224 protein-coding genes and 2 pseudogenes (2 of these 226 only partly in view) are annotated in these 225,754 nt (G+C 67.5%); 96 read left to right on the top strand and 130 right to left on the bottom strand.

Annotated elements, in window-relative coordinates; translation table 11 throughout:
- Window positions 1–1,973 carry the 3' portion of an ATP-binding cassette domain-containing protein gene (locus AB0J62_RS22705; RefSeq protein WP_363874342.1) on the top strand. The gene continues 562 nt to the left of window position 1, outside the view, so only the last 1,973 of its 2,535 coding nucleotides appear in the window; the start codon falls outside the window, past its left edge; its stop codon occupies window positions 1,971–1,973.
- Window positions 1,974–2,008: 35 nt separating this feature from the next.
- Here AB0J62_RS22705 and AB0J62_RS22700 read toward each other — a convergent pair whose 3' ends face one another.
- Both AB0J62_RS22700 and AB0J62_RS22695 read right to left on the bottom strand, forming a co-directional pair.
- Window positions 2,009–2,779 carry a glucose 1-dehydrogenase gene (locus AB0J62_RS22700; protein ID WP_363874339.1) on the bottom strand — a complete coding sequence of 257 codons (771 nt, stop codon included), beginning with the start codon at window positions 2,777–2,779 and terminating at the stop codon, window positions 2,009–2,011.
- Entirely contained in the window at window positions 2,766–3,629 is an 864-nt protein-coding gene (locus tag AB0J62_RS22695; protein ID WP_363874336.1) for a LysR substrate-binding domain-containing protein, read from the bottom strand. The genes AB0J62_RS22700 and AB0J62_RS22695 overlap by 14 nt, the downstream gene beginning before the upstream one ends.
- An 82-nt stretch (window positions 3,630–3,711) precedes the next feature.
- Between AB0J62_RS22695 and AB0J62_RS22690 the strand changes: the two genes are divergently transcribed.
- Window positions 3,712–4,596 (top strand): MBL fold metallo-hydrolase, encoded by an 885-nt coding sequence (locus AB0J62_RS22690; RefSeq protein WP_363874333.1) that lies wholly within the window; start codon window positions 3,712–3,714, stop codon window positions 4,594–4,596.
- Between the two features lie 3 nt (window positions 4,597–4,599).
- Here AB0J62_RS22690 and AB0J62_RS22685 read toward each other — a convergent pair whose 3' ends face one another.
- The 6 genes from AB0J62_RS22685 to AB0J62_RS22660 are packed head-to-tail and all read right to left on the bottom strand — an operon-like array spanning window position 4,600 to window position 9,389.
- Window positions 4,600–5,613: a DNA topoisomerase IB gene (locus AB0J62_RS22685; RefSeq protein ID WP_363874331.1), complete on the bottom strand. Its 1,014-nt coding sequence runs from the start codon at window positions 5,611–5,613 to the stop codon at window positions 4,600–4,602.
- Between the two features lie 3 nt (window positions 5,614–5,616).
- Window positions 5,617–5,958: a hypothetical protein gene (locus tag AB0J62_RS22680; protein ID WP_363874328.1), complete on the bottom strand. Its 342-nt coding sequence runs from the start codon at window positions 5,956–5,958 to the stop codon at window positions 5,617–5,619.
- Window positions 5,945–6,238: a hypothetical protein gene (locus AB0J62_RS22675; RefSeq protein WP_363874325.1), complete on the bottom strand. Its 294-nt coding sequence runs from the start codon at window positions 6,236–6,238 to the stop codon at window positions 5,945–5,947. The genes AB0J62_RS22680 and AB0J62_RS22675 overlap by 14 nt, the downstream gene beginning before the upstream one ends.
- Window positions 6,239–6,240: 2 nt before the next feature.
- Window positions 6,241–7,470, bottom strand: a complete 1,230-nt coding sequence (locus tag AB0J62_RS22670; protein WP_363874322.1) for a divalent metal cation transporter — start codon at window positions 7,468–7,470, stop codon at window positions 6,241–6,243.
- A complete protein-coding gene (locus tag AB0J62_RS22665; protein ID WP_363874319.1) occupies window positions 7,467–7,898 on the bottom strand; it encodes a hypothetical protein in 432 nt (143 codons plus the stop codon). Before AB0J62_RS22665 ends, AB0J62_RS22670 begins: the two co-directional genes overlap by 4 nt.
- A 60-nt stretch (window positions 7,899–7,958) precedes the next feature.
- Window positions 7,959–9,389 (bottom strand): SpoIIE family protein phosphatase, encoded by a 1,431-nt coding sequence (locus tag AB0J62_RS22660; protein ID WP_363874316.1) that lies wholly within the window; start codon window positions 9,387–9,389, stop codon window positions 7,959–7,961.
- A 209-nt stretch (window positions 9,390–9,598) separates the two neighbouring features.
- Here AB0J62_RS22660 and AB0J62_RS22655 point away from each other — a divergent pair, with 209 nt between their 5' ends.
- The 3 genes from AB0J62_RS22655 (at window position 9,599) to AB0J62_RS22645 (ending at window position 11,987) form a co-directional block, all read left to right on the top strand.
- Entirely contained in the window at window positions 9,599–10,234 is a 636-nt protein-coding gene (locus AB0J62_RS22655) for a GAF and ANTAR domain-containing protein (protein WP_363874697.1), read from the top strand.
- Window positions 10,235–10,259: 25 nt separating this feature from the next.
- Window positions 10,260–10,622, top strand: coding sequence for a MerR family transcriptional regulator (locus AB0J62_RS22650; RefSeq protein WP_363874313.1), 363 nt, complete (start codon window positions 10,260–10,262; stop codon window positions 10,620–10,622).
- 423 nt (window positions 10,623–11,045) lie between these two features.
- Window positions 11,046–11,987, top strand: a complete 942-nt coding sequence (locus AB0J62_RS22645) for an aldo/keto reductase (protein ID WP_363874310.1) — start codon at window positions 11,046–11,048, stop codon at window positions 11,985–11,987.
- On the opposite strand, the gene AB0J62_RS22640 is transcribed toward AB0J62_RS22645, so the two are convergent.
- Window positions 11,984–12,418 carry a MarR family transcriptional regulator gene (locus AB0J62_RS22640; protein ID WP_363874307.1) on the bottom strand — a complete coding sequence of 145 codons (435 nt, stop codon included), beginning with the start codon at window positions 12,416–12,418 and terminating at the stop codon, window positions 11,984–11,986. The two genes, AB0J62_RS22645 and AB0J62_RS22640, sit on opposite strands and share 4 nt — an antisense overlap.
- Window positions 12,419–12,464: 46 nt before the next feature.
- Here AB0J62_RS22640 and AB0J62_RS22635 point away from each other — a divergent pair, with 46 nt between their 5' ends.
- Window positions 12,465–13,877, top strand: a complete 1,413-nt coding sequence (locus AB0J62_RS22635) for an MFS transporter (protein WP_363874304.1) — start codon at window positions 12,465–12,467, stop codon at window positions 13,875–13,877.
- Between the two features lie 32 nt (window positions 13,878–13,909).
- Here AB0J62_RS22635 and AB0J62_RS22630 read toward each other — a convergent pair whose 3' ends face one another.
- Complete coding sequence (locus AB0J62_RS22630) at window positions 13,910–14,845, bottom strand: patatin family protein (protein ID WP_363874301.1); 936 nt, start codon at window positions 14,843–14,845, stop codon at window positions 13,910–13,912.
- Between the two features lie 100 nt (window positions 14,846–14,945).
- Between AB0J62_RS22630 and AB0J62_RS22625 the strand changes: the two genes are divergently transcribed.
- Complete coding sequence (locus AB0J62_RS22625) at window positions 14,946–16,634, top strand: cytochrome c biogenesis protein CcdA (RefSeq protein WP_363874298.1); 1,689 nt, start codon at window positions 14,946–14,948, stop codon at window positions 16,632–16,634.
- 20 nt (window positions 16,635–16,654) lie between these two features.
- A complete protein-coding gene (locus AB0J62_RS22620; protein WP_363874295.1) occupies window positions 16,655–17,026 on the top strand; it encodes a DUF1398 family protein in 372 nt (123 codons plus the stop codon).
- Here the strand turns inward: AB0J62_RS22620 and araA are convergent.
- The 4 genes from araA to AB0J62_RS22600 form a co-directional block, all read right to left on the bottom strand.
- Window positions 17,019–18,524 carry an L-arabinose isomerase gene (araA, locus tag AB0J62_RS22615; protein WP_363874292.1) on the bottom strand — a complete coding sequence of 502 codons (1,506 nt, stop codon included), beginning with the start codon at window positions 18,522–18,524 and terminating at the stop codon, window positions 17,019–17,021. The two genes, AB0J62_RS22620 and araA, sit on opposite strands and share 8 nt — an antisense overlap.
- A gap of 16 nt (window positions 18,525–18,540) precedes the next feature.
- The gene (locus AB0J62_RS22610; RefSeq protein WP_363874289.1) at window positions 18,541–19,218 is read right to left on the bottom strand and encodes an L-ribulose-5-phosphate 4-epimerase; all 678 of its coding nucleotides are present in this window, start codon (window positions 19,216–19,218) and stop codon (window positions 18,541–18,543) included.
- Window positions 19,215–20,879 carry a ribulokinase gene (gene araB / locus AB0J62_RS22605; protein WP_363874286.1) on the bottom strand — a complete coding sequence of 555 codons (1,665 nt, stop codon included), beginning with the start codon at window positions 20,877–20,879 and terminating at the stop codon, window positions 19,215–19,217. Before araB ends, AB0J62_RS22610 begins: the two co-directional genes overlap by 4 nt.
- 74 nt (window positions 20,880–20,953) lie before the next feature.
- On the bottom strand, window positions 20,954–21,979 hold the full coding sequence (locus AB0J62_RS22600) for a LacI family DNA-binding transcriptional regulator (RefSeq protein WP_363874283.1): 1,026 nt from the start codon (window positions 21,977–21,979) through the stop codon (window positions 20,954–20,956).
- Window positions 21,980–22,205: 226 nt separating this feature from the next.
- Between AB0J62_RS22600 and AB0J62_RS22595 the strand changes: the two genes are divergently transcribed.
- On the top strand, window positions 22,206–23,195 hold the full coding sequence (locus AB0J62_RS22595; RefSeq protein WP_363874280.1) for an acetylxylan esterase: 990 nt from the start codon (window positions 22,206–22,208) through the stop codon (window positions 23,193–23,195).
- A gap of 2 nt (window positions 23,196–23,197) precedes the next feature.
- Here the strand turns inward: AB0J62_RS22595 and AB0J62_RS22590 are convergent, their stop codons facing one another.
- A complete protein-coding gene (locus tag AB0J62_RS22590) occupies window positions 23,198–24,136 on the bottom strand; it encodes an NADP-dependent oxidoreductase (protein WP_363874277.1) in 939 nt (312 codons plus the stop codon).
- 111 nt (window positions 24,137–24,247) lie between these two features.
- Between AB0J62_RS22590 and AB0J62_RS22585 the strand changes: the two genes are divergently transcribed.
- The gene (locus tag AB0J62_RS22585) at window positions 24,248–24,757 is read left to right on the top strand and encodes a MarR family transcriptional regulator (protein WP_363874274.1); all 510 of its coding nucleotides are present in this window, start codon (window positions 24,248–24,250) and stop codon (window positions 24,755–24,757) included.
- On the opposite strand, the gene AB0J62_RS22580 is transcribed toward AB0J62_RS22585, so the two are convergent.
- The 4 genes from AB0J62_RS22580 to AB0J62_RS22565 form a co-directional block, all read right to left on the bottom strand.
- On the bottom strand, window positions 24,754–25,050 hold the full coding sequence (locus AB0J62_RS22580; protein WP_363874271.1) for an AzlD domain-containing protein: 297 nt from the start codon (window positions 25,048–25,050) through the stop codon (window positions 24,754–24,756). The genes AB0J62_RS22585 and AB0J62_RS22580 overlap by 4 nt on opposite strands.
- A complete protein-coding gene (locus AB0J62_RS22575; protein WP_363874268.1) occupies window positions 25,010–25,720 on the bottom strand; it encodes an AzlC family ABC transporter permease in 711 nt (236 codons plus the stop codon). Before AB0J62_RS22575 ends, AB0J62_RS22580 begins: the two co-directional genes overlap by 41 nt.
- Window positions 25,717–26,268: a CGNR zinc finger domain-containing protein gene (locus AB0J62_RS22570; protein WP_363874265.1), complete on the bottom strand. Its 552-nt coding sequence runs from the start codon at window positions 26,266–26,268 to the stop codon at window positions 25,717–25,719. Before AB0J62_RS22570 ends, AB0J62_RS22575 begins: the two co-directional genes overlap by 4 nt.
- A gap of 80 nt (window positions 26,269–26,348) precedes the next feature.
- Window positions 26,349–28,022 carry an alpha-amylase family protein gene (locus AB0J62_RS22565; protein WP_363874262.1) on the bottom strand — a complete coding sequence of 558 codons (1,674 nt, stop codon included), beginning with the start codon at window positions 28,020–28,022 and terminating at the stop codon, window positions 26,349–26,351.
- Window positions 28,023–28,076: 54 nt separating this feature from the next.
- Between AB0J62_RS22565 and AB0J62_RS22560 the strand changes: the two genes are divergently transcribed.
- Together AB0J62_RS22560 and AB0J62_RS22555 are read left to right on the top strand one after the other, a co-directional pair.
- The gene (locus AB0J62_RS22560; protein WP_363874259.1) at window positions 28,077–28,925 is read left to right on the top strand and encodes a GNAT family N-acetyltransferase; all 849 of its coding nucleotides are present in this window, start codon (window positions 28,077–28,079) and stop codon (window positions 28,923–28,925) included.
- Window positions 28,926–28,954: 29 nt separating this feature from the next.
- Window positions 28,955–30,253, top strand: coding sequence for an NAD(P)/FAD-dependent oxidoreductase (locus tag AB0J62_RS22555; RefSeq protein WP_363874256.1), 1,299 nt, complete (start codon window positions 28,955–28,957; stop codon window positions 30,251–30,253).
- A gap of 190 nt (window positions 30,254–30,443) precedes the next feature.
- Here the strand turns inward: AB0J62_RS22555 and AB0J62_RS22550 are convergent, their stop codons facing one another.
- Window positions 30,444–30,800 carry an ester cyclase gene (locus AB0J62_RS22550; protein WP_363874253.1) on the bottom strand — a complete coding sequence of 119 codons (357 nt, stop codon included), beginning with the start codon at window positions 30,798–30,800 and terminating at the stop codon, window positions 30,444–30,446.
- 7 nt (window positions 30,801–30,807) lie between these two features.
- Window positions 30,808–31,329 carry a type 1 glutamine amidotransferase domain-containing protein gene (locus AB0J62_RS22545; RefSeq protein WP_363874250.1) on the bottom strand — a complete coding sequence of 174 codons (522 nt, stop codon included), beginning with the start codon at window positions 31,327–31,329 and terminating at the stop codon, window positions 30,808–30,810.
- Window positions 31,330–31,539: 210 nt separating this feature from the next.
- On the opposite strand from AB0J62_RS22545, the gene AB0J62_RS22540 reads away from it, so the two are divergent.
- Window positions 31,540–32,457: an alpha/beta hydrolase gene (locus AB0J62_RS22540; protein WP_363874247.1), complete on the top strand. Its 918-nt coding sequence runs from the start codon at window positions 31,540–31,542 to the stop codon at window positions 32,455–32,457.
- Between the two features lie 11 nt (window positions 32,458–32,468).
- On the opposite strand, the gene AB0J62_RS22535 is transcribed toward AB0J62_RS22540, so the two are convergent.
- The gene (locus tag AB0J62_RS22535) at window positions 32,469–33,194 is read right to left on the bottom strand and encodes a hypothetical protein (protein WP_363874244.1); all 726 of its coding nucleotides are present in this window, start codon (window positions 33,192–33,194) and stop codon (window positions 32,469–32,471) included.
- 126 nt (window positions 33,195–33,320) lie between these two features.
- On the opposite strand from AB0J62_RS22535, the gene AB0J62_RS22530 reads away from it, so the two are divergent.
- From AB0J62_RS22530 to AB0J62_RS22520, 3 genes are all read left to right on the top strand, one after another.
- Entirely contained in the window at window positions 33,321–33,767 is a 447-nt protein-coding gene (locus AB0J62_RS22530) for an Hsp20/alpha crystallin family protein (protein ID WP_363874241.1), read from the top strand.
- Window positions 33,768–33,844: 77 nt separating this feature from the next.
- Window positions 33,845–34,726 carry an ANTAR domain-containing protein gene (locus AB0J62_RS22525; RefSeq protein WP_363874238.1) on the top strand — a complete coding sequence of 294 codons (882 nt, stop codon included), beginning with the start codon at window positions 33,845–33,847 and terminating at the stop codon, window positions 34,724–34,726.
- Window positions 34,727–34,787: 61 nt separating this feature from the next.
- A complete protein-coding gene (locus AB0J62_RS22520; protein ID WP_363874235.1) occupies window positions 34,788–35,225 on the top strand; it encodes an SRPBCC domain-containing protein in 438 nt (145 codons plus the stop codon).
- Between the two features lie 26 nt (window positions 35,226–35,251).
- On the opposite strand, the gene AB0J62_RS22515 is transcribed toward AB0J62_RS22520, so the two are convergent.
- From AB0J62_RS22515 to AB0J62_RS22505, 3 genes are all read right to left on the bottom strand, one after another.
- On the bottom strand, window positions 35,252–35,395 hold the full coding sequence (locus tag AB0J62_RS22515; RefSeq protein ID WP_166679398.1) for a GPGG-motif small membrane protein: 144 nt from the start codon (window positions 35,393–35,395) through the stop codon (window positions 35,252–35,254).
- Window positions 35,396–35,506: 111 nt separating this feature from the next.
- Window positions 35,507–35,761, bottom strand: coding sequence for a hypothetical protein (locus AB0J62_RS22510; RefSeq protein ID WP_363874230.1), 255 nt, complete (start codon window positions 35,759–35,761; stop codon window positions 35,507–35,509).
- A 59-nt stretch (window positions 35,762–35,820) separates the two neighbouring features.
- Window positions 35,821–36,540 (bottom strand): GAF and ANTAR domain-containing protein, encoded by a 720-nt coding sequence (locus AB0J62_RS22505; protein ID WP_363874227.1) that lies wholly within the window; start codon window positions 36,538–36,540, stop codon window positions 35,821–35,823.
- A gap of 183 nt (window positions 36,541–36,723) precedes the next feature.
- On the opposite strand from AB0J62_RS22505, the gene AB0J62_RS22500 reads away from it, so the two are divergent.
- Window positions 36,724–37,011 (top strand): hypothetical protein, encoded by a 288-nt coding sequence (locus AB0J62_RS22500; RefSeq protein ID WP_134103076.1) that lies wholly within the window; start codon window positions 36,724–36,726, stop codon window positions 37,009–37,011.
- A 19-nt stretch (window positions 37,012–37,030) separates the two neighbouring features.
- Here AB0J62_RS22500 and AB0J62_RS22495 read toward each other — a convergent pair whose 3' ends face one another.
- Both AB0J62_RS22495 and AB0J62_RS22490 read right to left on the bottom strand, forming a co-directional pair.
- A complete protein-coding gene (locus tag AB0J62_RS22495; RefSeq protein WP_363874223.1) occupies window positions 37,031–37,921 on the bottom strand; it encodes an aminoglycoside phosphotransferase family protein in 891 nt (296 codons plus the stop codon).
- A 104-nt stretch (window positions 37,922–38,025) separates the two neighbouring features.
- Complete coding sequence (locus AB0J62_RS22490) at window positions 38,026–39,411, bottom strand: MFS transporter (RefSeq protein WP_363874220.1); 1,386 nt, start codon at window positions 39,409–39,411, stop codon at window positions 38,026–38,028.
- Window positions 39,412–39,473: 62 nt separating this feature from the next.
- On the opposite strand from AB0J62_RS22490, the gene AB0J62_RS22485 reads away from it, so the two are divergent.
- Window positions 39,474–39,887 carry a helix-turn-helix domain-containing protein gene (locus AB0J62_RS22485; protein ID WP_363874217.1) on the top strand — a complete coding sequence of 138 codons (414 nt, stop codon included), beginning with the start codon at window positions 39,474–39,476 and terminating at the stop codon, window positions 39,885–39,887.
- Window positions 39,888–39,908: 21 nt separating this feature from the next.
- Window positions 39,909–40,412 (top strand): GNAT family N-acetyltransferase, encoded by a 504-nt coding sequence (locus AB0J62_RS22480; protein ID WP_363874214.1) that lies wholly within the window; start codon window positions 39,909–39,911, stop codon window positions 40,410–40,412.
- Window positions 40,413–40,429: 17 nt separating this feature from the next.
- Here AB0J62_RS22480 and AB0J62_RS22475 read toward each other — a convergent pair whose 3' ends face one another.
- From AB0J62_RS22475 to AB0J62_RS22455, 5 genes are all read right to left on the bottom strand, one after another.
- Window positions 40,430–41,083, bottom strand: a complete 654-nt coding sequence (locus AB0J62_RS22475) for a Rid family hydrolase (protein ID WP_363874211.1) — start codon at window positions 41,081–41,083, stop codon at window positions 40,430–40,432.
- Window positions 41,080–42,663: an FAD-dependent oxidoreductase gene (locus AB0J62_RS22470; protein ID WP_363874208.1), complete on the bottom strand. Its 1,584-nt coding sequence runs from the start codon at window positions 42,661–42,663 to the stop codon at window positions 41,080–41,082. The genes AB0J62_RS22475 and AB0J62_RS22470 overlap by 4 nt, the downstream gene beginning before the upstream one ends.
- A 182-nt stretch (window positions 42,664–42,845) precedes the next feature.
- Window positions 42,846–43,664 (bottom strand): LLM class flavin-dependent oxidoreductase, encoded by an 819-nt coding sequence (locus AB0J62_RS22465; RefSeq protein ID WP_363874204.1) that lies wholly within the window; start codon window positions 43,662–43,664, stop codon window positions 42,846–42,848.
- 81 nt (window positions 43,665–43,745) lie between these two features.
- A complete protein-coding gene (locus tag AB0J62_RS22460; protein ID WP_363874201.1) occupies window positions 43,746–44,126 on the bottom strand; it encodes a nuclear transport factor 2 family protein in 381 nt (126 codons plus the stop codon).
- 83 nt (window positions 44,127–44,209) lie between these two features.
- The gene (locus AB0J62_RS22455) at window positions 44,210–45,370 is read right to left on the bottom strand and encodes a pyridoxal phosphate-dependent aminotransferase (RefSeq protein ID WP_363874198.1); all 1,161 of its coding nucleotides are present in this window, start codon (window positions 45,368–45,370) and stop codon (window positions 44,210–44,212) included.
- Between the two features lie 57 nt (window positions 45,371–45,427).
- On the opposite strand from AB0J62_RS22455, the pseudogene AB0J62_RS22450 reads away from it, so the two are divergent.
- Together AB0J62_RS22450 and AB0J62_RS22445 are read left to right on the top strand one after the other, a co-directional pair.
- Window positions 45,428–45,571 (top strand): annotated as a pseudogene (locus AB0J62_RS22450) (helix-turn-helix transcriptional regulator); the annotation flags it as partial.
- Window positions 45,572–45,721: 150 nt separating this feature from the next.
- Window positions 45,722–45,976 (top strand): hypothetical protein, encoded by a 255-nt coding sequence (locus AB0J62_RS22445; RefSeq protein WP_363874712.1) that lies wholly within the window; start codon window positions 45,722–45,724, stop codon window positions 45,974–45,976.
- A gap of 18 nt (window positions 45,977–45,994) precedes the next feature.
- Here the strand turns inward: AB0J62_RS22445 and AB0J62_RS22440 are convergent, their stop codons facing one another.
- Window positions 45,995–46,699, bottom strand: coding sequence for a TetR/AcrR family transcriptional regulator (locus AB0J62_RS22440; RefSeq protein WP_363874195.1), 705 nt, complete (start codon window positions 46,697–46,699; stop codon window positions 45,995–45,997).
- Window positions 46,696–47,610 carry an oxidoreductase gene (locus tag AB0J62_RS22435; protein WP_363874192.1) on the bottom strand — a complete coding sequence of 305 codons (915 nt, stop codon included), beginning with the start codon at window positions 47,608–47,610 and terminating at the stop codon, window positions 46,696–46,698. Before AB0J62_RS22435 ends, AB0J62_RS22440 begins: the two co-directional genes overlap by 4 nt.
- A gap of 110 nt (window positions 47,611–47,720) precedes the next feature.
- Between AB0J62_RS22435 and AB0J62_RS22430 the strand changes: the two genes are divergently transcribed.
- A complete protein-coding gene (locus tag AB0J62_RS22430) occupies window positions 47,721–48,116 on the top strand; it encodes a nuclear transport factor 2 family protein (protein ID WP_363874189.1) in 396 nt (131 codons plus the stop codon).
- A gap of 39 nt (window positions 48,117–48,155) precedes the next feature.
- A complete protein-coding gene (locus AB0J62_RS22425; RefSeq protein ID WP_363874186.1) occupies window positions 48,156–48,791 on the top strand; it encodes a WHG domain-containing protein in 636 nt (211 codons plus the stop codon).
- Here AB0J62_RS22425 and AB0J62_RS22420 read toward each other — a convergent pair.
- From AB0J62_RS22420 to AB0J62_RS22410, 3 genes are all read right to left on the bottom strand, one after another.
- The gene (locus AB0J62_RS22420) at window positions 48,784–49,527 is read right to left on the bottom strand and encodes a hypothetical protein (protein WP_363874183.1); all 744 of its coding nucleotides are present in this window, start codon (window positions 49,525–49,527) and stop codon (window positions 48,784–48,786) included. The two genes, AB0J62_RS22425 and AB0J62_RS22420, sit on opposite strands and share 8 nt — an antisense overlap.
- A 116-nt stretch (window positions 49,528–49,643) precedes the next feature.
- Window positions 49,644–50,822 (bottom strand): cytochrome P450, encoded by a 1,179-nt coding sequence (locus AB0J62_RS22415; RefSeq protein WP_363874180.1) that lies wholly within the window; start codon window positions 50,820–50,822, stop codon window positions 49,644–49,646.
- Between the two features lie 4 nt (window positions 50,823–50,826).
- Window positions 50,827–51,504: a VC0807 family protein gene (locus AB0J62_RS22410; RefSeq protein ID WP_363874177.1), complete on the bottom strand. Its 678-nt coding sequence runs from the start codon at window positions 51,502–51,504 to the stop codon at window positions 50,827–50,829.
- An 87-nt stretch (window positions 51,505–51,591) separates the two neighbouring features.
- On the opposite strand from AB0J62_RS22410, the gene AB0J62_RS22405 reads away from it, so the two are divergent.
- Window positions 51,592–52,176, top strand: a complete 585-nt coding sequence (locus AB0J62_RS22405; protein ID WP_363874174.1) for a TetR/AcrR family transcriptional regulator — start codon at window positions 51,592–51,594, stop codon at window positions 52,174–52,176.
- A gap of 52 nt (window positions 52,177–52,228) precedes the next feature.
- Here AB0J62_RS22405 and AB0J62_RS22400 read toward each other — a convergent pair whose 3' ends face one another.
- The 7 genes from AB0J62_RS22400 to chvE form a co-directional block, all read right to left on the bottom strand.
- Window positions 52,229–52,405, bottom strand: coding sequence for a hypothetical protein (locus tag AB0J62_RS22400; RefSeq protein ID WP_363874171.1), 177 nt, complete (start codon window positions 52,403–52,405; stop codon window positions 52,229–52,231).
- Window positions 52,406–52,440: 35 nt separating this feature from the next.
- The gene (locus AB0J62_RS22395; protein WP_363874168.1) at window positions 52,441–53,217 is read right to left on the bottom strand and encodes an ABC transporter permease; all 777 of its coding nucleotides are present in this window, start codon (window positions 53,215–53,217) and stop codon (window positions 52,441–52,443) included.
- Window positions 53,214–54,194: an ABC transporter ATP-binding protein gene (locus AB0J62_RS22390; protein WP_363874165.1), complete on the bottom strand. Its 981-nt coding sequence runs from the start codon at window positions 54,192–54,194 to the stop codon at window positions 53,214–53,216. The genes AB0J62_RS22395 and AB0J62_RS22390 overlap by 4 nt, the downstream gene beginning before the upstream one ends.
- Window positions 54,191–54,589 (bottom strand): phage holin family protein, encoded by a 399-nt coding sequence (locus AB0J62_RS22385; RefSeq protein WP_363874162.1) that lies wholly within the window; start codon window positions 54,587–54,589, stop codon window positions 54,191–54,193. The genes AB0J62_RS22390 and AB0J62_RS22385 overlap by 4 nt, the downstream gene beginning before the upstream one ends.
- 231 nt (window positions 54,590–54,820) lie before the next feature.
- Window positions 54,821–56,065, bottom strand: a complete 1,245-nt coding sequence (mmsB, locus tag AB0J62_RS22380; protein ID WP_363874159.1) for a multiple monosaccharide ABC transporter permease — start codon at window positions 56,063–56,065, stop codon at window positions 54,821–54,823.
- Window positions 56,062–57,600 (bottom strand): multiple monosaccharide ABC transporter ATP-binding protein, encoded by a 1,539-nt coding sequence (gene mmsA / locus AB0J62_RS22375; RefSeq protein WP_363874156.1) that lies wholly within the window; start codon window positions 57,598–57,600, stop codon window positions 56,062–56,064. The genes mmsB and mmsA overlap by 4 nt, the downstream gene beginning before the upstream one ends.
- 16 nt (window positions 57,601–57,616) lie before the next feature.
- Window positions 57,617–58,756 carry a multiple monosaccharide ABC transporter substrate-binding protein gene (gene chvE, locus AB0J62_RS22370; RefSeq protein WP_363874153.1) on the bottom strand — a complete coding sequence of 380 codons (1,140 nt, stop codon included), beginning with the start codon at window positions 58,754–58,756 and terminating at the stop codon, window positions 57,617–57,619.
- 189 nt (window positions 58,757–58,945) lie between these two features.
- Here chvE and AB0J62_RS22365 point away from each other — a divergent pair, with 189 nt between their 5' ends.
- Entirely contained in the window at window positions 58,946–59,836 is an 891-nt protein-coding gene (locus tag AB0J62_RS22365) for an alpha/beta hydrolase (RefSeq protein WP_363874150.1), read from the top strand.
- A 30-nt stretch (window positions 59,837–59,866) separates the two neighbouring features.
- On the opposite strand, the gene AB0J62_RS22360 is transcribed toward AB0J62_RS22365, so the two are convergent.
- The 7 genes from AB0J62_RS22360 to AB0J62_RS22330 form a co-directional block, all read right to left on the bottom strand.
- A complete protein-coding gene (locus AB0J62_RS22360; protein ID WP_363874147.1) occupies window positions 59,867–60,973 on the bottom strand; it encodes an epoxide hydrolase family protein in 1,107 nt (368 codons plus the stop codon).
- A gap of 126 nt (window positions 60,974–61,099) precedes the next feature.
- Window positions 61,100–61,672 (bottom strand): dihydrofolate reductase family protein, encoded by a 573-nt coding sequence (locus AB0J62_RS22355; protein WP_363874144.1) that lies wholly within the window; start codon window positions 61,670–61,672, stop codon window positions 61,100–61,102.
- 66 nt (window positions 61,673–61,738) lie between these two features.
- Entirely contained in the window at window positions 61,739–62,692 is a 954-nt protein-coding gene (locus AB0J62_RS22350) for an alcohol dehydrogenase catalytic domain-containing protein (RefSeq protein ID WP_363874141.1), read from the bottom strand.
- A complete protein-coding gene (locus AB0J62_RS22345; protein ID WP_363874138.1) occupies window positions 62,689–63,513 on the bottom strand; it encodes a carbohydrate ABC transporter permease in 825 nt (274 codons plus the stop codon). The genes AB0J62_RS22350 and AB0J62_RS22345 overlap by 4 nt, the downstream gene beginning before the upstream one ends.
- A complete protein-coding gene (locus AB0J62_RS22340; RefSeq protein WP_363874135.1) occupies window positions 63,510–64,445 on the bottom strand; it encodes a sugar ABC transporter permease in 936 nt (311 codons plus the stop codon). The genes AB0J62_RS22345 and AB0J62_RS22340 overlap by 4 nt, the downstream gene beginning before the upstream one ends.
- A complete protein-coding gene (locus AB0J62_RS22335; RefSeq protein ID WP_363874132.1) occupies window positions 64,442–65,785 on the bottom strand; it encodes an extracellular solute-binding protein in 1,344 nt (447 codons plus the stop codon). The genes AB0J62_RS22340 and AB0J62_RS22335 overlap by 4 nt, the downstream gene beginning before the upstream one ends.
- Window positions 65,773–66,762, bottom strand: a complete 990-nt coding sequence (locus tag AB0J62_RS22330; RefSeq protein ID WP_363874129.1) for an alpha/beta hydrolase — start codon at window positions 66,760–66,762, stop codon at window positions 65,773–65,775. The genes AB0J62_RS22335 and AB0J62_RS22330 overlap by 13 nt, the downstream gene beginning before the upstream one ends.
- A gap of 128 nt (window positions 66,763–66,890) precedes the next feature.
- Here AB0J62_RS22330 and AB0J62_RS22325 point away from each other — a divergent pair, with 128 nt between their 5' ends.
- From AB0J62_RS22325 to AB0J62_RS22315, 3 genes are all read left to right on the top strand, one after another.
- Complete coding sequence (locus AB0J62_RS22325) at window positions 66,891–67,511, top strand: TetR/AcrR family transcriptional regulator (RefSeq protein ID WP_363874126.1); 621 nt, start codon at window positions 66,891–66,893, stop codon at window positions 67,509–67,511.
- Window positions 67,512–67,634: 123 nt separating this feature from the next.
- Window positions 67,635–68,732, top strand: coding sequence for an epoxide hydrolase family protein (locus AB0J62_RS22320; RefSeq protein ID WP_363874123.1), 1,098 nt, complete (start codon window positions 67,635–67,637; stop codon window positions 68,730–68,732).
- Between the two features lie 206 nt (window positions 68,733–68,938).
- On the top strand, window positions 68,939–70,192 hold the full coding sequence (locus AB0J62_RS22315; RefSeq protein WP_363874120.1) for a DUF1254 domain-containing protein: 1,254 nt from the start codon (window positions 68,939–68,941) through the stop codon (window positions 70,190–70,192).
- 276 nt (window positions 70,193–70,468) lie between these two features.
- On the opposite strand, the gene AB0J62_RS22310 is transcribed toward AB0J62_RS22315, so the two are convergent.
- From AB0J62_RS22310 to AB0J62_RS22295, 4 genes are read right to left on the bottom strand one after another with little or no spacing between them, the layout of a single operon-like run.
- Complete coding sequence (locus AB0J62_RS22310) at window positions 70,469–71,884, bottom strand: hypothetical protein (RefSeq protein ID WP_363874117.1); 1,416 nt, start codon at window positions 71,882–71,884, stop codon at window positions 70,469–70,471.
- A gap of 56 nt (window positions 71,885–71,940) precedes the next feature.
- Window positions 71,941–72,834 carry a carbohydrate ABC transporter permease gene (locus AB0J62_RS22305; RefSeq protein ID WP_363874114.1) on the bottom strand — a complete coding sequence of 298 codons (894 nt, stop codon included), beginning with the start codon at window positions 72,832–72,834 and terminating at the stop codon, window positions 71,941–71,943.
- Window positions 72,827–73,753 (bottom strand): sugar ABC transporter permease, encoded by a 927-nt coding sequence (locus AB0J62_RS22300; protein ID WP_363874111.1) that lies wholly within the window; start codon window positions 73,751–73,753, stop codon window positions 72,827–72,829. The genes AB0J62_RS22305 and AB0J62_RS22300 overlap by 8 nt, the downstream gene beginning before the upstream one ends.
- 10 nt (window positions 73,754–73,763) lie before the next feature.
- Window positions 73,764–75,083, bottom strand: coding sequence for a sugar ABC transporter substrate-binding protein (locus AB0J62_RS22295; RefSeq protein WP_363874108.1), 1,320 nt, complete (start codon window positions 75,081–75,083; stop codon window positions 73,764–73,766).
- Between the two features lie 593 nt (window positions 75,084–75,676).
- Between AB0J62_RS22295 and AB0J62_RS22290 the strand changes: the two genes are divergently transcribed.
- Window positions 75,677–76,501, top strand: a complete 825-nt coding sequence (locus AB0J62_RS22290; protein ID WP_363874105.1) for a DeoR/GlpR family DNA-binding transcription regulator — start codon at window positions 75,677–75,679, stop codon at window positions 76,499–76,501.
- Window positions 76,502–76,511: 10 nt separating this feature from the next.
- On the opposite strand, the gene AB0J62_RS22285 is transcribed toward AB0J62_RS22290, so the two are convergent.
- From AB0J62_RS22285 to AB0J62_RS22260, 6 genes are all read right to left on the bottom strand, one after another.
- Window positions 76,512–77,348: a carbohydrate ABC transporter permease gene (locus AB0J62_RS22285; protein ID WP_363874102.1), complete on the bottom strand. Its 837-nt coding sequence runs from the start codon at window positions 77,346–77,348 to the stop codon at window positions 76,512–76,514.
- On the bottom strand, window positions 77,341–78,288 hold the full coding sequence (locus AB0J62_RS22280; RefSeq protein WP_363874099.1) for a sugar ABC transporter permease: 948 nt from the start codon (window positions 78,286–78,288) through the stop codon (window positions 77,341–77,343). Before AB0J62_RS22280 ends, AB0J62_RS22285 begins: the two co-directional genes overlap by 8 nt.
- On the bottom strand, window positions 78,285–79,565 hold the full coding sequence (locus tag AB0J62_RS22275) for a sugar ABC transporter substrate-binding protein (protein ID WP_363874096.1): 1,281 nt from the start codon (window positions 79,563–79,565) through the stop codon (window positions 78,285–78,287). Before AB0J62_RS22275 ends, AB0J62_RS22280 begins: the two co-directional genes overlap by 4 nt.
- Window positions 79,562–80,731: an FAD-dependent oxidoreductase gene (locus tag AB0J62_RS22270; RefSeq protein WP_363874093.1), complete on the bottom strand. Its 1,170-nt coding sequence runs from the start codon at window positions 80,729–80,731 to the stop codon at window positions 79,562–79,564. Before AB0J62_RS22270 ends, AB0J62_RS22275 begins: the two co-directional genes overlap by 4 nt.
- Window positions 80,718–81,794 carry an amidohydrolase family protein gene (locus tag AB0J62_RS22265; RefSeq protein ID WP_363874090.1) on the bottom strand — a complete coding sequence of 359 codons (1,077 nt, stop codon included), beginning with the start codon at window positions 81,792–81,794 and terminating at the stop codon, window positions 80,718–80,720. Before AB0J62_RS22265 ends, AB0J62_RS22270 begins: the two co-directional genes overlap by 14 nt.
- A 218-nt stretch (window positions 81,795–82,012) precedes the next feature.
- Window positions 82,013–82,768, bottom strand: coding sequence for a DeoR/GlpR family DNA-binding transcription regulator (locus tag AB0J62_RS22260; RefSeq protein ID WP_363874087.1), 756 nt, complete (start codon window positions 82,766–82,768; stop codon window positions 82,013–82,015).
- 158 nt (window positions 82,769–82,926) lie between these two features.
- Between AB0J62_RS22260 and AB0J62_RS22255 the strand changes: the two genes are divergently transcribed.
- Genes AB0J62_RS22255 through AB0J62_RS22230 form a run of 6 tightly spaced genes read left to right on the top strand, consistent with a single transcriptional unit; the run spans window position 82,927 to window position 89,446 of the window.
- The gene (locus AB0J62_RS22255; RefSeq protein WP_363874084.1) at window positions 82,927–84,252 is read left to right on the top strand and encodes an extracellular solute-binding protein; all 1,326 of its coding nucleotides are present in this window, start codon (window positions 82,927–82,929) and stop codon (window positions 84,250–84,252) included.
- Complete coding sequence (locus AB0J62_RS22250; protein ID WP_363874081.1) at window positions 84,249–85,193, top strand: sugar ABC transporter permease; 945 nt, start codon at window positions 84,249–84,251, stop codon at window positions 85,191–85,193. Before AB0J62_RS22255 ends, AB0J62_RS22250 begins: the two co-directional genes overlap by 4 nt.
- Window positions 85,190–86,026 carry a carbohydrate ABC transporter permease gene (locus tag AB0J62_RS22245; protein WP_363874077.1) on the top strand — a complete coding sequence of 279 codons (837 nt, stop codon included), beginning with the start codon at window positions 85,190–85,192 and terminating at the stop codon, window positions 86,024–86,026. Before AB0J62_RS22250 ends, AB0J62_RS22245 begins: the two co-directional genes overlap by 4 nt.
- A gap of 26 nt (window positions 86,027–86,052) precedes the next feature.
- Window positions 86,053–87,417: a hypothetical protein gene (locus AB0J62_RS22240; RefSeq protein ID WP_363874074.1), complete on the top strand. Its 1,365-nt coding sequence runs from the start codon at window positions 86,053–86,055 to the stop codon at window positions 87,415–87,417.
- Window positions 87,414–88,508 carry an SIS domain-containing protein gene (locus tag AB0J62_RS22235; RefSeq protein WP_363874071.1) on the top strand — a complete coding sequence of 365 codons (1,095 nt, stop codon included), beginning with the start codon at window positions 87,414–87,416 and terminating at the stop codon, window positions 88,506–88,508. Before AB0J62_RS22240 ends, AB0J62_RS22235 begins: the two co-directional genes overlap by 4 nt.
- The gene (locus AB0J62_RS22230; protein WP_363874068.1) at window positions 88,505–89,446 is read left to right on the top strand and encodes a BadF/BadG/BcrA/BcrD ATPase family protein; all 942 of its coding nucleotides are present in this window, start codon (window positions 88,505–88,507) and stop codon (window positions 89,444–89,446) included. The genes AB0J62_RS22235 and AB0J62_RS22230 overlap by 4 nt, the downstream gene beginning before the upstream one ends.
- Before the next feature lie 176 nt (window positions 89,447–89,622).
- On the opposite strand, the gene AB0J62_RS22225 is transcribed toward AB0J62_RS22230, so the two are convergent.
- Window positions 89,623–91,311 carry a dihydroxyacetone kinase family protein gene (locus AB0J62_RS22225; protein ID WP_363874065.1) on the bottom strand — a complete coding sequence of 563 codons (1,689 nt, stop codon included), beginning with the start codon at window positions 91,309–91,311 and terminating at the stop codon, window positions 89,623–89,625.
- Window positions 91,312–91,413: 102 nt separating this feature from the next.
- Entirely contained in the window at window positions 91,414–92,172 is a 759-nt protein-coding gene (locus tag AB0J62_RS22220; protein WP_363874062.1) for an IclR family transcriptional regulator, read from the bottom strand.
- A gap of 135 nt (window positions 92,173–92,307) precedes the next feature.
- Here AB0J62_RS22220 and AB0J62_RS22215 point away from each other — a divergent pair, with 135 nt between their 5' ends.
- Both AB0J62_RS22215 and dhaL read left to right on the top strand, forming a co-directional pair.
- Window positions 92,308–93,081 (top strand): MIP/aquaporin family protein, encoded by a 774-nt coding sequence (locus AB0J62_RS22215; RefSeq protein WP_363874059.1) that lies wholly within the window; start codon window positions 92,308–92,310, stop codon window positions 93,079–93,081.
- Window positions 93,082–93,083: 2 nt separating this feature from the next.
- A complete protein-coding gene (gene dhaL, locus AB0J62_RS22210; protein ID WP_363874056.1) occupies window positions 93,084–93,719 on the top strand; it encodes a dihydroxyacetone kinase subunit DhaL in 636 nt (211 codons plus the stop codon).
- 58 nt (window positions 93,720–93,777) lie between these two features.
- Here dhaL and AB0J62_RS22205 read toward each other — a convergent pair whose 3' ends face one another.
- The 5 genes from AB0J62_RS22205 to AB0J62_RS22185 form a co-directional block, all read right to left on the bottom strand.
- Entirely contained in the window at window positions 93,778–94,557 is a 780-nt protein-coding gene (locus AB0J62_RS22205) for a DUF1684 domain-containing protein (protein WP_363874053.1), read from the bottom strand.
- Window positions 94,554–95,639 carry an LLM class flavin-dependent oxidoreductase gene (locus tag AB0J62_RS22200; protein WP_363874050.1) on the bottom strand — a complete coding sequence of 362 codons (1,086 nt, stop codon included), beginning with the start codon at window positions 95,637–95,639 and terminating at the stop codon, window positions 94,554–94,556. Before AB0J62_RS22200 ends, AB0J62_RS22205 begins: the two co-directional genes overlap by 4 nt.
- A complete protein-coding gene (locus tag AB0J62_RS22195; RefSeq protein WP_363874047.1) occupies window positions 95,629–97,506 on the bottom strand; it encodes an FAD/NAD(P)-binding protein in 1,878 nt (625 codons plus the stop codon). Before AB0J62_RS22195 ends, AB0J62_RS22200 begins: the two co-directional genes overlap by 11 nt.
- A complete protein-coding gene (locus tag AB0J62_RS22190; protein ID WP_363874044.1) occupies window positions 97,503–97,634 on the bottom strand; it encodes a hypothetical protein in 132 nt (43 codons plus the stop codon). Before AB0J62_RS22190 ends, AB0J62_RS22195 begins: the two co-directional genes overlap by 4 nt.
- Window positions 97,635–97,745: 111 nt before the next feature.
- The gene (locus AB0J62_RS22185) at window positions 97,746–97,820 is read right to left on the bottom strand and encodes a putative leader peptide (RefSeq protein ID WP_355483003.1); all 75 of its coding nucleotides are present in this window, start codon (window positions 97,818–97,820) and stop codon (window positions 97,746–97,748) included.
- Window positions 97,821–98,213: 393 nt separating this feature from the next.
- Here AB0J62_RS22185 and AB0J62_RS22180 point away from each other — a divergent pair, with 393 nt between their 5' ends.
- The gene (locus tag AB0J62_RS22180; protein ID WP_363874041.1) at window positions 98,214–98,747 is read left to right on the top strand and encodes a hypothetical protein; all 534 of its coding nucleotides are present in this window, start codon (window positions 98,214–98,216) and stop codon (window positions 98,745–98,747) included.
- A gap of 330 nt (window positions 98,748–99,077) precedes the next feature.
- Here the strand turns inward: AB0J62_RS22180 and AB0J62_RS22175 are convergent, their stop codons facing one another.
- Window positions 99,078–100,289 (bottom strand): acyl-CoA dehydrogenase family protein, encoded by a 1,212-nt coding sequence (locus tag AB0J62_RS22175; RefSeq protein WP_363874037.1) that lies wholly within the window; start codon window positions 100,287–100,289, stop codon window positions 99,078–99,080.
- Window positions 100,289–101,611: an acyl-CoA dehydrogenase family protein gene (locus tag AB0J62_RS22170; protein ID WP_363874034.1), complete on the bottom strand. Its 1,323-nt coding sequence runs from the start codon at window positions 101,609–101,611 to the stop codon at window positions 100,289–100,291. The genes AB0J62_RS22175 and AB0J62_RS22170 overlap by 1 nt, the downstream gene beginning before the upstream one ends.
- Window positions 101,612–101,688: 77 nt before the next feature.
- Between AB0J62_RS22170 and AB0J62_RS22165 the strand changes: the two genes are divergently transcribed.
- The 4 genes from AB0J62_RS22165 (at window position 101,689) to AB0J62_RS22150 (ending at window position 105,784) form a co-directional block, all read left to right on the top strand.
- Window positions 101,689–102,672 carry a LacI family DNA-binding transcriptional regulator gene (locus AB0J62_RS22165; RefSeq protein WP_363874031.1) on the top strand — a complete coding sequence of 328 codons (984 nt, stop codon included), beginning with the start codon at window positions 101,689–101,691 and terminating at the stop codon, window positions 102,670–102,672.
- A 61-nt stretch (window positions 102,673–102,733) separates the two neighbouring features.
- Window positions 102,734–103,741, top strand: coding sequence for an alcohol dehydrogenase catalytic domain-containing protein (locus AB0J62_RS22160; protein WP_363874028.1), 1,008 nt, complete (start codon window positions 102,734–102,736; stop codon window positions 103,739–103,741).
- The gene (locus AB0J62_RS22155) at window positions 103,738–104,703 is read left to right on the top strand and encodes a Gfo/Idh/MocA family oxidoreductase (RefSeq protein ID WP_363874025.1); all 966 of its coding nucleotides are present in this window, start codon (window positions 103,738–103,740) and stop codon (window positions 104,701–104,703) included. Before AB0J62_RS22160 ends, AB0J62_RS22155 begins: the two co-directional genes overlap by 4 nt.
- 19 nt (window positions 104,704–104,722) lie before the next feature.
- A complete protein-coding gene (locus AB0J62_RS22150; protein ID WP_363874022.1) occupies window positions 104,723–105,784 on the top strand; it encodes a methyltransferase domain-containing protein in 1,062 nt (353 codons plus the stop codon).
- Here AB0J62_RS22150 and AB0J62_RS22145 read toward each other — a convergent pair.
- The 17 genes from AB0J62_RS22145 to AB0J62_RS22065 all read right to left on the bottom strand — a co-directional run bounded on the left by AB0J62_RS22145 (window position 105,774) and on the right by AB0J62_RS22065 (window position 125,059).
- Window positions 105,774–107,039, bottom strand: coding sequence for a DUF6596 domain-containing protein (locus tag AB0J62_RS22145; protein ID WP_363874019.1), 1,266 nt, complete (start codon window positions 107,037–107,039; stop codon window positions 105,774–105,776). The genes AB0J62_RS22150 and AB0J62_RS22145 overlap by 11 nt on opposite strands.
- A complete protein-coding gene (locus AB0J62_RS22140) occupies window positions 107,006–107,422 on the bottom strand; it encodes a TIGR03668 family PPOX class F420-dependent oxidoreductase (protein WP_363874016.1) in 417 nt (138 codons plus the stop codon). The genes AB0J62_RS22145 and AB0J62_RS22140 overlap by 34 nt, the downstream gene beginning before the upstream one ends.
- The gene (locus AB0J62_RS22135; RefSeq protein ID WP_363874013.1) at window positions 107,419–109,011 is read right to left on the bottom strand and encodes an NAD(P)/FAD-dependent oxidoreductase; all 1,593 of its coding nucleotides are present in this window, start codon (window positions 109,009–109,011) and stop codon (window positions 107,419–107,421) included. The genes AB0J62_RS22140 and AB0J62_RS22135 overlap by 4 nt, the downstream gene beginning before the upstream one ends.
- 9 nt (window positions 109,012–109,020) lie before the next feature.
- Entirely contained in the window at window positions 109,021–109,848 is an 828-nt protein-coding gene (locus AB0J62_RS22130) for a CoA ester lyase (protein ID WP_363874010.1), read from the bottom strand.
- Window positions 109,849–109,882: 34 nt separating this feature from the next.
- Window positions 109,883–111,070, bottom strand: coding sequence for a CoA transferase (locus AB0J62_RS22125; RefSeq protein ID WP_363874007.1), 1,188 nt, complete (start codon window positions 111,068–111,070; stop codon window positions 109,883–109,885).
- A complete protein-coding gene (locus AB0J62_RS22120) occupies window positions 111,067–113,055 on the bottom strand; it encodes an SUMF1/EgtB/PvdO family nonheme iron enzyme (protein WP_363874004.1) in 1,989 nt (662 codons plus the stop codon). Before AB0J62_RS22120 ends, AB0J62_RS22125 begins: the two co-directional genes overlap by 4 nt.
- Window positions 113,052–113,972: a ribokinase gene (locus AB0J62_RS22115; protein WP_363874001.1), complete on the bottom strand. Its 921-nt coding sequence runs from the start codon at window positions 113,970–113,972 to the stop codon at window positions 113,052–113,054. Before AB0J62_RS22115 ends, AB0J62_RS22120 begins: the two co-directional genes overlap by 4 nt.
- A complete protein-coding gene (locus tag AB0J62_RS22110; protein WP_363873998.1) occupies window positions 113,962–115,260 on the bottom strand; it encodes an ADP-ribosylglycohydrolase family protein in 1,299 nt (432 codons plus the stop codon). Before AB0J62_RS22110 ends, AB0J62_RS22115 begins: the two co-directional genes overlap by 11 nt.
- The gene (locus AB0J62_RS22105) at window positions 115,257–116,417 is read right to left on the bottom strand and encodes an ADP-ribosylglycohydrolase family protein (protein WP_363873995.1); all 1,161 of its coding nucleotides are present in this window, start codon (window positions 116,415–116,417) and stop codon (window positions 115,257–115,259) included. The genes AB0J62_RS22110 and AB0J62_RS22105 overlap by 4 nt, the downstream gene beginning before the upstream one ends.
- Window positions 116,414–117,697 carry a sugar ABC transporter substrate-binding protein gene (locus tag AB0J62_RS22100; protein WP_363873992.1) on the bottom strand — a complete coding sequence of 428 codons (1,284 nt, stop codon included), beginning with the start codon at window positions 117,695–117,697 and terminating at the stop codon, window positions 116,414–116,416. Before AB0J62_RS22100 ends, AB0J62_RS22105 begins: the two co-directional genes overlap by 4 nt.
- 46 nt (window positions 117,698–117,743) lie before the next feature.
- Complete coding sequence (locus AB0J62_RS22095; protein WP_363873989.1) at window positions 117,744–118,577, bottom strand: carbohydrate ABC transporter permease; 834 nt, start codon at window positions 118,575–118,577, stop codon at window positions 117,744–117,746.
- The gene (locus tag AB0J62_RS22090; protein ID WP_363873986.1) at window positions 118,574–119,491 is read right to left on the bottom strand and encodes a sugar ABC transporter permease; all 918 of its coding nucleotides are present in this window, start codon (window positions 119,489–119,491) and stop codon (window positions 118,574–118,576) included. Before AB0J62_RS22090 ends, AB0J62_RS22095 begins: the two co-directional genes overlap by 4 nt.
- Complete coding sequence (locus AB0J62_RS22085; protein WP_363873983.1) at window positions 119,488–120,477, bottom strand: LacI family DNA-binding transcriptional regulator; 990 nt, start codon at window positions 120,475–120,477, stop codon at window positions 119,488–119,490. The genes AB0J62_RS22090 and AB0J62_RS22085 overlap by 4 nt, the downstream gene beginning before the upstream one ends.
- 137 nt (window positions 120,478–120,614) lie before the next feature.
- Window positions 120,615–122,396: a hypothetical protein gene (locus tag AB0J62_RS22080; RefSeq protein WP_363873974.1), complete on the bottom strand. Its 1,782-nt coding sequence runs from the start codon at window positions 122,394–122,396 to the stop codon at window positions 120,615–120,617.
- A 150-nt stretch (window positions 122,397–122,546) separates the two neighbouring features.
- Window positions 122,547–123,497, bottom strand: a complete 951-nt coding sequence (locus AB0J62_RS22075; protein WP_363873971.1) for a potassium channel family protein — start codon at window positions 123,495–123,497, stop codon at window positions 122,547–122,549.
- Window positions 123,469–124,581: a GNAT family N-acetyltransferase gene (locus tag AB0J62_RS22070; protein WP_363873968.1), complete on the bottom strand. Its 1,113-nt coding sequence runs from the start codon at window positions 124,579–124,581 to the stop codon at window positions 123,469–123,471. The genes AB0J62_RS22075 and AB0J62_RS22070 overlap by 29 nt, the downstream gene beginning before the upstream one ends.
- A gap of 82 nt (window positions 124,582–124,663) precedes the next feature.
- Complete coding sequence (locus AB0J62_RS22065; protein ID WP_363873965.1) at window positions 124,664–125,059, bottom strand: hypothetical protein; 396 nt, start codon at window positions 125,057–125,059, stop codon at window positions 124,664–124,666.
- A gap of 375 nt (window positions 125,060–125,434) precedes the next feature.
- Between AB0J62_RS22065 and AB0J62_RS22060 the strand changes: the two genes are divergently transcribed.
- The 4 genes from AB0J62_RS22060 to AB0J62_RS22045 all read left to right on the top strand — a co-directional run bounded on the left by AB0J62_RS22060 (window position 125,435) and on the right by AB0J62_RS22045 (window position 131,682).
- Window positions 125,435–126,040, top strand: a complete 606-nt coding sequence (locus AB0J62_RS22060; RefSeq protein WP_363873962.1) for a hypothetical protein — start codon at window positions 125,435–125,437, stop codon at window positions 126,038–126,040.
- Window positions 126,041–126,389: 349 nt separating this feature from the next.
- Window positions 126,390–127,130 (top strand): ABC transporter ATP-binding protein, encoded by a 741-nt coding sequence (locus tag AB0J62_RS22055; protein ID WP_134103424.1) that lies wholly within the window; start codon window positions 126,390–126,392, stop codon window positions 127,128–127,130.
- Window positions 127,127–129,784, top strand: coding sequence for an FtsX-like permease family protein (locus AB0J62_RS22050; RefSeq protein WP_363873958.1), 2,658 nt, complete (start codon window positions 127,127–127,129; stop codon window positions 129,782–129,784). The genes AB0J62_RS22055 and AB0J62_RS22050 overlap by 4 nt, the downstream gene beginning before the upstream one ends.
- A 119-nt stretch (window positions 129,785–129,903) precedes the next feature.
- Window positions 129,904–131,682, top strand: a complete 1,779-nt coding sequence (locus tag AB0J62_RS22045; RefSeq protein WP_363873955.1) for a glycerophosphodiester phosphodiesterase family protein — start codon at window positions 129,904–129,906, stop codon at window positions 131,680–131,682.
- Here AB0J62_RS22045 and AB0J62_RS22040 read toward each other — a convergent pair.
- A complete protein-coding gene (locus AB0J62_RS22040; RefSeq protein WP_363873952.1) occupies window positions 131,679–132,737 on the bottom strand; it encodes a glutamate--cysteine ligase in 1,059 nt (352 codons plus the stop codon). The two genes, AB0J62_RS22045 and AB0J62_RS22040, sit on opposite strands and share 4 nt — an antisense overlap.
- Before the next feature lie 42 nt (window positions 132,738–132,779).
- Between AB0J62_RS22040 and AB0J62_RS22035 the strand changes: the two genes are divergently transcribed.
- Together AB0J62_RS22035 and AB0J62_RS22030 are read left to right on the top strand one after the other, a co-directional pair.
- Window positions 132,780–133,517 (top strand): HipA family kinase, encoded by a 738-nt coding sequence (locus tag AB0J62_RS22035; protein ID WP_363873949.1) that lies wholly within the window; start codon window positions 132,780–132,782, stop codon window positions 133,515–133,517.
- Window positions 133,514–133,888, top strand: a complete 375-nt coding sequence (locus AB0J62_RS22030; RefSeq protein WP_363873946.1) for a DUF3037 domain-containing protein — start codon at window positions 133,514–133,516, stop codon at window positions 133,886–133,888. Before AB0J62_RS22035 ends, AB0J62_RS22030 begins: the two co-directional genes overlap by 4 nt.
- On the opposite strand, the gene pgm is transcribed toward AB0J62_RS22030, so the two are convergent.
- Both pgm and AB0J62_RS22020 read right to left on the bottom strand, forming a co-directional pair.
- Complete coding sequence (gene pgm, locus AB0J62_RS22025; RefSeq protein WP_363873943.1) at window positions 133,885–135,507, bottom strand: phosphoglucomutase (alpha-D-glucose-1,6-bisphosphate-dependent); 1,623 nt, start codon at window positions 135,505–135,507, stop codon at window positions 133,885–133,887. The two genes, AB0J62_RS22030 and pgm, sit on opposite strands and share 4 nt — an antisense overlap.
- Window positions 135,508–135,530: 23 nt before the next feature.
- Window positions 135,531–136,909, bottom strand: a pseudogene (locus AB0J62_RS22020) (fused MFS/spermidine synthase).
- 271 nt (window positions 136,910–137,180) lie between these two features.
- Between AB0J62_RS22020 and AB0J62_RS22015 the strand changes: the two are divergent.
- Window positions 137,181–137,846: a maleylpyruvate isomerase N-terminal domain-containing protein gene (locus tag AB0J62_RS22015; protein WP_363873940.1), complete on the top strand. Its 666-nt coding sequence runs from the start codon at window positions 137,181–137,183 to the stop codon at window positions 137,844–137,846.
- Here the strand turns inward: AB0J62_RS22015 and AB0J62_RS22010 are convergent.
- Genes AB0J62_RS22010 through AB0J62_RS21995 form a run of 4 tightly spaced genes read right to left on the bottom strand, consistent with a single transcriptional unit; the run spans window position 137,843 to window position 140,563 of the window.
- On the bottom strand, window positions 137,843–138,199 hold the full coding sequence (locus tag AB0J62_RS22010; RefSeq protein WP_363873937.1) for an MmcQ/YjbR family DNA-binding protein: 357 nt from the start codon (window positions 138,197–138,199) through the stop codon (window positions 137,843–137,845). The two genes, AB0J62_RS22015 and AB0J62_RS22010, sit on opposite strands and share 4 nt — an antisense overlap.
- Before the next feature lie 4 nt (window positions 138,200–138,203).
- A complete protein-coding gene (locus AB0J62_RS22005) occupies window positions 138,204–138,854 on the bottom strand; it encodes a response regulator transcription factor (RefSeq protein ID WP_363874694.1) in 651 nt (216 codons plus the stop codon).
- Window positions 138,844–140,040: a sensor histidine kinase gene (locus AB0J62_RS22000; protein ID WP_363873934.1), complete on the bottom strand. Its 1,197-nt coding sequence runs from the start codon at window positions 140,038–140,040 to the stop codon at window positions 138,844–138,846. Before AB0J62_RS22000 ends, AB0J62_RS22005 begins: the two co-directional genes overlap by 11 nt.
- Window positions 140,041–140,068: 28 nt before the next feature.
- Window positions 140,069–140,563 (bottom strand): hypothetical protein, encoded by a 495-nt coding sequence (locus AB0J62_RS21995; protein WP_363873931.1) that lies wholly within the window; start codon window positions 140,561–140,563, stop codon window positions 140,069–140,071.
- A 50-nt stretch (window positions 140,564–140,613) separates the two neighbouring features.
- On the opposite strand from AB0J62_RS21995, the gene AB0J62_RS21990 reads away from it, so the two are divergent.
- The 3 genes from AB0J62_RS21990 to AB0J62_RS21980 all read left to right on the top strand — a co-directional run bounded on the left by AB0J62_RS21990 (window position 140,614) and on the right by AB0J62_RS21980 (window position 142,119).
- Entirely contained in the window at window positions 140,614–140,736 is a 123-nt protein-coding gene (locus tag AB0J62_RS21990) for a hypothetical protein (protein WP_363873928.1), read from the top strand.
- 252 nt (window positions 140,737–140,988) lie between these two features.
- On the top strand, window positions 140,989–141,531 hold the full coding sequence (locus AB0J62_RS21985) for a hypothetical protein (RefSeq protein ID WP_363873925.1): 543 nt from the start codon (window positions 140,989–140,991) through the stop codon (window positions 141,529–141,531).
- Between the two features lie 102 nt (window positions 141,532–141,633).
- Window positions 141,634–142,119 carry a hypothetical protein gene (locus AB0J62_RS21980; protein WP_363873922.1) on the top strand — a complete coding sequence of 162 codons (486 nt, stop codon included), beginning with the start codon at window positions 141,634–141,636 and terminating at the stop codon, window positions 142,117–142,119.
- A gap of 86 nt (window positions 142,120–142,205) precedes the next feature.
- On the opposite strand, the gene AB0J62_RS21975 is transcribed toward AB0J62_RS21980, so the two are convergent.
- Window positions 142,206–142,757 carry a YceI family protein gene (locus AB0J62_RS21975; RefSeq protein WP_363873919.1) on the bottom strand — a complete coding sequence of 184 codons (552 nt, stop codon included), beginning with the start codon at window positions 142,755–142,757 and terminating at the stop codon, window positions 142,206–142,208.
- Between the two features lie 148 nt (window positions 142,758–142,905).
- Between AB0J62_RS21975 and AB0J62_RS21970 the strand changes: the two genes are divergently transcribed.
- The 5 genes from AB0J62_RS21970 (at window position 142,906) to AB0J62_RS21950 (ending at window position 145,428) form a co-directional block, all read left to right on the top strand.
- Complete coding sequence (locus tag AB0J62_RS21970) at window positions 142,906–143,295, top strand: hypothetical protein (RefSeq protein ID WP_363873916.1); 390 nt, start codon at window positions 142,906–142,908, stop codon at window positions 143,293–143,295.
- Window positions 143,296–143,382: 87 nt separating this feature from the next.
- On the top strand, window positions 143,383–143,871 hold the full coding sequence (locus tag AB0J62_RS21965) for an FBP domain-containing protein (RefSeq protein ID WP_363873913.1): 489 nt from the start codon (window positions 143,383–143,385) through the stop codon (window positions 143,869–143,871).
- Between the two features lie 63 nt (window positions 143,872–143,934).
- Window positions 143,935–144,189, top strand: a complete 255-nt coding sequence (locus tag AB0J62_RS21960; RefSeq protein ID WP_363873910.1) for a hypothetical protein — start codon at window positions 143,935–143,937, stop codon at window positions 144,187–144,189.
- 267 nt (window positions 144,190–144,456) lie between these two features.
- Window positions 144,457–144,849, top strand: a complete 393-nt coding sequence (locus AB0J62_RS21955; protein WP_363873907.1) for a hypothetical protein — start codon at window positions 144,457–144,459, stop codon at window positions 144,847–144,849.
- A gap of 60 nt (window positions 144,850–144,909) precedes the next feature.
- Window positions 144,910–145,428, top strand: coding sequence for a phosphoribosyltransferase family protein (locus tag AB0J62_RS21950; RefSeq protein ID WP_363873904.1), 519 nt, complete (start codon window positions 144,910–144,912; stop codon window positions 145,426–145,428).
- Window positions 145,429–146,051: 623 nt separating this feature from the next.
- On the opposite strand, the gene AB0J62_RS21945 is transcribed toward AB0J62_RS21950, so the two are convergent.
- Both AB0J62_RS21945 and AB0J62_RS21940 read right to left on the bottom strand, forming a co-directional pair.
- A complete protein-coding gene (locus tag AB0J62_RS21945; protein ID WP_363873901.1) occupies window positions 146,052–147,293 on the bottom strand; it encodes an exonuclease domain-containing protein in 1,242 nt (413 codons plus the stop codon).
- A 99-nt stretch (window positions 147,294–147,392) separates the two neighbouring features.
- Window positions 147,393–148,028, bottom strand: coding sequence for a hypothetical protein (locus AB0J62_RS21940; RefSeq protein WP_363873898.1), 636 nt, complete (start codon window positions 148,026–148,028; stop codon window positions 147,393–147,395).
- An 18-nt stretch (window positions 148,029–148,046) separates the two neighbouring features.
- Between AB0J62_RS21940 and AB0J62_RS21935 the strand changes: the two genes are divergently transcribed.
- Window positions 148,047–148,202, top strand: coding sequence for a hypothetical protein (locus AB0J62_RS21935; RefSeq protein ID WP_165546543.1), 156 nt, complete (start codon window positions 148,047–148,049; stop codon window positions 148,200–148,202).
- Window positions 148,203–148,292: 90 nt separating this feature from the next.
- Here the strand turns inward: AB0J62_RS21935 and AB0J62_RS21930 are convergent, their stop codons facing one another.
- Both AB0J62_RS21930 and AB0J62_RS21925 read right to left on the bottom strand, forming a co-directional pair.
- The gene (locus tag AB0J62_RS21930; protein WP_363873894.1) at window positions 148,293–148,784 is read right to left on the bottom strand and encodes a metallophosphoesterase; all 492 of its coding nucleotides are present in this window, start codon (window positions 148,782–148,784) and stop codon (window positions 148,293–148,295) included.
- A gap of 11 nt (window positions 148,785–148,795) precedes the next feature.
- A complete protein-coding gene (locus AB0J62_RS21925) occupies window positions 148,796–149,785 on the bottom strand; it encodes an oxidoreductase (RefSeq protein WP_363873891.1) in 990 nt (329 codons plus the stop codon).
- 182 nt (window positions 149,786–149,967) lie between these two features.
- Between AB0J62_RS21925 and AB0J62_RS21920 the strand changes: the two genes are divergently transcribed.
- The gene (locus AB0J62_RS21920; protein WP_363873888.1) at window positions 149,968–150,279 is read left to right on the top strand and encodes a hypothetical protein; all 312 of its coding nucleotides are present in this window, start codon (window positions 149,968–149,970) and stop codon (window positions 150,277–150,279) included.
- Window positions 150,280–150,469: 190 nt separating this feature from the next.
- On the opposite strand, the gene AB0J62_RS21915 is transcribed toward AB0J62_RS21920, so the two are convergent.
- From AB0J62_RS21915 to AB0J62_RS21875, 9 genes are all read right to left on the bottom strand, one after another.
- On the bottom strand, window positions 150,470–150,973 hold the full coding sequence (locus AB0J62_RS21915) for a hypothetical protein (protein ID WP_363873885.1): 504 nt from the start codon (window positions 150,971–150,973) through the stop codon (window positions 150,470–150,472).
- Window positions 150,970–151,215 (bottom strand): hypothetical protein, encoded by a 246-nt coding sequence (locus AB0J62_RS21910; protein WP_363873882.1) that lies wholly within the window; start codon window positions 151,213–151,215, stop codon window positions 150,970–150,972. The genes AB0J62_RS21915 and AB0J62_RS21910 overlap by 4 nt, the downstream gene beginning before the upstream one ends.
- A gap of 209 nt (window positions 151,216–151,424) precedes the next feature.
- Window positions 151,425–151,901 carry a hypothetical protein gene (locus AB0J62_RS21905; protein WP_363873879.1) on the bottom strand — a complete coding sequence of 159 codons (477 nt, stop codon included), beginning with the start codon at window positions 151,899–151,901 and terminating at the stop codon, window positions 151,425–151,427.
- On the bottom strand, window positions 151,901–153,148 hold the full coding sequence (locus AB0J62_RS21900; protein ID WP_363873876.1) for a hypothetical protein: 1,248 nt from the start codon (window positions 153,146–153,148) through the stop codon (window positions 151,901–151,903). The genes AB0J62_RS21905 and AB0J62_RS21900 overlap by 1 nt, the downstream gene beginning before the upstream one ends.
- A 17-nt stretch (window positions 153,149–153,165) precedes the next feature.
- The gene (locus tag AB0J62_RS21895; protein ID WP_363873873.1) at window positions 153,166–153,426 is read right to left on the bottom strand and encodes a hypothetical protein; all 261 of its coding nucleotides are present in this window, start codon (window positions 153,424–153,426) and stop codon (window positions 153,166–153,168) included.
- Window positions 153,427–153,444: 18 nt separating this feature from the next.
- Window positions 153,445–154,122 (bottom strand): hypothetical protein, encoded by a 678-nt coding sequence (locus tag AB0J62_RS21890; RefSeq protein ID WP_363873870.1) that lies wholly within the window; start codon window positions 154,120–154,122, stop codon window positions 153,445–153,447.
- 13 nt (window positions 154,123–154,135) lie between these two features.
- Window positions 154,136–156,856 carry an FtsK/SpoIIIE domain-containing protein gene (locus AB0J62_RS21885; RefSeq protein ID WP_363873867.1) on the bottom strand — a complete coding sequence of 907 codons (2,721 nt, stop codon included), beginning with the start codon at window positions 156,854–156,856 and terminating at the stop codon, window positions 154,136–154,138.
- 223 nt (window positions 156,857–157,079) lie between these two features.
- The gene (locus AB0J62_RS21880) at window positions 157,080–157,475 is read right to left on the bottom strand and encodes a VOC family protein (protein WP_363873864.1); all 396 of its coding nucleotides are present in this window, start codon (window positions 157,473–157,475) and stop codon (window positions 157,080–157,082) included.
- 7 nt (window positions 157,476–157,482) lie between these two features.
- Complete coding sequence (locus tag AB0J62_RS21875; protein ID WP_363873861.1) at window positions 157,483–157,695, bottom strand: hypothetical protein; 213 nt, start codon at window positions 157,693–157,695, stop codon at window positions 157,483–157,485.
- Between the two features lie 126 nt (window positions 157,696–157,821).
- Between AB0J62_RS21875 and AB0J62_RS21870 the strand changes: the two genes are divergently transcribed.
- Window positions 157,822–160,893, top strand: a complete 3,072-nt coding sequence (locus AB0J62_RS21870) for a PD-(D/E)XK nuclease family protein (RefSeq protein ID WP_363873858.1) — start codon at window positions 157,822–157,824, stop codon at window positions 160,891–160,893.
- On the top strand, window positions 160,886–164,584 hold the full coding sequence (locus tag AB0J62_RS21865; RefSeq protein WP_363873855.1) for a UvrD-helicase domain-containing protein: 3,699 nt from the start codon (window positions 160,886–160,888) through the stop codon (window positions 164,582–164,584). Before AB0J62_RS21870 ends, AB0J62_RS21865 begins: the two co-directional genes overlap by 8 nt.
- Here the strand turns inward: AB0J62_RS21865 and AB0J62_RS21860 are convergent.
- Both AB0J62_RS21860 and AB0J62_RS21855 read right to left on the bottom strand, forming a co-directional pair.
- A complete protein-coding gene (locus tag AB0J62_RS21860) occupies window positions 164,581–165,198 on the bottom strand; it encodes a LysE family transporter (protein WP_363873852.1) in 618 nt (205 codons plus the stop codon). The genes AB0J62_RS21865 and AB0J62_RS21860 overlap by 4 nt on opposite strands.
- Window positions 165,199–165,339: 141 nt before the next feature.
- Entirely contained in the window at window positions 165,340–165,957 is a 618-nt protein-coding gene (locus AB0J62_RS21855) for a DUF4291 domain-containing protein (protein WP_363873849.1), read from the bottom strand.
- A gap of 228 nt (window positions 165,958–166,185) precedes the next feature.
- On the opposite strand from AB0J62_RS21855, the gene AB0J62_RS21850 reads away from it, so the two are divergent.
- Window positions 166,186–166,812, top strand: coding sequence for a DUF6308 family protein (locus tag AB0J62_RS21850; protein ID WP_363873846.1), 627 nt, complete (start codon window positions 166,186–166,188; stop codon window positions 166,810–166,812).
- 21 nt (window positions 166,813–166,833) lie between these two features.
- Here AB0J62_RS21850 and AB0J62_RS21845 read toward each other — a convergent pair whose 3' ends face one another.
- On the bottom strand, window positions 166,834–168,381 hold the full coding sequence (locus AB0J62_RS21845) for an LLM class flavin-dependent oxidoreductase (protein WP_363873843.1): 1,548 nt from the start codon (window positions 168,379–168,381) through the stop codon (window positions 166,834–166,836).
- 76 nt (window positions 168,382–168,457) lie between these two features.
- Entirely contained in the window at window positions 168,458–171,481 is a 3,024-nt protein-coding gene (locus AB0J62_RS21840) for a BTAD domain-containing putative transcriptional regulator (RefSeq protein WP_363873840.1), read from the bottom strand.
- 133 nt (window positions 171,482–171,614) lie between these two features.
- Between AB0J62_RS21840 and AB0J62_RS21835 the strand changes: the two genes are divergently transcribed.
- From AB0J62_RS21835 to AB0J62_RS21820, 4 genes are all read left to right on the top strand, one after another.
- The gene (locus tag AB0J62_RS21835) at window positions 171,615–172,178 is read left to right on the top strand and encodes an NADPH-dependent FMN reductase (protein WP_363873837.1); all 564 of its coding nucleotides are present in this window, start codon (window positions 171,615–171,617) and stop codon (window positions 172,176–172,178) included.
- A 13-nt stretch (window positions 172,179–172,191) separates the two neighbouring features.
- The gene (locus AB0J62_RS21830; protein WP_363873834.1) at window positions 172,192–172,731 is read left to right on the top strand and encodes a dihydrofolate reductase family protein; all 540 of its coding nucleotides are present in this window, start codon (window positions 172,192–172,194) and stop codon (window positions 172,729–172,731) included.
- Window positions 172,732–172,922: 191 nt separating this feature from the next.
- Entirely contained in the window at window positions 172,923–173,495 is a 573-nt protein-coding gene (locus AB0J62_RS21825; protein ID WP_363873831.1) for a hypothetical protein, read from the top strand.
- Entirely contained in the window at window positions 173,492–174,073 is a 582-nt protein-coding gene (locus AB0J62_RS21820; protein ID WP_363873828.1) for a hypothetical protein, read from the top strand. Before AB0J62_RS21825 ends, AB0J62_RS21820 begins: the two co-directional genes overlap by 4 nt.
- 65 nt (window positions 174,074–174,138) lie before the next feature.
- Here the strand turns inward: AB0J62_RS21820 and AB0J62_RS21815 are convergent, their stop codons facing one another.
- Window positions 174,139–175,503, bottom strand: coding sequence for an FAD-binding oxidoreductase (locus tag AB0J62_RS21815; RefSeq protein ID WP_363873825.1), 1,365 nt, complete (start codon window positions 175,501–175,503; stop codon window positions 174,139–174,141).
- Window positions 175,504–175,792: 289 nt separating this feature from the next.
- Here AB0J62_RS21815 and AB0J62_RS21810 point away from each other — a divergent pair, with 289 nt between their 5' ends.
- Window positions 175,793–176,344 carry a dihydrofolate reductase family protein gene (locus AB0J62_RS21810; protein ID WP_363873822.1) on the top strand — a complete coding sequence of 184 codons (552 nt, stop codon included), beginning with the start codon at window positions 175,793–175,795 and terminating at the stop codon, window positions 176,342–176,344.
- Here the strand turns inward: AB0J62_RS21810 and AB0J62_RS21805 are convergent.
- Genes AB0J62_RS21805 through AB0J62_RS21790 form a run of 4 tightly spaced genes read right to left on the bottom strand, consistent with a single transcriptional unit; the run spans window position 176,329 to window position 180,830 of the window.
- Window positions 176,329–177,000, bottom strand: a complete 672-nt coding sequence (locus tag AB0J62_RS21805; protein ID WP_363873819.1) for a GntR family transcriptional regulator — start codon at window positions 176,998–177,000, stop codon at window positions 176,329–176,331. The genes AB0J62_RS21810 and AB0J62_RS21805 overlap by 16 nt on opposite strands.
- 8 nt (window positions 177,001–177,008) lie before the next feature.
- The gene (locus tag AB0J62_RS21800) at window positions 177,009–177,923 is read right to left on the bottom strand and encodes a D-2-hydroxyacid dehydrogenase (protein WP_363873816.1); all 915 of its coding nucleotides are present in this window, start codon (window positions 177,921–177,923) and stop codon (window positions 177,009–177,011) included.
- Window positions 177,924–177,942: 19 nt separating this feature from the next.
- Window positions 177,943–178,791, bottom strand: coding sequence for a 2-hydroxy-3-oxopropionate reductase (locus tag AB0J62_RS21795; RefSeq protein WP_363873813.1), 849 nt, complete (start codon window positions 178,789–178,791; stop codon window positions 177,943–177,945).
- Window positions 178,788–180,830, bottom strand: a complete 2,043-nt coding sequence (locus AB0J62_RS21790; protein ID WP_363873810.1) for an alpha-amylase family protein — start codon at window positions 180,828–180,830, stop codon at window positions 178,788–178,790. The genes AB0J62_RS21795 and AB0J62_RS21790 overlap by 4 nt, the downstream gene beginning before the upstream one ends.
- A 60-nt stretch (window positions 180,831–180,890) precedes the next feature.
- Here AB0J62_RS21790 and AB0J62_RS21785 point away from each other — a divergent pair, with 60 nt between their 5' ends.
- Entirely contained in the window at window positions 180,891–181,685 is a 795-nt protein-coding gene (locus AB0J62_RS21785) for a TIM barrel protein (RefSeq protein WP_363873806.1), read from the top strand.
- On the opposite strand, the gene AB0J62_RS21780 is transcribed toward AB0J62_RS21785, so the two are convergent.
- Window positions 181,660–182,574: a LysR family transcriptional regulator gene (locus AB0J62_RS21780; RefSeq protein WP_363873803.1), complete on the bottom strand. Its 915-nt coding sequence runs from the start codon at window positions 182,572–182,574 to the stop codon at window positions 181,660–181,662. The genes AB0J62_RS21785 and AB0J62_RS21780 overlap by 26 nt on opposite strands.
- A gap of 78 nt (window positions 182,575–182,652) precedes the next feature.
- On the opposite strand from AB0J62_RS21780, the gene AB0J62_RS21775 reads away from it, so the two are divergent.
- On the top strand, window positions 182,653–183,552 hold the full coding sequence (locus AB0J62_RS21775; RefSeq protein WP_363873800.1) for a DMT family transporter: 900 nt from the start codon (window positions 182,653–182,655) through the stop codon (window positions 183,550–183,552).
- A 3-nt stretch (window positions 183,553–183,555) separates the two neighbouring features.
- On the opposite strand, the gene AB0J62_RS21770 is transcribed toward AB0J62_RS21775, so the two are convergent.
- Genes AB0J62_RS21770 through AB0J62_RS21760 form a run of 3 tightly spaced genes read right to left on the bottom strand, consistent with a single transcriptional unit; the run spans window position 183,556 to window position 185,485 of the window.
- Entirely contained in the window at window positions 183,556–184,392 is an 837-nt protein-coding gene (locus AB0J62_RS21770; protein ID WP_363873797.1) for a methyltransferase domain-containing protein, read from the bottom strand.
- A gap of 50 nt (window positions 184,393–184,442) precedes the next feature.
- Window positions 184,443–185,144 (bottom strand): hypothetical protein, encoded by a 702-nt coding sequence (locus AB0J62_RS21765; protein WP_363873794.1) that lies wholly within the window; start codon window positions 185,142–185,144, stop codon window positions 184,443–184,445.
- Window positions 185,141–185,485: a hypothetical protein gene (locus tag AB0J62_RS21760; RefSeq protein ID WP_363873791.1), complete on the bottom strand. Its 345-nt coding sequence runs from the start codon at window positions 185,483–185,485 to the stop codon at window positions 185,141–185,143. Before AB0J62_RS21760 ends, AB0J62_RS21765 begins: the two co-directional genes overlap by 4 nt.
- A gap of 159 nt (window positions 185,486–185,644) precedes the next feature.
- Here AB0J62_RS21760 and AB0J62_RS21755 point away from each other — a divergent pair, with 159 nt between their 5' ends.
- Together AB0J62_RS21755 and AB0J62_RS21750 are read left to right on the top strand one after the other, a co-directional pair.
- The gene (locus AB0J62_RS21755) at window positions 185,645–187,774 is read left to right on the top strand and encodes a histidine kinase (RefSeq protein WP_363873788.1); all 2,130 of its coding nucleotides are present in this window, start codon (window positions 185,645–185,647) and stop codon (window positions 187,772–187,774) included.
- Window positions 187,771–188,421: a response regulator transcription factor gene (locus tag AB0J62_RS21750; RefSeq protein WP_363873785.1), complete on the top strand. Its 651-nt coding sequence runs from the start codon at window positions 187,771–187,773 to the stop codon at window positions 188,419–188,421. Before AB0J62_RS21755 ends, AB0J62_RS21750 begins: the two co-directional genes overlap by 4 nt.
- Here AB0J62_RS21750 and AB0J62_RS21745 read toward each other — a convergent pair.
- Entirely contained in the window at window positions 188,375–189,400 is a 1,026-nt protein-coding gene (locus tag AB0J62_RS21745) for a WYL domain-containing protein (protein WP_363873782.1), read from the bottom strand. The two genes, AB0J62_RS21750 and AB0J62_RS21745, sit on opposite strands and share 47 nt — an antisense overlap.
- 55 nt (window positions 189,401–189,455) lie before the next feature.
- Here AB0J62_RS21745 and AB0J62_RS21740 point away from each other — a divergent pair, with 55 nt between their 5' ends.
- The gene (locus tag AB0J62_RS21740; protein WP_363873779.1) at window positions 189,456–190,586 is read left to right on the top strand and encodes an epoxide hydrolase family protein; all 1,131 of its coding nucleotides are present in this window, start codon (window positions 189,456–189,458) and stop codon (window positions 190,584–190,586) included.
- A gap of 39 nt (window positions 190,587–190,625) precedes the next feature.
- Here AB0J62_RS21740 and AB0J62_RS21735 read toward each other — a convergent pair whose 3' ends face one another.
- The 3 genes from AB0J62_RS21735 to AB0J62_RS21725 form a co-directional block, all read right to left on the bottom strand.
- On the bottom strand, window positions 190,626–193,352 hold the full coding sequence (locus tag AB0J62_RS21735; RefSeq protein WP_363873776.1) for a caspase family protein: 2,727 nt from the start codon (window positions 193,350–193,352) through the stop codon (window positions 190,626–190,628).
- Between the two features lie 3 nt (window positions 193,353–193,355).
- Window positions 193,356–193,712 carry a hypothetical protein gene (locus AB0J62_RS21730; RefSeq protein ID WP_363873773.1) on the bottom strand — a complete coding sequence of 119 codons (357 nt, stop codon included), beginning with the start codon at window positions 193,710–193,712 and terminating at the stop codon, window positions 193,356–193,358.
- Window positions 193,713–194,068: 356 nt separating this feature from the next.
- Complete coding sequence (locus AB0J62_RS21725; RefSeq protein ID WP_363873770.1) at window positions 194,069–194,374, bottom strand: hypothetical protein; 306 nt, start codon at window positions 194,372–194,374, stop codon at window positions 194,069–194,071.
- A gap of 148 nt (window positions 194,375–194,522) precedes the next feature.
- Here AB0J62_RS21725 and AB0J62_RS21720 point away from each other — a divergent pair, with 148 nt between their 5' ends.
- Both AB0J62_RS21720 and AB0J62_RS21715 read left to right on the top strand, forming a co-directional pair.
- A complete protein-coding gene (locus tag AB0J62_RS21720; RefSeq protein ID WP_363873767.1) occupies window positions 194,523–194,747 on the top strand; it encodes a hypothetical protein in 225 nt (74 codons plus the stop codon).
- Between the two features lie 17 nt (window positions 194,748–194,764).
- Window positions 194,765–195,115 (top strand): hypothetical protein, encoded by a 351-nt coding sequence (locus AB0J62_RS21715; protein ID WP_363873764.1) that lies wholly within the window; start codon window positions 194,765–194,767, stop codon window positions 195,113–195,115.
- A gap of 130 nt (window positions 195,116–195,245) precedes the next feature.
- Here AB0J62_RS21715 and AB0J62_RS21710 read toward each other — a convergent pair whose 3' ends face one another.
- From AB0J62_RS21710 to AB0J62_RS21700, 3 genes are all read right to left on the bottom strand, one after another.
- On the bottom strand, window positions 195,246–195,389 hold the full coding sequence (locus tag AB0J62_RS21710; RefSeq protein WP_363873761.1) for a hypothetical protein: 144 nt from the start codon (window positions 195,387–195,389) through the stop codon (window positions 195,246–195,248).
- Window positions 195,390–195,783: 394 nt separating this feature from the next.
- Window positions 195,784–196,320: a CYTH domain-containing protein gene (locus AB0J62_RS21705; RefSeq protein WP_363873758.1), complete on the bottom strand. Its 537-nt coding sequence runs from the start codon at window positions 196,318–196,320 to the stop codon at window positions 195,784–195,786.
- A 246-nt stretch (window positions 196,321–196,566) separates the two neighbouring features.
- On the bottom strand, window positions 196,567–196,800 hold the full coding sequence (locus tag AB0J62_RS21700) for a hypothetical protein (protein ID WP_363873755.1): 234 nt from the start codon (window positions 196,798–196,800) through the stop codon (window positions 196,567–196,569).
- 321 nt (window positions 196,801–197,121) lie between these two features.
- On the opposite strand from AB0J62_RS21700, the gene AB0J62_RS21695 reads away from it, so the two are divergent.
- Complete coding sequence (locus tag AB0J62_RS21695) at window positions 197,122–200,226, top strand: DUF3427 domain-containing protein (protein WP_363873752.1); 3,105 nt, start codon at window positions 197,122–197,124, stop codon at window positions 200,224–200,226.
- Here AB0J62_RS21695 and AB0J62_RS21690 read toward each other — a convergent pair.
- Window positions 200,223–200,930: a GntR family transcriptional regulator gene (locus AB0J62_RS21690; RefSeq protein WP_363873749.1), complete on the bottom strand. Its 708-nt coding sequence runs from the start codon at window positions 200,928–200,930 to the stop codon at window positions 200,223–200,225. The genes AB0J62_RS21695 and AB0J62_RS21690 overlap by 4 nt on opposite strands.
- Window positions 200,931–201,047: 117 nt before the next feature.
- Between AB0J62_RS21690 and AB0J62_RS21685 the strand changes: the two genes are divergently transcribed.
- The 7 genes from AB0J62_RS21685 to AB0J62_RS21655 are packed head-to-tail and all read left to right on the top strand — an operon-like array spanning window position 201,048 to window position 208,168.
- On the top strand, window positions 201,048–202,388 hold the full coding sequence (locus AB0J62_RS21685) for an extracellular solute-binding protein (RefSeq protein WP_363873746.1): 1,341 nt from the start codon (window positions 201,048–201,050) through the stop codon (window positions 202,386–202,388).
- Window positions 202,385–203,308 (top strand): sugar ABC transporter permease, encoded by a 924-nt coding sequence (locus tag AB0J62_RS21680; RefSeq protein WP_363873743.1) that lies wholly within the window; start codon window positions 202,385–202,387, stop codon window positions 203,306–203,308. The genes AB0J62_RS21685 and AB0J62_RS21680 overlap by 4 nt, the downstream gene beginning before the upstream one ends.
- Window positions 203,305–204,117 (top strand): carbohydrate ABC transporter permease, encoded by an 813-nt coding sequence (locus AB0J62_RS21675; protein WP_363873740.1) that lies wholly within the window; start codon window positions 203,305–203,307, stop codon window positions 204,115–204,117. Before AB0J62_RS21680 ends, AB0J62_RS21675 begins: the two co-directional genes overlap by 4 nt.
- A gap of 1 nt (window position 204,118) precedes the next feature.
- On the top strand, window positions 204,119–204,880 hold the full coding sequence (locus AB0J62_RS21670; protein WP_363873737.1) for a hypothetical protein: 762 nt from the start codon (window positions 204,119–204,121) through the stop codon (window positions 204,878–204,880).
- Between the two features lie 2 nt (window positions 204,881–204,882).
- Window positions 204,883–206,184, top strand: a complete 1,302-nt coding sequence (locus AB0J62_RS21665; protein WP_363873734.1) for a glycoside hydrolase — start codon at window positions 204,883–204,885, stop codon at window positions 206,182–206,184.
- Window positions 206,181–207,134: a hypothetical protein gene (locus tag AB0J62_RS21660; RefSeq protein WP_363873731.1), complete on the top strand. Its 954-nt coding sequence runs from the start codon at window positions 206,181–206,183 to the stop codon at window positions 207,132–207,134. The genes AB0J62_RS21665 and AB0J62_RS21660 overlap by 4 nt, the downstream gene beginning before the upstream one ends.
- A 59-nt stretch (window positions 207,135–207,193) precedes the next feature.
- Window positions 207,194–208,168 (top strand): aldo/keto reductase, encoded by a 975-nt coding sequence (locus AB0J62_RS21655; RefSeq protein WP_363873728.1) that lies wholly within the window; start codon window positions 207,194–207,196, stop codon window positions 208,166–208,168.
- Window positions 208,169–208,221: 53 nt separating this feature from the next.
- Here AB0J62_RS21655 and AB0J62_RS21650 read toward each other — a convergent pair whose 3' ends face one another.
- On the bottom strand, window positions 208,222–209,109 hold the full coding sequence (locus AB0J62_RS21650) for a LysR family transcriptional regulator (RefSeq protein ID WP_363873725.1): 888 nt from the start codon (window positions 209,107–209,109) through the stop codon (window positions 208,222–208,224).
- Between the two features lie 372 nt (window positions 209,110–209,481).
- Between AB0J62_RS21650 and AB0J62_RS21645 the strand changes: the two genes are divergently transcribed.
- The 14 genes from AB0J62_RS21645 to AB0J62_RS21580 all read left to right on the top strand — a co-directional run.
- Window positions 209,482–210,357: an SEC-C domain-containing protein gene (locus tag AB0J62_RS21645; protein WP_363873722.1), complete on the top strand. Its 876-nt coding sequence runs from the start codon at window positions 209,482–209,484 to the stop codon at window positions 210,355–210,357.
- A gap of 10 nt (window positions 210,358–210,367) precedes the next feature.
- Complete coding sequence (locus AB0J62_RS21640; protein ID WP_363873719.1) at window positions 210,368–210,784, top strand: hypothetical protein; 417 nt, start codon at window positions 210,368–210,370, stop codon at window positions 210,782–210,784.
- A 63-nt stretch (window positions 210,785–210,847) separates the two neighbouring features.
- Window positions 210,848–211,435, top strand: a complete 588-nt coding sequence (locus AB0J62_RS21635) for a GNAT family protein (RefSeq protein WP_363873716.1) — start codon at window positions 210,848–210,850, stop codon at window positions 211,433–211,435.
- Between the two features lie 72 nt (window positions 211,436–211,507).
- Window positions 211,508–212,293 (top strand): L,D-transpeptidase, encoded by a 786-nt coding sequence (locus tag AB0J62_RS21630; protein ID WP_363873713.1) that lies wholly within the window; start codon window positions 211,508–211,510, stop codon window positions 212,291–212,293.
- A gap of 312 nt (window positions 212,294–212,605) precedes the next feature.
- A complete protein-coding gene (locus AB0J62_RS21625; RefSeq protein ID WP_363873710.1) occupies window positions 212,606–213,271 on the top strand; it encodes a response regulator transcription factor in 666 nt (221 codons plus the stop codon).
- The gene (locus tag AB0J62_RS21620) at window positions 213,243–214,325 is read left to right on the top strand and encodes a HAMP domain-containing sensor histidine kinase (RefSeq protein WP_363873707.1); all 1,083 of its coding nucleotides are present in this window, start codon (window positions 213,243–213,245) and stop codon (window positions 214,323–214,325) included. The genes AB0J62_RS21625 and AB0J62_RS21620 overlap by 29 nt, the downstream gene beginning before the upstream one ends.
- Before the next feature lie 276 nt (window positions 214,326–214,601).
- Window positions 214,602–215,927 (top strand): right-handed parallel beta-helix repeat-containing protein, encoded by a 1,326-nt coding sequence (locus AB0J62_RS21615; protein ID WP_363873704.1) that lies wholly within the window; start codon window positions 214,602–214,604, stop codon window positions 215,925–215,927.
- A gap of 261 nt (window positions 215,928–216,188) precedes the next feature.
- Window positions 216,189–216,830 carry a HAMP domain-containing sensor histidine kinase gene (locus tag AB0J62_RS21610; protein ID WP_363873701.1) on the top strand — a complete coding sequence of 214 codons (642 nt, stop codon included), beginning with the start codon at window positions 216,189–216,191 and terminating at the stop codon, window positions 216,828–216,830.
- Complete coding sequence (locus AB0J62_RS21605) at window positions 216,827–217,444, top strand: response regulator transcription factor (protein ID WP_363873698.1); 618 nt, start codon at window positions 216,827–216,829, stop codon at window positions 217,442–217,444. The genes AB0J62_RS21610 and AB0J62_RS21605 overlap by 4 nt, the downstream gene beginning before the upstream one ends.
- Window positions 217,441–218,148, top strand: coding sequence for a response regulator transcription factor (locus tag AB0J62_RS21600; RefSeq protein WP_363873695.1), 708 nt, complete (start codon window positions 217,441–217,443; stop codon window positions 218,146–218,148). Before AB0J62_RS21605 ends, AB0J62_RS21600 begins: the two co-directional genes overlap by 4 nt.
- A gap of 90 nt (window positions 218,149–218,238) precedes the next feature.
- Entirely contained in the window at window positions 218,239–219,462 is a 1,224-nt protein-coding gene (locus AB0J62_RS21595) for a DegT/DnrJ/EryC1/StrS aminotransferase family protein (RefSeq protein ID WP_363873692.1), read from the top strand.
- Window positions 219,459–220,934 (top strand): nucleoside-diphosphate sugar epimerase/dehydratase, encoded by a 1,476-nt coding sequence (locus AB0J62_RS21590; RefSeq protein WP_363873689.1) that lies wholly within the window; start codon window positions 219,459–219,461, stop codon window positions 220,932–220,934. The genes AB0J62_RS21595 and AB0J62_RS21590 overlap by 4 nt, the downstream gene beginning before the upstream one ends.
- A 32-nt stretch (window positions 220,935–220,966) precedes the next feature.
- Complete coding sequence (locus tag AB0J62_RS21585) at window positions 220,967–222,427, top strand: RtcB family protein (protein WP_363873686.1); 1,461 nt, start codon at window positions 220,967–220,969, stop codon at window positions 222,425–222,427.
- Window positions 222,428–222,492: 65 nt separating this feature from the next.
- On the top strand, window positions 222,493–225,754 hold the 5' portion of the coding sequence (locus AB0J62_RS21580) for a right-handed parallel beta-helix repeat-containing protein (RefSeq protein WP_363873683.1). 956 nt of this gene lie beyond the right edge of the window; only the first 3,262 of its 4,218 coding nucleotides appear in the window; it begins with the start codon at window positions 222,493–222,495; its stop codon lies off the right edge, out of view.

Raw genomic sequence — 225,754 nt, 5'->3', positions numbered from 1 at the left:
TTGCCACGGCTGACGAGATCCACGCGTTCGCGGCCGCGGGTGGGCGGCTTTCCACGCACCTCGGAAACGCCCTGCCCGCACAGCTCGACCGGCACCACAATCCGATCTGGCCCCAGCTGGTCGAGGACGCCCTGACCGCCGGGCTGATTGCCGACGGCCACCACCTCCCCGCGGACACTTTCGCCGCCTTCGTCCGGGCCAAGGACCCCACCCGCTGCGTCCTCACCAGCGATGCCGCCGCGCTAGCCGGCTGCGCTCCCGGCGACTACACAACGGCAGTCGGCGGCGCAGTCACCGTCGGCCCCGACGGCAGCCTGCGCCTGCAAGGTACGCCGTACCTCGCCGGCAGCGGCGCGTCCCTCCTCGACTGCCTCCGCTGGTCCACCGGCCGCGGCGGCCTCCCCCTCGACACCGCCGTCACGATGGCCACCACCAACCCGGCCAACCTCCTCGGCCTGACGGACCGCGGCCGCCTGGAAGTCGGCGCCCGAGCCGACCTCATCCGACTCACCCGCACCCCCGAGGGTGGGATCGGCGACCTCGTCACGGTCGTCGTCAACGGCACCCCGCAGACCGACTTTGAGCAGCTTTCACAGACGCTTGCCTATAGCAACAGTCAGGTGCTCAATCTTGCCGTTTGCAACTACCTGCAGAGCGGGCTTCAGTGCTTGCCGGTGAACCGGTCTTCCCGTATAAGAAACGGGATGACAGCGATCCGGCTCGACGGGGTGTCCAAGGTGTTCGAGGGCGAACACCTGGCTGTGGACGAGCTGTCCCTCGACGTGGCCGACGGCGAGTTCATGGTGCTGCTCGGGCCGTCGGGGTGTGGGAAGACCACGCTGCTGCGGATGATCGCCGGGCTCGAGCGGGTGACGGCCGGCGAGATCTGGTTCGGCCGGACCAACGGAACCCGCTTGCCGCCGAAGGATCGCCAGGTGGCGATGGTCTTCCAGACCGGCGCGCTGTACCCGAACCGGACCGTCCGCGAGAACATCATGTTCCCGCTCCAGGTCGCCGGGCACGGCGACGACGACGCGAGCTCGACCGCCGCCGGCCTGGCCCAGATCCTCAGCATCGGGTCGGTCCTCGACCGGATGCCGCGGACGCTGTCCGGCGGGCAGCGTCAGCGCGTCGCGATCGGGCGGGCGCTCGTACGCCGTCCGAACGTGTTCCTGCTGGACGAACCGCTGTCGAACCTCGACGCCACGATGCGGACCGAGCTGCGCCAGGAGATCGGCGCGATGACGCGGGACCTGAACGTCACCACGCTGTACGTGACCCACGACCAGGTCGAGGCGCTCACGCTGGCCGACCGGATCGCGGTCATGCGCGACGGCCGGATCGAGGACGTCGGCACCCCGGCGCAGGTCTACAACGACCCCGCGACCGCATTCGTCGCCGGGTTCCTCGGCGCTCCGAGGATCAACCTGCTGTCCGCGACCGTCCGCGTCACCGCACACCATCGGGTGGCGCTCGACTTCGGCGCCCAGTCCATCGCCCTGCCCCCGCCCGATCGCCGCTCGCTGATCCTGCGCCACCACGACGGCGCCCAGGTCATCGTCGGCGCCCGCTCGAACGCCTTCCGCGTCATCACCGACGAGGACGTCGCGAACCAACTGTCCGGGACGTTGCGCGCGTTCGAGTTCCACGGGCAGCAGTCCATCGCGTTCGTCGAATGCGGGATCGAGGCTGTCAACCCCGATCACGTCGGCCGGCCCGGACCGCTGCACGCCGTACCGCCTCAGGACGCGCCCTCGTCGGTGTTGACCAGGGTCCTGTCGCGAGTCCGGTCCGCCCGCACAACTGCTGCGCCGGAGCTCCTGCCTCCCACGCACCGCCGAGCCGACCTGGTCATCGAACTGCCCGCTGAAGCCGACCTGAAACGCGGCTCCCGCATCCACCTTGCCCTGGACACCACCCGCATCCACGTCTTCGACCAGACCGGCCACCGAGTGGACCGCATCACCCGCTAACTGGTGCCGACTGCCGGCGCGACCACGAGCAGCAGCTAGTGAAGGGTGTAGCCGCCGTCGATCACCACCACCGAGCCGGTCATGAAGCTGGACGCGTCCGACGCGAGGAAGACGACGGTCGGCGCGATCTCCTCCGGTACGGCGTACCGCTGCATCGGCGCGTCATCGATCCAGCGCGCCTTGAACTGCGGCTCGTCGACCGGTGCCATCTCGGTCTTCACGTAACCGGGCGCGACCGCGTTCACCCGGATGTTCAACGGCGCCCACTCGGCGGCGAGCGACTTGGTGAGCTGATGCACCGCGGCCTTCGACGCGTTGTACGCCGGTTGCCACTGCGGACGGTTCACGATCTGTGCCGAGATCGAGCCGATGTTGACGATGGTGCCGCCGCCGACGGTGATGAAGTGGCGCGCTGCCGTCTGGCTGAGCTTCCACAGACCGTCGACGTTCGTCGAGAACACCTCGTCCCACTCCTCGTCCGGGATGTCGAGCGACGGCCGATGCACGCAGGCTCCGGCGTTGTTCACCAGGATGTCCAAGCGACCGGTCGCCTCCAGCGCGGCCTCGACCGCGGCCTGACCGGACGCACGGTCGTTCACATCGAGACCGACGCCGATCACGGTCCGGCCGGTACGCTCGGCCAGCCGGGCAGCCGCCTCCTTGGACGCCGCAACATCGCGCGCCCCGATCACTACATCCGCGCCGGCCTCGGCCAATCCGGTGGCGAAGGCGAGCCCGAGGCCTCGATAGCCACCAGTCACCAACGCGGTCCGCCCGGCCAACGAGAACTTGTCAAGAACGCTCATCGGGCCATTGTCCCTGGTACGCGGTGGAGGCGAGTTCGACAAAAGACTGCACGAGCGGGTTGGTCTCCCCCGTCTTCCAGCTCGTCACGACCCGGCTCGGCGGCAGATCGAGAATCGGTACGACGGTGAGCTCGCCCGGCGGGTTGTGCCCGAGCGGACTCAATCCGACAGTGCCGTTCCACAGCACGGCCTGCAGACATTCCTGGACCGACCGCACGACCGGACCTTCCCGATGCCGGCCGCCGTTCCAGTACGACTGCCAGATCGGATCGGTGTCCGCAGGAAACTGGAACCACCGTCGATCCGCCAGGTCCGCCAGCTTCAACTCATCGCGCTGAGCCAACGGATCGTCGGCCCGCAGTACGGCGCCGACTGGATCCGCCCGCAACTCGTGCACGGTCAATCCGGTCTCGTCGAACGGTGCCCGGGTCAGCGCCACGTCGACAAGACCGGCCCGCAGACCACATGTCGGATCGGTCAGATCGGCCTCGCGAATGCGGACCTCCAGACCGGGATGCTGCTGCCGGTACGCGGCCGCCAACCGGGTCGCACCCGGATCCGTGCTGTCCCCCAGCATGCCGATCGTGAAGCTGACCGCGCCGCGTACCCGAGCCGGCACCTGATCGGCCTGCTCCAGCAGGGTCCGCGCCTCCTCCAGCAGTACGACGCCTGCCGGCGTGAGCGCGACCCCCGCCGCGGACCGGTCGAACAGCGTGGCGCCGAGCTCTCGCTCCAGTTGCTTGATCGCCCGGCTCAGTGGCGGCTGACTCATCTGCAGCCGCATCGCTGCCCGGCCGAAGTGGAGTTCCTCGGCAACGGTGACGAAGTACCGCAGGGTGCGCAGCTCCATGACCAGCGACGATACCCGCACGGTATCGCTGCGACCGGATCGGTCTTGGACGCCGCGGCGGCGGAGAAGGTGGGATCGGAGCATGACCGACGTACTGCTGCCCGACCCCGCCGTCCGCGTCGCCGACGCCCAGGAGCTCGCACCCGACCTGCTCGTGATCCCGAACAAACAGGTCGATCTCGTGCCCAATATCGGCCTCATCGGCGGCACCGACGCCGTCCTGGTCGTCGACACGGGCATCGGCACCGCCAACGCGTCGGAGGTACTGGCCTTGGCGACCGAGGTAGCGCGCGGCCGGCGGTTGTACCTCACCACGACCCACTTCCATCCCGAGCACGCGTTCGGCGCACAGGTCTTCGCGGGGCACGCGACGTACCTGGTCAACCGTACGCAGGCGGACGACCTGCAGGCCAAGGGTTCCGGCTATCTGGAAATGTTCCGCGGTTTCGGCGGCCCGATCGCGGAGCGGCTCGAGGACGTCGAGATCCCTACGCCCGACCAGGTGTACGACGACGCGCATGACCTCGATCTCGGCGGACGGATCGTCGAACTGCGCGCCACGGGTCGCGGTCACACGAAGGGCGATCAGGTCATCCAGGTGCCGGACGCCGGCGTGCTGTTCACCGGCGACCTCGCCGAGACGGGCCAGTTCGCGATCTTCCCGTGGTTCCCGCCGTACGACGTCGACGTGTCCGGCGTCGGCTGGTTGTCCGTGATGGATCGACTGACCACGACGGCGCCGAAGATCGTCGTACCTGGTCATGGCGAGCTCGGCGGCCCGGAGATCCTCAGCACTGTCGGCGACTACCTCCGCGAACTCCGCGACGAGACCTGGCGCCGACGGGACTCCGCCATGAGCGAGTCCGACATCCGCGCCGAGGTCAAAGCCCTGCTGATCGAGCGGCACCCCGAATGGTCCGGCCAGGACTGGATCGAGCCCAGCATCAACTGTCTGTGTGCCGAGTAGGCACTACCGCTTGTCCTCGTCCAGGATCCGGTTGACGGACCGTTCGACGGTCGCGCGGGTCTTGGCGTTGTCGAGATCGTCGCCGACCCGGTCGATCACCTGGGCGATCGTCCGGCCGTGCGCGAACTGATCGATGATGCGCGGGTCGACGTACGAACTGCGGGCCACCGCCGGGGTGTTGCCGAGGTGATCGGAGACCTCCTCGAGCATCTCCTTCACCGCCGTGTTCAGCGCTGCCTTCGTGGTTGGCGGGTCGGCGTCGGCCAGATCCACGGCGGCATGCACGGTCGCCGTCCAGGTGCGCAGGTCCTTCACGGTGTAGTCGTCGCCGACCAGCTCGTGGAACCGGTCGTTGACCATCCCAGCGTCGATCTCGTGATAGCCGTCGTCGTCCTTGTAGACGAGCAGTCGCGGGCTCTGGTGCCGGCCGCGCTTCAGCGACCGGACGGCCTGCACGAGCCGATCATCGTCGAGCTCGATCGTCCGCTCCTGCCCACCTTTCGCAACGAAGTCGAACCTCACCTTTCCCTTGCTCACGCGAACGTCGTCACGCAGCAGGGTCGCCGCACCCCGGCTGCCGTTCTCATCGGCGTACTTCGTGTTCCCGGTCCGGAAGACGCCGTAGTCGAGCATCCGCAGCGCCACCGCGAGCACCCGCCGCCGGTCGAGGCCCCGCGCGGACAGATCCTCGTCCACGGCCTCCCGGAACGCCGGCAGCTTGCGTGCCAGCTGACGCACCCGGTCGTGCTTGACCGCGTCCTGCGCCGACCGCCAGTCGTCGTGGTACAGGTACTGCCGCCGCCCGGCCTCATCGGTACCCGTCGCCTGGATGTGGCCGTTCGGATAGGGGCAGATCCACACGTCCTCCCACGCCGGCGGGATCGCCAGCGTCCGGATCCGCTCCACCACGTCGACGTCCTTGATCGTCTTGCCGTCGACATCGAGATAGCTGAATCCACGCCCGCGTCGCCGGCGCTGGAACCCCGGCTCGTCGACCTGACTTCGTTTCAGCCGCATCGCTCAGTACCGAGCCATTTCTTCCAACGGACGGAGGTCTCCGCGACGGCTCGTCGTGGTGACGGTGCCGGCAGTGATTTCGTCGACCTCGCTCCACGGCAGGTACCAGACGCCGCCCAATCGGGCGTGCACGAGCCGGCGAAGGAGCTCAGGGCCGACATGGCGCTCGTAGCCGAACAACCGGGTGGCACGGTTCTCGACGACGATCAGGCCGTCGACCCGCAACGCGCGCTGCATCGAAACCAGCAGCGGTCCGTCCTGGACCAGCCGTACATCCGCGACGCCGCCGAACTCGTCGCCGTCGGCATCGATGACCCGGTGGCCGAGGAGTTCATTCAGTCGCATCGCCGGCTCCGGGGATCTTGTCGATGACGTGGCGCTCGATCCAGTCGTCGTAGTAGTCCAGGTCGAGGCCCTCGGCCGAGATCGTCACCGCCGTGTCGATCTCGGCGATCCGGGCCGCGGGGATCTCGGCACGGCCGGAGATCAGCGCCGCCACTACCGGCGGGTCGGCGGCGAGGTCGAGCTCGACGTCGTCGATCTTGCCGGCCAGGTGCCCGTCGGCCTGGTCGATCAGCTGCCGGTCGAGCAGATGCAGCTGTGCGTGAAGGACTCGTCCGGACATGGTCACGCTCCTGCTCTGGTGATGATCATCAGCGGTATCGCAGCGGCCGACGCGATCGTCAGCAGCGCCAGATAGAACAGCCCGAAGGCGTTGCGAACAGGCCCGTTCGTCTCCCGCCCGACGTAGTCCGGATCGTTCGCGACGATCAGGATCGGCAGATACGTCAACGGCAACGCCATCGCGGCGAACACCACGGAGTACTCCGTCACCTTCACCGGATCGACCGCCGTCAACAGGGTCAGCACCGCCAGCACCAGGCACACGATGATGATCACGTGGAAACGCGAGGCCTCCCGCGGCCGGACGAACTTGCCCCACTGCCAGCCTCGGTACTGCGCGATCGTGTACCCGCACGACAATGCGGTCTCGAGCGCCGCGCCGAACGTCGCCGCGAACATGCCGATCAACACGACCGCCAGCCCGATCTTGCCCAAGGCAACGGCGACCGGGAGCGCCACCTGCCCAAGCGTGCCGACCTGGATGCCGGCCGGCAGGAACAGCACCGCGGCACACCCCATGATCGCCAGCGACAGCAGCCCACCGAGCGGGAATCCGATGAACACGTTGGCACGCTCGGTTCCCAGGTCGCGCCGCGTCCACTTCTCCTCGACCCCTCCGGAGGAGAAGAAGAACACCTCGTACGGCGTCATCGCGGCGCCGAACAGCGCGATCCCGTAGTACGCGTACGTCGCCCAGCCCTCGTGCCCGGTCGGATGCAGCTGGGTTGCCTGGTGCAACAACTGGCCCCAGTCCGGTCCGAGCTTGAACAGTGCGACCGCGAACACGATCAGCAGCAGTCCGAGCAGCCCGAAGACCTGCTCCAGCCGGGAGAACTTGACCCGCCAGATCACCAGCCACACCGCGAGCGCCGCCAGCGGCATCCACAACAGGTAGCTGACGCCACTCGCAAGCTCGAACGCGAGCGCCACACCGCCGATCTCGGCGATCAACGTCAGCAGCGTCACCAGGAACGACGCCACCAGCGCGAGCAGCCCGGTCCGGGGTCCGAGCCGCTCGCGGATCAGATCGAACACCGGCCGGCCGGACATTGCGACGACCCGGCCGGACATCTCGGCGTACAAGCAGATCCCGATCACGCCGACGATGACGATCCAGGCCAGGTGCATGCCGAAGCGCGCGCCCACCAGGGCGTTGGTGACCAGGTCGCCGATGTCGACGAAGCCGCCGATCGCGGTCAGGATGCCGAGCGTGACACCGAGGAGCTTCTTCATTTCGCCAGCTCCCCGATCTGGTCGAGGTCCTTGCCGGACAGTCGAAGCGCCGGGAGTTGCCGTTCGGCGGCGGCCAGGTCGTCGTTCTCGAGCGCGATGCGGACCACCGTCACCGCGGACACCGCGTCGTCGAGCGCCGAGTTGACCTGCTCGTACAACCTGGCCGACTGCTCGGTCGACGGTTGCTGCGTCGAGAACGAGTCGGCCGTCTTGCCGAGACTCTTCTCGGAGTCGTCGACCATCCGGCGGGCCGGCTGTGCCCAGAGCCGCCGCGCCTGCAGTTGCTCGACGACCAAGCGGGTCGTGTTCACCTCCGAGGAGGCGGTCCGTGCCGTCTGAGCGGCGTTCTCGCGGAGCTTCTGGTCGGGATCACCACACCCGGTCAGAAGTACCGCCGCCAGCACCCCGCCTGCTATCCACCGCAGCACGCGTCACCATCCAAGGTCCGATAGTCGTACGACGCACCTGTACCCGGGGCCACACCTGGTTCACGCTGTGCGATGCGGGAGCTGGGTCAGAGCCAGCACGTGGTCGGCCGGGGTTCCCCGCCGCGCGACCAGTTCGAGTTTGCGGTCGCTGCGGCGTAGCGCGGCGGCGAGCACCCGGATGCCCGCGCTGGCGAGGTGTGTCACCCGCGACAGGTCCACGGTGAGCGGCCGGGTCGCGTGGCGCGCCACGTCACGCAGGATGCGGTCGAATCCCCGCGCGGTGACGATGTCGATCGGGCCCCCGACCAGCAGCCTCCCGTCGGCGACCGCCGCGGAGAACTCGGCCCGCTCGGGTGCGGGCTGCACCTCGCCCACGAGCCTGCTCGGCGCCTTGGTCAGCGCCGTGCGCACGGTCGCCGTCGTACCGTCCAGGGTCCGTTCGACGGTCAGGTCGTCGACCATCGCACCCGCCAGCGCGAGCCCGTGCCCACGGTCGGCGGCCGGCTCCGACTCCTTCCACCGACCGCGATCCTGCACCGCTATCGAGAGCTCCCCACTCGGCGCCAGGTCGGCCGCCAGCGTGAGTTGGCCGGGTGCGCAGTCGTAGTACGCGTGCTCGACCACGTTCGCCATCAACTCGATGACCGCGCTCTCCACTCCGATCACCACGACCGGTTCCGGTTCCAGAGCGCGCAACCACGCGGAGAACTCGTCGCGCAACCACGCCGCGGTCGCCGGAACAGCCTCGCCGCTCTGCGTCAACGCCACCACCGGGGTACGCCGGTGGGCGGCGAGCACCGTGACGTCGTCCGAATGACCAGCCTGCAAGTCGAGTACCTGCTCGGTGATGCGCTCGGCAGAGTGCTGCGATGCCGCAACTGCGGTCGCAGCGGCGCTCAGCAGATCGGCGGTCGCCTGATCCGGGGTGCTGTACGGGCGTTCGATGAGGCCGTCCGTGTAGAGCAGCAGCACGTCGTCCGGGTCGAGGCGGTCACGGCGGAGTTGATATCCACCGGGCGCGCCGAGTGGCGTGCCGCCGGACGGTTCGACGTACCGCGAGGTGCCTTCGCTCGACGCGATCAACGGCGGCGGGTGCCCGGCAGTGCAGTAGGTCAGGTCCCCGGTGGCCGGATCCAGTACGGCGACACACACCGTGGCGGCCTCCGCGCCCGGCACCCGGCTCGCGAACTTCTCCAGGCGGCTGATCGCGACGGCCGGATCCGCGCCGTCCTGCAGCGCCATCGACAGCGCGGCGCAGAGCCGGCCCGTCACCCAGGATGCCCGGGCTCCGTGCCCGACGACGTCGCCGACGAGCAACGCGACCCGGCCATCGTCGAGAACCACGGTGTCGAACCAGTCGCCCCCCGCGGTCGCGCCGGGCTCTGCCAATAGGTAGCGAGCGGCCAGGTCGACGCCGGGCAGCACCGGCAACCGGGTCGGCGGCAGCGCCTCCCTCAACCTGCTCGCCGTCCGCCGGGCCTGCTCGTACATCCCGACCTCCTCCGCGAACGACCTCGGGCTGAGACCTCCCTGTGCCCACTTCCGTCCGGTCAACGCACCTGGGGCGGAATTGGCGTACGCGTCGCCTCGTGACAGGTGGGGCTGGGGTGCATGATGGAGAGGTGGATGAGTTCGAACCTCAGTCCGCGCTACGCGACCCGGATCAAGTCGCGGCGACCTTCGCCCGGCTTGCACTCGAGATGCACGACGCGGACGGTGTGGAGGAGACGGTTCAGGCGGTTGTGGAGTTCGCTCTGCAAGCCGTCGACTGTCAGTACGCCGGAGTCGCGCTCTACGCCAGGGGCGGAAATCCGGAAGTTCCGGCGGCGACTGACCCCACCGTCGCCGAGATCTACCGGTTCCAGATGGACGGCGAAGCCGGTCCGCTGGTCGAGTGCATGCGTAACCAGACGACTGTCGTGGTGCCCGACACCACGTCCGAGCCGCGCTGGCCGGAGTGGGCCAAGAAGGTCCTCGAGCTGGGAGTCCGGAGCGTTCTCGACGTACCGCTGCGGACTGCCGCGGGCACCGTCGGCGTGCTGGGCCTCTACAGCGTCGAGCCGGATGCGTTCGGGCCGGACGCCGAGGCGATCGCCCACATCCTGGCCCGGCACGCGTCCGTCGCTGTCGCGACCGCCCGCCGCGAGCAGAACCTGAACCTCGCGGTCGACGCCCGCAAGCTCGTCGGCCAGGCGATGGGCATCCTGATGGAGCGCTACGGCCTGGACGCCGACCGGGCCTTCCTGGTCCTCAAGCGCTACTCCCAGCAGACCAACACCAAACTCCACGACGTCGCCCGCGAACTCGTCGCCACCCGAAGTCTCCCTCGATCCTGACCACCGGCCCGTTTAGGCTCGGGACATGACGACATACGGTCCGGCAGAGGCGGCTGAGCGGTCCGGGTTCAGCATCGATACGTTGCGCTACTACGAGCGCGAGGGCATCCTGCCGCCGGTGGCGCGCAACTCGGGCGGCCGACGGCAGTACTCCGACGACGACCTCGCCATGCTCGACTTCCTGCGCTGCCTGCGCGACACCGGCATGCCGATCGAGCGCCTCCGTCGCTACGGCGAACTCGCCCGCTCGCCCGAAACGATGCCCGAACGCCTGGCCCTGATCGAGGAACACGCCAAGGTCGTAGAAACCCGAATAGCCGAACTGGAATCCCAACGCACCCGCCTCGAGGAAAAAGCAGCCTGGTACCGCGAGCAGCTCGGCAACTGATCCCCAGCCAAGAGACCAAAGAAAAGAAGAAAAGAAGGAAAAAAGAGATTTAGAGTGGTAGCTGACTCAGCTGATCGTGCGCAAGTCACACCGGGCCACCTGGCGTGTCAGAACACCCGCATGAACCCGGACTGGCCAGTGCGTTCGCCACCGCCACGTGCTGGTCGAAGACAACCCCATTTGATACTCCGACGCCGCACATGGCACCATCACACCATTCACAAGTTCCCCTCCACGGAACGATCCAGGGTGGCATCGTCAAACCTGCTGCCGATCACCTGAGCCAACCACTCCAGTAGATCCTTCTTTTTCTTTGTTTTCTTTCTTTGTTTTCTTTGGTCTCTCTTGGAACGGCTCGTCTTCCTGGACGACTCTCGCCGTCGGCTTGACCTGGTGTGCGCTCCAGGTTGGATCGTCTTCGGCATGACAGCTCTTACTTCGCCGTTGGTGCTCGGCGCGATGATGTTCGGTACGGCGATCGACGAGGACACGTCGTTCGCGTTGCTCGACCGGTTCGTCGAGCGCGGCGGTGTCTGGATCGACACGGCCGACTGCTATGCGTTCTGGGCCAGTGACGATGGGCGCGGCGGCGCCAGCGAGCGGGTACTCGGTCGCTGGCTGGCCGCGCGCCCCGGCGTACGCGACCGGATCCGGATCGCCACCAAGGTCGGCGCGGAACCGCTCTGGGCCGGTTCGTGGCCGGAGCAGCGCTCGGGGCTGAGCCGCCGGGCGATCCACGACGCGTTCGCCGGCAGCCTCGAACGACTCGGTATCGAGCAGGTCGACCTGCTGTGGCTCCACCAGGAGGACCGCCGTACGCCGATCGAGGAAACCGTCGACGCCGTCGCCGAACTCAACCAAGCCGGCCAGGTACGACGTGTCGGCGCGTCCAACCACCCGGCCTGGCGCATCGAACGCGCCCGCAATCACGCCCTGGCCAAGGGGTTCGCGCCGATCGACGCGCTCCAACTGAGCGCCACCTACCTGCGAGTCCGCCCCGGCACGCTGCCGGAGGCGACCGCACACCCGTTCGGGCAGCTCAGCGAGGAACAGCTCGACCACGCGCGCGAACACCGGATGGAGGTCTGGGCCTACACGCCGCTCCTGTCCGGCGCGTACGACAACCCGGACAAGCAGATCCCGGAGGTGTACGACCACGTGGGCAACACCCGCCGCCTCGCCGCCCTGGATGACGTCGCCGAGCAGACCGGCGCCACCCGCGGCCAGGTCGTCCTCGCGTGGCTGGTTGCCCAAGGCATCCGCCCGATGCTCGGCGGCAGCAAGCTCCACCAGCTCGAATCCGCCCTCGACGGCGTCGCCCTGAGCCTTACCGAGGATCAGCTCAAGCGGCTCGACGTCCGCTAGCGATTCGCACGCAGGCTCTGGGCCAGGTCGTCGAGGGCCGGGAGCGCGTCGATGATCGTCCGGGCGGACGCCTCCGGCAACTGGTCGAGGCAGGCGCCCAGTGCCTGCGTGCGGAGCAGCTTCACGCGTTCGTGCAACTGGCGGCCGGCATCGGTGGCTTCGACGCGGACCGCGCGCAGGTCGTCCGGGTTCGGGTCGCGCTGGATCAGCCCGAGCTCGGTCAGTCGGCCCACCACCCGGGACAACATGGTCGGATTGAGCCCCTCGAGCTGAGCCAGTTCGGTCAGCCCGAGCGGGCCACGGAACGTGATCAGGCCCAGCACGGACGCCTGGGTCGGCGTCAGGCCCTCATCGGTCGCCGTGGCGTTGAGCTCCCGCGCCAGCTTGGAGATCACGCCACGAAGCTTGCTCAACGTCTCGGTGTCAGTCATGTCACCCCTTTATTGCCTGCCAGCAAGCAATGTAGTCTGTTCATCGATGGAACCGTCGAGTTCACCACCGGCGATCACCGAGCCGGCCGCAGCTGGGTCAGGCGAGCCACTGGCCCACCGGCGGCTCGTCTTCGGCATCGTCGCGATCGCCCTGCTGATGGCATCGATCGATCAGACCATAGTGGCGACGGCGCTGAATGCAATCCGCAGCGATCTGAAGGCCGAGTTGACCTGGAGCGGCTGGACGATCACCGTCTACGCCCTCGGCCAGATCATCGTGATGCCGCTGGCCGGCCGGCTCGGCGACCAGTTCGGGCGGAAGAAGGTCTTCCTCGGCGCGGCGGCGCTGTTCACGGTCGCTTCGCTGTGCTGCAGTCTCGCGGACAACATCTACCTGCTGGTGATCTTCCGCGCGTTCCAGGCGATCGGCGGCGGCGCTTTCATGCCGACCGCGACCGGTATCGTCGCCGAGCAGTTCGGCCGCGACCGGGACCGGGCGATCGGGATGTTCACCTCGATCTTCCCGATCGGCGGCATCATCGGCCCGATCATCGGCGGCATCATCGTCACCTACTGGTCCTGGCGCGAGATCTTCGTCGTCAACATCCCGATCGGTCTGCTGCTGATCGTCCTGGGCCTGCGGTTCATCCCGAGCAGCGTCCCGAAGGCGACCTCTCGCATCGACGGGACCGGCGCCTTCCTGCTCGCGGTGACGATGCTCTTCGACATGTACGGGATCAGTTCGCTGGGCAGCGCCGGCGCGGAGCCCACCGATCCGCTGTTCATCGCGGCGATGCTGATCGCGCTCGTGCTCGGCTTCCTGTTCGTCCGGCACGCGAACCGGCATGCGGCGCCGTTCATCCCGATCAGCCTCTTGCGCGGACGCGGTTTCGGCGCGATGAACACGATCAACTTCCTCTTCGGTGCGGCCATGCTCGGCTTCGGCGCACTCGTGCCCCTGTACGCCGAATCGCGGTACGGCATCGCGCCGCTCCAGGCCGGAACGTTGCTCACGGCAAGGGCAGTCGGAATGATCTGCGTCGCGGGGCTCGCAGTGTTCGCGCTCCGCCGGACCGGCTACCGGGCTCCGATGATCGGCGGCTTCGTGCTGGTCGCGGGCGGGATGACGCTGATGTCGATCGCCCCGCACGGCCTCACGCCGTACGCCTGGCTGGCGATGGCGGCGGGCATCACCGGTATCGGCATGGGCCTGTCCATCCCCGCCTCCAACAACGCCAGCCTGCAACTCGCCCCAGACCAGATCTCCGCGATCGCCGGCCTCCGCGGCATGTTCCGTCAGTCCGGCGGAATCGTCGCCGTCTCCGTCACCACCGCGATTCTCAACCACGCCACCGACGCCGGCGCCACCCAAGCCCACAGCTTCGTGGTCTTCGCTGCCATCCTCCTCCTGATGATCCCCATCACCTTCCTGGTCCCCGACCACCGCGGCACCTGGTAAGCCCGGGCAAACTCCTCAGACCGGCGGGGTTGTCACACCGGTACCTCGGCACTTCCCGACAACGCGTCGAGGGCCGCACGACGACCGGTCTCGACTGCCAGTTTGAGCGGATCGGGTCGCCGCTCCGTCCGGCCGATACTCACGCTTCCGGCCGGCGGACGGACCTGGATGGTTGCCGGATGCGACGTCAGCAGCCGCTCCTCCTCCGCCCGGATCTCCACGCGATGCAACCACGGCTCGAGGGCGCCCGGGGCATGGCGAGTGAACCAGCGCGTCATCAGCGCCCGTTCACCGCGCGACGGCGGCGATTGCCTCTCGTCCAGGCGACGCGTGCGGAAGGCAACGAGGTGCGTGGCGCCTTGCGCGAGCGCCGTACGCACCGGTGTGCCCTCGCTGACCCCGGCATCGACGTACGGCGTACCGTCGATCTCCACCGGCGGACCGGCCAGCAGCGGCATCGCGGCCGAAGCACGAAGGGCCGCCTGCAAGCTTGCCTGATCGTGGATATGCGGATGCAGGTCGACCGGCTGACCGGTCATCGCGTCGGTCGCGATCGGATGGATGCCGACCGGGTTGTCGAGGACCTCCTGGAACCCCATCGGCATGATCTCGGTGTAGACCTTCTGCACGAGGTAGCTGGTGTCGACCACCGGCTGGCGGCGCAGGATCCGTCGCGGGTTGATGGTCGTGCCCATGATCGTCCGGTCCCACCAGGCATGCTTCGTGCTGTCGGCGCGACCACACAGCAGCCAGGCCGCGTTCAGTGCACCGGCGGAGCTGCCGTACACGCCGTCGAACAGCGGCAGTAGTCCGAGCTGCTCGACCGCGACCGTCATACCGCTGGAGTACGCCCCGCGCGAGCTTCCGCCCTCGATCAGCAGCACGAGGCGCGCATCATCGCGGCGATGCCCCGGCGTACTCCCCTGCTTCCGGCGATCGCGCAGCAACTGGATCACAGACTCGGTCACCAGTCCTTTATACGGTCCTGCCCTCGGCGGCACCCATCCGGCAGCTGAGCTGGGACGAAGTACCGGTGTCTTGTCGAGCTTCCGCCTTGGGGTGTTGCAGATGATCACGCTGGCCTTCATCGGATTGCTGGGCGGTCTGATCACCGGGGTCTCCCCGTGTGTGCTGCCGATGCTCCCGATCATCTTCTTCGCCGGAGCCGGAGCCGGTGGTGCGTCGACGCGGCGCGACCTGCGGCCGGTGAAGATCATCGTCGGCATCGTGGTGAGCTTCAGCGTGTTCACGCTGGTCGGATCCGTGATCCTCTCGGCGCTCGGACTGCCCGACGACTTCCTGCGGTGGACCGGTCTGACCATCCTCACGCTGGTCGGCCTCGGCCTCATCGTGCCGGCGCTCGGACACCTCATCGAGAAGCCGTTCTACCGACTGCCCAAGATCAACCGGAACGACAGCGGCGCGTTCGTCCTCGGTCTGGGGCTCGGCACGTTGTACGTGCCGTGCGCCGGTCCGGTGCTCGCCGCGATCACTGTCGCGGGCGCCACCGGAAACATCGGCTGGCGGACCGTCGTACTCACGGTGTCGTTCGCGCTCGGCGCCGCGCTGCCCCTGCTGATCTTCGCTGCGGCGGGTTCACGCATCTCCCAGCGGGTCAAGGCGTACCGCAGCCATGCACGCGGCTTCCGGCTCGGCGGCGGGGTCGTGATGATCCTGCTCGCCGGCGCGCTGGCGTTCAACATCACCGATGTGATCCAGCGCGAGCTGCCGTCGTACACCAGTGGGCTGGAGAAGAAGGTCGCGGAGAACAAGACAGTGCAGGGTGCGCTCGCGCCGGCGATCGGCGATGCGTCGGCCGAACTGAGCAAGTGCACGCCGGGCGCGGCGGAGCTGGCCTCGTGTGGCGCGGCGCCGGAATTCCGCGGTACGCAGAAATGGTTCAACGGCTCGCCGACCACCCTGGCCGATCTCAAAGGCAAGGTCGTCCTGGTCGACTTCTGGGCCTATTCGTGCATCAACTGCCAGCGCGCGACACCGCATCTGCTCGCGTGGGACAAGGCGTACAGGTCGTTGGGTCTGGAGATCATCGGTGTCCACTCCCCCGAGTTCGCATTCGAGAAGGACGCACGGAACGTCGGGTCGGCGATCCGCAAGGAAGGCATCGAGTATCCAGTTGTCCAGGACAACAACCTCGCCACCTGGACGGCGTACCGGAACCAGTACTGGCCGGCGAAGTACCTGATCGATGCCGACGGCACCGTTCGCGCGATCACCTTCGGCGAAGGCAACTATGCGCAGACCGAACGGCAGCTCCGCGAACTCCTCACCACCGCGAACCCGAACACGAAGCTGCCCGAGCCGGTGGACGGCACCGTGAAGACCGATGTCGGCGTCGACGGCCGTACTCCGGAGACGTACCTGGCCTACTCCCGGTCGACAAACCTCGCCGGTACGTCGGGCAAGCTCACGCCCGGCAAGACCGTTGCCTTCGGCCTCAATCCGGCGCAACCGAACGACACCTACAGCCTCGGCGGCGACTGGGCCGTCGGCACGCAGAGCGTCACGTCCACCAGCGGCTCCCGGGCACGCCTGAACTTCAACGCCTCGAAGGTGTACCACGTCCTGTCCGGCCACGGCACCGTCACCGTCTCGATCCCCGGCGAACCTGACCGAGTCATCCAGGTCGACGGCACCCCGAACGCCTACCAACTGGTCGGCAACCCCACCACCGAACGCAAAACCATGACGCTGACCTACACCCCAGGAATCTCCGCCTTCACCTTCAGCTTCGGCTGATCGCCCTTAGAGTGAACGTCATGTTCACGATCGACCAGATCAACGAGATCCATGACAGACATGGCAAGGCGGCAACGCTCCCGGCGTACCTCAATGCGCTGAGGGAGATCGGCGTACAGGAATCCGTGTCGTTCGTGACTGACGGCCACACCGAGCATCGCGGCGCGGACGGTTACGTCGTGTCGACGCCGCCGGCTCACCAGACGTTCGCCATTGCCGAGGTGAGCGATCGGGCGATGCTCGCCGAGGCTCTCAAGGTGAAGGACTACGTGAAGATGTCGAAGGCTCTCGCCGACAGCGGCATCCAGAAGTGGATCTTCGACACCCACGCCCTGACGATCTCCTACCTCGACAAGGCCGGTAACACCCTCCTCGAGGAGGATGTCACCTAGCTCGGGTGAGGCGGTGGTAGACGTCGGTCCAGTGGAGTTCGCGCTGGAACTCGCGCACGGTGGTGGACGCGTCGATGACGGCCAGCTCGACGGAGAGCAGGTCGGCGAAGTCCTCGTACACCTCGCGGTCGAGGGCCGTCGTCAGCACGGTGTGGTGCGGTCCGCCGGCCGTCAGCCAGGACTCGGCCGACGTGGCCAGCGACGGCTCCGGCTTCCACACCGCACACGCGACCGGCAACCGCGGGAGCTCCTCATCCGGCTCGACGACGTGTACGACGTTCGCCGTCAACCGGAAGCGATCGCCCAGATCGGCGATCCCGACCACGATGCCGGCGCCGGGATCGGCGGTGAAGCGCAACCGGACCGGATCCTCGCGGCCTCCGATGGAGAGCGGATGAATCTCCAGCGACGGGCGGCCCGTCGTCAGCGACGGACACACCTCGAGCATGTGCGCGCCGAGGATCTTCTCCTCCCCCGGCACCAGGTGGTACGTGTAGTCCTCCATGAAGGACGTGCCGCCCGGCAGCCCTTCGGCCATCGCCTTGCTCGCGCGCAGCAGCACCGACGTCTTCCAGTCGCCCTCGCCGCCGAACCCGTACCCGTCGGCCATCAGCCGCTGCACAGCCAGACCGGGCAACTGACGCAGCCCGCCCAGATCCTCGAAGTTCGAGGTGAACGCGCCGAATCCGCCCTCGGTCAGGAATGACCGCAGGCCGAGCTCGATCCGGGCGCCGTACCGCAGGGACTCGTGCCGGTCGCCGCCGGGCAGCAACTCGGGCGCGACGGTGTAGGTGTCGGCGTACTCCTGCACCAATGGGTCGACGTCGCCGTCGGCCACACCGTCGACCGCCGCGACCAGCTCGTTGACGCCGTAGGTGTTGACCGACACACCGAACCTCAACTGCGCCTCGACCTTGTCCCCCTCGGTGACGGCGACGTCGCGCATGTTGTCACCGAACCGGGCGAGCTTGAGGGACCGGAGCTCCGCGACGCCGAGCGCGGCACGGGCCCAGTGCCCGACCCGCGCCTGGACGGTCGGCGACTCGACATGTCCGGCCACGGTCTTGCGCGGCACGTGCAGCCGGGACTGGATGTAGCCGAACTCCCGGTCGCCGTGGGCGGCCTGGTTGAGGTTCATGAAGTCCATGTCGATCGTTGCCCACGGCAACGCAACGTTGGCCTGGGTGTGCAGGTGCAGCAACGGCTTGCGGAGCGCGTCGAGTCCGGCGATCCACATCTTCGCGGGCGAGAACGTGTGCATCCAGGCGATCACGCCGACGCACTGCGGCGCACTGTTCGCCTCGAGCATCTGCCGGTGGATCGCGCCGGCGTCGAGCAGCACGGGCTTCCAGACGATCTCCACCGGCAGGTTGGCGCCGGCGAGGCGCTTGGCGACGGCCTGGGACTGTTCGGCGACCTGCTCGAGGGTGCCTGGACCGTACAGGCCCTGGCTGCCGGTGAGGAACCAGACCTCTCGCAGTGTGCTGTTCACAGACATGTGGTCCTTCCGGCGATCATCGTTGTCCGTAGACGTTCTGGTAGCGATCGAAGAGGCGGTCGATGTAGGCCTGCTCGATGGGGATCGGCTCGCCGAGCTGGCGGGCCAGGTGCACGGTGCGGGCGACGTCCTCGCACATGACCGCCGCCTTGACCGCGGCCTTGGCGGTCGGCCCGATCGTGAACACGCCGTGGTTCTGCATCAGCACGGCGGGCGAGCGCGAGTCGCGCAGCGTCTCGACGATGCCGCGGCCGATCGAGTCGTCGCCGATGATCGCGAACGGGCCGACCGGGATCGGGCCGCCGAACTCGTCCGCGCACATCGTCGTGACGCACGGGATCGACTCGCCGCGCGCGGCCCAGGCGACGGCGTACGGCGAATGCGTGTGGACCACACCGCCGACGTGCGGCATCTCCCGGTAGACGTACGCCTGCGCCTCGGTGTCCGACGAGGGCGCGTGCTCACCGTCGACAACGCGGCCGTCGAGATCGCAGACGACCATGTTCGCGGGCGTCAGCTCGTCGTACGCGACCCCGCTCGGTTTGATCACCATCAGCTCGTGACCGGGCACCCGGGCGGAGACGTTGCCCGCCGTCCAGACCACCAGCCCGTACGCCGGAAGATGGGCGTGCAGCTGAGCCACCTCGGATCGCAGCCGGGTCAGCGTGTCGGCGACCTCCGTGATCGCGCTCATCGGCTCTCCACAGCAGTGCGCCGGATCGACTTGAGCTTGCGCATCAGCCGGCTGTTGCGCCCGAAGTAGTCGTGCAGCTCGAGGTACAGCTCGAACAGCTGGTCGTAGGCCTTGGCCCGCTCTTCGTCCGGGAGGTGGACGCCGCGCCTGACCTTGCCCATGTTCTTGGCGGCGGTCGGAACGTCGGGATAGGCACCGGCCGCGACGGCGGCGTGGATCGCCGACCCGAGCGCCGGCCCTTGTTCGGAGTCGATGATCGAGAGCGGAAGCCGGGTCACGTCGGCGTAGATCTGCATCAGCAGCGCGTTCTTCGCCAGCCCGCCGGCGATGATCAGCTCCTTCACCGGTACGCCGCTGTCGCCGAACGTCTCGGTGATCACCCGCGTTCCGAATGCCGTTGCCTCGAGCAACGCTCGGTAGCCGTCCTCGGGACGCGTGGCCAGTGTCTGGCCGACGATCAGGCCCGAGAGCTCGTGATCGACGAGCACCGACCGGTTGCCGCTGTGCCAGTCCAGCGCGACGAGCCCGTGCTCGCCCACGGCCTGCCCGGCGGCGAGCCTGGTGAGGTGTTCGTGCAGCGACTCCCCGGCCGCGGCCGCGGCTTCGTGATAGGACGGCGGAACGGCGTTGTCGACGAACCAACCGAAAATGTCGCCGACACCGCTCTGGCCGGCCTCGTAGCCCCAGCGTCCCGCGATGATGCCGCCGTCGACGACACCGCACATGCCGGGAACCTCGCGCAGCGCATCAGCGCTCATGACGTGACAGGTCGACGTACCCATGATGGCGACCATCTGCCCGGCGTCGACGGCTTGCGCTGCCGGTGCCGTCACGTGCGCGTCGACGTTCCCGACGGCGACCGCGATACCCGCCGGCAGACCCGTCCACTCCGCCGCCTCGGCAGTCAGCTGGCCGGCCGCGGATCCGAGCTGACCGATCGGGTGCTCGAGCTTGTCGGCGACGAATGTCCCGAAGCCGGGCGCGAGACCTTCGAGGAAGTCAGCCGACGGGTAGTGGCCGTCCTGCAGGATGCCCTTGTAACCGGCGGTGCACGCGTTACGGACGTAGCGGCCGCACAACTGCCACACGATCCAGTCGGCCGCCTCGACCCAGCCTTCCATCCGGTCGTAGAGCGGGCGGTCCTCCTCGAACAGCTGCAACCCCTTCGCGAACTCCCACTCCGACGAGATCAGCCCGCCGTACCGTGGCAGCCAGCTCTCGCCCCGCTCGCGTGCGAGTTGGTTGATGCGGTCGGCCTGCGGCTGCGCGGCGTGGTGCTTCCAGAGCTTGACGTAGGCGTGCGGACGGTCCGCCAGCCCGTCCACCTCGTTCAGCGGCGTGCCGTCGGCCAAGCAGGGCACCATCGTGCAGGCGGTGAAGTCGGTGGCGATCCCGATCACCTGCGCCGGGTCGATGCCGGCTGCGGCAACTGCAGCGGGTACGGCGGTCCGCAGTACCTCGCGGTAGTCGTCGGGCACCTGCAGCGCCCAGTCCGGCGGCAGCCGTCGGCCGGTCGCGGGCAGCTGGTCGTCGATCACTGCGTGTGCGTACTCGTGCACGCCGGCACCGAGCTCGGCCCCGTCGGAAACCCGGACGACGACGGCGCGACCGGACAGTGTCCCGAAGTCCACTCCGACAACAAACTGTTCGGCATTGCTCATAAAACGAAATTGTGAGCGTTAACATTCTGTGCTGTCAAGGCTGGCAACTGTGACATCGACGATGGCTGTTAGCGCTAACTGGGGCGCGGTACGGCCGTCGAGTCGCGGACGACCAGCGCCGGACGGATCAGCTGGGTCGACGGATCGAGATCCCCGGCCAGCGCCTGCAGGGTCAGCTCGACCGCACGCCGGCCGAGCAGCGAGAACTCCTGGTCGACGGTCGTGAGAGCCGGCCAGAGGTAGGGCGCCTCGGGCACGTTGTCGAATCCGACGACGCTGATCGCGCCGGGCACGTCGCGGCCCTTCGCGTGCAAGGCGTACATGAGCCCGATCGCCATACCGTCGTTGGCCGCGAAGACGGCCGTCACGTCCGGATCCTCGGCGATCCGCAGACCCGCTTCGTACCCGCTCTGCGGCGACCAGTCGCCGGCGAGCTCCGGCCCGGGCAGGACATGACGTTCCTCGTGTGCACGCTGCCAGCCCGCGCGACGCTGACCGGCCTCGACCCACTCGAGCGGTCCGGTGACATGGGCAACGTGCCGGTGACCGAGGTCGAGCAGATGCTCCACCGCCAGCCGGGCACCAGCCTCTTGGTCGATCCCTACCGCCATCGGCTGTCCTGCGCTCACGCCTTGCACGACGACGATGGGGACCGCCGCGTCAAGCGACCTGACCTGCTCGAGCGCCTCCCGATGCGCAACGGCCACGACGATCGCTTCAACAGCTTCGTCGAGCAGACGGCCGACCGCCTCCCGGAGCGACTGCGTCGAGAAGTCCTCGACCGCGACGAGCGAGACGTCGTACCCCGCCTTGTGGCCGGCGTCCTGAACCGATACCGCGATCATGCTGGGGCCGTGCAGGACGAGGTGCGCCGAGATCATCCCGATGCGGCGCGACCTGTTCGTCACCAGCAGCCGGGCCGCGTTGTTACGCCGGTAGCCCAGCTCGGCGATCGCCGCTTCCACGCGGGCGCGCGTGTCGGCGCGGACCAGCTCCGATCCGTTCAGCACGCGAGACACGGTCTGATGCGAGACGCCGGCCGCGGCCGCCACATCGGTCATGCTCGGAGCTCGTCCGACGCCCTCGCTCGCTCTCGCCATGAAGAAATAGTAGGGACCCGGCGCAGTTTCGAGGTACAGCGGAGCTGCGGATGGCGACGGCGCGAACCGAACGAGCCCCTTCCACCACGAGTGTCTGGTTGCCCACGCGGTGAGCAGAAACCCTTGTAGGTAAGGGATATTCTCCTTTGAGCAGACGGATTTCGACGTGCCCGCCGGCAAGGTCGCAGTAGCCTATGAAGTGGCCCACGGTTCAGATTGGTTGCCCATGGCGATGTTCGATCTTCCCCTCGACGAGCTCCGCGAGTACCGGCCCGAGGTCGCCAGACCCGACGACTTCGTCGACTTCTGGCGCCGCTCGATCGATGAGGCGCGCACGCACGACCTGTCCGCGACGTTCACGGCGATCGACAACAAGCTCGCTGTGATCGACACGTACGACGTCACGTTCTCCGGCTTCGGCGGTGCGCCGGTCAAGGGCTGGCTGCACGTACCGGCCGGCGCCACCGGCCCGTTGCCGACCGTGGTCCAGTACTTCGGCTACTCCGGCGGCCGCGGTTTCCCGCACAGCAACACCCTGTGGGCCCAAGCCGGCTACGCCCTCTTCCAGATGGACAACCGCGGTCAGAGCTACGACAGCGGCGGCCCCGACGTGACCCCGGACAACAGTGCGTACGCCGGTCTCAACCACAGCCCGGGGTTCATGACCGCGGGCATCACCGACCCGGAGACCTACTACTACCGCCGGGTCTTCGTCGATGCCGTGCGGGCGCTGGACGCGGTCCGGACGTCCCCGCTCGTGGATCCGGACAAGCTCATCGTCACGGGCGGGAGCCAGGGTGGCGGTATCGCCATCGCCGCGGCCGGCCTGGCCGGGTTGGCCGGGATCCGGTTGCTCGGCTGTGCACCCGACGTACCGTTCCTGTGTCACTTCGAGCGGGGTGTGCAGCTCACCGACGAGCCGCCGTACGCCGAGATCACCGAGTACCTGCGAGGTTTCCGGGACCACGTCGAAGCCGCCTACCGGACCCTGAGCTACTTCGACGGCGTCAACCTGGGCAGCCTTGCCACAGCACCAGCGCTGTTCTCGGTCGCCCTGATGGATCCGAACTGCCCACCCTCGACCGTCTTCGCCGCCTACAACGCCTACGCCGGGACCGCGAAAGACATCAAGATCTACAGTCACAACGAGCACGAGGGCGGCGGCGCCTACCAGCTGGACGTCCAACTCGACTGGTTCGCGGACGTGTTTGCGTAGCGTCAGACGCCGGGCGGGACAGCCACGACCTTGCCGTGGATCTCTCCCGCGTCGGCCTGCTGATGGATCGCGGGCAGCTCGCTCAACGGCACGCGCCGGGCGATCTCGACGTGGAGGTCTCCGCTGTCGACAAGGGCGACGAGATCCGAGAGCACGTCTGCGTCCGGGTGGAGGAAGATCGTGGCCGCGCGGACGTTTCGCTGCTCGTCCCCGGGCGTCGGCACGGTCGGAGTCGTAGAGACGACCACGCCGCCGTCACGGACCCGGGCGGCCAGAGCAGTGAATCCGTCGGGGGTGATCGGGGCCAGGTTGAGCAGCACATCGACTGGCTCGGTGACCGCATCGAGCACAGTGGTGGCCGTGTGGTCGATGATCTCGTCCGCACCGGCCGCCCTGACGATCTCGCTGCTGCGCGGGCTCGCGGTGGCGATGACGTACGCACCTGCACGCTTGGCCAGCTGTACGGCGTACCCGCCGACCGGGCCTCCGGCGCCGTTGATCAGAAGCCGCTGGCCGGCCTTCAGCTCACCGGCCTCGAAGAGCGCCTGCGAGGCGGTGAGTCCGACCGACGGAAGCCCGGCGGCATCGGCCAGCGGGATGCTCGTCGGCGCCTTCACCAGCGCGTCCGCCGGGGCGACGACGTACTGCGCCGCCGAGCCGTCAGCGTCCATCGGGATGAACCCGACGACACTCTCCCCCACGGTGAGACCGTCCACCCCGTCGCCGAGCGCGTCGATCGTGCCGGAGACGTCGTAGCCCGGAATGTGTGGCAGCGTCACCGGAATCGGCAGGAATCCGCCGCGCAGACCGCCGTCGGCCGGGTTGTACGCCGACCCGGCGACCTGGATGCGCACCTGGCCTGCGCCGGGGGTCGGTAGCTCGGCGTCCTCGTAGCGCAGAACCTCCGGGCCACCCGGTGCGTGGAACCGTACTGCCTTCATCGTCTCTTCCCTTCGCCATATGCTTCGGATTCGAAGCAACTGAAATGACCGTAGCACTGCTTCGAATTGGTAGCAAGTGCTTCGAGTTAGAAGCACTGATAGAGTCCGCTCATGACCTCGTCGCCGTCGTCTCTGGATGCCGCGCAACTCGGCGCGTACTTCGCCCTCATCGAGGCGAGCAGCCTGCTGAAGCACGCCGTCGAGCAGCAGTTACGCGAGGCCGGGGACCTCAGCTACGTGCAGTTCCAACTCCTGGCCACCCTCGGCGACTCCCCGACCGGCAGCCGGCGGATGACCGATCTGGCCGACGGCGTCGTCTACAGCCGCAGCGGGCTGACCTACCAGGCCCAGACGCTCGAAAAGCGCGGCCTCGTGACCCGGACACCGTCCTCTGATGACGAACGCAGCATCACGGTCACCATCACCGAGGAGGGACGTGCGGTGCTGGCTGGGGTCTTCCCCGGCCACGTCGCAATCCTCGGCGACCTGCTGTTCGCCCCGCTGTCGCGCTCCGATATCGAGACGCTCGCCGACATCCTCGGCCGCGCGCGAGATCACATGCGGCAGACCCCGCCGCGGTCGGCGGAGCCGCGGCGGCGTAGGAAAGCAGCTGGAAGCTAGGCCGACGCGAGGCGGGTCAGGGCGGTGGCGGCGACGCCGGCGGCGACGGACAGCAGGATCGGCAGCCTCAACAGATTCAGGACGCCGGCAACGGCCACCCCGATCAGCTCGGTCCAGTCGAGGTCGCGGCCGAGATCGGTGACAAGCAGTCCGGCGAGCAGCGCCGGGGCGGTCAGTCGGGTGATATCGACCAGGGCCGGCGGGAGGTCCCGCTTCCCTAAGATCAGCGGGCCTGCAGCCTTCATCAACCAGTTAGCGGCGCTGACGGCCAGTATCGACAGCCACAGCTTCATCGGGCCTCCTTCGTCGCAATCCGATCAGGGTGGCCGCAGCGGCGCCGAGCAAGGCGTAGCTGGGCCCGGTGACGTACAACAGCCCGGCGGAGATGACGGCGCCGAGCCCACAGGCCAGCATCGCGCGGCGAGAGCGCCGTACTTCGTCGATCAGCAAGATGATGAAGAACGCCGGGAACGCCACGTCGAGACCGAGCTTGTGCATCAGCTCCGGCGAGGGAGCAGCCAGTACGCCGGCGGCCGTGCCCGCGGTCCAGCAGACCCATTGCGGGACGCTGACTCCGATCAGCCGCCAGACGTCGTACCGGTCGTCCTGCTCGTGTGCGGCGACGAACGACGCGTCGACGATCGCCTGTGCCTGCAGCACCCGGGCGAACCGGCCACCACGCAGGCTCGGCGCGATCGCGACGCTCATCACCATGTACCGCACGTTGATCGCCATCGCCGCGACGATCGCAGCCAGGACGGTTGCCCCGGACAACGAACTCAGCAACGTGAACTGCGCCGATCCGCTGAACGCGAACGCGGAGAACGCCACCGTCTCCACGCTCCCCCATCCGCGGGCCCGTGCTTCGGCCCCGAAATTGAGCGCAAGTACTCCGGTCGCGAGCGCCGGTCCGACGCCGAGTCGGAGTCCGCGGACGAACGACTGCCGATCGGACGACGTCATGCCGTCCTCCCGCCCCGGGCCCGCTCGTAGTGGCGTCGAGCACGAGCCCGGTTGCCGCAGTCGGCCGAGCTGCACCACCGGCGCGAGCCGTTCTTGCTGCGGTCCAGGAACAGCCAGCCGCAGCCCTCGTCTCCGCACTGACGCAGGCGGCCGAGGTCCTCGTCCTCGAACAGCCGCCAGACCGCCAGCCGGACGGCGCCGGCCGGATCATCGGCTCGCCATCCGAACGGATCCACCTCGACCGAGGCCGACCGGACGACGTCGGCGATGAGCCCGTGCAACGCGTCGATCGCGGCGCGGGTCGGCTGTCGTCCGACCGCGAGGGGCGCCAGTACGTCGTACGCAACGTCCCGTGCGGCGACCAGGTCGTCGCGCAGCTGCGTCGTCACGGCTTCGTCCGAGCTCACGCCGGCGGCAACCAACCAGCGCTGCACATTCGGCAACTCCGCGAAGCGATCGACGGTCCGCGCGGGATCGAGACGCCAGGCAACGGTATTCACGAGGTCGAGCCCGAGATGCCCACCGATCAACTCCGGCCGATACTCCATCGCGAACCACCTCCACCTCGACTCTAACAGGCAATATGACTTTTGCCCATTAGAGTCGTGGCGGGTCAGGCAACCGGAGGTCAGATCAGGTAGCGGTCTTGTGGACCGACGATGCGGAGCCAGCGGGCGCCGTAGGACTCGAGCTGCAGCGACAGCGTGCCGTCCGCGGCCAGGTCAGTGGACTCGTCACGCAACAGATCGACGGCGCGCAGTCCGACGCCCGAACCGGCGACGGCGAGCTTCACCTCGGTCGCCTCGGCCGCGAAGTTGTGAGCAGCGACGACGGCGCCGCCCTCGTACTCCGATCGGTGCGCGAAGACGGCCGGGGCGTTGTGCTCGAGAATCGTGCACTCTCCCCACGACAGCTCCGGGCACTCCCGATAACGCCGGATGAGCAGTTTCATCCAGTTGAGCAGGGAGTCCGGGTCGCGGCGCTGGGCGGCCACATTGACGTGCTCGGGACCGAACTCACCTTCGGTGACCGGCGCCCTGAGCTGAGACGGGTCAGCCGTCGAGAAGCCGCCGTTCGGGCCGGAGGTCCACTGCATCGGCGTACGGACGGCGCCCCGGCCCTCGATGGCGAGGTTCTCGCCCATTCCGATCTCCTCGCCGTAGAACAGCACCGGCGTACCGGGCAGGGAGAACAGCAGGCTGTAGACCATCTTCAGCCGCGCCTGGTCGTTGCCCAGCATCGGCGGCAGGCGCCGGCGCAGGCCGCGACCGTAGAGCTGCATGTCCTTTTCCGGTCCGAACGCGTCGAACACCTCCTGGCGCTCGTCGTCGGACAGCTTGTCCAGCGTCAGCTCGTCGTGGTTGCGGACGAACGTCGCCCACTGACCCTCCTCGGCGGCCGGCGGGCGTTGCCGCAGCGCCCTCACCAACTCGGCCGGATCATTGCGCGCCAGGGACAGGTAGAGCCGCTGCATGCCGATGAAGTCGAAGCACATCGTCAGCTCGTCGCCGTCCTCGTCACCGAAGAAGCGGCGCGTCTCGGAGTACGGCAGATTGACCTCGCCGAGCAGCATCGACCGCCCGTAGCGACGGTCCAGGAACGCGCGCAGATCGCGCAGGTAGTCGTGCGGATCCGGCAGGTTGCCGGCGTCCTCGGCGCCGGACGTGTCGAGCAGGAACGGTACGGCGTCCACGCGGAAACCGGACAGCCCGAGCTGCGACCAGAAGCCGATCACCCGCTCGATCTCCTCGCGCACCTCGGCGTTCGCGATGTCGAGATCCGGCTGGTACTTGTAGAAACGGTGCAGGTAGTACTGGCCCGCTTCCTCGTCGTACTGCCACAGGCTTGTCTCCTTGTCCGGGAAGACGATGCCCTCGTGCTGGTTCGCCGGCGGCTCGTCCTGCCAGACGTACCAATCGCGGTACGGCGATTGCCGCGAGGCGCGGGCGCTCTGGAACCAGGGGTGCGCGTTCGAGGTGTGGTTGACGACCAGGTCCGCGATCACCCGGATCCCGCGATCCTGAGCCAGGGTGATGAGCTCGACGAGATCACCGTGCGTACCCAGTTGCGGATCGACACCGTAGAAGTCGGTGATGTCGTAGCCGTCGTCGCGGTCCGGACTCGGATAGAACGGCATCAGCCACACACACGTCACCCCCAGATCGGCCAGATGATCGATCCGCTGGGCGACCCCAGGTAGATCCCCCGATCCGTCACCGTTGGTGTCGAAGAAGGTCTCGACATCGAGGCAGTAGACCACTGCGTTCTTCCACCACACATCCGCCGTCTCAGTCAGTCGCATACCTTCCCCGTGCCCATCGCGTAACGTCTGGCGGCCTCGGCGACACAGAGAGGCATGACGACCGAACGGACACCGTTGTTCTGCGACGCCGACCTGGCACAGCGGATCGAGCGAGCCGAAACCGAACTCATCGGAGCCACCGCGCTCGCCGCCCACCGTCGCCTCGACGACGGCCGGGGGTTCGTGATCCCGCTGGCAGGCGGACTCGCGAGCTTCGCCGACGACGACTCGCCGTTCAACAAGGTTGTCGGGATCGGCTTCGACGGCGTACCGGCCGACGACGCACTGGACGAGATCGAGCACGCGTACGCCGCCGTGGGCGCACCCGTGCAGGTCGAGCTACCGCATCTCGCCGACCCCGAGATCGGGATCGTCCTCAGCCGGCGTGGATACCGGCTGGAGTCGTTCGAGAACGTGCTCGGGATCGCCATCGCCGACAAGTACGACGTCACGCTGCCCGACGGAATCGAGATCCGCCCGAGCGGTGACGACGAGCTCGACCTCTGGCTGAACCTGATGGCCGACGCGGTCGCCGTACCGGACACCCAGGGCGTTGCGTGGCGCGAGGAGTTCCCCCGCGACACCTACATCGAGGCCGAACGCGACGCCGCGGCAGCCGACATCACGCGCTACATCGCCGTACTGAACGGTGAAATCGCCGGCGGGGCCGGACTCCGGACAACCGAGGGTGTCGCCCAGTTCGCCGGCGCCGCCACACTCCCCGCCCATCGACGCCGAGGCATCCAGTCCGCTCTCCTCTTCACCCGCCTGTCCGACGCCGCCGCCGCAGGCTGCGACGTCGGTGTCATCACCACCCAACCGGCATCGAAGTCCCAGCAGAACGCCCAACGCAGCGGCTTCGACCTCCTCTACACCCGGGCCGTCCTGGTGAAGCCTGTTTGATGAGGTAGCGGCGCTGGTACTGGTGGCCCATGAACAGGCCCAGGATCGTCATCGTGGGTGCCGGGTTCGCCGGCTTCCACGCCGCACGCCGACTGCGGAAAATCGCCAGGAACCGCGCCGAGATCGTCCTGGTGAACCCCACCGACTACTTCCTCTACGTCCCGCTCCTGCCGGAGGTGGCGACCGGGATCATCGAACCTCGCCGAGTGACCGTGGCGCTCGCCGACGCTCTGCCCGGCGTACGGCTGATCCTCGGTGAGGTCGACGGTCTCGACCTCGACACCCGGACAGTGCGGTACGCCGAACCGTCCGGCGGGCGCGGCGAGTTGTCGTACGACCGGCTGCTCATCGCGGCCGGCAGCGTCAACAAGCTCCTGCCGATTCCGGGAATCGCCGAGTGTGCACACGGTTTCCGCGGGATCCCCGAAGCGATCTTCCTCCGCGACCACCTCACCGAACAGCTCGAGCTTGCCGACGCGACCGACGACCAGACGGTCCGCGACACCCTGTGCACTTTCGTGGTCGTCGGAGCCGGATACACCGGCACAGAAGTCGCCGCCCACGGCGTCCTCTATACGGAACTGCTGCGGAAGCGCCATCCCAGGCTCCGTGATCAGCACATCCGGTGGCTGCTCCTCGACGTCGCCGACCGGGTCCTGCCGGAACTCGACGAACGCCTTTCGCGCACGGCCGACAAAGTACTGCGGGAGCGCGGCGTCGAGGTCCGGATGGGCCTCTCGGTCGAGGAGGCCACGCGCGACGGCGTACGACTCACCGACAAGACCTTCGTCCCGACACAGTCACTGATCTGGTGTGTCGGAGTGCGGCCCGATCCGCTGGTGGAAGGGCTGGGCCTGAAGACCGACAAGGGCCGCCTGGTCGTCGACGAATACCTCCGGGTGCCCGGTCGTCCGGAGGTCTTCGCCTGCGGCGACGCGGCCGCCGTACCGGATCTCACCCGGCCCGGCGAAGTGACGCCGATGACGGCACAGCATGCCGAGCGTCAAGGCAAACGGGCTGCCGCCAACATCGCGGCGAGCTTCGGAACCGGCACCCAGCAGCCCTACCGGCATGAGGACCTGGGCTTCCTCGTCGATCTCGGCGGCACCCAAGCAGCCGCCGATCCACTCCACGTGCCATTGGCCGGCCTGCCCGCGAAGGTCGTCACCCGCGGTTACCACCTGCTGTCGATGCCCGGGAACCGCGTCCGCACGGCCACCGACTGGTTGTTCGACGCCGTCCTGGGGCGCCAGACGACGCAACTCGGCGTTATCCCGGCCGACGACGTACCCCTTGAAACAGCAGCACCGGAACGGCTGCACCGCTAACTCGGCAAACCGGCGAGGGGTGCGGGCCTTGGCCCACACCCCTCGACTCCCGGCTGCAACCGGTCGACCTCGGTGCTGCTGGTCTGAACACAGAGGCCGCGGCGCCGGGTGACTCGGGGGCATCAACCCGGCACCATGCCTTTTCGGTACCCACCGAGGACAGTCGCAATCAAACAGCTGAGCCGGTCGCCTACCGTGCCAGGCGGTTGTGCTCCAAGTCACCCCACACCTGGACGATCCTGCCGTCCGCCACGCAGTACATCGCCAGTTCCTGCAGGCTGGCGGTCCGGCCGGCGGAGGTGGTGTAGGTGTCGATCAGGTGTGCGCTGAGCCAGTCACCGTCAATCAGAAGATGCTGCAGCTCCCAGTGGAAGTCCGGATACTCCTGTACGACGCTTTGCAGGCCTCCGGCGTATCGCTGCAGATCATGCGGGACACCATTCACCTCGACCGATCCGTCGACGAACTCGCCCAACTCGTCGAACCGATGCTCGTTACACCGCCGCAGATAACTGCGGTAGAACTCGTCCAGTTCTCCACGCTTCATGACACGGTCAGCCGAGCGCCTTCAGGAGGGCTTGCGAGAAGGCCGGCAGGTCGTCCGGGTTCCGGCTGGTGATCAGGTTGTCATCGGTTGCGACTTCCTGGTCCACCCAGTCGGCGCCGGCATTGCGCAGGTCGGTCTGCAGGCTGGGCCAGGACGTCAGCGTCCGTCCACGAACGACGCCGGCCTCGATCAACGTCCACGGTGCATGGCAGATCGCGGCCACCGGCTTGCCGGAGGCAACGAAATCCTTGACGAAGGCAACCGCCTTGGCGTCGGTCCGCAACGCGTCCGGATTCGCGACCCCGCCCGGCAGGACCAATGCGGCGAACTCGTCCACCGAGGCGTCTGCGACGACCTCGTCGACGGGCAGCTTCTCGGCCGCGGTCAGGTGGTTGAACGTCTGTACCTCGCCACTGTCCGGACTCACCAGCACAGGTTCATGGCCGGCCTCCTCGACCGCCTTCCACGGCTCGGTCAATTCGACCCGCTCGATGCCTTCAGCGGCCACCAGAAATGCAATCCTGCCCATCGATTCCTCCTCAGGTTCACGCGATTCGAGTGATGACTTCTGGTCGGTACCCGGGACGACTCGGGCGCATGCGGACTGAGCCCTGGGGTGCATCGGCATGGGAGATTCGGCGCGATGGTTGGGATCGCGCGACGAGGTACCGTGGAGATACGTGCCGGGAGCCACGTTCCACCGAGCCAGTCGCGGCCTCTTCCACCGCGTGGAGGCGACGTGGTGTTCGACGACTTCGACGAGTTCACGATCGAGACAGCCGGCGGCCGTGTTTTCGGGGTGCGTGCTGGAACCGGCCCGGCGGTGCTGTTACTACACGGGATGCCGCAAACACATCTGATGTGGCGATCCGTCGCGCCGCGCCTGGCCGGCGAGTTCACCGTGGTAGCCACGGACCTCCGCGGCTACGGCGCATCCGGTTTTCCCGGCGCTGAGGGCGCTGAGGCGGGGCTCCACGACCACTCGATGCGGAGCCTTGCCGTCGACCAGGTTTCGGCCATGCGCGAACAGGGGTTCGCGGAGTTCAGCGTGGTCGGGCACGACCGCGGGGCACGCTGCGCCTTCCGTATGGCGCTGGACCACCCGGACACGATCAACGCGCTGGCCGTTATGGACGTCATCCCCACCGCGGACGCCTATGCCCGAGCCGATCGCAACTTCGCCCTCGGGTATTGGGTCTGGTCGTTCCTGGCAGCGCCGAGACCTGTCCCTGAACGACTTATCGCAGGCGACCCCGATGCCTTCGTGGACCACCTCCTGGACACGTGGTCCGACATCCCCAACGCCTTCGATCCCAAGGTCCGGCAGAGCTACCGCGAACAGTTCCACGAGCCCAGCCGCGTGCACGCAATCTGCGAGCAGTACCGCGCCGCGGCCACCGACGACATCGAGCACGACGAACATGACCGAGGTCGTCGGCTCAGCATGCCGGTCCTCGTCCTGTGGAGCTCGACCGGCGCCGTCGACTCCTGGTACGACCCGTTGGAGATCTGGCGATCCTGGGCCACCGACGTCAGCGGAGCCGCCGTCCAGGCCGGCCACTTCATTCCCGAAGAAGCTCCCGACGTCACTGTGGAATCGCTGACACGATTCTTGCGAACCGCGACAGCCAGCCCCCGGACGCAACGGCGTCCCTGAGCCACCCGCGGTCAGGTCGTGGTTTCTCCTGGAGAGTTGCGGCGGGTGAGGTCGTCGTCGCGGATCTGGGCGGTGGTCCGCTCGAGGGCGACCACCTGGTCGGCGAGCTCCGGACGATTCGCTCGCAGCCGGGCGTGGACTGAGTCATCGAGACTCGTCAGCGGGTCGACGAGGTCGGCGACGTCGTCACCGGCAAGTGCGGCACGGAGACGATCCAGCCCGGACTCGTTCGCGGTCCGCGACGACGAGACGGCCGAGGAACGGGCCTTGGAGCGATTACCGCGTGCGGACCGTCCGGTGGCTGTCGAGTCGAGAGCGGTCAGCTGGCCGGCGAGTTGCCGGAGCTCGGCCGCGTGTCCCCGGGCCCAGTCCGCGACCGCTCGGTCGGCCGAGCGCTGATTGCGCGTGGCCTCGACGCGCAACTCCCGGGTGGAGCCGGGAGCGTCGACGGCGTGCGGATTCAGCCGCAGGTAACGGCGTTCGGCCGCCTGCCTGCTCGCCAGCCCGAGCGCCGGTGCGATCTGTGCCCAGGTCACCCCACGCTCTCTCGCGGCGGTGATCAACGCCGGCTCCCATCGGTCGAGGTAGGCGCGGATCTCGTGCAGTTTCGCGAGGGCAGCCAGCAGGCGGTCCTGCCCGGACTCGTCCAGCTCGGACGTGTAGAGGTCGTAGAGATCCCCGAATCCTCGCAGCGCGCCGGTCCGTCCGAGCGGCACCTCGTCGTTGCTCTGATGCATCGCGATCCAACATCCCCTTCATGTCGCCAATCCGTTGACGATGCTGCTTGTCATCGAATGGATGACATGCTATATCAGAGGTGCGTGTTGACACCACAGTTGATGTCCAACAGGAGGTGTGAAGCGATGTTGATGCGCACTGACCCGTTCCGGGAGCTGGACCGGCTCACCCAGCAATTACTGGGTTCACCCGGTACGCCGGGGACCTGGTCGCGGCCGACCCCGATGCCGCTGGACGCGTACCGCGTCGGCGATGAGTACGTCGTAGCTTTCGATCTGCCCGGCGTGGCCACGGAGGCGATCGAGCTCGATGTCGAGCGCAACGTGCTCACCGTGAAGGCCGAACGGCGGCCGCCGGACGTGGGCGGCGACAACGTCGAGATGCAGGTCGCCGAGCGGCCGCTCGGGGTGTTCTCGCGGCAACTGTTCCTCGGCGACACTCTCGACGCCGACGGGATCAAGGCCGACTACGAGGCCGGCGTCCTGACCCTGCGGATCCCGATCGCCGAGAAGGCGAAGCCGCGCAAGATCGCGATCGGCACGGCGGATCAGCACAAACAGATCAACGCCTGACCCGCAGCTGCGCCCGGCGATACGGCAGGCTGCCGCATCGCCGGGCGCTGCACCGGCTCCGAGACTCGAGATCAGCCATGGACGACAACCGAGCAACTCCGATCACCGACGACTTGTATGCCGTCCTTGGCGTGGAGTGTGACGCCGACGACGCCCGGATCGAGCACGCCTTCCGCGTCCTTGCCCGCCGGTTGCATCCCGACACCCGACCGCCGGATGCGGATACCGAGCCGGTCGATCCTGACGTCTTCCGCCGCATCCTCGCGGCCTACGCCGTACTCCGTGATCCGCTCGCCCGCCGCAGGTACGACAACCGGCACCAACTGACTCACCTCGCAGATCCCCAGACTGCCGCGGATCTGGCCGGTACGGCGGAAGGCTTCGCGCAGCTGGCGCTGGAGCTGCACGAAGCCGAGGGTGTCGAAGGGACCATCCGCGCCGTGGTCGACTTCGCGCTCAAGGTCCTGGCCTGCGACTATGCCGGCGTCGCGCTGCACACCGTCGATGGTTCCGACGAGCTGTCTCCCGTCGCCGATCCGGCTGCGCGCCCACAGCCCTGGCCGGATTGGACCGAGGAGGTCGGCGGGCTCGGTGTCCGCAGCGTGCTCGAAGTACCCCTGCGGACCAGGGCTGGAGCGGTCGGCATGCTCTGTCTCTACAGCACCGAACCGGAAGCGTTCGGACCGCCCGAGGAGGCCATCGCGCACATCCTGGCCCGGCACGCGTCGATAGCGCTCGCCAGCGCGCAGCGCGAACATGACCTGTGGGAGCAGGCCGACGGGCGACGTCTGGTCGGCCAAGCGGTCGGCATCCTGATGGAACGCAACAGTCTCGACGCCGACCAGGCTCTGTCTGTGCTCAACCGCTATGCGCAGGAGACGAACGCGGAGCCGGGCGACGTCGCACGGCGACTGATCGACAGCAGCCGGCCGCCGGCTCGCCCGTGCCCCCACCCGTAACACGACTACCACCGGCGATGGTGGGCACTGGTCGGGTATGGGGCGTACTACATATGCAGAAGTGACAAGGCGGGCGCCGCAACTCAGGTATGTCAGAACGTTGAATTGTGGCGCGGATCGCCTGTGGGACCTCATCACCAAACCGGAACTGCTGAGCGGGTGGCTCGGAGCGACGCTCCTGAGCAGCACGCAGTACGGCGGTTTCCTGGTGACGACCGGTCCGCAGACACAGCAGACCGGCATCGTGACGACCTGCGAGCCGCCGCACTATTTCCAGGCGGCCTTCGACGACCCGCCACATCGCCCGGCCACGGTCCTGGTGGACGTCGTGCCGGCCCGGCGCGGTTCCCACCTGATCCTGACCCAGGGCGGCATCCACCACAGCCGGCTCGACTACTACGACACGTTCTGGAGAACCGCCCTCGACCGCCTCGAGCAGGCGGTCGACGGACGGACTCCAGTCACGCCGGTCCCCCGCCGGCCCGAGTCCGCAGGATGACTACGGGCGCGCGGCGGAGGGCCGGATCAGGTGAAGATGCTGACGCCACCAGGGCCGACGAGCAGTCCGATCACGATCAGGGCGATGCCCCAGATCAGCTGGCCGCGGAACAGCGAGAAGATCCCGGCGATCACGAGGATCGCCGCGATGATCCACAGAATGAGACTCATGGTCACTCCCAAATCTCTGGCCGGTGTCCCGGCAGACCGAATCCCCGTTCTGACCTGGCCCGGTGCCCGCCGGGAAACCCGCTCAAACTGTCTTGCGGCAGCTGACTCAGCTCAGGTGTGATGGTGCTGATCGCGCGACTGCTCGTCGTTCGAGTCCGGGGAGAGATCGATGCGGCGGGTGCGCTGCAGGTAGAACGTGCCCGCGCCGACGATCACGGCGACGACCACGACCGCGATCACCACCAGCCATGCGCCTTGGTAGTCGTGGGGGCTGGCATCTCTCGCACCAGAGGGTTGCGGAGACGGCGACGCGGCCGAGCCGAGCGTCACCGCCGCTACCGTCAGCAGGCGAATCGCTGTGCTCATCATGATTTTTCTGGTTCCCGGGCCGATTGACGCCAAACAACCGCGGCACCGCACCGGTATTACCTCGGTAGCCGGCGGGTGTCGATGAGTTGCTGGGCGACGTCGCGGAGTTTCGTGTTGGTGTCCTGGGAGTAGCGTTTCAGGATCGCGAAGGCGCGGTCGCCGTCGACGCCGTACCGCTCCATCAGGATGCCCATCGCCTGCCCGACCAGCTTGCGGGCGTCGACCGCGCGGGCCAGCGTCGCCTCCTTGCGTGCGGTCGCCACCGCCACGGAAGCGTGCCGCGCCAAGATGTGCGCTATGGCCTCGTCATCGGCATCGAATGCATCCGGCGCCGCGCTGTACAGCCCCAGGACGCCGACCGTGCCGCTCGCGGTGGTCAGAGGTACGTCGAGAACGCTCCGCACCCCCAACGACAGCACCTTCGCCGACCAGTCCGGCCACCGGTCGTCCGATTCGGTGTCACGCACGAGGATCGTGGTGTGATCCCGCATGCTCGCAGTCAACGGACCTGCCTGGTCGGCCATCTGCCACCGATAGATCTCCCCCACCACGGGGTCCGTCACCGCGGGAACCTCCGGCCCGGCGCGAGTGGCCAGCGCGACACCGGCGTACGAACAGTTCAACGCCTGCAGCGCGAATTCGACCACGGCCTGGACCGTCTCCTCGACACCAGCGGAGGCATGCAGCTCCACCGCGAGCCGCGCAAACCTGTCGGCGGTCCCGTCCCGATCCGGGCCGGGCGCCGGGAGTGCCTCTGCTGGGTCACCGAGTTCCATGCGCCTTAATCTGCCCTGAAACAATCTGCCCTGAAACCCTGCTGCCGCCAAAAACGCGCAGTTCGTACACCGCCACGGTCCCTGGTATCCAAGCGCCAACCCTGCTGTCCGCGTTCTCAGGTAGATTGAGATTGGCTCGTCTGGGCACTCTGGACGTTGTTTGCCATCGTTCGGAGACGAGGCGTGACCGGGTTCTTCACGGAGATCAACGGCCATTGGGTGGCTGACGCGCAGCGGGTGATGACCACAGGGCTCGTCCCCGCGGGCTGGATCTGTGTCCGGTGCGGTGCTCATTTCGCGGACCGGCACGACCCGTACCGAACCCGATGCCCGGCCACCAACCGGCCGCACGGTCACGAGTTGTTCACCGATCCGCGCGACGGACTGCTCTACTGCCGGAGATGTCCCCTGATCGCCTACGACCTGGCCGACGTGGCCACCGAACCCCTGTGCCCGATGCCTCTGCACTGATTCAGGGATCCGGGCGACATCACTCCATCGACCCGAGAATGCGATCGAGCGTCCGGCGCCCCATCCTGCTCATCGACGGATTGGTCTCGGCGTAGTACCAGACAACGCCCATCGCCTGTTCGAACGCCCACGCCTTGCCGCGCTCCCACTCGAGCTCGTCACAGGCCAGCGCCCACCGGAGTACTTCGCGCGGACCTGACTGCAACAGGTGCCAGGCACTGACGAGGTCCAGCGCGGGGTCGGCCGGCCCGAAGCCTCCGGTGTCGAGTACGCCGCTGAGCCGGTCCCCCACGACCAGTACGTTGCCGGGAATCAGGTCACCATGGCTCATCACGTCGGCACCCGTGCGCGCCAGCTCCCGAAACTGGCTCCACAAGTGGCGTAGCCGAGGTACGTCGAGCAGCCCCGCACTCTGCTCGAAGCACTTCGCCATCCATTCGTCGTGCTGAGCGAGCACACCGCCACGGTTGTCACCGCTGAACAGCCGCCCCCGCGTGTCGGCGTTCCGCAGGTCCGCGATGAACGCCGCGAGGTCCTCGGCAAAGGCGTCCGACCCGCTCGGGTCGGCGTCAGAGGCGACCGTTCCCGGCAACCAGGTCTGGACGGACCACGGCATGGGATACCCCGCTCCAGGTTTTCCCAACGCGACGGGTTCCGGGACCGGAAACCGAGACACCTGCGCCAGCTCCGCGCTCGCCTCAGCTTCCCGCTCCAGAACCGCCAGCGCCTCGTCGGCATCGACCAGCCGCAGTGGAAAACGCGCGGAGAGCCCGTCCCCGATCCGGAAGATCGCGTTGACCGTCCCAGTCGACGCCACCCGTCGGATCGCCTCACCCCTCCACTCCGGAAACTGCTCCCGAACCAAGGCCGCAACGATCCCAGTGGTCACCTCGACCTGATCATCGTGCATGTCCACTCCGGCGACCCTTTCGCTCCAACAACCTCAACCGAGACGACAGCCAGTATTCACAGGACAGCACTCAGATCAACCGAGATTCACCCCGCCTGCGGGCGTTACTGCAGTTCGGCAGACGTCTGGTGCCTTCGATGCCGCGCGGTTCCAGCTACCAGAATTCCGAGTACGGCGGCCGTTAGTGGCACCGCGAGGCCGGTGCGGAATGCGTTCGTGGTGAGTTCGCCGGACGCGGCCAGAACTGCGGCCACTACCGCCAGGCCGAGGGCGGAGCCGAATTGGAACGATGTCGTCAGTACGCCGCTCGCCAGCCCTTGCTCGTCCTCGGCTACCCGCTCGGTGGCCGCGATCGTCAACGGCCCGTAGGTGAGGGCGAACGCCAGCCCGAGCAGCAGGAACGCCGGCAGCATCGCCGCGAAACTCTGCCCCAGCGGCAAGAACGCGGTGTAGGCGAGAGCCGCGAGCACGAATCCGCCGAGCACCACCCGCCCGTTGCCGAACCGATTCACCAGCCATGGCGTGAGTGTCGGGGCGAGCACTGCGTCGATACCGATCACCATCAACGCAAGGCCGGTCTCCACCTCGGACCAGCCGCGCAGTTCCTGCAAGTACAGCACCGCGATGAACTGGAATCCGACGAATGACCCGACCAGCAGAATCGCACCGAGATTCGCCCGCACGAGCGCGGTGTTCCGCAACAGCCCGAGCCTGATCAACGGCGTGGATACCCGCTGCTCGATCACCGCGAAAGCTGCCAGCAGTACGAGGCCGATCGCCGCGGTCGCCGTCGTCTGCGTCGGCGGTACGTCGGGCGCGCGGACGACTGTTGCCACCAGCAACAACATCGATCCGGTCAGCGTGAGCGCACCGGCCAGGTCGAAGCCACCGCGCTCCTTTACTGCGTTGTCCCGCGGGATCAGCGCGATCGCCCCGACCAGGATCACTGCCGAGACGATCACCGGCGCGAAGAAGACCCAGCGCCAGTCGATCGCGCTGAGCAGCCCGCCGGTGACCATCCCCAACGAGAACCCACCGGCCGCGGTTCCGGCGTACACCAGGAGGGCCTTGTTGCGCTGCGGACCTTCGGCGTACGTCGTGGTGATGATCGACAAGCCGGCCGGGGTCATGAAGGCGGCCGCGATACCGGTGACGAAGCGGGCCAGGATCAGCACCCAACCTTCGGTGGCGAACCCGCCGAGGCCGCTGAACAGCAGGAATACGACCAGCCACGTGACGAACATCCTGCGCCGGCCGAGTAGGTCCGCAGCCCGCCCGCCGAGGAGCACGAAGCCGCCGTAGCTGAGCGCGTATGCGCTGACGATCCACTGCAGTTCGCCGGTGGCCAGCCCGAGCTCGGCCCGGATCGACGGCAGGGCGACGCCCATCATCGAGACATCGATGCCTTCGAGGAAGATCGCGCCGCAGAGGACGAACAGCACGGCCCAGGCGCGGCCGGTCAGCCGCTGCGGGGTGACGGTTGATGACACAGGAACTCCCTTTCATGGTTACCTCTTGTAACTGACCCCATCATCTGGAACCATCGGGAGTTGTGGAAGAAGGCACTTCAAAGGAACCGAGTCACTCCTGCTGCACCGAGGACGCGTTCCAGTGGGACACGCGGGAGGACTGCGACGTCCGGCAGATCCTCGATCGGATCGGCGACAAATGGTCGCTGTTGGTGATCGCGCTGCTGGACAACCGGTGCATGCGGTTCACCGAGCTGAAGAAGACCATCGACGGCATCAGCCAGCGCATGCTCACCGTCACGCTTCGCCAACTGGAACGCGACGGACTGGTCAGCCGCACCGTGCATCCCGTCGTGCCACCACGTGTCGACTACGAACTCACTCCCCTCGGCGTCACCCTGCACGCGACGATCCAGTCCCTCGTCACCTGGACGGAAACCCATCAAGCAGAAATCGCCACAGCCCGAGCCCGCTACGACACACTCGACGCGTCCTGAGATATGTGTGGCGACGACTAGATGGGTGTCGACAGGTACTGCGGTATCCGGTACGCCCGCCCCTCAGATGCCGACGGCATGGCCGAGGTGACGTGTGCCGCGTTCGCCGAGTTCGAGGACTTCGACGTCACCCGTGAGCAATCCGCCGCCAACTGGCGCCGGGATCTTCTCGGCGAGGCGACTGAACGGCCTCGGCCACACCACACCTTCGTCTCCGAACTACCGGACGCAACGATCATCGGTCTGATCATGGGCGGCCCTGCGGCCCAGGAGCTCGGCCACGACGCCGAGATCTACATCCTCGCAGTCCATCCGGACCACCAGGGCCGCGGCGACGGTCGCGCCCTGCTGCGTACGGCGGCAACCGGTCTGTCCGCCGACGGATTCGGCTCGCTGGCGATCCGGGTCCTGGCCCTCAACGACAAGGCCCGCCGCTTCTACACCTCCCTCGGCGGAGTCCTCGCGGGTGAGGTGACACCCGACGAGGTCTTCTACTCCTGGCCAAACATCGCAACGCTCCTTTAAATCCAGCTCCTCACCGCTCAGCGTTGCGGGTAGGCCGCGTCGACCTCCACCTCGACGAGCCAGCCGGAGACCGGGAGGTTCTCGATCTCCAGTGCGAAGCGGGACGGTCGCGACTTGTTGATCACGAACGGCTTGGCGGGTGGCGCCGTGCCGAGCGGGACCGGGACGTAGGCGCCGGTGGTGAGATCCGTGTTCGCGAAGTACTGCCGGTACGCGCGGTTCCAGCCGGCGAAGTCGGCCGTCGCGGCACCGGCGGGGTTCTGCAGGAAGACCCGCATCGTGTAGACGTCGGCGTAGGACAGTCCAACAGCCGCGAGATTCTCCCCGATACGCCGGAGCACGTTGATGCCCTGCGCCTCGGTGATCGTCACCCCCGCCGGCAACGCCCCGCCGGGAAAGATCGCGGCGTCGATGTACGACGCCTCGGATCCGGCCGGAGCGCCGGCGTTGAGAGCCGACGGCCCGATCCCGCTCGTCTTGTAGACCGGCGTGTTCGCCCCGATGCCTACGCCGGTCGCGATCATCGGGTTCGCCTGACCGGCAGGCAACGCCGGTACGACGGTCCCGGGCTTCGGCGGCCTGGGCTTGTCCCACCATCCAGCTGCAGCGCCGGCACCCGCCGTGAACGACACCACCAGGGCCACAGCCCCAACGAGCAGGCGCGTTCTCATCGGCTCGCCACCACCCGGTCGTGCAGCGCGGTCACCGTCGCCCGCGCCGACGTGATCGCGCCGTGCTGCCAGGCGATGACGTGGGACAAATGGTCCCCCGCGAAGTAAATGTTGCCGGTGGCATCGAGCAGCCGGGCGTAGATCCCGTCGGTCTGGGACGGCCAGCTGACCCAGGACGCCTCGGAGTACTTGGTGCCCAGCCAGTTCACCGAGAACGCCGCCTTCACGTCCTTGGTGTACACGTCACCGTGCATCTTGGCGCCTTGCATCAGCGCGCGCTCCAGTCGCGCCGCCGGCGTCAGAGCGCCGTACGCGTTCGCGTTCGCGCCGGTGTTGTAGTAGCCGATCACGGTCCCGCGCTCGCCGTGGAAGTTGTACGACGGGTACCAGGTGTTGACCGTGTCGAGACTGCTGTTGGTGATGCCGCCGTAGATCTTGTGGTCTTCCTCCCACCAGCGCCGGCCGTACTCGATGCCGATCTTGCCGGCGTTCGTCGGCCGTGCGTACTTGAGGGCCTCGATGATCGGCGCGGGCAGGTTGGACGGGACCTTCGCGGCCAGGTGCGGCGGCAGGGTGCAGATCGCGTAGTCCGCGGTGATCATCCGGGTCCGCGTCCCGTCCTTGTACGTGACCTCGACGCCGGAACCGGTGTTCTTCAACCCGGTCACCTCAGCGCCGTACCGGATCTTGTCCTTGCCGATCGCGCGCTCGAACGCGTACGGGATCCGGTCCATGCCGCCGACCGGCTGGAACATCATCATCGCCTGGTCCCAGCCGAACTCGAACGAGAAGTAGTTCCCGACGCCGCTGGCGAACACGTCGCTCAGCGCGTACGGCGGGGCCGTCGTACCGCCCTCCAACCCGGCGCCCGGCTCGACCGTGTAACCGCGGCGACCGTCGGTCCCGGTGTAGGCGAAACCGGCCGCCTTGTTCCCGATCGAGCCGAAGCTGCCGAGGAATCCGATCAGCGCCTCTTTGTCGGCCGCCGTCAGCCGCCCGTCGAGCGCCCCCTGGTCGGTGGCAGTGGCGAGCAACTCGGCGACGTAGCCGTAGACGTCCGCCTTGGCGGTGCGATGCCGGATCGCCTTGTTCGACAGGGCTGTTGAGCCCTCGCGGTACAGGTACGCGTCGGCGTTCTGGTTGACGAACGGCTCGATCGCGACGCCGAGCTCGCGGCAGTACTCGAGCGTCACGTGGTGCTGCGGCAGCCGCGCCGGCCCCGCGTTCATGTACTGACCGGGCGAGAACGTCGCGCGCTGGGTGTTGCCGGCCAGATCGGTCTCCACGGTTCCGCCCCGGACGGTCCAGTTGCGGCCGCCGGGACGATTGCGCGCCTCGATCAGGGTGACCTTGTAACCCGCCTTCAGGAGCTCGTACGCCGAAGTCAGCCCCGCGATCCCCGCGCCGAGGACGACGACGTGCTTGGCGCCGCGGCCGGTCAGGTCGGCCCGCGTCGGAGCGGCGTACGCGGGAGTCTCGGCGACACTCGTGAGGCCGAGCGCCGACATCGTAGAGTACAGAACCCCCGCCCCACCGGTGATCCCGACCTGCTGCAGGAACTGACGTCTGGTCTGCGCCATACCTTCTCCTCACTGGGCAACTCACTGGGCATTTGAGTTTGCTGACCAGAAAGCTAAGGAGACGGTGTTGTCACAGCATGTCAGGAGCGTAACGAGTTAACGCTCGTACCAACAGGTATGTTTCCACTTAACGAACATGTCAGACCCGGCTCCCCGCCGCGCGGCGCCGACCCCTGCGTCGGCTAGTGGCCGGCTAGTTTGGCTACGGCTGGGGCGAGGGTGTCGGCGAAGTTGGCGCCGATGACGAAGTACGAGAAGCCGATCTCTTCGCGGCGGCGTTGGATTTCTTCGGCGGCTGCTGCGGGGTCGCTCGGGAGGATGATGAGCGAGTCGGCCGCGCGAAGGGCCGCGGTGTCGAGGTTGGGAGCCGCCATGAACGGAGCGGCACCGTCGCCGACGGCGGCGACGTGCTGGGCCAGCTCGATGTCGCGGCGGCCGGCGAACTCGCGTACCCGCTTCGTGGTTTCGGCCCGATCGTCGTCCGCGGGGAGTACGAATGTGACAGCGTCGGCGACTTCCAGCGCCAGGGCTTCCGACTTCGGTCCGCTCACCGCCATGACGACCGGCGTGTGCAGCTCGGGGCCGTCGAACTCACGCAGGGCGGCCACGGTCTCGCGCATCCTGGCGCGACGCTCAGCCAGGGAGACGGCAGGGAGTCCCAGTTCTACCTCTATCCCGGGTCGGCCGGCGCCGATGCCCATCTCGAAGCGGCCCTCGGTGAGCACTGAGAGCGAGTGGGCCTCCCACGCCGTACCCCGTGATTCGCGCAGTGCGGCGGCATAGACCCACGAGCCGACTCGCAGGTCGGCGAGCGCGGCCGCGGTTGCCAGCGTGGGGGCAAGTGCTGGTTGCCATGTAGGCACGTCGGGCATCAGCAACGTCGAGTACCCGCTGTCGGCGATACGGCGTACGCGGTCTCGCCACGTCGGCAGGTCAGAAAGGATCGGCGCGACGACCCCGAATCGGAATGGTCTGGTTGCTCGCCCGGCCTGGTCGTTCATCGTGGTTCTCCTTCGAGTCTGTTAGGTCCGCTTGCTGTCTCCACGAACCCGCCACCCCCAATCCGACAACCCGGTTGGAGTTCAGTCGCCAGCCAGCCGAGGACCCGCATGGCCGGCAAGGCACAGCCATCGATCAGACTCACGCACCCAGGTCTGCGTCATAGGCATCCTGAAGGTCTCGGGCTGACCAGTGCCGACGTCCACCCGATCGGTGACGACGCACCTCAGGACAGCCGTGTCACCTACTACGCGTACGTCGGGATCGTGCAGCACCTGCCCGTACCACTTGTTCGAGCCGCCCCGGTTCGAGTCGAGATAGGACTCGAGATCGAACCAGTCACCCTTGTGCGACACCCAGCAGAAGCTGGGATGCAGAAGCTCTCGGAGGCTGTGCTCATCATGACTTGCCATCGCCTCGGCACGGCCGACCGCCGCAGCAAGAACATCATCCGCGTCCGTCACAGACCGCATCTAAACGCGCCGCAAGCACCCGGTCAACGACGCCCCGCCGCTAGAACTATTCCTGCGCTCCGGGCGCGGCCGAGTCAGCGCAGGGCCTGCTGGAATCGGTTGCCGAGTTGCTCGAGGCGGTCGACCGGTTCGTTTGCGAAGACGAGCCTGAGGAAGTGCTGTCCGCTCGGGCCCCAGCCGTCCATGGGTGTGGCCGCGACCTGCGCCCGATGGAAGAGCGCGTGGCTCAGCTCGGACGGACTGAGGCCGAGTGGTCTGGTGTCCAGAAGCATCGACCATCCGCCTTGCGGACGAATGACTGGGTATGAGGCCAGTTGGGTCAGCACTGTGTCGCTACGGCGTCGCCATTCGGCGGTTGCGGCCGCAACGTCGGCATCCGCGTCGACAGCGTTGAGGGCAGCTGCGACGGCATTCTGGGCCAGCCCGACCTGGCAGACGACATTCGTCATCCCGACCAGCCGGATGTCCCCGATGATGTCGGCGGGCCCGACGACCCAGCCAACGCGCCAGCCGATCAGACGCAACTCCTTCGAAGCTGAGCCGACCGTGATGGTCCGCGGTGCCAGAGCCTCATGCGTGGCGGGATGGCTGGGCCCGAGACCGTCGAAACGCAGCCGCTCCATGGCGGCGTCGTAGATCAACCAGGCGTCGTACCGCTCGCAAGCAGCCGCAAGAGCGGACCAGTGACTGTCGTCCAACACCAGGCCAGTAGGCATGGCCGGGCCCATCATCAAAACGGCCGCCGTCTGCGGTCCGACCGCGTCGGCAAGTCGCTCGGGATCCACCGTCCAGCCGTTCTCCGTCACCTCTGCCGGGACAAAGCGGGGTACGCCGCCAACCAGGCGTACGCGGTTCACCAAACCGGCGTAAATCGGATCACACAACACGACCTCCTGGCCGGGCTCTACGGTGGCGAGCAAGGTGTTGAGGATCCCGTTCAGCCCGCCGGCGACGCTGACGCACTCGGTCGAAGGGTCGTAGGTACGTCGTGCGATCCGTCCGACGTGCGCCGCAGCGGCTGTGCGGAGCGAGCGATGGCCCTGGAATGGCAGATAACTGTTGGCCGCATCGTCGTCGATCGCGGCCCGGGTGGCGGCCAGCGCAACCTCTGGGGGCCGGATGTCGGTGTCGAGATTCTCCAGGCGCAGGAACGATGGATCGCCGGTGGCGTCGGCTGAGTCACCCACTACGTCGACCCCGATCCCAGGGATCTCCCGAAGCCTGCTCACCGTCATGGCACTCCCCCATCGCGTTCTGTCTACTGGTACATCGATAGCAGTATCCTGATACACATGAACTCGACGCAAGTGGTAGGTGAGGCCGTGCACCGATTGCGTACCGAAGCGGGGATTTCCTTGGCCACGTTGGCGCAAGCCTGCGGTGTCAGCAAGACGACGCTGCACGGCATCGAGCAGGGTCGAGGCAATCCGACGTTGAGTACGTTGTGGTCCCTCGCCACTGCGCTGCAGGTTCCGCTCGGTGAACTCCTGGAAGCGCCGGCCCACGGTCCAGAAGTCGTCCGCGCCGACGACCACCAGCGACCGCGCGTCGAGGGCGACGCAGTCAGCGCTCGCCTGCTCCACCGAGTGAAACTGCGCGGAACTGTCGAGGTGTACGACATCGAAGTGTCACCGACACGGCAGGAGTCGGCTCCGCACCTTCCTGGGGTGCAGGAGTGCCTGGTGCTCACCAGCGGGCGGATCAGCGTGGGACCAGCCGATGCGCCTCCGGAGCTGTCCGAGGGCGATTCCATCCTCTTCGACGCCTCACACACGCACGTCTACCAAGGGCACGACCAGGACAATCACGCCGTACTGCTGATGTTCCACGCCGAGGGATGATTGACCGGACCAGCGGGTTCAGGACTTTCGGGTACGTCGCGGTGACAGGAATCTGTCGCTGCCGTCGAGCAGTGCGAGTGTGGCGCGGGCGGCGGACGTTGCGGCGCGGCCGGCGGCTCGGGATCCGGTGCCGAAGCGACCGTCGAGGAGCAGCATCGCGTGCCCATGAGCGATCGCCTCGACGGCAGCGGCAACGGCCTCAGCCATGACGCGGTCACCAGTCGGGGTGAGAGCCTTCACCGAGTCCAGGAACGCTTCTTCGATCGGCCGTTCGGCCGCAGCGATCTCAGGATGACGGGCCTTGTCCAGCGCCCCGAACTCTGCCGAGAACAGAAGCTGGAACAGCTCTTTGTGAGATGCCGCGAACTGGACGTACCCGCGCGCGGTCGTCGCAAGCCGATCCGCCGGGGCGGCCGAGCGCGCGAGTCTCGGTTCCAGTTCGTCGCGGAAGATCTCGAGGGCGTGGACGCACACTGCAGCGAGTAGCTCGGCGCGATCGGCGAAGTGCGCGTACGGCGCGCTGACGGCGACTCCGAGCCGACGACTCGCCTCGGCCAGCGAGTAGCCTCCAGCGCCGCGCTCGGAGATCACCTCGATTGCGTCGGCGATCAGTGCTGCTCTGAGGTTCCCATGGTGGTACGAGTCCCTCTGCAGGCGACTGTCCCCGCCATCAGCCGGAGGTGATCCGGTCGACACACGTCCGCGGGACCGCGGGGCTTTCATCTGTTCACCGGGAACGAGTACTCGACATCTGTCAGCTGCTCCGAGAGTCTCCACAGTCGGGACGCTGCATCGCGGTCGTAGGAGTCCGGACTTGTCTGCACCCGGACGGGCGAACCGACGTACTGAAACCATCCATCAGGCCCGTAACACTCGCCACCTCGCGCGTCGATGTCGGTGGCAGCGCGGAGCTGAGGCAAGGCACCTCTGCGAGCGCCTTGGACGAGCCAGAAGGTGAACGGTCGCAGAGCTGGCCCGATAAGCACTCGTTCCAGTCTCGAGCTCGTCGCCCACAGCGCGGTGCGAGCGTTGCCAGGATGCGCGGCCAGCGAGGCCGTCCCGGCTCCGGAGGCCTGCAGACGGTGGTGCAACTCGTAGGCAAACAGGAGGTTTGCCAGCTTCGATCGGTCGTACGCCGAACCGGGCTCATACGCTTCGTTCGGATCGAGGTCGAGGCGTCCACGCCGGTGGGCGTTGCTGGTGACCGTGACAACCCGCGATCCCGGCGTACGCAACAGGTGCGGCAGCAACAGTCCGGTGAGGGCGAAATGTCCGAGATGGTTGACGCCGAACGTGAGCTCGAAGCCGTCTTCGGTGAGCTGGAACGGCACCTGCATGACACCGGCGTTGTTGATGAGCAGATCCAGGCGCGGACAAGTCAAACGGATCGTCTCGGCAGCCTTGCGGACCGACGCCAGGGACGCCAGGTCGACTTCGACGACGCGCGTTTTGGCACCGCTCATCGTTCTGGCCGCGGCCTCCCCCTTGGCGCTGTCACGGCACGCGAGCACCACCGTGGCGCCATGCGCAGCCAGCACCCTGGCCGTCTCGAGCCCAAGGCCGGCACTCGAGCCGGTCACCACAGCAGTCCGTCCAGAGAGGTCTGGTACGTCGACCGCCGCCCACTTCGCCATGATCTGAGCGTAACTCAGAATCTGAGTCCCTTTAAGTTCCAGGCTCGATTGAGCGTCTGCCAGGAGCAGAAGCAGTAGAAGGCGCCAGACGCATCCACCAAGCTGTATCCGTGGACATCAATGGGCTCAGCGACAGCAGTTTGCACGAGGCCGAGACTCGCTTCCAGCAAGCGTTACTGGCCAACGACATCGCTGCGCTTGACCGAATGCTCCACGCCGACGTTCGCTTCACCGGCCCGGACGGTTCGACCATCGACAAGGCCGCCGACATGGCCTCCCACCGGTCCCAGGCCTTCACCCTCACCGCGGTTGACGAGCTGCACCGCGAGGTACAGATCATCGACGGAGTCGGCATAACCCGCGCGACGCTGCATCTTGTCGGCGCGGCTGGTGAGCACGAACTCGACATGGTTCTCGCCTACACACGGACCTGGCTCCCATCGGAGGACGGCTGGCGGATTATCGCTGCCCACGGCGGCATCGGCGCTGCGATCGACACGGCGTGACAGCTCAGTGGACGATGTCCACGCCGTTATGCTGTCGGCATGGACGAGGCGGCGACAGAGCAAACACCACGGCGACAGCGTCGGCGCGGCGACGTTCGCGCGGGACTCGTCGCGGCTGGGGTTGAGCTCGCGCGGGCTGGTGGCCCCGACGCCGTCGTACTGCGGGAAGCCACCCGGATCGTCGGCGTCGTACCCAACGCCGCCTACCGACACTTCGTCGATCGCGACGAACTACTCGCCGCGGTCTGCGCCTCGGCGATGCAAGAACTCGCTGATCGCATGGCCGCCGGCATCGCGCGTGTCCGCGGCAAACGCGGCAACCCCGCCGCGGCCCAGCGACGACTGGGCGCGATCGGAACCGCCTACCTGCGGTTCGCCCAAGAGGAACCCGGCCTGTTCGCCACCGCGTTCGCGTTACCACAGCAGCACACGTACGCCGCCCGTGACGAACCGGACCGCAGCCCACTCGGACTGCTCCGCGACGCCCTCGACGAACTTGTCGAAGCCGGCGCCCTGGACCCACAACGACGCGTCGGCATCGAATACCCCATCTGGGCACTCGTCCACGGCACCGCCGTCCTCACCGGACAAGGCCCACTCCGCGACATCCCCGCCACCCAACTCCGCCGCATCGAGTCCCTCAATCTCAACTTCGTGGGCGACAGCCTCACCTGACCCACCCCAGACCAACGGGTGATGGCGCTGGTCGTGGGGCTCGGACCAGTGTGACCAGGCAGGTGATGTTCAAGGCGATCATCAGCGGCACATTGGCTGTCGTCACGATTGCCAGCGGGAGTTCGTTGATCGGGGCAATGGAGGGCGTGATGCCGGGCAGCCCGAATCCGATCACGGCCCCAATGGTCAAGCCGGTGGCCAGGTCGATCAGGCCGTACACGTTGAACCAGATCGCTGCACGACGGCCGGTACCCTGCGCCAGCTTGCGGGCGACGAGCACCGCGGTAATACCCGCGCCGATGTCGCCCAGCCCAGCGGGCAAGGCGAAGAGCGCCGGCAGGTGGCCGAGTGCCATGTAGATCAGAAAGAACACGCCGACAACGCGCAACGTGTGCGGCAGCACGAGTCGGGTCGCCGTACCCGGCGCACTCAGGATCCGCTTCACAACTGGAAGGCGGCTGAGGGCCAGCAGCGTGCCGAGGTACGCAGCGACAGCGATCGGCAGCCACGGGACCTGATCGGATCGCGTGTCGTACCACCCGTGACCCGCGATGATCGCTGTGACGACGAACCAGCCGCCGAACAGGACCGCGGCGGCGCCCGTGACCAGCGCCGCCCGTGTCCTCCCGAGCCCCGCTCTCCCTGCCCCGCGGTAAAGCCCGACGCACGTCCATGCCGCGATCGCGACCGGTCCGGCGATGGTGATCGTCCATAGATACGCGGGTGGGTCATACACGACATCCTCCGTTGGCAGATTGGGGGTACCGGCGGTGCAATTGGCCAAGTGGACAGCGTCCACTAATTAGTGTATTGGTCCAGGTGGACACTGTCCACTAACTAGCTGACGCCGTATCACCAGGTGACAGGCAGTTCGACAAGTCCTCCGGTGATGCTGTTGCTTCGCACGCGCAGTTCGTGACGGGGAATGGCCAGCCGCAGCTCGGGAAGGCGGCTGGGGATGCGGCTGAAGGCCTCCTGGAGTTCGATGCGGGCAAGGCCGGCACCGACGCAGTAATGGGAGCCGTGGCCGAATGTGAGGTGTGGATTCGGGGTTCGAGTGATGTCGAAGGTGTCCGGCTCGGAGAAGACTCGCTGGTCGCGGTTGGCGACCTGCGGGGCGAGGATGACGGCGTCACCTGTTGGGATCGTGGTCTCGCCAATCGCAATGGGCGCGCGGGCGTAGCGCGGCAGGCCGCCGGTCGCGCTGGGAGTCGCCGCCAGACGCAGGATTTCCTCAACGGCGCTCGGTACCAGTGCGGGATCGGCCCGCAACGCGTCGAATTGCTCGGGATGACCGAGGAGCAGCAACAGACCGACGTCGAGGCGGGTGACGGTGGTCTCATGGCCGGCGAACAGCAACATGGCGGCCATCCGCGCGATGTCGGTGTCGGTGATTTCGTTCTCGTCCTGGGCGCGAATCAGGTCGCAGATCACGTCCTCGCCGAGGTTGTTCCGCTTGTGCGGAATCAGTTGGTCTATGTAGGCGACAAGGTCGCCTCGAGCGGCGGCGGCCAGGTCCGGATCGGTGAGCGACGTCAGGTCAATTGCCCAGCGACGGAAGCGCGGGTGGTCGTCGTACGGGACGCCGAGGAGTTCGCAGATCACCATGACCGGCAGCGGGACAGAGAACGCCTGGTGCCAGTCGGTCGGTTGTCTTGGTAACTCGTCCAGTAGTTCGTCGACGAGCTGGCCGACGAGTGGTCGCAGGCTGTTCATCCGGCGGGCGGAAAAGGCAGGGGCGAGCAGCCGCCGCAGCTGGCGGTGCCGTGCCTGCTCGGTGCTGTGGTCGCCGACCGGACCGCCTATCAGCACGGAGCTGGACACCCGGGCCGCCCGCTTGGGCTCTGGGTGGGAGCGCCCCAGCCGGTCGTCGCCGAACAGGGCGGTGACGGTTTCGTGCCGCGTGACCAGCCAGGCAGCATCGCCCGCGGTTGTGAGCACCTGCGTTACGGCCTCGGCGTCCTGCAGTTCGCGGTAGCGCGGTGCGACGGACAGGAGGTCCTCGGCCGGTGGGAACGGCAGCTGTTCCACCGGGCTACTCCTGACTCGATCGACTGGGGACGGGAGTGTCAGACGCAGCTGGTTCGCCGAGCCGGTACTGCCGCGGCCGCAGGTTCCAGATGGCCAGCGGACCGAGGATGAGGGGCGCCAAGAGCGGCGAGATGGTCACCATGGCCCCCACCGGCAGCAGGTAGGAGAGGCCGACGCGTACGGCGGCCTCCGCCAAGAGTGCGACTCCCCAGATCGCGGTCGTCCGACGGGCCTCGGCCCGCACAGCCGGCGACTGCCAGGTGCCGTCGTACTCCGCCTGAGCGTCGTCATCGTCGAGTACGAACAGGCGCCGCCTGAGCACGAAGATCGCCGGCTTGCTCGCGAGTAGCGAGCCGAGGAACACCAGACCCAATGCGCCACTGGTGAATGACTCCTTGACCAGCAGGATCCGGCCGTCATGGAAAAGGAGCGCGGCAATCAGCCCGATGGCGATCGCGACGAGTGACAACACCGCAAGCGGATCGACCTTGCGACTTCGCAGTACGGCGAGCAGCCCGCCAGCCGCCGGGAAGACGGCCGAGAGCGCCAAGGCGTCAACCGTGCTGATGCCGCGTCTCGAGAGCACCCAATAGGCCACCACCGGTGCAACGACGTTCAGCCGCAGAGACCGGTTCGACAGCAGGCCGACCCTTCGCCGCGGTTGCCCACTCCAACTCGTCATTCTGGACCCCTAAGTGTAGGCATGGCTGTGTACACTTTGGAGTGTACACACGGTCGTCCGATCGCGGCAGGTGGAAGGATGAGGGACATGACCCACGTCGAGGAAACTCCGCACAGCGGGCGGCGGCTGTTGCCGAGAGACCGGCGGAGGGCTCAATTGCTCCGCGCCGCGGCCACCGCGTTCGCGCGCCAGGGCTTTGCCACCACCGGCCTGGAGGACGTTGCGCGCGAGGCCGGCGTGACCCGGGCGATCATCTATCGGCACTTCGCCTCGAAGACCGAGCTGTACCAAGCCGTCCTCGACGACACCCAAGAGCGCTTGCGCGATCAACTCGGATCACCCGACCAGTACGACGAGCAGACCGTGTGGGCGTTGGTGAACGCCGCATGCGACGACCCTGACGGCTTCCGTTTGCTGTTCCTGCACGCCCAGCACGAGCCCGAGTTCGCCACCTACACCGAGGAACGCATCCGAGCCGCGGCCCGAATCACCGAGAGCTATCTGCACGATGTTTTGCCGGATCCGGCTCACCGGCGGTGGGTGGCCAGCCTCATCCCCAAGCTGGCGATCGAACTGATCTTGTCCTGGCTCGACGCCGGACAACCGACCAGCCGGGACGACCTCATCCAGACAATTCGCGCCACCTCACGTACCCTCGCCGGACGCCGCTGATCGGTGTCGCGACACTGTTGTCGAACGACCAGACCTCCGGCTGCGGGGTTGATCAGGCCGGCTCGACGGCTGCTCCGCATTCCGGGCAGATGAACGGGCGGCGCTGGGCGATGGCACGCCAGATGGCGTACACGAAGAACGGGAATGCCATCTTCGGGATTTCACGCGTTGCGCTGACCGTTCCGTGCTTGGAGCAACGTCCGACTGCGGACTGGACTTCCTTCGGCATGACCTTCCTCCTGTGGATGGATGTATGGCTGTACGTCAGCGTCCGAGCGGCTGCCAGCTGAACTTGCGCAGGGCAACGAGCAGGCCGGCGGTCCCCCAGGCCGCCACGATCAGCAGATCCAGACCGGCGAACCCCAGACCCGTTGTGTGCGGGTTGTCGGCGGTAAGCAGTGCGTTGGCCAGGTGCCGGACCGGGAAGATCTCTCCCACGTCCGCCAGCCAATGCGGCAGTGCGGGGACTGCGACGAACACCCCGGAGATGAAGTAGAGGGGCAGCATAAAGGCCATCGCGGCGGGTAACGCAGCATCCTCATTGCGGATGAACGAAGCGAGCGCGTAGCCAAGGCAGCAAAAGGACGCGGCACCGATGACGACGGTGACCGCGAGGGCCAACGCCGTACGGCCAGGGATGTCGACACCATAGGCGGCCCACCCGATGCCGAGCAGGACGACAGCCATGCCGACGGCAACGACAATTGCGGTGAGCACGCGCCCGGCGATGACTGCAGTGGCTGGTACGGGAGTTGCGCGCCGGCGCTTCAATACCCCCCGTTCGCGCTGTGCCGTCACCGAGGATGCCAGGTTGCCGAAGCACGCCGCGATGATGCCGAGTGCGATGATGCCGGGCACGTAGTACTGCGAGGTGCTGATCGGCCCGCCTGCGACCTCGGTCGTGTTTCCGCTGCCGCCGAACACCGACGCGAAGATCACCAGGAACAGCACCGGCAACGCGAGGGTGAAGAACTGCGACTGGCGATTGCGGAGAAATGCGCGGAGGTCGTAGCCGCTGAGGTACAGCGCCGTTCTGATCATCGCTGATCCTTCGTGCTCGCGGACTCGGCGAGGGAGAGATAGACCTCTTCCAGGCTCGGGCGATGTACGTCGAGGTCGGGAAGGTCGAAGCCGCGACCGAGCGCCCAATTTCCGAGCAGCTGCAGGTGTTCCAGCGGACTGTCGCTGTGCACGACAGTCGATCCTCCTGCTCCTGGCTCGGTCAGCCGGTACAGCGCGGAAGGAAGATCACGTACGTCGACGTAGCCGGGAAGCGTGAACCTGATGGCGGTGGTCAGCTTGTCGCGCCCACCGAGCGTCTGCGGGATGCCCTCAGCCACGATGCGCCCGGCGGACGACACCATGATCCGGTCGGCCAGGTATTCCGCCTCGTCCATGTAATGGGTGGTGAGGAACACGGTTTTTCCGAGCTCGCGTAGCCCGGCGACGACATCCCAGGCCGCGCGGCGGGCGGATGGATCGAAACCAGTGGTGGGTTCGTCCAGGAAGATCAGCTCCGGGTCGCCGATGAGGGCGAGGGCGAAATCGAGCCGGCGCCGTTGACCGCCCGACAGCCTGGTTGCCAGCGCGCCGGTCCTGTCGGTGAGTCCGACGAGGTCGATGGTCTCGTCGATGTCCCGCGGTGCGCGGTACAGGCCGGCGTACATCGCCAGGCTTTCCCGGACAGTCAAGCCGGGCTCAGGCTCGGACTCTTGCAAGACGATGCCCACCCGTTCCCGCCAGGTGCCGCCCGCCGTGGCCGGGTCGTGCCCGAGGACCGAAACCTCTCCCGCTGTGCGCTCGAGGAAGCCTTCGAGGATCTCAACGGTCGTGGTCTTACCCGCGCCGTTCGGCCCGAGACAAGCGAAGATCTCTCCGCGGAGCACCTCGAAATCGATGCCCGCAACCGCCTCATGACTGCCGTAGCGCTTGACCAAGCCGCGCACGCTGACCACCGGATCGCTCTGGGTCTCCCCCGCGACTGCCTGAACAAGCCCTCCGATCCGCGATCTGCTCATGCCAATTCCTTGACAGCTGAACGAGGTGTTTCCGGCAACGCTGCATGCAGTACAAGTGAGACCGTCGTCGCGATCAACCCACCGATGAGTGCAGGCCAGAAGTTCTGAAGCTGAAGGCGTGCAGACAGGTGCTCCGAACCCTTGGAAATCAGCAAAAGCAGCAGCACATTGGCGGAAAAGGTGCACAGGGCAACTATTGGCCGGCGCGCGGTCGGGCGCACAGATCTGATGATCGGCAGTGCGAACGTGTTCACCAGACCGAACACCAGCGCCACCCAAACAACCGTCCACACCAGCTCCGACCCCGAGCCGACGAACTCGATCGACGGCTTGGCCAGCAGTGCGGAAACGTAGACACCGACGCCGTTGACAACGACCTTGAGCGCGAGTCGCATCTCAGCCGCTCTTCTCGTCAGCAGTCACCCCGTGCCGCCGCGGGTCGCGAGCATCGGTGACCCACAGGTTCGTTGGTACCCACCCCACGTCACAGCTCCCTCCGAGTTAGTGGACGCCGTCCACATTAACTCAGTTGGTGGACGCTGTCCACACCGCTGCGCCGTCAACGGCACGGAGGGAGAAATAGCCAAGCTGGGGCCCTGTCAGCTCTGTCAGCGCAGTCAGCGCTGTCAGCGGGTGGTGCCGGCGCGGCGTTTGTTGTAGATGTCGAAGGCGACGGCCAGCAGCAGGACCAGGCCCTTGACGACGGACTGGGTCGACTGGTCGACGCCCATCAGCTGCATGCCGTTGCTCATCACCGCCATGATCAAGCCGCCGACCATCGCGCCGACCACCGTGCCGACACCACCCGCGACGGCGGCGCCGCCGATGAATGCCGCTGCGATCGCGTCCAGCTCGAACATGTTGCCGGCGGCGGGCTGCGCGCCGTTGGAACGGGACGAGTAGATGACGCCGGCGATGCCGGCCAGGAATCCCATGTTGACGAAGATCCAGAAGTTGACCTTCCGTACCTTCACTCCGGACAGCATCGCGGCCGGCAGGTTGCCGCCGATCGCGTAGACCTGGCGGCCGAACACGGTGTTCTTCGTCATCAACCCGTACGCCGCCACCAGCACCCCGAGCACGATCAGCACGATCGGCAGGCCGCGGGCGTGGGCGAGCTGCCAGGCGAAGTACATGACGACCGCGGCAACGACCAGCACGCGGGTGACGAAGAGCGGGAACGACTCGACCGGCTGCTCGTAACGGATCCGCGCCAGCCGGGTGCGGAACACGCCGACCGCGTATCCGGCGACCGCGATCGCCGCGATCAGCAGCGTGAACGCGTCATAGCCGTACCCGCCCATCAGCCCGTTCAGGAAGCCGCTGGCAACCTTCTGGTACTGCGCCGGGAACGGCGACAGCGAGACGTTGTCCAAGACCTCGAGCGTCAGGCCCCTGAACAGCAACATGCCGGCCAGCGTGACGATGAAGGCCGGCATGCCGACGTACGCCACCCAGAAACCGTGCCAGGCGCCGACCGCCGTACCGACCGCCACGGCCGCCACGATGCCGATCCACCACGGCTGCTCGTGCTGGATGACCAGTACCGCGGAGACCGCACCGGTCAACGCGACGATCGACCCGACCGACAGGTCGATGTGACCGGCGATGATCAGGATCACCATGCCGATCGCCAGCACCAGGATGTAGGAGTACTGGAGCACGATGTTGGTGATGTTGCCCGGGCTGAGCAGGACACCGTGCGTGAGCGAGGCGAAGAGCGCCACGATCACGATGAACGCGATGTAGATGCCGCTCTGCCGGAGGTTGCGCATGACCAGGGTCAGCGGATCGCTGGTGCCGACGTGCAGTGCGGCCGCGGAGGTGCTCTCGGTCTGTTCTGCCGGAGCGGAAGGTTTGGTGCTGGTCATCCGGCGAGCTCCTTCTCCATCGTCATCAGCGCCATCAGGCTCTCCTGGGTGGCCTGGCCCACCGGCAGCTCGCCGGTGATCCGGCCGGCCGACAAGGTGTAGATCCGGTCGCACATCCCCAACAGTTCGGGGAGTTCGGAGGAGATCACGACGACCGCCTTTCCCTGCGCCACCAGCCGGTTGATGATCGTGTAGATCTCGAACTTGGCGCCCACGTCGATACCGCGAGTGGGCTCGTCCAGGATCAGCACGTCCGGATCGGTGAACAGCCACTTGGACAGCACGACCTTCTGCTGGTTGCCGCCGGACAGCGTGCCGACGACGTCCAGGACCGTGCGCGTCTTGATGTTCAGGTCACGCCGGCCCTGCTCGGCGACCTTGATTTCCTCGTTGCCGTTGACCCACCCGGCCCGGGCCAGCTTGCCGAGCCCCGCGGCCGAGATGTTGGCCCGTACGTCGGCGATCAGGTTCAGTCCGTACCGCTTGCGATCCTCGGTGGCGTAGGCGATGCCGTGCCCGATCGCTTCGGCCACCGTCCGGGCCCGGACCTCGCTGCCGTGGAGATACAGCCTGCCGCTGATGTTGCGTCCGTACGAACGCCCGAAGACGCTCATTGCGAGCTCGGTCCGTCCGGCGCCCATCAGGCCGGCGATGCCGACCACCTCACCGGCCCGCGCCGTCAGGGACGCGCCGTCGACGACCTTGCGCGGCTGGACCGGGTGCCACACCGTCCAGTCCTCGATCCGCAGTACCTCCGCACCCGGCGCGGAATCCCGGTCCGGGTAGAAACTCTCGAGGTCCCGGCCGACCATGCCGCGGATGATCCGCTCCTGCGTGACGTCCCCGGACGCCATGTCGAGCGTCTCGACGGTACGGCCGTCGCGGATCACCGTCGTCGAGTCGGCGATCGCGGTGATCTCGCTCAGCTTGTGCGAGATCATGATGCAGGTGATCCCGCGGTCGCGCAGCCGTCGGAGCAGGTCGAGCAGGTGCGCCGAGTCGACGTCGTTCAGGGCGGCCGTCGGTTCGTCGAGAATCAGCAGCCGGACGTCCTTCGACAACGCCTTCGCGATCTCCACCAACTGCTGCTTGCCGACCCCGAGCTGGATCACCGGTGCGACCGGGTTCTCGTCCAGCCCGACCGAGGCCAGCAGGTCGCGGGCGTCGGCGTTGGTCCGGTTCCAGTCGATCAGGCCACCGCGGCCCCGGCGCTCGTTCCCGAGGAAGATGTTCTCCGCGACCGACAGGTACGGCACCAGCGCCAGCTCCTGGTGGATGATCACGATGCCGACGGCCTCGCTGTCGCGGATGCCGGCGAATTGGACCGGCCGCCCGTCGAACCTGATCTCGCCGTCGTAGGCGCCGGCCGGATAGACGCCGGACAGCACCTTCATCAGCGTTGACTTGCCGGCGCCGTTCTCACCGCAGATCGCATGGATCTCCCCGCGCCCGACCACCAGCGACACATCCTCGAGCGCCGTGACGCCAGGGAACCTCTTGGTGATCCCCCGCATCTCGAGCAGTACGTCGTCCACCGGCCGGGACCTCCCGTCACTTCGCCTGGCCGGCAGCGACCTCGGCGGCCGTGTAGTAGCCAGAAGCAACCAGTTCCTTCTGGATGTCCGGCTTGAAGACGGTCTGGATCGGCAGCAGGTACGCCGGGACCACCTTCACGCCGTTGTCGTAGGACTTGGTGTCGTTCGCCTCCGGCTGCTTCTTCTGCAGGAACGCCACCGACGCGTTGACGGCCTGCTCGGCCAGCAGCCGGGTGTCCTTGAAGATCGTGGAGCTCTGTACGCCGGTGTTGATGAGCTTGACCGACGCGATCTCCGCGTCCTGGCCGGTGATCGCCGGGATCGGGTTCGCCGCCGTGCCGTAGCCGACGTTCTGCAGGGCGGTGATGATGCCGCGCGAGATTCCGTCGTACGGCGAGAGCACGCCGTTGACCTTGGCGCCGTCGTTGTAGCTCGAGGTCAGCAGGTCCTCCATGCGCTTCTGCGCCGCTTCCTGCTGCCACCGCAGGATCGCGACCTGCTCCATCTTGGTCTGCTTCGACTTGACGACCAGCGAGCCGTTGTCGAAGTACGGCTTCAGCGTGTCCATGGCGCCGTTGAAGAAGAAATGGGTGTTGTTGTCATCCAGCGAGCCGGCGAAGACCTCGATGTTGAACGGCCCGGTCTTGGTTCCCTTCGAGCCGTCCGCATTCTCCAGCCCGAGGCCGCGCAGGAGTGCCTTGGCCTGGGCCACCCCGACCTTGTAATTGTCGAAGCTGACGTAGAAGTCGACGTTCTGGCTGCCGCGGATCAACCGGTCGTAGGCGATCACCGGGATCTTCTTGTCGGCCGCGGCCTGCAGCTGGCTGCTGAGCGCGGTGCCGTCGATGGCCGCGATGATGAGTACGTCGGCGCCCTGGGTGATCATCTGGTCGACCTGCTGGGACTGGGTCGGGATGTCGTCGTTCGCGTACTGCAGATCGACCTTGTATCCCTTGGCTTCGAGCTTCTCCTTCACCGCCTTGCCGTCCGCGATCCAGCGCTCGGACGTCTGCGTCGGCATCGAGACGCCGATGGTCAGGTCTCCCGGCTGCTGACTCGCGGTGTCTGTGGTCCCGCCGGCCCCCCGTCCGCCGCAGGCCGCGAGGCCGAGCACCAATAGGGCGCCACTCAGGGTGGCAATAAACCTCTTCTTCACAGGACTCGCCCCTTCCGGCCCGGATGTCCGTCCCATTTGCTGACCCCGCCGCGGACTGTTAGCGCTCACATGTTGGCGTCGCCAAACCCGCCGGTCAAGACTTCAGCGGCTAATGGTCGCGTTAACAATTCGGCGACGCCACGGCATTTGACCCAATCGGCCTGGACCTGACGGTGGGACCATCACTCCATGGGATTCACTTCCACGGCGGTTGCCGGCACGCCCATCCTGGACATCACCTTCGAGCAGGCCGGACCGGCTGACGGCGTACCGGTCATCCTGTTGCACGGGTTCCCGTACGACGTCCGTTCGTACGACGAGGTCGTGGCCCCACTGGTAGCGCAAGGCGCGCGCGTACTGGCGCCGTACCTCCGCGGCTTCGGGCCGACCACCTTCCGCGACCCGGCCACGCCGCGCTCGGGGCAGCAGGCCGCCCTCGGGCAGGATCTCGTCGATTTCATGGACGTGCTGGGCATCGAGTCCGCCGTGCTGGCGGGTTACGACTGGGGCGGCAGAGCCGCGTGCATCACTGCGGCGCTGCTCCCCGAGCGGGTCCGGGGGCTGGTGACCGTGGAGGGATACAACATCCAGAACATCGCGGCTGCGAACGAGCCCACGCTGCCCGAGTGGGAGAGCATGCTCTGGTACCAGTACTACTTCCACTCCGAGCGCGGACGGCGTGGACTCGAGCAACATCGCGAGGAGCTTTGCTCGCTGCTGTGGCGCACCTGGTCACCGACCTGGACGGACGCAGGCGAAGCCTTCGCCGCAAGCGCATCGAGCGTGCACAACCCGGACTTCGTCGACGTGGTCATCCACTCGTACCGTCATCGGTTCGGACTGGCCGACGGCGACCCTCGCTACCAGCGGATCGAGGAGCTGCTCGCGGAGCAACCACCGATCACCGTCCCGACCGTGATGGTGGAGAGCGGTTCCGACGGGCTGCTCGGACCGGGTCCGGCAGGCGATCGGGATCACTTCACCGGCCCCTACGAACATCTCATCCTCGAGGACGTGGGACACAATCCCCCGCAAGAGGCACCCGATCGCTTCGCCGCTGCGGTTCTGAGTCTCCTGTGAGACTCACACGTTGCCGTTCCGCAGCGACGTTCAGGTGAGTGCGGCGAAGGCCCGGATGTCGGCGGCGAGGAGATCCGGTTCCTCGGTCGCGGCGAAGTGGCCGCCGCGAGGCATCCGCGTGTAGTGCACGACGTTGTAGTTGCGCTCGGCCCATTTCCGCGGCGGCTGCACGAGATCGGCGGGAAACACGGCCAGGCCGGTCGGCACCGATACCTGTACGGGGCCGGGCGGATAGTGCTTGTGTTCCCAGTACGGTCGGAAGCTCGCCGCGATGGCCCCGGTGAACCAGTACAGGCTCGCCTGGGTGAGGATCAGGTCCTCCCCGAGACCGGAGAGTTGGTCGCCGTGGTCGGTCCAGGCGCGGTACTTCTCGAGCAGCCACGCGAGCAACCCCACCGGGGAATCGTTGAGCGCGTACGCCGGTGTGAGCGGGCGGGTGCGCTGGAGGTGCTCGTAGCCGCCTTCCTCGGCGTACCACTGCTCGCCCTGAGCGACGTACGCCGCCTCGTCCTCGCTCGGTCGGGACTGATCACCGGGGTCCGCCACGGCCAGCACATGAATGCCGGCGACAGCCTCCGGGTGAGCCTGTGCGAGCCGTGCGCTGATACCAGCCCCGAGATCGCCGCCGTGTGCGAGATACCGGGTGAAGCCGAGCTCGGTCATGAGCCCGTGCCACAGTTCATGGGTCGGGACGCCAGGTAACATCGCCTGCTCCGGCGTGAACGGGAACCCCGGCAGAGACGGCACGACGACGGTGAACGCGCGGGCATCAACGTCGCCGTACTCGCTCGGACGCGACAGCCGCTTGGCCAGCTCGACCTCTTCGAGGAACGTACTCGGCCAGCCGTGAGTGAGAACAATCGGCACCGCATCGGCCGTCTCCCCGTCGAAACGCAGATAGTGCACGGGCACGCCGGTGACCGTCGCCCGGTGCGAAGGCAGCGCGTTGATCGCTGCCTCCTGGGCACGCCAGTCGAACCCGTCCGCCCAGAACTCCGCGAGCCGCCGAAGCTCGCCGGGCTCCGTGCCCGCTCCCCAGCCCGTCATCGGCCAGGGCCGCGGCCATCTGGTGGCCCGGATCCGTCGCCGCAGCTCGTCCAACTCTGAATCCGGCACGACCATCAGCGGGTCCGGCATACCAACTCTCCTTCATCACAACCGCAGAGATCTTGCGGGTTTCGGTGGTCGCGGAGCTCGTCGACCTCATTGTGACCGGTGTTGCGAGAGTCGGTGAGGCGGCTCGAGGAGATGATCTCCGTCGGTTTACTCGGCGATCTCGTAGTTGAGGAAGGTGAGTCCCACTCCGATGTTGCGCACGTCGACGAGGCGAAGGGCCAGCTTGTCGTCGATGCCGTCGAACAGGCGCTGGCCGTTTCCGAGCACGACGGGGAAGACGAACAGGCGTAGCTCGTCGACAAGGCCGTGCTCGATGAGAGTGCGCACCAACTGATAGCTGGCGTAGACGACGATCTCCCCCTCGACCTCCCGCTTGACCTTGGCAACCTCCGCCACGACGTCACCGCTCAGTACGGCGCCCGCGCCCCAGCGAGGCTGTTCGAGAGTGCTCGACACGACGTACTTGGGCATGTTGTTCAGCTTGTCGGCCCATTCGCCGGAACGGTCCAGCCATCGCGAGGCGAACCACTCGTCACTGCGCCGGCCGAGCATCAGCGCCTCGGCTCGAAGGGCCTCATCGGTCAGGATCTCCGCCCATGCCTCGCGGTCCTCACCGGTGAACTGGTCGAACCAGCCACCCAGCTTGAACCCTTCCTGACCATCCGGATCCTGAACGACACCATCGAGCGAGACGTTCGTCGAAACCACGATCTTTCCCATTGCAGCTATCTCCTTGGTTCGGTTTGCGTTGGTGGAGCAGACACCGAACCGACCAGAAAATGAGCGCTAGCTCGGGTAGCCGGCGTCGGGATTCATGAGGATGAGGGCCTTGATGAAGCCGTCGGGTTTTGAGCGGAGGTCTTCGTAGGCGCGGTCGAGGTCGATCAGGGCGTAGCGGTGGGTGAAGAGGGACGCATAGTCGATGCGTCCGCCGGCCGCAGTGGCGAGGCCGCGGCGGATGCTGGCGGTCAGCTGGTGTTCGTCGCGGATGTGGCCGTTCACGACGTTGAGGGCCTTCCAGTTCCAGGCTTGCATGTCGACCGTGCGGGTGGCCTGGTGGTAGCCGACGATGTCGAGCGTGCCGCCTGACCGGGTGAGACTGGTCGCCAGATCCAGTCCGGGTTGGGTGCCGCTGACCTCGAACACGACGTCGAAGGTCGCGCCCAGTTCGCCTGCCTCATCAGGGTTACAGGCAAGAGAAGCGCCGTACCGCAAGGCCGCTTGCTTGGCGTCGTCTCGCAGGTCCACCACGACGAGCTCGCCGATCGGGCTGGTAGCCAGGAGCTGGATCAGGCACAGGCCCATGAAGCCGGCGCCGATGACGGCGACGCGATCCCCGGTGTCGACCCCGGACCGGCGCAGCGCCTCGACAACGCAGCCGAGCGGCTCCCCGATGCCGGCCACGTAGGGCAGGGCCGGCGGTACGACGACGGAGTACTCGGCGCGTACGACGACCAGGTCGGCGAACGACTCGGTCCACCGGCCGGTCACGAGATCGCCGGTCGCGACCTTCTCGACATCGTTGCCGACCTCAACGACCCGACCGACCGGCTCGTGTCCGAGCGTCGTAGGGACACCGTTGGCCGGACCGCGAGACCACTGCGGCAGTTCGCTCGCACAAAGGCCGTTCGCGATCACCTCTACGAGTAGTTCGCCCGCGGCCGGTCCACGGACCTCGACCTCCTCCACACACGACGTCATCGGTGCGACGAGCACGCTCCGTCGGCCGGTGCTGGTCATTTCACGGCTCCCTGCATCAGCGCCCTCACAAAGTTGCGTTGAAAGATCAAGAAGATCACCAGCGACGGCAGCATGATCAGCAGCGATCCGGCACAGAGCAGTACGACGTCGGTGCCGTGCTGTCCCTGGAAGGCGCCGAGTCCGCCGGCCACTGTCCGCTTCGCCGGGTCGTCGACGAGGACGAGCGGCAACAAGTACTGATTCCAGCTGGCCAGGAAGAAGAGCACCGCCAGTGCGGACCACGCGGACGTTGCCAGGGGCAAATGAATCCGCCGGAACGTCTGCCACCCGGTCGCCCCGTCAACCTTCGCGGCCTCGGTGAGCGCCGGCTCGATGCCGAGGAAGTGCGCGCGCATCCAGAAGACACCGAAAGGCATCAGCAAGCCAATCAGCGGCAGCACGATTGCGAGCCGGGACCCGAGCAGACCCATGCTCTGCAAGTCGTAGTACAGCGGGGTGATCAGCGCCTCGAACGGCAACGTCAGTCCGACGACGAGCAGACCGTAGATCGCCCTGCCGAACGGCACATTCAGTTGCGCTAGTGCGTAACCGGCAGCGGTAGCCATCACGACCGTGGCCGGCACGACGCCCACCACGATGAGAATGCTCGAGCGGAACAGGGCGAGGAAGTTCGCCGAAGTCCACGCATCCACGAAGTTGTGCCAGTGCGGGTCGCCCGGCCAGGTCAGCCCTCGAGGAGTGCTGCCGGGCTCGGCAAGCGCTGTGGTGAACATACTCAACAGTGGCACGATCGCGAACAGCATCAGCGCCAGCAGAATGCCGGTGCGGGTGACGCGGTGAGCGACTGTGGATTCCGTCATCTCTCCCTCCCGAGCCGCTGAATCGGCCAGATGATGACCAGGACGAGCGCCGCCAGGAAGACGGCGAGCGCCGACGCCTGACCGACATGCTGCTGAAGGAACGTCAAGCGGTAGATCTCCACTCCGGGCACCATCGTCTGGTAGCCCGGGCCGCCCTGCGTGGAGATCTGGATGACATCGAAGCTCGCCAACGCGGCGATAACGGTGAACGTCGTACACACGACGAGCTCCCGCCTCAGTCCGGGCAAGGTCACGGCGAGGAACTCGTGGACGCGCCCGGCTCCGTCCAGCCGAGCCGCCTCATACAGCTCGGGCTCGATCTTGCCGATGCCCGCGAGCAACAGCACAGTGCAGAAGCCGAGCATGACCCAGACTCCGATGACGCCGACCGCCGGCAGCGCGAACGTGAAGTCACCGAGCCATGCGCGGGTGTGCCGTTCGAGTCCAACAGCCCGAAGGACCTGGTTCACGAGGCCGTCCGACGAGTACATCCAGGTCCACGCGATACCCGCCGCGACCAACGGAAGCACCTGCGGGATGAACAACATCACCCGAGCGGTCGTGCTGAACGCCCCGGGCCGGAGCTCACGGATCAGCGCGGCCGCAATCAGTCCGAGCCCTACCGGCAGGACCGAGTAGAAGACGATCAGAATGAACGCGTGCTCGACCGAATGCAGCAGCTCCGGCTGGGTGAAGATCGCCTTCCAGTTGTCCAGCCCTGCAGGCTTCGCCCGCCCGATGCCGTCCCAGTCGTAGAACGAGTACTGAATCGACTGGAGCATCGGATACAGCACGAACAACGCGTACATCCCGAACGCCGGCGCGACCCAGATCAACGCTGCCCAGTTCCGCGTGCGCCGGGCGGACCGACGTACGACGTCTCGTGGTGCGACTGGGTCCTCCGATCGTTGCCGGAGCAGCACGTCGGTCATCGCCTGAGATCGCGTTCGTAGTCGGACTGCACCTTGGCGGCGTACGCCGCAGGTGTCGTCTTGCCGGCCAGGAGGAGCTGGGTCTGCGGGATCAGGCTGTTCACGTGGATGGATGCCGTCGCGTCGGCCATGAAGCCGACCAGTCCGTTCGACTTCAGCAACTCCTGGAAGGCAGCGACGGTCGCAGCAACAGCTGACCCGGCAGCGGCAGTCGGCGGTGGAGCGTCCGCTGGACCGGCCGGCACGAGGCCGCCGAGAGTCACCGTGTCCTGGCGCGCCTGAGTATTGGTCTGGATGAAGTCCAGGAAGGCAGCCGCGACGTCGGAGTGCGACGACTTGGCCGCGATCCCCAGATTGGCGGCAGCAGTCATCGCGTACGACGGACCCCCGGCCTGGCCCGGAGGGAACAGGAAGAAGCCGAACTTGCCTGCACCGGACTTGTCCAGCCCTGGGGCCTGCCAGTTGCCGCTAGGGAAGAAGACACCGTTCCCGTCGAGGAACTCGCGAGGCGCCCGGGTTTGATCGATGTCGTTCACGTCGGCCGGTAGGTAGCCCGCCCGGCCCCAGCGCTGTAGGACGGTCGCTCCGTTGACCGTCGCCGGCGTGTCGATGGTCGCGCCCGGCTTGGCGTAGTTCCAGTCCTGGACCGCCTGGGCGGCGGCGGCCGACGACATCACCAGGTTCTGCAACGGATACACGCTGCCGCCGTCCTTGCCGTTGATCATGATCGGCTGCAATCCGGCGTTCTTCGCTTTGCCGAGGAGTTCGTCGAACTCGGCAGCGGTTGCAGGTGGCCGCGACATGCCGATGCGCTGTGCGAGTGCCTTGTTGTAATAGATGCCGGTCAGGCCGAACCCGGGGCCGACCGCATAGAGCGAGCCGGTCCCCCGCTGCTTGCCATCCGGTCCGACACGCGTCGAAGCAAACTGTGACTGCGGCCATTTGTCCCAGCCGTAGGCCTTTGCGTACGGATCGAGATTGGTCAGCAGGTGGTCCTCGATCAGGTTGCCGAGCTGCGAGACCCGCACGATGTCGGGCGCCGTACTTCCCGCCAGGATGTGCGCGACGTTCGTGGTCAGAGTGGCGTAGTCCTGGTTGTCCACCTTGACGGTCACATTGGCGTACTTCGCGTGGAAGAGCTCACCGAGGGCGGTGTAGAACGGCACATCGACGCCGGTGTTGACCAGCAGCCTCAAGGTGACGGGCTCGCCACCGACTCCGGTGGACACCGGCTTGGACGGCGCCGGTCCGGCCTCGGAGTTCCCGCCTGGTGCGCAGGCCGCGAGTAGCAGCGCGGTCATCGCGGCGACAGCGGTTCGATACAGGTTCAGCGATCGCACGAGAACTCCTTCGATGGTTCGCAGGGTTGAGTGGAGTGCAAGGCACGACGAAGGGCGTCACCGGCCGCGTTGACGGCATGTTGTGCATCGGGAGTGATGGTGAACATCTCGAAGAAGCCATGGATCTGACCGGCGTACTCGATGAGCTCGACCGGGACACCGGCCCCCTTCAAGCGCTCGGCATAGTCCTCCGCCTCGCCGCGGAGAAAGTCATGTTCGGCAGTGATGATCGTTGCCGGCGCAACGCCTTCCACGGACTCCGCGTGCAGCGGCGAGGCGTACGGCGTACTGCGAGCGGCTGAGTCGGAAACGTAGGCCGCCCAGATGTGCTGGAGCCGTTGATAGCTGTTGGTGCCGAAGCCGGTCCGCCCCGCGAAGCTCTCGTACCGCCTCCGAAACGCGACCTTGTAGTCGGTGTCCTCGGTGCTGTCGATCGCCGGGTAGATGAGCAACTGAGCTGCGAGCTCGACATCCTGATCGCGCGCTTTGAGGGCTACCGCGGCGGCGAGATTGCCGCCGGAACTGTCGCCGCCGACCGCGACGCGCTCGAACTCGCGCCTCGCCCACCCGGCCGCGGCCCACATGTCGTCGAAGCCGGCCGGGAACGGATGTTCGGGAGCGAGCCGATAGTCGACGGACAGCACGGCGCACGCCGCCCGGTTCGCCAACGCTCGGGCAACTCCGTCGGCAGTGTCGAGGTCACCGTGGATCCAGCCACCGCCATGCGCCCAGACCAGCACGCCCCGCTCCGCGCCGATGGGCCGGTACAGCCGGGCCGGTACGCCGTCTGCGTCGACCGGTGCAACGGATGCCACCGACGCGGGCTCGCCGGTCACCGCCAGTACCTTCGCTCGCGCGTCCGCGCGCACGACCGCTATGTCCGCGCTCCAGGGGTCGGGCGAGGCGCCGGCGTTCTGCAGAAACCTCAGAATCTCCTCGCGCGGCTGTGGCGGACCGGTCACGAACGCTCCACCCATCGGTCAGTCCTCTCGTTGCCAGAATTCCAGACTGAGTACTCAGTCTGTTTCGAAAAGCTACCGAGTACTCAGTCGGTTGTCTATGCTTGGCCGCGAACTGGTCACCACTATCCGCGAGGAGATCGACTGTGCCCGCTGCCCAGAAGCCCAAGACCTCCGCCAAGGGCCTCGAGACGCGCGAGCGCATTGTCGATGTCGCCGTGCGCTTCATCGCGCGCAACGGCGCCCGCGGGACCAGCCTCGCCGACATTGCCGCGGAGGCGGGCGTGTCACAGACCGGGCTGCTGTACCACTTCCGCACCAAGGAGGCGCTGCTCAACGCGGTCATGGATCGCCACCTCGTCTTCACCGAGGAGTGGCTGTGGGGTGACGGGCCGGACCCCGGCGTGAAGATCGTGGACATCATCGCCCGGCACATGGCCAGCTGGCCGAGTCAGCACGACGACAAGGTCTACAGCCTGCTCGGCATGAATACCGTCGTACTCGGCGAGAACGTCAGCCCGGAGACCGAGTTGCACCCGAGGCTGGTGGAGGGCTACCAGACCACGATCGAGCGCGTCTCCGCGACCTTGCGGTCGGCGCAAGAGCGCGGGGAGATGCGCGACGACATCAATCCGCAGCTCAAGGCGATGGAGATCATCGCCTTCTGCTACGGAGTCGAGGCCGCTTGGTTGGTCGACCCCACGATCCCGGTCGCGGACGCGGCCAAGCAGTGGGCAGCACAGCAGACCATCCAGATGACGACCTGATCACTCGCCCCCTCTGTCGGCTCCTTCATCCGGGGGACGATGTCGAAACCCAGGACGCCGCCCCGACCTATTGACGTAAGTCGTCCACCGGGGACGGCTCACTCGGATGGGGATGGAGAAACGATGCCGAGCGTCGAAGAGATCCGGCCGTTCCGGATCGAGATACCGCAGGCTGACCTTGACGCCTTACAGGACCGGCTGTCGCGGACCCGATTCACCGACGACCTGCCCGACGCGGGCTGGGATTACGGCGTACCGGTGACAGAAGTGCGGAGGCTCGCGACCTACTGGGGAACCCGCTATGACTGGCGGCGAATCGAGGCGAGGCTCAACGCGTACCCGCAGTTCATCACGACGATCGACCGGCAGAATGTGCACTTCCTCCAGGTGAAGTCGATCCGATCGGACGCCCTTCCGTTGATCCTCACCCACGGCTGGCCGGGTTCGATTGTCGAGTTCCTGCCGATGATCGAAAAGCTCCGCGAGCGTTACCACGTTGTCATTCCGTCCCTCCCCGGATTCGGTCTGTCCGGTCCGACCAGGGAACGAGGCTGGGGTCCACAGCGGATCGCCGCGGCCTGGGCGGAGCTGATGCGACGCCTCGGATACGGAAAGTACGGCGCCGTCGGCAACGACTGGGGCACCTTCGTATCCCTGGATCTCGGCCGGATCGCGCCGCAGGCGGTGGTCGGCGTACACGTCACTCAAATCTTCTCCGGGCCGTCGAGCGATCCCGCAGACTGGGAGGGACTGACGGAGGACGAGCGAGATGCCCTCGCCGGCGCGGCCTGGTTCGAGGCAAATGTCGGCGGCTACAGCGTCCTGCAAGGACAACAGCCCCAGACGCTCGCGCACGCGCTCAACGACTCGCCGGTTGGATTCCTGGGCTGGGTCTGCCAGCTCTACCGAGGGCAAGTAGACGCCGACTTCATCCTCGACAATCTCATGCTGTACTGGCTGACCGACACCGTCGCGTCCGGAATCCGCATCTACTACGAGTACGAGCATGGAAGGTCTGCAGCAGGTCCATCCACCGTTCCCCTCGGACTCGCGCAGTTCGCCAACGACACCAGTCCGATCCGGCGGTTCGTCGAGCGGGATCACCACAACCTTGTGTCGTGGAATGTCTACGACACCGGCGGCCACTGGGCCGGCCATCAAGAGCCGGAGTTACTCGCAGCCGACATACACCGATTCTTCGAAAGCCTCACCAGCAGATAAGGCTATTGCGCTGAGGCAACCAGTGGCTGGTCAGCTGCGCCTGCTCGGCAGGTTTCTGGCCTCATCCGCAAGGGGTGAGGTGGCGGGGTCCGCTCGCCGGGCATCGTGCTCGTATGCCTGTCGCATCGTCAAGGGCGCTCACCAGTCCTGCCGAGCTACGGCGGATCGCCCGGGAGCTCTATCTCTACGCGTATCCGCTGGTCGTGATGGAGGTGACCCGGCGCGTCTCGACCAACACCGAAAAGCCCGAGGGCACACAGGCGCCGATGAACTCGTTCGCCCATCTGCCCGCATTCCCGGACGCGTCGTTCACCAACGTCGTGCGGCCGAACGCGGACACGTTGTACTCGTCGCTGTGGCTGGATGTTCGGTCCGAGCCGCTGGTTCTCCACGTCCCGGACTCGCACGGGCGCTACTACCTCCTGCAGATGCTGGACATGTGGACCGACGTGTTCGCCGCGCCGGGTGCACGGACCACCGGTACCGGTGAGCAGACGTACGCCGTCGTCGGCCCCGGCTGGCACGGGCAGCTCTCCGATGGGCTGGAGGAGATCCGCTGCCCGACAGGCATGGCATGGATGATCGGGCGCACACAGACCAACGGCCCGACCGACTACGACAACGTCCACACGTTCCAGGCCGGCTTGACCGCCACGCCGTTGAGCCGGTGGGGAGCCGAGGCGGAGCCACCTGCCGGCCGGTTCGATCCGAACCAGGACATGAGCGCTCCCACGGACCAGGTCAGCGCTATGAGGCCCGCGGAGTTTTTCGGCACCGCAGCGACAGTGATGGGCGATAACCCGCCCCATCCGACTGACACATCGATGCTGCAGCGCGCCCGGTGGCTTGGGTTCCAGCCGGGCGCGCCGTTCGACCTCACCGAAGCCCCTGAGCCGGTGCGCGAGGCGGTCGACGCCGCTCCCGCCGAAGCGTTCGCGCAGATGCAGGCGTCGATTCCACGATCAGGTGCTCTCGTCAACAACTGGCAGATGGTCTCCTCACCGATCGGCACCTACGGCACCGACTATCTGAAGCGCGCGCTCATCGCCTTCATCGGCCTCGCCGCGAACCCCGTGGAAGATGCCATCTATCCCACCGCTATGACCGACGCCGACGGGCAGCCGTTCGACAGCTCCAAACGCTACGTCCTCCACTTCCCGCCCGGTCAGCTCCCTCCCACCAATGCATTCTGGTCACTGAGCATGTATGACCAGCGGCAACTGTTCACCGCCAACCCGATCAACCGCTTCGCGATCGGCGACCGAGACGCCCTGGCCACCAACGCCGACGGCTCCCTCGACATCCACATCAGTCGCGAAACACCCGGCGCCGACTTGGAATCCAACTGGCTCCCTGCTCCTTCAGCCGGCCCATTCACCATGAACCTCAGGCTCTACTGGCCCAGGCCCGAAGCACTCGACGGCCGCTGGACACCACCGCCAATCCACCCGCAAAGCTAACGCCCAGCTCCATTTACCCACAGGTCCCCCAACTATCACCCGGCGCCAGGACGCCTTGGCAATAAGGCTATTTTGAGCTCGCCCGATGTCTTTCCCACCAACCTGCGTGCCACGGAGCGCCGCGTCGTACGACGGATCGCCGGCCGCCGAGGAAGGGGTTGATGGCCAGCCGGCCTGTCCCGACACGAGGACACTTCGGCGATGGAAGTCGCCGTAGAGCAGGCTCAGCGCGGCGGCGATCAGACCGCCGCGCCGGCGCGCTCTCGCGGTCGTTGATCAGAGCTTCCGGACCGCGTCACCCGCTCCGGACAGGTTGTCCAGGAACATTTCCGAGTACTTGCGGCTGAGCACGACGCCATCGGCGCCGCCGCTGAAGGCGGCGGTGACCGCGTCGCGGACACCGTCGCGAGAGCACCGGGTCAGGTTGTCGCCGGAGGTGAGGTCATAGTCCTCTTTCATCCCGACCGGGATGTCGATGTCGATGCCTGCGTAGATCTTCGTGGTAGTCCCGTCGACTCCGGCCTTCGCGCGGGCCGTTTCCCGCTTCACGTAATCGACGCTGAAGCCGATCTGGGACAGGTCGTCGAACCGGCCTTCGTCCAGGTTCAGCAGCTTCAGCATCAGCGGATAGACCTCGGCCGGGGTGGCGTCGGCGAACAACGTGCGGCAGATCGAGGTGACCCAGGTGAAGAACCTCGGTCCGGCGCAGTTGTTGTAGATCACGATCTTGAGGAAGTCGGAGACCTTGGCGAGTTCTCCGTAGTCCTGATCGGCTCGGTAGAAAGGGCTGAAGGAGATGTTGTGGTAGACGTGCCATCCCAGCTGGAGATCCTGCTTGGACGCCTTGGCGACGCCGTAGATGTCGGCGTACATCTGGCGCTGGCTGTGCGTCCAGAGGTTCTGCCAGGCCAGGACCTCGGGATAGCGCAGGAGAATTCGCCAGAACGATGTGAACGCACCGTCAGGATCCTTCTCCCCCGATGACGTCTTGTTGTTCCAGGCAAGGACCGCTCTCATTCCTTCCCGGGCCCGCTCGACGTTGATCCCCAGATTCCGGCCGAGCTGCTGGCAGTGCGCGCAGAAGCAACCGAGTTCGCCCGCCTCGACCGGCTTCTGGATCGCGAGGTTCAGCGGACCCGGCCGCTCCGAGCACCACGCAATGCCGTCCAGGTCGTAGGACTTCGCGTAGTCCTCGCCGATGCTCAGGTGCCAGTTCTTGTAGTCGGGGTTGTTGAAACAGGTGTGCAGGGTCGGCCGACCCCACAGATCGACCTCGAGAAGCTTCGGGAAGTTCGGGTAGTCGCGCAGGGCCTGGGAGTAGTTCGACTCCTCGATCCAGGCGTACGAGCCCATCCCGCGCGCCTTCGCCTTCGGGATCACGTCCTCGAGCATGTCGTAACCGGGATGCTCCGGCGCCCGGCCGATCGATCCGAGGACGGTGTTCCCGTAGAACTCGGGGTGAACCGTGGCGTAGTTTCCACCGACCCAGTCGAGGTCGTACTCCTGGACGCCGTGATCAGGAAGCGGGTGCCCGGGCAACTGGCGTCCGCCGGTGCCTCTTGTCCAGGTCGGTGTGGCCAGAAAGAGTTGGTTCACCCCGCCCCGGTCGGCGAGGATGTCCAGCACCTTGTCGGTTCCTTCGTCAATGAATGACGCGGCACCGATCTGGATGGCCACGAACTTGTCTGACATCTGGATGCATGCTCCTTGTCGGGTGGCAATTGGATGATCGAAATGGTCCTGAACAGTCAGCCCTTGAAGCCGCTGCCAGTAACTCCTTGGATGAAATAGCGTTGGGCAAGAAGGAAGACGACGAAGACAGGTATGACGGTCACTGTCGCACCCGCCATCAGCGGCCCGACCTGGGTGTAGAACTCGTTCTGAAACTGAGCCAGTCCGATGGGCAATGTCTGCTTCTCGGGCGACGTGAGGAAAATCAGCGGTCCGAACAGGTCGTTCCATGAGTCGAGGAACGTGAACATCGCGACCGCGGCCAACGCCGGCTTGGTCTGGGGCACCATGATCGTCAAGAAGGTCCGGAACGTCGAAGCACCATCCACCTGCGCAGCCTCCTCCAAACCGGCCGGCAGACTCTTGAACGCCTGGCGCATCAGAAAGGTCCCGAAGACCGGAGTCAGCACTCTGGGCACCCAAAGCGGCAACAGTGTGTCGATCCAACCGATTTTCTGGAACAGGATGTACTGCGGCAACAGGTAGATGATGTTCGGCACGATCGCTGTCACCAGCACGATCCCGAACAGGGCGTCGCGGCCTTTCCAGGTCAGCCGGGCAAAGGCATAGCCGGCCAAGGACGAAACGATCAAGCCACCGACAACATTGAGGACCGCCAACTTCACGCTGTTGAGGAAGTAGACCGGCATGTTGCGGAGCACGGTCGCGTAGTTGCCCCATTGCGGACGAGACAGCGCGAATCCCGGCGGGAAGTCCATCACGTGCTCTTCCGGGCGCAGCGACGCGTTGAGCATCCACAACGCCGGGGTCAGGAAGGACAACGCGAGCAAGATCAGGAAGATCATCAAGATGATCCGCCGCCCTTGGAACTTGCGCTTGCCATGCGGGGGAAGCTTGCGGTCTCCGCCACCCGCCAGGACCGGTCTGTCGTCGATCGCCAGGTCAGTCATAGAACACCCACTTCTTCTGCAGCTTCCACTGGACCCACGTCAGTACCGCGATGAGCGCGACGATCAGCCATGCCATTGCCGCCGCATAGCCGAACTTGCCCTGCTGGAAGGCGACCTGCCACAGATAGAAGATGTAGACGCTGCTCGAATAGCCAGGCCCACCTTTGGTCAAGACGTAGATCAGTCCGAACACCTGGAACGACGCGATGAACTGGGAGATGGTGACGAAGAAGATCTGGGGCGTCAGCAATGGCAAGGTGATCCGCCACAGCCGCGACCACGCGGAGGCTCCATCGATGCGCGCAGCCTCGTACATCTCCTCCGGGATACCCTGCAGGCCGGCGAGCAGGATCATCATCGGATATCCGACGCCCTGCCAGGCGCTGATCACCACCACTGCTGGGATCACCCAGGAAGAGTCGGCGAGCCAGGCCGGGCCGGTGATGTCGAAATTCCGTAGGAACTGATTGATCAAGCCGTTGGTCGGGCCGAAGATGTAGTACCAAACGAACCCGATCGCCACGACATTCATGACGTATGGAGTGAAGAACGCCATGCGCAGGAACGCCGTACCCGGGACTTTCAGGTTCCCGAGCAGCGCGAGAACGAGAGCCAGAACGACCGTCGCCGGCACACCCAGGACCGTGAAGACGATTGTGTTGCGGACCACCTGCAGGAAGATGGGGTCGTTCACGATCAGATCGACGTAGTTGCGGCCGCCCACGAGCTGGGGCGAGTTGAACCCGTCCCACCTCGTGAACGAGGTGTACATCGACACGACGATCGGCGCAGCCTGGAACGCCACGATGCCGAACACGAGCGGCAGTGCGAACAGCCAGCCTTCAAGGGTGCGGCGTCGCCGGTTCCGCCGGACCTCCGGCGGAACCTCAGCACGCCGCACCGCAGAGTGAATCGCCATGGGTCCGGCCTCAGCCCTGACCAAGAGCCTGCTCGACCTGCGGCCTGGCTCGCGACAGCACGTCCTGAGCGCTGCTCTTGCAGTTGTAGACCTGGTCAAGCGCCGGGCGGTAGATCGCACGAGCGCCAAGCGTGTTGTTGGTCTTGTTTCCAGCCGTGAGATGGTGGGCCGCCTCGGCCAACAGGTCGGCGTGCTTCGGCGCGCCGGAGCTCGCCTTGGAGATTGCCTCGGCCGCTTGGTTGTTCACCGGGGTGAATGCGCCGCCCTTGCCGAGGATCTGGCCCGCCTCGGGACCGGCGAGATAGTTCAGCAGTTTGAAGGCGGCATCGTGGTGCTTCGCCTTCGCCGGTACGGCGTAGCTCACCACGCTGGCCTCGTTGGCCTGGTCGGCGGCCCCGGCGGGCGGTGGCGCGATGTCCCAGTCGAAGCTCTTGATGGTCTGCCGCAGATAGGGCACTGACCCGGACTGTTCGAACAACATCGCAGTCTTGCCTTGGGCGAACAGTTGGATGTCTGCGTTGTCCTGCAGCAGATCCGCCCACGCCGGCTGGACGTGATACTTGCACGTCAGATCGGCGACCCACTGGACGGTCTGAACCCCGATCGGATCGGCCAGCGTGAACTTCTTACCGTCGGCGCTGTAGACGCCGTCCTGGCTGCCGTTGTTGTGCGTGAAGGTCTGCTCGTAGTTCGTTGCCGCGCTCACCGTCGCGCCGTACATCTTGGTGCCATCGGTCATCTTCTGCGCGTCTGCCAAGAAGTCCGCCGTCGTCCAGCCCTTGCTGCTCCACGTACTCGGCGGGAGCGGCAGTCCGGCCTTCTTGAAGGCATCGACGTTGTAGAAGACGATCGTGGACTGGTAGCCGAGCTGCCATGAGGTCATGCGACCGTCCGACTGTTTACCGAAGTTGAACACCTGAGCGGCGTAGTCGGAATCCTTGAGCCCCGCAGACTTCACGTACGGCGCGAGGTCGAAGAGCGTGCCGTTCTGCGTGAACTGCTGCACGTAGTCGTCGTTGATCCGGAAGATGTCCGGCGGCTTGCTGCTGGCCAACGAGGTGCGCATCTTTGCCTCGTAGTCGGATTCCGAGGGAACCGGGAGTACGTCGACCTTGATGTCGGGGTTCTCCTGCTCGAACTTGTGAATTGCCTCTTCCAGCGGCATGCCTGCCACGACCTGGTCGTTCATGAAGGTGATCGTGACCTTGCCCCCGGCTGTGTCATCGGATCCCCCATCTCCGCAGGCGGCGAGCGACATCGCGATGGTCCCGATCGTGACGAGGCCGGCGATCCGACGCCGACGACGTGTGCCTGATGAGTTGAAGCCCATCGGTTCGACTCCTTTGTGAATGTGAACGGGGTGTCGCACGGCGGAAAACCCCTCCGCGCGGGAACAGCTCAGAGGCTCAGCCCGGCGGCTGTCAGCCCACGGCACCGGCGCGCTCCGCCGGCGCGGGCCGATCAAGTGAGCAGACTGCGCAGAGCTGCGCATGTTTCGCGCGAATTTGATGTGAACGTAGCTGTATTGCCCATTTCTGGTCAAGGGATACGAATACATGGGCAGTCAGATGAGCAAATGCGCAACTCTGCGCACATCGCGACAGTGCCGATCATGCGGAAGCCGGAGCGGCTGGGGAAGAACAGCGGCGGGAGAATCGCTTGCCAGTGGCAACTACCTGGGCTGGGACCACGCCGTACGCCGTGCTCGGAGCAGGACTCTGTCATCGGCGGACAGCAACAGCGACGCTCGCTCGTACCCTCCTCACCCCGGTTCTCCCGCGTCCAGCAGAGCGGCTCCCCCGATGACCGTCCCGGGTTTCGGGTGTATCCGCTCATCTCGATTGCGCGGAAGCTCGACGGGTCGGCTGAGGTGCTTAGACTGGGCGATCCACTCGTCGCGCAAGCCGGAACGAGGTGATCGTCATGAGTACGGCAGCCCTCCCGCCCGTGCGCTCCTGGCAACCGTCGGCGACTTCGCCACGGCGGACGCAGCGGCTGGTCGAGATCCTCGACCTCCTCACTGAGCGTGGCGCACTGTCAGTCGTGACGCTGTGCCGCGAACTGCAGGTCTCGCCGGCGACGCTGCGCCGGGATATGACCCACCTCGAGGAGCAGGGCCTGGTCTCCCGGACACGCGGCGGCGCCAGGGCGAACACCGGCCCCGAGCTCCCGGTTCGGCTCCGGGACACGAGATCCCCGGTCGCCAAGCACGCGATCGCCGTCACAGCGGCCGCGCTCCTGCCGTCCGACCGGCCACTGGCAGTGGCGATCGGCGGCGGATCGACCACCGCGGAAGTCGCCCGCGAGCTCGGCTCCCGCCGCCGGCTGACCATCGTCACGAACGCGCTCACCACCGCGGCAGCCGTGGCAGCCCGGCCGAACCTGCAGGTGATCATGACCGGCGGCGTGATCCGGGCGAACTCGTTCGAGCTGGTCGGCAGCCTGGCCGAGAACGCCTTCAACGGGATCAGCGTCAACCTGGCCATCCTCGGCGCGGACGGCGTCAGCGCGGCCCACGGCGTGACCACGCACGACCACACCGAGGCTCGCACGAACCACGCCATGGTGTCGCACGCGCACCGGCTGATGGTCGTTGCCGACGGCTCCAAGATCGGTCAGGCGACCGTGGCCAAGGTCGCCGACGCGTCGGCCATCGACATTCTGGTGACCGACGCGTCGGCGGACCCGCACGAGCTGTCCGAGCTGACCAGCCTCGGCGTCACGGTGCACGTCGCGCGGACCCGCTAGTGCCCCACGACTAACCCTTCACGCCGGAGAACGCGATCCCGCTCATCAGGTGCCGCTGGAAGACGATGAACACGATGATCACCGGAAGACTCGCCAGCAGCGATCCCGCCATCAACACCGGGAAGTTCGTCGTGTATTGACCCTGCAGGCTGGCCAGGCCGGCGGACACCGGCATCTGCCGAGGATCCGAGTTCACCACCAGCGGCCAGAGCAGGTCGTTCCACGACCAGATGATCACCAGTACGCCGAGCGCGATCATGCCCGGCGCACTCATCGGCAGCATGATCCGCCAGTAGATCTGCAGGATGTTCGCCCCGTCGATCCGGGCCGCCTCCTCGATCTCCTGCGGCAACTGCAGGAAGAACTGCCTCATCAGGAAGGTGCCGAACGCACTGAACATCCCGGGCAGGAACAACGCCACCAAGGTGTTCAGCAACCCCAGCTTCTGCATGATCTGGTACTGCGGCAGCAGGAACACCTGGTACGGAACCATGGTCACCGATAGGAAGACACCGAACAGTACGCCGCGACCGCGGAACTGCATCCGCGCGAACGCGAAGCCGGCCAGCGAACTGAACAACACCTGCCCAACCGTCCGCGCGATCGTCATCACCGTCGTGTTCAGCAGTTGATGACCGAACGGCAGGGCGCTGAAGACGGTCGTCACGTTCGACCACTGCGGTGAGTGCGGCAGGAACGTCGGCGGCACACTCACCGACTCACCGAACGTCTGCAGCGAGGTCGAGAGCTGCCACAGGAACGGCCCGACCATGAAGATCGCACCGATACACAGCACCAGATGCGCGACCGGATGCCGCACCCGCCGCCGCCTGATCGGGTCAGCCATAGTGCACCCACCTCCGCTGCAGCCGGAACTGTGCCGCGGTCAGGATCAACGTCGCGAGCAGCAGCAGCACACCGATCGCAGCCGCGTAGCCGCCGTCATGCTCGGCGAACCCGCGCTGGTAGAAGAGATAGACCAGCGTCTCGGTCCTCTGGATGGCCGGACTCTGCTGGCCCACCATCAGATAGACCAGATCGAAGGCCTGCAAGGCGTTGATCACTGTGATCACCGTGACGAAGAAGATCGATGGTGTCAGCAACGGCACGGTGACGTGGAAGAACTGCTTCACCCGCCCGGCACCGTCCAGCTCGGCGGCCTCGTAGTAGTCGACCGGGATGCCACGGATGCCGGACAGGAAGATCACCATGTTGTAGCCGATCGATCCCCAGACTCCGACGATGCTGATCGCGAAGATCGCCGTGGCCGGATCGGAGAGCCAGTGCGGCCCGTCGATCCCGACCTTGGACAGCAACCAGTTGACCAGGCCGTAGTCGCCGTTGAACAGCCACTTCCAGGTCAGGGCAACGGCGGCCGGCAGCGTGACCACCGGCAGGAAGTACAGCGTTCTGTAGATCGTGACGCCACGCATTCCCGGCAGGCTGAGGAGCGCCGCCACGACCGCCGAAATCGGCACCGCGAGCAGGGTGATCGCAGTGATGATCGCCGTGTTGATCACGGCGTGGACGACGTCGGGGTCGGCGATCAGCGTCCGGTAGTTCTCCAGCCCTGACCAGATATGACCGCCGAACGCTCCCCAGCTCGTGAACGAGTAGTAGATCGTCTGGAACGTCGGCCAGATCTCGAAGACGACCAGGCCTGCGGCGGCGGGCAGCAACAACATCGCCGCCCACCAGCCGCTGTCCCGGGTCGGTGGCCGCGGTCTGCGCCGGCGTACCGGATCGGCGCGCGTCGGCCCGGTCACCGAATCGAGTGTCGCCGTCACTTCTTTTCCTTCGACAGCGCGTCGTTCATCTTCGCCGCGACGCCGCGGGAGACCTCTTCGACGGAAGCCTTGCCGGTCCAGGCGTCGGCGAACTGCTTGGTCGCGTCATCGCGCCAGGCGGCGGTGTCGGTCGACGCCGGGAACGGCTGCGCGTACTTCAGCTGATCGACGAAGACCTGCAGGTCGAACTCCGGCATCGCCTTCGCGTAGGCGTCGGCGTGCCCCTCGTACGCCGGGATGACGGTACCGGTCTTGGCCTGGATCTCGGCCGCGCGTTCGGATCCGAGGAACTGCAGGAACTCCCACGCCTGCTCGCGGCGCTGGGTCTTGGCCGACATGCTGTTGGCCAGCCCGTTGCTGTAGTAGTTCCGGTTCCCGTCAGGGCCGGCCGGCAACGGCGCGATGTCGATGTTGGCCTTGCCGTACGGGACAGCAGCGATCTCCTCGGGCTCCCAGGATCCGCAGTACCGCATCGCAACCTTTCCCGACGTGAGCATCGCCAGCGGGTCGGTGTCGGTGGTCTGCTGCAGTGTGGGTGAGACGTGGTACTTGGTGATCATGTCCGTCCAGAACTGGATGCCCTTCACCGTGGCCGGCTGGTCGTAGCCCGAGGACTTGCCGTCCGGCGAGATGATCTGTCCGCCGACCTGCGGCACGGTCAGGTACCAGCTCAGCTCGTCGGCCTCCGGAGCGACGAACCCGTACACGCCCTTCTGCGGATTGGTCAGCTTCTGGGCAGCGGCGATCACGTCGCTCCACGTCCAGGACTCGTCCGGGTACTTCACTTTGGCCGCGTCGAAGAGCTGCTTGTTGTAGCACAGCCCGAACCCGTTCACGTCCTTCGGTATGCCGAACACCTTGCCATCGATCGTGTAGGCCTTGGTGACGGCGGGCACGTACACACCCATGTCCATCTTCGAGCTCTTGATCTGGTCGTCGAGCGGGGCGATGCCGCCGCCGGTGGCGTAGTACTTCGCATACACCATCGTCATCCAGAAGACGTCGGGCCCGGTGCCCGCGGTCACCGCGGTTTGCAGCTTGGTCCAGTAGCTCTCCCACGGCGTCACCTGGACCTGGACGTCGATATTCGGGTGCTGGCTGTGGAATTCGCTGATGATCTGCTTCATCGCGGCCACCTGCGCCTGGTCCCAGATCGCGTACGTGAGCGTGACCTGCTTGTCGTCACCGCCACCGGAATCGGAGGATCCCGAACAGGCGGCCGCGGCCAGGAAAGGTGCTACGAGCAACAGGCTGAGTAACCGTCGTACCGATTTCATGCGGACTCCTTGGGGACAGGGCGACCGGGGCTGAGGAAGTCGAGGCGTTCGGGGAGGTCGTCGCCGAGGGCGTGCCGGGCGGCCAGTTCGCCGAGGAGCGGGCCGAGGGTCAGGCCCCAGGCACCGAGACCGGTGGCGACGTGGATCGCCGGCGCCACCGGCCCGACCAGAGGCAGGCCGTCGGTGGTCGCAGGGCGCAGGCCGACTCTGGTCTCCAGAACAGTGGCGGCGGACAGACCGGGCGCCAGGTCGAGTGCTGCTTTCAGGACCGCTTGCTGCCCGCCGGCTGTGACCCGGGCATCGAAGCCGACGTCCTCGTGGGTCGCACCTGCGACGATGCGGTCGTCGAAGCCGAGCAGGTAGCCGCCACCAGGCGTGTTGACCACCGGTCGCATGCCGGTCTGCTGGCCGTCGAGCCGCAAGTGCACCAACTGCCCGCGGATCGGTCGGATACCGACCTGCACACCGAACCCGGCGAGGTCCGCGCCGGCCCAGGCACCGCTGGCCAGGAGAACAGCGCCGCCGTCGAGGACCCGAGGTCCGACGCGGACCTGCGGACCTTGTGGATCGAGGATTCCCGCACCGGGGATCACCTCGAGTCCGGCATCGTCGCGGCCCGCCTGCGCTCGCCGGCGTGCCGCCGTCATCAACCGGTCGTGCAGCCGGGAGCCGACGACCCGCCCGACCTCGGCGATGTACAGGCCGCGCAGATCGCCGCGTAGTTCCGGCCAGTACTCTTGAAGCTCCGTACCGTCGACGACCTCGACCGGTTTGACCACCCCGTGCGCCCTTCTGCCCTCTGGATCCGACAGCCGCGCGGCCACCGCATCGAGCGCCGCCTGTTCGTGCGGATCGTCGCCGGCCACGACCAACTCACCGACCTGCTCGAACGTCGCCGAGCCTGCTCCAGCCGGGTCGACGGCATCCAGTTCGGCCAGCAGGCTGTGGTAGTAGCCGACGCACTCGGTGATCAGCGCCGTCCAGTCCGGGCGCTGCTCCCCACGATCGAGCGCGACCGGCGACACGATCCCGGCCCCGGCATCGGTGGCCCGACCGGCCAGGCCGGCATCGACCAGCGCGACCCGCGCGCCCTTCCGCACACCGGCCAGCGCGGCACTCGCTCCGACGATGCCGCCGCCGATGATGATCAGGTCAAAGTCCGGCATCGCTGCTCCCGGCAGCAAGGGCCGGGATGAACGCGCGGGCGTTGTCTCCCTCGACTCGAGCCGCCAGGTCGTCCGGCAGGCCGAGGCCTGAGATCGTCCAGCGTCCGGTCGGCGGTGGTTCTTCCGACGAGTAGGCGAAGGCCTCGTCCGTACTCGCGAGGAAGCGCAGGTACATCCGGTAGTCGGCGACGTCGGGAGGCGCACAGTCGGTGCCGAGCAGCACCCGGTCCGGATGGCGCTCGATCAGTGCCCGGGTCCGCCGCGGCTGACGGCCGAGCTCGGCGATCCGCGCGGCGAGGTCGACGCGGTAGTTCGGGTAGCGGTCGAGCATCCCCTCCACCCAGTCGAGGTTCTCCGCCAGGCAGCCGACGTGGGCGCCGATGAAGCGCACCTGGGGATGCGCCGCGACAACGGCCTCGAACGCGTCCATCAGCCGCTCCAGCGGTGGGAACTCCGGACCGTGGAAATGCCAGTCGGGATGACGCAGCAACTCCTCGAGCCGTTCGTTGCGATGGTCGAGCGGCTGGAAGAACGCGACCGGATCCGCGGTATGGATCAGCGCCGGTACTCCCGTTGCGGCCAGTGCGGTCCACAAGGGTTCCAGCCGTTGATCGTCGAGGAAGACGAGGTCGTTGTGCTCGTCGCGGATCCGGAGCCCGATGTCCTTCCAGAGCTTGAGTCCGGCCGCGCCACGTCGTACCGAATCGGTCAGCGAAGCTCCCATCCGGTCGCCCCAGCCGGGTGACGAGGTGTCGCTCCAGTCGACCCGGGCGAAGGTGACGAAACGCCCCGGATACTTGCGGTCGTAGCGATCGAGATTCGCCTCGAGCTCGTCGGTCCATTCACCGTCGAGATTGACGATCGTCGCGACGCCGGCCTCGTCCATCGTCTCGATCAGGGCGGCCGGGTCGGGTACCCGCCAGACACCGGTGAGGCGGCGGCCGAGATGGTTGTGAACGTCGACGATCGGCGCGGCCGGTTCGGTCACGACGGTGGCGGTCGCGGTCATCATCGAGACAGGGGTGAAGTCGCGGAGCCGGAGGTCGGCCAGGGGCTCGGGCATGTATCCCTCGATTCGGTAGGGAAACCAGCGAGATGCGGGACGACCGTAGAACCGGCGGTCCAGCGACCCCCAGGGACTGATCAGTCGAAGTGAGCGTTCCGGCGAAGGTGATCCCGATCCGTGCACACTTGCTCAATCGGCTGCGCATTCCCTCGATCTGCTGACGTTTTTTGTCCGCCAGATCCAGCTTCCAGTCCTATTCGCGCACCTCAGCGCGGTTAGACGGCGGTGACGCGAACGCCGGCCCGCTCCAGTGCTTCGAGTTGCTCGGGGCTGGCCCCGCGGTCGGTGACCACGTCGGTGACACCGGAGATCAGACTGATCCGGGCGAACGTCACCCGGCCGATCTTGGAACTGTCGGCGATCACCACACTGCGGCGGGCCCGGCGCAGAAACGCCAGGTCGGTCTGCGCCTCCATCTCGTCGTACGTCGTGCAGCCCTCTTCCGGGGTCAGGCCGTCGACTCCGACGAAGGCGATGTCCAGGTGGTAGTTGGCGAGCATCGCCTCCGCCGCCGGACCGACCAGCTCGTACGACGAACGCGCGATGCCGCCGACGAGGACGAGCCGGATCCCGGGATGGCCGACCAGCTCGGAGGCGATGTTGATCGCGTTCGTGACGACGGTGATCCCGCGTCGCTGGGCCAGGGCGCGGGACAGCTCGAGCGCGGTGGTGCCACCGGTCATGCCGACCACCGAACCCTCTTCGACGAACGCAGCGGCGGCGCGACCGATCGCGCGTTTCTCCGCCTGCCGCAGCGCGGCCTTGACCCGGGTCGGCACCTCGTCGCCGGCTTCGTTGGAGATGGCTCCGCCGTGGGTGCGCACCAACAACTGGTTGCGGCTCAGCGTCTGCAGGTCGCGGCGGATGGTCGCCCCGGACACGCCGAGCGCGACGGCGAGGGCGGCGACGTCCACCGTGCCCTGCAGGCCGACCTGATCGAGGATGGCGCTCAACCGCTCCGACTTCCGCACGAACCGCACTGTACAAGATGCACATAAAGTGCGCACTCGCGCAAAAGATTGCGCATGTAGTCGAATGCCTTGACCGGAAGTTTTCTTTCGAACTACTTTCCAATCATCATCGTGCGCGAAACTGCGCACTTGCGCACTCGATCTCTCCCGGAGCAATCATGTTGAGGAGTACCCGTACGGCGCTGCTGGCCGGCGTCACGAGTCTGACCCTGGTCCTCGCGGGCTGCAGCGGATCGGACGACAAGAAGGCCAGTGGCGGATCGACGCAGACCAGCGGAGTGACCATCACCGTCGCGCTCGCCTCGGACGCTCCCCCGAAGGCGGCCCTGGACGCGTTCACCAAGAAAACGGGCATCACCGTCAACTGGGTGAACATCGACTGGGACAGCCTGCAGAGCAAGATCTCGGCCGCTGCCACAGCGAAGACCTACTTCGCCGACGCCACCAACGTCGACTGGTCCCGGGTCGGCCAGCTCGGCAAGCTCGGCTGGTACTACCCGATGGACTCCTACGTCGACACCAAGGCGATGGCGGCCGACGTACCGCAGCTTGCCTCCTTCACCGTCGACGGTCACGTGGTCGGTATCCCGTACGACGCCTCGTTCATGGTCACGACCGTCAACACCGAGCTGTTCCAGAAGGCCGGCGCCAACCCCGCTCCGCAGACGATCGACGCGTACACCGCAGCCCTCAAGGCCATCAAGGCCAAGGGCGTCGTCCAGTACCCGTTGAACATCCCGTTCGCCGCGGCGGAGGGGTTGTCGACGTACTGGTACGAGACGACCGGTGCGTTCGGAGGCTCGGTCCTCGACAAGGACGGCAAGCCGCAGTTCACCAGCCCGGACTCGCCCGGTTACAAGGCGGCCCAGTGGATGGTCGACGCGCTGAAGTCCGGTCTTGTGCCGCCCGGCAACATCAACGTCACCGACTCGCAGGGCCAGCAGAACCTGATGGCCAAGGGTCAGGTCGCCAGCACGTTCTCGGACTACTCCGGCAACGTCGGCACGCTGTACAACGTCAAGAAGTCGTCCTCTGTCGTCGGCAAGGTCAAGTACATCCGGACCCCGGGTGCTTCCGGACCGGGCGCGAACCTCAGCAACCCCGACGGCATCGGGATCCCCAAGCAGGCCAAGTACCCGGACGCCGCCGCCAAGTTCATCGAGTGGTTCACGGCGACCGAGCAGCAGGCCGACTTCGCGGGCGTGAACGGGCCGGAGAAGACTTTCCCGACGTACCCGATCCCGTCGCACCTGTCGGCGGTCAAGCAGATGACCGCGAAGGGCAACCTGGTCGGCGGTGAGGACCTCGTGCCGATGCTGCAAGGCTCGAAGCCCGTCTTCGAGGGCGGCGCACCGTCGTGGTACCCGAAGTTCTCCAACGCGGTCTACACCAACCTGCACGGCGCAGCGACCGGATCGATGTCGGTCGAGCAGGCCATCAAGACGATCGGCGACACGGCGGACCAGCTGGCGTCCGGGTCGTGACCGTGACCTCTTCGACCACCACGCCGCGGCCGGCCGAGAGCAAGACCCCGGCCGGCCCGGCGCCGGTACACCGTTCCCGCCTCGACCTCCTGCCGTATCTCCTGATCGCGCCGGTGATGATCTTCATCGCCTGCCTGGCCCTGGTGCCGGCCGTGTTCACCGTGGTCCAGTCGTTCTTCAAGGTGGACGCGCTGGACCCGCCGACCCGGTTCGACGGCTTCGGCAACTTCGTCCGGCTGGCCAAGGACCACGCGGTCGTCGGCAGCATCGGCAACACCGCGCTGTACGTCGTGATCGGCGTGACGCTGTCCACGCTGATCGGGATCGGTGCAGCCGTCGTCCTGCAGAAGCCGTTCCGCGGCCGCAGCCTCGTGATCGCTGTCCTGATCCTGCCGTGGGCGATGCCGGGGGTGGTCGAGGGCATCCTCTGGACCGGCATCTTCGATCCGAACGCGGGCCTGATCAACAGCGTGCTGTCGTCACTGCATCTCAGCGACGGGAACGCGGTCCTCCTCGGCCAGAACCGGCTGCTCACGATCGCGTTGATCGAGCTCGTCCAGGTCTGGCAGATCGCGCCGCTCTCGGTGCTGCTGATCCTCGCCGTCCTGCAACTCATCCCGGGCGAGCTCTACGAGGCGGCCCAGATCGATGGTTGTACGCCGTGGTCGGCGTTCACCCGGATCACCTTGCCGCTGGCCCGGCCGGGGATCGCGGTCACCATGGTGCAAGCGGTGATTGCGACGCTCAACGTTTTCGACCAGCCGTACGTGCTGAACGGGGCGGCCAACACCGGTGCCTCGGTCACCATGCAGACGTACTTCATCAGCTTCCAGGATCTCGACTTCGGTCAGGGGTACGCGTTGTCCCTGTTGATCACCATCGTCACGCTGCTGATCTCGCTCGGCGTGGTCCGCCTCGTCTACCGGAGGGTCGAGCTGTGAAGCGTCGTACCGGCGCCGGCCGGAGCATCGGGGTCGCGCTCATCCTGATCTGGTCCCTCGGGCCGATCTACTGGGCGATCAAGACCAGCCTGCAGACCGAGGCCGACGCACGCGCCAAGCCGGCCCACTACCTGCCGACGAACCCGACCTTGCAGAACTACTCGGCCCTGCTGAGCGGCAACAGCGACACCGCGCCGCAGGTCCGCCGGTCGGCGGTGAACATCGTGATCGAGTGTGGTGCCGCGACGATCGTGACCGTGCTGCTCGCCACGCTGGCGGGATACGCCTTCGCGCGGATGCGGTTCCGCGGCCGGAACGTGCTGTTCTACGCGGTACTGGCGACGATGGCGTTCCCGGCGTACACCACGCTGATCCCGCTCTACCGGATCATGAGCACCTTCGGCCTGGTCAATACCTACACGGGCATCGTGCTGGTCTACGTCTCCGGCTTCGTACCGCTGGCGACCTGGATCCTGCACAACTACTTCGCCAGTCTGCCGGTGGGGATCGAGGAGGCCGGTCTCGTCGACGGCGCCCGTCGACTGCAAGTGCTGTGGCATCTGCTGCTGCCGTTGGCGCGACCGGGCATCATCTCCACCGCTTTGATCACCTTCTTGTTCGCCTGGGGACAGTTCCTGTTCCCGCTCGTGCTGTCCAGCGATCTGTCCACCCAGCCGCTGACCGTCGTCATCGCCGCGCTGCAGGGACGGCACGTGGTCCCGTCGACCCTGCTGAACGCGGCCGGGGTACTGGCGATCATCGTCCCGGCTGCGCTGGCGCTGGCGTTCAACCGCTACATCGTCAACGGCCTGCTGGCCGGCAGCACCAAGTGACTCTGACTTTCTGAAGGGAAAAATCCGTGAGTGAGAAGTCCATCGTCCTGATCGGCGCGGGCAGCACGGTGTTCACACCGGGGCTGATGACCGACCTCGCGTCCACCAGGACGTTCGATGGCTGGACCGTCCATCTGGTCGACCTGAACGGCGAGGCAGCCGAGACCATGGCCCGGGTCGGCCGCCGGATCGCCGTCGAGCGAGGGGCCGAGCTCGAGTTCGTCCCGCACACCGACCGGCGCGAAGCGTTGCCCGGGGCCCGTTTCGTCACCACCACGATCGCTGTCGGCGCCGCGGCGGGCTGGCTGGCCGACGTCGAGGTGCCGGCCAAGTACGGCATCGCCCAGACCGTCGGCGACAGCGTTGGGCCGGGCGGCGTCCTGCGGGCCCTGCGGCACGTACCCGAACTGGTGGCGATCGGCAACGATGTCGCCGACCTGGCACCCGACGCCCAGCTGATCAACTACTCCAACCCGCTGACCGCGAACGTCCGGGCGATCACCGCCGAGACAGGACTCAAGGCCGTCGGACTGTGCCACGGCACCATGCACACGCTCTCGAAGCTGACCGCCGACCTGGGCTACCGGTCGGGTGAATTGAAGGCCGTCTTCGCCGGGCTGAACCATCTCTGCTGGCTGCTCGACCTCCGCCACGACACCGAGGACGCGTATCCGCTGCTGCGCAAGTTGGTGGCCGAGCGCGCCGGCGGCATCGACGCGCCCTCGACCAGCGAGGAAGGCGTGCACCTGCCGGTGTCGGCCGACCTGATGCGGACGTTCGGGCGCTACCCGGCGCCGGGCGACCGGCACGTCGCCGAGTTCTTCGGAGGGTACCTGCGAGCCGCGGACGGCAGCCCGGTCGACGAGGCAAACCTGCCCTGGGGCCTGCAGGGCGGCCGGGATGCCACCATGCGGTACATCGGCCAGAAGGACGACCTGTGGGAGAACCTGCGCGCCCAGGCCGACGGCAAGGCACCGCTCCCCCGGACCGACAACCAGGAGGCGGAGCGCCTGGTGGCGATCGCCGAGGCCATCGTCACCGGCAAGGACCATGTCGAGCTGGCGGTGAACCTGCCGAACGAGGGCAAGATCCCCAACCTGCCGTCGACCGCGGTCGTCGAGGTCCCGGCTGTGGTCGGCGCCGCCGGCATCATCGGCCTCGGGGTCGGCGCGTTGCCGGACGGGATCGCGGCCGTGCTGGCGGCACGGGCGCAGCAGCAGGAGATCACTGTCCGCGCGGCGCTGACCGGCGACCGCTCGCTCGCGTTGCAGGCGTTGGTCCTGGACCCGCTCGTCGGCGGACTCACCGTCGCGACCGGCATCCTCGACGACGCGATCAAGGCGCACGGCCCGTTGCTGGACCGCTTTGCCGCGAACGAGGTCGCCGCGTGACCGTCACCTATCAAGAGGTTCTGCAGCAACCCTCCGTCTGGCGTGAGGCGGCTGCGATGCTGGCGGCCAGGTCGGACGAGGTCGCCGCGTTCCTCAAGCCGGTGCTCGCCCGGGCGGACCTGCGGATCGTGCTGACCGGCGCCGGTACGTCGGCCTTCGCCGGCGAGGTGCTGGCCCCGGCGCTCTCGCGGAAATTGCGGCGCCGGGTCGAGGCGATCGCGACCACCGACATCGTCTCGAACCCGCGGGAGATCTTCGCCGAGGACGTGCCGACCCTGCTGGTCTCGTTCGCCCGCTCCGGCGACAGCCCGGAGAGCGTCGCCGCCACCGAACTGGCGACGACCTGCCTGCGTTCGGTCCATCAGCTCGTCATCACCTGCAACGCGGACGGCCGACTGGCCCGCGAGCACCAGGACGCTCCCTCGTCGCTCGTACTGTTGATGCCGTCGGCAACCAATGACCGGGGCTTCGCGATGACGTCGAGCTTTACTTCGATGCTGCTGACCGCCTGGCTGGCGCTGGCCCCGGACGAGAACATCCAGCTGACCGATCAGCTCGCCACCGCGGCCGAGCAGGTCCTCGCCCGCGCGGACGACGTGGCGCCGTATGCCGATCGTCGCTACGAACGGATCGTCTACCTCGGCAGCGGCGCTCTCGGCGGCCTGGCTCGGGAGTCGGCGCTGAAGCTCCTCGAACTCACCGCGGGCAAAGTGATCAGCTACTTCGACACCCCACTCGGCTTCCGGCACGGGCCGAAGGCAGTCCTCGGGGAGCGGACCCTCGCGGTCGTCTACGTGTCCAACGACCCGTACACCCGCCGGTACGACGAGGACATCGCGGCCGAACTCCAGGCGGCGATCAGCCCGGAGAACGTCCTGATCGTCGACGCGCAATCCTCCGACGGCGCGTGGCACGTCGATGGTGTGGCCGCTGTGGACGACGCCTTACTCGCCTTACCGTACGTCGTGATCGCTCAGCTGCTCGCGTTGCGCTTCTCGGTGGCGCTCGGCCGGATGCCGGACAACCCGTTCCCCGACGGCGAGGTCAACCGCGTGGTCCAAGGCGTCAGCATCCACCCGCTCGAGCCATGACCATCTACCTGGGTGTCGACGGCGGCGGTTCAGGTACGGCGCTCTGCCTGGTCACCGCCGCAGGCGAGGTGATCGCCGAGGCGGACGCACCCAGCTGCTACTACCTCGACACAAGCTCCGGCGAAGGAGCCGAGCTGGTCGAGCGAGTGCTGGTCGAGGCCGTGGCTCACGTCTGCGCGCTGGCCGGCATCCGGCCAGCCGACATCGCCTACGCGTTCTTCGGACTACCGGCGTACGGTGAAGTGAGCGCGGACGTGCCGACGCTCGACGCGGCGCCACGGTCCGCGCTCGGGCACGACCGGTACCGCTGTGACAACGACATGGTCTGCGGCTGGGCCGGTTCACTCGCCTTGGCCGACGGCATCAACGTGATCAGCGGCACCGGTTCGATGACGTACGGCCGCCGCGGCGACACCGGGATCCGCGTCGGAGGCTGGGGCGAACTCTTCGGCGACGAAGGCTCCGGCTACTGGATCGGGATCCGCGGTCTGCAAGCCTTCTCCCAGATGAGCGACGGCCGCCTCCCGCCCGGCCCGCTCCTCGACGTACTCCGCGAGCACCTCGACCTCACGTCCGACCTGGACCTCGTCGACATAGTCCTCAACAGCTGGCGCGGAAGCCGCAGAGCCATCGCCGCCCTCTCCCGGCCGATCGTCCACGCGGCCACCCTCGGAGACCCGGCCGCGCTCCGCATCATCGACGAAGCCGCCACCGAGCTGGTCCGTCTGGTGGAGACCACTCGCGCCCGCCTCGACTTCACCCCGACAAGCCCAGTCCCCGTCTCCTACTCGGGCGGGGTCCTCACCGCACCAGAAGTCCTGCGCGTCTTCACCCACAAGCTCACAGCCCGAGACCATCCCTACGACCTCCGCAGCCCCATCCACACCCCAGCGATCGGCGCAGCCCACTACGCTGCCGCCCTGTCAGGCGCTATTTGAGCTCGACGGACGTCTCTCCTGGTACAGGCGGCTGACCGGGGGATGCGAGACTTCGCGTCCCTCGGCTGCGAGATGCCACTCGCCTCACCATCACGGACCCGCCATCACCTCCGAGACGGTGCTGTCACGGCGGACGGTCGCTCGGGCTGGACAGCGGCAGCTGGTGTGCTGCAGGTTCAGCGGATTGCGCTCACCTGGGCGGGCGAGGGTTCGAGGGCTGAGTGGATCGCCTCGAGCTGGATTACGACGGCGCGGGCGCCGGGGTCGACAACGCCGAGGACGCGATCACCGAGGTAGCTCGACCTGCCGCGGAGGGCCAGGATGTCGGCAGTCTCCTCGGTGCCCACTCGCGCCGCCGCCACAGCATCGGCCAGTGCTCCGCGACGCAACGCCGCCGCGGCCGGAATCAACGCGTCCAGCATGGTCCGATCGCCGGTCCGGGCGCCGCCGAGCTCGGCGATCGCGTCGACTCCGGCCTCGAAGGCCACGGGCCAGGGTTCACCGGCACTCAACGTCGCGGAGATCCGGAGGATCATGGCCGCGTAGAGCGGACCGGAAGTGCCACCCACAACGCGTCGTACGGTGCCGGCGATCCCGCGGAGCACGGACGCGCCGCCGGTGCCGTCGTACTGCGGCTTGTCGTTCAGGATGGCCCGAGCACCGCGAGCGAGGCTGAGGCCCAGGTCGCCGTCGCCGACCAGTTGGTCGAGGTCGGTCAGCTCCTGCTCAGCTGCGATGAGCCGCACACAGACTGCCTCGACGGCCCGCCAGAGCGACGAGCTCTCGTCGAGCTGAATGGTGCTCACGGCAACGATCTCCTGATCCTGTCGGGGCGTCGCGATCTCGCGCGCGACGCGGCCGACGTGGGCAGCGGGCCACGCGATCGTCTGCGTGGGTGCGTCGAGGCGAGTCAGCATCTCGTCGTCAACTCGCGCGAGGGACAGTGAACAACCCGCCATCTCCAGCGCGGTGAGGAAGCTGCCGACCCAGGCGCGCTCGAGCGTGATCCCCTGCTCGGCCAGGAAGGTGACCGCTCGCCGGGCGATGATGCCGAGCTCCATCGTCGGCATACCGCCCAGATTGTTCACCAGCAGGGCGACGCGATCCCCGGCGTTGATGCCGCGGTCCGCGACAAGCCGCGCGAGGAGCGTGTCGATGACCTCGTCGGCCGGACGGATCCCGCCACGCTCGACGCCTGGCTCGCCGTGGATGCCGAGACCCCATTCGATCTCGTCCGCGCCGAGTTCGAGCCCGGGCTTGCCGGCAGCGGGAACTGTGCAGGCGGACAGGGCCACGCCCATCGTTGCGATGGACTCCGCTGCCTTCATCGCCTCCTGCTTGACCGCTGCCAGGGGCAGACCTGCCTCGGCGGCGGCGCCGGCGATCTTGTGAACGAGTACGGTTCCGGCGAGACCCCGTCGGCCGGCGTTGTTCCCGTCCGCGGCGAGGGCGGCGTCGTCGGCCACCACAATCATCTCGACGTCGAGACCTTCGGTGCGCGCGATCTCCGCCGCGAGACCGAAGTTGAGCCGGTCGCCGGTGTAGTTCTTCACGATCAGCAGCACGCCACCCGGGCCACCGACCGCGCGGACAGCCGTCAGGACCGCATCCACAGAGGGGGACGTGAAAACATCACCCGCGACTGCGGCGGTCAGCATTCCCGGTCCGACGTAGCCCGCGTGCGCCGGTTCGTGCCCTGCACCCCCACCGGACACGAGAGCTACCTGACCGGCGAGCCGCAATGCAGCGTGATCGGCGCGAACGACGACCCCGTCATCGAGCAGCGCGATGCCGGGGTTGGTCAGCACGAATCCCTGCAGCATCTCGGAGACGACCTCTGCCGGGTCGTTGACGAGCTTCTTCACGACACACCACTCCTCGCGCAGCTTGATCTGAATGTCATTCGATAATGTCGAATGAGTTTCGGAGCATAGAGCGCGGTTCATCCAGCTGTAAAGAGCCTGGGTTCAGCGGGGCGGGATCGGCCAGCGGCTGGCGCCGAGTTCGCGGGAGATGTTGCGGGCCGCTTCGCGAACGGCTGCGAAGGTGGCGTCGGCGGGCGCCCAGTCGACGGCGGGAAGGACGATTCCGATCGCTCCTACCACCAGTCCCGACGCGTCGAAGATCGGCGCCGCGAGTCCCGCCTCGCCGAGCACGGCCTCCTCCCGCTCGGTCGCCAGCGCATCCCGCGCCACCTCCTCGAGTTGCTTTCTGAGCACGACCGCATCGATCACCGTCTCCGACGTCATGCTGCGCAGCTTGTCCCCTGCCAGCAGTTCCTCGGTCTGGTCGGGCAGATAGGCGAGCATCGCCTTCCCCAGCGCGCATGCGTGCGCAGGGATCACAATCCCGACCTCCGGCATCTGCCGGCTGCCGTCCGGGCGCGGCTCATGGTGGATGATCACCACCTCGTCAAAGGTGAGAACACCGGTCCGTACGGCGTAGCCGCTGCGGCGGGCGAGTTCCTCGGACCAGGTGACTGCCCTGGATCGCAGTTCGAGGGTGTCCAGGTAGACGTTGCCGAGCTTCAGCACCGCCGGGCCCAACTGGTAGCGATTCGAGTCGCGGTCCTGCAGCACCATGCCGTGGGCCTGCAGGGTCTTGAGGATCCCGTGCACAGTCGACGGCGGCAGGTCGAGCCGGGTTGCGAGATCGGACAGACTCATCCGGCGCGCACCCTGCAGCACTCCAAGGATCCGGATAGCCCGATCGACGGACTGGATCATCGACAACCTCTCTGGTGACAGCGAACAACCCTTTACATCAGTGAACCACAGGCGTAACTTCCGAGTTGCATTCGACAATGTCGAATGATCTTCAACCAATCCTTTGGCCTCGGGGCACACCCTGGAGGGACGTCCATGGACGACAACAACCTGCCGCAACGGCTCGCCACCGAACTGATCGGCACCGCGATCCTGGCCTTCGTCGGCGTCGGCGCTGTACCCGCGACCCTGATGGTCAACGGCGATGCGCCCTTCACGATGGCCGACCTCGGGATGATCTCGTTCGCGTTCGCCGCCGCTGTCGTTGCGACGGTGTACGCGCTCGGCCCGATCTCCGGCAATCACATCAACCCCGCCGTGACAGTCGGCCTCGCGGCGACGGGCAAGTTCCCGTGGTCACGTGTACCTGCCTACTTGGCCGCGCAGTTGACCGGGGCGATCCTCGGAGCCGCGGCGATCCTCGCAGTACTCGGATCGAAAGCGAGCGACCTCGGACTCGGCGTCGCGGCGTACGGATCCGGTGTCGGCGCGGCGCAGGCCTTCACCGGCGAGTTCGTCGGGACCTTCATCCTCGTGCTGACCGTCTTCGGCGCGACGCATCGCAAAGCTGCGCCCGGATTCGCAGGGCTCGCGATCGGCCTGGTCGTCTTCGGGGTCATCATTCCCGTCGCTCCTGCCACCGGGGCTTCGATCAACCCCGCCCGTACGGTCGGCCCGATGCTGGTCCAGCAACTCGCCGGCGGTCACGTCGAGTTCAGCCAACTGCCTGTCTACGTGCTGGCCGAGCTCAGCGCCGGCGCGCTGGCCGGACTGACCTTCCTCGCCCTCTCGCGGACCGCGGCGGACCGTCCGGCGACTGAAAGCGCGACTCCAGCTGGTCAGCTGGCCGCATCAGCAGAGAAAGGCTGAGCGTGCCCGACGACATCACAGCGCCGAAGCTGGCCGACTGGATCCGTGAGTTCGGGCACCTGGTGAGCGTGCAGAGGGATCGGCTGAACGCGCTCGACGCCGCCATCGGTGACGCCGACCACGGCACCAACCTGGATCGCGGATTTCGCGCCGTAACCGCTGAGCTCGACACGATTCCACAGTCAGACATAGCGACCTTGCTCGCTCACGTCGGCAACACGGTCGTCAGCTCGGTCGGCGGAGCCGCCGGCCCGCTCTTCGGCACCTTCTTCATATTGCTTGGTGATGCCGTGGGCAACGACCGCCACCTGAACAACGAGCGCTTCGCGCTGGGACTCCGGGCCGGCCTGGCCGGAGTCGTCAGTAGGGGGCGGGCCGAGGCCGGCGACAAGACCATGTACGACGCGCTCGCGCCCGCGATCGACGCGATCGAGGCAACGGCATCCGCACAGCGCGACCTGCCCGACGTACTGCGGGCAGGGTTGCGCGCCGCGGAGAGCGGTCGCGATGCCACGATCGCGATGCTGGCCAGGAAAGGCCGCGCCAGCTATCTGGGCGAACGGAGCGTCGGCCACCTGGACCCCGGAGCCACCTCGGCCGCCCTCCTCTTCACCGCCGCCACCCGCACCCTCATTTGATCACCGGGTCGCTCCCCCACGCCGTACCCGTTATCAATCAGCGTGTAGGTACAGAACTTCATCGGAGCTTCTTCTCGCCCGCGGTGACAGGCAGGCCGAGGCGGTTGCCCGCTGCTGGTGCCGGGCAGGTGCCGTACGCCGTGAAGGCGAAGGGCAGGTTGATCGTCCGGTTGAAGTCGATGACCACCGACCCGTCGCGCGCGACAGGTCCGGTGGTCACCGTACGCCAGGGAGCGGTCTCCTCGCCGTTCGTCTTGTCGTAGAAGGACAAGTTGAGTCGACCGTCCCCTGCGGCAGTGGCGACCAGCTCGTACGCCGTGCCGCCCAGTGCGACATGCACCGCGCCGACCGCGGTCACGTGCTGACGCAGGTCCTCCCGCGCGGTGGCCACCTCCACTCGCCGCGGCTTCGCATTCGGTGTGAAGTACCCGGTCACGACCCAACGGTCGTCCAGCGGGTACGTCGGTACGCCGGTGAACTCCTGCCTTGTTGGAGCGCGTGGGTCCCGCTGGCGTACGGCGTACCGTCCGCCGCGAAGCACCAGCTCGACCAGGCGGTCGCCGTACAGCAGCCAGCTGAGCGAACCCGCTTCGGGGACGCTGGCGGACACAATGCCGTTCACCGGCTCACCGCTGAGGGTCAACTGCCCGTCAGCTGTCACGTGTGCACGCTGGTCGTCGGACCACCAGATGCCTGGCAAGCCGGGCAGTGCGACCGGTGAGGTCGGCAGCCAGTCGAACGCGACGACGGACAGCCAGCCGTAGTCGGTGTCCAGGTCGCGTTCGCGCGCCGCGTGCCAGGTGTGCCAGTCCTGTTCCAGATCAGAGATGACTGTCATGACGCCTTCCTCTGTTCGCGACGGACTACCTCGGAACGGACCAGCGGGATGACGTAGCGGCCGAAGTCGATCGCGTCGTCGTAGATGTCGTAGCCGCGGGCGGAGAAGATCCGGATGCCGAGGTCGTAGTAGTCGAGCAGTGCAGCCGCGACAGTGTCCGGCGTACCGACGAGGGCCGTCGAGTTGCCGCCGCCACCGGTCACGCCGGTCGGCGCGGTCCAGAGCGCGCGGTCATGACGCTCGCCTTCCGCGACGGCTTTGAGCAGTCGCTGGGAGCCCGCATTCTCCGGCGACTTCGAGCGGAGACGTGTCGGAGCAGGCCCGTTCTTGATCCGGCCGAGGATGCTCTCCGCCTTCTCCCAGGCCAGCTCCTCGGTCGGCGCGATGATCGGCCGGAACGCGATCTGGATGGTCGGCCGGTCCGCCCGGCCTGCACGAGCGGCCTCGGCGTCGATCGTGGCGAGCTGTTCGCGGGTCCCTGCCAGCGGTTCGCCCCAGAGCGCGAAGATGTCCGCCTCGGCGGCGCCGACGGCGTACGCCGCTGCCGACGAGCCACCGAACGAGATCCGTGGCCGGGGCTGCTGAAGCGGTTTGATGTCGGCGACGAACTGCTCGAAGCGGTAATGCTCGCCGTTGAAATCGAACCGGGAATCGGAGGTCCACGCCTGCTTGAGGATCTGGATGAACTCAGCCGTCCGCCCGTAGCGGTCGTCCTTCGCGAGGAAGTCGCCCTCGGCCGCCTGGTCCGCGGTCGAGCCGCCGGTGATCACATGGACTTCGAACCGGCCGCCGCTGATGTGGTCGAGCGTCGCGAAGGTCTTCGCAGTCAGCGTCGGGTACGCGACATTCGGCCGGTGCGCGACGACCAGGTTGATGTGGCCGGTGCGGCCGGCGACGTACGCCGCGACCTGGGACGGGTCGGGCGATCCTGAGTGATAGGCGAACAGGATACGGTCCCAGCCGTTGTCCTCGTGGGCGCGGGCGAGCTTGGCCGTGTACTCCAGGTCCAGCGGGCCGCCGGTTCGCGGCGTGACCTCGCTGGCCGGGTTGGTGCCGGCGATGCCCAGGAACTCAACTGGCATGACGTTCTTCCTTCCGTACGGTAGGTGCGAGCAGCTTGAGCAGGTCCCGCGCAACGGCGTCGTTCTGCCCGAAGCCGGGACCGTTGAAGTGCGGCCGGGAGAAACCGGACGAACCGGCCGACCCGGACACGGACGGCCCGAGCAGGAACAGCTCCTCCTGCGTGGACCCGTCGGCACGGATCGCCCGGGACCGCGAGTCGGCCTTGAGCTGCCCGCCGCCGAGGCTGGTCCCGTCGGCAGCGAACAGTTCGTCAGCCGCAAGGACACCGGAGTCGAGCAGACCGCGCAGGAGCGGATCGGTGGTCGCGAGTACGTCGGGCCGGGGCAACCGCGCTTCGACGAACGCTCGCGCACGGATCTTCTCGTTGACGTTAGGGCTCGTGGCAACGAACTGATCGTTGTCGATAGCAACACCGAGGTCAGGCCCCGCGAACCGAACGATTCCGGCCCGGTGCAACGCGAGCAGTTCTTCCAATCTCCGCGGCGGAGGGCCGCTGGCCACGAACGAGAAGAACCCGTGCCATTCGGTCTCGACCCGCCGGACCCGATCCTCGTCCGACAACTGACCGTCGGTGATCGCCCGCGACAGCACGCTGTAGATGCTCAGCAATGCGTTGAACACCGCGAGATCCGCCGAGTAGGCGGGGTCCGCCCGCCGCAGCAGATCCCCTTCGATCAGCTCGGTCATGAACCGCTCGAAACCTGCCCGGTCGTCGAAGAACAGACCGTCCAGCGGCCGATCCACCTCACGCCGCACAAACCGATCCGCCGGATCTGGCACAGCATCCGTAGCCTCGAACTCGCGATCGGGCGTCCAGGTATCGAGAGCGTTCGCGAACTCTTCCCATGACGATCGGACTCGTTCGGGGTGGGCTGTGAACAACTGCTTGTAATGGGCGTACGCCAGTTCCTTCTCGATCAGCGGCGCGACATCCCGATCGAAATCGAGCAACCCGTCTCCAAGAGCCTCAGCCGTCAGGTACCTCGTGGGCACCGGTTTCGTCCCGGCGACGGTGTAGCCGAGCTTCGCGTGGTACGGGACGCCGCGCCGCGAGCCGACGTACAAGATCGGCTCTTCACCAGACGGGTGATATGTGAGCAGCCCGGCGCACTCGTCGTACCAGCCGCCCCGGCCCTCGGTCAGCAGGACCATCAGGTCGATGAACGCCTGACCGAACCCGCGCACGATCACCGGCGCCTTCGGCCACAGCCCGTCGAGGTCGACGTCCGCCGTGTAACCGGGCGGGATATACGTCAGCCCGGCATCAGCCGCCTGCGCCGCCCACGCGGACTCCGATGCCGTGGGCAACCGATCCAGGTAGCCGAGGGCAAGCACTACCGCGTCGGCCGCGATCTCACGACCCGACTCGAGAACCACCCGCCGCTCAGCGGTGAGCTCGACCGCCCGCTCGCGATGGGTGGTCACGGTCGCGGGGAGATCGCGGACGACGCGCTCCCACACCCACGCCAGGTACTCCGCCTGTACCAGCCGCGGCGGGAAGTCCATCGGCCCCGGCTGCTCGAGCCCGGCCTTCTCCAGGATCACCGCCCCCTCACCGGCGACCCAGGTCGCGAGGTCCGGCCCCGGCACGACCGGCCCGTCGCACTCGACCGACTCGTCGGTGAAGATCGTGACGTCCGACGTCATCGAGTTCATCCACAGCAGCCGCGACTGCTCGCGCCGCCAGATGCGCCCGCCACCGACCGGATACGGATCCACCACATGGATCTCGACCTCGCGCCCGTCGAGCAACTCCCCCGCACTGGCCGCAAACCGCTCGAGCAGGCCGACGGTCCGCGGTCCGCCGCCCACGAACACGATGGTTGCCGCTGGCTCCTTCCAGGGGCGCAGCTCCGCCACGCTCATACCCGCAGCCCGAGATGCGAGCGGAGCGTCGTACCGGCGTACTCCTGGACATGATGGTTGATGGCCTCGGCGACCGTCGCCGGCGGTCCGGGTGCACCGGACACAGACGTGACTGACGTGGTGGACACGATGAGACTCCCTGGCGGTGGGCAGGCTTCGCGGGCCCTGCGACGGCGGAGGGCAAGGGGCAGCAGGCGCCCGGAGGTGGACGCCGTCAGCTGGAGACGCGGTGACTCAGGTCAGCGCAGACACAGCGCGCTGGAGACCCGGAGAAGGTCGATGTGGAGCCGGTAGTACGGCGGCTTGCGCGTCATCCCCGTCTCCTCTCGTCGCTCGTGTCATTTCAGTATGCGACGCCCATCAAAGTTTAGTAAGTCAGTCGACAACGCTCTCAAAATATGGACAGCTCACCCGTGTGCACCTCCGGCAGGCGAGTGTGCAGGGGTTCTGGTTCCGGGGCGGCAGCGCGGCGCAGGGCGACCCGCCTGCACTCATGGGTCATGCACACCCCACACGGGCACGCCGATCACGAGGCGAGGCTCGTGGCCGACCTGCGCCTGACCGCCTCACGCTACCCAGCCAACCCTGGACTGCGGCGCGTGATCACCGACCCGACCGCCGGCAGCCTACGTTTCGCCGAGCTCTGCAAACAGGAATGTGAGCTCCCGCGCCGATCGGGTACCGGATTCGGGCAGGAGGTGGCTCGCATGTACGACGTGTTGATTCTGGTGGAAGAAGAGCTGAGCGTGGCCGACGCGGAACGGCTCGTGGAGCTGTACGCCGGCGCGCCCGGCCGGGTCAAGTTCCACCTGATCTTTCCTTGTGAGGACGCTCAGGCCCAAGTCGAAGCATCGCTGACGAACCTCGCCGGGCCCGAGCTGTTCGGCGTCGCGACGCAGCGGTACGCCGTCGGCGCGGACGACGAGGTACGAGCCGCGGCCGAGGACGCCCAGCTCGCCATTGATGCCCAGGCGACTGAGGCGCTGCAACGCAGCGTCGGCCGTTTGCGATCCTTCGATCGCGAAGCTGACGGCGTGATCACCCGCAAACACCCGGTCGATGAGCTCGTCGAGTACATCGAGCGCGTGAACGGGCAGGAGGTTGTCGTACTGACCCGACCACACGTGATCGCCGAACTGCTCCACGTCGACTGGTCGGCCCAGGCCCGGCGGCACCTCGGCGTACCCGTGCTCCACCTGCTCGAACTGCACCAGGACAGCACCATCGAGCACGAGCCGTGACACCACCGACCCGTTGATCCTGCGGGAACGCCCGACAAGCACGCTGCTCTTACAGCCACAAGCCGAGCTGGAGGTGACCACACCATCACGCCAGACGTCCACGCCCTGTGGAACTGCAGGACGCACCGTCCGCGGAGGACACCTGTTCGCCGGCAGCGGCCAGCTGGGTCCGGCACCCACATCACCGGCTCTCGAACTCGAGCCACCCGATGGATGATGCTGGGGGGCGAGGCGCCTTCTGGCATGCCGACGCTACTGGACCGCCGAACCCAACCAGGCAGCCAACTCCCGACTCTGCCTCTTTCTTTCCCTACCTTTCTTGCTTCAAGGCTATTTCAGCTCGGCTGACGTCTTCCCCAGCAGGCGTCTGGCGACGATGAGCTGCTGGATTTGTTGGGTGCCTTCGAAGATGTCGAGGATTTTGCTGTCTCGGGACCATTTTTCGAGGAGTTCGTGTTCGGAGTAGCCGAGGGAGCCGGTTAGTTCTACGCAGCGGAGGGTTATGTCGTTGGCTGTGCGGCCGGCTTTGGCTTTGGCCATGGAGGCTTGCAGGGAGTTAGGTTGGGCGTTGTCGGCCATCCAGGCGGCCTGGAGGGTGAGGAGGTAGGCGGCTTCCCAGTCCGCCTCCATCGCGAGGTACGTCGCGGCGGCGGCCGGCTGGAGATGGACGGGGCGGTCGTAGTCGATTTGTACGCCGGCATCCGCCAACAGGTCGCGGGTGAGTTCGAGGGATGCACGGGCGCAGCCGACCGCCATCGCCGCGACCAGCGGGCGGGTGTTGTCGAAGGTCTGCATGACGCCGGCGAAACCCTGGTCGATGTCGGCCGTGCCGAGCAGGTTCTCGCGCGGTACGCGGCAGTTCTCGAAGCGGATGGTCGCGGTGTCGGACGCGCGAATGCCGAGCTTGTGCTCGAGGCGCTCGACCGTCATACCTGGCGTGTCCTTCATGACCACGAACGACTTGATCGCGGCCCGGCCCAGCGTCTTGTCGAGCGTCGCCCACACCACGACGGCATCGCAGCGGCCGCCGGCGGTGACGAAGATCTTCTCGCCGTTCAGCACGTAGTCGTCGCCGTCGAGCCGCGCGGTCGTCTGGATGTTCGCGGAGTCGGAGCCGCAGTCCGGTTCCGTGATCGCCATCGCGGCCCACACCCCGTCGAACCGTCGCAGCTGCTCGTCGGATGCCACGGACGCGATCGCCGAGTTGCCGAGTCCCTGCCGCGGCATCGAGAGCAGCAGTCCGACGTCACCCCAGCACATCTCCATGATCGACAGCACCGAGGACAGGTTCGACCCGTTCACGACACCGTCCCCCGACGCCGCATCGGAGGCACTACGCCGTACGCCGGAAGCCCCGGCGCCCGAACCGGTGCCAGAGGCACCTAATCCGTCGACCATCGCGGCGAGCATGTCCAGCTCGACCGGGTACTCGTGCTCGGCCAGGTCGTACCGGCGCGAGTTCGGCCGCAGCATCTCCGCCGCGACCTGGTGCGCCTGGTTGACGAAGGTCCGGAACTTGCGTGGAGTCTCGAGGTTGATCATCAGACCAGCACCGCCCCTTCCATCACGGCGGTCGCTCGCAGGTCGCGGTACCAGCGCTCCACCGGATGCTCCTTCACGAATCCGTGCCCGCCGAGCAGTTGTACGCCGTCCGTCCCGATCTGCATGCCCTTCTCGGTACACAGCCGCCGCGCCAACGCCACCTCCCGGGCGAACGAAAGCCCTTGGGTGGCACGCGATCCGGCCCGATACGTCACGAGCTTCATGCCTTCGAGCTCGATCCCGATGTTCGCCACCATGAATGCCACCGACTGCCGATGACTGATCGGCTCGCCGAAGGCCTCCCGCGAGTTCACGTACGGCGTGACGTAGTCGAGCACCGCCCGCGCCGTACCGAGGGCGAGCGCACACCACCCGAGTCGCGACAACCGCACGCATTCGGCGTAGTCATCCACGGACCCAAGCGGGACGGCCGGTACGTCGGTCAAGATCACCCGGCACAGCGACGCCGCCCGCAACCCCATGGACGGCTCCGCCTCGATCACCACGCCCGGGTCATCGGCCTCCACCACGAACAGCCGCGGACCCGCGTCCGTCTGCGCCCCGATCACGAACAGCTCCGCCTCGGCACCCCGCGGTACGAGCGACTTCACGCCGTTCAACAGCCCACCCGTGTACCGCGTCCGCAGCTCGAACGGATCGAACACCGGCCGCGGCTCCACCAGCGCCAACGCGGCCGCCGGGACGGTCTGGCCAGTGAACGCGGGCAAGTACGTCGCCTGCTGCGTCTCGTCGCCCCATAACGAGATCGCCGTGCTCACCGCCGACGGCGCCAAACACGCGACTGCCTGCCCCATGTCGCCGTACGCGAGCGCCTCGGCGACCAGTACGCCGGTCATCGCGGACCGCTCGGTGACGATGCCGCCGAGCTCCTCCGGGACCTCGATCAGGCTCAGCCCCAGCTCGGCCGACGCCTCCAGAACCTTGGCCTCCGTGGCGCAGCGGGTGTCGGCGGCAGAAGCAGCGGGCCGCAGTACGTCGGACGCGAACGAGCGGACGACGTCGACCATCATCTGCTGGTCCTCGGTCGGCGTCAGGTCGAACCGCCCGGTCCCCTTCGCGGCAGGCAGCCGCGACGGCCCCGACAACCCCGGCAACCCAGTCAGCTTCGTCGCCGCGGAGAACCGCCGGGAGAGCGCTCCCGCCGTCCGGAATCCGGTCTTGGTCGCCTCGAACACCGCCCGCTCCGCCGGCTTCCGCAGCCCGAACCGATCGATGGCCCGCGATCGGGCCAGTTTGTTGAGCAGGGCCACACCGACCCCGATCGCGTCCCGGCGCCCGCGGGTCTTCTCCTGAAGGCTCATACCGCTAACTGTAAACCGAAGTTACAACCCAGGTCACGCTGGTAGCCTGACGCAACCGGTCCGAAGGGAGCGCAGCAGTGGCGGTCAGCATGTCCGACGTGGCCCGCCACGCGGGCGTGTCCCAGCGCACCGTCTCGAACGTGGTGAACAACTACGTCCACGTCTCCCCCGCGACCCGCGCCCGCGTCCAGGCCAGCCTCGACGCGCTCGGCTACCGCCCGAACACCGCGGCCCGCCGCCTGCGCAGCGGCCGCACGGGCACCGTCACCCTGGCCGTGCCCACCTTCCGCGAGCGGTACTTCGCCGACCTCGCCGAAGCCGTCATCGCCGCCGCCCGGGACCGCGGGACGACGATCCTCGTCGAGACGACCGGCGGCCGCCACGACCTCGAGGTCGAACTGCTCCGCGGTGGGGGCGACGTCCTCACCGACGGCGTGATCATGAGCGCGGTCTCCCTCAGCCGCGCCGACCAGCGCAGTACGCACCCGGTCGTCCTGGTCGGCGACCGTGAGCCGGGCAGCGCGATCGACCACGTCGGCATCAAGAACCGGGAGGCCGCACAGGCGGCCGTCACGCATCTGCTCGACACCGGCCGACGGCGGATCGTCCTGCTCGGCGCGAACCACGGCCCGAGGCGCTCGTACCAACTGCGTCGTCAGGGCTATCAGGCCGCGCTCAAGAAGCACGGTCTCGAGCTCGACCCCAGGCTGATCGTCGACTGCGACTGGACCACCGCCGCGGCTGCGGACGCGGTCACCCGCACCTTCGAAGCGCTCCGTCCAGACGGCATTTTCGCGATGAACGACTCGGCGGCGCTCGGTGCGCTCCGGGCGCTGCAGCGCGGCAAGATCGACGTCCCGGGCGACGTGTCGGTCATCGGCTTCGACGACATCGTCGAGTCGAGTCTGTCGACGCCGACGCTCAGCACGATCGCCCCGCTGCTCGACGACATCGCGAGCACCGCGCTCGACCTGCTCGAGGAGCAACTCGACGACGATCACGTCCCGCAGCACCGGATGGCCGGCTACGAACTCCGCGTCCGGGAGAGCACCACCCGCTGATCGACCGTTCCCGGGACAAGTCCTTGTGGACAGGATTTGCTACGTAGTAAATTCCGGCAGCATGACCCGCACCGCTCTCGCCCCCAGGTTCACCGGCGCCGGAAGGATCGAGTTCGCGGACCACGAGTACCCAGACCCCGGACCCGGCCAGCTCCTCCTCGCCGTCCAGGCCAACGCCCTGTGCGGCACCGACCGGCACCAGTACTACGACGGCTCGTCCGTGGTACCCGGACATGAAGCCGCGGGCACCGTCCTGCAAGCCGGCGAAGGCACCCATACACTCGTCGGCACCCGCGGCGCCGTGTTCCTGATGGACTTCTGCGGCGAGTGCCGCAGCTGCAAACTGAACGCCACCAACCAGTGCCTGGCCAAGCGGGCCGACATGGGGTTCAGCCACGACGGCGGCTACGGGCCGTACGAGCTGGTGCACGAGTCGAACTTCTTCCCGGTCACCGACGACATCGAGATCGGCAACGCGACGATGCTGCTCGACGTGATGGGCACCAGCAGCCACGCGATCGGGCGGGCGTCACTGGTCAGACCAGACGTCGAGAGCGTGTACATCGCCGGCGCTGGTCCGATCGGACTCGGCCTGACCGTGATGAGCAAGCTCAAGTACGGCGCCGACGTACCGGTCTACGTCTCCGACTTCTCCCGCTGGCGGCTCGATTTCGCCGAATCGTTCGGCGCGATCCCCTTGCTCGCGGACGATCTGAGCAAGGCCGGCTCTCCGGACATCGCGTTCGACTCGTCGGGCAAGGAGTCCGCCCGGCGGGCCGCGCTCGACATCGTCAGCCAGCGCGGCGCACTGATCTGCGTCGGCCACGGCGAATCACTCAGCATCGATGTCTCCCAGGACCTGATCTCGCCCGAACACGCCATCCTCGGCAGCGAGTACTTCCGGTACGACGAGATGCCGGGCAACCTCGCGCTGCTGTCGGAGCACCAGGAGCTGATCTCCCGCGTGATCAGCCATCGGTTCCCGGTCGCGGAGATCGCCGATGCGTTCAGCCTGTTCATGAGCGGCGAGAGCGGCAAGGTCGTTGTCACACAGGAGGGTGCGTCATGAGGGTCGCGGTCGTCGGCGCCGGTGGGTGGGGCGAGCACCACGCCCGCATCTTCTCGCGACGCGAGGACACCGAGCTGTGCGGCATCTTCGGTCGTACGCCGGACCGCACGCGGGCGCGGGCCGAGAAGTACGGCACCACGCCGTACACCGACCTCGACGAGATGTTGCGCACCGAGCAGCCTGAGCTCGTCACGGTCTGCCTGCCGAATGAGGACCACTACGACGTCACGCTGAAGCTGGTACGGACCGGCGTACCGCTGCTGGTCGAGAAGCCGCTCGTGTTCGACCTCGCCGAGGCCGACCGCCTGCTCGCGGAGGCGGGCGACAACTTCTTCGCGATCAACTTCAACCACCGGTACGCCGAACCCGTGCAGCGCGCGAAGGCCCTCATCGAGGCCGGCGAACTCGGCGACCTCGTCTTCGCGACCTGGCGTTTCGGCGGCGAGGCGAACCACGGGAACTCCCCGCACGCCAACCTCATCGAGACCCAGTGCCACGGATTCGACCTACTCGAGCAACTGGTCGGACCAGTAGCCTCAGTAGCCGCGCAGATGACCGACAAGACGTACGGCGCCTTCAGCACGGTCGCGCTCGCACTCGAGTTCGAGAACCGCGCGGTCGGCACGATGCTCGGCACGTACGACTCGTCGTACGCCTACCCCGACACGCAACGGATCGAGGTCAACGGCACGGCGGGCCGACTGGTCATTCACGACACCGTCCGCGCGCTGACGTTCCAGAAGGCCGGCGACCCGGTCGAGCAGCGCTGGCACTCGACGTACTTCGACGACGAGTCCCGCAATTTCGCCGGTACCTTCGACCGCCACGTCGACGCGCTGCTCACCGCACTACGCAAGGGCGAGCAACCACCCGTCCACGCACGCGCCGGCCGCCGGGCCTTACAGCTCGCACACGCCGCGATCGAGTCCCACGAGAGCGGACGCCGGGTCAGCACGTCCTGACGTCAGTACGATCCACTCCATGGACCGGACCAACGCACTCGTCGAGCGGATCTTCCGGAACGCCGGAGCCGCGCTCGAGCTCTACTCCATCTACCTCGGCGAGCGCCTGGGGCTCTACCGGGCGCTCGCCGACGAAGGCCCCGCGACCTCGGTCGAGCTGGCCGAACGCACCGGCACCAACGAGCGCTACATCCGCGAGTGGCTCGAGCACCACGCCGCCAGCGGTCTCGTCGACGTCGACAACGCCAAGGCGCCTCCGACCGAACGGCGCTACACCTTGCCGGCAGAGCACGTTCCCGTGCTCGCCGACGAGGACGACGTCAACTATCACGGCTACAAGGGCGTCGAGCTCGCGCGAGCGGCCAGGATGCTCCCGGATCTGGTCGAGGCATACCGCTCCGGCGACGCCCCACCACACCAACCGTGGGAACCCGAGGGGCGGGCCGAGTTCAACCGCCCGACGTACCTGAACCGGCTGGGCAAGGAGTGGCTGCCCGCCATCCCCGAGGTCGACGAACGCCTCCGTGCAGACCCGCCGGCCCGAGTCGCCGACTTCGCGTGCGGCACCGGCTGGTCGTCGATCGCGATGGCCCAGTCCTATCCCCGGATCACCGTCCAAGGCGTGGATCTGGACGAGGACGCCATCGCAGCAGCAAGCCGGCACGCCGAAGAAGCCGGGTTGAGCGATCGGGTCACGTTCTCCGTCGCCAATGCATCCGAGACCTTGAACGGACAGTTCGACCTGGTCACGATCCTCGAAGCGCTCCACGATATGTCGCAGCCCGTCGACGCGCTACGCACCGCCCGAAGCATGCTCGCCGACGGCGGTTCGGTCCTGATCCTGGATGAGCTGGTCGAGGACGAGTTCACCGCACCGGCATCCGCGCTCGAGCAGTACCACTACGGCTGGAGCTTGATGTCCTGCCTCCCCGACGCGATGGGCGACCCGGACTCGGCCGCGACCGGCGCGGTGATGCGCCCGGACACGCTCCGCCGCTATGCCGCCGAGGCCGGGTTCAGCCAGATGCACGTGCTCCCGTTCCACACCGACCTGTTCCGCTTCTACCGACTCATCCCGTGATCGCGTCGGCCTTCGCCTGCAGGTAGCGCTGCTCCGGCAGGCTCGTCGTACGGCGGGCTGCCGCCAGGTAAAGCTCGTGCGCCGTGGCCAGGTCGCCGGCCCGCTCGTAGAGATGGGCGCGGACGGCGTCAAGGCGGTGGGTCTCGGTGATGTTCTTGTCGTCCTCGAGCGTCGCGAGCAGGTCGAGACCCGCCTGCGGACCCTCGACCTGTGAGAGCGCGATGGCGCGGTTGAGGGTCACCATCGGGTTCGGGGCGAGCTTCTCCAGTACGACGTACAGCGAGAGGATCTGCCGCCAGTCGGTCTTGTCCGCACTCGGCGCCTCAGCATGTACGGCGGCGATCGCGGCCTGCAGCTGGTACGGCCCGACCCCTCCCCGCTGCAGCGTGTGCAGGATCAGGTCGGCGCCCTCGGTGATCTGCGCACGGTCCCACAGTGACCGGTCCTGCTCGTCGATCGGCACCAGGCCGCCGTCCGCGGTCGTGCGCGCCGCGCGGCGCGAGTCGGTCAGCAACATCAATGCCAGCAGGCCCGCGGTCTCGCCGTCGTCCGGCAGCGCGGCACGCAACATCCGAGTCAGCCGGATCGCCTCCGCGGTCAACTCGACCCGCTGCAGCTCCTCCCCCGAGCTCGCCGTGTAACCCTCGTTGAAGATCAGGTACAGCACCTGCAGTACGACGCGCAGCCGCTCGGCCCGCTCCGACTCCGGCGGCATCGCGAACCGGCTGCCCGCCGCCTTGATGCTCTTCTTCGCCCGGCTGATCCGCGGCGCCATCGTTGCCTCCGGCACCATAAAGGCCCGGGCGATCTCCGCCGTCGTCAGACCGCCGACCGCCCGCAACGTCAACGCGACCTGCGACGCGGGCGTGACGGCCGGATGGCAGCACAGGAACAGCAACGTCAACGTGTCATCGGTATCCGGGGCGTCGTCGACATCGGCGCCCGGGGCAACCAACTCCTCCGGCCCGGCCATCGCGGCGACACTGTCCTCACGCCGCCGCCGCGCGCTCTCGCTCCGGAACGCGTCCGTCAACCGCCGCGTCGCAACGGTTATCAACCAACCCCGCGGATTCGCCGGCACGCCGTCGACCGGCCACTGCGTCGCCGCCGCCAGCAAAGCCTCCTGGACAGCGTCCTCACACAGGTCGAACTGCCCGTACCGCCGAGCCAAGAACCCCAGCACCTGCGGCGCCAACTCCCGCAGCAACCCGTCCACCACGTTCAGTCCTCCCCTCGATACGTCCACCCCGACCATCCGTCAGCACGGATCGCAATCACCGGACCCCGCGGCGGATCCGCCTCGTACTGCGGGTACTTGGCCACCAGCAACGCGACCGCCGCCGCATCGGACGCCACGACCCGCGCGACCCCGTCGACCCGCACCCACCACAGATGCGTCCAATCCTCGTCGTACTCATCCACGAGTACTGCGACCCGCTCGTTCCCGGCGATGTTCCGCAGCCGCTTCAACGCAGTCGTCGTCTTGGGCTTCTGATCAATCCCGATGAACAACTCGTCCCCGTGCACGGCGTACGTCACCGGCACGACGTGAGGCCGCAGGTCGGATCCCACGGTCGCGAGCCGTCCCACCCGCGCAGCCGCCACCCGAGCCCTACAGCCGGCCTCGTCGAGTCTCACCGTTGGAGGTGGCGCAGGGCGGCGGTGGGGAGGGTGCGGGTTACGGGGCCCAGGATGGAGGCGTCGCGGATTGCGGTGCGGGCGGCCAGGTGGCCGCAGGCGCCGTGGACGCCGCCGCCGGGGTGGATGGCGGAGCTGCCCAGGTACAGGCCGGTGACGAAGGTGCGGGCGCTGCCGAGGCCGATGGTCGGGCGGAAGACGAGTTGCTGGTGCAGCTGCATCGTGCCGCCGCCGAGGGCGCCGAAACCGAGGGCTGCGTTGCTCGACTCCAGCGCGGACGGGCGCTGCAGGTCGCGGGCGATGACCAGGTCGCCGAATCCCGGCGCGAACCGTTCGATCGCGCGCTCCATCCGGCCGGCGAGCTTCTCCGCGGCCGCGTCGTCCGCGATCCCGCGCGGCAGGTGCGAGTACACCCACACCGCCTCGCTGCCCTCGGGTGACCGGGACGGATCCGACTTCGTGGTCTGTCCGATCAGCAGGAACGGCTGCGCCGGGATCCGCCCGGTGTCGAGATCCGCGGAGGTGTGGACCAGATCGTCCGCGGTCCCACCGAGGTGTACGACGCCGGCCGACTGCGCCTCCATTGCCTTCCACGGGATCGGACCGCTGAGCCGGAAGTTCAGCTTGACCGTCGGGTAGTCCCACTCGAACCGGTCATCCAGATCACGTCGCAGCCCCGCCGGAATGAGTGCCTCCGGCAACAATTCGCCGTACAGCGCCGGTGCCGACGTGTCCGCGATGACGGCACGCGCGACCGAGACGGTCTCACCGGATGCAGTGTGTACGGCGGTCACCCGGCCGGCGGACACGGCGACGCGCGTCACCGGCGTGCCCGAGACCAGCAGCGCGCCCGACCGCTCTGCCCGGCGTACCAGAGCGCCGGAGAACTCCGATGATCCGCCGGCCGCGACCGGATACCCGACGTCCTGCGCCAGCATCGCGAGCAGCCAGCCCATCGTGCCGCTGACGCTGCCCGACAACGGCGCGTCCGCGTGCAGCGCGTTCCCGGCCATGATCGCCGGGCCCTGCCGCCCGGTGAACAGCTCCTGCCCCATTCGGTGCATCGGCATCGCCATGAACCGCGCGAACCGCAGCAGCTCCCCCACCGAACCGAGCTTCCGCGCCAGCTTGATCCCCGGCCCGACCGGCGGCCAGGTGGTGAGCAGTGCGCTCAGCAAGGGCTCCCGGATCGAGACGTACTGCTGGTACAGCCGCAGCCAGGCTTCGCCATCACCCGGGTGCTCGGCGCCGAGCGACTTCGCGGTGTCCTCGGGATCCGGGTGGATCGCCGCCGCGGCGCCGTCCTCGTCGAGCAGGTGCACCAGCGGCAGCGGGGCATTCGCCCATTTCAGGCCGAACTTCTCCAGCTCCAACGCCCGGATCACCGGGGACGCGACCCCGAGCGGGTAGTTCGAACTGAAACGATCACTGATCCAGCCGCCCTCCTCGGTCGACCGGACCGCACCGCCGAACGTGTCGGCGGCCTCCAGCAGCAGCACGTCCCAGCCCGCGTCGGCAAGCGTGATCGCGCTCACGAGCCCGTTCGGCCCGGAACCGATCACGACGGCATCAACCCTGCGCGGCAGCATAGTTCGAGACTAACCGGAGCGGGAGGAGATCTCCCGCATGAGGGTGGTCAGCTCGCGGGCGCGCCCGATCATGGCGGGGTCGACCATCCGGCCGTCGGGCAGGACGATGACGCCGCCGTCGGAGACCCCCGCCTTCTCGACTGCCTCCAGCAACGCCTCCGCCTCGGCCACCTGGACAGCGGTCGGTGTGAAGGCTTCGACGATCGTGGACAGCTGGCGCGGGTGGATCGCCGTACGGCCGACGAAGCCGAGCGCCCGCCCCTCCAACGACGTACGCCGAAGCCCGTCGAAGTCGTCGACCCGGGGATACACCGACATCATCGGCGCGCCCAGCCCGGCCGCCCGCGACGCCGACACCAGCCGACTGCGCGACCACGCCAGCCCGGCCGCGTCGTCAACGCCGAGCGCGCTGGACAGATCGGCCTCACCCAGCGCGACCGCGATCACCCGCGGATCGGCGGTGGCGATCTCGAACGCGCGCTCAACGCCCAGCGGTGACTCGATCAGCGCGGTGATCCTTGCCGAGGGCACCTTCTCCAGCACGGCCCGCACCTCGGTCGCGCTCTCGACCTTCGGCAGCCGGATCCGCGCCGACGGTACGGCGGAGACCGCGGCCAGGTCGTCCTCGATCCAGGGCGACCCGAGCGCGTTCACCCGGATCTCGACCGGCCGGCGCGCGTTCGCCGCGATCCAGGCGACCGCCCAGCCGCGCGCGTCCGCCTTGGCGTCGACCGGTACGGCGTCCTCCAGGTCGAACACCACCAGATCGGGGCCCGCGGCAACAGCTTTCGCGAACCGGTCCGGCCGGTTGGCCGGAACATACAGTGCCGTCAGCACCTTGAACGCCCCCTCCAGGCCATTACCACACGGACTACACGACCCCGGCAGCCCGCAACGCGTCGAGTTGGTCCGGGGTGACGCCGATCTCCGCGAGCACCTCGTCGGTGTTGGCGCCGTGCGGCCCGCCGGCCCAACGGATCGACCCCGGGGACTCGGACAACCGGAACAGCACGTTCTGCATCTGCACCGGGCCGCCGAGTTCGTCGTCGTCGACGCTGATGATCGTGCCGAGTGCGGCGTACTGCGGATCGCTCATGATCCCGCGGATGTCGTGCACCGGGCCGACCGCGGCCTCGGCCTTCTCGAACTCGGCCATCACCTCGTCCAGGCCCCTCGACGCGATCCACGAACCGACCGCGTCGTCGAGCTCGTCGGCATGCTCGGCCCGCTCCCGCCCGGTCGCGAACCACGGCTGCGCGACCAGATCGGCCCGTCCGACCAGCGTCACCACCCGCTCGGCGATGCTCTGCGAACTCGTCGACACGGCGACCCATCGACCGTCGGCGGTCTTGTACACGTTCCGCGGCGCGTTGTTCGACGACCGGTTCCCCAGCCGCGGCTGCACGTACCCGGTCTGCTGGTACGCCGTGATGCCGCCGCCGAGCATCATCAGGATCGGCTCGATGATCGCCATGTCGATCACCTGCCCCGCCCCGGACCGATCCCGCTCGCGCAGCGCGACCAGGACGGCGTACGCCGTAGCGAGCGCGGTGATCCCGTCCGCGAGCCCGAACGGCGGCAGCGTCGGCGGACCGTCCGGCTCACCGGTGACCGCCGCGAACCCACTCATCGCCTCGGCCAACGAGCCGAACCCTGGCCGCCGCGACCACGGACCGACCTGGCCGAATGCCGTGACCCGCGCGATCACCAACCGCGGGTTCGCCTCCAGCAACACGTCCGGCCCGAGACCCCAGCGCTCCAAGGTGCCCGGCCGGAAGTTCTCGACCAGGACATCATGAGACTTGACCAACTCGAGGAACACGTCCCGCCCGCGGGACAGGTCGAGCGTCGCGAGCCGCTTGTTCCGCCCGAGGGTCTTGAACCACAGCCCGACGCCGTCCTTCGAAGCACCGTGCGTCCGCGCCGCATCCGGCCGGGACGGGTGCTCGATCTTCGTCACGTCGGCGCCGAAGTCACCTAGGAAGGTCGCCGCCAGCGGTCCCGCGAACAGCGTCGCCGCCTCGAGCACCTTCACCCCGTCGAGAGGAGCAGGTCTCATCCCGCACACCTGAAGCCGATGGTCTCCGAACGGTCGAGACCACCGCCGGTCAGCACCAGCTTGAAGCTGACCTCGGGCGGCTGCGGCCCGCCGTCGGCATACCAATCGGAGCCCTCGGCCGCGTAGTGCGAACCGCCCTTGAGGATGCAGAACCGGCTGCGGCCGTCGCGGTGCTCGCTCTCGGTCAGGTTCCACACCAGTGGCTCGCGGCGTTCGAACCCTTCGACCGCCGCGGCAACCTGCCACTCGTCCTCGGTCGGCAGCCGCCCGCCACGCCACGCGGCGTACGCGCGCGCATCCGGCAGGTCGACGTACGTGACCGGGTGGTCCTCGGTCCCGGGAACCGGCGCGCCCTCGACCCAGTGCTTCAGGAACCGGTTCGCGACCACGGGCCGGTATCCGGTCGCCTGGATGAACTCGGAGTACTCCTCGTTGGTCACCTCACGCACCGCGACCGAGATGCCGGACAGCTCGACCTCGCGCTTGACGGTCTGGATGTCGTGCAGGCGAGGCGGCAGCGGCTTCCACTCCTCGACGTACGGCGCTGTGTCGTACAGGCCGGTCTCACGCCGGCGGTGCCGCACGATCAACGTCCGCGCCCCAGCCGGTACGTCGACCGTCGCGCCGATCGACGCGTCACCGGCGACAGCCGGCACCGCGACCAGCTCGGCCGGGCGCATCGGGAACGCGGCCTCGCGGACATGTGCCCGCGGCATCGTGCCCAGCCGACGCGCTGTCGCCCGGCACGAAGCGCCGGCGGTCGCGCCGACCCGGACGATGCCGGCCACACCGCGGCCCGGCACGACCAGGTGGACACCGTCGTCGTCCGAAGTGATCGGGACGCCCGACGTCACGTCGTACCAGTCACCGACCTGATCCTCCGACCGCAGCACGATGCCGTCGAAGTCCTCCTCGTCGCGGTTGATCAGCGTCCAGAAGGTGATGTCGGCCAGGTCGAACCGGGATCCGTAGACGCCGTGGTCGCGGGCCTTCTCCGGGATCTCCGGCGTCAGCTGGATCCAGTCGCCGTCGATCAGCACCGGCGCGAACGCACGCTGCGCGGCGACCATCCGGCGCAGGGTCGCCCGGTCGCGGGCGTTCCAGCCGACCCAGGCCGAGAACACCGACTCCCAGACCAGCATGCCGACGCCGTTCACCCAGGCGGACTGCAGCTCGTCGCTGTGGTCGCGGTTCCACCGGCGGGTGTGATGCATCATGTGCCGGCGCTCGAACAGGTGCGCACGCAGCACGCCCGGCGCTTCGGTGTCCGCGAACCACTGCGCCCAGGACAGCGCATGGTCCGAAATCCTTGCCATCGGCAACCTTGACTCGCCCTCGAACGCGATCGCCGGGTTCGCCCGGCGGAGCGCGCGGGTGAAGGCGGGATCGCCTTCCTTCAACGTGTCCAGGAAGACGCCGTCGACAGCGAAGTCCGTCACCAGCGCCGCGAACTCGTCCGCGTCGGAGCGGGCCGACCGCCGGGTGCCGACGTCCCACGGGTTGTAGTCGAAGAACACCTTCAGTCCGAGCCGGTGCAGGTCGTCGACCAACGCCCGCAGCCCCGGCACGTCCCGGTAGAAGTCGAACTGGTTCCGGTCGTCGATCCCGATCACCGGGTACGCGTGCCAGAGCACGATCGCGTCGTGCCCGCCGAACTCGTCCAGCCCGTGCTGGACGAACTTCTCCGGCGTGAACTTCCCGCTCTCCACGTCGTACAGCAGGTCGTCCCAGAGCCAGACGAGCGCCACCGAGTACGCCGTCTGGGTCCATGCACGACCGGGTTCGTCGTAGTGCGAGCCGTCGTACCGCGTCCGCTCGATGGCGCCGAACCGCCACTCGGCCAGTTTGGCGCGCCACCGCGGCAGGTCGACCGGGTCTTCCGGCGCACCGAGGATCTTGGCGTCGTCCAGGAAGGACAAATCGGTCCCGAGCCCCAGGTCGACCCTCGCGGGCAGATCGATGGGCCGCGGTTCAAGCGGATTCACAGGTACACCTCCGCATAACGCGCGTCGATTGCATCCCCGTGAGGCACCGAGGAGATCGCCCCCGCGGCTTGAACACTCAATGAAGCAGCAACGTTAGCGCGTCGGACGGCGTTCGTCAGGTCGCTTCCAGTGATCGAGTCGTTAGCTGACATGGCAGCTAATACAGAAGCCAATGCTGCGGCCAGCACCCCACAGAACGTGTCGCCCGCAGCCGTCGTGTCCACCACCTCGACAGGTACCCCGGGAACAGCGATCTCATCCTCGTCCCGGGTCAGAATCACAGCGCCTTCGCCGCCCAGGGTGACGATCGCGGCCGGCACCCTCTTCAGCAGCGCCGACCGGTCCGGACCGCCGATCGCCTCGGCCTCGGTCTCGTTCACCACCAGCAGGTCGACCTCGGCGAGCAACTCGTCGGAGAGATCCGCGGCCGGGGCCGCGTTGAGGATGAAGTACGTCGATGCCGCGGCCGCGGCCTGCACCGTCGGAAACGGGATCTCCAATTGGGAAAGCACGATTTTCGCTTGTCCGATTGCGGCCAGCGCGTCAGCCGACAGGGTCAGCTCGCCGTTCGCACCCGGGGCGACCACGATCGAGTTCTCGCCGCTGTCCTCGACCGTGATGATCGCCGTACCCGTCGGGGCGTCGCCGGTCGTCGTCAGCGAGAGGTCTACGCCGGCGCCGCCGAGCGCATCGCGTAGCAGCGCACCGCCGTCGTCCGCACCGAGCGCGACGACCATCGCCGTCCGTGCACCCGCCCGCGCCGAGGCGACCGCCTGGTTGGCTCCCTTACCGCCCGGCCCACGGCTCATCACACCCGCGAGAACGGTCTCGCCCGGGCGCGGAATCCGCTGGACCGGTAACACCAGATCCACATTCGCACTGCCGACTACGACAACATCCGGAACCTCAGACTGCACCCCGCGACACCTCCACAGTCCTAGCCGCCAGTTCGTCGATCGCGATCTGGTTCATTCCCGGGAGGCTTGTGGTCACCCGGTTGTCCAGTGGTGTGGACCACTCTGCCGGAACCCCACGCGTCGCGCCAAACACGGCGCCCACCGTGGCGCCGGCCGAGTCGGTGTCCCAGCCGCCCATCACCGCGCGACCGATCGCGGTGGTGAAATCCGGAGCGGTCAGCGCGTACGCCGTGAGTGCGGTGTTGTTCACTGCGTGCACCCAATGCAGGTCGCCGTACTCCGCATGCAAAGCGTCCAGGGCGTCGTCGAGCTCCGCATCCGCGAGCGTCAGGCCGAAGCGGACGGCACGGGCGATCGCACCTTGCCCGTCGACCACCTCGAGGCCGGCGCCAACGGCCTCGACCGGATCGTCGAGGACCAGGGCGGCCGCGGACATGGCTGCTACCCAGAGTGCGCCATCGACTCCGGCGCCGGTGTGGCTGAGTCGGGCGTCGACGAGGGCCAGCCGCGCGGCCGCAGTACGGTCGCCGGGGTTCGCCCAGCCGTAGGCGTCGGTGCGGATCTGCGCGCCGATCCACTCGCGGAACGGGTTCCCGACGACGGCTGCGCGGGCCGGCTCGACACCCTCGAGGAGGTTGCGGTAGGCAACACGTTCCGCGGTGAACACGCGTCCGGCCGGCAGCTCGTTCAGCCAGCTCAGCGCGACGTCCTCGGTGGTCAGTCCCCGCCCGTGCCGCTCCATCATCAGCAGCGCGAGGATGGCGAAGTTGATGTCGTCGTCCTCGGGCATCCCGTTGATGACCTCGCGCAGGCTGTTCACCTTCGACCGCCGGTTCCACGGCCACCGCCGCTGCACGTCGTCCGGCACACCGACAGCGGTGATGTACTGCGTCAACGGCCATTGCCCCGAGGCCGCGAGGATCTCCCGGATGCCCTCGCGCGGGATCTTCTCCACCGGCTTGCCGAGCAGGTTGCCCGCACACCGGCCGAGCCACGCGTTCAACGTCCGCGCCTCGACGTCGACCGGTTCGCCGAGCGACGGCAGGTCAGGGATCTCCGGCTCGTGCCACGCCGCGGTCCGTGCGTCGAGTACGTCGAGCAGCTCGCGGGCCAGTGCGCGCAGTGCGGGTGGCGCGGGCTCGGCGGAGGCGCCCGAGACGGGAGCATCCGTCGTACCGCCTGCTGCCAGCCAGCGGGCCTGGACGTCGGTGACGTCGACACCCTCGGACCGCGCCTGGACCAGCTGGTGCGGGAGCAGGTCCTCCGGCTGGACCCAGGTCATTCTCATCGCGTCAAAGTCTCCAGTACTTCGGTGCGCCGCGCCCATCGACGCGCGTCGGCGGCCTGCAGGTCGACGGCCACCGAGGCCATCACCCGTCCCGGCTCGATCAGGTCGGTCTTGCTCGCTTCGGCGATCTCGGCGGCCCAGTCCGCTGGTACGCCGTCGCGCCCGCTCAACGCCCCGGTGATCGCGCCGGCCATCGACGCGATCGAGTCCGCGTCGCGGCCGTAGTTCGTGCCGCCGAGGACCGCCCGGCGTACATCGCCTTCGGACACCAGCACGAAACCGAGCGCGACCGGGAGCTCCTCGATCGCCTTCGTCCGGCTCGGACGACGGGCGTCCATCGACAGCTCGCGGTAGTTCGGGCCGACCGTGTCGTAGGGCTCGATCGCCTTGCGCAGCAGGGGAATTGCCTGCTCCCAGTCGGTCACCCCGTCGCCTTGTGAGACAGCTTCGGCCACGGCCTCGACGGCGCTCCGGGTGCCGTCCTTGGCAAGGCCGAGCGCTGTCTCGACCGCGGACGCGGGGGTCGCGCCCGGGATCATCGCGGCGGCGACGGCGGCCGCGAACACGCCGGCCGCCTCCCGCCCATAGCTCGACTGGTGCGCGCCGGCGACGTCGAGCGCCTCGGCGTACGCGCCCTCGGGATCGCCGGCGTTGGCGATCCCGACCGGCGCCATGTACATCGCCGCACCACAGTTCACGATGTTGCCGACGCCGGCCTCGCGCGGGTCGACATGCCCGTAGTGCAGCCGGGCGACCAGCCACTTCTCGGCCAGGAACACCCGCTGCAGCAGCAGCGCGTCCGCCTCGAGCTCGGGGACCCAACGGGTCCCTTTGAGCATCTTCGGCACCAGCGACTCCGCGATCGCGTACGCGTCGAGGTGGGCGCGGCGTTCGTCGTACACCTCGACCAGCGCGTGCGTCATCAGGGTGTCGTCGGTGATGTGCCCGTCGCCCTTGTGGTACGGCGCGATCGGGCGCGCCGTCCGCCAGTCGTCGTACCACGGGCCGACGATGCCGGTCACCCAGCCACCGTGCCGTTCCCGGATCGCCTCCGGGGTCCAGCCCTCGACGGCTCCACCGATCGCGTCACCGACCGCGGACCCGACGAGGGCACCTACCGACTTCTCTTCCAGCCTGCTGGTCTTCTCCGGCGTCACTGGTTGACCTGACCCCATCCATCGCTCAGTTTCTTGCCCAGGGCAGCCAGATCGGTCTTGTTTGCCAGATACTCCTGCAGGGCCGGCGTGGCGATCTGGTCCTTCCACTTCGGGTAGTTCTCGACGCTCTGGAACGGCGCCTTGGTCAGTTCGGCGCCGCTGGCAAGTGTCTGCTGCCAGCCGTCCTTACCGCCGGTCGTCTTGAGGATCGCGTCCCGGGCCGCCTGCGTGGTCGGGATCAGCCAGTCGCCCTGGCCGACCGCGGCCAGGTTCTCGGCCTTCATGAAGTAGTCGATGAACTTCGCCGACTGCTCGATGTGCTTGCCCTCGGCCGGCACCGACAGGGTCTGCGGGTTCGCGGCCTGCTTGGTGCTGGTTCCCTTCAGCGGCGGCAGCACCTCCCACTGGAAGGTCTTCGGCGCCTCCTCGAGGATCTGCTGCGCGACATAGTTGCCGGCCACAATTATCCCGTACTTGCCGGCGTAGAACCCGGGCAGTACGTCGGACGCGCTCTGGGTCAGCGAGGTCGGGTCGATCGACTTGTCCGTGTAGGCCATGTCGTGGATCCGCTTCGGCACCTCGAGCTCGGCGTCCCCGATCGTCGCCTTGGCGTCCTTGCCGGTGCCGTCGAAGAACTTGCCGTCGAAGTTCATGCCGAGGTTCAGCACCGTCGCGGTCGGGCTCTTCAGCCCCCAGCCGAGTCCGTACTTGCCGCCGGCGGTCAGCTTCTTCGCGTCCGCGGCCAGGTCGTCCCAGCTCAGCGAGTCACCGGTCGCGGTGATCCCGGCCTGCTTGAGCATCGCGGAGTTCGCCAGTACGACGTACGACTGCATCAGGGTCGGCGCGCCGTAGATCTTGCCGTCGTTCGAGACCGTGTCCCAGACGCCCTGCGAGACGGCGTCCTTGGTGCCCTGGCTCAGGTACGGCGAGAGGTCCGCGAGGTAGCCCTGGTTGATGAAGCCGGTGATGTCGGCGGACTCGTCGTGGATGATGTCCGGCGCGGTCCCGCCCTGGAACTGTGTCACCAGCTGGTCGTGCACGGAGTCCCAGCTGCCCTGGACGTACTCGACCTGGATGTTCGGGTTGGCGGCGTTCCAGTCGGCGACGATCTTCTTCGTCGCGGCCACTGTCGTCTTCTGGAAGGCGAGGCTCTGGAACTTCAGCGTCACCTTCTCGTTCGACGATCCCGAGTCACCGGAGCTGTTGTCGCTGTTGCCCCCGCAGGCCGCGAGCGCCACCAGTGCGCCCGCCGCCGCCAGAGCGGTCAGTGCTTTCTTCATTGCATCTCCTCAAACCCAACTACCACGTCTTTTGGTTTCCTTGGTTTCAACCCTTGACTGCGCCGCTCAGCAGGCCGGAAGTCAACCGGCGCTGCAGGAAGGCGAAAAACACCAGGCTTGGGACAGTTGCGAGTACGGACGCGGCCGCCAACGGGCCGAACTGCACCTGGCCCTCGGCGCCGACGAAGCGGGCGAGCACCAGCGGAAGTGTTTTGAGTTGCGGGTCCTGCAGCAGGACCAGGGCGAAGAAGAACTCGTTCCAGGCCGAGATGAAGGTGAACATCGCGGTCGCGATCAGGCCTGGCCGGAGCAGCGGCATCACGATCGACACGATCGTCCGCAGCCGGCTCGCGCCGTCGACCGAGGCCGCCTCTTCCAGCTCGCGCGGCACGGCAGCGACGTACCCCTGCAGCATCCACAGCGCGAACGGGAGCGACCAGACCATGTAGACGATCACCACGCCGGGGATCGTGTTCGTCAGGTGCAGCGGCCGCAGGATCATGAACAGCGGGATCACGATCAGGATCACCGGAAACACCTGGCTGACCAGGATCCAGCCGTTCGTCAGCGGCCGCAGCCTGCTGCGGAAACGCGCCAGTGCGTACGAGACCGGCAGCGCGACGATCAGCACCAGGATCGTGCTGTAGATCGAGATCTGCAGGCTGTTGCCGAGGCCGCGGACCAGGCCCTGTTCGTTCAGCGCGTCGGTGTAGTTGGAGAAGTCGACGTGCTTCGGCAGGATCGACGGGGTGACGCTGGCGAACTCCCTCGGCGACTTCAGCGAACTCGAGATCAGCCAGAGCAGCGGGAAGCCGAGGAAGATCAGGTACGCGAGGACCGCGATGTACTGGAGCGCTCGGGTAGCGGGTCGGGTTCTCATGCTTCGCTCCGCAGGCGGTTCCGCAGGTAGAAGAACAGGAACAGGATGATGATGACGACCATCACGTCACCCATCGCGGCGGCCATGCCGAAGTTGCCGTAGCGGAACGCCTCGTTGTAGGCGAACAGCATCGGCAGCATCGTCTTGCCGCCCGGGCCGCCGGCCGTCAGCACGTAGACCAGGCCGAACGAGTTGAAGTTCCAGATCATGTCCAGGCTGGTGATCGCCACGATGACGGTCCGCAGCTGCGGGAGCGTGATGTTCCAGAACTGGCTCCAGGCGCCGGCGCCGTCGACCGCGGCCGCCTCGTACAGGGTGCGGTCGATACCTTGCAGACCGGCGAGGAGGGTGACCGTGGTCATCGGCATACCGACCCAGATACCGACCACGATCACGGCCGGCAGCGCCGTACTGAAGTTGCCGAGGAAGTTGATCGGGTGGTCGGTGAGGTGCAGGTTCTGCAGGATCTCGTTGACCGGGCCGTTGGTCGGGTGCAGCAGCAGGCGCCACATGATCGCGACGACCACCGGGGGCATCGCCCACGGGATCAGCGCGAGAGTGCGGGCGACACCGCGGAACTTGATGTCGGTGTTCAGCAGCAGCGCGAGACCGAGTGCGGCCACGAACTGCAGGATCGTGACCGACAGCGTCCAGATCACACCGATCCGGAACGAATCCCAGAACAGATTGTTGTGCAGCAGCTTGCTGAAGTTGTCGAAGCCGACGAAGTTGGTCTCCACATGCAGACCGGCACGCGCGTCGGTGAAGCCGAGCGCGATGCCGCGGATCAGCGGATAGACGCTCAAGATCAGCACCGGTAGCAAGGCCGGCAGGAACAGGAAGATCGCTTCCCTGTTCTGCTTGGGCTTACCCGGCTTCTGCACCTGCGTCGGCGCGGTCAGGGTCGCCGTCACGGGGTGGACCTCCTGATACTCAACGACGGCTGTACCACGATGCGTCGCGGCGTCCGGTCGTTGTCCTCAATCCTTGCCAACAGCAACTCAGCCGCCCGTCGCCCTCGCTCGGCCGACCCCAGGTTCACGCTCGTCAATGTCGGAAAACACTGCTCGGCCAACTCACTGTCGTCCATCCCCACCACAGCCACGTCCCCCGGCACCTCAAGCCCCACCGCGGCCAACTCGTGCATAAGTCCCACGGCCAGCAGGTCATTCGCACAGACCACCGCGTCGAACCCGCCGGCGGTCAGCAGGTCGGGGGCGGCTGTGCGGCCGGCGGCGAAGGTGAAGTCTGTTGCCTCGGCGACTGCGATCGGCTCCAACCCGTGTGCTTTCAAGGCATCCGCGAAGCCCTTGGCCCGGGCGGCACCAGGGACGGTGTCTGCCGGGCCGTTCAGGAAGGCGATTCGGTTGCGGCCGCGGGCAACCAGGTGCTCGAGGGCGAGCAGCATGCCCTTGGGGGAATTGGCTCGGACGGTGTCCACGCCGGCCTTCGCGGGGACGTTACCGGCTACTACCACCGGCACCTCGCACTCGCGGATCGACTTGACCAGGTCTTCGTCGACGCGAATCGGGCTGATGAGCAGCCCGTCGGCGTACCCACGCGCCATCCCACGCACCAACGCGACCTCGTCGACCACATCCGGCCCGGTCGTCGTCACGACGAGCCGATAACCCGCCGCGGAGACGACCTCCTCGACGGCTCGCATCATCGTCACGTAGACCGGGTTACCGACATCCGCGACCGCCAGTGTCAGCTGGAACGTCCGCCCGACCTTCAGGGATCGCGCACGTGCATCCGGTACATAGCCCAGCTCCTGGACCGCTCGCTGGACCCGCTCGACCATCTCCTCGGTCGCGGGCAACCCGTTCAGGACGCGTGACACCGACGCCACCGAGACCCCGGCCGCCCGGGCCACCCCAGCGATCGTCGGACGACTCACGCCAACCTCCTGTAATCGTTCTTGTAATCGTTTACAGGACCGACCATAGGATGCCTGGAAACCCGTCGTCAAGACCGCGACGGGCCGAGACGGGATGTGGTTCCCGTCTCGGCCCGCCGGTTCCGGTCAGCCGCGGGTCAACACCGCGTGCTGAGTTGTGGGTTGGGGAGCACAGCGCTGGTCAGGGTTCCGCCGAAGCGGGCCAGGTCCGGTGTGCCGTACTGCGCCGTCTTGCCGAAGGCCTGCACCGTCCGGTTCGGGATCACGTTGCCGAAGTTCCACACGCACACGCGCGAACCCAGCGACGAGCGGCCCAGGCTCCAGAACGGATAGAACGCCGCACCGACCGGCTTCGCCGTACACCCTGCTCCGGTCCGGGTGTTGCAGAGGATCTCGGACGCGGCCACGTTCGTCTCGAACTGGATCGAAGGGTACGGATGGATCCCGCCGGTGAACGGCCCGAGATACTCGAACGAGGTCGGGTGACCGCGTGACCCGTCCGGCCAGTCGGCCTGGTACGACGACCCGTCGAAGTCGAGATCGCCGTTCTGGAAGACATTCTCCTGGCAGCCGGCAATCGGCCACCGTTCCACCACCGCCTTGCCGTTCACGTACGTCGTCCGCGGGCCGGCGATCATGCAGTTGGCGCCGGAGAACTCACAGTTGACGCCGCTGGCGGAGTCGTTGGTCGGACACGCGGCGCCGTTCTCCGTGGTCGCGTTCTGGCAGAGCCCGGTGGCCGGATCGCACGGCCCCTCGCCGGAACCGTTGCCTTCGGCACCACCGTTGCAGACCTGGTAGACCTTCGCGTCGGAGAAGCTCTGAGCGTTGGCGAACGTCTCGCTGACCGGCAGCTGACTCGACACGGACCCGCAGGTCTCGAAGTGACCGAGCTCGTCCTGCATCAGGACGCCACCCTCGAGGGCAGCCCACGGCACCTGGTTCTGCTGCTGGGCGCTGCTGTACTCCGGGTGGAAGTCGAACGGTGTGCCACTGCAGTCGGCGATGTTCGTGTTCATGAAGCCGTTCGCCGCGCTGGCCACGATCGACCCGCTCCGACCGGTACTGAGATCGTCGATCCGGGCGAGTAGGCCGTGCGCGGTGTCGCGCATCACCACCCGAAGAACGTCGCCCTGGTGCATCTTCAGGGTCTTGCGGTTGGGTGTCAGCGTGGACACGTCGGTGAGCTGCGGACTCGGCGGACCGGACGGCACCCCGTCGGTCTGCAAGTAGGAGAAGTTCACCGGCTCGATGCAGTTGTTGTTGCAGGTCGCGAAGCCGAAGGTACAGGCCAGGCTGTCGATGGTCAGTGCGGCGCACCACTGGGTGCGGTCACAGCTGGGACTGTCGATGAACGGGGTGAAACCCGGCGGGTAGAGCTGCAGCTCCATGAACGCCGATCCGGCTGCGTTCGGGTTGTTGACCTGCGACTGGTTGGCGTCACTGGTCGGCGTGCACGGGTTCTGCGGATACGACTTCGGGTCGCACAGCGGCAGGCCGAACCACGGCGCCGGGCTGAGCTCGGCGTACTTGCTGACCTTCGGGCTGTTGACGGTCGGCTTCGCGTTCGGGTCCTTGGACAGCCGCATCAGGTAGGTGATGTCACTCGCACTGCCCGGCCGGCTGGAGATGAACTTCACCGACGGCTCGTCGTGCCCGATGTAGTGCTCGTTGTCCTCGAACCGCCAGGGGACGCCGTTGCGATCGATGGTGATCGGGTCGGTACACAACCCGCCCAGTCCGTGCTTGACGGATTTGTACTTCGGGCTGAACCCGTTGCAGTCCATCATGTTGGTCGCGTTCGGCTTGACCGTGGCCGGAGCCGCGGCCGTTGCTTGCCATCCCAGAGCCGGCATCATCGCGATCGCGAGTGTGATGACGGCGGCACCTATTCCCCACCGATAACCCGATCTGCGCATCGGCGTGCCTCCAGCGCAAGATGGGAGGCCCGAGGCTGGGCCGGCGACGGCTCAGGGCCCCCCTTGTGGACCGCCGTCGGTGCAACAAGCTCAGCCTTATGCCTGGCTGTCACCCGGTGTCAAGAGTTGACTACGGCTCTCAGCCGGCACTCAGTCTTCCTGGTCCTCGGTGCCGGGCCGCTCGGCCCACGGGGTTTCCTTCGCGGGGCGGACGACGATGAGTTTGTCGCCGGCGGCAAGCACCGAGACGTTCGAGTCGTAGTAGCGGTGGACCTTGCCGTCGCGGACGACCGAGACGACGCGGTCGGGTACGGCGGACGGCGGCTTGCCGACCTCGCGGCCGAGGACGGGGCGTTCGGCCACCTCGAGGCCCTCGCCGTACGTGAGGAGGTCCTCCATCACCTCGCCGAGGTTCGGGCTGACCGACGTCAGGCCCAGCAGCCGGCCGACGGCCTCCGACGAGGTGACGACGGCATCCGCTCCGCTCTGCCGCAGCAGCGGCACGTTGTCCTCCTCGCGGACCGCGACGACGACATGCGCGTTCGGGTTCAGTTGCCGCACCGCCAGCGTGACCAGCACGGCCGAGTCGTCCCGGTCGGTCGTCACGATCACCTCGCGTGCCGTCATCACCTCGGCGCGACGCAGTACGGTCCGGTTGGTCGCGTCGCCATGGAAGGCGGCCATCTGGTCGTTGCCTGCGTCACCGATCGCCTGCGCCCGCGGGTCGATCACCACGATGTTGTCGCGCTGAACCCCGTTGCTGATCAGCGTCTGTACGGCGGAGCGGCCCTTGGTGCCGTAGCCGACGACGATGGTGTGGTCCTTCATCCGTTTCCTCCAGCGCGTGTCGCGCATGATCCGGCGACCCTCGTTGGCCAGCACTTCCAGTGTCGTACCGACCAGAACCACCAGGAACGCGATCCGCAGCGGAGTCACGATGAAGGCGTTCACCAGCCGGGCAGTGGGCGTCACCGGTGTGATGTCGCCGTACCCGGTCGTGGTGAGCGTGACGGTTGCGTAGTAGATGCTGTCGATCAGCCCGACTTTGCCGTCGTAGCTGTCGCGGTACCCGTCACGGTCGACCACCACGATCAGCACCATCACGGTCAGCAGCCCCAGCGCGATCAGAATGCGGCTGAAGAGCTGAAAGAGCGGCGAGCGAGTGCTCGCGGGCAGGTTGACCAGCAGACCGTGGGGGTTCCGACCAGTGGGAAGGGGTGGCACGCGTATGACGATATTGCACCACGGGCCGATCCACCGCATGCGACAGGCTCCGCTCGGACAGAGCGACACTCACCATCAGACTGTCGCCGTCCTGGACCACCCGCGACCGCATCCGCAGCCGCTCCAGCGTCCGGAGCATCGCGTGGTTCTCGGGCTGCACCATGCACACCACCCGGTCGGCGCCCAGCACCCGAGCCTCCTCCACCACCTGGCGCAGCAGCCGGAGCCCGAGTCCCTGTCCCTGCCAGCCGTCCTCGACGAGTACGGCGACCTCCATCGTCGTACTGCCCAGCTCCTCCCACGGGGCCGCCGTCGCCATCCCGATCACGGCGCCGTCCACGTCCGCGACCACTGACACCCCACCGGCCGGTGCGGACAGGTGCCGCGCAGTACGGCCGGTCAGCTTCGGCATCGGCACGTGGTACCGCCGGGTGCGGCTCTCGTACGAGCAGCGCTCATGCATCGCGACCACGGCGTCGGCGTCCTGGACGGTCGCCTTCCGCAGCACAGGGACTCGGCCGTTACCGGGCCGGGGCCCCTCGACGGTGTCGAACCGCTCTGCCAGTCGTCCGGCGATCTCCACGAGCACGTCGGCCCGCGCCCACTCCGCCGGCGTGTACTCGTCGAAGCCCTGCAAGTTCCCCAGCTCCTCGTCGACGGACACCGGGTCGTCGATCAACCGCAGTACTGCGCGCAGGTAGCGCGTCGGCGCATCGCTCAGGACGTCGGCCTGGCACGGGCGGACCGTCGTACCGACGCAGCCGGCCTCGGCCACCAGTGCGGTCAGGTCCTCGGCACTCCAGCCGACGCCGGTGGAGACCACCAGCTCGTCGACGGCGCCGGTCTCGGCGGTGAAGACCTCGAGGCTGAGGATGTTGATTTCGTCCGCACCACAGCGTGCAGCGAGTTCGGCCAGTGCACCGGGCCGGTCGGCGAGTTCGGTCCTGATCTTCCAGAGCATGCGGACGCCCTCCCTCGTGGAAACGTGCTTCCACTGTGCGTCCGCCCTGTTGCCCCGCCGGGTCCGGAATGTTACGCCCGCGTCAACGTTTGCGCCGCACCGTCGGCAGGTGCGGTCGCGGCTTCCGCGCGGCGAGTACGGTGGCCGGCTCGCGCTTGTCCAGGTCCGCGTGCCGCAGCAGCTCGGGGTACGTCGCCTGCGGCACCGGCGGGTACGTCGTGACGATCGCGTCGCCGGAGAACACGAAGAAGATCGCCTGGCCGTCCTTGATCACCTTCAGCAAGGAGCCGTCGCGCACGGTCAGAGCATGCTCGACCGCCTTCCGGCGCGCGGACCGCTTCGCCCACGCGGCCTGCACCGCCTGCTGCGCAGGCTCACGCCCGTGCCGCACCGCCTCGACGATCAACGGCCCGTACCGCACGCCGTACTTGACGACGTTCTTGGCCAGCTTGCCACTCGGTTTCCCCGCACCCGCCATGGGTCGAGCGTACTGACCTCAGGCGGTCAGAGCGTATGCAGTTTGTCGAAAGGCGACATGACGCGCAGCAGCCGGCCGCCTCCCAGGTCGACCACGACCGCGTGAGTGCCCTCGACTGCGCTGATGCGGCCGATGCCCTCCCTGTCGTGGGATACCCGGTCACCGGTCTCGAAGGTCTTGACCGGGGCGGCGGTCCGGGGGGTGAAAGGACTCGTGGGCAGGTGACGACGCGTCGTCGCGCGAGAAGGCTCCATCAGAACACCAGTATGCGCTCAACTTCGTCACATCGCTCATTTCGCACCCTCGCCGGCGCATTTCCGGGTGCCGGGTCGCGTCGGCATGCGGACGTTCGCCGCGTCAGGCACCATGGACGCCGTGACCACCCCCAACCCGCGCCGTCCGATCCTGCCGGGCAACAAGTTGTTCGAGTCGCTGCCCGGTGCCGCGGACCCGGCGACCGTCACCGAGGCGGCGCACCGCACCGCCGAGCTGCTGGTCCGCGGCGTGCGCAAGTCCGAGGACTCCGAGGTGCACGCCCGGGTGGTCAAGCTCGCCGACGAGTACGGTCTCGACGAGCTGGCCGAGCTGTGGTCCGACTCCCCCGCCGACTCGTTGCCCGGCGCGCTGTGGCGGCTCTACGTACTGCGGTCCTGGGTGCACTCGAACGCCGACGAGGTGTCCCGCGAGTTCGCCACCGGCCGCGAGTACGCCGAGGTGCACGCCGCCGTCGCGGGCGTCGCCGAACCACCCGGTCCGGCCGAGGTCCGCGACATGGTCGACGCCGTACTGCGGGGTGTCGCGACCGGCGATTTCGCCACCACCCTGGACCGCGCCGCCGCGTTCGCGCGGATCGTCGCGACCGGGCGGGCGCACCTCGCGGACGACGGCCACGAGCGGGTGCTGTCCGCGTCGAAACTGGTCGAGACCGCGGATCAGCTGCAGACCGCGGCCCGCACCGAACGCGCCGGACATTTGTGGTAGTTGCGTCCTCCGCGTTCGGATGTTATATGGTCTCGCGGCCCGAGATCCCAACAGGACAAGGGGTTTGGGCACCGGTTACACTGTTCGAGGTGTCGGGCCGGTGCAAGCCCCGGGTCCCAAAATTAGCCGCTACGAGCGGCCACGCGCCGTGAGGCGCTTCCCGGTCCGGCACCCTCTCACCCGGACTCACACGGACCGGATTCCGCATCCTCCGCCGCGGCTGGAGCTGACGGTTCAGGGTCGATCCGGGGAAAACCCCCTGTCGGGACGCGCCGATCGCAGTCAGACTCGGAGGAACTAACCGGACAGGCTGGGGGCCGCTGGATCGCCGAGGGGGGCGATGGTCGGCATGGTGGTGACCACAAGCGAGGTTGTCGAGGCGCGCGAGCTGGTCCGCGTCTACGGCGAAGGTGACACGGCAGTCCAGGCGCTGCGGGGCGTGGACGTCCAGATCGAGGCGGGCCAGCTGACCGCGGTGATGGGACCGTCGGGTTCGGGCAAGTCGACGCTGATGCACATCCTGGCCGGACTGGACCGTCCGACGTCGGGCTCGGTGCTGATCGACGGCACGGAGATCACGACCCTCGGCGACGACGCCCTCACCAAACTGCGCCGGCGGCACATCGGCTTCATCTTCCAGTTCTTCAACCTGTTGCCGATGCTCAGCGCCCGCGACAACATCCTGCTGCCGCTGACGATCGCCGGCGCGAAGCCGGACCAGCAGTACTTCGACGACCTGGTCCAGCGCGTCGGTCTCACCGACCGCCTCGAGCACCGGCCGGCCGAGCTGTCCGGCGGCCAGCAGCAGCGGGTCGCGATCGCGCGGGCGCTGGTGTCGCGGCCGACCGTGGTGTTCGCCGACGAGCCGACCGGCAACCTCGACTCCCGGACGAGTGGCGAGATCCTCACGCTGATGCGGTCCTCGGTCGAGGAGTACGGCCAGACGCTGGTGATGGTGACGCACGACGCCCGGGCGGCCGCGATGGCCGACCGCGTGCTGTACCTGGCCGACGGCGAGATCGTGAAGGAGACCGGCCGGTCCAGCCAGCACGAGATCCTGCAGATCATCGACACACTGGACCTGCAGTGATCCGGTTCGCGATCCAAGGCCTGCTGGCCCGCAAACTCCGGACGGCGCTGACCGCCATCGGCGTCGTGCTCGGGGTCGCGCTGATCTCGGGCACGTATGTGCTGACCGACTCGATCACGTCCGCCTTCGACTCGATCTTCACCCAGAACTACAAGAACACCGACGCCGCGATCACCGGCAAGTCGGCGATCGACGCGTCCCAGGACGGCACCGTCACCGCGCCGTCGTTCCCGGCCGACCTGCTGCAGAAGGTCCGCGACCTGCCCGAGGTAGGCGCGGCCGGCGGGGCGGTCAACGGCGAGGCGCAGCTGATCGGCAAGGACGGCAAGGCGATCGTGTTCGGCGGCGCGCCGAACCTCGGATTCAGCGTCGACCCGGCGCTGCCGCAGTTCAACTCGCTGGCCCTCGTCGCGGGATCGTGGCCGGCGCCGGACCAGGTCGTGATCGATACCCAAACCGCCCAGAAGAAGGGCTTCCGGGCCGGCGACGAGATCGGCGTACAGGCTCGCGGATCGGTCGTGCGGATGCGGATCTCCGGCCTGGTCGAGTTCGGCGCCGTTTCGTCGATCGGCGGCGCGACGCTGGCCGGGTTCGACCTGGGGACCGCGCAACGCATCTTCGACAAACCTGGCGAGCTCGACCAGATCCTGATCGCCGCGAAGCCGGGCACCGGCAAGCAGCAACTGATCGACGCCGTCGATCGGATCCTGCCCAGCGGCACCCAGGTCCGCAGTGCCGAGGACCAGGCCGCCGAGGACGCCGCCGGTACGACAGACTTCCTGAACTTCCTGCAGACCTTCCTGCTCGTGTTCGCCGCGATCGCGTTGTTCGTCGGCTCGTTCGTGATCGCGAACTCGCTGTCGATCACCATCGCGCAGCGGACCCGGGAGTTCGCGACCCTCCGCACCCTGGGCGCGTCCCGGCGGCAGATCCTCGGCTCCGTCGTGCTCGAGGCACTCGTCACCGGCATCGTGTCCGCCGTCCTCGGGCTGTTCCTCGGGCTCGCGATCGCGACCGGGCTGTTCAAGCTGTTCGACGCGATCGGCCTCACGCTGCCGAACGACGGCCTGGTGTTCCGGACCCGGACCATCGTCGTCGCGCTCGTGGTCGGCGTGCTCGTCACGGTCCTCGCCAGCCTGCGGCCGGCCTGGCGGGCCACCCGGGTGCCGCCGATCGCGGCTGTCCGCGAAGGCGCGACCCTGGCGCCCGGACGGTTCAACCGCTTCCGTCCGGTCGGAGCAGCGTTGCTCGCTGCGGCCGGTATCGCCCTGGTCCTCGTCGGCCTGTTCGCCGACGGGCTGAAGACGAGCACCTTGCTCTCGCTGCTCGGCGCGGGTGTGCTGCTGCTGTTCGTCGGCATCGCCGCGTTCTCGTCCCGGCTCGTCCGCCCACTGGCCGCCTTCGCGGATCCGGTCGCGCGGTGGGCGGTCGTCGTACTCACTGCTCTGGCCTGGCCGTTCGTCCTCGTCCCGGTCTGGGCGGTACGCCGGCTGTTCGGCCGGCACCCCGAGTTTCCGCGCGTACTCCCGGACCGGCCCGCGGTCGCGATCGGCGGGCAGAACAGCCGGCGCGATCCTCAACGGACCGCATCGACGGCGGCGGCGCTGATGATCGGCCTGGCGCTGGTCACGCTGGTCGCCACGCTCGGCGCCGGGCTGATCAAGCCGTTCGAGGACGCGGTCGACCGGATCTCGAGCTCCGACTACGCGATCACCGCACAGAACAACTTCAGCCCGTTGCCACCGGCCGTCGCCGCTACGGTGGCCAAGGTGCCATCGGTCGAGGCCGTGACGAGTGTCCGGGGCGGGCAGGCCCAGGCCTTCGACAAGACCATCCCGGTCACCGCGATCGACCGGAGCGCGCCACAACTGCTGAGGTTCGACTGGCAGACCGGTTCGCAGGCCTCGCTGACCGAGCTCGAGCCGAACGGCGCGATCGTCGACTCCGACTACGCGAAGCAGCACGGACTGACTCAAGGCTCGACCATCACCCTGAAGATGGCGACCGGCAAGACGCTGCAGTTCCAGGTGCGCGGCATCTTCAAGCCGCCGGCGGGCGGATCGCCGTTCGGGAACGTGACGATCGCGACGGCGACCTTCGACGCCGCGACTCCCCAGCCGCAGAACCTCTACACGTTCCTGAACATCCGGGGCGGGGTGACGGCGGAGAACACGGCTGCCCTGAACGCCGCGCTGAGCTCGTTCCCGAACGCGAAGGCGCTGACGATCGAGCAGTTCAAACAGGCCCAGACCGACAGCATCAAGAGCCTGCTGAACGTCCTCTACGTACTGCTTGCCCTGTCGGTGCTGGTCAGCCTGTTCGGCATCGTCAACACGCTGGTGCTGACCGTCTTCGAGCGGACGCGCGAGCTCGGCATGTTGCGAGCGATCGGTCTGACCCGCGGCCAGGTGAAGCGCATGATCCGGCAGGAGAGCGTGATCACGGCGCTGATCGGCGCAGTGATCGGCATCCTTGTCGGCCTGCTGCTCGCGTGGCTGCTGGCCGCCCGGCTGGAGGAGATCTCGTTCACGGTCCCGGTGTCCCAGCTGGTGATCTTCGCCGTCGTCTCGGTAGTGGTGGGGATCTTCGCCGCGATCTGGCCGGCCCGTCGCGCGGCCAGGCTGAACCCACTCGAAGCACTCCAGTACGAGTAGCCGGATCGCTTCCACTCCGTAGCTATCTCGTCACTTCTTGGCTACCTCCGCGGGGAGGTGGGTACTCCTAAGGCAGACAGCCTCAGGAATGTCCCGCCCCCTCCGGAAGGAACCCCCTCATGCGCCGCCTTCCCCGCGCACTGCTTCCGTGCGCGCTGATCGCCGGACTGCTGCTCCCGGCCGCCCCGGCCGCCGCCCACCGTGGCGATTTCGACATCCAGGGCCACCGCGGTGGCCTCGGGCTCACCGTCGAGAGCACGATCGCGTCGTTCTCGCACGGTCTGGAGCTCGGCGTCAGCACGCTGGAGCTCGACGTACAGATCACCCAGGACGGGTACGCCGTCGTCACCCACGACCGCAAGGTCGACGGCAAGAAGTGCCGCGACACCGCGCCGTACACCCCGGACGACCCGGAGTACCCCTATGTCGGCAAGTTCATCAACACGCTGTCGCTGAAGCAGGTCAAGCAGTTGGACTGCGGTTCGCTGCCGCAGGCGAACTTCCCGCAGCAGCAGCCCGACCCTGGCGCCAGGATGCCGGAGCTGCGCGACATCTTCGCGCTGGTCCACCGCTACCGCGCGGACGACGTGAAGCTGAACGTGGAGACCAAGGTCGAGGCCGGTGCGCCGACGGAGACCGCTCCACGTGAGCAGTTCGTCCAGGTGGTCGCCAGCGAGATCCGCAAGGCCAACATCGCCCGCCAGGTGACGATCCAGAGCTTCGACTGGGGTTCGCTGATGCGGATGCACCAGGTGATGCCGCAGCTGCCGCTGGTCGCGCTGGACAACTTCGACTTCCTACAAGTCGGCAAGCCGGGCAAGTCGCCGTGGTTGGGCGGTCTCGACATTGACGACTTCGGCGGCGACCCGATCAAGGCGGTCAAGTCCTTCGGAGCCTCGGCGATCTCCCCGGTCGACGGTTTCCCGCAGGGCGGCAAGATCACCGACCCGGCGTTCCGTCCGTACTTCACCAAGGACACCGTGAAGGCGGCCCACAAGGCCGGCCTGAAGGTCATCCCGTGGACGGTCGACGACCCGGCCACCATCAAGTGGTTCATCGAGCAGGGCGTCGACGGCATCATCAGCGACTACCCGGACCGCGTACGCGACGTCGTACGGTCCGAGGGCTACCGGCTCCCGAAGGCGTACGAAGCTCCCGCCGTACGGGCGTTGCCGTCGGCGCACGCGCACAACGACTACGACCATCGGCGGCCGTTGCAGGATGCGCTGGACCGGGGGTTCAACAGCGTCGAGGCGGACGTGTGGCTGGTCGACGGCGAGCTGCGTGTCGCACACGACCTCCCGGATGCGAAGCCCGGTCGCAACCTGGAGAGCCTGTACCTCAAGCCGCTCGCGGACCGGGTCCGGCAGAACCACGGGCAGGTGTACAAGCACGGCCGGGACTTCCAGCTGCTGATCGACATCAAGAGCGACGGGCCGTCGACGTACGCCGCCGTTGACAAGGCGCTGGCGAAGTACCGCGGGATCAGCACGCGTTATGTGAACGGGCGGGTGCTGGAGGGTGCGGTCACGTCCATCATCATCGGCAACCGCCCGCTGGACGACATGAAGGCCCAGGAGGTCCGGTATGCCGGGTACGACGGCCGGCTGGGCGACCTGGGGTCGGGCATGCCCGCGTCGTTGATGCCGTTGGTCAGCGACAACTGGTCCAACGTGTTCGCCTGGCGGGGCGTCGGTCCGATGCCGGAGGCCGACAGGACCAAGCTGCACGACATCGTCGTCAGCGCGCACCACGCCGGCTACAAGGTCCGCTTCTGGGAGACCCCGGACACGCCGGGCGCTGCCCGCGAGGCACTGTGGCGGGAACTGGTCGCGGCGAACGTCGACTACATCAACACCGACGACCTGCACGGCCTGGAAGACTTCCTGCGCGGTTAGGGCCTGACCTCCGTGAGGGCGATCACGTCGTCGCCCTCACGGATCGCCTTGCGTTGCTTCATCGCCCCGTTGCCGTCGCGGAACGCCCGCTCGATGCCCTCCTTGACCAGCTCCGTCGCATCAAGCTCTTGCAGAGCAGGCTCAACGTGCTGTCGCAGGCTCTCGATCACCTGGCGCATCGGCAGCTTGTCTCCGGTGAAGACGTCCAGGCCATCGGCTGTGAGCCCGTCCCGAGCCGCCAGCCAGTAGGCCGCTCGCAGGATCTGCGGCTCCAGCTTCGGTCCTCGTCCGCCGTCCTCGCGCGCGGTCATCACCAGCGCGCGGCACAGCGTCGCCAGCAGCACCGACTCGTCCACCGTCAGCGGCACATCGCTCACCCGGACCTCAATGGTCGGCAGGTGTGAGGACGGGCGAACATCCCAGTAGATCATCTGCTCGTCCATCACCGTCCCGGTGGCCAGATGCATCGCGACCATCGCGTCGTAGTGCTCGACCGACTCCAGGTACGGCGGCGGTCCTGCCGAGGGCCAGCGCGACCACATGATCCACCGCCAGCTCGCAAAGCCGGTGTCCTGGTCCAGGTACACCGGTGAGTTGGCGGTCAACGCCAGCAGAGTGGGAAGCCACGGCCTGAGGTGGTTGGAGACCCGGACCGCGGACTCCTTGTCCGGCACATCGACATGAACGTGACAGCCACAGACTCCCTGCTCGCGGGCCAGCTGCCCGTAGCGCGCGGCCATCTCCTGGTAGCGCGGCTTCTTGGTCACCAGCTGAGCGGCCCGCCCGTGGGGCGGCACTGCGATCGCCAGCAGCCGGCCACCTTCCGCAGCCGCCGCAGCAGCCAGTGCGGCCCGCATCTCGGACAGCCGCGAGTGCAGCTCGTCCGCGGTCGTGCAGACCGGGCTGTTGATCTCCACCTGCGCCCTGGTCAGTTCGAGCGTCACGTCGAGGTCGTCGTCGAGTTCCTCCAGCACCGCCTTGCTGCGCGGGAGCGGGTCACCTGTGGCGGATACGAGGAGTAACTCCTCCTCGACGCCGATCGCCGGTAGCGTCACCCTGGCCCGGTACCCGCCTGCTAACCGGTTAGGCTCTCCGGCGTGAGTCTGCCTGTGGTTACCGCGACGCGGTACGTGCTGCCGTTGCGTGAGGGCGGGTCGTTGCCTGGTGTTGTCGAGGGCAACGATCTCGGCACCTACGTGATCAAGTTCCACGGCGCCGGGCAGGGCCCGAAGGCGTTGGTGGCCGAGGTGATCGTCGGTGAGCTGTTCCGCCGTCTCGGTCTGCGGGTGCCAGAGCTGAAGCTGATCGAGCTCGACCCGGCGATCGGCAAGTCCGAGCCGGACTTCGAGATCCAGGAGCTGCTGATCCGCAGCGCCGGCCTGAATCTGGCCGTCGACTTCCTGCCGGGTTCCTTCGGGTACGACGGCTCGGCGGGCAACCCCGGTGACGAGGCGATGGCGCAGATCCTGTGGCTGGACGCGTTCGTCGCGAACGTCGACCGGTCGTGGCGCAACACGAACATGCTTGTGTGGCACAAGAACCTGTGGCTGATCGACCACGGGGCCGCGCTGTACTTCCACCACTCGTGGATGTCCGCGGAGAAGTTCGCTTCGTTGCCGTACGACGCCTCCGACCACGTCTTCTCCGTTGCGGCGCCCGGGGTGGCGAAGGTAGACCGTGAGCTGGCGGCGGCGATCACGTCGTCGTTGCTCGAGGAGGTCATCGGGCTGGTGCCGGACGAGTGGATCGCGGACGGCGATCGGGAGAGGTATCTGGGGCATCTTCTGGCGCGGCTTTCGCAGCGACCGGCTTGGGTTCCGGGAGGTGCTCGATGAGTCCCTTCGACTACGTCATTCTGCGGGCCGCGCCGAGGATCCAGCGGGGCGAGTTCATCAACGTCGGCGCGGTGCTCTACTCCCGGGCGCTGGACTACCTGGGTGCCGGATGGGACGTGAAGCCCGAACGCCTGAGGGCCCTCGACCCAGCGGTTGACGTAGACGTTGTGTGTGCGTCGCTGGACCAGATTCGTGCGATCTGCGCCGGTGAGGCCGCTGGAGGGCCTGCCGCGGGTACCACGATCAGTGAGCGGTTCCGGTGGCTGGCTGCGCCTCGCAGTACCGTCGTACACCCCGGACCGATCCACAGCGGGATCACCGAGGATCCCGCTGCGGAGTTGGAGCGGTTGCTGGACGCGTTCGTGCGTTAGGCGAGTGCTTCGGACACGACCTCGCGGGCCTGTTCGAAGACCTGCTCCAGGTGTTCGGCGCCCTTAAAGGACTCGCCGTAGATCTTGTAGAGGTCCTCGGTACCGGACGGCCGGGCGGCGAACCACGCCGACTCGGTGGTGACTTTCAGCCCACCGATCGCGGCACCGTTGCCCGGTGCCTTCGTCAGCCGGTCCACGATCGGCTCACCGGCCAGCTCGGTCGCTGTGACCGCGTCGGCGGACAGGGCCGACAGCTTGGCCTTCTGCTCGCGCGTGGCCGGCGCGTCCACCCGTGAGTACGCCGACGCGCCGAAACGCTCCACCAGCTTGGCGTGGGCCTTTGACGGGGTCTCCCCTGTCACAGCAGTGATCTCACTGGCCAGCAACGCCAGCAGGATGCCGTCCTTGTCCGTCGTCCATACTGTGCCGTCGAAGCGCAGGAAGCTCGCACCAGCCGATTCCTCGCCACCGAAGCCGACCGAGCCGTCGATGAGGCCCGGTACGAACCACTTGAAGCCGACCGGCACCTCCCACAGCCGACGGCCCAGATCCGCGACCACGCGGTCGATCAGCGACGACGACACGAGCGTCTTGCCGACCGCTACGTCCGCACCCCATTGGCGGTTGCTGAACAGGTACGAGATCGCGACCGCCAGGTAGTGGTTCGGGTTCATCAGTCCGGCGTCCGGCGTGACGATGCCGTGCCGGTCCGCGTCCGCGTCGTTCCCGGTCGCCACGTCGTACTTGTCCCGCTGCGCGACCAGCGAGGCCATCGCGTACGGCGAGGAGCAGTCCATCCGGATCTTGCCGTCGTGGTCCAGCGTCATGAACGACCAGGCCGGGTCGATCCGCGGGTTCACCACGGTCAGGTCGAGACCGTGCCGCTCGGCGATCGCGGACCAGTAGTCGACACTCGCCCCGCCGAGCGGATCGGCGCCGATCTTCACGCCGGCGTCGCGGACCGCGGCCAGGTTCACCACCGACGGCAGGTCGTCGACGTAGTGCCCGACGAAGTCGTAGTCCCCCGCGTGCTGACGGGCCTGCTCGAACGGCGTACGGCGTACCTCGCGGTTGCCGCCGGCGATCAGCTGGTTGGCGCGGTCGGCGATCCACTTGGTCGCGTCGGAGTCGGCCGGACCGCCGTGCGGCGGGTTGTACTTGATGCCGCCGTCACGCGGCGGGTTGTGCGACGGCGTGATGACGATCCCGTCCGCGTCCGCACCGGCGCCGCGGTTGAGCCGGAGGATCGCGTGCGACACCGCAGGGGTCGGAGTGAGCCGGTCCGCGCTGTCCACGAGCGTCTGTACGTCGTTGCCGGCCAGCACCTCGAGCACCGTGCGCCAGGCCGGCTCCGACAGGCCATGACTGTCCCGTCCGACGAGTAGCGGTCCCGTCGTACCCTGACCGGCCCGGTACTCGCAGACGGCCTGGGTGATCGCCAGGATGTGCGCCTCGTTGAAGGCGCCGTCGAGACTCGAGCCGCGATGTCCCGACGTACCGAAGACGACCTTCTGGGCCGGATTGTCCACGTCCGGCGTGATGTCGTCGTACGCCGCCAGCATGGCATCGACGTCGACGAGGTCCTCTGGCTGAGCGGGCTGGCCTGCGCGTGGGTGCATGACCACATGCAACCACAAGAGCCTCACTGACCGTACGGCGTGAGCAACTGGTCTACAGGCGCGTAGTCGTCGGTGAGCACCGGTGCGTTCCCGGCGAACGCTGTCGGGTTGTCCTGGAGCTCCATCCCCGGCTGCAGTCGTGCGGAGATCGCGGGTACGTCGAGTGGCCGGTCGGACGCAATCAGGACGAAGTTCCCGCCGCTTCCGCTCTCACGCACGATCAGCCCGACGTACGGGAAGACAGCCTGCAGCGTCCTGACCTCAGCCCTCGCGAAGCCGGCCGGTCCGTGGTCGATGACGTTGATCAGGTAGAGCCCGTCCGGCCGCAGCACACGGCGTACGTCGGTGATCAGCTCGCGGGTGGTGAGGTGCCATGGAACGGACTGCCCGCTGAACGCATCCATCAGGACCAGGTCCCGGCTGTCCGTCGCCTCGTCGCGTACGCCGAGCCGGCCGTCCTGCACCGTGACCGCCAGGTCCGGTCCGGTCTGTACGCCGAGCTCCTTCTTGTCGAGCTCCACCACAGCCGGGTCGATCTCGTACACCTGGTGCTTGCTACCGGGGCGGGTCGCTGTCAGGTACCGCGGCATCGTCAGCCCGCCACCGCCCACGTGCAGCACGTCGAGCGGACGGTGCTCGGGCCAGCTGCCGTTGATCGCCGCAGCGAAGTTCTTGATGTACTCGAACTCCAGATAGGTCGGATCGTCCAAGTCGACGTACGAGTGCCGGAGCTGGTCTAGATACAGCGTCCGACCACCCTCACGGCCGGGGTCTGCGACCACGCGGGCACAGTGGTACGCCGTCTCGACCTCGCACGGCCGTGGCGCGACGACGGTCAGCGTGGCACCGATGACCGCCAGAGCGACCGGCTTCACCGCTGCTTGCACACCACGCAGCAGGAACGTCAGTGCGGCACCGACAACCACCAGCGCGGCGCCCAGCGTCAGAATGATCGTGCTGATCGGGACGGTGGCGACGAAAACGAACCCGGTGAGCACAGTCCCGACGATGCCACCGACGGTCGCGTACGCGGACAGTCTGCCGACGACAGTGCCGGTCTGCTCCAGAGTGGATAGCCGCAGCTGGTCACCATCGGCGTGACGGCAGCCAGCAGTGAGGCGGGCGCGAAGAGCGTGACGGCGAGTACGAGGAACACCATGTCGTTGGCGAGCGCCTGACCGGTCCACCTCACCACCGGGAGGATCAACATCACCAGTGCGCCACCGAACAGGATCAGCGGCCCGAGCGTCCGCTGCGGCGGCACCACGTCGGCGAACTTGCCGCCGAGGGCGGCACCGGTCGCGATCGCAGCCAGCGCGACTCCGATGACCGCGGTGTTCGTCTCGAGCGTCAGTCCGATGTACGGCGCGACCAGCCTGAGCGACACGAGCTCGAGCACCATCACGGCAGCGGAGCTCCCGAACGCCAGTGCAATCGCCAGCTTCTGACCGACCGGACTAGGTCGTGTCTGGTGATCCGGCGCCGTAGCGAGCAGGTGCTCGGTGCGGTGCATCGGCGCGCGGGAGCGAAGGTCTCGATGCGGAGCATCGTGGCCTTCGGTCCCGTGCGGCGAGGTGCCGCACCGAGTGCCGCGCAGTAGGCGCCGGATTACCAGACACGGCCTCGCTTCGCCCTTGCCCATCGCGTCACCCTATCGGTGCAATGTAGACGTGATGGACGCGACGAGAAGTGCCGAGCTGTACCACGCAGGGCGCGAACGGATGGCAGATGCGGTCCGCGACCTGAGCCTGGAGGACCTGGATCGACAGGTGCCCGCCTGCCCGCAGTGGAGCGTGCACAGTCTGGTCTCGCACCTCACTGGTGTGGCGGCCGACTTCGTGGTCGGAAACGTCATCGGTGCACCACGTCCGCCGTGGACCGCAGTACAGGTCGAGATGCGTCGCAACCTGCCGATCGCGGAGGTGCTGGACGAGTGGGCGACCGTCGGACCGCTACTGGAGAAGCTGATCATCGAAGGCACCACCTCGCACCCGCTGGTCTGCAACCCGTACGTCGACGCTGCAGTCCACGAAGCCGATCTGCACGGAGCCATCGGTAGCGGACGGCCGCCCACTGAGCTCTGGCTGGCCACGCTGGACTGGATGCTCGACGAGCCTGGCCCACTGACCGTCATCACGCCGGACGGCACCTACTCGGTCAACTCTGACGGTCCGACCGCTGTGGCCCACACCGGCTCGTACGAACTCTTCCGGGCGGTCTTCGGCCGCCGGAGCACCACACAGATCACCGACTGGGACTGGGACTCACCTGAGCACGCCACCACTTGGAGCAAGAAGCTCGCCAGCCTCCCGCAGACGTCAGTGCCGTTGAACGATTAGACCTCGTCCAGCCGGGCGATCAGAGTCTTGGGTGCGATCTGGCGGAACGCGTTCTCAACCAGGTCCTCGAAGTGTTCCCAGTCGACGTCTATGTCCAGGTAGACCCCGAGCCAGCCCCGGTGACCGACGTACGGCGGCCGGTAGAAGTGCTCCGGGTCCTCGGCGACGAGCGCCTCCTGTACGCCGGGCGGCGCTGCCATCCACACGCCGAGGCGGTCGTCGTGGTGGTGGTCGGCGTACATGACGAACACCTTCTTGTCGCGCACGAACCAGGTCGGCTCACCGTGACTCGGCCGCTCGGTCGCCTCGGGCATCGCCAAGCACAGGCCGCGTACGCGTTCGAGAACGTCCATCGCCCTAGTGTCGCGGACCTGGGGTCACCACGCCTGCCTCATAGGCGTAGACGACCGCCTGGGCACGGTCTCGCAGGTCCAGCTTGGTCAGGATGTTGCTGACATGCGTCTTCACCGTCTGCTCGGCCAGCACCAGCTCGTCAGCGATCTGCCGGTTGGAGAGTCCGCGAGCAACCAGCCGCAGTACGTCGGTCTCCCGCGGCGTCAGCTGCACCGGAGTGGTCGGTACGACGGGTTGCACCCGCGCGAAGTCCTCCACGAGCCGACGGGTGACGGACGGAGCGAGCAGCGCATCACCGGCGGCCACAACCCGCACCGCGGCGGCCAGCTCGTCAGGAGTGGAGTGCTTCAGCAAGAACCCGCTCGCACCGGCCCGAAGTGCGGCGTACACGTAGTCGTCGAGATCGAACGTCGTCAGCATCACGACCCGCGGCGGCTCGCCCGGCGTCGAGCCGGCAAGGATGCGTCGGGTTGCGGCGAGACCGTCGAGGACCGGCATGCGCACATCCATCAGGATCACGTCCGGTTTCAGCTCGGCAGCCAGCGCGACCGCCTGGGCGCCGTCGCCAGCTTGTCCGACAACCTGAAGATCCGGCTGCGCGTCCAGCAGCGCGCTGAACCCGGCCCGCACCATCTCCTGGTCGTCAACCACCATGACCGTGATCGCCACTCGCCACCTCCTGTCCGACCGGAATGATCGCCTGCACCAGATAACCGCCCTCAGCGGTCGGCGCAGCGCTCACTGTCCCCTCCACGAGTGCCACCCGCTCCCGCATTCCCGTCAGCCCATGACCACTCCCCGGCACCGGCGTCGGGCTGCCGGGCGGTTTCGTGTTGTGCACGGTGACCTCGAGCTCGTCACCGCTCCGCTTGACCGACACTTCCACTGCTGCGTGCGGTGCGTGCCGCACTGCGTTGCTCAGCGCCTCCTGCACAACTCGGTACGCCGTCAACTCAACGGTCTGGTCGAAGCCGGTTGCTACCTCACCTGTCAGCCGCACCTCCGCACCAGCCCGGCGCGTGCTCTCGACGAGGTCGGCGAGGTCCGCCAGTCCAGGCTGCGGGCCCAGCTCCCCCATCGGTGGTTGCTCGACCGGTTCGCGCAGCAGCCGCAGTACTCGACGCATCTCCGTCAGCGAGACACGTGCGGCCTTGGCGATCTCGGTGAACTCCTCCCGGACGTCCTCCGGTACGTCGGCCAGCCGGTGCGGCGCACTGTCCGCGCGAACGACGACGACGGACAGGTGGTGCGCCACGACGTCGTGCAACTCGCGTGCGATCCGGGCGCGCTCCTGCAGGCGCTCCCGCTCGGCGCGCTCGGCCTTGGTGATGGTCTCCTGCTCGGCCAGCCGCCTGCTCGTCTGACCGCGGGTGTGGATCAAGTCGCCCACCACGATCGCCACGGCCGAGAGGATCGCCATGGTGATCAGACCGCGCCAACTGCCGCGGTCCGGTGCCAGTTCGACGGCGACCACGCCCACGGCCTGCGTCGCCACCCACCAAGCGAGCTGCTCACGCCGGCCGAGCCCGCGGGCGCCCGCGATCGCGATGACGAACGCGTGACCGAACGCCGCCGTCGTACCCCATGGCCACGGTTCGCTCGAGCTCACCGGCGTCGTCACCGCCGCAGTGATGGCTGTCGTGATGAGCGAGACCAGCAACGCGACCCGGGGCCGCAGCCACGCCAGGCCCAAAGCCAGCGCCCGCGCCATCGCGAGCGCCAGCACCGCGCCGAGTTGCACCTCGTAGTGCTGCCCGAGATCCATGACCGTCAGGACGAGCAGCGCCGCGACCCCGAGCGCCGCAGCCCACCCCCACCGCCCGCGCGGCCATGTGTTCACGGTTGGACCCTACTCACAGGTGCTCGATTCACAGTTGTTCGATCCACGACCAGAAGAACGCCAGGCTCGCGGCCGCCAGCACGATAGTTGCCGGAAGCACCCACTTGCGGGTCGGCAGTCCGTACAGCGGCCGGACCAGCTGGGCCTGCAGCGCGGCGATCCCCCGCAGCGCGAACAGGAACGCGACGACGCACGGTACGGCGATGAGCCCGTGAGCCGTCCACGCACCGGCCCGGGTCGGGCCGCCCCACGTGCCGGGCTCGATCGGGCCATGGTCGACGAAGCCCCAGAACGGCCCGCGCACCACAGCCATGACCACCAGCAGCATCAGGAACCAGCTCATCAGCCCGAGCAGCGCGCTGAGCAGCCCGTACCCGAACACGACCCCGGCCGTGGGCTCGCCGACCCGGCCGGTGCCGATCAGACCGCGCCAGCCAAGACGGTATGCCGCCAGCCTGCGCCAGCGCCGGCCGGCGGTCTGCGGTTCTCCGAGCATCGCATCCGCCAGCGTCTGCGCACTCACCGGCGCCAGCACTGCGTCGTACGCCAGCGACCTTCCCAGTGACCTTGCCCATGACCTTGCCAGCGATCGGGCCGACGATCGGGCCGACGATCGGGCGGACGATCGGGCCGGCGGGCTTGCCGGCCGCCGCGCACTGCCGTCCGGCGGTTCTGCGTCCGCTCTGTGGCGGCTGACTGTGTCCGTCATCGTGTCTCCTCGAGTCTCAGGTCCTGAGATAGAGGCTAGAAATCGGACGCTCCCGGCACATCCAGCCCGGGAGCCAACCGCTGAGCAGTACCCGGGTAGGGGGTGTCTGTGATCTAGGTCACAGTGACCACGATGCGTGCGACGACGTTACACGGTCAGTGCCGGACGGCGTACACGGCTCGCTGGGCTGCCCGAGGCACGAGCGGCGAGGCCGCGCCCAACAGGAGGTACTGGACACCATGCGCATGCGGAACCTGGCGGTGGCCGCCACGCTGATCCCGGTTTTGCTCGTCCCCGGCTGCGGCACCGACGCCGGCGTCGCCAACGCGGCACCTGCCGCGCAGAAGGCGGCCCGCCCGAGTCTCACCGACCAGGCGGCCGCGGCGGCCGGCTCCGACGACCCGGTGGTCAACGCCTATTACGCGTACCGGATCGCGCTCGACGCGATGATGCGCAGCGGCGGCGGGAAGACAGCGGCCCTGCAGCAGGTGATGACGCCGAAGATGTACCAGGCGATCAGCGCCCAAGCGAAGTACTTCCGGACCAAGAAACTGCACAACACAGGAGCCACGAAGGTCTTGTGGGCGCAGCGGACCATCGCGTCGAACGGTGTCATCGTCAGCGCCTGCTACGACACGTCCGCGGCCCGCACGGTCAACTCCCGCGGCCACTCCGTCCTCCCCAACACCACCCCGACCCGCTGGCTGGACCAGATGCGCGTCCTCCCCCAGCAGTCCGGCTGGATCGTCGACGGCGGCACCACCACGCCGAACGCCTGCTGATTCGTCCCAGTGCGGTCACGATCGCGCGCCCCTTGGATTCCGCTTGCCGCCGGCGGGAAGACTCACCAGCAAGTGCCGGCTGGGTATGTCTGGGGTCCACCGATGATCGACACGAGTTTCCGAAATTGGCTACCGACGTGGTGCGGCGGCCGTCGTACGCCGGAGTCCTTCCGGCGGACGAGTTCCCGCGTCAGTCGTCTCGCCGTCCAGTACGACGACGAGGTCGACGCGGCGCTGCAACGCCTGTGGCCGAAGGCGCGGATCTATCACGATCGCGAATTCACCCGGGACCGCGCGGACTTCCTGCTGGTCGTGCGCGGCCGCGGCGTGATGATCGAGACCAAGGTGAAGAGCGACCCCGGGCTGTTCCATGGGTCCACGCTCCCGCCGCTGCTCGATCGCCTGCAACGCGACGGCCGGCGTCTCGTCGTACTGCTCAATCAGGGTGACCCGACACCGGCTCGCGACCTGGTCACCACCAAGCTCGGCGACAAGGGCCGCATCGTCGTCTGGTCCGGACCGCACCACGACACCGAACTCCGCGAGGCCGTCGAATCCCTCCTGCACCAGACGAGTCGCCACCCCTGAACGCAGCCGTGGGTGCCGCCAACGGGCGACACCCACGTGCGAACTGCGGTACCGCGAAGTCCCGGCTGCGACCTCCCGTGAGGGGATCAGGCGTTCTTGATCGCCGAGACCTCGAGCTCCAGGGTGACCTTTTCGCTGACCAGCACGCCGCCACCCTCGAGGGCCGCGTTCCAGCTGACGCCGAAGTCCTTGCGGTTGATCACGACCGAGCCCTCGAGGCCGACGCGCTGGTTGCCGAACGGGTCGGTCGCCGCGCCGGTGTACTCGAACGTCACGTCGACCGGCTTGGTGACGCCACGGATCGTCAGGTCGCCCGACACCACGAACTCGCCGTCGCCGCTGGGCTTGACCGCGGTCGACACGAAGGTGATCTCCGGGTGCTCGTCCATCGCGAGGAAGTCATTGCTGCGCAGGTGCTCGTCGCGCTGCCCGTTGCGGGTGTTGATGCTCTTGGCCTGGATCGTCACCGTGCCGGACGAGTTCGCCGGGTTCTCGCCGTCGATGTGGAACGAGCCCTCGAACTCGTCGAACGCACCGCGGACCTTCGTCACCATCGCGTGCCGGGCGCTGAACCCGATCCGGGTGTGCGCCGCGTCGAGCGTGTAGTCGCCGGTCAATGCGGCGTACTCGTTGGACATCGCGGATTCCTCCAGAGGACTAGTTGAACTTTTCACAGTACAGATTTCACCTTTGACGCTCAGAAGTCCACCCCCCACCCGGCGTGTTCATCTCGTGGACCTGTCGAGGTCGGAGAATGGACGCGATCGACGGGAGAGTGGGGGTTCGGTGGAGCGGAAGATCTTCTGCGCGTCGGGGCCGAACGACGTCTACCGCGCCGTGAGTACGTCGCTCGGCCGGGAGCGTTTCTGGGCCACGTCGGCGCCGGAATCGGGCGGGGTGATCTCGTTCGTACTCGCCGACAGGCGCACCGCGGAGTGCCGCGTTGAGGAGGCCGTGCAGGACGAGCTCTACCGCCTGCAGTACTTCGGCCGCACGCTCACGTTCGCGCTCGCCGCCGGCGAGACGGGCGGGACCGAACTCACGCTCAGCTCGAGCGACCCCGCCGACGGCGCGGAGGTGGTCTCGCTCCTGCTGCGGCTGAAGGCATCGGTCGACTTCGGCGTCGACCTCCGCAACCACGACGAGACCCGGACCACGTCGTACGCCGATAGCTGACTGTTGCCCCGAGCAACAGAGTTAATCGGTTGCGGCGGGTCGGTGGCAGCGGGTCTCATAGGTGGCCGGAGAAACTGGAGGACCGTCGTGGAACCGCTCAGCGCCGACGAGATCAGGCGCTCGTTCGTCAATTCGACCAAGAGCCAGGTGAAGGCGATCGCGCTGCCGTCGCGGTTCAGCGAGCTGCCCTGGGAGTCGCTGGACTTCCTCGGCTGGCGCGACGCCAAGGCGCCGAACCGGGGCTACCTGGTGGTGCGGCGTGACGGCGGGGTGACCGGGATCGCGGTCAGCACCCAGACCTCCGGCGCCGCGCGCCGATTCGCCGGACTGTGCGACCTGTGCAACACCGCGCACCACGTCAGTGACGTCGCATTGTTCGCCGCCCGCCGGGCTGGTTCGGCCGGCCGCGAGGGGAACACGGTCGGCATGTACATGTGCGCCGACCTCGCCTGCTCGCTGTACATCCGCGGCCTGCGCGAGCTCGACCTGCCCCAGGGCGAGACCGCTACACCGGAGGTCCGCGCAGAGCGACTCACAAACCGCTTGGAGAGTTTCGTCCGACGCGTGCTCAGCTGAGGTCCTGGGACACTACGCTGGTCCCACTATCGGCCCGCAGAGGACAAGGGAGAGCGAGTCGCGATGACCGAGTTCCGCATCACGCACGAGATCCACCGGACACACCCGGACATCCGCGAGAAGCTCACCGCCACCACCATCGAGGCGATCAACGAGTCCAGCGCCCGCTCCGCCGAGGACGCCGCCCGCGTCCTCCGCCACAAACTCGCCGAAATCGGCGTCCAGATGAGCGAACCCGCCTGCCTGTCCGCCATAGAACGCATCCGCTCCGGCAAACAACTCCGCTTCGAAATAGAACCCATCCCCGACGAAGACTGACCCCCTCACCACCAACGAGCCACACGGCCGTGGGGCGGTCGCCGGGCGAGTTGGTCGGATAGTCGTCGGGATGGTTGGTGGGATGACCGTCGGGTGGTCGCCGGCTGGTTGGCCCGGCGCCTGGTCGGACCGGTCCTGGGGCCATCGCCGGACGGTTGATGGAGCGGTCGCCGGACGGTTCATCCGACGGTTCGGCAGGCGGTCATCAGGCCTCGCCGGATGGTCGCGGCGGTCGTGGGCGTCGCCCGGCGGTTGGTTGGTCAAGCGGTGGCGGAGCCGTCGCCGGACGGTTGGTCGGCTGGTTCGTGGGCCGTCGCCCCGGTTGATCGGCCAGTACGCCGAGCCTCCGCCCGCCGGTTGATCGGGCGGTCGCCGGACAGTTGGTCGCCGGTTGACCGGGACGTACGCCGAGCCGCCGCCCGCCGGTTCACCACGCCGTACGCCGGACCGTCCCCCGCCGGTCCACCACGCCGTACGCCGGTTGACCGAGCCGTACGCCGGACCATCGCCCGCCGGTTGACCACGCCGTACGCCGGACCGTCCCCCGCCGGTTCACGACGCCGTACGCCGGACCGCCGCCCGCCGGTTGACCACGCCGTACGCCGGACCGTCCCCCGCCGGTTCACGACGCCGTACGCCGGACCGCCGCCCGCCGGTTGACCACGCCGTACGCCGGACCGTCCCCCGCCGGTTGGTGGGGCTGTGGTTAGGGTGCGGGGTGTGCAGCTAGAGGAACTTGGGCGGCGGATCTACGCGACGGCTCACTTGACTGGGGAGTTTGTCCTCCGGTCCGGGCAGACGACGACGGAGTACTTCGACAAGTACCGGTTCGAGGCCGATCCGGTGCTGCTGGACGAGGTGACCGCGGCGATGGTCCCACTGATCCCGGAGGGCACTGAGGTGCTGGCCGGACTGGAGATGGGCGGCATACCGGTCGTGACCGCACTGGGTCGCCACACCGGGCTGCCCTGCGCGTTCGTCCGCAAGGAAGCGAAGGCGTACGGGACCCGTCGCCTGGCCGAGGGCGCCGACATCGAGGGACGCCGCGTCACGATCGTCGAGGACGTCGTCACCACTGGGGGCCAGATCGTTCTGTCGACCAACGATCTCCGCGCTCTCGGCGCGACCATCGCCGACGCACTCTGCGTCATCAACCGCAACCCCACCACGCCCGCCCCACTCACCGACGCTGGCCTAACGCTCCACGCCCTACTAAGCCCGGAACACCTAACCGCCTGACCCTCACCCGGGCAGCTCTCACCTGCCTTACAGCCTGATGCTCACGCGGCCCTGCGCTGACCCCGTCTGATCCTCACCTGGCTTGCGCTCACCCGCTGTACAGTCACCCGGTCCTATGCTCATCCGGCCTTGAGCTCATCCGGCCTTGAGCTCATCCGGCCTTGAGCTCATCCGGCCTTGAGCTCAGCCGGCCCGGCGCTCACCTCGCGTGACACTCGCCCGGCCTGTGCACACCGCGCCTGGCGCTCCCCGGCCTGACGCCCACCCTCCCCGGCGTCCGTCCCGCCCGACACTCACCCGGCCTCACCCTCATCCAGCCTGCGCTCGCCCCGCCTGGCGCTCCCCCGGCCTGTACTCAACCCGCCTTGTGCCCATCCGGCCTGACACTCGCCCGGCCTTGCGCTCGGCCTTGCGCTCAGCCGGCTCGGCGCTCACCCCGCTTGCGCTCTCCCCGCGTTGCGCTCACCCCGCCTGACGCACACTCCGCCATGCGCTCCCCCGCCTGACGTCACCCTGCCTTGTGTTCCCACGACTGACGCTGAGCCGGCCGAATGCCCGCGCTTCTGCTCAGCCGGCCCGGCGCTCGGGCTTGTGTTCAGTCGGCCCTGCGCTCGGGATTGTGGTTAGCCGGCCTTGCGTTCGGGGTTGGGGGCGGTTGTTGGGATGAGTCTGCGGAAGTCGTCTACGGAGATGATTGGGACGTTGAATTCCCGGGCTGCGCGAGCCTTTACCGACAGGCTGTCGACGTCGGCGGCTACCAGGAATGTCGTCTCGGGGCGGACTGCCTCCTGGGGAACGAATCCTGCCGCGACCGCGCGGTCCCACCACACCTCGCGGGGTTCGACCATGTCGCCGGTGAAGACCATCGTGCTTCCCGGGGGAAACCCGCGCGCCCCAGGACGATCGGGTACGACGTAGCGCCCGCCGCTGGCGCGGAGCAGTGCCTCGTCGACGTCGGTCGGGCGACGGCCGAGCATGACGGCGACCCGGTCGACATCGTTGCGCTGGTCGGGGGTGATCGTCCCGTCGCCCCAGGACGCCGTCGCGAGCGCGGCGACATACCAGCGATGCAGACTGTCGACCTGCGGACGGGTGAGCCCCAACTCGGTTGCCACCTGCACCAACTGATCCGCATCCGCTGCCGTGATCTCCCCGTTGGCGAGGATCGTGTCGAGCAGCACAAGGTATGAGTCGGCCTGAGGTGGCTCCGGCACCCGTGGCAGCTGGTCGACGAGGCGGCTCATCCAGCCATGACGTCCACCGGCGTGCACCGGACGAACGGTCGGCGCGACGTCGGTCCCCGGCAATGCCGGCCAGGGCAAGCGGCGCACCTCTTCATAGGCCCACTGCCATGGCGGCGGTGACGGAAAAGCCTTCAGATAATGGGAAAACAGCTCAGCGGTCGCTCGCGTGTCGGCCATCGCCGAGTGCCAGCCCTCGATCGAGATGCCTGCTGCTGTGCAGCAAGCACCGAGCGTCCGCTTCGCGCCCGGATAGAGATAGCCGGCCAGCGCCATCGTGCACATCGACCGCTCGGTGATCAGCGGCACGGTGACACCGAGACGCGCGAACTCCGCACGCAGGAATCCGAGATCGAACTCGACGTTGTGCCCGACAACCATCCGCCCGGCGAGCAGATCTCCTAACTGCCGAGCGATATCCCCGAACTCCGGAGCTGCCAGCACGTCGGCGGTCAGAATCCCGTGGATGTGCTGCGGCCCCAAGTCTCGCTGGGGATTGAGCAACGTAACCCACTCGTGCTCGACCTGCCCGCGGGCGTCCAGCAGCACGACCGCGATCTCGATGACCCGATGCCGATGGCTCGGCAGCAGGCCGGTCGTCTCAGTGTCGATGACCGCATACATCCGGGCCTCCTCCGGCTCGATGACCGACTGGAACAACCCAATCACACGCCGCCGACAGTTTCCGCCGGCTCAAACATCGCCGGGTCAGGCGTCGACGGCTCAGGCCTCGGCGGGAATCTCGACCTCGATCTCTTCGCCCAGCCGCGCTCCGTGCGCCAATTGGAGTTCATCACCGCTCCAGAACCGGCCCGGGTCGTACCAGTTCAGCTTCCGGCCCCGCAGCAACCCCATCTCCTCGTATGTCACCGCGACCACCTCTGCGCAGTACGCCGACTCCAGCTCGAGCTCACGCGACCCGCGACGGAACGCCGGGACGCGACCGCGCACCCACCTCGACGCGAGGCGTGCCGTCGACGGGAACGGCGTACCGTCCAGCCGCGCCACCGTCCGCAGTACGGCGTCCTCCATCTCCCGGGTGACGGGATGATCGAGCTGCCGCAGCCAGGCCTGCTGACCGTACTTGCGCGCCCACACCAGTACGGCGTCGCGCAGATTGTGCAGCTGAGCGCCGCGCTGATGCTGGCCGGTCCACATGTCCGGCAGCGAACGGCCGAGCTCCGCGTGCCACATCAGCGGCGGGAGGTCCTCGATGACGACCGCCATCCCGACGTGGTTGACCGGGCTGTTCGTGGTCAGTTGGATAGCGCGATCCGCCGCGCTGTCGCCGCGGAACAGCCAAATGTCACCTGTTCGTGTCAGTTCCGTAGCGTCATCCAGTGAAATCCGGCTGTTCACGTCGCTAGGTTAGTCGTCATGAAGGTATGGAAGGTGGTAGGACTTGCGGGGCTCGTCGGCGTGGCCGCAACGGGCGTAGTCATCGCGCGGGGCGAGCGGAAGCGCCGCGCCTACACGCCGGAAGAGGTGCGTGACCGCCTCAAGACGCGGGTCAAGGAAGCAGCGAACGCCTGACCTGTCGACCGGGCAGGCCGGACACGCCGTAACTCGGTGGTACGGCGCTGATCTCGCCTGCCCGGTCGAATTCGTTGCAGCACGCAACCTTTAAAGGTTGTGGAGGGCAACGTCTTCCAGCCGGCCGGCGGCGATCGTCGCGGTCTGGTACGTGCAGTACGGCTGCTTGCGCCGATCGGTCGGCGACCCCGGGTTCAGCAGCCGCAACCCGCCCGGGCTCGTCGTGTCCCACGGGATGTGACTGTGGCCGAACACGAGCAGATCAACCCCCGGGTACGCCGCTTCGCAGCGCGCCTCACGCCCCTTGGCCGAACCGGTCTCATGCACCACGGCGACCGACAAGCCGTCAAGGGTCACGCGCGCGACCCCAGGCAACCGCGCCCGCAACTCAGGCCCGTCATTGTTGCCCCAGCACCCGATGAGCCGGGTGGCACGAGACTCCAACTCGTCCAGCAATCCGACGCTCACCCAATCGCCCGCATGGATGACCACGTCGGCACGCTCGATCGCCTCCCAGACCGGCTCCGGCAGCTTCTTCGCCCGAACCGGCAGGTGAGTGTCCGAGATCAGCACCAGGCGCATGCGCCCACTCTCTACGCGTTCAGTGACTCGATCAACTCCTTCTCCTTCGCCGGGCTCAGCCCCGCGCGTCGCTCCCGGTCCAGGCCGAGCTCCCGCTCCCACGCGAGCGCATCCACCAGGAACTCCCGGCGCGGCCGATGTGTCAGGCCGGCCGCAGCCGCCGCCGCACCGCTCCGCGACGACCAGCCCTCGTACCCAGGCTCGGTCAACCACATCGCCAGCGACTCCGGCCCCATGTACTGCTCGACCTTCTGCTCCTCCAACCACTCCCGCGGCGCGAGCACGACCGGACCGGTGTGACCGCCGACCTCACGCGCCAGCTCGATCCACTCGCCGAACGGGACCACCGGACCGCGCGTGTCGAACGTCCCTGTCCGCCCCTCTGTCGCGTTGTCCAGCAGCCAGCCGGCTAGATCCCGCACATCGATCACCGACGTCGCCAGGTCGGGCGTGTCCGGCACCAGCATGGGCTCCTCCGGCGCATGCGCCGCCCGCGCCACCCACGCTCCCGAGCGGTCGCTGCGGTCCCCCGGCCCGCCGATCAACCCGGCGCGGGCGATCACGAGCCGATCCCCCACCGCCTCCCGCGACGCGAGCTCACACGCGACCTTCGCCTCGCCGTACAACTCCCGCTCCACCACGTCTAGCTCGGTCGGCTCCCGCAGTACGGCGGTCTCATCCGCCCCCGGCGTGTCGTACTTCGCGTAGGCGTTCACCGACGACACATACGTCCAATGCTTCGCCCGTGCGCCGAAGGCGGCCAGAGCACCCCGCACGAAACCTGGCTGCCACGACACCTCGAACACGGCGTCCCAGTCCCGCGGCGGCACAGCGTCGTACGCATCCGGGCGACTGCGATCGGCCGCGATCAACGTCGCGCCGTCCGCGACCGCTCCACTCTCGCCACGTGCCACGCACGTCACCGAATGACCGCGTGCGACCGCTTGCGCAGCGATCTCGCGACCGAGCCACGCCGTACCACCGAGGATCAGAATCTCCATGCGGGCAAGCCAATCAGGCCCGACCGACAAAACCCAGACACCTCTGCCGACGGCAGAAACGGCGCGTGATCGCCCTACCCGCGTCAGGTCACCGTAAGCGTTCGGGCCTTGCCACGCAGGCGATCCGGGCGCACTGTCGAAGAAGACACCCAGGGGTGAGTGTCAGACCACAGGGGGAAGAGATGGCTGGTTTCGTTCAGATCATCGAGTACCGGACGTCGAAGCCGGAGGAGATCAAGGCGCTGATGGACGACTACGGCGCCAAACGCGAAGCCGCGGACGACGGGCCCACGCCGGTCCGCGGCATCACCTGCGCCGACCGGGACGAGCCCGGACGGTACTTCGCGATCGTCGAATTCGACTCGTACGAGGACGCGATGGCGAACTCCGAGCGGGCCGACACCACCGAGTTCTCGGCGCGGATGATGGAGCTCTGCGACGGCCCCGGCACGTTCTACAACCTCGACCTGGTGGAGGAGATGAAGTACCACTGACCGGTGCCGGTCCAGGCGTATCGCGAGTCCGCCTGGGCCGGTACCGCGTCCGGGTACGGCGTACGCCACCTCGCCGAGGCGCACGCCGTACCTGGGCCACGACCGGTGCCGGGAGGGGATACGGCACCGACGCGCGCTGAGGGCAGCTCGGGTCCGCGGCGCCGGACCCGTTCTGCGGATGGCTGATTGGTCAGCGAAAGACTCGGTACGACGTCCACTCGGACGGCGGCGCGGCGCCGCGCTTGCGGAACACGCCCTCGGGTCCGAAGCCCCGGTCCGTGCCGCGATCCCCGCCGAGATCCGTGCTGCGATCAGTGCCGAGATCAGTGCCGCCATCGCTGCGGAGCTCGCCGGCGAGATCGCTATCGGGGTGGAGCGGATCGGGGTCCTGGGGCTCGGGTGTCGAGTGCAGATCCGGCCAGGGCCGGGGTGGTAGGGACTCGCGGGGCGGCAGCTTCAGGTCTGGGTCGGGACCCCGTTCCGGGTCCAGCCACTCGACCTCGGTGGCCCCGCCGTGGCCGTGGATGGCGATGACGGAATCGATGCCGTCCCACACGGTCGTGGTCGGATAGTCGCCGTACCAGCGCAGCGCGACGGCTCCGTCCGTGAACTGCACGCCTTCGGCGACGGGTCCGGTGCCGCTGACACCGGAGACGTCCTGATGACGGATCAAGCGAAAACGACGGGAACTCATTTCGGCGCAACCTCCCAGAGCCGTTCCCCCGGCAACTTCCGCTCCGGACCGGGATCCTGGTCCGGCACCGGGTCGCTGGTCACCCGCAACCCGGCGAACCTGCGCGACATGGCCGCGGCGTACCGCTCGGCCAGCTCGGCCTCGGCCCGGTAGTCGGCAACCACATGGTCCCCGAACCAGACACGCACCCGCCGCCGCTCCACCCGGGCCGCACCCGGGTGAGGATCACCACCGTCAGCCATCTCAATGCACCCGACACCGAGTCGAGCCGTTTCCCATCAGCGACCTCGCAACAAAACCCTTCACGTCAATCACTTCCACTTCCCTGTGGGGATGGGTTCACAGGTAGTGACGAGCCTCTCAGCAGTTCATGACGCGATTCCCAAGAAAAATCTGCCCGCCCGTGGGCAGCCACCTCGGACCACCCGCAGTCGACGTAGTCCCGCATGCGTCAGTCGACGACCCACGGCCGCCAGGTTGGGAGGTCTTCGGCGTCGGGCGTGATCAATGGGTCGAAGGTGTGGGTTCCGACACCGGGAAGGTGGGCTGACACGAGGGTGTCGAGGTTGTGCACCAACAATGCGGGTACGTCGGGCCGTGCTGCGACGAGATCGCTGAAGATCGACTCGGTTTCGTGGAGCTGCCACTCCTCGTCCTTCGTGCCTATGAGCCAGACGCTCAGGTCGATCGGGTACCGGTCGAGCGCCTGGATCTCGTCCGGGTCCGGATCGGCCAGGACGAATCCGTTCGGACGAACCAGAACTGCCACCGTGCCCGGAGCCGACCGAGCCGAGCGCCGGAACAGGTACTCATCCGCGTTGAGTCCGCCATCCGCGACGGCCTCGAGCTCGAGCACGCCGGCGAGCCAGGCGGCGGCCTCCGCAGCCGTCTCACCAGTAGCCACAAACACGTTGTCGCTCGTCGACATCACAGCTCCTTCCGCATGGTGACCATTCGGCCGTCACCGAGAATGACATGAACCAAGGCATCGACCGACTTGCCGGGCTGGCCGCAGGCCTTCCGAAATCCTCTCAAGGCCATGGCCTCGTCGAGCAATACCTTCCGGCCGTCGATGAAGACCTCTCCGGCAGCACCGACCTGATCGCAGGCTTCGTTGATGTTGCGCTTCACCGCCGAAAGCGAAGCCCGATCCAGCGTCTTGAACTCGACGATCACGCCGTTCTCGGCTCCGCTCCGTCGCAGAGTCGCGTCCGGGTTCTTCCGGCCCTGAACTGTGTGATCCTCCGGGCGAGCGTCTATTCGCCAGCCCTGCTGTCCGAGGAAATCCGCGAGCTCGCGTTCCTTCGGTTCGAAGCGATTCGCGGGATCGCTCACACCAGGAGCGAAGTCGCTGCCGATCGGGTGGAGATCCAGGGCAGGGTCGAAGTCGAGCCAGGGCAGTTCGGGGAGTTCGATGTTGACGATGATCGGTTGGCGCCTGGGTTCGTCGGGGTAGTCGAAGGTGGCTGTTATCTCGTCGACGGTGATGGTGAGGGTGGCGTGTTGCCATTCGCGGTCTGCGGTGGCGGCCATGGAGGCCAGGAGGGCTTTGACTGGTTCGGTGAGGTCTACTTCGATTTCGAAGTCGTCGAGGAGGTGCTCGTTGCGCTTCTGGTCTTTCTTGTCGTCGCGTTGGTCAAACTCGATCTCGCCGGTTTCGGTGATGGTGATCTCTACCTCGAGCGGCTCGTCGTCGCGCTGGTTCTCGTCGTCCTTCCCGTGAGCCTTGCGGTATTGCTCGAAGGCTTTGCGGGCCACGGTGACCAGCGGCGGTTCGTTGTCGTCGGCAACTTCCAGGTCTTCGTAGCTGAAGGTCAGGCGTTTGGTCCGGCCCAGGGAGTCCAGGTCGCCGGCGCCGCCGGTGGTCTTGTTGCGGTCCGCGGAGTCCGAGGACGGACGGTTCGTCGACGGGCCCGCCGTACCGACCAGGCCTTCGGCCCAGCCCCGGGCCTTCGGGGGTGCCATCGACAGGTAGTGGGCGGCGGCCTCGCAGGCTCGTGCCGCGGCGTCCAGTTGCTGGGCGGCGACGGTCGCCTGGCCGCGCGACGCGATCAGGGCGAGTTGCGCGTTCTCCCGGCAGCGTACGGCGGTGCGCTGCAACTGCTCGACCACGCGCGGGATCTCGTCGAAGCAATCGACCAGACCGCGGGCGACCCGCTGCAGCTCCGACGGCATCCCGGCGCCCCAAAACCTCAGATCTGGTCGGCGTAGTTCTTGCAGCCGGCGGACGCGATCTCGAGGGCCTCGGCGGCCTGTTCGACCGCCTTGCTCGCGGCCTCCAGGATCTCGGTGATGTCGCGATCGATACCGGTCGCGGTGCCCGCGATCAAGCTCTCCACCAGCTGGCTGTGCTGGGTGAAGCGCAGCTTGAAACCGGCCAGGCCGCCGGCCGCCTGCTTGGCCTCCATCGCGACCTGGTGCAGTTGTTCCTTGAGCCGCAGTACGTCGGACACCTCAACCCACTCCCAAACCTAGTTGCGCTTCTTCGGCAGCACGATCGCCGTACCTGCCACCACGACGGGCACCCCGATCCCGATCCACCACGGCAGCCCCGCCGCCATCAGCACGAAGACCGCGACCGCGCCGCCCCAGCCCCACCAGCGCGCGCCGGGCAGCCGCGGCAGCCCGAGCATCCGCGACGCGGCCAGCATCGTGACAGCCGCGATCGCCGCGGCCTCGACCCCGGCTAGGAACGACCCGCTGAACACCCACACCAGCACGAACCCGACCAGCGCCAGGACCGCGCTGATGGTACGCCGCTTGCGCTGCTCCTGGATCGCCCGGGCCTTCGTCCGCAGCTCCTCCAACTCGTCGACCGATTCGGCGAGCTGTTTGGTGATGCGCTCGGCAACGGTCTCGAGGTCGTTCAGCGCCCGGATCTCGGGCAGCGTGTGGTTCGCCCGCTTCCCCTCAGCAGGCAGCCCGGCCCGCTGCAGGCTCGCCGCCGCAGTCTCGGCGAGCGCGTTCAGCCGGGTCTGCAGCTTCAGCCCGCGCTCGGCCATCGCGTCGGCCTCCGCCGCCGCAGTCGCCTCCGCCTTGGACTTGTGCGCAGTCAACCGGTCCTGCGCCTGCTGGGCGTCCGCCCGCGCCATCGCGACCGTGCGCAACGCCCGCACGTACTCGGACCACTCCTGTTCCACGGACCTCATCTCAGAAGACACCTCATCGACGTACCAACTCCACCGTGCGATCCACCTCGTCGGCCCGCAGTGAGGCGAACGGTACGACGACCTGGGCCTCAGGATGCAGCCCGTCCCACAGCAGCCCCCGGTGCGGCTCGGAGGCCCACCGCACCAGCGGCCCTGCCACAGCTCGCACGCCGTCCTGCGGGTGCCGTAGGAACAAGTGAGTCGCCACGTTGGCCCGCCCGTAGCCGAGCTGCTCGGTGCAGACATGCATCCGGTTCCACCACCCGTACGTGATGAGGCCCTGCGCCGGTCCGTCGCGCACGATGTCCTGCAGCGCGTTCGCCGGGCTCTCGAAGTACCCCTCGGCATGCACCTGCATCCGCGGTACTCCGTGGAATCCGAACCCGAGCAGGTACGTCCCGCCGGCTTGCCCCGTCCGCATCGCCTCCCGCAGCGCGAACAGCCGCGGCGCGATGTCGTCGTGCTTGTCCACGGTCTCGACCTCACAGCCGAGCTCCCGCAGTACCTGCACCAACGCATCCTTGCCCTCAGCAACAACCGGCGCCGAGTTCGTCCCGTCCACGAACACGAACCGCGGCGGATCCACCGCGGCCGCCGCCGTCGACACCGCCAACCCGGTCAATACCCCGAGCGCGTCGGCCGGCCCGTCCCCCAGCACGAGTACGCCGGCACCAGGCTCGGGCCGGACCTCAACCGAGACCGGCTCTTCGGTCACCGCGATCGGCAACCCCGTCCACGGCCTCCCTAACTCCGGCTTCACCGCCGCGGCCGTCTCCGTCAGGTGCGCGGGCTCAGCGAGATGGAACACCCGAGGCGGATGCACCTCCGACCCCGCCCGCGACCAGAGCTCACGCCGCAGCGAATCCAGCACCGGCTTGTCCGCGAAGCTCACGAGCACATGCTGGTTGTCGTCCGGCGACCCGAAGTTCGCGTTCAGCACGGCCTCGCCGCGGAACTGCAGCTCGGCCGCCGCCGTGTTCCCACTCCGCAGAATCGCCTGCGAGTCGGCCGGCGTGGTCTTCAGCGCGATCCGATACGGGACCTGGCCGAAGATCGAGTCCCGCCGCGTCGACAGCCGTTTTACGCCCTCGATCGTCTGCGTTGCCAGCACGACGTGTACGCCGTACGCACGCCCCAGCCGGACCAGCCGCTCCAGCAACTTCGCGGCCTCGTCGGCGAGCTCGTCGTCGTCCTCGAGCAGCACCTGGAACTCATCGAGTACGACGAGGATGCGCGGCGGTCGATCCGGACCCGGCGCGAGCTCCGCGATGTCGGCGACGTTGCCGTGCGACTTGAAGATCTCGCTGCGCCGGGCGAGCTCGTCCGAGAGATGACGCAGTACGGCGAGACCGAACGCGCGATCGCTGTGCACACCGAGCACCCGCACTTGTGGCAACCAATGCGGCCGATCGGGACCGGGGCCGAGCGCCGAGAACTCGACGCCGTGCTTGAAGTCGAGCAGATACATCTCCAGATCCGCCGGTGCGTAGCGCGCAGCGAGCCCGTGGATCAGCACAAGGAGGAGGTTCGACTTGCCCTGGCCGACCGCACCGCCGACGAGCACGTGCGGGAGCGCCGGGTTGCCGCTGCGCAAGCGCACCAGCGCCGGCGTGCGGTCGTCGTACCCGATCACGGCGCCGATCTCGTCCTTGACCGGCCGCCACCAGGTGGAGCGGTCCGGCAGGGTTCGCTCGAAGTCGATGGTCGGGAGGACCGCGATCTCGGCCTGCTCGGCGATCACGTCACAGATGCCCGCGGCAATCGTCGCGTCGAACGGCGGGTCGAGCCTTGCCGGCGGCAACTGTGCGACCTCGACCCGGTCATTGCTGATGACAACGGGATTGAGGAACTCGAGCAACTGTTTCGAGTCGACGTCCAGCTGTGCCGCCGTCGAAGCGTCGTAGTGCACGAGGAAGCAGATCCCCCGCTTGCCGGCGGTCGCGGCCAACCGGAGCAGATCGCGCTGGGCGAGCGTGTCGATGCCGAACGGGTAGTCGAAGAGGATGACGAGCCGGTACGGATCGGTGACCTGGCCGGTCTCTTTGAGCAGATCCTCGAAGCGCTCGTGCCCGAGCTGCGCCTGCCGGCTCGCCCGCAGCGAGGAGACGTCCACCAGTCCGGACAGCACGGTGTGGAGCTGCTCCGCCGTGTGCGTTGCCCTCGGCACCAATTGCGGGTACTTCGTGGTCAGGTGGCCGAGCAGTCCCATCATCCCGGTCAGCCGCGGATCGAACGCGTCGACGCGGAGCCGGAACGGTTCGGCCGCCGCGATCAACCGCAACGCAGTGCTCTGCAGCAGCCGGCGCGCGTTCTCGTTGCGGTCCGCGGTGACCTTCCATCCGTTCGTCCGCAGCAGCGGCGCGACCACCGGCGTACCGGTGTCCAGCTCACCGACGCGCACGTACGACGGGACGCCCGCGCCGACGAGCTGGCGCGAACGCCAGCGCGCGTCGTTCGGCGGGATCGATCCCAGGCCGGGCGCTAGCCGGTCGGCGAGCAACCGCGCCTTGGGCTCGGCCTCGGACAAGGCTTCCGCGGTCTTCGCGTCGACCAGCGCCCGCGATTCGCGCCGCGCGATAGCGGTCTGCTCCTGTAACTGACGATGCAGCCGGACGGCGCGCTGATGCTCGCCCTGGGTCAACCGCCGCGCGTTCTCCAGCAGCTGCCCCAGCGCATGCTGCAGACCGCGGATCCGCGCTTCCAGGACCTCCGGTGCTGCGTCCGAGTTGCGCACTCTGCGCGAAGGATCTGATTTGCGCGCTCCGCGCGCAGCGTCTGATTTGCGCGCTCCGCGCGAGGGCGATCCGGGCATACCTCCCCCGTCAGGCTCCTCCGTCACGAGCACCGCCCTTTCACCCTTGCCCCGCGACTTGTCTGATTGCCTGGTGTAACCATGTCACACCTGTAGTCCCATCCGTCACTCCAGGCATCAGCAGTCTCACCCAGTAGTCCGGTCGCTAGTCCGGCGCGACGATCTCGAGCTCGTAGCCGTCGGTGTTGTGCAGGAAGGCGGCGTAATGCTGCGGGCCGCCGGCGTACGGATGGCGGTCGGCGAACATCAGCGTCCAGCCGTGGTCGGCGGCCTCGCCGACGACGGTGTCGACCTCGGCGCGGCTGGCGGCGTTCAGCGCGAGGTGGTTCATCCCGGGCCGCATCCGATCGTGCTCGGCGGCCGACATCGCAGGGCTCTGCTCGACCACGACGTACGAGCCGTCGGAGGCGATCCAGGTCATGCCGCCGGGCCAGCCGTCACCGTCCTTCCAGCCCAGCCGGTTGAGGACCCAACCCCAGCTTGCGACGGCCCGGGACAGGTCCGGGACCCAGATCTCGACGTGATGCACCGCGGCGACCATCGCAGCATTATCTGTGCTCGGCAGAACGGTCCGACGCAGTACGGTTCGACACCGCCATCGAGATCGCCCCGGAGACCACCAGCCAGACCAGGGCAGCGACCAGCCACGGCCACCACGGACGGGCCTGGGCGGCCTCTGCGACCGCCTTGCCGAACAGGCCGCCGCCTGGCGCGAAGACAACCACGAGCAACACCCGTGCGATCGTCGTCTCCCTGGTCATTTCTTCATTGTGAGAGGCAGCCGCCGACCCTGCAGAAACCTTGGCGTTTCGCGCCCCTTCACCTTTCTGTCTGTGGCAGGGTCTACCGTCTGCGATGACAGTCAGATCAAAGGATCGGGGGCTGTGGTGAGTACCACCCGGATCGAAAGCACGGCGTACGGCGCCGCGGCGCTGGAGTGCCTGCAAGCCGCCGTCGCGCGGCTCAAGGCCGACGATCCGATGACCCCTGTCACCTTGCTGCTGCCCAACAACCTGTCCGGCGTCATCGCCCGCCGGCACCTCGCCGTCTCCGGGATCGCCGGTCTCTACCTGGCGACGCTCGAGCGGCTGGCCGAGCAGATGGCCGCCGGCCTGCTGTCACCCCGCCGTCCCGCCACCCGTCCGATCGTCGCCGCCACCTGGCGTACGGCGCTCGCGAAGGCGCCCGGCATCTTCGAGGAAGTCGCCGAGCACCCGTCAACCATCCAAGCGCTTGCATCGGCCCATCGCGAGCTCCGCGACCTCACTGATCCGGCCCTCGACAAGGTCGCGCACGCGTCCGCGCTCGGCCCGGATCTGGTCCGCCTGCACCGGCACGTCACCGACGAGCTGGCCTCGGATTGGTATGACGAGACCGACCTGCTCCGCGCCGCCGCTGCCCGGATCGCGTCCTCGCCGGAGGTCGTCCGTGAGCTCGGTGCGCTCCTTCTCTATCTTCCGCAGGAGCTGACGCAGTCCGAGGCTGCCTTCGTCGCAGCGCTCGGGGACGCAGCGGCGGATCTCACCGTGATCGTTGGCCTGACCGACGTACGCCGTGCCGACCGCGCCGTCCGGCGATCGCTCGAACGGATAGGGATCGACCTACCGCGGTCGATCTCGAAGAACTACCCGGTCGCGACCGAGATCCTCAACGCGTCCGACGCCGACGACGAGGTGCGCTGCGTCGTGCGCGATGTGGTCTCGGCGTTGGAGCACACGCCCGCGCATCGGATCGCGGTGCTCTACTCCGCCGCTTCGCCGTACGCGCGTCTGCTGCACGAGCACCTCGGCGCCGCGAAGATCGAGGTCAACGGGCCGGGGACGCGACCTGTGCACGAGCGGGCAATTGCGCGGACGCTGCTCGAAGTGCTGGCGTTGGTCGACCAGGATCTGCCGCGTGCGGACGTGTTCCGGGCGCTGGCGAATGCGCCGACACGGGACTTCGGCGGCGAGCGGATCCCGGTGCCGCAGTGGGAGCGGATGTCCCGGGCGGCCGGGGTGGTGCGTGGGGACGACTGGGACACGCGGCTCGCGCGCTATGCCCAGTCCGAGCGGCGGACCGCTGATCAGGAAGAGGCCGCCGAGGATCCGCGGCCGGCCGCGGTGCGGCGTGCGCAGTACAACGCGACCACGGCTGAGCGGTTGCATGCATTCGCTTCGACATTGCGGCGTCGATTGAGCGCGCTCGCGGAGTTGGAGACCTGGGCCGAGCTGTCGGAAGGGGTGCTGCAGCTTTTCCACGATCTGCTGGGTGACTACTCGTCTCTCCCGATCGAGGAGCAGTACGCCGCAGCCGCGGTCGAGGGATCGTTGACGGGGCTGTCGACGTTGGATGAGCTCGGGACGCCGGCGAGCCTGGCGGTGCTGCGCGACGTACTGGATCTGGAGCTGCAGCAGTCGCTGCCTCGAGTCGGGACGTTCGGGACGGGCGTGCTGGTCGCGCCGCTGTCGGCGAGCGTCGGGTTGTCCGCGGACATCGTGTACGTCGTCGGCCTGTCGGAGGACTTGTATCCGGGACGGGTGCATGAGGATGCGCTCCTCCCCCATCGGGTGCGTGAGGCGGCCGCGCCCGAGCTGGCGTCGTTCCGGGACCGATTGGACGAGAAGCAACGCCATCTGCTGGTTGCCTTCTCGGCGGGCGCGCGAGTCGTGGCGGCATTCCCGCGCGGCGATCTGAGGCGATCTTCACGCCGGTTGCCGACGCGTTGGCTGCTCGGGTCGCTGCGGGAGCTGACCGGCGATCATGCGCTGCCGGCGACCCAGTGGGACAGGCACGACGAGGTGCTGCAGACGTCGGCGTCGTACGCCGGATCGTTGACTAAGGCAACGATGCCGGCGACGGAGCAGGAGTGGCAGACACGCGCCGCCGCGGCTGGACTGTGGGTGCAGGACGGCGTGCTGGTGCGGGCTCGGGAGCTGTTGCGCGGGCGTGGTTCGAATGCGTTCACGCGCTTCGACGGGGACCTGTCTGGTGTGTCCGGCCTGCCGGAGTACGCAGTCGAAGATCGGATCGCGTCGCCGACGTCGCTCGAGTCCTATGCGACCTGCCCGCATGCGTACTTCGTCGAGCGGTTGCTTCAGGTGGAGCCCCTCGAAGCGCCCGAGGACCTACTGGTGATCTCACCGGTGCAGATCGGGAACCTGATCCACAACAGCCTCGATGCGTTCGTGACCCGCCTGGCCGGCTCGCTCCCGACGAACGGCGAGCCGTGGACGGCGGACCAACGCGAACTGCTGCTGGCGATCGGGGCTGATCTGGCCGATCAGTTCGAGGCCGAAGGACTGACCGGGCATCCGCGCTTGTGGCAACGCGAGCGGTTGCGGATCCTCGGCGACCTGATGGTCCTGTTGACGGACGACGACCGGTGGCGAGCGGAGCGATCCGCGTCGGTCGTCGCGAGCGAGCTGCGATTCGGGTTCGACGGTGAGCCGCCGGTGGAGATCCCGGTGCCGTCCGGTCGGGTGCTGTTGCGCGGGTCGGCCGACAAGGTGGACCTCGGCGCGGACGGCACGATCTACGTAACGGATGTGAAGACCGGCGGCTTCTCGCGGTACGAGGGCATCGAGTCGGACCCGGTCGCGGGTGGGACCAAGCTGCAGCTCCCGGTGTATGCGTACGCGGCCCGGGCCCGGCTGGGCGAACCGTCCACTCCGGTCGAGGCGTCGTACTGGTTCGTGCGGCGCGGCGGCAAACGGATCCCCGTTCCCCTGACCCCCGAGGTCGAGGAGCGGTATGTCGACACGCTCGACGTGATCGTGTCGTCGATCGCGGCCGGGTACTTCCCGCCGAAGGCGCCCGAGGTGCCGGACTTCCTCTGGGTGCAATGCCCTTACTGCAACCCCGACGGCATCGGACACAGCGAGGTCCGCGCGCGCTGGGACCGGAAGCGTCACGACCCCGTTCTGGAGCGGCTCGTCCGGCTCATCGACCCGACTGCGTTGGAGGCCGGCGATGAGTGAGCAACTGCTGGATGGAGCGGCGCGTGACCGCATCCGCTCCGACACCGAGACCACGTTGTTCGTCGAGGCGGGCGCGGGTTCCGGCAAGACGCATGCGTTGGTCGATCGCGTGACCACCTTGGTGTTGCGGGACGGCGTACCGCTGCGGACGATCGCTGCCGTCACCTTCACCGAGAAGGCCGGCGCGGAGTTGCGGGATCGGCTGCGGGTCGAGTTCGAGCGGGCGCGGAAGGGCGATGCCCGTGAGCTGGCCGACGCGGCGTTGGACGACCTCGACTCCGCCTCGATCGGCACGCTGCATGCCTTTGCGCAGCAGATCCTGCTCGCCCATCCGATCGAAGCCGGGCTGCCTCCGCTGATCGACGTACTCGACGAGGTCGGGTCGTCGGTTGCGTTCGAGGAGCGCTGGGCGGAGTTGCAGCAGCAGTTGCTTGATGACGATTCCATCGCTGAACCGCTGTTGCTCGCGATGGCCGTCGGGGTTGAGCTGAAGCATCTCCGGTCGCTCGCGCGGCTGTTCGGGAACGACTGGGACTTGATCGCCGAACGCGTCCTGGTCGATCCGCCTGAGCTGGTGGCGATGCCGGATCTGACCGGCCTGGTTGCCGCGGCCGCGCAGATCGGCGGGGTGGTTGAGTCCTGCCTCGATCCTGAGGACCGGCTGCTGCCGAAGCTCGTGCAGATTCGCGAGCTCGGTCTGATGCTCGACGCCGCCACCGACCAGGAGTCGCAGCTGGCGATCCTCCAGACACTGCGCGGACTGAAGGTCGGACGGATCGGGCGCAAGGAGAACTGGCCGGATGTCGCCAAGGTGCGGGGCGACTGCACCGAGGTGGTCGAGGTTGCCGGTTCGCTCGTCGAGCTACTGCTTGATGCTTGCCTTCGGCATCTTTCTCACTGGATCGCGGAGCGGGTGCTGGAGTCGGCAGAGCTTCGCCGCGCCGAGGGACGGCTGGAGTTCCACGACCTTCTGGTGCTCGCGCGTGATCTGCTGCGGCGGGACGCGACTGTTCGCGGGGACCTTCAGGAGCGGTTCGAGCGGCTGCTGCTGGACGAGTTCCAGGACACCGACCCGATCCAGATCGAGCTCGCGGTCCGCATCGCCGGCGGTGTCGAGGCCGACGCCGAGGACTGGCGCGATGTCGAGGTGCCCGAAGGCCGGCTGTTCGTGGTGGGCGACCCGAAGCAGTCCATCTACCGATTCCGCCGCGCCAACATCGCGACATACCTCACCGCGCAGGACCTTCTCGGCGAGACCGTCGCCCTCACCACCAACTTCCGCACGGTGCCCCCGATCCTCACCTGGATCAATACCGTCTTCGCCACCCTGATCCAACCCCAGGAAGCCGCCCAGCCGTCGTACCAGTCCCTGTCGCCCCACCGCACCAACCCCACCTTGTCCACCCACCCGGGCGGTGCTGGGAGCTCGTCATCGGATCGTCTGGGTACGGGGTCTAGTCCTCAGGGAGCCGATCGGCCCGCCGAGCCCGGCGCTGCCAAGGCGAGCCCCGCCAAGCCGAGCGCCGCCGAGCCCGGCGCCGTCAGGCCCGGTCCCGTCGAGCCCGGTCCCGTCAGGCCCGGTCCCGTCAGGCCGAACGCCATCAAGTCCGGCCCCATCGAGTCCAGTCCCGTCAAGGGCGACCAGCTGTCCATGTTCGACGAGGCCGACGACGCTCCCACCCTCTTCGACGAGGACCCGACGCCCATGCCGACGGACGACGGCGAGCAGCTTGCCGACGTCGCCACCGTGCTGCCGTTCCGTCGGCGCGACGACTCCGTGTCCGCCGACGTACCCGCAGACCAGCCGGGGGGCCTGTCCCCCGGTTTGTCATCGGGTCTGTCACCGGGTCTGTCACCTGAGGAGGGCGACCCCTCCGCCGGCCCCGCCGTGACCATCCTCGGTCCGGAACCGCACGACGATCTCCCCCGCGCCCAAGCCTCCGTCCTGCGCGAACGCGAAGCGACCGACGTCGCGTCCGTCATCGAGCAGGCTTTGCGTGACGGCTGGCTGGTGTACGACGACCGTGCCGAAGCCTGGCGTCCGGCAGAAGCCGGGGACATCGCCGTACTCGTCCCGGCCCGCACGTCCCTTCCGTTCCTGGAAGACGCTCTCGACCGCGCCGACATCCCGTACCGCGCCGAGGCCAGCTCACTCGTCTACCAAACGGCCGAGGTCCGCAACCTGCTCGCCTGCGCCCGCGCGCTCGGCGACCCCAGCGACCAACTCGCCCTCGTCACCACCCTGCGCTCACCGCTGTTCGGCTGCGGCGACGACGACCTGTTCACCTGGAAACGGTCCGGCGGTTCGTTCACACTGACCGCCCCGGTCCCTGACCAGCTCCTGACCCACCCGGTCGGCGACGCGATGGAGTGGCTCCGCCGCACGCACTACGCCGCACGCTGGCTCACGCCGAGCGAGGTTCTCGCCAAGATCGTCGCCGACCGCCGCATGCTCGAAGTCGCCGCGATCGGCCCGCGAGCCCGCGACGCCTGGCGCCGGATCCGGTTCGTCGTCGACCAGGCCCGCGCGTGGTCCGAGGTCGAGCACGGCGGCCTGCGTTCGTACCTCGCCTGGGCCGCTCACCAAGGCGAAGAAACGTCCCGCGTCGCCGAGGCCGTGCTTCCCGAGACCGACGCCGACGCTGTCCGCGTGATGACGATCCACGCTGCGAAGGGTCTCGAGTTCCCGATCGTCATCCTCTCCGGCATGACTGCGGCCCCGAACCGTCAGCGTGGCGTCCAGGTCCTGTGGCCGCCGGACGGCGGGTATGCCGTGAAGCTCAAGTCGTCGGTGCAGACCGAGGACTTCGACCTCGTGCAACCGGTCGACGAGCAGATGGACGACTTCGAACGCCGCCGCCTGCTGTACGTCGCCGCGACGCGCGCCCGTGACCACCTGATCGTCTCGCTGCACCGCTCGGGCAATCGCCGCCACTCCAGCAACGCCGAGCTGCTCGCATCCGCGGGCGGTGTCGAGGCGCCGCACTCGACCTTGTTCACCAGCCCACCAGTCCCCGATCGTGAACCGTCCGGCAGCCCGGAAGTCACCCCGCCGATCTCTCGAACAGAGTGGGAGGCCCGAGCCTCCGCCGCCCAGGCCGCAAGTCGCGCCCGCTCCGCCCAGAGCGCGTCCGGTCTGGAAGGCACCGGCCCGGAGGTCGCGCTTGACGACATCGACCCCGGTACGGCGAAGGCCGCCCGCGACCTGGAGCTCCCACCGTGGACCAAGGGACGCTACGGCACCGCGATCGGCCGCGCGGTCCACGCCGTACTCCAGGTCGTCGACCTCTCCACGGGCGCCGGCCTCGAGTCCGCCGTCTCCGCGCAGTGCCTGGCTGAGGGCGTGCTCGAGTACGCCGATGTCGTGAGCGCGCTCGTGCGATCGGCGCTGGCGTCCGACGTAGTGAAACGAGCCGCCGCCCGCGAGCACTGGCGCGAGTCGTATGTCGGCACGGTCCAGCCTGACGGCACGGTGCTCGAGGGTTTCGTCGACCTCATCTACCGCGAGGACGACGGCCGTCTCACCATCGTCGACTACAAGACGGACGCCATCCCCGCGGCGGCCCTGGACAGCCGAGTCGCCTATTACGCTCCACAGCTCCAGGCGTACTCGGCCATCCTCCCGAACACCGGACCGCCGATCCTCCTGTTCCTCAACCCCAGCGGGGCAATCGAGCGACAGGTGCCCTAGGCAACGAGACGGACGGCCAGCACCACGATCAGCAGGGTCGATGCCAGCGCGGTCACCAGCTTTCCGAGGTGACCAGTCAGCAGACGTCCCAGCAACGCCCCACCGCCGGCAAGCAGAAGCTGCCAACTCGCCGACGCCACAAACGCCGCGACGACGAACACAATCCGCTCACCGAACCCGGCGACACCGGACCCGCCCAGCACGAGAGCGGCGAAGTAGATCACCGTCCACGGGTTGAGCATCGTCATCCCGAGCATCCCGAAGTACGCCGTCCGTACGCCGACCGGCGTCTCTTGCTCGATCACGGCCAGCCGCTGCACGCGATACCGCCGTACGGCCTTGACCGCGCCCATCACCGCGAGCCCGATCAGTACGACAACAGAGGTCCAACGCAACGGTCCGACGACAGGCACCAGCAACGGCGCCAACGCCGTACCAGCCACGGCCGCCACCGCGGCGTACAAGCCATCGGCGGAAGCGACCCCGAGCGCCGCAAACATCCCGATGCGCAACGAGCTCCGTGCAGTCAACGCCACCAGGTAGGTCCCGACAGGCCCGACCGGCATGGCAACCCCATACCCAGCCAGCAGCCCCGCGACCACTACCCCGATCACGACTGACCGAGCGTCGACCCCAATCCACGACCCACCTGCTGCTGAACCCGAGCCACCACGGCCGCAGGTTCATTCAGCAACAGTCCAAGGATCGTAGTCATGGGCACATCATGAGCAGCTGCGCGTCGGGGCTCAACCGAATTAGCCGGCCGGATGCGCACCCCGGGTCGCTGCGATCTGCGCGGCGAGCTCGTCGTTGACGGGATACGGCCGCTCAGGTGGCAGCTCTGCCTCCGCCGCCTCCGGGGACACCTGCGCCAGGTCACGGATCCGTTGCATCTCCGCGGTGACGTCCTCCAGCCCACTGATCCACTCGCCGACATACCGGCGCACGGCGTCGCCGGACAGGCCGATCTGAATCGACCGGACCTCGGGGGTCGGGGTCAGCTTGATCGTCTGCTCCGGGTCCCACTGGATCCGGACCGGCGCCGACTCCATCGCCTTCCGCCACGCGTCCTCGGACTCGTGGAACCCAGACTCGTAATGCGACAGCGCGCCGTGCGCCAAGGCCCACTCGAATCCCGCGCGCTTCAGGCGAACCCGCAGCACGCGCGTCTGCCCAGGCTTGGTCCCCCACCCCGACCGGTACGCCATCCACAGGAACGACGGCTTGATCCACGTCATCCGTCCCATCCCGAACGGCTCGACGAACGTCCCCGCCGCCAAGGCCGGCGCGGCGATCTCCGGCGGGTAGGCCTGGTACACCGCAACCGTCTCGTCGTCGTACATCGCCCGGACCTGCCGGAACACCGCCGCCATGGCGCCGATCCTCGCACGCCTCCTCTCAGTGCGTGATCTGTTACTGAGAGTCTATAGAGATTCGAGACTCCCGGGCCGGATGGTTACAGGTTGTGGATAACGGGAAGTGAGAGTGGCGTGCGGGGGGCCGTGGAGTCGCTACGATCTGCGGAAACAGTGTGTGAGGAACGTTCGAATGATGGTCCGCCCGCTGGCGGGTCTGCCACCACAAGTGTGAGGGTGTGGCTCATGAACATCGGTACCCGGAAGATCGTCGTCGACGAGGCGATCGCGCAGCTGCGGCTGTACGCCGAGACCAACGGCGCCGTGCTGCGGTACTACGACGGGCTGCCGGGGATGACCACCGTCGGTGGCTCCGACCCGAACCGGGTCACGTTCGAGGACCTCGGCCGGACGATGGTGATCGGCAGCGATCTGCGCGCGCTCGACATCCCGTGGCTGCTCGAGGTCGAGGCGGAGAAGGAGTTCGCCGCGATCCCGGTCGACGCGCGGCTGGAGGACGCGGAGCGCGGCAGCGACCTGTTCGAGGCGGCGATGGCGCTGGACGAGAAGTTCACCGGCCACCGCGGATTCGGGCACGCCAAGAAGTCCAAGCTGCTGCACCTCAAGCGGCCGTACCTCTTCCCCGTGACCGACAGCTTCATCCGGATGACGTACGGCACGGCGTCGGCGGGATCGGAGTTCCTGTCCGCCGTCCGCGACGACCTGGTCAACCCGGCGAACGTCCGCGACTTCAAGTTGCTGCAGGTCCGGCTGATCGCGGAGCCGGCCACGAGCGCAGCCCGCCTGCTCGGCGAGGTGCCGACGCTCCGCCTGCTCGACATCCTCGCCTCACTGCTGGGCGAAGCGAAGTAGCTGCTGGGTCAAGCGAAGGAGCTAGAACACGCCGAGTCGCGCGAGCGGCTCGACCAGTTCGCGCTCTTCGTAGGACAGGTGCGATAGGAGCGTGTCGTCGAGCAGGTCCATGGCGGCACGCAATCCGTCGATGCTGCCTGATCCGTCAACCAGTGCGACGAGACCCTTGTCGACACCTTCGAGTACGTCGTGGATGATCTTGTGCTCCTCCTGCAACCGATCGACGACCGGGACCAGCTCCGGGTCGGCGCGACGCAGATGCGGGAAGAGTGAGGCGTCCTCGATCGAATGGTGCGTAGTGACGAGACGGCAGTAGGACTCGCAGTACGTGCCGAGGGTCCAGTTGTTCTGTCGCATAGTCATCGTGTTGATCGCCGACCGCGCCGCTCCGACGCCGAGCGTTCCCGCGGCGACCTGCTCGACCAGATCGCGCACCTGCTCGAGCTCAGCCCGCAGATGGTCGTGTACGTCGATCAGGTGCTGACCGGACTGCAACTGGTACGGCGTGTAGGTCCGCGACGGGTCCTGCACCGGACCGGTCGGCCGCGCCATCTCGTCCAGCAGCTGTACTGCGCTGCGCTTGACCGCCGGCGGTGGCGTCGGGACGACGCTGAAACCACCTGCGTCCTGCGAAACCGCCGCAGAAGCCGCAGGAGCAGCAGCAGGCCGTGCTCGTACGGCGTCGACCGGCAGCCGACGAGCAGCGTCGACCGCCTCGCGAACGCCTGCTGCCACCTCAGCGAACCGCCGGATGTCGTCAGGGTCGTCGGACGCGAGGATGTAGGTGCTCATCCCCTCCCCCAGCGTCAGCTCAGCGAGCTGGTCGATCCACAGCTCCTCCGGTCCCTGCAGGAACCCGCCGTTCCCGCTGAAGCGACCGGAGATGTTGTACAGCCGCCGTACCGCGGAAGGATCACGTCCGGCCTCCAGCGCGGCCTCGTCGATCAGCTTGTTCATACCCGTCAGCTGATCCGGACCGGCGTACCCGCTGCTGGGCAGCCACCCGTCCGCGAGCCGCCCGGTGACCGCAAGCATCCGCGGCTTGTACGCACCCAGCCAGATCGACACGTCATGCGCGGGCTCCGGACCGCGCTTCGCGCCGGCCACCGTGTAGTGCTTCCCTGCTACCCGGATGCCACCGCCGGTAGGCGTCCAGATCTCGCGGATGATCGCGATGGCCTCCTCCAGCGCGGTGATGCTCTGCCCGGTCGTCAGCCGCGGTCCGCCGTTCGCCGCGACAGCGTCCAGGAAGCCACCGGCACCGAGTCCGAGCTCCACTCGCCCGCCGGTGATCAGGTCAAGTGTTGCGACACTGCGCGCGAGAACGACCGGGTGGCGCAGCGGGAGGTTGGCGACGTTGGTGGTCACCTTGATGCGCTGCGTCTGAGCCGCCACGACCGACAGCAGGGTCCACGCATCCATCAGGCGTGGCTGGTACGGGTGGTCCTGGAAGCTCACCAGGTCCAGGCCGACCTGCTCGGTCAGCTGGGCCAGCGCGATCACGCGGTCGGGATTGTCGACCGCGGGGGTCAGGAACGTGCCGAAGACCAGCTCGTGGCCGTAATCCATGGTTCACCTTCACCTGTCGAAGTTGGCTCGGGAGCAAAACTACTTCGGCAGACCAATAATCTCAACTACAGAACATCTACTGGCGGACGAGCAGCGCAAAGGCTTCGGCGGGGCTCAACGTGGCGCCACGCGCGTACGCCGTCTCGTACGCCGTCTCGCCCAGGACGCCGGCGGCGGCGACCGCCCGGTCGAGATCCTCGGTCTCGGTGGCGGCCATCAGGTAGTTCTCCGACGCCCGCGTGGCAGCCGCGCACCCCAGCAGGACAGCCGCCAGGGTCTTGTCCGGATGACAGGCGGCGATCCCCTCCAGCGCCCAGCACATGCCACGCAGCGAGTCGAAGTCCACGGACACCTGGAAGGCCTCCGTGTGCAGCGCCAGCGCGTCGTCCGGGCGGCCCTGGAGTTCTCTGACGAACCCCAGCTCCTCCAAGACGATCGACAGATAGAGCACTGACTCTTTCTGCAACCGCGCGGCGTCGATCAACGCCTGCAACCGTTCCGACGCCTCGTCCAGAGCTCCGGTACGGCGTGCCGCGAAGCCGAGCACGAGCTCCGCCAGCGCCTGCGTCGCACGCTGTCCCTGTTCGGTGGCCAGCCGCAGCGCACGCTCGCCGTACGTCCGGGCGGACTCGTAGCGGGCCTGCCGGATCGCCGTCCAGCCGAGCATGCCCAACGCGCTGGCAACTTCTGGCCAGAGTCCGAGTTCCTCGGCGGCCTGTAGGCCCTCTAGGTGGAGCCGCTGTGCCTCATCGAAGTCGCCGACGAGTTCCGCGTGCGCGCCGAACCAGCCCGTAGCCTGCAGCACACCCCACCGGTCCCCCAGCGCACGGAAGATCGTGATGCTCTCGCACGCGCTGTCGTAGAGAGCCGGCAGATCCGCTCGTACGTGTGCATGTTTCGCGCGCGCAGCCAGCACGGCCGCGACACCCCACTGGGCCTCGTCGGCCTCGAACCTCTTCAATGCCCGGTCCAGCATCGCCTCGCACGCCGGAAGGTCTCCGGCGTCGCTGGCAGCATTGGCGATCCACCACAGCCCCATCGCGTCCGCAGCATCCACCCAGCGATCCCGCTCAACTGGAGCATCAGGATGACCGAGCAGGTACATGTACCCGGCTCGCCACGCTCCAGCACGAGCAGATCCCGGTACGGCCTCCAGAGACCGCATGGCCTCGAGGTGACGTCCACGCAGGAACCAGTACCAGGCCAGTGCATCAACAAGCCGTTCAGCCAGGTCCAGCTGCCCAGTGGCCACAGCCCGATCCAGTGCGGTCCGGAAGTTCGCGGAGTCATCGTCCAGCAGCTGCAGCCACCGACTCTGCTCGCCACCGAACAGTCCAGGCCGCGCAGCCTCTGCCAGCGACACGTAGTACGACAAGTGCCGCTGACGTGCGGACTCCAGCTCGCCGGTGGCTCGTAGCTTGTCGACGCAGTACGCCGCGACCGACTCGAGCAGCCTGAAGCGAGTCCCCTCGACCGGTACGACGAGCGACCGGTCGACCAACCGCACCAGCACATCCAGTACGTCGTCCTCGCCGCACACAGCCGCCGCAGCTTCCGCAGTACAGCCGTCTGCGTGTACTGCGAGGTGCCGGAGGACGGACTGCTCTTCCGGTGCGAGCAGCTCCCAGCTCCAGTCGATCATCGCGTGCAGAGTCTGCTGCCGCGGCGCAGCGCCCCGATGACCCGTCGCCAGCAACCGGAACCGGTCGTCCAGCCGCGCGACGAGTCCACGTACGCCCAACGCTCGCACCCGCGTCGCAGCGAGCTCCAACGCCAGCGGGATGCCATCCAGCCGCCGGCAGAGTACTGCAACGTCAGCCACCGTCTCGTCGGTCAGTGCGAAGCCACGCGACGCAGCGGCAGCACGCGTCGCAAACAGCTGCACCGCACTGCACTCACTTGCCTCCTCCGGACGGAGCGAAGGCAGCGGCACCTCCAGCGGCGGAACGCTCCACACGACCTCACCGGCCAGTCCGAGCGGCTCACGGCTCGTTGCCAGCACACGCAGTCCAGGAGCGGCTGCCAGCAGCCGGTCCGTCAACGCAGCAACGTCTTCGATCACCTGCTCGCAGTTGTCCAGGACCAGCAAGCGTGACCCCATCACTGCGGCCAGCCGGTCGACCGCTGACGAGCCGCCGGTGTCGCGGAGGTCGAGCGCGGCCTGCACCGCGTCGGTGAGCGAGTTGGCGACCGACAACGCATCAGGTGTGATGGCAGCCAGTTCGACCAGCACAACGCCGTCAGCGAACCGGTCCGCCGTCGCAGCGGCCGCGGCGAGAGCTAGGCGGGTCTTGCCCACTCCACCGGGACCTGTCAGGGTGACCAACCGCGAGCTCGCCAGACTGGCGTCAACCTCAGCCAGAGCGTCATCGCGACCGATCAGCTCGCTCAACGCCGCGGGGAGGTTGTTGCGGGCATGCGGCAGGTCCTGCGTGAGGATCGATTGCTGCAGGGCGACGAGCTCAGGGCTGGGGTCCAGTCCGAGCTCATCGAGCAGCAGGTCGCGCAGCTGTGCATAGCTGTCCAGAGCCTCACTCTGACGCCCGGCGCGGTACAGCGCCTTCATATGCGCGGCCCGCAAGCCCTCACGGAGCGGGTGCTCCTTGACCAGCGCTGCGAGATCGACAACGGGCAAGTCTGCCTGTTCGAGCACAGTCAGGCGGAGATCCGTCAGCCGAGCCACAGCCGTCTCCACGAACGCGTTGTCCGCAAAGTCGGCGTACGCCGGGCCGCGCCACAGCGCCAGCGCCTCGTCGAGCGAACCCGCGGCCACCAGTTCGCCGAATCGCAGTGCGTCGCAGTTGGCGCTCGAGACGGACACCGAATAGCCGGCCGGGCCGGACCGCACCAGCGAGCGGCTGCCCGGCTCGGCGTCCTCGAAAGCTCGGCGCAGCTGGGACACCTTGGCAGACAGCGTCCCTGCAGGGTTGCCGGGCACGTTGGAGCCCCACAGGTCGTCGATGAGCCGGTCCGCCGGCACCGGACGCCCCTCGTGGACGAGCAGGTCGGCCAGGAGCGCGCGCACCTTGAGGCCCTGGATGACTACAGGCTCCCCTGCGTCTGTCCACGCCGTCACCGGTCCCAGCACCCCGAAACGCATGAGGGCACCCTATTCCGGTCCCGGCACCAAGAACCGGAAAGAAACCGTAAACCCCTTCCGGCAGAGTCTGTGTCAGACGGAACCACGCGGAACCAGGCGGAACCAGAGGGCACCAGACGGGAGGAGGCGGGAAATGCGACTGGCAGTGATCATCGGCAGCACCCGGCGTGGCCGGTTCGGCCCGACCGTGGCGCACTGGCTGGCACAGCAGGCGGCAAAGCAGTTCGAGGTCGATCTCCTCGACCTCGCCGCCGCGGACCTCCCGACGACCCTGCCGGACACCGACGACGAGACGTCGGCCCAGGTCGCCGTACTGGCTCCGAGGCTGGCTGCTGCGGATGCGTTCGCCGTCGTCACCCCGGAGATCAACTGCAGCTTCCCGGCGTCGCTGAAGACCGCACTGGACTGGTACTACGAGGAATGGCACGCCAAGCCGGTCGCGATCGTCAGCTACGGCCGGGAGAGCGGCGGCTGCTACGCCACTGCTCAACTGCGCCAGGTCTTCACCGAACTCCAGGCCGTCACGATTCGCAACACCGTCGCACTGCCCTGCTACTGGGAGCAGTTCACTGCCGACGGCGGCTGGCCCAAGCCGTCCGCCGGCTACGAGGCGCAAGCCAAACTCATGCTCGACCAGCTCGTCTGGTGGGCCGAAGCACTCCGGGACGCCCGTTCCAGGCGTCCGTACAAACCCTGAAAGGACCAGACCCATGAGGAAGCTGATCGAAACCACGTTCGTCACGTTGAACGGCGTCATCGAGGAGCCACAGCGCTGGAGCCCGCCGTACTGGGACGACGAGCACGCGGCGTACGCGCAAGGCCTGATGGACGGCGTCGACGCGCAGGTGCTCGGCCGCGTCACGTACGAAGGCTTCGCGGACGCGTGGATGCAGCGCGGCGGGGACCCGTTCACGGATCACTTCAACGCGATGCCGAAGTACGTCGCCACTCGCACGCTGACCGACTGGAAGTGGAACGCGCGGCCGCTCGAGGGTGACGCGGTCGAGGCCGTCCGCCGGCTCAAGCAGGAGGACGGCGGCGACCTGATCAAGTACGGCACCGGCTCGTTCTCGAAGGCCCTCCTGGAGAACAAGCTCGTCGACGAGTACCACTTCTGGATCTTCCCGGTGGTGGCCGACGGCGCGAACATGTTCCGCGGTGACAACATCGACCTCACCCACCTCGAACTGCTCGGTACGACGACGTTCAAGTCCGGCATCGTCGTCCACAAGCTCGGTCCGAAGGCCTGAGCCGGCGTTCCCTTCCGGCCCGCACACCCCGAAAGGTGTGCGGGCCGGACGCTTGCGTGTGATTGGCGTGGGTACCGGACGGTCCACGGGGGACGACAAGGCGGCGCTGGGGACCGTCTGCCCGGGGGTCTGTTCGATCGCTGCGCCCTGCGCGATCGCAGACCCGTTCAGCCGATCGCACTGGAGTTCTGATGGGTACCGTCCTGACCATCGTCATCATCGTCGTCGTGGTACTCGCGGCGGCCGCGCTGTTGTTCATGTACCAGCGCAGACGTTCCGGCGAGCTGCAGCAGCGGTTCGGCCCGGAGTACGAACGCACGCTCGAGGAGTCGGGTGACCGGCGCGGAGCCGAGCGCGAACTGCGCAGCCGGGAACGGCGCGTGTCACAGCTCGACATCACGCCGCTGAGCCAGGGTTCCGCGGCCGCCTACGAGGTGGAGTGGGCCGAGATACGACAGAGCTTCGTGGATCGCCCTGCCGGTGCGGTCGCCGACGCGGATCGCCTTGTACTGCGGATGATGCGCGAGTCCGGCTACCCGGTCGACGACTTCGACCAGCGGGTCAACGACATCTCGGTCGACCACCCGGAGGTCGCGGCGCACTACCGCGACGCACACCGGGTCGCAGTCGCTGACACCCGTGGTGAGGCCGGCACCGAAGACCTGCGCCAGGCGGTCACCGCCTACGGCCAACTGGTCGACGCTTTGCTGCACGACAGCACAGCTCGCCACAGCCGCCCGACGACCGCCGAGGAGCAAGCATGACCATGTCAGACGTGCCGAACGACCGCCGCTACGACACCGACCTCGATTCCGCGGCCGGCAACTCCGCCCTGGACGACCGCCGGATGCCCGACAACGACCAACTCCCCGACGACCGCATGGCCGAGGACCGTATGGCCGGCGACCGGATGACCGACGACCGCATGACTGATGACCGGATGGCCGGCGACCGGATGACCGAGGACCGTTTGGCTGGCGACCGTGTCGCCGATGGCGGCCTGGCCGATGACCACCGGGCCGATGACCGCGTGGCGGACCGGACGGAGAGCGGAATGACGGCCGCGCCGGCGGCTGACGAGCCGTTGGTGGCCGAGGATGCGGTGGTTGACTACCGGGCTCGCTGGGATGTCATCCAGCAAGGGTTCGTTGATGACCCGCGCAAGGCCGTCACCGAGGCCGACTCGCTGGTCGACGACGTGCTGAAGAACCTGGCGGACAGCTTCGACCGCCAGCGTCAGGGCCTCGAGCAGCAGTGGTCCGGCGGCGAGCCGTCGACCGAGGACCTGCGTTCGGCGCTGCAGCGCTACCGTGCGTTCTTCCAGCGCCTGCTGACCCTCTGACAAGTCTGACAACGACCCGGGGTGCGACCGGTACAACGACGTACCGGCCGCACCTCGTTAGTTGCCTAGGGCACGATGTTCTGGTTGAGGTGGAACAGGTTGCCCGGGTCGTACTTACCTTTGACCTCGACCAGCCGGTCGTAGTTCTGCCGGTAGTTCTCCCGGATCCGGCCCTGGTCGTCCTCGGCCATGAAGTTGATGTACCCGCCGGCCTCGGACTCCGGCACGAGGTCGTCGTAGTACGAGCGCACCCAGTCGATGTTCGCCTCGTTCTGTGCCGGGTCGGGCCACATCCCGGCGATCACCGTGGCGAAGTTCGCGTTCCGGTAGGCGAACGCGGTCCCGTCGGCAGTCACCCGGTGGACAGCGCCGTCGATGGGGTAAATGTGCACAGTCGAGTTCACCACGGGTACGTCGCGCCCGCGCCGCACGTGGACCTGGATCGCCTCGTCGGTCAGCTCGGTCGCGAAGCTGGCCTTCCAGTAGTGCTGCAGGCCCTTCGGGTAGAGCGCGTCGAAGGCGCTGTTGAGCGCCGGATACGGCATCGTGCCGACATGCTCGGCGACCACCGGTGCGAAATCGCGGAAGCGGGAGATCTCGGTCTCGCCGCGGTCCGGGTCACCGGCCCAGCAACCGACGATCGCCACGAAGGTCTCGCCGTGCCGATCCTCGGGAATGAACGGCAGCGGCGGAGCGATCTGGAACGCCGGGAAACCGCCCAGCTGCTCCGACGCGTTCGGCATCAGATCGCGGAACCCGGTCAGTACGGCGGCCGCGTCGGCAAGCTCGAAGAACATCGGCCCGCCGTACACCGTCGTCACCGGCGCCAGCCGGTACTCCAGCGCCGTCACCACGCCGAAGTTGCCGCCGCCCCCGCGCAGCGCCCAGAACAGGTCCTCGTTCTCCTTCTCACTCGCGATCATGAACCGCCCGTCCGCGGTCACGACGTCCGCCGAGATCAGGTTGTCGCAGGCCAGCCCGAGACCGCGGGCGAGGTACCCGATCCCGCCGCCCAGCGTCAGCCCGCCGATTCCCGTTGTGGAGACCACGCCGCCGGTGGTCGCCAGCCCGAACGCGTGGGTCGCCGCGTTGAAGTCACCCCAGGTCGCTCCGCCGCCGGCCCGCGCGGTCCGGGTCACCGGATCGACGCGCACGTTACGCATCATGCTCAGGTCGATGACGACGCCGTCGTCGACCGTCCCGAAACCAGGCACGCTGTGCCCGCCGCCGCGCACGGCCAGGTCGAGGCCGTTCGTCCGTGCGTAGTCAACCGCCGCCATCACGTCGCCGGCGTTCTCGCACCGCACGACCGCCTGTGGGCGCCGGTCGTACATCCCGTTGTGAACGCGGCGCGCCGCGTCGTACCCCTCGTCACCTTCGGTGAAGACCTGTCCTCTGGTCCGTTCCCGCAGGTCGTCTATCGCACTCATGTCCGCTCCCCGAAACTGTCGCCTGTCGCAGATCGGCGCGCGCGTGCACCACACACACGCGCGCCGCGCAGACCGGTCGTCGCCGTCGAGTGCAGCGCGAAAACATCTCCCCCAGAGAGCGTCTGAACCCCCGACGGGCACCCCGGCCCTCCCCCAGACCCCGCCCGTTCCCCCCGACCTTCCCAAGCCGGACGGGTTTCGTCAATCCCATATCGAAGCCATGTCAAAGCCATGTCAAAGGTGGCCGGTCGGCTCCGACCAGCGGGTAAACCATCACTTGGAGGACATCATGCGGAAGATCATGTACTACGTGCACCAGTCGCTCGACGGCTTCATCGAGGGCCCGAACGGCGAGTTCGACTGGGCGCAGCTCGGTCCAGAACTTGGCGACTATTCGATGGGTCTGACCGAGCGCGCCGACCTGTTCCTGTACGGACGGACGGTCTGGAACATGATGTCGTCGTACTGGCCGAACGCCGAGTCGATGAACCCGGACGAGCACGCGATCCAGTTCGCACCGGTCTGGCGCAGTACGCCGAAGGTCGTGCTGTCGACGACGCTGGAGAGCGCGGACTGGGACACCCGGATCGTGCGGTCGGCCGAGGAGATCAGGGCGATCAAGGAGGAGCCGGGCAAGGACATTCTGCTGACCGGCAGCGCGAGCGTGGCCGCGGCTCTGACCGAGCTAGGGCTGGTCGACGAGTACCACGTGATCGTGCACCCGGTGATCCTCGGCGGCGGCAAGCCCGTCTACCAGCCCACCGAGCGCCGCAACCTCCGCCTCGCGGAGACCCGCTCGTTCGACAACCGCACTGTGCTGCTGCGTCACGACCTCGTCTGAGGCAGCGTGCTGAGAAGGCGTGCCTCGGCCTGTTCGAGGTGGTGTGCCAGGTGGTCGGCGGCAGCGGCGGGGTCACCGGCCGCAATGGCTTCCAGTACGGCGGCGTGCTCCGAGGCGACCGTCGAGGGATCGACCTTCCGGTGGGCCTTGTACTGGCCCATCGACAGGTGGACCTCGCCGATGATCAGCTCGTGCATCCGCGACAAGCGCCGGCTCCCGACCGCGGCGACGAGCGCGGTGTGGAACGTGATGTCCGCGTCGACCTGGTTCTCGAACAGACGGTCGCGGGCGGCGTACTCGATCGCGACCTGAGCTCGCGCCGCGTCGGCCGGCACCTCGCCGGTCGCGGCGAGCGCGGACACCGCGGCCTTCTCGATCGTGATCCGGCTGAAGAACAGGTCGCGGATCTCGGCCTCGTCGAGCACCGGAACGACCGCAGTCTTGTGCGCCGTACGTCGCAGCAGCCCGACCGCGGTGAGCCGCTCGAGTGCTGCCTTCGCGGTCGGCCGGGCCACGTTGTACTCCGTGGCCAGCCGGACCTCCGTCAGCTTCTCCCCCTGCGGGATCTCACCGTTCACGATGCGCTTGCGGATCGACTCGTAGAGTGCGTCGGTCAGCGACGACGGCCCGAGCTCCAGATGCGCTCCGCTACTCACGACACCCCTCAATAACCGTGGATCTTGTCGACTACATTGTGCAACGGATCGCCGGCGACGAACCGGCGGATGTTGTCGGCAACGATCTCGCGCGAGCGACGGAGATTGCCGTCGCTGGTGGCGCCGTTGTGCGGCGTGACGACGACGTTCGGCAATGACCAGAAGGGGCTCTCCGGCGGCAACGGCTCCACGCCGTGCGCATCCAGGCCGGCACCCGCGATCTGCCCTGTCCGCAGAGCGTCCAGCAGCGCGTCGTCGTCCGCGATCCCGCCGCGCGAGATGCAGATGAAGTACGCCGACCGCTTCATCCGCGCGAACGCATCGCGGTCGAACACCCCGGCGGTCGCCGGGGTCCGCGGCACCGTCACGACCACGAAGTCGGACTCGGCCAGCAACCGGTCGAGATCGCACAGCTCGTCGACGTGCGGCGACGGCTGGTTCGGGCGCCGTCGTACGCCGAGCGTCCGCATGTGGAACGCCTTCGCCTTCTGCGCTAGATCGATGCCCGAGTTGCCGAGGCCGTAGATGCCGACGGTCCGCCCGGCGAGTTCAGCGTGCCGGTAGTGGTCCCAGCGATGCTCGGCCTGCGCCCGCATCCACCGGGGTACGTCGCGGCTCAGCATGAGCATCAGCAACATCGAGTGCTCGGCCAGCGGGATCCCGCCGTTCCCGGCGCTCGACGTCAGGACGACCGGCGAGGACCGCATCTCCGGGGTGAGATCGGAGTCCACACCGGCCGACGGGCTGTGCACCCAGCGCAGCTTCGGCGCCTTCGCCAGCACGTCCGGCGACACGTGCCCGACCACCGCCTCCATCTCGCCGAACACGTCGGCCGCATCGTCGAGCGAGTCGACGAACCGCAGCCGAGTGCCCGCGGCCGCTTCGACGTACGTCGGTGATTCCTTGCCAACAACAACGATCATGAGGTGAGTCCCGTCGTCATCACGGATGGTCCCAGCGCAACGTCCGGTACAGCGCGGAGTGGTCCAGCTCGCCGTCGCCGTTCGCGACCGCGGCGTTCATCAACTGTTGCGTCATAGCAGTATTAGGCAGGGCGAGATCGAGCTCCGCCGCGGCCTGGATCGCCAGGCCGAGATCCTTGCGGTGCAGGCGGATCCGGAACCCGGGCTCGAAAGTCTCCTCGACCATCCGCTCACCGTGCACCTCGAGGATCCGCGAACTCGCGAAGCCGCCCATCAGCGCCTGGCGGACGACGGCCGGATCCGCGCCCGCCCGTTCCGCGAACAGCAGGCCCTCGGCCACCGCTTCGATGGTCAGCCCAACGATGATCTGGTTCGCGACCTTCGCGGTCTGCCCCGCGCCGGGACCGCCGATCAACGTGATGTTCTTCCCGAGTACGTCGAAGATCGGCCGCGCCCGCTTGAACACCTCGGGCCGCCCGCCGACCATGATCGTCAGCGTCCCGTCCCGGGCGCCGAGTTCGCCACCCGACACCGGCGCGTCGAGGTACGCGCAGCCGAGCTTCTCGATCAGCTGCGCGAAGCCGATCGTCGCGGTCGGCGAGATCGAACTCATGTCGATCACCAGCGAACCCGGGTGCAGCCCCTCGGCGACACCGGCCGGCGCGAACAGGACAGACTCGACATCAGGGGTGTCGGGCACCATCAGGATCACGACCTCGGACCGCTCGGCCACCTCCTTCGCCGAACCGCAAACGAACGCGTCGACGTCGGTCCGCCCGCGGTACACCGACAGCTCGTGGCCCGCAGCAATCAAATTGTCGACCATCGGACGACCCATGACGCCGAGGCCGATGAACCCGATCCTCATACCTCACTCCAATCCACGTGCACGACTTCGAGCAGTCCCGCGGTCGGGATCACGACTTCCACCCGGCCGCCGACCACGTTCGGCTCCACGTCCGTCCCGGCCACCAGCAGCCGGACCTTCACCTGATCCGTGGGTACGGCGATCGACACGGTCTGCGGCGGCAACGGCAAGGTCTCCCGGATCGGTCCACGCATCGCCATCGGGTTCGTAAGGTTGACGAGGGCAACGGCCGCGCCGGCGTCACCCTTGTAGACGGCAACATCTACCAATCCTGCGCCCTCGACACTCACGTCCGGCGTCTTCCCGAGCGCCCACGAGACGGCGTTCGCGATCAGCCGCCCGTGGTCGGACTGCAGCGCCTCCCAGAACAGCGCGCCGAGGTTGAACGCGAAGTACACCGTCCGTCCACCGGCAGCGTTCTCCGTGCAGACCACCGCGGGCTTGTCGGGCGCCTCTCGCTGATAGACCTCCTCCATCGGCAGATCCGGGAAGTCCGGGATGAACCGGAACGGCGCCACCGCGTCCGACTCGACGCCGATGATGTGGGTCCCGCCAATGATTCGCTTCGCACCCTGGAACCCGGCGTTCAGCGGGTGCGCCTCCATCAGCGCGATGTAGTTGTTCTGCACCGGCCGGCTCTTGCCGGCCAGCCGCACAGTGAGGACGTCGCCGAGCCCGAAGTCGGAGCGAGCCGCCCCGTGCTCGTCGTACAACGAGCTCTGGTACGCCGCCACGAGCGACCCGCCACCCTCGACGTACGCACGCAGGATCGCGCACTGCTCGTCGCTCAACTGCTCGGCATTCGCAAGTACGACGACCTTGAAGGCACGCAGTCGCTCCAGCGTCATGACCTGGTCGGAGACGAACTCGAACGGGATCCGTGCCTCGACCAGCGCCTGGTAGAAGCCGTCCTCGTGATCGTTGTCCCCGGCCCGCAATTGACCGATCCGGCTTGCGTCGAGCAACGCGACCTCGGCGGTGATCCGCAGATCACGCAGGACTGGTTCGACCGTCGCATGCAGGTTGAACGCCTCGACAACCGGCTGGACCCAGCGCTGATCCTGGATCGTCGCGTTGAATTTCGTGAACCACGGCAGGGCACCCTGCGCGAACCCGTCGACGATCCAGGTCTTCGTCTCCTCGGTGGGGGCGACCGAGTCCTTCCACCGGTACTTGTGTTCCGGGCCGACCGAGGTGATCAGCTGCACCGGCCGGTCCGGGTACACGCCGCGGTTGCGCTTGCCGCACCGGCCGGCGGCCCACGGCGCCTCGATCCCGTGCCGGCCCTGTTTGTCGACGATGAACAGCGGCGAGACCGGTTCGACCAGATCGCGGGCCAGGTCACGCGCCGCGAGCGCGCCCAGGTTGGGCACGAACCGCGCGTGCGGCCGGAGATCCCGAACGGCCTTGTCCCAGATCCCGACCAGTTCCCCCAGCCGCCGATGCCGCCACGCGACGTACTCCGGCCAGCCGTCGCCATGCTCCTCGAGCGGCAACTCGAGACCGCACTCGTCGCGGAACGACTTGCGTGCGCCCTCGCTGTACGAGATCCCGGCGGACCCCTCCCAGCGATTCGCGAAGACCGCGTCCACGTCGTACTCGCGGACGATCTCGCGGATCACCTCGGTAAGGAATTCCCGGTGGTACGGCGTGAACGCGCACGTCAGCCAGACACCCGGGTACGCCCAATGCTCGATCGGGTTGCCGGCCCGGTCCCTGGCGAGCCATTCGGGGTGGGCCTCGGCCGCGTCGGCGTGGATCGCGTGCGGGTCGACACGACCCATGACGGTCATGCCGAGACCGCGGGCGCCGTCGACGAGCGTGCCGAACGGGTCGGTGTCGCCGAGGTACTTGCTGCGGTAGTGGTACTCGAGCTGCGTCGGGTAGTAGGCGATGTAGCCGCCGGCGCTGATACAGGTCGCGTTCGACTTGCTGTCGCGCATCAGGCGCAGCCAGAAGTCAGCGTCGAAGTGGGCTGGATCGTCCTCGGCCAGCGTGATCTGGGCCCAGCGGGTCGCGGTCCGAGGCCAAGGATCCATAGGATGAAATTGTTAGACAAGAATGCACGACTGGCAAGTGCTGATGTTAGCCTGCGAGACATGGAGTATCGCGGGCACGAGCTGAGCGCGAACGTATCGATGCTGTTCACCGAGCTGCCGTACCCGGAGCGGTTCGCCGCGGCAGCAGCGGCCGGCTTTCGGGTCGTGGAGTCGTGGTGGCCGTTTGCCGTACCCGATCCGTCGGCGGCCGAGCTCGATGACTTCGTGCGGACCGTTTCCACGAGCGGTGTCTCGCTGGGTGCGTTGAATTTCTACGGCGGGGACCTCGCGGGCGGCGAGCGTGGGGTCGCGTCCCATCCGGATCGGCAGGACCAGCTCGCGGCCAACGTTTCGGCGATGGTCGGCATCGCCGAACGGACCGGATGCCGGTTGTTCAACCTGCTCTACGGCCAGCTCGACGACCGCTGGTCCCCGGACGAGCAGGCGAAGACGGCTTTGGATGCGATCCGTTCCGCGGCCGCGGCTGTCGGCGCTGTGGGCGGGACGGTGTTGATCGAGCCGCTGGCCGAGGGTCTGAACGGCCGCTACCCGCTGCTCACCGCGGACGACGTACTTCAAGTGATTGCCGCAGTGCAGGATGTCGACAATCTGTCGATGCTGTTCGACACCTTCCACCTCGGCAGCAACGGCGTCGATCTGCTCGCCACGGCGGCCTCGGTGCCCGTCGCTCACGTCCAGCTCGCCGACAGTCCCGGGCGGGGCGAGCCCGGATCCGGATCGCTACCGATCGCTGCGACGCTCGATGTGTTGAAGGCGGCCGGCTATCAGGGCGTCGCGGCCTGCGAGTACAAGCCGACGACGGACACCCTCACAAGTCTGGCGTGGCTCGACTAGCTGCCTGCGTCAACGCATCCACAACCGCTGCTACGGCAGGCGTTCTGGTACGCCGGGTCAGCAGGAAGACCGCTCGTCCGACAGTTCCTTCGGCTGGGAGCCGTACGGCGACACCTGGCGCGCCCTGGCCGATCACCAGATCCGGGAGCAGTGCGCCGGCACCCGTCGTACGGACGAGTTCGAGCAGGATCAGGAAGTCGTCGGAGCTGTAGCGCAGATCGGGCTCGAACCCGCCGAGCTCCCGGCACACGCGGACGTGCATCTCGCGATGACCGGTTCCTGGTTGGCAAGCCGCCCACGGCAGGTCGGCGAGCTCAGCGATCGGGACCCGCTCAGCCGCAGCCGACGGATGGTCTTCGGGGAGGACGACGCGGATGTGTTCGCGGAGCAGGTGCTCGCGCTGGAGATCCGTATGTACTGCGCGCGGCTGGCCGTCGTACTCGTCGCCGACCATCACGTCCAGTTGCTGCAACCGAAGCGCTGGCGCGGCCTGTTCGACCTCGAGCTCGGCGGCCTCGACGCGGATGTCCGGGTAGGCGGAGGCGAGGCTGCGGATCGCCGGCGCGACGATGCGGATGAAGGCGGACTGGAACGCCCCGATCCGAACGACCCCGGCGACTCGACCCGCGGCGACTGCGGCCAACTCGGCCTCGGCCGCCTCGACGCCATCGAGCAGCGTGGTCGCGTGCCGGACCAGGACCTGGCCCGCGGCGGTGAGCCTCACATTGCGGCCGACCCGTTCAAGCAGCGGCGTACCGGCCTCGCGCTCCAGGACGGCCAACTGTTGGGAGATCGCGCTGGGCGAGTACCCGAGCGCGCGGGCCGCGCCGTGAATCGTGCCGCGACCGTGGACCTCGCGCAGCAGACGCAGCCGGTGCAGATCCATCATCCGTTCAGCTTAGCTTCACGATGCTGTCCGTGAAGCCGCGATGGACGTGAACGGTCTACTGGTCGGACCATCGATGTCGTGGGACGCCTCTTCTGTCTTCTTTCCGCCGCCGCCTTCGGAGTCGTGGCCGTGTTCGGCAAGCTCGCGTACGACGCGGGCGTATCCGTCGATGCGCTGTTGCTGGTCCGGTTCGGCCTCGCGGGCGGGCTGCTGCTGATCGTTGCGCTCGCCCGCGGTTCACTGCGCAATCTGCCGCGACGGGCTGTGCTGACCGGATTCGGCATGGGTGTGTTCGGCTATGCAGCGCAGTCCGGTCTGTACTTCTCGGCGCTCGCCCGCCTCGATGCGTCGCTGGTCGCGCTGATCCTGTACCTGTATCCGATCCTGGTCATGGTCGCGGCGATCGCGCTGCGTCGGGAGCAGGCATCCCGCCGGCGCGTGTGGGCGTTGGCGATCGCGCTGATCGGGATCGGGCTGGTGCTGAGCGGAGCGCTCTCCGGGCAGTTCGACCTGCTGGGTGTGCTGCTGGCGTTGGGTGCGCCAATCGTCTACACCGGGTACATCCTGGTCGGCGATTCGCTGACGGCCGACGTACCGCCGCTGGCGTTGACTGCGCTGGTGTGCACAGGGGCCTTCGGCACCTTTCTTGTTCTCGGGCTCTTCCGGGGCATCGAGTTGAACTTCGCCCCCGTCGGCTGGCTGTGGCTGGCGGCGGTGGCGTTGATCAGCACGGTCGCGGCGATCCTGTTGTTCTTCGCGGGGATGGCGCGGGTCGGTCCGTCGGTCGCATCGATCCTGTCGATCTTCGAGCCGGTGGTGACGGTTGCTGCGGCGGCTGTGGTGTTCGGGGAACAGCTCAGTGCTACCCAATGGATCGGCGGCGCGTTGGTGCTCTCCGCCGTACTCATCGTGCAGTGGCGACCGCGGTCGTTGCTTTCGCGGACTTCACCGGAAGTGACTGCGGACTTGACGGTATGAGCTTCAGACAGCGCGGGGCTTGATCGCGCTCACGGCGTACATCGTCAGTGACATGTGGAACGCGCCGCGATCGGCTGCTTCGCCGAGAGTTCGTGCGAAGGCTTCGGCCTCTTCGGCCGTGATCACGCCGGCCTGCAACGAGGTCTGATGCATCATGCCGACGAACCCTTGCCGGGCGCCTTCCTGCGGCTCGAGCCACGTCGCGGCGGTCTCCCCGGTGATCTCGAGGCCCGCCTCGGCGAGTAGGCCGCGCAGTTGGCGGCCGGAGTACGGGTTAGCAGTCTCGTGGAGGAAGTAGCCGACCATCCGCTGCAGTACGTCGGGATCCGCCGGGTGGATGATCGCCGTACCCCAGTCGGTGTCGATGAGCACGATCCGGCCGCCAGGCCGCAGTACGCGCGCCATCTCTTTCACGACCGCGGCGGGATCGTCGACGTGTTGCAGGACTCGCTCCGAGCGCAGTACGTCGACCGACTCGTCCTCGAAGGGCAGCGCCTCGGCGTGACCGTCGACGTACTCGACGTCCGCGCCGGCCGCCCGGCGCAGCGCTTCGGCTCGCAGACCGGGACTCGGCTCCACCCCGATTGCTCTGGCGCCCAGCTCGTGGAGCGCGACCACATCCTCGCCGGTCCCCGAGCCGACGTCGACCGCCGTCTCCCCCGCGGTCGGCGCGAGCTGGTCGAGTGCCCAGGCTTTCAACGTGCGTACTGCGGGCCGGCCCGCCATCTGGTCCAGGACGAACGCCTGCCGGTCGATGTTCTGGTCGGCCACGTGCGCGGCCCGGAAACTGCCGCGCTCGGTGACGAACCCCGCCCCGCCCGGCACTTCGGTATCGGTCATACTGATCTCCCCCTTCAGTAGGCCGAGCGTAGCGCCGGCCGGGGCCGGTTTCATGGCAGCGGCTGCCATTCGTCGTTGCGCATCCGGAGAATCGCCCACCCCACCGCGGCGAATCCGGCGGCCTCCAGACCCCAGCCGATCAGGTCGAGCGTGTGACTGCTCACGATGACGGCCGCCACGAAATGGATCGGTTGCGAGACGAGCACGGCGATCGCGGCCCAGCGCGGCCCGACGTGGGAGCGCCACATCGCGATGCCGAGCAGGATCGTGCCGAGCACGTGACCGATCACGAAGACGAAGCCGGCCACGCTCATCGAGCCGTGCGTGACGTCGGCGGCCTTCGCGATCGACGCCGGGTCGAGTCCCGCCGTACCCGCGGACCAGGTGAACACGTCGCTCGCCGCGGTCCACGGCAGGGACAGGTACCCCGCGATCATCAGGACCACCGCCGCCGCGGTAAGCCACGGCGTACTGCGGCGCGTCAGCCGGCCGACGAAGTACACGCCGGGTACGAGTGTCAGGAACGCGATGTAGCCGAGCCACAGGACGAACGAACTGCGGTCGAGGTTGCCGACGATCTTGTTGACGATGGTCGGAACGTCGTCGGTCGTGTTGTAGGGCAGGAAGTACCGCAGCAACGCCACCGCTGCCGGCCCGATCGGAAGGATCAGGGCGGCCGTCCATCGCCACAGCGGGCGGATGTCCGCGTGCGTCGTCGGCGTCGCTGCGTGCGTCATCGGGGTTTGCGTCATCGCGCACCTGCCAGCTCACGGCGTGGCAGCAGCACCGCAACCACGCCGACGATCGTCGCTGCGACTCCGACACCGGCCGCGACAACCGCTGCGGTGGGTACGTCGGATGCGAAGAAGGCCGGCACCGCCAGCAGCGCGGACGCAATGCGCAGGGTGATCAGCGGAGCGAGCGCCCATCGCTTGCCGCGCCACGCGAGCACTACCAGCACCAGGCTGAGCAGCCCGATCACGGCCGAACCGATCGCGATGCTCATCGGCGGGTGATCACCGTCCGTCGTCAACGGCGTGGCAAGATCTGCCAGGCCGAGCAGTCCGAGCAGAACCAACCCGAACTTGTTCATCTCAATACCCCCTCATCAGGTGTTTCCGACTGCCCAACCGTCGCTTGCCGTGTGGGGGTCAGGCCTGGGCGTGCGCTCCCTGCGGCTCAGGCGGTTCCCCGCTCCGGCCGGGATTCCGATCCCGAGACGCCGGGAACCCTTTGGGCGCACACTTCGGGTATGACCACCACCGCAGCGAGCCGAAGGGGTCTCGTCGGCCTGCTTGCCGGCTTCGTGGTCGCCGAGGTCGCGGTCGCCGTCGGCTACCTTCTCGCGATCGGCTGGGGCTGGCACGAGCTGGTCGACTCGTTCATGGTGACTAACGGCCTGATGGCCTTGACGTTCGGTCTCTGCGGCGCCGTCATCGCGTGGCACCGGCCGTCCAACCCGATCGGCTGGCTCTTCCTCGCGGACGGGATCGGCCACGCGACGACGCCGCTCGGAGGTGCGTTCGCGCAGTACCTTGCCGACACCGGCGCCTCGGTCGCCGCGCAGCGCGTGCTCGTCACGATCTCGATCGCCGCGTGGCCCTGGTCGATCGGGCTCTTCCTGCCGTTGGCGCTCCTGCTCTTCCCGACCGGCCGTCTCCTGTCGCCGCGCTGGCGGTGGGCGGCCATCGGTGTGGTGGTGACCGCCCCGCTCTTCGTGCTGGAGATGGTCGGCAGCGGTGATCCCGTCTCCCCCGGCCTTCCGCACGGTTACCTCGCGATCCCGTCGTACGACGCGCTGCAACCACTGTGGACGGCGACCGAACTCCGCAACCTGGTCGCGATCCTGCTGGCGATCGTCTGCCTGACGATCCGCTATCGGCGTGCCGACGAAAAGGGCCGACGGCAACTCTTGTGGTTGCTGCTGGCATCGGTGATCGCGATCTTGTTCGTGACGCCGTGGGCCTTGGTCGCGGGTACGCCGATCCTTGTGCTGCTGGCGATTCCGCTGATCCCGATCTCGGTGGCGGTGGCGATCGTTCGCTACCAGTTGCTCGACATCCGGTTGGTGATCTCGCGGGCGCTGACCTGGGGACTTCTGTCGTTGGGTGCCATCGGCATCTACGCGGTGCTGGTGGCGCTACTCGACTCGCTGATCGCGTCGCAGGTCGGGCGGTCCGCGGCGGTCACGGTCTTCGTCGCGCTGATCATCGCACCGGTTCTGCCCCGTCTGCAGCAGCTCGTCGATCGAGCGCTGTACGGCGATCGGCACGACCCCGCGCGGGTCGCGTCACGCGTCGGCGAGCAGTTGTCGGCCGGGCTCCCCGGTGTCGTCGCCGCCATCCGCTCCGCGCTACGTCTTCCGTACGCCGCGTTGATCGTCGACGGCGAGGTGATCGCCGTCGACGGCACGCGGGGAGCCGTCGTACCGCTGGACCTTTCGTACGGCGGGGAGGTTGTCGGATCGCTCGATATCGGCGTGCGATCGGGTGAGTCCGGGCTGTCGTCGGCGGACCGCAGCGTGCTCGGGCTGGTCGCCGTACCACTCGCTGTTGCCGTGCACGCGACCCGGCTGTCCGCCGAACTCCAGTCCTCCCGCGAGAAGCTGATCTCCGCCCGCGAAGAAGAACGCCGCCGCCTCCGCCGCGACCTCCACGACGGCCTAGGCCCCACCCTCACCGGCATAGCCTTCTCCGCCGACGCCGTAGCCAACCTCATAACCCCCAACACCTCCGCCGATGCTTCGCAGGCTGTTGAGCTTTTGACGAGGTTGCGTGCTGATATCCGGACTGCGATCGGCGACATCCGTCGGCTTGTGGACGATCTGCGGCCGCCTGCGTTGGATGAGCTCGGTCTGGTTGGGGCGTTGCGGCAACGGGCCGATCAGTTGTCGTTCCGTGCGGACGGCGCCTCGATTCAGGTCGCGGTCTCCGCCAACGGGTTGCCGACGTTGCCGGCTGCGCTCGAGGTCGCGGCGTACCGCATCGCCACCGAAGCGCTCACGAACGTCGTACGCCACTCGCGCGCGACGTCCGCCGTACTCGCGCTCCGCTGCGGCAGCGACCTCGAGATCGAGGTGACCGACGACGGCCCACCGAACGGTGCCTGGCGCCCCGGCGTCGGCCTGCAGGCAATGCGCGAACGCGCCGCCGAACTCGGCGGCACCTTCAAGGCCGGCCCCACACCGACCGGCGGCATGGTCCGCGCTTGTTTCCCCCTCGCCACGACAACAGCCACGACACCAGCCACGACACCAGCCACGACACCAGCCACGACACCAGCCACGACGACAGCCACGACGACGCCGGTCTCCCGCCGAGAAAGGCGCGAGATGCCCGAGGCTCCGACTGCCCCGACGACCTCCCCGCTGGAGCCGCGATGACCATCCGCGTCGTGCTGGCCGACGATCATCCGGTGGTCCGAGCCGGCCTGGCAGCACTCCTGACGTCGCTCCCCGGCATCGAGGTCGTCGGCGTCGCGTCCACCGGCCGCGAGGCGGTCCGCGAGGTCATCACGAGCCGCCCTGATGTCGCCGTACTCGACCTCCAAATGCCCGACCTCGACGGCTTCGCCGCCACCCGCGAGCTAGCACGATCAGCGCCGGACACCGCCGTACTCGTCCTCACCATGTTCGAGGACGACGACTCGGTCTTCGCCGCCATGCGCGCCGGCGCCCGCGGCTACCTAGTCAAAGGTGCCGAACAGGAAGAGATCGCTCGAGCCATCCGCGCCGTCGCCGCCGGCGAAGCCATCTTCGGCCCCGGCGTCGCCCGCCGCGTCCTCACCTTCTTCTCCGCCCCACCGCCCGCCGACGACCCGTTCCCCGAACTCACCACCCGGGAACGTCAGATCCTCGACCTGATCGCCGCCGGCCTCTCCAACCCCGCCATCGCCGACCGCCTGAACCTGGCCTCCAAAACCGTCGCCAACAACGTCTCCACCATCTTCACCAAACTAGGCATCGCCGACCGCTCCACCGCCATCATCCAGGCGAGGAACGCAGGGCTGGGGACCGAGGAATCGCGTTGAGGTAGCGGTTGCCGATGGTTTGGAGGTGGGTGAGGAGTTCTGGTGGGCCGTCGACGTGGAAGTCGAGGCCTAGCATGCCGATATAGACGGCAACGATTTCGAGGGAGTCTGCGCCGGTGACGAGGACGCACGTGTTGTCGTCGATGGATTCGACGATGCCGACGGCGGCGTGGATGCGGGACAGGACTTCCTGGGCGGGGGCGTCGACGATGATGCGGGCGTGGACCTTCCAGCCGGTGGTTGCGACGTCGCGCAGTACGAAGTCGGTGTAGTCCTCGTCGGCGATGGGGCGCGGCTGGTACTTGCGACCCGTTGCCATCCGCAACGTTATCCAGTCGACGCGATACGTCCGCCACGTTGACTGTTCGTCCCGCGCGACGAGGTACCAGTAGCGCTGCCAGCTCACGAGACGGTAGGGCTCGACGAGAATCGGCAAGTCCTGTACGACGCCGGATCCTGCCCCGCGGGTCGGGCTGCCCGGCGCGACGGCGTAGTCGAACCGCAGGTAGTGCTCGTCGCGGATGCAGGCTGCGATCGTCGCGAGTACGGCGGGATCGATCTCGGGATCGGCCACGTTCGACCCGGTGTTGTCGGGCCCCTTCTCCATCGCCCGGTGGATCGCGGTGACCTGGCGCTGGAGACGATGCGGGAGGACCTGCTCAAGTTTGGTCAGCGCGCGAGTGCTGCACTCCGCCATCCCCATCACGCCGGCGCCGGTGCGCAGTCCGACCGCGACCGCGACCGCCTCCTCGTCGTCGAGCAGCAGCGGCGGGAGCTTCGCGCCGACACCGAGCTGGTAGTGCCCGGCCGGGCCGCGGGTCGCATCGACCGGGTACCCGAGTTCGCGGAGCCGGTCGATGTCGTTGCGGATCGTCCGCGTCGTCACCTCGAGCCGCTCGGCCAGCTCCGTGCCGGTCCAGGCCGGCTTCGTCTGCAGCAACGCCAGCAAGGACAGCAGCCGCTGCGAAGTCTCGAGCACAATCAATCTCCCAATTAGGAATCTAATGTTCCTATACGGATTCTACGGTAAACCCATGAGCACAAACGAGAGCATCCAGTCCTTCACCGTCAAGATCGACCACGCCGACCTGGACGATCTGCAGGCCCGTCTCGCGCGGACCCGGCTGCCCGAGCCCGCTCCCGGCGACGACTGGGACCTCGGCACCCCGAACCACTACCTCCGCGAGATGGTCGACCGCTGGCAGAACACGTTCGACTGGCGCGAGCAGGAAGCGCGGATGAACGAGTTCCCGCACTACCTCACCGAGATCGACGGTCAGACCATCCACTTCATCCACGTGCCGTCCGCCGTCGAGGGCGCGACGCCGCTGCTCCTGCTGCACACCTACCCCGGCTCGTTCGTCGACTTCCTCGACATGATCGGCCCGCTGACCGACCCCGCGGCGTACGGCGGCTCGGACGAGGACGCCTTCTCCGTGGTGGTCCCGTCGATGCCGGGCTTCGCCTTCAGTACGCCCCTGGTCGAGCGGGGCTGGACGATGGCGCGGGTGGCGAGGACCTACGACACGCTGATGCGACGGCTCGGCTACGAGTCGTACGGCGCGCACGGGTCCGACGGCGGCGCGATGATCTCGCGCGAACTCGGCGTACTGAACCCTGAAGGTTTCCTCGGCCTGCACGTCCTGCAGCTGTTCTCGTTCCCGTCGGGCGACCCGGCCGAGTTCGAGAAGTTCACGCCGGAGGACTACGCGGCGCTCGAACACCTGAAGTGGTTCCAGTCGGTCGGCGGGTACAACGCGATCAACTCGACCCGTCCGCAGACCGTTGCCGTCGGCATCTCCGACTCACCCGTCGGCCAGCTGGCCTGGAACGAACTCTTCAACAACTTCGGCAACGGCACCAGCCTGGTCAGCCGCGACCAGATCCTGACCGAAGTCTCGCTGTACTGGTTCACGAACAGCTCGGCCGCGGCCGGCCGCTACCACTACGAGGAAGCGAACTCCGGCGCCGAGCCGCAGCTCAACCACGCGCCGACCGGCGTCGCCGTGTTCGCGGACGACTTCAAGACGATCCGCCCGCTGGCCGACCGCGACAACACCAACATCGTCCACTGGTCCACCTTCGAGAAGGGCGGCCACTTCGCCTCCCTCGAATGCCCGAACGACGTAACCGCCGACCTACGGAAGTTCTTCCGCAGCCTCTGATCGTTTGAGGGCCGGCTCGCAGATCGCGGGCCGGCCTTCTCAGCCTTTCAGCTCGATCTTGCCGACCACCTTCGGCCCGACGGTGTCGAGCATGAGAATTCCGTCCTGGAAGAAGTTGCTGAGGTAGATCCGCTGGCCGTCCTCGCTGACGGCCAGGTCGATCGCCGCACCCAGGTCGTCGCTGAGTGACCCGACCACCTGGTGGTTGCTGAGGTCAACGATCCGGACCACGTCGTGGCCCCCCTCGGTCCCGAGGACGTAGAGCTTCTTGCCGTCCGAGGCCGCCGTCCGTGACCCGTCCGGCAACGGCTGCGGCGTCGGCCGGGTGGTGTCCACATTCGTGTTGATGACGGCGTACTTCGCAACGCCGATCGCGTACAGCATTCCGTCCCGCCCCGGCGCGAGATCACGCGGTTCGGAATCGAGCATGATCGGGGCCTGCGCAGCCTGACGGGTCTTCGTGTCGATCACCGCGACGCTGTCCGACCCGCCCGCGACGTACAGGCGTTCGCCCTTCTCGTCGACCGCGATATCCACCGGGTCCGGTCCGCTGGCAATCGGACCGCCGACCGTCTGCATCGTGTCGGTGTCGACCTCGGTGATCGTCTGAGACGCTTTGCTGAGCACGTAGAGGCGGTGGGCCGCCGTGCTCAACGTCAGCTCGGTGGAGGCAGGCGCGACCGGGATGGGTTGACCGACCACCTTCCACGCGGCGACGTCGATCACCGAGATCGTTCCGGACTCGAGGTTCGAGACATACAGCTTCGCCCCGTCGGGCGAGAGGACGAGCCGGCTCGGTTGGACGCCGACGCGGAGCGCATCGCCGACTTGCTCACGGGTCGTCGTACTCAGCTTGATGATCCGCCCGTTGCTGATGTCGGCGGCGTACAGGAACTGGTTGTCGGGGCTGACGGCGAGACCGATCACGGTCGGCGCCTTGGCGGCGGCCGGTACGACGGCGATCGCGACCCCACCGAGTACGGCGGGAGCGAGCAACGTTGCCGCCATGAACCAGCGTGCTGTCGGCAGGCTGGTGCTTGCCGGCCGGATGACGGCGACGATGCCGAGCAGCAACCAGACGGCGAGCAGGCCGAGCGCAGGCAGGCTGAAGCCGTCAGGCTTGTGGAAGAGACCGATCCAGACGACGAACCCGCCGACCACCCAGCCGGCAATGAACGGACGTCCGAAGTTGAGCAGTGGACCAGCAAGTGCCAGCTCGGCACCGAGGATGCCGAGGAGGGCCGGGAGCAGCCGGTCGAGGGTGGTCGGGCCGAGGAGGTGTGGTCCGTGGCGGTACTGGTCGACCACCAGGACGAGGATGAGGATCGCCGCTGCGACGCCCAGGAGTAATAGCCGTCCGTTGGGACGGGCCATCGCCGGGCGCCATCTGACGAAACTCAGGACACCCGCAGCTAGCCAGGCCAGATGGGCCGCAGCAACCAGCCACCCGGGGCCGACCTTCAGGGGCGCGGGGAGCAGGTCCGTCAGCCAAGTCGTCAGCAGTACAGCACTCACCAGCCCCGGCACCGACAGGCCCGCCACGAATACCGGCCCCGCCTCGCGGAGCCTCAACTGCGCGACCACCGCTACGCCGAGGACCGTGGCAACGGCGATCGAGTACCACGTCGCGTCCAGCGCCGCGGACGCGATCGCCAGTCCCGCGGCCGCTACCGTCAACAGGAAGATCGGAAGGTCGATCGTCGGCAGACCGAGACGATCGCGCCATCGGCGTACGGTCGCCCGTGCGGCGTTGCCGAAGGTCGGTCCGGTTGCCCGCGGTCGTGGCTGAGGCGACGCTGATGCGACCGGCTGCGGTTTGGGCTGCGGCGGTGCGTCGAGGTAGGCCTGTGCCGTGGTGGAGATCGTCCGGCTGTCGTCGTTCGTCAGCTGCTCCAGCTTCGCTCTCGCCGTTTGCCGCACGTGCTCGTTGCTTGCCTGCAGCAACTGTCCTAGCTCCTGGAGGCCTGCCTCCCGTAACGGCTGCAGAGGACTGTCCAGGTTCGCGGTGATCCGCGCCGGCAGCGTCCACCCCACGTTGGCGGCGATGACGGTCCGGCCCTCGACGTCGGCGAACTGCTTGGGCCGCTGGCTCGGCTGCTCGGCGACCACCGCGTCGTACACGTAGCGATACAGCTCATCCGCGGTGATGTCGCCGTCGGCATCCAGATCGGCTGCACCGCTGCGCAGACCCGCCACCACGTGACGCGTGAACACGGACTGCGCCGCCTCGCCGTGGATCTCACTGCCTTCGAACGCGTACTGCCTCGAGTCCGTGGCTGTCAGCACGATCCGGCCGCGACCACCGAGTTCGGCTTTCGTATGTATCGCTGCGTCGGACTTCGCGTACCGTTCGACGGTGTACGCGCCCGCGTAGCAACAGTCCAGAATCAGGATCTTCTGCCGGGCCGAGCTGTCCTCGACGGCCTCATCGATCATGTGCGCCGGCAGAGCGCTGAACCGCAACCGCTCACGTTTGGTGTTCTTCATCGCTAGGTAGAGCCGGCCGTTGTCGTCCTTCAGACCGTGACCGCTGAAGTACAGCAGGGTCAGATCGTCACGCTCGGCCGATGCGTAGAACTCACCGATCGCCTCGCCCACGCGACTCGTCGGTTCGTTGATCAGCACCTGCACCTCGAATCCCGCGATCGCAGGATCTTCGAGTACGTCGGCCAGCGCCTCCGCGTCCTGCGCCGGCGTCGTGAGTCGGCGCAGCCCGGCGTCCTCATACTCGTATGTCGCCACCAGCAACGCCCGTCGACGCCCCACGGTTCAGCTCGCTTCGTGCTTGCGCAGGAACGCCTCGATCAACCGTTCCTTCTCCTCGGTCGTCGCCGCGTCCACCTCGATCGAGTCCGCGCCGATCGTCAACGTCACGCGCTGCTGCGGGCTCCGCCGTACCAGCCAGTCCTTGAGAATCGTGACCAGCACCGACACCATCCCGCCGGCGCCGCCCAACGCGATCGCAACCTGACCCACGACGGCGGCATCGCCCTTGCTGCCCTCGGGAGCAGCCGTCCGTACGTCGCGGGTGTCGAACTCACCCAACTCCCGCCGCAACTGCCGTATCCCCCGATCGGCAAACTCCGGATCGTCGTCCACCAGCCCGACCTGCACCCAAACCCCCACAGAACCCCTCCCAGCAATCGCGACTCATGATCCCGGGTCCGGGTGTGATTCCGCAACGGTCGGTAGCCATTTGCCGACGCAACGCAGAGAGCCCGGAGTGCTCACGCACTCCGGGCTCCTTTGGGCTCCACCCTTCTGGAGGGACGTCTGGGCAGAGCTTCCTGGCCGGGCTCGACCTAGACCCGCCGGCGCTCCCACCGATTCCGCCGCGTACCCCCGAAACCGCAACGAACACCCCGCCGCCCAAGGCCTCCCCGAATCCTGCATCGCCGCACCGAATGGCGCACCACAAACCCCTCCCCCACCCAGTGACGCTACGCCCGCCGGATTCCTCCGACAACGCCTCATACGCGTGACTAGCGCGGCCGGTTCAGGAACTCCTCGAACAACGCGGCCCGCTCGTCGTACGTCGGTCGCTCCAACTCGATCGAGTCGTCCCCCAGCGTCACCACAACCTTCCCCGGACTCTTCCGCCGCTGGATCCAATCCCGCAGTACGGCGACCAACGTCGGCACCCCACTCGCCCCCACCAACGCCACCGCGATCGCGGTCGACCCGTCATCGCGAGCCGACGGCTCCTTCACATCCTGCGTAGGCATCCCTTCCCCCGCCAGTTCCTTCCGCAACTGCCGGACAGCCTTCGCACACCGCCCCTCATCCATCCCCGCATCCCCCACGACCCGAACCTCAACCCACCGCGGCTCACCCATCCACCACTCCCATCAGTTGCCCCCGGCCCCCTGTGGATAACTCCCCCGCCGACCAGCCCTCAACTCCTATTCTGCTGAGAACCCCACCGAAAGGGTCCCCATGAACCCCACCGAAACCGAGCCCATCTGCCTGATCACCCCCTCCACCGCCGCCGAACTCCTCCCCCACATGCTCACCCGCTTCCACCTCGGCTACCAAGACCCCCTAATCTTCGGCACCACCAAACCAGAAGCCGTCCTAATCCCCTACACCCTCTGGCAATCCCTCAACCCTGGGGATAAGTACAACGAGCGCGCAGTTGACTCGTCTAGGCTGGAAAGGTAGCCAGCGAAGGAGCTCAGATGTCGACGGAGACACCGCAGGATCGGCCGAACGGTGACCGCGTCAATGTGATCGACACGGCGACCGCGGCGTACAACCTGCCTCGGATGTTGCAGCGGTTCCGTGCGGGGCGGACCGAGCCGCTGATCTTCGGCGACGACGGTCAGCCGGAAGGTGTCGTCGTCCCGTTCGACCGATGGGAGCAGCTCGAGCAGCTGGCCGAGGACGCGGAGCAGGCCACGGAGATTCGCGAGGTTACTCAGCGACGCCTGGCGACGAACCGCGCCGAGGACTACGTCTCGGCCGATGACCTCGCAGCAGAGTTCGGTTGGAATCTCGACAGCGACAACGAGCCGCCCAAACCCCGATGACGGCCAGGTATCACCTGATCCTCGATCCGGACCTCCGGGACGAGCTTCGTGAGCTCCACGCCCGCGCCCAGGCAGACCCGAACGGTGTAGCAGCCAGCAATTCGAAGCAGTCCGCGTCGCCTTGAGCGCCTTACGCGAAGGTCGGGAGGCCGAGTTCGCCGGCGAGCGTCTCGGCCGTTCCGACAACCATCCAGACCTCCGCGACTGCGCCGAGATCAAGATCCCGGTCGTAGAGGAGTTCAACCGGCGCGGTCGGCCGATGGGCCCTTCGCACCGAGTCACCTACCGGGAGTTCGAAGGCCCGACCGAATCGTCCCTGCCGGTGCGACAGGTCATCGCCTTCGCGCCCCGCAAGAACGGCGAGATCTTCGACGTCACGGCCAACCGACTCGGCCGCTCAAAAGGCGTCGCCCTCGACGAACTCGACCACCTCCCGACAGTCCGCCCCATAACCGGCCCCGGCAAAGAACCCGACCGCCTCATCGGCCCGCCCCGCATGGCCCTACCCCCTGACCTGGCCCAATCATTAAAGGCCTTGGACGGCCTGGCCCCACCAACCAGCACCCCACCTACAACAACGAACCACCCGCCCGCCGCTCAACGCCAACCCCCAACCGAGGCCCTTCCCAGAGCAGGTGAACAGTTGCTGAGTCGAACCAGGGCCCCAGTCATTCGGGGAAGCGAAGGTCGGGAATCGCGGTCAGGTCGATGCCATAGCGGGCGTACACCTTCGTTGTGTTCTCACCCGTCAGCCGGTCTTCAGAGATCCCCAGGGTCTTACCGACGTCGACCACGTGCTCTCGCGACCGTCCTTCAATCTCCAGGTACGGCGGGATCAATGGCCACCAGTCGATCTCCAACTCAGCGCCCTGGAGCTCGAAGCTCGCCCGACGATTCTCCTGGTACGACTTCGCGACGAACCCCATCCGTCCTAACAACTCGTTCGTCGTCTCGAAGTCCCCCACCACCACCTCGGTCTCCGTGGTTCCGTCGATGCCGTCGTGCGCGATCTCCTTCACGGTCAGCGTCACCGCCGTACCGCTGTCTCGCAACCGAATCCATCGTGACTCGTCGCCCGCCTGAATGTCGTACACGTACCGCCTGAACATGCGGTGCCCAACCTGACGCCCACCGGCAAGCAGGATCTTGTCCGCCAGCCCGTTCGGCTCAACATCCAACACTTTCGCCTCGAACTCGATCGGCATATCACTCTCCCTCGGCGCCATACTTGAGCGCGAGCTTCCGCAATTCCGTCTCCCGCAGCGAGAGAATTTCCGCGCGAAGATCGCTCCGCACGAACTCTTCCACAGGCAGACACAAGTCCATGCGTTGGATGCAGACGCCCACCTGGAAGCACCCGTCCCGATCACGATAGAGCCGCACTCACGTGATCAACTGAAGCCGTGGTAGGCACCGACTGCGCGCCTACCGCGGTTCCAGCGTCACATCGCTTAGCGGCGGGGCACTGCGCAGGACACCGCCGCGAGTCCGACTGGCGCTACAAGACGATGAACCTCGGCGATGATCCCGCGATGCTTGGCGTTGCCGCGATCGTGGACCTCTGCCGTAACGACCTCGCCATAGCAATTCAGCTCCAGGTAGCCGATCTCGTTGTCGTACAGATCGACGTTCACGAAGTGCGGGTCGGCTCCCCGCCTCGTGCGGACGTGTGTCAGGTCAGTCATGTTGCTCCCTACTTGGTGGACGTGGCTCGAAGGTCCGTCACGCCCCGCCGGACAACACACGGCAGCATCGGGGCGACGAACAACCAACTGGACCGGCACTAACGCGGCCGCGCCCCGCTCAGAGGGCTATGAAGATCACGAGGCGATGACCAGCCGAGTAGCTCGAACTAGAGCGACGGAGCACCTGGAACGCCTGAGAAGCGATCGGCCAACAGCCTAGCGATAGGCAGGGGCTTGTCCACAAGACACGCGTACGACGGTCTCAAGCCGGTGGGTTGTCGGTGGGTTCTGGCAAGCTCCTCTTGAAGGGGTGATTGTTGGATGGAGTCGGGGATTTACGACGCGCTCGTCACGAATGGGCTGCTCGAGGCGATCGTGGCTGGTGAAGCCGGCGGGCAGGTTGCTGTGCTTCACGATGTCGATGAGGCTGATCAACCAGAGGTTCTAGCCCGGCATGTGAGTGACGCCGTACTGCGGGTGCTCGGGAGCACTCGAGATGAGGGGAAGCGGGTTGCGCTAGTCAACGACTTGCTCCAGCGTCTGGCGGAGCACGCCGATGGGTTGCCCAATGGCACCCCTCGTCAGTTGCACGCCTTGCGGCCGCCCGCTCAACCGGGCATCACGACGTACGGCGATACGCGTCCAAGTACTCCGCTCTCCGACGCGGCCCTGCTCACCAACTCCCATGGTGAACCGTCATTGGGGCCGGAACTGCGCGCTGAGATCGACACATCTGATGAAGTCGATCTGATCTGTGCGTTCGTGAAGTGGTACGGCCTCCGCTTGCTCGAGCCCGAGCTGCGTCGTCTGCGACTTCGCAATGCCCCGTTCCGCGTCATCACGACCACTTACCTGGGCGCGACCGATCGTCCCGCCCTCGACCGGCTCGTGAACGACTTCGGCGCAGAGGTCAAGATCCAGTACGACGTACTGCGCACGCGTCTGCACGCGAAGGCGTGGCTGTTTCGACGAAACACTGGCTTTGACACGGCGTACGTCGGATCTTCCAATCTCTCGCGCGCCGCTCTGCTCGATGGCGTTGAGTGGAATGTTCGGCTCTCGCGGATTGGCACGCCCGGTCTGCTGAAGAAGTTCGGCGCGACGTTCGATACCTACTGGAATGACTCGACCTTCGAGTCCTACGATCCGGCGCGCGACCGCGACCGCCTCGACGACGCGCTCGCGGAGGCTGGCAACCGCAAGACGTCGGATCGCGTCACGATCTCACTCGCAGGCCTCGAAGTACGTCCCCGGCCGTATCAAGCCGAGATGCTCGAGGAGATCGAGGTCGAGCGTGAGGTCCACGACAGACACCGCAACCTTGTTGTAGCCGCGACTGGTACGGGCAAGACGGTCATCGCCGCCCTCGACTACCGGCGGCTGCGCGACGCCGCGCTTCAGCGTGGCGAGCCCGCGCCCTCGCTCCTGTTCGTCGCCCACCGACGAGAGATCCTGCAGCAGTCACTCCGCACGTACCGCGAGGTCCTTGCCGACGCCAGCTTCGGCGAGGAATACCACTCAGGCACGCGTCCGGAGCGATGGCGACACGTGTTCGCGTCGGTGCAGGCCCTCCACGCGTACGACGTCACCACGACGCCGGCGGACGCCTTCGAGATCCTGGTCGTTGACGAGTTTCACCACGCGGCTGCACCGACCTATCGACGCCTTCTCAATCACCTTCAACCTCGCGAACTGCTCGGTCTGACTGCGACACCCGAACGGACCGACGGCTTCGACCTGCTGAGCTACTTCGGCGGCAGAACAGCAGTCGAGCTGCGACTCTGGGAAGCTTTGTCAGCCGACCTTCTCTGCCCGTTCCACTACTTCGGCATCGCGGACGGCACACAGCTGACAGATCTGCAGTGGAAGCGCGGCCGATACGACGAGCAGGAACTCGAGAAGCTGTACACCGGCAACGACAGCCGCGCGGCCATCGTCCTGCGCGAGGTCCGGGACAAGCTCTCCGACGTACACACGATGAGAGCGCTCGGCTTCTGTGTTTCGATCGCTCACGCCGACTACATGGCTAGAGTCTTCAACGATGCCGGCATCCCGGCGCGGTCCGTCTCCGGGCTGACTCCGAGTGCTGAGCGCGATCAGGCTCTGCGTGATCTGAAGGACCGCCGTGTCAACGCGCTCTTCGCCGCCGACCTGTTCAACGAAGGGCTCGATCTTCCCGAGGTCAACACCGCCCTCTTTCTCCGTCCCACCGAGAGCCCAACGGTCTTCCTCCAGCAGTTGGGCCGCGGTCTGCGCCAAGCTGACGGCAAGCCCGTCCTCACGGCACTCGACTTCGTCGGACACCAACGCAAGGAGTTCCGCTTCGACCTGCGCTTCCGAGCGCTCACCGGCAACACCCGCCGAGGCCTAGAGCGACAGGTCGAACAAGGCTTCCCGCTCCTTCCATCTGGTTGTCAGATCGTCCTCGACAAAGTCGCGCAGGAAGTAGTGCTCTCAAACCTCCGAGGTCAGGTCACCGGACGCTGGCAGGACATGGTGAGGGAACTCAAGGCACAGGGCGAACAAACCCTGCCGACCTTCCTCGACGAATCGGGCGCCGACCTGAGCGACGTACTGCGGACCGGCCGGAGCTGGACAGCTCTGCGCCGTGACGCCAGACTGCCAACACGCCAGGGATCCGCCCACGAATCTGGCCTCCTGCGACGCGTACGCGCTCTCGCACACGTGGACGACCCCGAGCGACTTCAGACCTATCGACGACTCCTCCAAGACGACGGCCCGACGTACGACGAACTGTCGCCGAGCCACCGCACCTACGCCCGCATGCTGTTCTTCTCACTCTGGCCAAACGGCGGAGGCTTCTCGTCGTACGCCGACGGTCTCAGCGCGCTCCGTCAGGAGCGGGCCGTGCGCGACGAACTGCTCGAGGTCACCGACTTCGCGATGGACCACGCAAGGCACCGCACGCACCGTCTCGCCAACCGGCTCAGCGATCTCCCGCTCCGCGTGCATGCCCAGTATCAACGCGAGGAAATCCTGGCCGCGCTCGACTACGCCAACCTTCAGCGGCGGCCCAGCACGTTCCAGTCCGGCGTCGTCTACTCGCCGGAGCGGAACGTCGATGCCTTCCTCGTCACCCTCACCAAATCGGAAGCGGATTACTCGCCGACGACGATGTACCGGGACTACGCGATCAGCCCGACCCTTTTCCACTGGGAGTCCCAGAGCAACACCTCCGTGGACTCCCCCACAGGTCAGCGCTACCTCAACCATCGCGACCTAGACACAAACATTCTGATCTTCGCCCGCCAACACAAACTGACCGACCTAGGCACCGCCCCGTACCTCTTCCTAGGCCCAGCCACCTACACCTCCCACACCGGCAGCCGCCCCATAGCCATCACCTGGCACCTAACTCACCCCATGCCGACAGAGGTCTTCCAGGCAGCGTCTGTTGTTGCTTAGCGGGTTAGGTCGGCGGTGAATTGGTAGGCGTCGCCTCTGTAGTGGTTGGTGCCGGAGAGGAGGGGGGTGGTGTCTTGGGTGTAGGCGATTTCGGTGGCTACCAGGATGGCGGCGGCGGGTGGGAGGTTGAGGAGGGTGGCGAGGGTTTCGGTGGCGTTCTGGGCTTGGACTGTGTAGCGGGAGTAGGCGAACTCGATGCCGTGGGATGAGAAGAGTTCATAGAGGGACATGTCGGTGAGGTCAACTCCAGTCAGCCAGGGGGCGACCGCGACGGGGATGACCAGGTCTTCGACGGTGACGGGGCGGCCGTCCATGCCGCGGAGGCGGCGGATGGCTGTTACGGGGGCGGTGGGGGCGAGGTGGAGGCGGTGGGCCTCGTCGAGGGTGGCGGGACGTTCTCGGTGGTCGAGGATCTCCGAGGTGGGGCGGAAGCCGAGTTCGTGGGCCATTTCGGTGAAGGACTGGAGCCGGCTCGGGGGTTCGCGCAGGACCAGGTCGCGGACGTACCAGCCGCGTTGGGGTGATGGGGCGATGAGGCCGTCGTCGGAGGCGGCCTGGAAGCCGGCGCGGACGGTCATCCGGCTGAGCCCGGTCTCCAGGGCGAACTGACGTTCGCTCGGCAGGCGGCTGCCGCTCGGGTACTTCCCGCGGACGATCCCCTCGCGGATCCGTTTCTTGACGCGCTCAACGGCGGGCTCGGTCACGGCCATTACTATACCAGTTTCGCGAGTCAAGCCAGGCGCAATCCCAAACTGGTTCACACTGGCATAACTGGTTTCGGCGTCGTAGGGTGGCGGGAAGTCACGGACGAAGGAGTCACGATGGTCAGCAGGCGGAACGTGTTGAAGTCGGGGGCCGCGCTCGGACTGTTCACGCTGGCCGGTTGCGCGCCGCAGGGCACCAAAGCGAGCAGCGCACCGACCACACCCGCCAAGTCGATCGACGTCGCCAAAGCCGGCACGGTGACGCTGACCATGCTCGACTTCTGGGGCGGTGACGCCGCCAGCTGGGTAGCCAGCGCGGTGAAGGGGTTCCAGGCGAAGTACCCGAACGTCACGATCAAACGTACGTCGGTCGACTGGGGCCAGCTCACGCAGACGGCCAATCTGCGGCTGAAGGAGAAGAACCCGCCCGACATCATCACGGTCAACAACGGCTGGCAGTCTCTCGGCACGCTGTCGAAGGCGGGCCTGGTGCTCAACCTGGACGGATACTCGAAGTCGTTCGGCTGGGACAAGTTCCCGAGCACGATCCTGCGGCAGACGCAGTTCACGCCGGACGGCACCGAAATGGGCAGCGGATCGTTGTTCGCGACACCGGTCGCCAGCTCGTCGCTGATCGGCCTCTACTACAACAAGACGGTTCTCGACAAAGCAGGCGTCGCCCCGCCGACCGATCTCGCCTCGTTCGAGGACGCGTGCACGAAGGCCAAGGCCGCGGGCCTCATCCCGATCGGCTACGGGTCACAGGACAAGGGTTCGTCGACGGCGATTCTCCTTGCCCTGCAAGACCTTTTCGGCGATCAGAAGAAGATCAACGACTTCGTCTACTCGACCGGCGAAGTGAAGGCCGCCGACATCGGGATGTCCGAGGCGGCCGAGCGACTCAAGTCGTACCAGGACAAGGGTTGGCTGACGCCGAACCATGCCGGCATCCAGTACGCCGACGCAATCGACGCCTTCCTCAAAGGCAAATCCGCGTTCCGCTTCGAATACACCGGAACCCTTGCTTTCAAGGGAAATCAGAAGCAGGAGTACGGCTACGTCCAACTCCCGCAGGCCACCGGAGGGAAGGTGGTCGGTACGGGCGCCTCGACGGCCGTCGCGCTCGGATCGAAATGCGCACACCCGGATGTCGCCGCCGCCTTCCTCGATTTCCTCGCCGGCCCGCAAACCGCGCAGTACGTCGTCGAGGCCGGACTCCTGCCCTTGCTCAACGACGTCAAGGCGCCGCCGGACAACCCGGAATTCGCTACCGAGATCGCGGGTCAGCGGTCGCTCGACAAGGACAACGGATACGTCCCGTACTTCGACTGGTCGACGCCGACGATGCTCGACACGCTCGGCGGCCAGGTGCAATTGCTGCTCGCCGGCCGGAGCGCCCCGGACGCCCTGGTCAAGGCGGTGCAGGCCGACTACGACAAGTTCCAGGCCGGACGATGAGTGTTCTAGCGATCGGTCGCACCAAAGCCAGAACCCGGCCCGTCTCGAGGCAAGCCCGCAAACGCCGCTGGATCGGCCTGCTCTTCCTCTCCCCCGCACTCCTGCTGTACGCCGTGATCGTGCTCGTCCCGCTCCTCCAAACGGTCAACTACTCGTTCTACAAGTGGGACGGCGTCAGCGAGCCGACGTGGGTCGGGCTCCGCAACTACCTGGAATTCGGCCGCGATCCGCGGATGTACGCCGCCTTCGGCCACGTGCTCGTGCTGATTCTGATGTTCGGGCTGATCCCGCTCGGCCTCGGACTGATCAGCGCTGCTCTCCTCAGCCGAGCGAAGATCCGCGGTGAAGGCATCTATCGCTGGTTCCTCTTTCTCCCGCAGGTGTTGACGAGCGTCGTCGTCGCCATCATCTGGAAACGCATCTACGCGCCAGACGGTCCGTTGAACAGCCTGTTGCGCGGCGTCGGGCTCGGCCACCTCACGCGTAACTGGCTCGGCGATTTCACCTGGGCGCTGCCGTCGCTCGGCATGATCGGCGTCTGGGGCGGATTCGGGTTCACCATGGTGCTGTTCCTCGCCGGCATTCTCGCGATTCCCGACGAGCTGTACGAGGCCGCGCGACTGGACGGTTCGACGCGATGGCAGGAGTTCTGGCTGATCACGCTGCCCAGCCTGCGCGGGCAGATGGCGATCGCGCTGACACTGACCATCACCGGCGCACTACGGACGTTCGACATGGTCTACATCACCACGCAGGGCGGTCCCGGAACGGCCACGACAACACCGGCGCTTCTGCTCTATCAGTTGGCCTTCGTCAATCCTGATGTCGGCAGAGCATCCGCGACCGGCGTCGTACTGGCCGTCCTGTGCCTCGGTATCGCGGTCGGTATCACGCGGGTCATGGAGAACAAAGACCGATGATCTCCAGGTTCGAACGAGTCTCGAATTACGTCATCGTGATCGCGCTGACGATCGGAGTGCTGTTCCCGGTCGCGTGGTTCGTCCTGACCTCGCTCAGCCCCAACACATCGGGAGCGCTGGATTTCTCCAACATTGCCTGGAGCAACTTCACGGCAGCCTGGCACGACGGGAACCTGGCCCACTCGATGTACGCGTCCCTGGTGATCACGGTGTCGGCGGTCGCCGGGCAAACCGTGCTCGCGATTCTCTCCGGGTACGCGTTCGGGATCCTCGGCGTGGTCGGTGAACGCTTCCTCTTCCCGGTCATCCTGCTCGGAATGATGGTGTCGACCGAAGTGATCGTGATCCCGCTGTACTACGAGTTCCAGCGCATCGGGCTGACCAACTCGTGGCTCGGACTCGTCATCATTCAGCTCGGAATGGGCGTGCCGTTCGGGACATACTGGATGCGGGCGACGTTCAGAGCACTCCCCCGCTCGGTGATGGATTCCGCCGCGGTCGACGGTGCGGGAGTATGGAGCACGTTGTGGCGCATTCTCGTCCCGATGGCACGTCCCGCCGTACTCACGCTGGTTCTGCTTTCGTTCATGTGGACGTGGAACGACTTCTTCCTTTCCCTTATTTTCTTGGGAGATCCGGACAAGCAGACCGCGACCGTTGCCCTGGGCGCCTTCCAAGGTCGGCATGTGCTGCAGGTCAATCTGATGGCGGCCGGCTCGCTGATCGTGTCGCTGCCGGTCGTGGCCCTCTATCTGTTCTTCCAGCGCGAATTCATCAGCGGCGTCATGGCCGGCGCGGTCAAGGAGTGACGTGACGACGACGCCAATCACCGTGCTACCCAGCGCCTCCCGACTCGGCGAGGCAGTGGCGCAACGGATTCTGGACCGACTGACAACAGGCAGCGCCATCATCGGCTTTCCCGCCGGACGAAGCGCCACTCCAGTGGCAGCTGCACTGAGGCAATCCGGCGCCCGGCTGGACGGCCTTCAGATCGTGATGATGGACGAATACGTCACCCAGCAAGGCAGCCGCTGGGAGCTACTTGATCCGAGCACGCCGCACAGCTGTATCGGCTGGGCGCGACGGAACCTGCTGGACCCGCTCGGACTTGGTCCGACCAGTCTTCTCACCCCGGACCCCAACGAGCCCGAAGCGTTCAAACAGGAGATCCTCGACCGCGGCGGCATCGACCTGTTCCTGCTGGCCAGCGGCCAAGGTGACGGTCATGTCGCGCTCAACGGCCCCGGTACGCCGCGGCACGCGCCCACGCGAGTCGTCGAGCTGCCCGAGTCGACCCGCCGCGACAACCTGTCGACCTTCCCCCATCTGCAGTCCCCCGCGGACGTTCCGGCGTACGGCGTCACTATCGGTACTGCGGAACTCGTCGAGCTCTCGCACTCCGCGGTGATGCTGCTCTGGGGGGAGAACAAGGCGTACGCCTTCGACCGCATCACTCGGGCCGACAGTTACGACCCGTTGTGGCCGGCAACCATCGTGCACGACTGCCGCCACCCCCTCATCTACGCGGACGAAGAAGCCGCACAAAAGTCAGAACGAGAAGGAGTCTCCTAGACATGGCTCGAATCAAGCTGGCCTACATCGGCGGCGGATCCTCCCGCGCGGCCGGCACCATGGCGTCGTTCTTGTGGCACGGGCCGGAGTTCGCGGGCTCGGAAGTGGTGCTGATCGACAAGGATCCCGAGCGGCTGGAGATCGTCCGCCGGATCGCGGAGAAGCTCGCGGCACAGAGCGGCGACGGCATCACGGTCACCGCGACGACGGACCAGCGCACTGGTCTGACCGACGTCGACGCCGTACTGACGAGCTTCCGACCCGGCAACTTCGACGCACGCGCGCTCGACGAGCGCATTCCGATCAAGCACGGTGTGATCGGGCAGGAGACGCAGGGGCCGGGCGGGTTCTTCATGGCGCTGCGCTCGATCAACGACATGCGCGGCATCACCGACGACCTGCAAGCGGTCGCTCCGGACGCGGTGATCTTCAACTACACCAACCCGGTCAACATCGTCTCGCAGGCGGTCGCGAGCTACACACCGGTCCCGATCTACTCGATGTGCGAGGGACCGCTCGTGTTCCCGCCCGTCGTACTGCGGGCGGCCGGGCTCGACCCCGAACGGGCCAAGGTCACGATGGCCGGCGTGAACCACAACTGCTGGAGCTACGAACATCTGTACGACGGCAAGGACGTCATGCCCCTGCTCGAGGCGGCGTGGGAGGAGCGCAAGGACGACCCGACGCTCGACGACAATTCCAAGCGCGCGCTGCATCTGGCCGTCGTCATGCAGTCGATCCCGTCGGACTACTTCAACTACTACTACTTCCGGAACGAGGTGTTCCAGGCGCAGCAGGCCGCGCCGCGGACCCGTTCGGAAGTGATCATGAACGAGGTGCCTGGGTACTGGGAGCACTACCGCGAGCAGGCCGAGTCCAGCCACCCGGAGCTCGATCCGGCCCGATCGCGCGGCGGCATCCACGAGCTGGAGTTGGCCATCGACGTGATGAGTGCCTATTACAACGACACCGGCGCACGCCTGCCCGTCAATCTGCCGAACGCCGGCGGCGCGTTGCCCGGTTTCGACGCTGAAACCGTCGTCGAGGTGTACTGCACCGTGAACCGCAAGGGTTGCCACATCGAGCCGCAGCAGCCGCTGCCGCTTGCTGTCCGAGGCATCACGCGTCAGCTCGCCGACTACCAGATGCTCGCGGCGAAGGCTGCCTGGGAGGGCAACCGGGCCGACGCGATCCGTGCGCTCATCGCGAATCCGCTGGTGCCTGACCTGGCGATCGCCGAGCCGCTGTACGACGAGATGGCCGCGGCACACTCGGCGTACCTGCCGGAGAGACTTCTGCGGTGAAGGACGTCTTCCTCGCTGTCGACGCCGGGAACACCAAGACCTGGGCTGGTCTGACCAGTGCCGATGGTGACCTGATCGCCCTTGCACGCGGTGGCGTCGGCGACATCTACGCGCCGGCCGGACCTGAGGCAGCGAGATCGGTCGTGCTCAGCCTCGTCGACGAGGTGCTGACGTCGGCGGACCTGCGCGAGTCCGGCGTCAAGCACGCGGCGTTCCGGTTGGCGGGAGTGGACTGGCCAGTCGACGAGCAGTTCTGGAGCGCGACGCTGGAGCCGCGCTTCGGCAGTCTCAGCATCAAGAACGACGGATTCGCGCTGATTCGGTGCGGACGGTTGGACGGCCAGGGCATTTCCGTCGTACTCGGCACCGGCGCGGCGCTCGCGGGCCGCGGTCCGGAGAAGGAATGGGCGCTGTCGTGGTGGCTGCAGCATCCGCTCGGCGGCGCGGGCCTCGTGAACGAGGCGATGCGCGCGGTGTACCTGGCTGAGCTCGGGATGGGCGAGGCGACGAAGCTTGCCGCCGTACTGCCGCCGCTGCTCGGAGCGTCGACGCCGGAGGAGATGCTCGAGGTCACGACTGCTCGCGGCAACACGTTCGACTTCGCGGCGCAGGCGGCGCATGCTCCGGCGGTCCTGGCGCTCATCGACGACGACCCGGTTGTGGCCGGGCTGGTCGACAGGCAGGCTGAGCGGCTGACGCAGTACATCGGCAGTCTCGCGCGGACCTGTGGACTGGTCAGACCAGTGACCGCAGTAGCCGGAGGCGGCTTGATACCGGAACCGGATTCGCCGATGTTCGCCGCGCTGCGCCGTACCTGCGATCCCCGAGAGATCGAGCTTCGGCACGCCCAGGCGCCGGCCCTCGTCGGAGCGCTGCTCGATGCAATCGCCGAGGGTGGCGCGACGCCGACGGAAATCGTTCGCGCCAGGCTGACTCAGAAGCTCAGCTGATCACACTGTCCTGATTCTTTTGTTGGAAGAGTTGAGCCAGGCGAGCAAGGGTGGTGGGTATGGACTTCACTCATCTTGGGCGTACTGGGTTGTCGGTTAGTCGGATCGTGCTGGGGACGATGAATTTCGGTCCTCACACCGAGGTGGGGGACGCGCACGCGATCATGGACGCGGCGCATGACAAGGGCATCAACTTCTTCGACACCGCGAACGGGTACGGGCGGGCCATCTACCCGGGGCGGACCGAGGAGATCATCGGCGAGTGGTTCGCCAAGGACCCGTCGAACCGGTACAAGACCGTGCTGGCGACGAAGGTGTACGGCGACATGGGCGACGGCTGGCCTAACGAGGGCAAGCTGTCCGCGCTCAACATCCGGCGCGCGCTCGACGCGTCGCTGAAGCGGCTGCAGACGGACTACATCGACCTGTACCAGTTCCACCACGTCGACCGCGCGACGCCGTGGGACGAGATCTGGCAGGCGATCGAGGTCGCGATTCAGCAGGGCAAGATCCTGTACGCCGGGTCGAGCAACTTCGCCGGCTGGCACATCGCGCAGGCGCAGGAGGCGGCCTCCCGACGCAACTACATCGGCTTGGTCAGCGAGCAGTCGATCTACAACCTCCTCGTCCGCGACGTGGAGCGCGAGGTCCTGCCGGCCGCGGAGTACTACGGCCTCGGCGTGATCCCGTGGTCGCCGCTCCAGGGCGGTCTGCTCGGCGGCGTCGTACGCAAGGAGAACGAGGGCGTACGCCGTCTCGAGGGCCGGTCCAAGGAGACGCTGGAGCGTCTGCGCCCGCAGATCGAGCAGTACGAGGCTTTCGCGGACGAGCTCGGCCACGAGCCGGGTGAGCTCGCCCTCGCCTGGCTCCTGCACCAGCCGGCCGTCACCGGCCCGATCGTCGGCCCGCGCACGATGGAGCAGCTCAACTCGGCCGTGCGCGCGGTAGACATCAAGCTCGACGAGAAGGCCCTGGCCCGCCTCGACGAAATCTTCCCCGGCTACAAGACCTCCCCCGAGGACTACGCCTGGTAAGACGCATCAGCCGTATAGAACAGCCGGCCGCCTTCACCAGGTGGCCGGCTGTTCTATGCGTGGACCGCGGTTGTCGGGAGCATGCCGATCAGGGCGTCGGCGGCCAGGGAGGCGGCGGGGCCGGTGGGGACGGCTACCGAGACCTGCCAGTCGGAGGCAGTCCCGGGGGCCAGGGGGACGGTGACGTGGTCGCCGCGTTTGGCGGCGATGCGTTCGGGGACGAGGGCCACGCCGAGGTCGTGGGCGACGAGGGCCAGGAGCGTGTGTACGTCGTTGACCTCGATCGTCACCGGATGAGCGACCCCGGCCGCCGTGAACGCGCTGTCGGAGATCGCGCGGGCGCCCCAGGTCGGGTCGAAATCGACGAACGACTCGCCGATCAGGTCGTCGAGCGTGACGCGGGACGCGTTCGCGAGGCGGTGGTCCGGCGCGCAGACGAGCACCATCGACTCGCGGGACAGCGGCCGGAGGTCGAGCCCGTCGACCGGGTCGCCGGCGGTGGCGACGAATGCGACGTCGAGCCGGCCGGAGGCGAGTTCGTCGAGCATCGGCGTGGAGCCGGCCTGGCGGACCTCGATCTCGACGGACGGGTACGCCGAGCGGAACTTGGCGAGCAGCGCCGGTACGTCGACCACCCCGAGGCACTGCTCCAGCCCGACGGTCAGGTGCCCGCGCAGCAACCCCTGGACCGCGGCGACCGCATCCTTGGCGGCTTCGGCGGCGGCGAGGGTACGGCGGCCCTCGCACAGCAGCGCCCGCCCCGCCTCGGTGAGCTCCACGCTGCGGGTGTTCCGGACGAACAGCGACGCCCGGAGCTCGCGCTCGAGCGCGCGGATCGAGGCCGACAGCCCGGACTGCGAGATCGACATCGCCTCGGCGGCCCGCGTGAAGTGTTTCTGCTCAGCCACCGCCACGAAGTGTTCCAAGTGCCTCAGCTCCATGACTAAGAACTGTAGTCGATCGAATCACCCCGATTCTGCGGCGCCGCATGTTGGATTGCCGCGCCACCCATCGGAGCGGATCGCCAGGCCATCACAAAGGCCTGCTGAAGCGCACCCCAGACGCAGCCGAGCTCGTCTGCCGCAATTGCGATGGCCTGGCGGTTCGCCTCCGGCGGCAGGCGAACCCCAACCACTCACCAACCGTGTCCGGAGCCCGCAGACGCGCTCGATGGCACGGTGAACAGCCCGCTGTGGCGGACGTTGATGAGTGCGGCAGGTCCGCCCGCAGTGGGTGCGGGAGGTATCCACAGCACCAAATCAGCCGGTCTCCGAGCGAGCGGATCCGAATACCTTCTTGGCATGGAAGATCCCTTGGCGGACGAACTCCGCAACCACTGGACAGATACCGAACTCGGCCGGACCTTCGCCTTGCTCATCATCGCCAACGAGCACGCGGCCCAGGGAAGACCGGACTGTGCCGTGGCGATTTGGCAGCAGTTGATCAGCGAAGGAGGTGCAGCCGGCGACAGCGCCAGGGTGGACTATGCCGACTACCTGTTTCTGGTGAACCGGGAGAGCGAAGCCCGGAGCCACCTTGAGGCCGTTATGACCAACGGGCGGATCTACGCCTCCGCGTGGCGCAGCGCGGCCGAGATGCTGGAGCGACGTGGTGAGCTGGACGATGCCCTGCTCTGGTACGAGATCGCGGCCGACAACATGACCGCCGAGGACGTCACCAACACCTACCGGGTTCGAGAGCTGGTGACCGGCAGACGACGCGTGAAGTGGAGGCTGGGACTGCCGCTGGATGGCATCGATCTGCTCGGGGAGCAGGGCGAGGACGAGGAATTGGATCGGGAGGCCGAGCTGCACGATCTCCTCCGCCTGCCAACGGTGAGCAACGGCCGAATCGAGGTGTGGGATCGGAGCGAGTTCGACGACGACGTGCGGTGGCGCAAGCAGCTCATCGGCGGAAACGCTGACCGCTACTGTCACATGGTCGAGCGGGAGCTGCGCAACCGCATGCAGCGGGTCACGATCGTGACCTGGACGTACGGCAATCTGCAGGACTGCCTGCGAAATATCAGCAACCGTCACGAAGAACTACCCGACGGGCGACGTGTCGCCTGGCCGCCGCCGCGCAATCAGCCATGCTGGTGTGGATCGGGCGTCAAGTACAAGAAGTGCTGCGGTGGGCCACTGCCTGCCGCACAGCCTCTGCCCTCTCGTGCGGATCCTAGTGGGTAGGGTGTGAGGCATGGCGGATGAGGAGTTTCGGGTCGAGGTTGTGCTCAGCGACGAGGGGCACGGGTTGACGTTCTGGGACCGGTTGCGGGCGTTGGATCTGGACGACGACGCACGGAAGCGGCTCGGGAGTCAGGTGACGGTGACCCGGGACGGGAACCGGATGCTGATGTACACGCACACACTCGAGGACGCCCAGGAGGCGGAGCGAACCGCCAAGGAGCTGGTCGCCGACGACCGCCTCGACGCCACGTACACGGTCACGCGATGGAATCCGGCCGAGCAGGACTGGACCGACCCGAGCGTTCCGGTCGGCCCGCACGACGCCGCCAGCGACGAGGCGAAGAACGCCGGCATGGAGGTCCCGGACCCGCGGTACGTCGTGGTCCAGGCGTACAAGCCGGAGTTCCTCCGCGATCTCGGTCTGTAACCCGAGCGCGCAGCCCGACCAGCGAACCGCGGAGTCGGACTCGATCGGCCTAGGCTGGCACGCATGGATGTCTTGCTGGGGCCCGTGAGGGAAGACGATGTGGCGTTGTTCCAGCGGTTTCTGGTCGAGCCTGGGTTGATCGGGCTGGACTGGAACGGGTTTCGGGATGCGCAGGCGCCGGTGCGGCGGTTTGCCGAGGACGGGTTCCTCGGCGAGGAGGACGGACGGCTGATGGTCCGGACCGGCGCGGCTACAGGTGCAGAGGAGACGGCCGGGTTGGTGAGTTGGCGGTCCGGCTCGTTCGACGGCAGGACGAAGTACTGGGAGATCGGGATCGCGCTGCTGCCCGAGTACCGCGGACGTGGGATCGGGTGGCGGGCGCAGGCGATGCTGACGGCGTACCTGTTCGAGCACACGCCGGTGCAGCGGATCCAGGCCGCGACCCATCCGGAGAACCTGGCCGAGCAGAAGTCCTTGGAGAAGGCGGGTTTCCAGCTCGAAGGGATCATCCGCGGGTGCGAGTTCCGGGCCGGTCGGCTGCGGGACGGGTATCTCTACAGCCGGCTGCGGGACGACCCCGCGCCGGACCTCGGCAACGGTTCGGTGACGGGACTCGCCACTGACACGACCGACGAACCTTCAGCGCATTAGTCTCGGCGGGTCGCTGCACGCTTACCCGGCGTGGTTCTGCGACATTGAAAAGTGCTGAGAGAGGGGTCGCACGTGTCGCGTCGTCGTGGTCTGGTCGCCGGTGCCGTCGTACTGTCGTTCGTGCTCGCCGGATGTTCCGACGTGGCCGCGAGCGAGACGAGCCCCTCGAACACGCCTTCGTCCACGGCATCCTCACCAAGTACGACGCCGAGCACGAGCACCACGCCGACCGTGAAGCCGACGGTCAAACCAACGGTGACTCCGAAGCCGCGGGTGAAGCAGAAGCCGGCGTACTACGCGCTCCGCGTGGAACGGCAGCTCGACAAACTCGGATACCCGGTCGGCGACATCGACGGTGACATCACCGCACGCGCCAAGCAGGCGCTGTGCGCATGGCGCGAGACGAACGGGCTTCCGGTGAGCCGCGCCGGCCTGACACTGAACGACGCGTACTCGGTGCTCAACGCAACCAAGCGCCCCACGCCGACCCGCTCCCCCGGCATCTACGTCAACAAGACCTGCCAGATCCTGTACCAGATCGTTGGGAAGACCTACAAACGGATCGTCTGGATCTCCACCGGCCAGCCCGGCTACGACACCCCGAACCGCACCGGCAAGGTCTGGCGCAAGTGGGCCGGCGCGCACGAGAGCAGCCTGTACGACGACGCGTACATGTACGACTCGATCTACTTCCTCAAGGACCGCCCCGGCATCGCCCTGCACGGCTCCCGAATCAACTCCCTGATCAAGCCCTACCCCGCCAGCCACCGCTGCGTCCGGGTCATGCGCCCCGAAATCCACCAGATCTACGCCGACACCCCCATCGGCACCAAGGTCCAGGTCTACGGCGAGTACTAGCGCGTCCCTGGGCAGGCCGAGATCCGCAGCCGCGCGTACGACCGCTCCCCGATCCGCATGCGTGACCGACGGTGTAGCCGCCACCCGCATGGTGAGTGGGCCACGCGGCGAATTCGACAGCTCGCGGTGTGCTACCCCGGGTACGCGGAAGCAGGTGGCGCGGCGAAAGCTTCGGTGGACGGTCGATTAACACCTGTATCCAAAAGGTGGCGTCTGGGCGGAACGAAACGGTTACGAGGGCTTCCGCGTGGGAGTCGATCGTTCCAGAATGGCGGTTGTTCCTACGCACGGTCATCCGCGGAGGGGGCGAAGATGACCAAGATTCTGGTGATCGACGACGAGCCGGACCTGATCCGGTTCGTGCGGCGGGCACTCGAGGCAGAGGGATATCAGGTTCTCAGCTCGACCGACGGTCTGGGCGGACTTCGGCTCGCGCTGGAACAGCGGCCGGCGCTGATCGTGCTCGATCTGGTGATGCCGGGGATGCATGGCGAGGCCGTACTGTCGGCGCTGCTCGCCCAGGACTCCGGCTATCGAATTCTGGTCCTGTCGGCGACGGCGGACGTCCAGCTCCGGATCAGCTGCCTGGAGCAAGGCGCCGTCGATTTCCTGGCGAAGCCGTTCGCTATCCGTGAATTGATCGCCCGGGTCCGCGGCAGGCTGGGTGAGGATGCCACGAACCGGCGGAAGAACAAGTTGCGCGTCGGCGACATGGTGCTCGACCTGGAGGCCCGTCAGCTGCTCGTCGACGGGCAGCCCACGGTCCTGGCGAAACGGGAGTTCCTGCTGATGCGGCATCTCATGCGCAACCCGGACGTCGTCTGTTCCCGGCAGGAACTGTTGTCGGAGGTCTGGGGCTACGACTTCGATCCCTCGACGAACGTGGTCGACGTCTGTGTCGGCAGGCTACGGTCGAAGCTCCGGCCGGATCTCATCGTGACGGTGCGAAATGTCGGTTATCAGCTCCAAAGCGCCTGAGGTGTTGCCGACCGGCGCGGCCGTACTCGGCTGCCGGCGGCAGCTGGAGGTCGCGCTCGACATCGCGACCGCGGTGTTGGTGGTCGCGATGATGGGGCTGATGATCGCGTTGCCCGGCCATGAGGCCGGTCCGTTCCACATCATGTTCCTGGCCGTCGCGATCGCCTACGGATACCGGATGTGGCCGGTGATCCCGACGATCTGCGCGACTCTCGTGATCACTGTGCTGGCCGGCTGGTTGATGGTTACCCATGCGTCGGAGGGACGGCTCGCGAGTCCCGAGCTGGCTGAGATCCCGCTGATGCCGCTGGTGTTGCTGGTGATGGTCTGGCACGGCCACCGGCGGATGGCCGCCGTCGAGCAGCTGAAAGCGATGGCCGGACGCCAACTCGACGCGATCGATCGCGAGCGTGAGTTCTTCCGGGACGCCTCCCACGCGATCCGGACTCCGGTGACCATCGCTCGTGGACACCTCGAGCTCGTCGAGACCGCTGTCCTGGAGGACGAAGTTCGGTCGGATCTCTCCGTGGCGATGCTGCAGCTCGAGCGGATGTCGGCGCTTTCGAACCGGCTGCTGGCCGTGGCCCGTCTCGACTCCGGAGGCGCGCTGTCGAAACAGCCTACGGATCTGGGTGCACTCGTCCACGAGATGGCAGCCAACTGGTCCGCGAATACGGATCGGATCTGGCGCATCCGTACCTTCCCCACCGGCGTGATGAGGGCAGATCCGGAGTGGATCGAGATAACGCTCGACGCCCTGATCGAGAATGCCGTGAACTTCACGCCGATCGGAGGTGTGATCAGGCTGGGGTGTGTCCGGATCGGTGATCGCTGCATCGTCGAGGTCGGCGACTCGGGTCCAGGCATCGAACCGGACGACCTGCCCCATGTCTTCGATCGGTTCTGGCACCGGAAGCCGCCGTACGGCGCGATGGGAACCGGCCTCGGACTCTCGATGGCGAGGTCCGCCGCGATGGCTCACGGCGGCACGCTCTCCGTCCGCAACGATCCCCCGGGCGGCGCCGTATTCACGCTGGAGCTGCCCGCCACCTGACCACTCGATGACATCGACGTCATCTTCCTTGCCCCGCCGAGAACCGCACGCCACTCTGCTGGGGGGAACATGCTGCGTACGTCGACGACTGGCTCGGATGCGCCCCCCATCGCACCGGGCGCCGCGCCGACTGCGGCCAACGACACCCCCCTCGTCGTGACCGCTCCCCAGAGATCGGGCGGCCCCGACGTACGCAGCCCGTTCTCGTCCGCAGAGCGCGCAGGCTTACGTCGAATGCGCGATGCGGTCCGGACACCGTCCAACCATGCTGAAGGCATGAAGCACCTGGGGACAGCGGTGGGCATCGTGGTGCTCTCTGCTGCCGCACTGGCCTGTCCGCTCGCCGCACGAGCCGCGACGACGACTCTGTACGTCGACAGGACCGTCGACAGCTGCTCCGACTCAGGGCCTGGGACGGCCACCACCCCGTACTGCACCATCGTCAAAGGCGTAAGCAAACTCGCGGCCGGCTACACGCTCTATATCGGCGACGGAACGTACAGCGAGACGATCAAGCCCGCGGTCTCGGGTACGGCGGCCGCGCCGATCACGATCACGGCCTGGCCCGGCCGGAACGCGATTCTCATGCCGGCCGGCTACGGCGCGAACATCTCGTCCCGCTCCTACATCACACTGTCCGGACTCACCTTCACGGGCACCCGTTACGACGGGGTCTACGTGTCCGGCAGCCACGACATCACCGTCAGCGGCAACACCGTCAGCGGCGCGGGTCGGCAGGCCTCGGGCGAGACGGCGTACGGGATCAGCGTCCGCGGGTCCAGCACATCGGTTGTCAGCGGCAACGATGTGCACCACAACAACGGCACCGGCATCCTGGTCAGCTCCGGCTCCACCGCCATTCTGGTCACCGGGAACTCGGCCAGCTTCAACGCCGAGGGATTCCGCCGTAATGCCAACGGAATCAACGTGATCAGCCCCGGCAACACCGTGCTTCGCAACGTCACGCACGACAACGAGGACTCGGGTATCCAGTTCTATACGGGCGGGAACAACAACCTGGCGGCGCTGAACGTCACCTACGACAACGGCGATCACGGCATCGACGACCTCAATGTCACCGGCGGCCGGCTCGTCGGGAACACGGTCTATCGCAACTGCACAACCGGCATCAATGTCGAGGGCACCTCCGGCGACTACCTGGTGATGAACAACGTTGCCGTCGACAACGCGGTCTATCCCGCCTACAACGGCATCTCCTGCTCGCGGCGGGCCGGCAATATCGGGATCTGGGACTCGGCTCCGTCGTCGACGACGGTCGATCACAACCTCGTCTGGCTGACCCGGACCGGCAAGCTGTACGCCTTCGGGACGACGTACACCTCGCTCGCCGCGATGCAGGCAGCCACCCATCAGGAATCCCACGGCGTGCAGGCCGATCCCCGCTTCGTCGCGGCAGGCTCCTGGAACCTGCGGCCGGCGACCGGTTCCCCGGCGATCGACCGAGGCAACTCGGGCGTCTCCGGAGAGGAGGCGGCCGACATCGAAGGACAGAGCCGCGTCGACGATCCGGCGAGCAGCAACGCGTTCGCCGAGGGTCCACGGCGGTACGACGATCTCGGCGCGTACGAGTACCAGCCGTGATCACGGCCGGTCATCCATCAAGGCGACTCCGCTGAACCGAAGATGACGTGAAAATGACCGAATCATGACGTATGGGCCGGGGCCCTGCCTCTTTTGCCTGGTAGCGGCCTCTACTGGACCTTTGGTACCGAGGCGCGTGCGCCTGGGGGGCTCGAACGGGGATACTGCGGCGGCGTGACCGTCCGTGGTCGTCGGAGGGCTTAGCGAACGTGAGGCCGCGGTGGGCGGCCGGGCTCGGTGGGGACCTGAGGGGGGTCACCGATGAGTGCTCTCGACGCGTCGCGGGCGAATGGTGAGTCGGGCATCGGATCGGAGCAGCTTTCGCGTTTCTGCCACGATCTGCGGCAGTACGTCGCCGCAGGTCTGGCGCTGTCCGAACCGACGGCGGACCGGATCGAGGACGACACCGGCCTTGACCGGCTGAGTCTGATCCACCAGCAGTTCGCGGCCATCGCCGAGCTGCTGGACGTCGAGGAGGAGACTGCGCAGCGCATCGGCGGAGTCAATCTGACCCAGCTCGCCGGCGAGTGCGCCGAGGTGGTCCGCGTGACCTACCGCGCGCCCGTCATCTTCGAGCGCGCCGCACGCATTGTCGTAGCCGGAGACAAGACCTTGTTGCGCAGGGCCATCGGCAATCTGCTCGACAACGCCTGCCGCGCGGCCGGCAGTTCGGGACATGTGCTGATCCGCGTCGGCTCGACGGAGGACGACGCCTACGTCGAGGTGTCCGACGACGGTCCTGGATTCGGTGGCGTCACATCTTGCACGGGACACGGTCTGGCCGTCGTGGCCGCGGCAGCACGTGCCTGCGACGGCCGGCTCGAGATCAACAGCGCGCCGGCGTCCGGCACCACGGTCCGGCTCTGCTTCGCGACCGGGTATCGAACGGTGAGGTCGGCATGAGACTGGCAGTCTGCGCACAGCAGTGGCTGTTCGCATCGGCCCTCGCCGCCGCCTTCGACGGCCAGGGGTACGACGTCCTCCTCACCACCGACGATCCGCGGGAACTCCTCGACGGCGCGGGCCGGCTGGATCCCGACTTGTGCGTGGTCGACGCCCGGCCGGGGACGGCCGAGACATTGCACGACCGTTGCCGCAGGACTGCCATCGTCCTGTTGGCCGACGCACAGGAGGAAACGGCCTGGGATGCGTACGACGCCGGCATAGCGAACGGTATCGTCAGCAAGACCTGCGGCCTCGCGACGGTGTCGGCGGCAGTCGATAAGGTTGCCCGCGGCCACCGGGTCGCGGAAGGCCGGCCGGCGGCAGATCGCCGGACACGGCACGTTGTCGATCCGTTGACGACCAGGGAGCTCGAGGTCCTCCGCCACGTCGTGCGCGGTCTCTCCACCGAACAGATCGCGGCAGAGCTCAGCGTGAGCAGACATACCGTCCGGACTCATATTCAGCAAATACTCCGGAAACTCGGTGTGCACGGCCGTGGCAAGATCGCTCGCGCTGCTGCCACCGCCGGCTTGGTCGACGTCGATGAACTCGCCGAGGGCGGAAACCGGTGAAGGACGGAGTCACTGTTCTTCTCGTCGATGATCACCGGGTCTTCGCCGAAGCACTCGCGAGGCTCCTCGTGGCCGAGCCAGGAATCGACCGGGTCAGCACAGCCTCGACCCTCGATGCTGCTCGCGCGCTGATCGGAGCCGATCGGCCGAATGTGGTGCTCCTGGACCTCGGGCTGGCCGAGGAGTCCGGCTACGACCTCCTGGCCGACCTGGCAGCCATGCCGGACGCGCCCGAGACGATCATGCTGTCCGGCAGTACCCAGCCACGGCTGATCGTGCAGGCACTGGAAGCAGGCGCCCGCGGCTGGCTGACGAAGACAACCCAGCTGAGCGCCCTGGTCAGCGCCGTCTGGCAGGTCCTGGACGGCTACCTGTACCTCTCGCCCGCGATGCTGCAACCAGTCCTGGATCACCTCATGAACGATCTCCGCCGGCAGCGCGCGGCACTGGGCTTCGCGGATCAGTTGACTCCACGGGAACTGGAGGTCCTGCGCTGCCTGGTCTCCGGAATGAACAGGACCGAGGTCGCCGAGCACCTCTTTGTGTCGACGAACACCGTGCGGACGCACATCCAGAGTCTCCTGCGCCGCACCGGGCAGCATTCGGCGCTCGCACTGGTCGCCTTCGCCCGGCTACACGGTGTGGCAGGCATCGACGAGACCGACAGGTCCGTAATCGCCAAGCGATCCGAATCATCTTCTTGACGTAGGCGTTCTCGTCCCCTCGTCGGGCGCGGGCCGCGATCACGGGCCGTAGCGTCAAGGGAAATCAGGGGCTCTGAGGGGGCATCGGGGATGACGACCCGAATCAACGCTGTGCCGCGCGCCGCACGAGCAGACGATATCGCCGTACCGTTCGCGGACTGTCACATCACCGAGGAAGCACAGGCGGCCGCACTGCGCGTCCTGCAGTCCGGCTGGGTGACCACAGGTCGCGAGGTCGCGACCTTCGAGGCAGCGTTCGCGATGGTCGTCGGCGCGGAGCACGGCGTCGGGGTTTCGTCGTGCACGCACGGGATCGAGCTCGCACTGCGATCGCTCGAACTGCCTCCCGGCTCGCTGGTCCTGAGCTCGACGATGACCTTTTGCGGCGCCGTCCAGGCGATCATTCACGCCGGACATCAGCCGGTTCTCATCGACGTCGATCCGAAGACCGGGATGCCGACGCCGGCCACGGTCCGAACCGCCCTCCGTGAGTTCGGCCGGCCGACCGCCCTCACCGTCGTGCACTGGGCTGGCGATGTCGCCGACGTACCCGCGCTGGCAGCGGCCGCAGAGGTGCCACTGGACCGGGTGGTCGTCGATGCCGCACACGCCGTCGGGGCCTACACCGGCAGCACTCCGATCGGATCGGGTTGCGCCGCGACCTGCTTCAGCTTCTACGCCACGAAGAACCTGCCTCTCGGCGAAGGCGGCATGGTCACCACCGACGACCCGATCCGCGCGGAATGGTTGCGCAGGGCCCGATTGCACGGCATGACGGCCGACGCGTGGCGGCGCTATCTGCCTGGCGGGAGCTGGCGCTACAACGTCGCCGACGCAGGCATCAAGGCCAACATGACCGACATCCAGGCCGCGATGGGTCGCGCCCAGCTCGCGCATCTCCCGGCCTGGCAGCGCCGGCGCGCGCAGATCGCCGCGCGGTACGACGACCAGCTCGATGGTCTGCCCGGAATTCGACTACCCCACCGCCCGGCCGCCCGGGACGGCAGGCACGCATGGCACCTGTACCCGATCCGGCTGCAGCTCGACGGCGGGATCGATCGGGACGAGGCGATTGCCGCGCTCTCCGAGCGCGCGATCGGCACCTCGGTGCACTTCATCCCGGTCCATCGACTCGCCTACTTCAGCCAGGCAGCGCTGATCCCGTCGATCGGGCTGCTCGGCGCGGACACGCTGTTCGACCAATTGCTGTCCCTGCCGATCTACCCCCGGCTGACCGACGACCAGGTCGACGCGGTCTGCGCGGCGCTCGCCGACATCGCTCACGAGGGCATCACCGGAAAGGGAACGGAATGAGCCAGCCTGTGCTGTTACATGACAGGGCGAAGAGCCTGTTACGGACCATCGTGGTCGGGGCCGGAGAGGCCGGCATCGCCCTGGCCCGCGACCTGCGGCGAGTCAGCTCGTTCGGGCTGGACCCCGTCGGGTTCCTGGACGACGACGCGACCAAACTGGGTCGCAGGTACGGCGGACGTCGCGTCCTGGGCACACTGGCCGAACTCGAGGAGGTGCTCGAGCACAACCGGATCGATGTGGTCGTGGTCGCCATACCGTCGATGCCGTCGCACGAGGTGAGGGAGCTCGGACTCCGGGCCGCCGCGCTGGGCGCGACCGTCCTCCATCTCCCGCCGTTCCTGTCCGCGCTCCAGCGCCAGATCGCCGGCACCGACATGCGCGCTCTGCAGGTCGGTCCGCTGATCGGGCGGCCCGAGATGCATGTGGTCAGCCGCAACGCGCGGGAAGCCATCGCCGGCAAGCGGGTCCTGGTCACCGGCGCCGGCGGCTCCATCGGCAGCGAACTGTGCCGTCAGGTATACGGGTTCGGCCCCGAGCAGCTCATCATGCTCGACCACGACGAGTCCAACCTGCATCGCACCCAGCTCGAACTGTGGGGCGAGGCCCTGCTGGACACCGAGAACACCGTGGTCGCCGACATCCGCGACACCGAGCGGATCTTCCAGCTCTTCCGCGACTACCGGCCGCAGATCGTGTTCCACGCCGCGGCGCTGAAACACCTGCCGGTCCTGGAACGCCATCCCTGCGAGGGCGTGAAGTCCAACGTTCGCGGCACCCAGAACCTCGTCGAGGCAGCGGTCGCCCACGATGTCGAGCGGTTCGTGCTGATCTCGACCGACAAGGCCGCGAACCCCACTTCGGTGCTCGGGGCGACGAAACGCCTGGCCGAGCTGGTGCTGGATTCGCAGCAGCCTGCCTCCACGGTGCTGACCGCGGTGCGGTTCGGCAACGTGCTGGGCAGCCGCGGCTCGCTGCTGCACGTGGTCCGGGACCAGCTGGCCAGCGGCTCACCGGTCACGGTGACCCATCCCGACGTCAGCCGGTTCTTCATGACGATCGAGGAAGCCGTCGGCCTGGTACTGGAGGCCGTCCGGATGTCCGACGGCTCCGCGACGTACGTGCTCGACATGGGCGAGCCGGTCCGCATCGTCGACCTGATCCACAACTTCGCCAACCTGCTGAACATCCGTGAGGTGGACTTCAAGTACACCGGCCTGCGACCAGGCGAGAAGCTCCACGAGGAGCTGTTCGGTGCGGGCGAGGAGGCGTTGCCGACCGATCACCCGCGGATCTCGATGACCCGGCCGCCGCGGGCGGCCGCAGGCTTCCGGGCCGGGCTGCGCGAGCTGTACGACTCCGCCGGGCACAACCGCCCGGACGAGGTGTGCCGGCACCTTCGCCGGCTGGTACCGGAGTACACCCCGGCGCCAGGGCTGGTCTCCGCCGGAGCGCCGTACCCCGATGACTACTGACCAGCAACTCTTCGACGACTGCGAGTACAAGCATGACCACTGAGGCTCGGCCACCACTGGACATCCGCGTCCTCGACGGCACCGTCACTCCATCCCCGACGGTCTTCGATGACGACAAACTGCTCCCTGCGGACCGAGCGACCATCTCCGCGCTGGGACAGCGCGTCGAGGGCGCGGACCTGGCTGCTCCACCGGTCGTGCTGCCCGACTTCCATCACAAGTCCGCGATGGAACTGCCATCGAGTGTCGCGGTCGCGACCAACGGCACGATCCGCCCGGAGTTGACCAGCTCATCGGTGAACTGCGGTATGGCGCTGATCGCCGTCGATTCCGAAGTACCGGACGAGAAGGCTGTCGACGTCTTCATGCGCGCGGTCCGCGAGCGCTACCCGTACCCGACCCGCGGAACTGCCGAGCTGAGCCGTCAGGAGGTCGTCAAGGCCGTCAGGGACGGCTCCGAGTTCAGCGTCGACCGCTGGGGCGCGCCGCCGGAGGATCTGGAACGGATCGAGGAGGGCGGCCGGATCGACCTCGAGCGGTACGGCGGAATGGACAGACTACGGTCCGAACTGCCAGGGATCGCCTTCCAGCTGGCTCGCTACCGCTTCGGCACCGTTGGACCGTCCAATCACTTCGTCGAACTCCAGCGGGTCGAGGAGATTCTCGACCCGGAACTGGCCGGCAAGCTCGGCGTCCGCGAGGGGCAACTGACGATCCAGTACCACGGCGGCGGCGGTGTCTTCACCGGTGAGATCGGCCGGTTGTTCTTCCGCCGCAAGGACTATCCGGCGCAGATCAAGGCCGTGAACGCCGCGTTGAAGCCATGGTTCCACCTTCGCTCCGCGCGATCCTTCGCCCAGCTCAGGACACGGCTCGCCCTCTACTTCACCGCCGGCTGCACCCCTCTGTCACTGGCCGGCGACGAGGGTCAACGGCTGATGCTCGCGACCGCCGCGGCCATGAACTACGGGTTCGCCTTCCGCACGGCGACGTACGCCGCTCTCCGCCGGATCGCTGCTGACTCCTTCGGTGGCGCCACCGGTCGGCTCGTCGTGGACTCGCCGCACAACAGCATCTACGAGGAGCCCGTGGGCAACCGGACCGGCATCGTCCACCGGCACAATTCCTGCCGCGCCTTCCCGGCCTCGATGATGACGCCGGGGACGACGTTCGCCGACACCGGTCAGGCCGTCCTGCTGCCCGGCACGCACCGGACCTCCAGCTATCTGGCCGTGGCCGGTGACAGGTCGGCGACCAGCCTCTACTCCGCCTGCCACGGCGCCGGCACCGTCGTCTCCGACCTGGTCGCGCGCGGTGTCTCCGGCGACGACCCGCTGAAACGCAAGACCCGTCGGTACCGGTACGACGACGGCGGCCCCACCGACGCGTATCACTTCGACGACCGTGGCGTGAACGCGGCCCTCGACGTCCTCGTCCGCAACGGCCTGGTGACTCCGGTCGCGCGGATGCGGCCCATCGCGGTTCTGCACTGAGATTTCTGCACCGAGGTTTCTGCACCGAGGTTTCTGCACAGATGTTTCGACGAGCGGGAGCGATCATGAACAAGCGGCTACGGAGCCTGGCGGCCTGGACGGTCATGGTCATGACCGCTCCCCTGCTGCTGGTCGTCACCAGCAGTCCGGCGGCGGCCGTCGGCACTGGCTACTGGGTCAACAACACGGTCGCCTGCAGCGACACCGGCGCCGGGACCCAGGCCGCGCCGTTCTGCACGATCACCCAGGGCACCAAGAAGGCGACCAATCCGGGTGACACCGTGCACGTTGCCCCCGGCACCTATCGCGAGCAGGTCACGGTGAACGCGTCCGGCACCGCGACCGATCCGATCACCGTGACCGGCGACGCGCCGGGCGTCATCGTGCTCGGCACCCGCGCGCTGGGCGGCGCCGCGCTGTGGACCGCGACGGGCACGTCCGCGTGGAGCACGCCGTATTCGCCGCCGTCGACACCACGCCAGGTCTTCGTCGACGGCAACCGCCTGGCTGCCGCGGCGTCATCCACCACGACCGTTGCCAACAGCTGGTTCTACGACGCGACAGCCAAGGTTCTGTACGTCGACATCGGCGGCGCCAACCCCGGTGACGGGCACGCGGTCGAGGCCGGCGCACAGTCGTTCGGCATCACCACGACGAGCCGGCAGAACGTTGTCATCAGCAACCTGCAGTTCGTCCGGCCGAACCTGGCCGGCGTCCGGCTGCTGACCTCGTCCGCGATCACCGTCGACCACGTGACCGCGTCGCAGTCGGCCGGCAACGGTGTACTGGTCGACACCTGTCCGAACAGCGCGATCGCGATCCGCTCCGCCGCAGTCGACAACTCACTGTCCACAGGCATCCGGCTGTCCGCTTCGAGCGGCGTCACGGTGTCCGGATCGACCAGTCATCACAACGGCCTGCATGGCATCGGCCTGGCCAACGCGTCGAACAACCTGATCACCGGCAACACGACGTACGCGAACGTCTCGCCGAACCCGAACGCGACCGCCAACGGTATCGACGTCGACACCAGCTCGCCGGACAACACTGTGAGCGGCAACGTCGCGTACCAGAACCAGGACAGCGGCTTCCAGGTGTACAGCGGCAGCCATCGTGCCCTGGTCGTCCGCAACATCTCTTACGGCAACGGCGACCACGGTTTCGACACCCTGACCTCGACCGGCGTGCAGTACCTGAACAACACGGCGTACGGGAACCGGCGGGACGGCATCTCGATCGAGGGCAACTCGACCGGCGCCACCACGGCCAACAACCTCCTGGTCGACAACGGCACCACCGCGACCGAGTACGACCTGTACGTCGACGCCGGCTCGTACTCGGGCCTCGTCGCCGACTACGACAGCGCCTACAACCACGTCGGTGCGTCCACGACGAAGGTGAACGGGATCATCTACAAGACGCTCGGGGCATTCGCGACCGCGACCGGACAGGAGAACCACGGACAGTCGGTGGATCCCGACTTCGCCGACGCCGGCTCCGCGGACTTCCGGCTCACTGGTGGGTCTCCGGCCGTCGACTCCGCCAACGCCGGCCTCACCGGCTTCCTGGGCACCGACCAGGCCGGCAACTCCCTGGCTGACGACCCGATCATTCCGGACACCGGGACCGGCACGCCGACGTACGCCGACCGCGGCGCACTGGAGTTCCAGCCGGCCGCAGGCGTGACCGACTACGCCCCGCATGCCGCCGTCAGCCTCAACCCGGCTGCGGTCAGCTTCCCGCCCTCGGTTCCGGTGACGGCCGACGCGAGCGGCTCCAGCGACAACGACACGGCCGGGATCGCGTCGTACACCTTCGACTTCGGCGACGGCACGGTCGTCGGGCCGCAGCCTGCAGCGACCGCGACGCACTCGTACGCGGCAGCGGGAACGTACGCCGTGACCGTGACTGTCCAGGACAGTGCGGGAATGACCGACACCGCCACCGCGCAGGAGATCGTCAGCACGCGGACCGTGCAGACCTACTCCGTCGAGCAGACCAACCCGGCCTGCAGCGACACCGGAGCCGGCACCACCGCAACGCCGTTCTGCACGATCGGTGCGGCGACCAAGAAGGCACTCGCCGGTGACACGGTCCTGGTCGGACCAGGCCAGTACCGCGAGCAGGTCCAGATCACTGCCAGCGGTCAGCCCGGCGCGCCTATCACTCTGCGCGCCACCTCGCCGTCCGCGGTCATCGTTGGCTCCGACGACGTCTCCGACACAGCAGGATGGACCGCGACGACCACGACCGCCTGGAAGCACGCCTTCACGCCGGTCCCGGCGCAGGTCTTCCTCGACGGCCAACCGTTGACCAAGGCAACCAGTGCGACGACGACCAGCAGCGGCACCTGGTTCTACGACGTCTCCGCGGCCACTCTGTACGTCGACACCGGCGGCATGAACCCGGCTGCGGGACACACCGTCGCGGCCGGCGCACGGAGCTTCGGCATCTTGCTCCGCCAGGTCAGTGACATCACGGTGACCGGCTTCGCGGTCCGCCAGACCAACTTGAGCGGCGTCTACCTGGACCGGATCCAGCGCGTCGCCCTGAGCACACTGGACGTCGCCCAGTCCGGTGCGCAGGGTGTCACGGTCGACGGGTCGGCCAACGCCAACCTCGACGGCATCACGGCCGCGTCGAACCTGTCGATCGGCGTCCGGTTCTTCAACTCGACCGACAGCCAGTTGGGCGCCTCGATCACCCACGACAACAACTTCCACGGCGTGAGCGTTCAGGGCAGCACCCGGGTCACAGTCACCGGCGTCACGACGTACCGGAACAAGCGGCTCGGTAGCCGGGTCGCGACCGGCATCGACGTCTCCTCCACGTCCCAGCAGGTCGTGGTCGACGGCAATCTTGCCTATGGCAACGATGACTCCGGCGTCGAGGCCTACACCGGTTCGACCGGAACGACCATCCGCCGCAACGTGATCTACGACAACGGCGACCACGGTATCGACAACTCCGCCGCGCCGGGATCGATCGTGGTCTCGAACACCGTCGTCGGCAACGCCACGGCCGGAATCAACTTCGAGGGCGGCTCGAGCGGCGCGACCAGCCGCAACAACGTGGCGATGGACAACGCGGTCGGCAGTACCCGGACGATCGGTGAGATCCGCGTCGACGAGACGTCCAGCGCGGGCATCACGATGGACCGCGACCTGGTGTTCCAGACCGCCGTCAACGGCCCGCTGTTCGAGTGGGCCTCGCAGCCGTACACGACGCTGGCCTCGTTCCAGACCGTCAGCGGCCAGGAGCCCGCCGGCCGGTCGGCCAACCCACGCTTCGTGGCGCTGACCAATCGCGACCTGCACCTCACCAGCA

The organism is Kribbella sp. NPDC049584, from assembly GCF_040675555.1.
Taxonomy (GTDB): domain Bacteria; phylum Actinomycetota; class Actinomycetes; order Propionibacteriales; family Kribbellaceae; genus Kribbella.
Note: the sequence above shows the minus strand (reverse complement) of the source record. Positions and strands in the feature narration are given on the sequence as shown.

Bases quoted from the DNA above. Each gene is read 5' to 3' on its own strand.
- AB0J62_RS21935 (WP_165546543.1), top strand. From the start codon at position 148,047: ATGAAGGTATGGAAGGTGGTAGGACTTGCGGGGCTCGTCGGCGTGGCC.
- araA (WP_363874292.1), bottom strand. From the start codon at position 18,524: ATGTCTGTGAACAGCACACTGCGAGAGGTCTGGTTCCTCACCGGCAGC.
- AB0J62_RS22345 (WP_363874138.1), bottom strand. From the start codon at position 63,513: ATGACGGAATCCACAGTCGCTCACCGCGTCACCCGCACCGGCATTCTG.
- AB0J62_RS22440 (WP_363874195.1), bottom strand. From the start codon at position 46,699: ATGAAAGCCCCGCGGTCCCGCGGACGTGTGTCGACCGGATCACCTCCG.
- AB0J62_RS22680 (WP_363874328.1), bottom strand. From the start codon at position 5,958: ATGCGACTGAATGAACTCCTCGGCCACCGGGTCATCGATGCCGACGGC.
- AB0J62_RS21760 (WP_363873791.1), bottom strand. From the start codon at position 185,485: ATGAACAAGTTCGGGTTGGTTCTGCTCGGACTGCTCGGCCTGGCAGAT.
- AB0J62_RS21755 (WP_363873788.1), top strand. From the start codon at position 185,645: ATGACCACCACCGCAGCGAGCCGAAGGGGTCTCGTCGGCCTGCTTGCC.
- AB0J62_RS22065 (WP_363873965.1), bottom strand. From the start codon at position 125,059: ATGGCGGGTGCGGGGAAACCGAGTGGCAAGCTGGCCAAGAACGTCGTC.
- AB0J62_RS22175 (WP_363874037.1), bottom strand. From the start codon at position 100,289: ATGATCAACCTCGAGACTCCACGCAAGTTCCGGACCTTCGTCAACCAG.
- AB0J62_RS22565 (WP_363874262.1), bottom strand. From the start codon at position 28,022: ATGCGACTGACTGAGACGGCGGATGTGTGGTGGAAGAACGCAGTGGTC.
- AB0J62_RS22355 (WP_363874144.1), bottom strand. From the start codon at position 61,672: ATGGGAAAGATCGTGGTTTCGACGAACGTCTCGCTCGATGGTGTCGTT.
- AB0J62_RS21715 (WP_363873764.1), top strand. From the start codon at position 194,765: ATGTCGACGGAGACACCGCAGGATCGGCCGAACGGTGACCGCGTCAAT.
- AB0J62_RS22585 (WP_363874274.1), top strand. From the start codon at position 24,248: ATGACCTCGTCGCCGTCGTCTCTGGATGCCGCGCAACTCGGCGCGTAC.
- AB0J62_RS21635 (WP_363873716.1), top strand. From the start codon at position 210,848: ATGGATGTCTTGCTGGGGCCCGTGAGGGAAGACGATGTGGCGTTGTTC.
- AB0J62_RS22610 (WP_363874289.1), bottom strand. From the start codon at position 19,218: ATGAGCGCGATCACGGAGGTCGCCGACACGCTGACCCGGCTGCGATCC.
- AB0J62_RS21725 (WP_363873770.1), bottom strand. From the start codon at position 194,374: ATGGATGAGGGGCGGTGTGCGAAGGCTGTCCGGCAGTTGCGGAAGGAA.
- AB0J62_RS22640 (WP_363874307.1), bottom strand. From the start codon at position 12,418: ATGACTGACACCGAGACGTTGAGCAAGCTTCGTGGCGTGATCTCCAAG.
- AB0J62_RS21930 (WP_363873894.1), bottom strand. From the start codon at position 148,784: ATGCGCCTGGTGCTGATCTCGGACACTCACCTGCCGGTTCGGGCGAAG.
- AB0J62_RS22205 (WP_363874053.1), bottom strand. From the start codon at position 94,557: ATGACAGTCATCTCTGATCTGGAACAGGACTGGCACACCTGGCACGCG.
- AB0J62_RS21845 (WP_363873843.1), bottom strand. From the start codon at position 168,381: ATGGATTACGGCCACGAGCTGGTCTTCGGCACGTTCCTGACCCCCGCG.
- AB0J62_RS21985 (WP_363873925.1), top strand. From the start codon at position 140,989: ATGCGCATGCGGAACCTGGCGGTGGCCGCCACGCTGATCCCGGTTTTG.
- AB0J62_RS22620 (WP_363874295.1), top strand. From the start codon at position 16,655: ATGTTCACGATCGACCAGATCAACGAGATCCATGACAGACATGGCAAG.
- AB0J62_RS21720 (WP_363873767.1), top strand. From the start codon at position 194,523: ATGAACCCCACCGAAACCGAGCCCATCTGCCTGATCACCCCCTCCACC.
- AB0J62_RS21780 (WP_363873803.1), bottom strand. From the start codon at position 182,574: ATGATGGATCTGCACCGGCTGCGTCTGCTGCGCGAGGTCCACGGTCGC.
- AB0J62_RS21705 (WP_363873758.1), bottom strand. From the start codon at position 196,320: ATGCCGATCGAGTTCGAGGCGAAAGTGTTGGATGTTGAGCCGAACGGG.
- AB0J62_RS21790 (WP_363873810.1), bottom strand. From the start codon at position 180,830: ATGGATCCTTGGCCTCGGACCGCGACCCGCTGGGCCCAGATCACGCTG.
- AB0J62_RS22180 (WP_363874041.1), top strand. From the start codon at position 98,214: ATGTACGACGTGTTGATTCTGGTGGAAGAAGAGCTGAGCGTGGCCGAC.
- AB0J62_RS21925 (WP_363873891.1), bottom strand. From the start codon at position 149,785: ATGGAGATTCTGATCCTCGGTGGTACGGCGTGGCTCGGTCGCGAGATC.
- AB0J62_RS22695 (WP_363874336.1), bottom strand. From the start codon at position 3,629: ATGGAGCTGCGCACCCTGCGGTACTTCGTCACCGTTGCCGAGGAACTC.
- AB0J62_RS22525 (WP_363874238.1), top strand. From the start codon at position 33,845: ATGGACGACAACCGAGCAACTCCGATCACCGACGACTTGTATGCCGTC.
- AB0J62_RS21880 (WP_363873864.1), bottom strand. From the start codon at position 157,475: ATGGTCGCCGCGGTGCATCACGTCGAGATCTGGGTCCCGGACCTGTCC.
- AB0J62_RS21685 (WP_363873746.1), top strand. From the start codon at position 201,048: ATGGTCAGCAGGCGGAACGTGTTGAAGTCGGGGGCCGCGCTCGGACTG.
- AB0J62_RS22290 (WP_363874105.1), top strand. From the start codon at position 75,677: ATGAGTACGGCAGCCCTCCCGCCCGTGCGCTCCTGGCAACCGTCGGCG.
- pgm (WP_363873943.1), bottom strand. From the start codon at position 135,507: ATGCACCCACGCGCAGGCCAGCCCGCTCAGCCAGAGGACCTCGTCGAC.
- AB0J62_RS22675 (WP_363874325.1), bottom strand. From the start codon at position 6,238: ATGTCCGGACGAGTCCTTCACGCACAGCTGCATCTGCTCGACCGGCAG.
- AB0J62_RS21650 (WP_363873725.1), bottom strand. From the start codon at position 209,109: ATGGAGCTGAGGCACTTGGAACACTTCGTGGCGGTGGCTGAGCAGAAA.
- AB0J62_RS22310 (WP_363874117.1), bottom strand. From the start codon at position 71,884: ATGTCAGACAAGTTCGTGGCCATCCAGATCGGTGCCGCGTCATTCATT.
- AB0J62_RS21960 (WP_363873910.1), top strand. From the start codon at position 143,935: ATGACCGAGTTCCGCATCACGCACGAGATCCACCGGACACACCCGGAC.
- AB0J62_RS22660 (WP_363874316.1), bottom strand. From the start codon at position 9,389: ATGTACGAGCAGGCCCGGCGGACGGCGAGCAGGTTGAGGGAGGCGCTG.
- AB0J62_RS21905 (WP_363873879.1), bottom strand. From the start codon at position 151,901: ATGTCGACGAGCGACAACGTGTTTGTGGCTACTGGTGAGACGGCTGCG.
- AB0J62_RS22510 (WP_363874230.1), bottom strand. From the start codon at position 35,761: ATGAGCACAGCGATTCGCCTGCTGACGGTAGCGGCGGTGACGCTCGGC.
- AB0J62_RS22360 (WP_363874147.1), bottom strand. From the start codon at position 60,973: ATGCCGGACCCGCTGATGGTCGTGCCGGATTCAGAGTTGGACGAGCTG.
- AB0J62_RS21835 (WP_363873837.1), top strand. From the start codon at position 171,615: ATGCGACTGGCAGTGATCATCGGCAGCACCCGGCGTGGCCGGTTCGGC.
- AB0J62_RS21915 (WP_363873885.1), bottom strand. From the start codon at position 150,973: ATGAGTTCCCGTCGTTTTCGCTTGATCCGTCATCAGGACGTCTCCGGT.
- AB0J62_RS22030 (WP_363873946.1), top strand. From the start codon at position 133,514: ATGAGTCCCTTCGACTACGTCATTCTGCGGGCCGCGCCGAGGATCCAG.
- AB0J62_RS22275 (WP_363874096.1), bottom strand. From the start codon at position 79,565: ATGAAATCGGTACGACGGTTACTCAGCCTGTTGCTCGTAGCACCTTTC.
- AB0J62_RS22080 (WP_363873974.1), bottom strand. From the start codon at position 122,396: ATGCGCAGATCGGGTTATCGGTGGGGAATAGGTGCCGCCGTCATCACA.
- AB0J62_RS22005 (WP_363874694.1), bottom strand. From the start codon at position 138,854: ATGGTGGTTGACGACCAGGAGATGGTGCGGGCCGGGTTCAGCGCGCTG.
- AB0J62_RS22650 (WP_363874313.1), top strand. From the start codon at position 10,260: ATGACGACATACGGTCCGGCAGAGGCGGCTGAGCGGTCCGGGTTCAGC.
- AB0J62_RS22220 (WP_363874062.1), bottom strand. From the start codon at position 92,172: ATGATCCAGTCCGTCGATCGGGCTATCCGGATCCTTGGAGTGCTGCAG.
- AB0J62_RS22435 (WP_363874192.1), bottom strand. From the start codon at position 47,610: ATGGCGAAGTGGGCGGCGGTCGACGTACCAGACCTCTCTGGACGGACT.
- AB0J62_RS21855 (WP_363873849.1), bottom strand. From the start codon at position 165,957: ATGGCGGCGGTGTTCCGGCAGGTCCGGGCGATGTACGACGACGAGACG.
- AB0J62_RS22330 (WP_363874129.1), bottom strand. From the start codon at position 66,762: ATGGGTGGAGCGTTCGTGACCGGTCCGCCACAGCCGCGCGAGGAGATT.
- AB0J62_RS22070 (WP_363873968.1), bottom strand. From the start codon at position 124,581: ATGCTCTGGAAGATCAGGACCGAACTCGCCGACCGGCCCGGTGCACTG.
- AB0J62_RS22270 (WP_363874093.1), bottom strand. From the start codon at position 80,731: ATGCCGGACTTTGACCTGATCATCATCGGCGGCGGCATCGTCGGAGCG.
- AB0J62_RS22515 (WP_166679398.1), bottom strand. From the start codon at position 35,395: ATGAGTCTCATTCTGTGGATCATCGCGGCGATCCTCGTGATCGCCGGG.
- AB0J62_RS21810 (WP_363873822.1), top strand. From the start codon at position 175,793: ATGCGGAAGATCATGTACTACGTGCACCAGTCGCTCGACGGCTTCATC.
- AB0J62_RS22410 (WP_363874177.1), bottom strand. From the start codon at position 51,504: ATGACGAGTTGGAGTGGGCAACCGCGGCGAAGGGTCGGCCTGCTGTCG.
- AB0J62_RS21750 (WP_363873785.1), top strand. From the start codon at position 187,771: ATGACCATCCGCGTCGTGCTGGCCGACGATCATCCGGTGGTCCGAGCC.
- AB0J62_RS22200 (WP_363874050.1), bottom strand. From the start codon at position 95,639: ATGCCAGTTGAGTTCCTGGGCATCGCCGGCACCAACCCGGCCAGCGAG.
- AB0J62_RS22670 (WP_363874322.1), bottom strand. From the start codon at position 7,470: ATGAAGAAGCTCCTCGGTGTCACGCTCGGCATCCTGACCGCGATCGGC.
- AB0J62_RS22405 (WP_363874174.1), top strand. From the start codon at position 51,592: ATGACCCACGTCGAGGAAACTCCGCACAGCGGGCGGCGGCTGTTGCCG.
- AB0J62_RS21795 (WP_363873813.1), bottom strand. From the start codon at position 178,791: ATGAGGATCGGGTTCATCGGCCTCGGCGTCATGGGTCGTCCGATGGTC.
- AB0J62_RS22265 (WP_363874090.1), bottom strand. From the start codon at position 81,794: ATGCCCGAGCCCCTGGCCGACCTCCGGCTCCGCGACTTCACCCCTGTC.
- AB0J62_RS22580 (WP_363874271.1), bottom strand. From the start codon at position 25,050: ATGAAGCTGTGGCTGTCGATACTGGCCGTCAGCGCCGCTAACTGGTTG.
- AB0J62_RS21910 (WP_363873882.1), bottom strand. From the start codon at position 151,215: ATGGCTGACGGTGGTGATCCTCACCCGGGTGCGGCCCGGGTGGAGCGG.
- AB0J62_RS22315 (WP_363874120.1), top strand. From the start codon at position 68,939: ATGGAGGTGACCCGGCGCGTCTCGACCAACACCGAAAAGCCCGAGGGC.
- AB0J62_RS22045 (WP_363873955.1), top strand. From the start codon at position 129,904: ATGCGCCGCCTTCCCCGCGCACTGCTTCCGTGCGCGCTGATCGCCGGA.
- AB0J62_RS22055 (WP_134103424.1), top strand. From the start codon at position 126,390: ATGGTGGTGACCACAAGCGAGGTTGTCGAGGCGCGCGAGCTGGTCCGC.
- AB0J62_RS21595 (WP_363873692.1), top strand. From the start codon at position 218,239: ATGACGACCCGAATCAACGCTGTGCCGCGCGCCGCACGAGCAGACGAT.
- AB0J62_RS21585 (WP_363873686.1), top strand. From the start codon at position 220,967: ATGACCACTGAGGCTCGGCCACCACTGGACATCCGCGTCCTCGACGGC.
- AB0J62_RS22125 (WP_363874007.1), bottom strand. From the start codon at position 111,070: ATGAGACCTGCTCCTCTCGACGGGGTGAAGGTGCTCGAGGCGGCGACG.
- AB0J62_RS21740 (WP_363873779.1), top strand. From the start codon at position 189,456: ATGAGCACAAACGAGAGCATCCAGTCCTTCACCGTCAAGATCGACCAC.
- AB0J62_RS22555 (WP_363874256.1), top strand. From the start codon at position 28,955: ATGAACAGGCCCAGGATCGTCATCGTGGGTGCCGGGTTCGCCGGCTTC.
- AB0J62_RS22635 (WP_363874304.1), top strand. From the start codon at position 12,465: ATGGAACCGTCGAGTTCACCACCGGCGATCACCGAGCCGGCCGCAGCT.
- AB0J62_RS22590 (WP_363874277.1), bottom strand. From the start codon at position 24,136: ATGAAGGCAGTACGGTTCCACGCACCGGGTGGCCCGGAGGTTCTGCGC.
- AB0J62_RS22365 (WP_363874150.1), top strand. From the start codon at position 58,946: ATGGGATTCACTTCCACGGCGGTTGCCGGCACGCCCATCCTGGACATC.
- AB0J62_RS22150 (WP_363874022.1), top strand. From the start codon at position 104,723: ATGGACCGGACCAACGCACTCGTCGAGCGGATCTTCCGGAACGCCGGA.
- AB0J62_RS22385 (WP_363874162.1), bottom strand. From the start codon at position 54,589: ATGCGACTCGCGCTCAAGGTCGTTGTCAACGGCGTCGGTGTCTACGTT.
- AB0J62_RS22340 (WP_363874135.1), bottom strand. From the start codon at position 64,445: ATGACCGACGTGCTGCTCCGGCAACGATCGGAGGACCCAGTCGCACCA.
- AB0J62_RS22230 (WP_363874068.1), top strand. From the start codon at position 88,505: ATGACCATCTACCTGGGTGTCGACGGCGGCGGTTCAGGTACGGCGCTC.
- AB0J62_RS21830 (WP_363873834.1), top strand. From the start codon at position 172,192: ATGAGGAAGCTGATCGAAACCACGTTCGTCACGTTGAACGGCGTCATC.
- AB0J62_RS22255 (WP_363874084.1), top strand. From the start codon at position 82,927: ATGTTGAGGAGTACCCGTACGGCGCTGCTGGCCGGCGTCACGAGTCTG.
- AB0J62_RS22685 (WP_363874331.1), bottom strand. From the start codon at position 5,613: ATGCGGCTGAAACGAAGTCAGGTCGACGAGCCGGGGTTCCAGCGCCGG.
- AB0J62_RS22400 (WP_363874171.1), bottom strand. From the start codon at position 52,405: ATGCCGAAGGAAGTCCAGTCCGCAGTCGGACGTTGCTCCAAGCACGGA.
- AB0J62_RS22285 (WP_363874102.1), bottom strand. From the start codon at position 77,348: ATGGCTGACCCGATCAGGCGGCGGCGGGTGCGGCATCCGGTCGCGCAT.
- AB0J62_RS21665 (WP_363873734.1), top strand. From the start codon at position 204,883: ATGGCTCGAATCAAGCTGGCCTACATCGGCGGCGGATCCTCCCGCGCG.
- AB0J62_RS21675 (WP_363873740.1), top strand. From the start codon at position 203,305: ATGATCTCCAGGTTCGAACGAGTCTCGAATTACGTCATCGTGATCGCG.
- AB0J62_RS21590 (WP_363873689.1), top strand. From the start codon at position 219,459: ATGAGCCAGCCTGTGCTGTTACATGACAGGGCGAAGAGCCTGTTACGG.
- AB0J62_RS22395 (WP_363874168.1), bottom strand. From the start codon at position 53,217: ATGATCAGAACGGCGCTGTACCTCAGCGGCTACGACCTCCGCGCATTT.
- AB0J62_RS21770 (WP_363873797.1), bottom strand. From the start codon at position 184,392: ATGACCGATACCGAAGTGCCGGGCGGGGCGGGGTTCGTCACCGAGCGC.
- AB0J62_RS21695 (WP_363873752.1), top strand. From the start codon at position 197,122: ATGGAGTCGGGGATTTACGACGCGCTCGTCACGAATGGGCTGCTCGAG.
- AB0J62_RS22480 (WP_363874214.1), top strand. From the start codon at position 39,909: ATGGGTGTCGACAGGTACTGCGGTATCCGGTACGCCCGCCCCTCAGAT.
- AB0J62_RS22170 (WP_363874034.1), bottom strand. From the start codon at position 101,611: ATGAGCCTTCAGGAGAAGACCCGCGGGCGCCGGGACGCGATCGGGGTC.
- AB0J62_RS21900 (WP_363873876.1), bottom strand. From the start codon at position 153,148: ATGCCGTCGGAGCTGCAGCGGGTCGCCCGCGGTCTGGTCGATTGCTTC.
- AB0J62_RS22625 (WP_363874298.1), top strand. From the start codon at position 14,946: ATGATCACGCTGGCCTTCATCGGATTGCTGGGCGGTCTGATCACCGGG.
- AB0J62_RS21815 (WP_363873825.1), bottom strand. From the start codon at position 175,503: ATGAGTGCGATAGACGACCTGCGGGAACGGACCAGAGGACAGGTCTTC.
- AB0J62_RS22495 (WP_363874223.1), bottom strand. From the start codon at position 37,921: ATGCACGATGATCAGGTCGAGGTGACCACTGGGATCGTTGCGGCCTTG.
- AB0J62_RS21605 (WP_363873698.1), top strand. From the start codon at position 216,827: ATGAGACTGGCAGTCTGCGCACAGCAGTGGCTGTTCGCATCGGCCCTC.
- AB0J62_RS22475 (WP_363874211.1), bottom strand. From the start codon at position 41,083: ATGAGAACGCGCCTGCTCGTTGGGGCTGTGGCCCTGGTGGTGTCGTTC.
- AB0J62_RS22535 (WP_363874244.1), bottom strand. From the start codon at position 33,194: ATGCATCAGAGCAACGACGAGGTGCCGCTCGGACGGACCGGCGCGCTG.
- AB0J62_RS22575 (WP_363874268.1), bottom strand. From the start codon at position 25,720: ATGACGTCGTCCGATCGGCAGTCGTTCGTCCGCGGACTCCGACTCGGC.
- AB0J62_RS21785 (WP_363873806.1), top strand. From the start codon at position 180,891: ATGGAGTATCGCGGGCACGAGCTGAGCGCGAACGTATCGATGCTGTTC.
- AB0J62_RS21820 (WP_363873828.1), top strand. From the start codon at position 173,492: ATGACCATGTCAGACGTGCCGAACGACCGCCGCTACGACACCGACCTC.
- AB0J62_RS22350 (WP_363874141.1), bottom strand. From the start codon at position 62,692: ATGACCAGCACCGGCCGACGGAGCGTGCTCGTCGCACCGATGACGTCG.
- AB0J62_RS21640 (WP_363873719.1), top strand. From the start codon at position 210,368: ATGGCGGATGAGGAGTTTCGGGTCGAGGTTGTGCTCAGCGACGAGGGG.
- AB0J62_RS21920 (WP_363873888.1), top strand. From the start codon at position 149,968: ATGGCTGGTTTCGTTCAGATCATCGAGTACCGGACGTCGAAGCCGGAG.
- AB0J62_RS22505 (WP_363874227.1), bottom strand. From the start codon at position 36,540: ATGGAACTCGGTGACCCAGCAGAGGCACTCCCGGCGCCCGGCCCGGAT.
- AB0J62_RS22600 (WP_363874283.1), bottom strand. From the start codon at position 21,979: ATGGCGAGAGCGAGCGAGGGCGTCGGACGAGCTCCGAGCATGACCGAT.
- AB0J62_RS22135 (WP_363874013.1), bottom strand. From the start codon at position 109,011: ATGCTGCCGCGCAGGGTTGATGCCGTCGTGATCGGTTCCGGGCCGAAC.
- AB0J62_RS22095 (WP_363873989.1), bottom strand. From the start codon at position 118,577: ATGAGAACCCGACCCGCTACCCGAGCGCTCCAGTACATCGCGGTCCTC.
- AB0J62_RS21990 (WP_363873928.1), top strand. From the start codon at position 140,614: ATGACCTTGCCAGCGATCGGGCCGACGATCGGGCCGACGATCGGGCGG.
- AB0J62_RS22215 (WP_363874059.1), top strand. From the start codon at position 92,308: ATGGACGACAACAACCTGCCGCAACGGCTCGCCACCGAACTGATCGGC.
- AB0J62_RS21655 (WP_363873728.1), top strand. From the start codon at position 207,194: ATGGACTTCACTCATCTTGGGCGTACTGGGTTGTCGGTTAGTCGGATC.
- AB0J62_RS22195 (WP_363874047.1), bottom strand. From the start codon at position 97,506: ATGAGCGTGGCGGAGCTGCGCCCCTGGAAGGAGCCAGCGGCAACCATC.
- AB0J62_RS21945 (WP_363873901.1), bottom strand. From the start codon at position 147,293: ATGTATGCGGTCATCGACACTGAGACGACCGGCCTGCTGCCGAGCCAT.
- AB0J62_RS21875 (WP_363873861.1), bottom strand. From the start codon at position 157,695: ATGACCAGGGAGACGACGATCGCACGGGTGTTGCTCGTGGTTGTCTTC.
- AB0J62_RS22425 (WP_363874186.1), top strand. From the start codon at position 48,156: ATGGACGAGGCGGCGACAGAGCAAACACCACGGCGACAGCGTCGGCGC.
- mmsB (WP_363874159.1), bottom strand. From the start codon at position 56,065: ATGACCAGCACCAAACCTTCCGCTCCGGCAGAACAGACCGAGAGCACC.
- AB0J62_RS21975 (WP_363873919.1), bottom strand. From the start codon at position 142,757: ATGTCCAACGAGTACGCCGCATTGACCGGCGACTACACGCTCGACGCG.
- AB0J62_RS22320 (WP_363874123.1), top strand. From the start codon at position 67,635: ATGCCGAGCGTCGAAGAGATCCGGCCGTTCCGGATCGAGATACCGCAG.
- AB0J62_RS21800 (WP_363873816.1), bottom strand. From the start codon at position 177,923: ATGATCGTTGTTGTTGGCAAGGAATCACCGACGTACGTCGAAGCGGCC.
- AB0J62_RS22545 (WP_363874250.1), bottom strand. From the start codon at position 31,329: ATGGGCAGGATTGCATTTCTGGTGGCCGCTGAAGGCATCGAGCGGGTC.
- AB0J62_RS22145 (WP_363874019.1), bottom strand. From the start codon at position 107,039: ATGGTCGGGGTGGACGTATCGAGGGGAGGACTGAACGTGGTGGACGGG.
- AB0J62_RS21765 (WP_363873794.1), bottom strand. From the start codon at position 185,144: ATGACGCAAACCCCGATGACGCACGCAGCGACGCCGACGACGCACGCG.
- AB0J62_RS22075 (WP_363873971.1), bottom strand. From the start codon at position 123,497: ATGGTGCTGATCGTGGTGGTCGACCGTGACGGGTACCGCGACAGCTAC.
- AB0J62_RS22595 (WP_363874280.1), top strand. From the start codon at position 22,206: ATGGCGATGTTCGATCTTCCCCTCGACGAGCTCCGCGAGTACCGGCCC.
- AB0J62_RS22110 (WP_363873998.1), bottom strand. From the start codon at position 115,260: ATGAGAATGACCTGGGTCCAGCCGGAGGACCTGCTCCCGCACCAGCTG.
- AB0J62_RS22100 (WP_363873992.1), bottom strand. From the start codon at position 117,697: ATGAAGAAAGCACTGACCGCTCTGGCGGCGGCGGGCGCACTGGTGGCG.
- AB0J62_RS22015 (WP_363873940.1), top strand. From the start codon at position 137,181: ATGGACGCGACGAGAAGTGCCGAGCTGTACCACGCAGGGCGCGAACGG.
- AB0J62_RS21610 (WP_363873701.1), top strand. From the start codon at position 216,189: ATGAGTGCTCTCGACGCGTCGCGGGCGAATGGTGAGTCGGGCATCGGA.
- AB0J62_RS22390 (WP_363874165.1), bottom strand. From the start codon at position 54,194: ATGAGCAGATCGCGGATCGGAGGGCTTGTTCAGGCAGTCGCGGGGGAG.
- AB0J62_RS22690 (WP_363874333.1), top strand. From the start codon at position 3,712: ATGACCGACGTACTGCTGCCCGACCCCGCCGTCCGCGTCGCCGACGCC.
- AB0J62_RS21700 (WP_363873755.1), bottom strand. From the start codon at position 196,800: ATGACTGACCTGACACACGTCCGCACGAGGCGGGGAGCCGACCCGCAC.
- AB0J62_RS21615 (WP_363873704.1), top strand. From the start codon at position 214,602: ATGAAGCACCTGGGGACAGCGGTGGGCATCGTGGTGCTCTCTGCTGCC.
- AB0J62_RS22700 (WP_363874339.1), bottom strand. From the start codon at position 2,779: ATGAGCGTTCTTGACAAGTTCTCGTTGGCCGGGCGGACCGCGTTGGTG.
- AB0J62_RS21980 (WP_363873922.1), top strand. From the start codon at position 141,634: ATGATCGACACGAGTTTCCGAAATTGGCTACCGACGTGGTGCGGCGGC.
- AB0J62_RS21680 (WP_363873743.1), top strand. From the start codon at position 202,385: ATGAGTGTTCTAGCGATCGGTCGCACCAAAGCCAGAACCCGGCCCGTC.
- AB0J62_RS21865 (WP_363873855.1), top strand. From the start codon at position 160,886: ATGAGTGAGCAACTGCTGGATGGAGCGGCGCGTGACCGCATCCGCTCC.
- AB0J62_RS22305 (WP_363874114.1), bottom strand. From the start codon at position 72,834: ATGACTGACCTGGCGATCGACGACAGACCGGTCCTGGCGGGTGGCGGA.
- AB0J62_RS22645 (WP_363874310.1), top strand. From the start codon at position 11,046: ATGACAGCTCTTACTTCGCCGTTGGTGCTCGGCGCGATGATGTTCGGT.
- AB0J62_RS22655 (WP_363874697.1), top strand. From the start codon at position 9,599: ATGCACGACGCGGACGGTGTGGAGGAGACGGTTCAGGCGGTTGTGGAG.
- AB0J62_RS22550 (WP_363874253.1), bottom strand. From the start codon at position 30,800: ATGAAGCGTGGAGAACTGGACGAGTTCTACCGCAGTTATCTGCGGCGG.
- AB0J62_RS22295 (WP_363874108.1), bottom strand. From the start codon at position 75,083: ATGGGCTTCAACTCATCAGGCACACGTCGTCGGCGTCGGATCGCCGGC.
- AB0J62_RS22530 (WP_363874241.1), top strand. From the start codon at position 33,321: ATGTTGATGCGCACTGACCCGTTCCGGGAGCTGGACCGGCTCACCCAG.
- AB0J62_RS22470 (WP_363874208.1), bottom strand. From the start codon at position 42,663: ATGGCGCAGACCAGACGTCAGTTCCTGCAGCAGGTCGGGATCACCGGT.
- AB0J62_RS21850 (WP_363873846.1), top strand. From the start codon at position 166,186: ATGAACATCGGTACCCGGAAGATCGTCGTCGACGAGGCGATCGCGCAG.
- AB0J62_RS22300 (WP_363874111.1), bottom strand. From the start codon at position 73,753: ATGGCGATTCACTCTGCGGTGCGGCGTGCTGAGGTTCCGCCGGAGGTC.
- AB0J62_RS22570 (WP_363874265.1), bottom strand. From the start codon at position 26,268: ATGGAGTATCGGCCGGAGTTGATCGGTGGGCATCTCGGGCTCGACCTC.
- AB0J62_RS21825 (WP_363873831.1), top strand. From the start codon at position 172,923: ATGGGTACCGTCCTGACCATCGTCATCATCGTCGTCGTGGTACTCGCG.
- AB0J62_RS21890 (WP_363873870.1), bottom strand. From the start codon at position 154,122: ATGAGGTCCGTGGAACAGGAGTGGTCCGAGTACGTGCGGGCGTTGCGC.
- AB0J62_RS22155 (WP_363874025.1), top strand. From the start codon at position 103,738: ATGAGGGTCGCGGTCGTCGGCGCCGGTGGGTGGGGCGAGCACCACGCC.
- AB0J62_RS21620 (WP_363873707.1), top strand. From the start codon at position 213,243: ATGTCGGTTATCAGCTCCAAAGCGCCTGAGGTGTTGCCGACCGGCGCG.
- AB0J62_RS22010 (WP_363873937.1), bottom strand. From the start codon at position 138,199: ATGGACGTTCTCGAACGCGTACGCGGCCTGTGCTTGGCGATGCCCGAG.
- AB0J62_RS21840 (WP_363873840.1), bottom strand. From the start codon at position 171,481: ATGCGTTTCGGGGTGCTGGGACCGGTGACGGCGTGGACAGACGCAGGG.
- AB0J62_RS22560 (WP_363874259.1), top strand. From the start codon at position 28,077: ATGACGACCGAACGGACACCGTTGTTCTGCGACGCCGACCTGGCACAG.
- AB0J62_RS22455 (WP_363874198.1), bottom strand. From the start codon at position 45,370: ATGACGGTGAGCAGGCTTCGGGAGATCCCTGGGATCGGGGTCGACGTA.
- araB (WP_363874286.1), bottom strand. From the start codon at position 20,879: ATGAGCAATGCCGAACAGTTTGTTGTCGGAGTGGACTTCGGGACACTG.
- AB0J62_RS21625 (WP_363873710.1), top strand. From the start codon at position 212,606: ATGACCAAGATTCTGGTGATCGACGACGAGCCGGACCTGATCCGGTTC.
- AB0J62_RS22465 (WP_363874204.1), bottom strand. From the start codon at position 43,664: ATGAACGACCAGGCCGGGCGAGCAACCAGACCATTCCGATTCGGGGTC.
- AB0J62_RS22160 (WP_363874028.1), top strand. From the start codon at position 102,734: ATGACCCGCACCGCTCTCGCCCCCAGGTTCACCGGCGCCGGAAGGATC.